The sequence below is a fragment of the Campylobacter sp. CFSAN093241 genome (assembly GCF_012889595.1).
Taxonomy (GTDB): Bacteria; Campylobacterota; Campylobacteria; order Campylobacterales; family Campylobacteraceae; genus Campylobacter_D; species Campylobacter_D jejuni.
In genome coordinates this window covers 1-230,686 of the sequence record NZ_CP040612.1, presented here as the reverse complement: position 1 = coordinate 230,686, position 230,686 = coordinate 1, and the positions used below count along the sequence as shown (strand labels likewise).

General features: G+C 30.7%; 216 protein-coding genes, 3 tRNA genes, 3 rRNA genes, 1 other RNA gene and 9 pseudogenes. 112 read left to right on the top strand and 120 right to left on the bottom strand.

Annotation, left to right across the window (positions count from 1 at the left end):
* The first annotated feature begins 116 nt into the window (after window positions 1-116).
* Both FBE96_RS08740 and FBE96_RS01180 read left to right on the top strand, forming a co-directional pair.
* Window positions 117-682, top strand: a pseudogene (locus FBE96_RS08740) (FIST N-terminal domain-containing protein).
* A 29-nt stretch (window positions 683-711) separates the two neighbouring features.
* The gene (locus FBE96_RS01180) at window positions 712-1,194 is read left to right on the top strand and encodes an FIST C-terminal domain-containing protein (protein WP_002871838.1); all 483 of its coding nucleotides are present in this window, start codon (window positions 712-714) and stop codon (window positions 1,192-1,194) included.
* Between the two features lie 59 nt (window positions 1,195-1,253).
* Here the strand turns inward: FBE96_RS01180 and rplT are convergent, their stop codons facing one another.
* Together rplT and rpmI are read right to left on the bottom strand one after the other, a co-directional pair.
* A complete protein-coding gene (rplT, locus tag FBE96_RS01175; RefSeq protein ID WP_002851731.1) occupies window positions 1,254-1,607 on the bottom strand; it encodes a 50S ribosomal protein L20 in 354 nt (117 codons plus the stop codon).
* A gap of 93 nt (window positions 1,608-1,700) precedes the next feature.
* Complete coding sequence (rpmI, locus tag FBE96_RS01170) at window positions 1,701-1,892, bottom strand: 50S ribosomal protein L35 (RefSeq protein WP_002777995.1); 192 nt, start codon at window positions 1,890-1,892, stop codon at window positions 1,701-1,703.
* A 155-nt stretch (window positions 1,893-2,047) separates the two neighbouring features.
* Here rpmI and FBE96_RS01165 point away from each other — a divergent pair, with 155 nt between their 5' ends.
* The 4 genes from FBE96_RS01165 (at window position 2,048) to FBE96_RS01150 (ending at window position 6,092) form a co-directional block, all read left to right on the top strand.
* Entirely contained in the window at window positions 2,048-3,214 is a 1,167-nt protein-coding gene (locus FBE96_RS01165) for a hypothetical protein (RefSeq protein ID WP_002871839.1), read from the top strand.
* 136 nt (window positions 3,215-3,350) lie between these two features.
* A complete protein-coding gene (locus tag FBE96_RS01160) occupies window positions 3,351-3,752 on the top strand; it encodes a bacteriohemerythrin (RefSeq protein WP_002871840.1) in 402 nt (133 codons plus the stop codon).
* Between the two features lie 177 nt (window positions 3,753-3,929).
* Complete coding sequence (locus tag FBE96_RS01155) at window positions 3,930-5,111, top strand: NifS family cysteine desulfurase (RefSeq protein WP_002871841.1); 1,182 nt, start codon at window positions 3,930-3,932, stop codon at window positions 5,109-5,111.
* A 9-nt stretch (window positions 5,112-5,120) separates the two neighbouring features.
* Window positions 5,121-6,092: an iron-sulfur cluster assembly scaffold protein NifU gene (locus FBE96_RS01150; RefSeq protein WP_002840050.1), complete on the top strand. Its 972-nt coding sequence runs from the start codon at window positions 5,121-5,123 to the stop codon at window positions 6,090-6,092.
* 22 nt (window positions 6,093-6,114) lie between these two features.
* Here FBE96_RS01150 and FBE96_RS01145 read toward each other — a convergent pair whose 3' ends face one another.
* A complete protein-coding gene (locus FBE96_RS01145) occupies window positions 6,115-7,998 on the bottom strand; it encodes a mechanosensitive ion channel family protein (RefSeq protein WP_002871842.1) in 1,884 nt (627 codons plus the stop codon).
* Window positions 7,995-8,630 carry a carbonic anhydrase gene (locus FBE96_RS01140; RefSeq protein WP_002859401.1) on the bottom strand — a complete coding sequence of 212 codons (636 nt, stop codon included), beginning with the start codon at window positions 8,628-8,630 and terminating at the stop codon, window positions 7,995-7,997. The genes FBE96_RS01145 and FBE96_RS01140 overlap by 4 nt, the downstream gene beginning before the upstream one ends.
* Window positions 8,631-8,790: 160 nt before the next feature.
* Here FBE96_RS01140 and FBE96_RS01135 point away from each other — a divergent pair, with 160 nt between their 5' ends.
* From FBE96_RS01135 to FBE96_RS01105, 7 genes are all read left to right on the top strand, one after another.
* Window positions 8,791-9,486 (top strand): Bax inhibitor-1/YccA family protein, encoded by a 696-nt coding sequence (locus tag FBE96_RS01135; RefSeq protein WP_002851668.1) that lies wholly within the window; start codon window positions 8,791-8,793, stop codon window positions 9,484-9,486.
* 103 nt (window positions 9,487-9,589) lie between these two features.
* The gene (gene secG / locus FBE96_RS01130) at window positions 9,590-9,961 is read left to right on the top strand and encodes a preprotein translocase subunit SecG (RefSeq protein WP_002871843.1); all 372 of its coding nucleotides are present in this window, start codon (window positions 9,590-9,592) and stop codon (window positions 9,959-9,961) included.
* 9 nt (window positions 9,962-9,970) lie between these two features.
* Window positions 9,971-10,534, top strand: coding sequence for a ribosome recycling factor (gene frr / locus FBE96_RS01125; RefSeq protein WP_021137781.1), 564 nt, complete (start codon window positions 9,971-9,973; stop codon window positions 10,532-10,534).
* A 2-nt stretch (window positions 10,535-10,536) separates the two neighbouring features.
* A complete protein-coding gene (gene pyrE / locus FBE96_RS01120) occupies window positions 10,537-11,145 on the top strand; it encodes an orotate phosphoribosyltransferase (protein WP_002867137.1) in 609 nt (202 codons plus the stop codon).
* Window positions 11,146-11,568 (top strand): RDD family protein, encoded by a 423-nt coding sequence (locus FBE96_RS01115; protein WP_002867136.1) that lies wholly within the window; start codon window positions 11,146-11,148, stop codon window positions 11,566-11,568.
* 2 nt (window positions 11,569-11,570) lie between these two features.
* Window positions 11,571-12,593, top strand: a complete 1,023-nt coding sequence (locus FBE96_RS01110; RefSeq protein ID WP_002859397.1) for a ribonucleotide-diphosphate reductase subunit beta — start codon at window positions 11,571-11,573, stop codon at window positions 12,591-12,593.
* Window positions 12,580-13,953, top strand: coding sequence for a nicotinate phosphoribosyltransferase (locus FBE96_RS01105; RefSeq protein WP_072223289.1), 1,374 nt, complete (start codon window positions 12,580-12,582; stop codon window positions 13,951-13,953). The genes FBE96_RS01110 and FBE96_RS01105 overlap by 14 nt, the downstream gene beginning before the upstream one ends.
* Here the strand turns inward: FBE96_RS01105 and FBE96_RS01100 are convergent.
* On the bottom strand, window positions 13,922-14,470 hold the full coding sequence (locus FBE96_RS01100; protein WP_002851622.1) for a gamma carbonic anhydrase family protein: 549 nt from the start codon (window positions 14,468-14,470) through the stop codon (window positions 13,922-13,924). The two genes, FBE96_RS01105 and FBE96_RS01100, sit on opposite strands and share 32 nt — an antisense overlap.
* A gap of 88 nt (window positions 14,471-14,558) precedes the next feature.
* On the opposite strand from FBE96_RS01100, the gene FBE96_RS01095 reads away from it, so the two are divergent.
* Entirely contained in the window at window positions 14,559-15,188 is a 630-nt protein-coding gene (locus FBE96_RS01095; RefSeq protein WP_002851780.1) for a protein-L-isoaspartate(D-aspartate) O-methyltransferase, read from the top strand.
* A gap of 19 nt (window positions 15,189-15,207) precedes the next feature.
* On the opposite strand, the gene FBE96_RS01090 is transcribed toward FBE96_RS01095, so the two are convergent.
* The 11 genes and pseudogenes from FBE96_RS01090 to FBE96_RS01010 form a co-directional block, all read right to left on the bottom strand.
* Window positions 15,208-16,395 carry an aspartate aminotransferase family protein gene (locus tag FBE96_RS01090; RefSeq protein WP_002864195.1) on the bottom strand — a complete coding sequence of 396 codons (1,188 nt, stop codon included), beginning with the start codon at window positions 16,393-16,395 and terminating at the stop codon, window positions 15,208-15,210.
* Window positions 16,396-16,398: 3 nt separating this feature from the next.
* Window positions 16,399-17,244 (bottom strand): acetylglutamate kinase, encoded by an 846-nt coding sequence (gene argB / locus FBE96_RS01085; protein WP_002864194.1) that lies wholly within the window; start codon window positions 17,242-17,244, stop codon window positions 16,399-16,401.
* Between the two features lie 3 nt (window positions 17,245-17,247).
* Complete coding sequence (locus tag FBE96_RS01080) at window positions 17,248-17,694, bottom strand: N-acetyltransferase (protein WP_002851934.1); 447 nt, start codon at window positions 17,692-17,694, stop codon at window positions 17,248-17,250.
* A 9-nt stretch (window positions 17,695-17,703) separates the two neighbouring features.
* Window positions 17,704-18,732: an N-acetyl-gamma-glutamyl-phosphate reductase gene (argC, locus tag FBE96_RS01075; protein ID WP_002851634.1), complete on the bottom strand. Its 1,029-nt coding sequence runs from the start codon at window positions 18,730-18,732 to the stop codon at window positions 17,704-17,706.
* Window positions 18,733-18,812: 80 nt separating this feature from the next.
* Window positions 18,813-22,276, bottom strand: a pseudogene (locus FBE96_RS08515) (S6 family peptidase).
* 41 nt (window positions 22,277-22,317) lie between these two features.
* Window positions 22,318-23,409, bottom strand: coding sequence for a DNA adenine methylase (locus FBE96_RS01035; protein WP_002857221.1), 1,092 nt, complete (start codon window positions 23,407-23,409; stop codon window positions 22,318-22,320).
* A gap of 38 nt (window positions 23,410-23,447) precedes the next feature.
* Entirely contained in the window at window positions 23,448-23,966 is a 519-nt protein-coding gene (gene infC / locus FBE96_RS01030) for a translation initiation factor IF-3 (protein ID WP_002851726.1), read from the bottom strand.
* A complete protein-coding gene (gene thrS, locus FBE96_RS01025) occupies window positions 23,963-25,771 on the bottom strand; it encodes a threonine--tRNA ligase (protein WP_002858701.1) in 1,809 nt (602 codons plus the stop codon). The genes infC and thrS overlap by 4 nt, the downstream gene beginning before the upstream one ends.
* Window positions 25,772-25,901: 130 nt before the next feature.
* Window positions 25,902-26,705: an undecaprenyl-diphosphate phosphatase gene (locus tag FBE96_RS01020; protein WP_002836742.1), complete on the bottom strand. Its 804-nt coding sequence runs from the start codon at window positions 26,703-26,705 to the stop codon at window positions 25,902-25,904.
* Window positions 26,706-26,778: 73 nt separating this feature from the next.
* Window positions 26,779-28,776 (bottom strand): oligopeptide transporter, OPT family, encoded by a 1,998-nt coding sequence (locus tag FBE96_RS01015; protein ID WP_010891845.1) that lies wholly within the window; start codon window positions 28,774-28,776, stop codon window positions 26,779-26,781.
* Window positions 28,777-28,958: 182 nt separating this feature from the next.
* Complete coding sequence (locus tag FBE96_RS01010; RefSeq protein WP_002871847.1) at window positions 28,959-30,305, bottom strand: SLC13 family permease; 1,347 nt, start codon at window positions 30,303-30,305, stop codon at window positions 28,959-28,961.
* 242 nt (window positions 30,306-30,547) lie between these two features.
* On the opposite strand from FBE96_RS01010, the pseudogene FBE96_RS01005 reads away from it, so the two are divergent.
* The 7 genes and pseudogenes from FBE96_RS01005 (at window position 30,548) to purF (ending at window position 36,455) form a co-directional block, all read left to right on the top strand.
* Window positions 30,548-30,888 (top strand): annotated as a pseudogene (locus tag FBE96_RS01005) (DUF4878 domain-containing protein).
* Window positions 30,872-31,477, top strand: a complete 606-nt coding sequence (locus tag FBE96_RS01000) for a YiiX/YebB-like N1pC/P60 family cysteine hydrolase (RefSeq protein WP_002868212.1) — start codon at window positions 30,872-30,874, stop codon at window positions 31,475-31,477. Before FBE96_RS01005 ends, FBE96_RS01000 begins: the two are co-directional and overlap by 17 nt.
* A 63-nt stretch (window positions 31,478-31,540) precedes the next feature.
* A complete protein-coding gene (locus tag FBE96_RS00995; RefSeq protein WP_002905799.1) occupies window positions 31,541-31,888 on the top strand; it encodes a hypothetical protein in 348 nt (115 codons plus the stop codon).
* Window positions 31,889-32,022: 134 nt separating this feature from the next.
* Entirely contained in the window at window positions 32,023-33,144 is a 1,122-nt protein-coding gene (locus FBE96_RS00990; protein ID WP_002851609.1) for a hypothetical protein, read from the top strand.
* Window positions 33,144-34,325 carry an AAA family ATPase gene (locus tag FBE96_RS00985; protein WP_002868214.1) on the top strand — a complete coding sequence of 394 codons (1,182 nt, stop codon included), beginning with the start codon at window positions 33,144-33,146 and terminating at the stop codon, window positions 34,323-34,325. The genes FBE96_RS00990 and FBE96_RS00985 overlap by 1 nt, the downstream gene beginning before the upstream one ends.
* Window positions 34,326-34,387: 62 nt before the next feature.
* On the top strand, window positions 34,388-35,116 hold the full coding sequence (gene dapB, locus FBE96_RS00980; RefSeq protein WP_002851754.1) for a 4-hydroxy-tetrahydrodipicolinate reductase: 729 nt from the start codon (window positions 34,388-34,390) through the stop codon (window positions 35,114-35,116).
* Window position 35,117: 1 nt separating this feature from the next.
* A complete protein-coding gene (gene purF / locus FBE96_RS00975) occupies window positions 35,118-36,455 on the top strand; it encodes an amidophosphoribosyltransferase (protein ID WP_002851896.1) in 1,338 nt (445 codons plus the stop codon).
* Between the two features lie 2 nt (window positions 36,456-36,457).
* Here the strand turns inward: purF and fliI are convergent, their stop codons facing one another.
* Entirely contained in the window at window positions 36,458-37,843 is a 1,386-nt protein-coding gene (gene fliI / locus FBE96_RS00970) for a flagellar protein export ATPase FliI (protein WP_002851735.1), read from the bottom strand.
* On the bottom strand, window positions 37,843-38,415 hold the full coding sequence (folE, locus tag FBE96_RS00965; RefSeq protein WP_002851990.1) for a GTP cyclohydrolase I FolE: 573 nt from the start codon (window positions 38,413-38,415) through the stop codon (window positions 37,843-37,845). The genes fliI and folE overlap by 1 nt, the downstream gene beginning before the upstream one ends.
* Before the next feature lie 143 nt (window positions 38,416-38,558).
* On the opposite strand from folE, the gene tig reads away from it, so the two are divergent.
* From tig to FBE96_RS00915, 10 genes are all read left to right on the top strand, one after another.
* Window positions 38,559-39,893 carry a trigger factor gene (tig, locus tag FBE96_RS00960; RefSeq protein ID WP_002851938.1) on the top strand — a complete coding sequence of 445 codons (1,335 nt, stop codon included), beginning with the start codon at window positions 38,559-38,561 and terminating at the stop codon, window positions 39,891-39,893.
* On the top strand, window positions 39,893-40,477 hold the full coding sequence (clpP, locus tag FBE96_RS00955) for an ATP-dependent Clp endopeptidase proteolytic subunit ClpP (protein ID WP_002806309.1): 585 nt from the start codon (window positions 39,893-39,895) through the stop codon (window positions 40,475-40,477). Before tig ends, clpP begins: the two co-directional genes overlap by 1 nt.
* A gap of 35 nt (window positions 40,478-40,512) precedes the next feature.
* Entirely contained in the window at window positions 40,513-41,040 is a 528-nt protein-coding gene (gene def, locus FBE96_RS00950; protein ID WP_002851936.1) for a peptide deformylase, read from the top strand.
* Window positions 41,037-42,542, top strand: coding sequence for a YifB family Mg chelatase-like AAA ATPase (locus FBE96_RS00945; RefSeq protein ID WP_002851902.1), 1,506 nt, complete (start codon window positions 41,037-41,039; stop codon window positions 42,540-42,542). The genes def and FBE96_RS00945 overlap by 4 nt, the downstream gene beginning before the upstream one ends.
* Window position 42,543: 1 nt before the next feature.
* Window positions 42,544-43,242, top strand: coding sequence for an NYN domain-containing protein (locus FBE96_RS00940; RefSeq protein WP_002826913.1), 699 nt, complete (start codon window positions 42,544-42,546; stop codon window positions 43,240-43,242).
* A complete protein-coding gene (locus tag FBE96_RS00935) occupies window positions 43,226-44,596 on the top strand; it encodes a bifunctional ADP-dependent NAD(P)H-hydrate dehydratase/NAD(P)H-hydrate epimerase (RefSeq protein ID WP_002851837.1) in 1,371 nt (456 codons plus the stop codon). The genes FBE96_RS00940 and FBE96_RS00935 overlap by 17 nt, the downstream gene beginning before the upstream one ends.
* Window positions 44,587-45,153 (top strand): phosphoribosylglycinamide formyltransferase, encoded by a 567-nt coding sequence (gene purN, locus FBE96_RS00930; RefSeq protein ID WP_002851620.1) that lies wholly within the window; start codon window positions 44,587-44,589, stop codon window positions 45,151-45,153. The genes FBE96_RS00935 and purN overlap by 10 nt, the downstream gene beginning before the upstream one ends.
* Before the next feature lie 71 nt (window positions 45,154-45,224).
* Entirely contained in the window at window positions 45,225-45,944 is a 720-nt protein-coding gene (locus tag FBE96_RS00925) for a TerC family protein (RefSeq protein ID WP_002871848.1), read from the top strand.
* A complete protein-coding gene (locus tag FBE96_RS00920) occupies window positions 45,937-46,146 on the top strand; it encodes an alkylphosphonate utilization protein (RefSeq protein WP_002851709.1) in 210 nt (69 codons plus the stop codon). Before FBE96_RS00925 ends, FBE96_RS00920 begins: the two co-directional genes overlap by 8 nt.
* Before the next feature lie 9 nt (window positions 46,147-46,155).
* A complete protein-coding gene (locus FBE96_RS00915) occupies window positions 46,156-47,340 on the top strand; it encodes a metallophosphoesterase (protein ID WP_002871849.1) in 1,185 nt (394 codons plus the stop codon).
* A gap of 12 nt (window positions 47,341-47,352) precedes the next feature.
* Here FBE96_RS00915 and FBE96_RS00910 read toward each other — a convergent pair whose 3' ends face one another.
* The 7 genes from FBE96_RS00910 to FBE96_RS00880 form a co-directional block, all read right to left on the bottom strand.
* A complete protein-coding gene (locus FBE96_RS00910; RefSeq protein ID WP_002851723.1) occupies window positions 47,353-48,711 on the bottom strand; it encodes a hemolysin family protein in 1,359 nt (452 codons plus the stop codon).
* Window positions 48,712-48,809: 98 nt separating this feature from the next.
* Complete coding sequence (locus FBE96_RS00905) at window positions 48,810-50,015, bottom strand: putative transporter (protein ID WP_010891843.1); 1,206 nt, start codon at window positions 50,013-50,015, stop codon at window positions 48,810-48,812.
* Between the two features lie 45 nt (window positions 50,016-50,060).
* Window positions 50,061-50,807 carry an energy transducer TonB gene (locus FBE96_RS00900; RefSeq protein WP_002857414.1) on the bottom strand — a complete coding sequence of 249 codons (747 nt, stop codon included), beginning with the start codon at window positions 50,805-50,807 and terminating at the stop codon, window positions 50,061-50,063.
* A gap of 1 nt (window position 50,808) precedes the next feature.
* Window positions 50,809-51,219 (bottom strand): biopolymer transporter ExbD, encoded by a 411-nt coding sequence (locus tag FBE96_RS00895; RefSeq protein ID WP_002851714.1) that lies wholly within the window; start codon window positions 51,217-51,219, stop codon window positions 50,809-50,811.
* A complete protein-coding gene (locus FBE96_RS00890; RefSeq protein WP_002857636.1) occupies window positions 51,206-51,967 on the bottom strand; it encodes a MotA/TolQ/ExbB proton channel family protein in 762 nt (253 codons plus the stop codon). Before FBE96_RS00890 ends, FBE96_RS00895 begins: the two co-directional genes overlap by 14 nt.
* A gap of 11 nt (window positions 51,968-51,978) precedes the next feature.
* Window positions 51,979-54,246, bottom strand: coding sequence for a TonB-dependent receptor (locus FBE96_RS00885; protein ID WP_002857295.1), 2,268 nt, complete (start codon window positions 54,244-54,246; stop codon window positions 51,979-51,981).
* Entirely contained in the window at window positions 54,243-55,094 is an 852-nt protein-coding gene (locus FBE96_RS00880) for a ChaN family lipoprotein (RefSeq protein WP_002851704.1), read from the bottom strand. Before FBE96_RS00880 ends, FBE96_RS00885 begins: the two co-directional genes overlap by 4 nt.
* Before the next feature lie 221 nt (window positions 55,095-55,315).
* Here FBE96_RS00880 and FBE96_RS00875 point away from each other — a divergent pair, with 221 nt between their 5' ends.
* The 5 genes from FBE96_RS00875 to FBE96_RS00855 are packed head-to-tail and all read left to right on the top strand — an operon-like array spanning window position 55,316 to window position 60,203.
* Complete coding sequence (locus FBE96_RS00875) at window positions 55,316-55,447, top strand: lipoprotein (protein WP_002859376.1); 132 nt, start codon at window positions 55,316-55,318, stop codon at window positions 55,445-55,447.
* Window positions 55,444-56,448, top strand: a complete 1,005-nt coding sequence (locus tag FBE96_RS00870) for a Fe(3+) ABC transporter substrate-binding protein (RefSeq protein ID WP_002857563.1) — start codon at window positions 55,444-55,446, stop codon at window positions 56,446-56,448. Before FBE96_RS00875 ends, FBE96_RS00870 begins: the two co-directional genes overlap by 4 nt.
* Window positions 56,448-58,064, top strand: a complete 1,617-nt coding sequence (locus FBE96_RS00865; protein ID WP_002852018.1) for an iron ABC transporter permease — start codon at window positions 56,448-56,450, stop codon at window positions 58,062-58,064. Before FBE96_RS00870 ends, FBE96_RS00865 begins: the two co-directional genes overlap by 1 nt.
* The gene (locus tag FBE96_RS00860; RefSeq protein ID WP_010891842.1) at window positions 58,048-58,956 is read left to right on the top strand and encodes an ABC transporter ATP-binding protein; all 909 of its coding nucleotides are present in this window, start codon (window positions 58,048-58,050) and stop codon (window positions 58,954-58,956) included. Before FBE96_RS00865 ends, FBE96_RS00860 begins: the two co-directional genes overlap by 17 nt.
* A gap of 41 nt (window positions 58,957-58,997) precedes the next feature.
* Window positions 58,998-60,203 carry a saccharopine dehydrogenase family protein gene (locus FBE96_RS00855; protein WP_002852026.1) on the top strand — a complete coding sequence of 402 codons (1,206 nt, stop codon included), beginning with the start codon at window positions 58,998-59,000 and terminating at the stop codon, window positions 60,201-60,203.
* Between the two features lie 12 nt (window positions 60,204-60,215).
* Here FBE96_RS00855 and FBE96_RS08540 read toward each other — a convergent pair whose 3' ends face one another.
* From FBE96_RS08540 to sodB, 3 genes are all read right to left on the bottom strand, one after another.
* Window positions 60,216-60,578, bottom strand: coding sequence for a hypothetical protein (locus FBE96_RS08540; protein WP_002851711.1), 363 nt, complete (start codon window positions 60,576-60,578; stop codon window positions 60,216-60,218).
* A gap of 125 nt (window positions 60,579-60,703) precedes the next feature.
* Complete coding sequence (locus FBE96_RS08535) at window positions 60,704-60,907, bottom strand: hypothetical protein (protein ID WP_002851823.1); 204 nt, start codon at window positions 60,905-60,907, stop codon at window positions 60,704-60,706.
* A 68-nt stretch (window positions 60,908-60,975) separates the two neighbouring features.
* Window positions 60,976-61,638, bottom strand: a complete 663-nt coding sequence (gene sodB / locus FBE96_RS00845; protein ID WP_002851662.1) for a superoxide dismutase [Fe] — start codon at window positions 61,636-61,638, stop codon at window positions 60,976-60,978.
* A gap of 267 nt (window positions 61,639-61,905) precedes the next feature.
* Here sodB and FBE96_RS00840 point away from each other — a divergent pair, with 267 nt between their 5' ends.
* Complete coding sequence (locus tag FBE96_RS00840; protein ID WP_002851904.1) at window positions 61,906-62,088, top strand: hypothetical protein; 183 nt, start codon at window positions 61,906-61,908, stop codon at window positions 62,086-62,088.
* Window positions 62,089-62,223: 135 nt separating this feature from the next.
* Here FBE96_RS00840 and FBE96_RS00835 read toward each other — a convergent pair.
* Window positions 62,224-62,298, bottom strand: a tRNA-Glu gene (locus FBE96_RS00835).
* Window positions 62,299-62,445: 147 nt separating this feature from the next.
* Between FBE96_RS00835 and FBE96_RS00830 the strand changes: the two genes are divergently transcribed.
* A complete protein-coding gene (locus FBE96_RS00830) occupies window positions 62,446-63,009 on the top strand; it encodes a manganese efflux pump MntP family protein (protein WP_002851996.1) in 564 nt (187 codons plus the stop codon).
* Here the strand turns inward: FBE96_RS00830 and miaA are convergent.
* On the bottom strand, window positions 62,995-63,864 hold the full coding sequence (miaA, locus tag FBE96_RS00825) for a tRNA (adenosine(37)-N6)-dimethylallyltransferase MiaA (RefSeq protein WP_002851982.1): 870 nt from the start codon (window positions 63,862-63,864) through the stop codon (window positions 62,995-62,997). The two genes, FBE96_RS00830 and miaA, sit on opposite strands and share 15 nt — an antisense overlap.
* Before the next feature lie 70 nt (window positions 63,865-63,934).
* Here miaA and mqnP point away from each other — a divergent pair, with 70 nt between their 5' ends.
* From mqnP to trxB, 19 genes are all read left to right on the top strand, one after another.
* Entirely contained in the window at window positions 63,935-64,819 is an 885-nt protein-coding gene (mqnP, locus tag FBE96_RS00820) for a menaquinone biosynthesis prenyltransferase MqnP (protein ID WP_002851905.1), read from the top strand.
* The gene (locus FBE96_RS00815) at window positions 64,810-65,307 is read left to right on the top strand and encodes a hypothetical protein (RefSeq protein ID WP_002851641.1); all 498 of its coding nucleotides are present in this window, start codon (window positions 64,810-64,812) and stop codon (window positions 65,305-65,307) included. The genes mqnP and FBE96_RS00815 overlap by 10 nt, the downstream gene beginning before the upstream one ends.
* Complete coding sequence (locus FBE96_RS00810) at window positions 65,304-65,819, top strand: hypothetical protein (protein ID WP_002851715.1); 516 nt, start codon at window positions 65,304-65,306, stop codon at window positions 65,817-65,819. Before FBE96_RS00815 ends, FBE96_RS00810 begins: the two co-directional genes overlap by 4 nt.
* A 12-nt stretch (window positions 65,820-65,831) precedes the next feature.
* Entirely contained in the window at window positions 65,832-66,794 is a 963-nt protein-coding gene (gene moaA / locus FBE96_RS00805; RefSeq protein WP_002868437.1) for a GTP 3',8-cyclase MoaA, read from the top strand.
* Window positions 66,795-66,796: 2 nt separating this feature from the next.
* Complete coding sequence (locus FBE96_RS00800) at window positions 66,797-67,540, top strand: 7-carboxy-7-deazaguanine synthase QueE (RefSeq protein ID WP_002851883.1); 744 nt, start codon at window positions 66,797-66,799, stop codon at window positions 67,538-67,540.
* A complete protein-coding gene (locus tag FBE96_RS00795; protein WP_002858675.1) occupies window positions 67,537-68,118 on the top strand; it encodes a 6-carboxytetrahydropterin synthase in 582 nt (193 codons plus the stop codon). Before FBE96_RS00800 ends, FBE96_RS00795 begins: the two co-directional genes overlap by 4 nt.
* Window positions 68,118-68,543, top strand: coding sequence for a cytochrome c (locus tag FBE96_RS00790; RefSeq protein ID WP_002851842.1), 426 nt, complete (start codon window positions 68,118-68,120; stop codon window positions 68,541-68,543). Before FBE96_RS00795 ends, FBE96_RS00790 begins: the two co-directional genes overlap by 1 nt.
* A complete protein-coding gene (locus tag FBE96_RS00785; protein WP_002851635.1) occupies window positions 68,543-68,950 on the top strand; it encodes a membrane protein in 408 nt (135 codons plus the stop codon). The genes FBE96_RS00790 and FBE96_RS00785 overlap by 1 nt, the downstream gene beginning before the upstream one ends.
* 1 nt (window position 68,951) lies before the next feature.
* The gene (locus FBE96_RS00780) at window positions 68,952-69,608 is read left to right on the top strand and encodes a 16S rRNA (uracil(1498)-N(3))-methyltransferase (RefSeq protein ID WP_002851903.1); all 657 of its coding nucleotides are present in this window, start codon (window positions 68,952-68,954) and stop codon (window positions 69,606-69,608) included.
* A 78-nt stretch (window positions 69,609-69,686) separates the two neighbouring features.
* Window positions 69,687-69,887, top strand: coding sequence for a 50S ribosomal protein L31 (rpmE, locus tag FBE96_RS00775; protein ID WP_002851603.1), 201 nt, complete (start codon window positions 69,687-69,689; stop codon window positions 69,885-69,887).
* A 2-nt stretch (window positions 69,888-69,889) separates the two neighbouring features.
* Window positions 69,890-70,714, top strand: a complete 825-nt coding sequence (rsmI, locus tag FBE96_RS00770) for a 16S rRNA (cytidine(1402)-2'-O)-methyltransferase (RefSeq protein WP_002869759.1) — start codon at window positions 69,890-69,892, stop codon at window positions 70,712-70,714.
* 13 nt (window positions 70,715-70,727) lie between these two features.
* Complete coding sequence (rlmB, locus tag FBE96_RS00765) at window positions 70,728-71,411, top strand: 23S rRNA (guanosine(2251)-2'-O)-methyltransferase RlmB (protein WP_002851944.1); 684 nt, start codon at window positions 70,728-70,730, stop codon at window positions 71,409-71,411.
* Window positions 71,404-72,342, top strand: coding sequence for a membrane protein (locus tag FBE96_RS00760; protein WP_002868439.1), 939 nt, complete (start codon window positions 71,404-71,406; stop codon window positions 72,340-72,342). Before rlmB ends, FBE96_RS00760 begins: the two co-directional genes overlap by 8 nt.
* Entirely contained in the window at window positions 72,336-73,142 is an 807-nt protein-coding gene (locus tag FBE96_RS00755) for a hypothetical protein (protein ID WP_002851994.1), read from the top strand. Before FBE96_RS00760 ends, FBE96_RS00755 begins: the two co-directional genes overlap by 7 nt.
* A gap of 11 nt (window positions 73,143-73,153) precedes the next feature.
* Window positions 73,154-74,356, top strand: coding sequence for an LL-diaminopimelate aminotransferase (locus FBE96_RS00750; RefSeq protein ID WP_002917407.1), 1,203 nt, complete (start codon window positions 73,154-73,156; stop codon window positions 74,354-74,356).
* Window positions 74,357-74,359: 3 nt separating this feature from the next.
* Window positions 74,360-75,607, top strand: coding sequence for a homoserine dehydrogenase (locus FBE96_RS00745; protein ID WP_002878951.1), 1,248 nt, complete (start codon window positions 74,360-74,362; stop codon window positions 75,605-75,607).
* Entirely contained in the window at window positions 75,607-75,945 is a 339-nt protein-coding gene (locus tag FBE96_RS00740) for a YraN family protein (RefSeq protein WP_002851874.1), read from the top strand. Before FBE96_RS00745 ends, FBE96_RS00740 begins: the two co-directional genes overlap by 1 nt.
* A gap of 56 nt (window positions 75,946-76,001) precedes the next feature.
* Window positions 76,002-76,316, top strand: a complete 315-nt coding sequence (gene trxA / locus FBE96_RS00735; RefSeq protein WP_002778629.1) for a thioredoxin — start codon at window positions 76,002-76,004, stop codon at window positions 76,314-76,316.
* A 133-nt stretch (window positions 76,317-76,449) separates the two neighbouring features.
* Window positions 76,450-77,388 (top strand): thioredoxin-disulfide reductase, encoded by a 939-nt coding sequence (gene trxB / locus FBE96_RS00730; protein ID WP_002917406.1) that lies wholly within the window; start codon window positions 76,450-76,452, stop codon window positions 77,386-77,388.
* A 37-nt stretch (window positions 77,389-77,425) separates the two neighbouring features.
* Here the strand turns inward: trxB and FBE96_RS00725 are convergent, their stop codons facing one another.
* Together FBE96_RS00725 and FBE96_RS00720 are read right to left on the bottom strand one after the other, a co-directional pair.
* Complete coding sequence (locus FBE96_RS00725) at window positions 77,426-79,207, bottom strand: PhoX family phosphatase (RefSeq protein ID WP_002917405.1); 1,782 nt, start codon at window positions 79,205-79,207, stop codon at window positions 77,426-77,428.
* A gap of 134 nt (window positions 79,208-79,341) precedes the next feature.
* Window positions 79,342-81,321 (bottom strand): methyl-accepting chemotaxis protein, encoded by a 1,980-nt coding sequence (locus FBE96_RS00720; RefSeq protein WP_009881803.1) that lies wholly within the window; start codon window positions 81,319-81,321, stop codon window positions 79,342-79,344.
* A gap of 198 nt (window positions 81,322-81,519) precedes the next feature.
* Between FBE96_RS00720 and FBE96_RS00715 the strand changes: the two genes are divergently transcribed.
* Genes FBE96_RS00715 through FBE96_RS00705 form a run of 3 tightly spaced genes read left to right on the top strand, consistent with a single transcriptional unit; the run spans window position 81,520 to window position 84,073 of the window.
* Complete coding sequence (locus tag FBE96_RS00715) at window positions 81,520-82,410, top strand: zinc ABC transporter substrate-binding protein (protein WP_002917341.1); 891 nt, start codon at window positions 81,520-81,522, stop codon at window positions 82,408-82,410.
* 12 nt (window positions 82,411-82,422) lie between these two features.
* Entirely contained in the window at window positions 82,423-83,277 is an 855-nt protein-coding gene (locus FBE96_RS00710; RefSeq protein ID WP_002872247.1) for a metal ABC transporter ATP-binding protein, read from the top strand.
* The gene (locus FBE96_RS00705) at window positions 83,270-84,073 is read left to right on the top strand and encodes a metal ABC transporter permease (RefSeq protein ID WP_002857348.1); all 804 of its coding nucleotides are present in this window, start codon (window positions 83,270-83,272) and stop codon (window positions 84,071-84,073) included. Before FBE96_RS00710 ends, FBE96_RS00705 begins: the two co-directional genes overlap by 8 nt.
* Here FBE96_RS00705 and FBE96_RS00700 read toward each other — a convergent pair.
* The 11 genes from FBE96_RS00700 to FBE96_RS00650 all read right to left on the bottom strand — a co-directional run bounded on the left by FBE96_RS00700 (window position 84,062) and on the right by FBE96_RS00650 (window position 96,191).
* On the bottom strand, window positions 84,062-85,393 hold the full coding sequence (locus FBE96_RS00700; protein WP_002858668.1) for an McrC family protein: 1,332 nt from the start codon (window positions 85,391-85,393) through the stop codon (window positions 84,062-84,064). The genes FBE96_RS00705 and FBE96_RS00700 overlap by 12 nt on opposite strands.
* Window positions 85,386-87,998 carry an McrB family protein gene (locus tag FBE96_RS00695; RefSeq protein WP_002917339.1) on the bottom strand — a complete coding sequence of 871 codons (2,613 nt, stop codon included), beginning with the start codon at window positions 87,996-87,998 and terminating at the stop codon, window positions 85,386-85,388. Before FBE96_RS00695 ends, FBE96_RS00700 begins: the two co-directional genes overlap by 8 nt.
* 46 nt (window positions 87,999-88,044) lie before the next feature.
* Entirely contained in the window at window positions 88,045-88,467 is a 423-nt protein-coding gene (rimP, locus tag FBE96_RS00690) for a ribosome maturation factor RimP (RefSeq protein ID WP_002857456.1), read from the bottom strand.
* Window positions 88,457-88,819: a 30S ribosome-binding factor RbfA gene (gene rbfA, locus FBE96_RS00685; RefSeq protein WP_002778650.1), complete on the bottom strand. Its 363-nt coding sequence runs from the start codon at window positions 88,817-88,819 to the stop codon at window positions 88,457-88,459. Before rbfA ends, rimP begins: the two co-directional genes overlap by 11 nt.
* Window positions 88,816-91,431 carry a translation initiation factor IF-2 gene (infB, locus tag FBE96_RS00680; RefSeq protein WP_002851655.1) on the bottom strand — a complete coding sequence of 872 codons (2,616 nt, stop codon included), beginning with the start codon at window positions 91,429-91,431 and terminating at the stop codon, window positions 88,816-88,818. The genes rbfA and infB overlap by 4 nt, the downstream gene beginning before the upstream one ends.
* Complete coding sequence (locus FBE96_RS00675; RefSeq protein ID WP_002859353.1) at window positions 91,418-91,675, bottom strand: YlxR family protein; 258 nt, start codon at window positions 91,673-91,675, stop codon at window positions 91,418-91,420. The genes infB and FBE96_RS00675 overlap by 14 nt, the downstream gene beginning before the upstream one ends.
* 24 nt (window positions 91,676-91,699) lie before the next feature.
* Window positions 91,700-92,578, bottom strand: a complete 879-nt coding sequence (gene thrB / locus FBE96_RS00670) for a homoserine kinase (protein ID WP_002851909.1) — start codon at window positions 92,576-92,578, stop codon at window positions 91,700-91,702.
* An 8-nt stretch (window positions 92,579-92,586) separates the two neighbouring features.
* Window positions 92,587-92,988 carry a tRNA (adenosine(37)-N6)-threonylcarbamoyltransferase complex dimerization subunit type 1 TsaB gene (locus FBE96_RS00665; protein ID WP_002873672.1) on the bottom strand — a complete coding sequence of 134 codons (402 nt, stop codon included), beginning with the start codon at window positions 92,986-92,988 and terminating at the stop codon, window positions 92,587-92,589.
* A 38-nt stretch (window positions 92,989-93,026) separates the two neighbouring features.
* The gene (lpxC, locus tag FBE96_RS00660) at window positions 93,027-93,911 is read right to left on the bottom strand and encodes a UDP-3-O-acyl-N-acetylglucosamine deacetylase (RefSeq protein WP_002851689.1); all 885 of its coding nucleotides are present in this window, start codon (window positions 93,909-93,911) and stop codon (window positions 93,027-93,029) included.
* On the bottom strand, window positions 93,911-95,284 hold the full coding sequence (locus FBE96_RS00655; RefSeq protein WP_002858680.1) for a M23 family metallopeptidase: 1,374 nt from the start codon (window positions 95,282-95,284) through the stop codon (window positions 93,911-93,913). The genes lpxC and FBE96_RS00655 overlap by 1 nt, the downstream gene beginning before the upstream one ends.
* 79 nt (window positions 95,285-95,363) lie before the next feature.
* Complete coding sequence (locus tag FBE96_RS00650; RefSeq protein ID WP_002851653.1) at window positions 95,364-96,191, bottom strand: prephenate dehydrogenase; 828 nt, start codon at window positions 96,189-96,191, stop codon at window positions 95,364-95,366.
* A 76-nt stretch (window positions 96,192-96,267) separates the two neighbouring features.
* Here FBE96_RS00650 and bamA point away from each other — a divergent pair, with 76 nt between their 5' ends.
* Genes bamA through FBE96_RS00615 form a run of 7 tightly spaced genes read left to right on the top strand, consistent with a single transcriptional unit; the run spans window position 96,268 to window position 102,784 of the window.
* Window positions 96,268-98,487 (top strand): outer membrane protein assembly factor BamA, encoded by a 2,220-nt coding sequence (gene bamA, locus FBE96_RS00645; RefSeq protein WP_002851708.1) that lies wholly within the window; start codon window positions 96,268-96,270, stop codon window positions 98,485-98,487.
* On the top strand, window positions 98,487-99,209 hold the full coding sequence (locus FBE96_RS00640) for an inositol monophosphatase family protein (RefSeq protein ID WP_002851687.1): 723 nt from the start codon (window positions 98,487-98,489) through the stop codon (window positions 99,207-99,209). Before bamA ends, FBE96_RS00640 begins: the two co-directional genes overlap by 1 nt.
* 8 nt (window positions 99,210-99,217) lie before the next feature.
* On the top strand, window positions 99,218-100,060 hold the full coding sequence (accD, locus tag FBE96_RS00635; protein ID WP_002851791.1) for an acetyl-CoA carboxylase, carboxyltransferase subunit beta: 843 nt from the start codon (window positions 99,218-99,220) through the stop codon (window positions 100,058-100,060).
* A 1-nt stretch (window position 100,061) separates the two neighbouring features.
* Window positions 100,062-100,511, top strand: a complete 450-nt coding sequence (locus FBE96_RS00630) for a 23S rRNA (pseudouridine(1915)-N(3))-methyltransferase RlmH (RefSeq protein ID WP_002851666.1) — start codon at window positions 100,062-100,064, stop codon at window positions 100,509-100,511.
* A gap of 11 nt (window positions 100,512-100,522) precedes the next feature.
* On the top strand, window positions 100,523-100,885 hold the full coding sequence (dksA, locus tag FBE96_RS00625; RefSeq protein ID WP_002851949.1) for a molecular chaperone DnaK suppressor DksA: 363 nt from the start codon (window positions 100,523-100,525) through the stop codon (window positions 100,883-100,885).
* A complete protein-coding gene (locus FBE96_RS00620) occupies window positions 100,875-101,861 on the top strand; it encodes a hypothetical protein (RefSeq protein WP_002851806.1) in 987 nt (328 codons plus the stop codon). The genes dksA and FBE96_RS00620 overlap by 11 nt, the downstream gene beginning before the upstream one ends.
* Window positions 101,858-102,784, top strand: a complete 927-nt coding sequence (locus tag FBE96_RS00615) for a tRNA-dihydrouridine synthase (protein WP_002851926.1) — start codon at window positions 101,858-101,860, stop codon at window positions 102,782-102,784. The genes FBE96_RS00620 and FBE96_RS00615 overlap by 4 nt, the downstream gene beginning before the upstream one ends.
* A gap of 24 nt (window positions 102,785-102,808) precedes the next feature.
* On the opposite strand, the pseudogene FBE96_RS00610 reads toward FBE96_RS00615, so the two are convergent.
* The 36 genes and pseudogenes from FBE96_RS00610 to aspA all read right to left on the bottom strand — a co-directional run bounded on the left by FBE96_RS00610 (window position 102,809) and on the right by aspA (window position 132,211).
* Window positions 102,809-103,497, bottom strand: a pseudogene (locus FBE96_RS00610) (hypothetical protein).
* A gap of 123 nt (window positions 103,498-103,620) precedes the next feature.
* Window positions 103,621-104,028, bottom strand: a complete 408-nt coding sequence (ybeY, locus tag FBE96_RS00605; protein WP_002851664.1) for an rRNA maturation RNase YbeY — start codon at window positions 104,026-104,028, stop codon at window positions 103,621-103,623.
* Window positions 104,025-104,639 carry a recombination protein RecO gene (gene recO / locus FBE96_RS00600; RefSeq protein WP_002851895.1) on the bottom strand — a complete coding sequence of 205 codons (615 nt, stop codon included), beginning with the start codon at window positions 104,637-104,639 and terminating at the stop codon, window positions 104,025-104,027. The genes ybeY and recO overlap by 4 nt, the downstream gene beginning before the upstream one ends.
* Window positions 104,639-105,160 (bottom strand): cysteine hydrolase family protein, encoded by a 522-nt coding sequence (locus FBE96_RS00595; protein ID WP_002785057.1) that lies wholly within the window; start codon window positions 105,158-105,160, stop codon window positions 104,639-104,641. The genes recO and FBE96_RS00595 overlap by 1 nt, the downstream gene beginning before the upstream one ends.
* A 4-nt stretch (window positions 105,161-105,164) precedes the next feature.
* Complete coding sequence (locus FBE96_RS00590) at window positions 105,165-105,920, bottom strand: tRNA 2-thiocytidine(32) synthetase TtcA (protein ID WP_002851719.1); 756 nt, start codon at window positions 105,918-105,920, stop codon at window positions 105,165-105,167.
* Window positions 105,917-106,606, bottom strand: a complete 690-nt coding sequence (gene pfs, locus FBE96_RS00585; protein WP_002859787.1) for an aminodeoxyfutalosine nucleosidase — start codon at window positions 106,604-106,606, stop codon at window positions 105,917-105,919. The genes FBE96_RS00590 and pfs overlap by 4 nt, the downstream gene beginning before the upstream one ends.
* Window positions 106,603-107,475 carry an ACP S-malonyltransferase gene (locus tag FBE96_RS00580; protein ID WP_229151379.1) on the bottom strand — a complete coding sequence of 291 codons (873 nt, stop codon included), beginning with the start codon at window positions 107,473-107,475 and terminating at the stop codon, window positions 106,603-106,605. Before FBE96_RS00580 ends, pfs begins: the two co-directional genes overlap by 4 nt.
* Before the next feature lie 47 nt (window positions 107,476-107,522).
* Window positions 107,523-108,092, bottom strand: coding sequence for a peptidylprolyl isomerase (locus FBE96_RS00575; protein ID WP_002851661.1), 570 nt, complete (start codon window positions 108,090-108,092; stop codon window positions 107,523-107,525).
* Window positions 108,093-108,106: 14 nt separating this feature from the next.
* A complete protein-coding gene (locus tag FBE96_RS00570) occupies window positions 108,107-109,054 on the bottom strand; it encodes a tetratricopeptide repeat protein (protein WP_002851738.1) in 948 nt (315 codons plus the stop codon).
* Between the two features lie 3 nt (window positions 109,055-109,057).
* Window positions 109,058-109,555: a peptidoglycan-associated lipoprotein Pal gene (gene pal, locus FBE96_RS00565; RefSeq protein WP_002871918.1), complete on the bottom strand. Its 498-nt coding sequence runs from the start codon at window positions 109,553-109,555 to the stop codon at window positions 109,058-109,060.
* 76 nt (window positions 109,556-109,631) lie between these two features.
* Window positions 109,632-110,840: a Tol-Pal system protein TolB gene (gene tolB, locus FBE96_RS00560; RefSeq protein ID WP_002858647.1), complete on the bottom strand. Its 1,209-nt coding sequence runs from the start codon at window positions 110,838-110,840 to the stop codon at window positions 109,632-109,634.
* Between the two features lie 9 nt (window positions 110,841-110,849).
* A complete protein-coding gene (locus tag FBE96_RS00555) occupies window positions 110,850-111,629 on the bottom strand; it encodes a TonB C-terminal domain-containing protein (protein WP_002859784.1) in 780 nt (259 codons plus the stop codon).
* 2 nt (window positions 111,630-111,631) lie between these two features.
* Window positions 111,632-112,021, bottom strand: a complete 390-nt coding sequence (locus tag FBE96_RS00550; protein WP_002858790.1) for an ExbD/TolR family protein — start codon at window positions 112,019-112,021, stop codon at window positions 111,632-111,634.
* 8 nt (window positions 112,022-112,029) lie between these two features.
* A complete protein-coding gene (locus FBE96_RS00545; RefSeq protein ID WP_002854361.1) occupies window positions 112,030-112,584 on the bottom strand; it encodes a MotA/TolQ/ExbB proton channel family protein in 555 nt (184 codons plus the stop codon).
* Complete coding sequence (atpC, locus tag FBE96_RS00540; RefSeq protein WP_002851752.1) at window positions 112,584-112,973, bottom strand: ATP synthase F1 subunit epsilon; 390 nt, start codon at window positions 112,971-112,973, stop codon at window positions 112,584-112,586. Before atpC ends, FBE96_RS00545 begins: the two co-directional genes overlap by 1 nt.
* Before the next feature lie 3 nt (window positions 112,974-112,976).
* A complete protein-coding gene (gene atpD / locus FBE96_RS00535) occupies window positions 112,977-114,374 on the bottom strand; it encodes a F0F1 ATP synthase subunit beta (RefSeq protein WP_002852005.1) in 1,398 nt (465 codons plus the stop codon).
* Between the two features lie 25 nt (window positions 114,375-114,399).
* Entirely contained in the window at window positions 114,400-115,284 is an 885-nt protein-coding gene (gene atpG / locus FBE96_RS00530) for an ATP synthase F1 subunit gamma (RefSeq protein WP_002851834.1), read from the bottom strand.
* 8 nt (window positions 115,285-115,292) lie between these two features.
* The gene (gene atpA / locus FBE96_RS00525) at window positions 115,293-116,798 is read right to left on the bottom strand and encodes a F0F1 ATP synthase subunit alpha (protein WP_002851836.1); all 1,506 of its coding nucleotides are present in this window, start codon (window positions 116,796-116,798) and stop codon (window positions 115,293-115,295) included.
* A 13-nt stretch (window positions 116,799-116,811) separates the two neighbouring features.
* Window positions 116,812-117,333 carry a F0F1 ATP synthase subunit delta gene (locus FBE96_RS00520; protein WP_002851861.1) on the bottom strand — a complete coding sequence of 174 codons (522 nt, stop codon included), beginning with the start codon at window positions 117,331-117,333 and terminating at the stop codon, window positions 116,812-116,814.
* A 2-nt stretch (window positions 117,334-117,335) separates the two neighbouring features.
* Window positions 117,336-117,848, bottom strand: a complete 513-nt coding sequence (locus tag FBE96_RS00515; protein WP_002851681.1) for a F0F1 ATP synthase subunit B — start codon at window positions 117,846-117,848, stop codon at window positions 117,336-117,338.
* Window positions 117,849-117,858: 10 nt separating this feature from the next.
* On the bottom strand, window positions 117,859-118,284 hold the full coding sequence (locus tag FBE96_RS00510; RefSeq protein WP_002851812.1) for a FoF1 ATP synthase subunit B': 426 nt from the start codon (window positions 118,282-118,284) through the stop codon (window positions 117,859-117,861).
* A 60-nt stretch (window positions 118,285-118,344) separates the two neighbouring features.
* Window positions 118,345-119,181, bottom strand: coding sequence for a ParB/RepB/Spo0J family partition protein (locus tag FBE96_RS00505; protein WP_002851919.1), 837 nt, complete (start codon window positions 119,179-119,181; stop codon window positions 118,345-118,347).
* A gap of 5 nt (window positions 119,182-119,186) precedes the next feature.
* Window positions 119,187-119,972, bottom strand: a complete 786-nt coding sequence (locus FBE96_RS00500; protein ID WP_002851697.1) for an AAA family ATPase — start codon at window positions 119,970-119,972, stop codon at window positions 119,187-119,189.
* On the bottom strand, window positions 119,969-120,622 hold the full coding sequence (locus tag FBE96_RS00495; protein ID WP_145599604.1) for a biotin--[acetyl-CoA-carboxylase] ligase: 654 nt from the start codon (window positions 120,620-120,622) through the stop codon (window positions 119,969-119,971). The genes FBE96_RS00500 and FBE96_RS00495 overlap by 4 nt, the downstream gene beginning before the upstream one ends.
* Window positions 120,585-121,502, bottom strand: a complete 918-nt coding sequence (fmt, locus tag FBE96_RS00490) for a methionyl-tRNA formyltransferase (protein WP_002851657.1) — start codon at window positions 121,500-121,502, stop codon at window positions 120,585-120,587. Before fmt ends, FBE96_RS00495 begins: the two co-directional genes overlap by 38 nt.
* Window positions 121,503-121,575: 73 nt before the next feature.
* Entirely contained in the window at window positions 121,576-122,331 is a 756-nt protein-coding gene (proB, locus tag FBE96_RS00485; protein ID WP_002851769.1) for a glutamate 5-kinase, read from the bottom strand.
* 104 nt (window positions 122,332-122,435) lie between these two features.
* Window positions 122,436-123,488, bottom strand: a complete 1,053-nt coding sequence (obgE, locus tag FBE96_RS00480; protein ID WP_002871915.1) for a GTPase ObgE — start codon at window positions 123,486-123,488, stop codon at window positions 122,436-122,438.
* Between the two features lie 106 nt (window positions 123,489-123,594).
* Window positions 123,595-123,849 carry a 50S ribosomal protein L27 gene (gene rpmA, locus FBE96_RS00475; RefSeq protein WP_002800974.1) on the bottom strand — a complete coding sequence of 85 codons (255 nt, stop codon included), beginning with the start codon at window positions 123,847-123,849 and terminating at the stop codon, window positions 123,595-123,597.
* A 10-nt stretch (window positions 123,850-123,859) separates the two neighbouring features.
* On the bottom strand, window positions 123,860-124,168 hold the full coding sequence (rplU, locus tag FBE96_RS00470) for a 50S ribosomal protein L21 (protein ID WP_002778820.1): 309 nt from the start codon (window positions 124,166-124,168) through the stop codon (window positions 123,860-123,862).
* Window positions 124,169-124,326: 158 nt separating this feature from the next.
* Window positions 124,327-125,529 (bottom strand): CsgG/HfaB family protein, encoded by a 1,203-nt coding sequence (locus FBE96_RS00465; RefSeq protein ID WP_002871914.1) that lies wholly within the window; start codon window positions 125,527-125,529, stop codon window positions 124,327-124,329.
* Window positions 125,530-125,538: 9 nt separating this feature from the next.
* Window positions 125,539-126,876 (bottom strand): annotated as a pseudogene (locus tag FBE96_RS00460) (DUF6844 domain-containing protein).
* Window positions 126,877-126,957: 81 nt separating this feature from the next.
* Window positions 126,958-127,581, bottom strand: coding sequence for a penicillin-binding protein activator LpoB (gene lpoB / locus FBE96_RS00455; RefSeq protein WP_002851945.1), 624 nt, complete (start codon window positions 127,579-127,581; stop codon window positions 126,958-126,960).
* Between the two features lie 23 nt (window positions 127,582-127,604).
* The gene (locus FBE96_RS00450; RefSeq protein WP_002851817.1) at window positions 127,605-127,973 is read right to left on the bottom strand and encodes a YcfL family protein; all 369 of its coding nucleotides are present in this window, start codon (window positions 127,971-127,973) and stop codon (window positions 127,605-127,607) included.
* 9 nt (window positions 127,974-127,982) lie between these two features.
* Window positions 127,983-129,344 (bottom strand): COG3014 family protein, encoded by a 1,362-nt coding sequence (locus FBE96_RS00445; protein WP_002851858.1) that lies wholly within the window; start codon window positions 129,342-129,344, stop codon window positions 127,983-127,985.
* A gap of 107 nt (window positions 129,345-129,451) precedes the next feature.
* Window positions 129,452-130,789, bottom strand: coding sequence for an anaerobic C4-dicarboxylate transporter (locus FBE96_RS00440; protein WP_002852014.1), 1,338 nt, complete (start codon window positions 130,787-130,789; stop codon window positions 129,452-129,454).
* 15 nt (window positions 130,790-130,804) lie between these two features.
* Window positions 130,805-132,211, bottom strand: a complete 1,407-nt coding sequence (gene aspA, locus FBE96_RS00435) for an aspartate ammonia-lyase (protein ID WP_002851742.1) — start codon at window positions 132,209-132,211, stop codon at window positions 130,805-130,807.
* A gap of 270 nt (window positions 132,212-132,481) precedes the next feature.
* Here aspA and ung point away from each other — a divergent pair, with 270 nt between their 5' ends.
* Together ung and FBE96_RS00425 are read left to right on the top strand one after the other, a co-directional pair.
* Window positions 132,482-133,177, top strand: a complete 696-nt coding sequence (ung, locus tag FBE96_RS00430; RefSeq protein WP_002854281.1) for a uracil-DNA glycosylase — start codon at window positions 132,482-132,484, stop codon at window positions 133,175-133,177.
* Between the two features lie 119 nt (window positions 133,178-133,296).
* Window positions 133,297-133,992, top strand: coding sequence for an aspartate/glutamate racemase family protein (locus FBE96_RS00425; protein WP_002851706.1), 696 nt, complete (start codon window positions 133,297-133,299; stop codon window positions 133,990-133,992).
* A 193-nt stretch (window positions 133,993-134,185) separates the two neighbouring features.
* Here the strand turns inward: FBE96_RS00425 and cydB are convergent, their stop codons facing one another.
* The 3 genes from cydB to FBE96_RS00410 are packed head-to-tail and all read right to left on the bottom strand — an operon-like array spanning window position 134,186 to window position 137,106.
* Window positions 134,186-135,310, bottom strand: coding sequence for a cytochrome d ubiquinol oxidase subunit II (gene cydB, locus FBE96_RS00420; protein WP_002871942.1), 1,125 nt, complete (start codon window positions 135,308-135,310; stop codon window positions 134,186-134,188).
* The gene (locus FBE96_RS00415; RefSeq protein ID WP_002859765.1) at window positions 135,310-136,872 is read right to left on the bottom strand and encodes a cytochrome ubiquinol oxidase subunit I; all 1,563 of its coding nucleotides are present in this window, start codon (window positions 136,870-136,872) and stop codon (window positions 135,310-135,312) included. Before FBE96_RS00415 ends, cydB begins: the two co-directional genes overlap by 1 nt.
* On the bottom strand, window positions 136,873-137,106 hold the full coding sequence (locus tag FBE96_RS00410; protein ID WP_002851632.1) for a DUF4492 domain-containing protein: 234 nt from the start codon (window positions 137,104-137,106) through the stop codon (window positions 136,873-136,875).
* A gap of 112 nt (window positions 137,107-137,218) precedes the next feature.
* Between FBE96_RS00410 and cdtA the strand changes: the two genes are divergently transcribed.
* The 9 genes from cdtA (at window position 137,219) to FBE96_RS08505 (ending at window position 144,997) form a co-directional block, all read left to right on the top strand.
* Window positions 137,219-138,025 (top strand): cytolethal distending toxin subunit Cj-CdtA, encoded by an 807-nt coding sequence (gene cdtA / locus FBE96_RS00405; protein ID WP_002852021.1) that lies wholly within the window; start codon window positions 137,219-137,221, stop codon window positions 138,023-138,025.
* Window positions 138,022-138,819: a cytolethal distending toxin nuclease subunit Cj-CdtB gene (gene cdtB, locus FBE96_RS00400; RefSeq protein ID WP_002851847.1), complete on the top strand. Its 798-nt coding sequence runs from the start codon at window positions 138,022-138,024 to the stop codon at window positions 138,817-138,819. Before cdtA ends, cdtB begins: the two co-directional genes overlap by 4 nt.
* A gap of 10 nt (window positions 138,820-138,829) precedes the next feature.
* A complete protein-coding gene (gene cdtC, locus FBE96_RS00395; protein ID WP_002851967.1) occupies window positions 138,830-139,399 on the top strand; it encodes a cytolethal distending toxin subunit Cj-CdtC in 570 nt (189 codons plus the stop codon).
* A gap of 171 nt (window positions 139,400-139,570) precedes the next feature.
* Window positions 139,571-141,253, top strand: coding sequence for an L-lactate permease (locus FBE96_RS00390; protein WP_002851907.1), 1,683 nt, complete (start codon window positions 139,571-139,573; stop codon window positions 141,251-141,253).
* A 123-nt stretch (window positions 141,254-141,376) separates the two neighbouring features.
* Complete coding sequence (locus tag FBE96_RS00385) at window positions 141,377-142,117, top strand: (Fe-S)-binding protein (RefSeq protein WP_002851599.1); 741 nt, start codon at window positions 141,377-141,379, stop codon at window positions 142,115-142,117.
* A complete protein-coding gene (locus FBE96_RS00380; RefSeq protein ID WP_002851925.1) occupies window positions 142,114-143,553 on the top strand; it encodes a LutB/LldF family L-lactate oxidation iron-sulfur protein in 1,440 nt (479 codons plus the stop codon). Before FBE96_RS00385 ends, FBE96_RS00380 begins: the two co-directional genes overlap by 4 nt.
* Entirely contained in the window at window positions 143,546-144,202 is a 657-nt protein-coding gene (locus FBE96_RS00375; protein WP_002851721.1) for a lactate utilization protein C, read from the top strand. Before FBE96_RS00380 ends, FBE96_RS00375 begins: the two co-directional genes overlap by 8 nt.
* Before the next feature lie 172 nt (window positions 144,203-144,374).
* Window positions 144,375-144,671 carry a hemerythrin domain-containing protein gene (locus tag FBE96_RS08510; RefSeq protein WP_002871941.1) on the top strand — a complete coding sequence of 99 codons (297 nt, stop codon included), beginning with the start codon at window positions 144,375-144,377 and terminating at the stop codon, window positions 144,669-144,671.
* Entirely contained in the window at window positions 144,647-144,997 is a 351-nt protein-coding gene (locus FBE96_RS08505) for a cation-binding protein (RefSeq protein ID WP_002906909.1), read from the top strand. The genes FBE96_RS08510 and FBE96_RS08505 overlap by 25 nt, the downstream gene beginning before the upstream one ends.
* A gap of 241 nt (window positions 144,998-145,238) precedes the next feature.
* On the opposite strand, the gene FBE96_RS00365 is transcribed toward FBE96_RS08505, so the two are convergent.
* The 3 genes from FBE96_RS00365 to FBE96_RS00355 form a co-directional block, all read right to left on the bottom strand.
* Window positions 145,239-146,270 carry a Cj0069 family protein gene (locus tag FBE96_RS00365; protein WP_002899731.1) on the bottom strand — a complete coding sequence of 344 codons (1,032 nt, stop codon included), beginning with the start codon at window positions 146,268-146,270 and terminating at the stop codon, window positions 145,239-145,241.
* Window positions 146,271-146,348: 78 nt separating this feature from the next.
* Window positions 146,349-147,245, bottom strand: coding sequence for a signal peptide peptidase SppA (gene sppA, locus FBE96_RS00360; protein ID WP_002906907.1), 897 nt, complete (start codon window positions 147,243-147,245; stop codon window positions 146,349-146,351).
* Entirely contained in the window at window positions 147,233-148,462 is a 1,230-nt protein-coding gene (locus FBE96_RS00355; RefSeq protein ID WP_002851913.1) for a metal-dependent hydrolase, read from the bottom strand. The genes sppA and FBE96_RS00355 overlap by 13 nt, the downstream gene beginning before the upstream one ends.
* A gap of 90 nt (window positions 148,463-148,552) precedes the next feature.
* On the opposite strand from FBE96_RS00355, the gene aroQ reads away from it, so the two are divergent.
* Genes aroQ through fliY form a run of 8 tightly spaced genes read left to right on the top strand, consistent with a single transcriptional unit; the run spans window position 148,553 to window position 154,797 of the window.
* Complete coding sequence (gene aroQ / locus FBE96_RS00350) at window positions 148,553-149,032, top strand: type II 3-dehydroquinate dehydratase (protein WP_002852001.1); 480 nt, start codon at window positions 148,553-148,555, stop codon at window positions 149,030-149,032.
* A 2-nt stretch (window positions 149,033-149,034) separates the two neighbouring features.
* Window positions 149,035-149,508, top strand: a complete 474-nt coding sequence (folK, locus tag FBE96_RS00345; protein WP_002851803.1) for a 2-amino-4-hydroxy-6-hydroxymethyldihydropteridine diphosphokinase — start codon at window positions 149,035-149,037, stop codon at window positions 149,506-149,508.
* 9 nt (window positions 149,509-149,517) lie between these two features.
* Window positions 149,518-150,972: a flagellar biosynthesis protein FlhF gene (gene flhF / locus FBE96_RS00340; RefSeq protein WP_002868362.1), complete on the top strand. Its 1,455-nt coding sequence runs from the start codon at window positions 149,518-149,520 to the stop codon at window positions 150,970-150,972.
* Window positions 150,965-151,831, top strand: a complete 867-nt coding sequence (gene flhG / locus FBE96_RS00335; protein WP_002851985.1) for a flagella biosynthesis ATPase FlhG — start codon at window positions 150,965-150,967, stop codon at window positions 151,829-151,831. The genes flhF and flhG overlap by 8 nt, the downstream gene beginning before the upstream one ends.
* A gap of 18 nt (window positions 151,832-151,849) precedes the next feature.
* Window positions 151,850-152,206, top strand: coding sequence for a membrane protein (locus FBE96_RS00330; protein WP_002851727.1), 357 nt, complete (start codon window positions 151,850-151,852; stop codon window positions 152,204-152,206).
* Window positions 152,187-152,879: an RNA polymerase sigma factor FliA gene (locus FBE96_RS00325; protein WP_002851943.1), complete on the top strand. Its 693-nt coding sequence runs from the start codon at window positions 152,187-152,189 to the stop codon at window positions 152,877-152,879. The genes FBE96_RS00330 and FBE96_RS00325 overlap by 20 nt, the downstream gene beginning before the upstream one ends.
* A complete protein-coding gene (gene fliM / locus FBE96_RS00320; protein WP_002851710.1) occupies window positions 152,879-153,958 on the top strand; it encodes a flagellar motor switch protein FliM in 1,080 nt (359 codons plus the stop codon). Before FBE96_RS00325 ends, fliM begins: the two co-directional genes overlap by 1 nt.
* Complete coding sequence (gene fliY, locus FBE96_RS00315; protein WP_002851810.1) at window positions 153,955-154,797, top strand: flagellar motor switch protein FliY; 843 nt, start codon at window positions 153,955-153,957, stop codon at window positions 154,795-154,797. Before fliM ends, fliY begins: the two co-directional genes overlap by 4 nt.
* 48 nt (window positions 154,798-154,845) lie before the next feature.
* Here the strand turns inward: fliY and FBE96_RS00310 are convergent.
* Window positions 154,846-155,446, bottom strand: a pseudogene (locus FBE96_RS00310) (C39 family peptidase).
* Window positions 155,431-156,285, bottom strand: a complete 855-nt coding sequence (locus FBE96_RS00305; protein ID WP_002864362.1) for a hypothetical protein — start codon at window positions 156,283-156,285, stop codon at window positions 155,431-155,433. The pseudogene FBE96_RS00310 and the gene FBE96_RS00305 overlap by 16 nt, the downstream one beginning before the upstream one ends.
* A 280-nt stretch (window positions 156,286-156,565) precedes the next feature.
* Here FBE96_RS00305 and FBE96_RS00300 point away from each other — a divergent pair.
* The 4 genes and pseudogenes from FBE96_RS00300 (at window position 156,566) to mnmA (ending at window position 159,757) form a co-directional block, all read left to right on the top strand.
* Window positions 156,566-157,213: pseudogene (locus tag FBE96_RS00300) on the top strand (hypothetical protein).
* A gap of 13 nt (window positions 157,214-157,226) precedes the next feature.
* Window positions 157,227-158,015: a hypothetical protein gene (locus FBE96_RS00295; protein WP_002864361.1), complete on the top strand. Its 789-nt coding sequence runs from the start codon at window positions 157,227-157,229 to the stop codon at window positions 158,013-158,015.
* Between the two features lie 120 nt (window positions 158,016-158,135).
* Window positions 158,136-158,741 (top strand): TIGR00730 family Rossman fold protein, encoded by a 606-nt coding sequence (locus FBE96_RS00290; protein WP_002858801.1) that lies wholly within the window; start codon window positions 158,136-158,138, stop codon window positions 158,739-158,741.
* Window positions 158,741-159,757: a tRNA 2-thiouridine(34) synthase MnmA gene (gene mnmA / locus FBE96_RS00285; protein WP_002907102.1), complete on the top strand. Its 1,017-nt coding sequence runs from the start codon at window positions 158,741-158,743 to the stop codon at window positions 159,755-159,757. The genes FBE96_RS00290 and mnmA overlap by 1 nt, the downstream gene beginning before the upstream one ends.
* Before the next feature lie 27 nt (window positions 159,758-159,784).
* Here the strand turns inward: mnmA and FBE96_RS08680 are convergent.
* The 5 genes and pseudogenes from FBE96_RS08680 to ffs form a co-directional block, all read right to left on the bottom strand.
* Window positions 159,785-160,318 (bottom strand): annotated as a pseudogene (locus FBE96_RS08680) (anion permease).
* A 20-nt stretch (window positions 160,319-160,338) separates the two neighbouring features.
* On the bottom strand, window positions 160,339-160,542 hold the full coding sequence (locus FBE96_RS08675) for an anion permease (protein ID WP_002885679.1): 204 nt from the start codon (window positions 160,540-160,542) through the stop codon (window positions 160,339-160,341).
* 53 nt (window positions 160,543-160,595) lie between these two features.
* Window positions 160,596-160,931 (bottom strand): anion permease, encoded by a 336-nt coding sequence (locus FBE96_RS08670; protein WP_002874626.1) that lies wholly within the window; start codon window positions 160,929-160,931, stop codon window positions 160,596-160,598.
* Window positions 160,932-161,153: 222 nt separating this feature from the next.
* Complete coding sequence (locus tag FBE96_RS00260) at window positions 161,154-161,303, bottom strand: hypothetical protein (protein WP_002857729.1); 150 nt, start codon at window positions 161,301-161,303, stop codon at window positions 161,154-161,156.
* A 227-nt stretch (window positions 161,304-161,530) separates the two neighbouring features.
* An RNA gene (gene ffs / locus FBE96_RS00255) (signal recognition particle sRNA small type) lies at window positions 161,531-161,628 on the bottom strand.
* A 182-nt stretch (window positions 161,629-161,810) separates the two neighbouring features.
* Here ffs and FBE96_RS00250 point away from each other — a divergent pair.
* Together FBE96_RS00250 and FBE96_RS00245 are read left to right on the top strand one after the other, a co-directional pair.
* Entirely contained in the window at window positions 161,811-162,530 is a 720-nt protein-coding gene (locus tag FBE96_RS00250; RefSeq protein ID WP_002885487.1) for a bacteriohemerythrin, read from the top strand.
* Window positions 162,531-164,402 carry a flagellar assembly protein A gene (locus FBE96_RS00245; RefSeq protein WP_002788188.1) on the top strand — a complete coding sequence of 624 codons (1,872 nt, stop codon included), beginning with the start codon at window positions 162,531-162,533 and terminating at the stop codon, window positions 164,400-164,402.
* A 3-nt stretch (window positions 164,403-164,405) separates the two neighbouring features.
* Here the strand turns inward: FBE96_RS00245 and FBE96_RS00240 are convergent, their stop codons facing one another.
* From FBE96_RS00240 to FBE96_RS00225, 4 genes are read right to left on the bottom strand one after another with little or no spacing between them, the layout of a single operon-like run.
* A complete protein-coding gene (locus FBE96_RS00240; protein WP_002866624.1) occupies window positions 164,406-166,043 on the bottom strand; it encodes a flagellar hook protein FlgE in 1,638 nt (545 codons plus the stop codon).
* Between the two features lie 3 nt (window positions 166,044-166,046).
* Entirely contained in the window at window positions 166,047-166,931 is an 885-nt protein-coding gene (locus tag FBE96_RS00235; protein ID WP_002805290.1) for a flagellar basal body rod modification protein, read from the bottom strand.
* Between the two features lie 53 nt (window positions 166,932-166,984).
* Complete coding sequence (locus FBE96_RS00230) at window positions 166,985-168,778, bottom strand: flagellar hook-length control protein FliK (protein ID WP_075912916.1); 1,794 nt, start codon at window positions 168,776-168,778, stop codon at window positions 166,985-166,987.
* A 15-nt stretch (window positions 168,779-168,793) separates the two neighbouring features.
* Window positions 168,794-169,117, bottom strand: a complete 324-nt coding sequence (locus FBE96_RS00225) for a hypothetical protein (protein ID WP_002782892.1) — start codon at window positions 169,115-169,117, stop codon at window positions 168,794-168,796.
* 134 nt (window positions 169,118-169,251) lie between these two features.
* Between FBE96_RS00225 and typA the strand changes: the two genes are divergently transcribed.
* The 3 genes from typA (at window position 169,252) to FBE96_RS00210 (ending at window position 172,928) form a co-directional block, all read left to right on the top strand.
* Entirely contained in the window at window positions 169,252-171,060 is a 1,809-nt protein-coding gene (gene typA / locus FBE96_RS00220) for a translational GTPase TypA (protein WP_002859745.1), read from the top strand.
* The gene (locus FBE96_RS00215; RefSeq protein ID WP_002866317.1) at window positions 171,060-171,707 is read left to right on the top strand and encodes a hypothetical protein; all 648 of its coding nucleotides are present in this window, start codon (window positions 171,060-171,062) and stop codon (window positions 171,705-171,707) included. Before typA ends, FBE96_RS00215 begins: the two co-directional genes overlap by 1 nt.
* 177 nt (window positions 171,708-171,884) lie before the next feature.
* A complete protein-coding gene (locus FBE96_RS00210) occupies window positions 171,885-172,928 on the top strand; it encodes a c-type cytochrome (protein WP_002860564.1) in 1,044 nt (347 codons plus the stop codon).
* Window positions 172,929-172,951: 23 nt separating this feature from the next.
* Here the strand turns inward: FBE96_RS00210 and FBE96_RS00205 are convergent, their stop codons facing one another.
* Window positions 172,952-174,301: a DUF2130 domain-containing protein gene (locus tag FBE96_RS00205; protein ID WP_002867883.1), complete on the bottom strand. Its 1,350-nt coding sequence runs from the start codon at window positions 174,299-174,301 to the stop codon at window positions 172,952-172,954.
* Between the two features lie 102 nt (window positions 174,302-174,403).
* Between FBE96_RS00205 and FBE96_RS00200 the strand changes: the two genes are divergently transcribed.
* Both FBE96_RS00200 and FBE96_RS00195 read left to right on the top strand, forming a co-directional pair.
* Complete coding sequence (locus FBE96_RS00200; protein WP_002857707.1) at window positions 174,404-175,606, top strand: multidrug effflux MFS transporter; 1,203 nt, start codon at window positions 174,404-174,406, stop codon at window positions 175,604-175,606.
* Entirely contained in the window at window positions 175,603-176,304 is a 702-nt protein-coding gene (locus tag FBE96_RS00195; RefSeq protein ID WP_002857680.1) for an SIMPL domain-containing protein, read from the top strand. The genes FBE96_RS00200 and FBE96_RS00195 overlap by 4 nt, the downstream gene beginning before the upstream one ends.
* Window positions 176,305-176,333: 29 nt before the next feature.
* Here FBE96_RS00195 and FBE96_RS00190 read toward each other — a convergent pair whose 3' ends face one another.
* The 12 genes and pseudogenes from FBE96_RS00190 to FBE96_RS00135 all read right to left on the bottom strand — a co-directional run bounded on the left by FBE96_RS00190 (window position 176,334) and on the right by FBE96_RS00135 (window position 196,295).
* A complete protein-coding gene (locus FBE96_RS00190; protein ID WP_168952582.1) occupies window positions 176,334-178,031 on the bottom strand; it encodes a hypothetical protein in 1,698 nt (565 codons plus the stop codon).
* Window positions 178,032-178,052: 21 nt separating this feature from the next.
* On the bottom strand, window positions 178,053-180,527 hold the full coding sequence (locus tag FBE96_RS00185) for a pentapeptide repeat-containing protein (protein WP_002857711.1): 2,475 nt from the start codon (window positions 180,525-180,527) through the stop codon (window positions 178,053-178,055).
* A 1-nt stretch (window position 180,528) separates the two neighbouring features.
* A pseudogene (locus tag FBE96_RS00180) lies at window positions 180,529-184,276 on the bottom strand (Eco57I restriction-modification methylase domain-containing protein).
* A gap of 60 nt (window positions 184,277-184,336) precedes the next feature.
* Window positions 184,337-185,734: a PD-(D/E)XK nuclease family protein gene (locus FBE96_RS00175; RefSeq protein ID WP_002907147.1), complete on the bottom strand. Its 1,398-nt coding sequence runs from the start codon at window positions 185,732-185,734 to the stop codon at window positions 184,337-184,339.
* A 105-nt stretch (window positions 185,735-185,839) separates the two neighbouring features.
* A 5S ribosomal RNA gene (gene rrf, locus FBE96_RS00170) occupies window positions 185,840-185,956 on the bottom strand.
* A 254-nt stretch (window positions 185,957-186,210) separates the two neighbouring features.
* A 23S ribosomal RNA gene (locus FBE96_RS00165) occupies window positions 186,211-189,117 on the bottom strand.
* Between the two features lie 535 nt (window positions 189,118-189,652).
* Window positions 189,653-189,729: transfer RNA gene (locus tag FBE96_RS00160), tRNA-Ile, on the bottom strand.
* 8 nt (window positions 189,730-189,737) lie between these two features.
* A tRNA-Ala gene (locus FBE96_RS00155) sits at window positions 189,738-189,813 on the bottom strand.
* 102 nt (window positions 189,814-189,915) lie between these two features.
* Window positions 189,916-191,428 (bottom strand): 16S ribosomal RNA (locus tag FBE96_RS00150).
* Together the 16S, 23S and 5S rRNA genes with 2 tRNA genes alongside form the textbook arrangement of a ribosomal RNA operon.
* Before the next feature lie 586 nt (window positions 191,429-192,014).
* Window positions 192,015-193,022 carry a type II asparaginase gene (locus FBE96_RS00145; protein WP_255005614.1) on the bottom strand — a complete coding sequence of 336 codons (1,008 nt, stop codon included), beginning with the start codon at window positions 193,020-193,022 and terminating at the stop codon, window positions 192,015-192,017.
* Between the two features lie 83 nt (window positions 193,023-193,105).
* Window positions 193,106-194,677, bottom strand: a complete 1,572-nt coding sequence (gene recJ, locus FBE96_RS00140; RefSeq protein ID WP_002855578.1) for a single-stranded-DNA-specific exonuclease RecJ — start codon at window positions 194,675-194,677, stop codon at window positions 193,106-193,108.
* The gene (locus tag FBE96_RS00135; protein WP_002855601.1) at window positions 194,664-196,295 is read right to left on the bottom strand and encodes a CTP synthase; all 1,632 of its coding nucleotides are present in this window, start codon (window positions 196,293-196,295) and stop codon (window positions 194,664-194,666) included. Before FBE96_RS00135 ends, recJ begins: the two co-directional genes overlap by 14 nt.
* Before the next feature lie 119 nt (window positions 196,296-196,414).
* On the opposite strand from FBE96_RS00135, the gene thyX reads away from it, so the two are divergent.
* Both thyX and FBE96_RS00125 read left to right on the top strand, forming a co-directional pair.
* Window positions 196,415-197,038 carry an FAD-dependent thymidylate synthase gene (gene thyX, locus FBE96_RS00130; RefSeq protein ID WP_002872062.1) on the top strand — a complete coding sequence of 208 codons (624 nt, stop codon included), beginning with the start codon at window positions 196,415-196,417 and terminating at the stop codon, window positions 197,036-197,038.
* 119 nt (window positions 197,039-197,157) lie between these two features.
* Window positions 197,158-198,543 (top strand): cation:dicarboxylase symporter family transporter, encoded by a 1,386-nt coding sequence (locus FBE96_RS00125; RefSeq protein WP_002868980.1) that lies wholly within the window; start codon window positions 197,158-197,160, stop codon window positions 198,541-198,543.
* A 38-nt stretch (window positions 198,544-198,581) separates the two neighbouring features.
* Here FBE96_RS00125 and FBE96_RS00120 read toward each other — a convergent pair whose 3' ends face one another.
* Window positions 198,582-200,951 (bottom strand): ribonucleoside-diphosphate reductase subunit alpha, encoded by a 2,370-nt coding sequence (locus FBE96_RS00120; protein ID WP_002867496.1) that lies wholly within the window; start codon window positions 200,949-200,951, stop codon window positions 198,582-198,584.
* 15 nt (window positions 200,952-200,966) lie between these two features.
* On the bottom strand, window positions 200,967-202,295 hold the full coding sequence (purB, locus tag FBE96_RS00115; RefSeq protein WP_002858787.1) for an adenylosuccinate lyase: 1,329 nt from the start codon (window positions 202,293-202,295) through the stop codon (window positions 200,967-200,969).
* A gap of 77 nt (window positions 202,296-202,372) precedes the next feature.
* On the opposite strand from purB, the gene FBE96_RS00110 reads away from it, so the two are divergent.
* From FBE96_RS00110 to dsbI, 6 genes are all read left to right on the top strand, one after another.
* Window positions 202,373-203,275 carry an RluA family pseudouridine synthase gene (locus FBE96_RS00110; RefSeq protein ID WP_002867497.1) on the top strand — a complete coding sequence of 301 codons (903 nt, stop codon included), beginning with the start codon at window positions 202,373-202,375 and terminating at the stop codon, window positions 203,273-203,275.
* Window positions 203,276-203,387: 112 nt separating this feature from the next.
* Window positions 203,388-204,311 (top strand): fumarylacetoacetate hydrolase family protein, encoded by a 924-nt coding sequence (locus tag FBE96_RS00105; RefSeq protein ID WP_002905867.1) that lies wholly within the window; start codon window positions 203,388-203,390, stop codon window positions 204,309-204,311.
* Window positions 204,312-204,330: 19 nt separating this feature from the next.
* Window positions 204,331-205,245 (top strand): cytochrome-c peroxidase, encoded by a 915-nt coding sequence (locus FBE96_RS00100; RefSeq protein ID WP_002868317.1) that lies wholly within the window; start codon window positions 204,331-204,333, stop codon window positions 205,243-205,245.
* The gene (locus FBE96_RS00095; RefSeq protein WP_002868316.1) at window positions 205,235-207,013 is read left to right on the top strand and encodes a methyl-accepting chemotaxis protein; all 1,779 of its coding nucleotides are present in this window, start codon (window positions 205,235-205,237) and stop codon (window positions 207,011-207,013) included. Before FBE96_RS00100 ends, FBE96_RS00095 begins: the two co-directional genes overlap by 11 nt.
* Before the next feature lie 105 nt (window positions 207,014-207,118).
* The gene (gene dba / locus FBE96_RS00090) at window positions 207,119-207,286 is read left to right on the top strand and encodes a disulfide bond formation protein Dba (RefSeq protein WP_002779270.1); all 168 of its coding nucleotides are present in this window, start codon (window positions 207,119-207,121) and stop codon (window positions 207,284-207,286) included.
* Window positions 207,287-207,297: 11 nt separating this feature from the next.
* On the top strand, window positions 207,298-208,824 hold the full coding sequence (gene dsbI, locus FBE96_RS00085; RefSeq protein WP_002787430.1) for a disulfide bond formation protein DsbI: 1,527 nt from the start codon (window positions 207,298-207,300) through the stop codon (window positions 208,822-208,824).
* 20 nt (window positions 208,825-208,844) lie between these two features.
* Here dsbI and queC read toward each other — a convergent pair whose 3' ends face one another.
* A complete protein-coding gene (gene queC, locus FBE96_RS00080; protein ID WP_002779268.1) occupies window positions 208,845-209,519 on the bottom strand; it encodes a 7-cyano-7-deazaguanine synthase QueC in 675 nt (224 codons plus the stop codon).
* A 76-nt stretch (window positions 209,520-209,595) separates the two neighbouring features.
* Between queC and FBE96_RS00075 the strand changes: the two genes are divergently transcribed.
* Together FBE96_RS00075 and FBE96_RS00070 are read left to right on the top strand one after the other, a co-directional pair.
* A complete protein-coding gene (locus FBE96_RS00075; RefSeq protein ID WP_002853125.1) occupies window positions 209,596-210,822 on the top strand; it encodes an HD domain-containing protein in 1,227 nt (408 codons plus the stop codon).
* Between the two features lie 91 nt (window positions 210,823-210,913).
* The gene (locus tag FBE96_RS00070; protein WP_002853079.1) at window positions 210,914-211,438 is read left to right on the top strand and encodes a YagU family protein; all 525 of its coding nucleotides are present in this window, start codon (window positions 210,914-210,916) and stop codon (window positions 211,436-211,438) included.
* Between the two features lie 11 nt (window positions 211,439-211,449).
* Here FBE96_RS00070 and ilvD read toward each other — a convergent pair whose 3' ends face one another.
* Window positions 211,450-213,126, bottom strand: coding sequence for a dihydroxy-acid dehydratase (gene ilvD, locus FBE96_RS00065; RefSeq protein ID WP_002853088.1), 1,677 nt, complete (start codon window positions 213,124-213,126; stop codon window positions 211,450-211,452).
* Between the two features lie 159 nt (window positions 213,127-213,285).
* Between ilvD and FBE96_RS00060 the strand changes: the two genes are divergently transcribed.
* The 3 genes from FBE96_RS00060 to FBE96_RS00050 all read left to right on the top strand — a co-directional run bounded on the left by FBE96_RS00060 (window position 213,286) and on the right by FBE96_RS00050 (window position 214,845).
* Window positions 213,286-213,933: a ferritin family protein gene (locus FBE96_RS00060; RefSeq protein ID WP_002868315.1), complete on the top strand. Its 648-nt coding sequence runs from the start codon at window positions 213,286-213,288 to the stop codon at window positions 213,931-213,933.
* A 64-nt stretch (window positions 213,934-213,997) separates the two neighbouring features.
* A complete protein-coding gene (locus FBE96_RS00055) occupies window positions 213,998-214,237 on the top strand; it encodes a ComEA family DNA-binding protein (RefSeq protein WP_002853093.1) in 240 nt (79 codons plus the stop codon).
* A gap of 32 nt (window positions 214,238-214,269) precedes the next feature.
* A complete protein-coding gene (locus FBE96_RS00050; RefSeq protein WP_002853153.1) occupies window positions 214,270-214,845 on the top strand; it encodes a ribonuclease HII in 576 nt (191 codons plus the stop codon).
* Here FBE96_RS00050 and FBE96_RS00045 read toward each other — a convergent pair whose 3' ends face one another.
* The 4 genes from FBE96_RS00045 to FBE96_RS00030 all read right to left on the bottom strand — a co-directional run bounded on the left by FBE96_RS00045 (window position 214,846) and on the right by FBE96_RS00030 (window position 223,986).
* On the bottom strand, window positions 214,846-216,291 hold the full coding sequence (locus FBE96_RS00045; protein ID WP_002868314.1) for a glutamate synthase subunit beta: 1,446 nt from the start codon (window positions 216,289-216,291) through the stop codon (window positions 214,846-214,848).
* A gap of 2 nt (window positions 216,292-216,293) precedes the next feature.
* Window positions 216,294-218,045: a DUF262 domain-containing protein gene (locus FBE96_RS00040; RefSeq protein ID WP_002853121.1), complete on the bottom strand. Its 1,752-nt coding sequence runs from the start codon at window positions 218,043-218,045 to the stop codon at window positions 216,294-216,296.
* 9 nt (window positions 218,046-218,054) lie between these two features.
* Window positions 218,055-222,545: a glutamate synthase large subunit gene (gene gltB, locus FBE96_RS00035; protein ID WP_002872068.1), complete on the bottom strand. Its 4,491-nt coding sequence runs from the start codon at window positions 222,543-222,545 to the stop codon at window positions 218,055-218,057.
* Between the two features lie 133 nt (window positions 222,546-222,678).
* Complete coding sequence (locus FBE96_RS00030; protein WP_079254422.1) at window positions 222,679-223,986, bottom strand: Na+/H+ antiporter family protein; 1,308 nt, start codon at window positions 223,984-223,986, stop codon at window positions 222,679-222,681.
* A 204-nt stretch (window positions 223,987-224,190) separates the two neighbouring features.
* Between FBE96_RS00030 and FBE96_RS00025 the strand changes: the two genes are divergently transcribed.
* Entirely contained in the window at window positions 224,191-225,429 is a 1,239-nt protein-coding gene (locus tag FBE96_RS00025) for a sulfite oxidase (RefSeq protein WP_002868255.1), read from the top strand.
* Window positions 225,430-225,431: 2 nt separating this feature from the next.
* Complete coding sequence (locus FBE96_RS00020) at window positions 225,432-225,773, top strand: monoheme cytochrome C (RefSeq protein ID WP_002868256.1); 342 nt, start codon at window positions 225,432-225,434, stop codon at window positions 225,771-225,773.
* Window positions 225,774-225,798: 25 nt separating this feature from the next.
* Here the strand turns inward: FBE96_RS00020 and gyrB are convergent, their stop codons facing one another.
* The 3 genes from gyrB to dnaA all read right to left on the bottom strand — a co-directional run bounded on the left by gyrB (window position 225,799) and on the right by dnaA (window position 230,686).
* Window positions 225,799-228,108: a DNA topoisomerase (ATP-hydrolyzing) subunit B gene (gyrB, locus tag FBE96_RS00015; RefSeq protein WP_002868257.1), complete on the bottom strand. Its 2,310-nt coding sequence runs from the start codon at window positions 228,106-228,108 to the stop codon at window positions 225,799-225,801.
* Window positions 228,109-228,136: 28 nt separating this feature from the next.
* Complete coding sequence (dnaN, locus tag FBE96_RS00010) at window positions 228,137-229,204, bottom strand: DNA polymerase III subunit beta (RefSeq protein WP_002855594.1); 1,068 nt, start codon at window positions 229,202-229,204, stop codon at window positions 228,137-228,139.
* Between the two features lie 159 nt (window positions 229,205-229,363).
* Entirely contained in the window at window positions 229,364-230,686 is a 1,323-nt protein-coding gene (gene dnaA, locus FBE96_RS00005) for a chromosomal replication initiator protein DnaA (RefSeq protein WP_002858822.1), read from the bottom strand.

Genomic DNA, 230,686 nt, shown 5'->3' with positions numbered 1-230,686 from the left:
CTATAAATGAGCAATGTGATATCATCTTAAGCAGTGCTACTGATTTATTATGCAACCTTGATTCTAACTCAAACATTGAAAACAGTCCTTATAAACAAAATATCCAAGGAATAAGCTTGATACTTTTTAGTGAAGATATGATAGAAAATCTTTACACAAATAAAATCAAGCTTTTTAGTGATATAAAAGATTATACAGAAAGAAAAAAACTGATAGAAAAAGAAGTTTTATCTATAAATGTACCTTTTGAAGCACACTGCATAAATACTTTGCATTATTTAATTTATGATGGTTTAAGTCAAAGCGAAAGTTCTCTTTTAGAACTTTTATACAAACACAATCCCTATCCTTGTGCTTTAGTAGGGGGTGGATCTAGCGGAAACATGGACTTTAGCGGAGTATTTATATTTTATAACGGAGAAATATTAAAAATCAAGCTTTAAGCATACATGTTCAATTTAAACCTAAATACCGTTTTGATTTAATGAAATCTCAAAATTTTAATCCTCAAAGCAATATCACCTTTACTATACTTGATGCAAGTTTATATGATAAAACTATACGCGAATTTATTGATAAAAAACCTTTCAATCCATCAACGCGGTTGAAGCTTTATGTAATTATTTTAACTGCACTTTTGAAGAACTTAAAAATAAAATGTAAGAATATACTTTTGCTTTAAAAATTGGAGAAGACTATCTTATTTCCCCTATGGAAATCAACCCAAATAAAACATTATTTAGTTATTGTGATATAGAAAGCACTCAAGAATTATGCTTGCTTAAAAAAACAAATTTTATTGAAGCTATAAAAAAAGATTATGAAAAATTTTCTCTTAATAAACCAAAACCACTAGGAGTAATTTTTAACGATTGTATCTTAAGGAGGCTTCACAACAAAGAACATTTAAATCAAATCCATTTTAATGACTTTCCTATAGTTGGTTTTTCTAGTTTTGGAGAAATTTATGGAGTGGGAATTGCAAAAAGTTTAGTGGCAATATTTTTTTATGAAGTTGAAAATTTTAATGATTTCAAATCTAGATATTTAAAAACTTTCATACAAAAATACAGCGATTTTAAATACTATTATCTTAATATAAGAGCTCAAAAACTAGAAATGACAAATGAGATTAATAAAATAATCTTAAATCAACTCAAATGTTATGAAGATGTTCTAGCTAAACTAAATTAATACTAAAAAAATTAAGAATTTCAAGAAATCAAAAATCTTGAAATTCTTACACTAAAAAATCAAAGTGCTTTTTTTGCGGCCTCTGCAATTTTTGCAAAAGCAGCAGCATCATTCATAGCTAAATCTGCTAGAATTTTTCTATCAAGTTCAATGCCTGCTTTTTTAAGACCATTGATAAATCTTGAATAACTTAAATCATTAAGTCTGCAAGCAGCATTGATACGCACAATCCAAAGACGACGGAAGTCTCTTTTTTTACGGCGTCTATCACGATAAGCATAGACTAGACTTCTTTCTAATTGTTCTTTTGCCTTTCTAAAATGTTTGCGGCGTCCACTATAAAAACCACGCGCTAATTTTAAAACTTTTTTATGTCTGCGGCGTCTAACAACACCTGTTTTTACTCTTGCCATTTTTATTTCCTTTCATAAAGTGGCGTCCAAATTTGGAGCTTGCCCTTGAAATTTTATCTCAGAGGGGAGTTTGAATGACTTTTAGTCAAAAACTTAAATTCCTAGCATTTTTTCAACAGCTTTTACATTTGTGCTATGCACATATTTAGCTGTGCGAAGATCACGCATTCTTTTTGCAGGTTTTTTAGTCAAAATATGACTTCTAAAAGCTGAGCCTCTTTTGATTTTATTTTTACCTACTTTGAAGCGTTTAACTGCGCTTTTAACGCTTTTCATCTTTGGCATACGCTTTCCTTATTTAGATAAATTTTTATTTTTCAAATTAAAAGAAAAGCTAAATACTATCAAATTTTTTCTAATTTTTGACTGAATTTAATTTTTAAAAAACTTGGCACACCTTTTGCTTATAAAAAATCAGCAATATTTTGGAAAGATTTAAAATGACTATAAATTCGGCAAATCCATATCAAAATTTAACCTTATCTAATCCTTTGCAGAATAGCTCTGCTCTAAATTTGATTAAAGATAGCAAAGCCTTAGATCAAGAAGGAAATGAAAATAGCTTAGAACAATTAAGTTATATTTTTAACAATACCACTTATGCTAGTGAATTTGGATTTAGAATCAATGAAGAAGGTTTTTTTGATAAAGATTTAAATAAAATTGCAAATATACCAGAATCTTATAATATCAACATTAAAAGCGTTAGAAGCATAGCAAAAGAACTCGCAAAACAAGACGAAAATTTAAACTACAATAAAATTGATCTACCTTATCTTTTAAATAGCTATCATAGTTCATTAAAATCTATAAATTCAGAATTTTTACAAGATGATAATGCTTATTTAAGTCGCGATCTTATTTCAAAACTATCATCAGGTTTTTCAACAGATAATGGAGAATTTTTAGGCCAAATTTCAAGAATTTACAACAATCAAGAAGAAATTGATTTGGCATTAAGTAATATCACAAATTTAAATACTTTAATGTTAGATAATAAAATAACTAATTTTCATTTTGATAAAGCCATAGAAAATACTTCTTCTAATGAAATTTTAAAACCTTATTTAACTAAAAATGCAGAAGTATCAAAATCTGGTCTTTTAATGAATTTTATCTACCATGATATAAAAACTCAAAACGAAAAAGAATTTAACTTTTTTATGAAACCTGCCACTTTAGAACTAAGCTCTCATCAAAATTTACAAAAAATTCTCAAGGGCGAAACAGATATAGAAGATTACATCAAAAAAGAAAATGAAAAAAAGATGAGTTTTGATCTTTATCTTTATGTTAATGGCGTAGATAAAAAAACAAGTACTCAAGACAAACTATCTGTATTTTTTCAACAATATATTAACTACCAAAAAGATATGGATTTAAGAGAATTTGCAAATTCAAGTTCAATATTTCAAATTTATATCGATCAAAATCGCAATGATTTTGATGCTCTTAAAAAACAATATCAAAATCAAAGTCAAGATACGCAAAGATTAGAAGAAGCAAATCAACTACGTTCTAGCTCTATAGAAAATTTTTTAGATCGTCGTCAAAAACAAGCAAATATAAATAAAATTTTAAACTCTTATATGTCTGTGATGGTTTAAAATAATTTTTTAAAAAATATATAAATTATAAATACTTTAATAATAATAATTTTTATATAATTAATTAATAAAATTTTAAGTATTATAGCATTATAATCCGCTCTCGAAAAATATAAATATAAAAATACTCAAAACCATGACTTATAATGAAAAAATTATTTCAATGAATAATGATCTTTTAGATCATCAACATAAAGAACTTTTTGAAATTTCTAAAAAACTCTCTTTAATGAACCAATGTCATGTTGGAACAAAAGAATTAAAAATTGTCTTAAGAGAGTTGTTGATAATGATCAATAGACATTTTTCAGATGAAGAAGCCTTTATGAGAGAAATAGGATATCCTTATATCAACCATCATACAAGAATTCATAGAAAAATTATCTTAGAAATTGAAGAAATTATCATCAGTGAAGCTAAATTTGTAAATATAATGACCGAAAAATTAAATCTCGTTGTTCAAGATTTTATCTTTAAACATACAGCCAAAGAAGATTCAAAAATAGTAAAGTATTACGAAGAAAAATTTAAGAAATAGTATTTCTCATTTTTGCTATATAAAATTCACAAAATATTTCACTTTAAAATTTTACTTTAGCATTTTATTTTTGTTATAATTTTTAACCTAATTTTTATAAATTTTTGTTATTATCCGTTTTCAAATAAAGATAAAAAATATCCTAATTAAAATTAAGGATAAATTAAGGATTTTAAAGTGAAAGTATATTTAGATAACAACGCAACGACAATGCTTGATCCTAATGCTTATGAGTTGATGCTACCTTTTTTAAAGGATATATATGGAAATCCAAATAGCCTTCATCAATATGGAAGCGCAACACATCCTGCTTTAAGAGAAGCTTTAGATAAACTTTATGCAGGGCTTGGAGCAAATGACTTAGATGACATAGTTATAACCTCCTGTGCGACAGAAAGCATTAACTGGGTGCTTAAGGGTGTGTATTTTGATTATATTTTAGATAGAGAGCGCAATGAAGTGATTATTTCTAGTGTAGAACACCCTGCTGTTGCTGCTGCTGCTTATTTTTTAAAAAGTCTTGGAGTAAAAGTCATAGAACTTCCTGTAAACGAAGAAGGAGTTTCTACTGTAGAAGATTTGCGCAAAGTGATTAGCGATAAAACAGCACTTGTAAGTGTTATGTGGGCAAATAATGAAACAGGTATGATTTTTGATATTAAAGCGATGGCAGAACTTGCGCATGAATTTGGTGCTCTTTTTCATACAGATGCTACTCAAGCAGTAGGTAAAATAAAGGTTAATTTAACTCAAGTAGGAGTTGATTTTGCTTCATTTTCGGCACATAAATTTCATGGACCAAAGGGTGTGGGTGGACTTTTTATAAAAAAAGGACTTAAACTTACCCCACTTTTACACGGTGGAGAACACATGGGTGGTCGTAGAAGCGGAACTTTAAATGTACCTTACATAGTGGCTATGGGCGAGGCTTTGCGTATTGCAAATACTATGCTTGATTTTGAAGATTCTCATATACGCCGTTTAAGAGATAAACTAGAAGATCAAATTTTAGCCTTGCCTGATACAACAGTGGTTGGAAAAAGAGAACACCGTGTGCCTAATACAATCTTAGCAAGTATTAAAGGAGTTGAAGGCGAAGCAATGCTTTGGGATTTAAATAAAAATGGTATAGCTGCAAGTACGGGCTCAGCCTGTGCAAGTGAAGCTTTAGAAAGCAATCCTATTATGGAAGCTATCGGTGCGGAGCATGATTTAGCGCATACAGCTTTAAGGCTTTCTTTGTCACGTTTTAACACTGAAGAAGAAATTGATTATGCAGCAAAACAAATTAAAAATGCAACACAGAGATTAAGAGCAATTTCTTGTACTTATGCTTATAATCCAAATAATTACAAATAAGGATGAAAAATGGGAAAAAATAGTTTAATTGGTGGATCCATTTGGGATGAGTATTCACAAAAAGTTCAAGATAGAATGAATAATCCTCAACATATGGGAGAATTTAGTGAAGAAGATGCTAAAGCACGCAATGCAAAATTGATCGTAGCTGATTTTGGTGCAGAAAGTTGCGGCGATGCGGTAAGACTTTTTTGGCTTGTAGATGAAAAAACTGATAAAATTATCGATGCAAAATTTAAAAGTTTTGGTTGTGGTACAGCTATAGCAAGTAGTGATACTATGGTGGATCTTTGTATAGGAAAAACTGTAGATGAAGCAGTAAAAATCACAAATTTAGATGTGGAATTTGCTATGCGTGATAATCCAGAAACTCCAGCTGTTCCACCTCAAAAAATGCACTGTTCGGTTATGGCTTATGATGTAATCAAACAAGCAGCAGCGCATTATAAAGGTATAAGTCCTGAAGATTTTGAAGATCAAATTATAGTTTGCGAGTGCGCTAGGGTAAGTCTTGGAACTATTAAAGAAGTGATTAAACTTAATGATTTGCATAGCGTAGAAGAAATCACACAATATACTAAAGCGGGTGCTTTTTGTAAATCCTGTATCAAACCAGGCGGACATGAAAAAAGAGATTATTACCTTGTAGATATTTTAGCTGAAACTAGAGCTGAAATAGATAGAGAAAAACTCAAAAATACAATGAAAAGTGATGTAGCTTTTGATGAAATGACCGTAGTGGGACAATTAAAAGCAGTTGAAAGTGTTTTAGATGCTGAAATTCGCCCTATGCTTCATAATGATGGTGGAGATTTGGAAGTGATTGATATACAAAAGGCTGAAGGTGCAGCAATTGATGTTTATATTCGTTATCTTGGTGCTTGTAGTGGTTGTTCTAGTGGAAGTGGTGCAACACTTTATGCTATTGAAACAATTTTACAAGAAGAATTAAGTCCAAATATACGCGTTATGCCGGTTTAAAAAATAGCAAGATAAAATCTTGCTATTTTATAGCTTTTGCTTGCAAATCAAGGGGTGGTAAATTTTCTATATAAATACTACGACTTGGGAAAGCAAAGGTTAAACCATTTTTTTCAATTATACGCATAAACTCAAGCATTAAACTTTGTCTAGCTTCTCTAAAATCTTTTCCACCTATTTCTTTGATATAAAAATAAAGCTCTATATTAATACTACTATCTGCAAATTCACTTAAAGCCACATAACAAGCATTTTTATAGCCTTCTAAATCATTAATAGATACAAGATTTTGACGATATTTTGTTGTATGATCGCCATATTTTAATGCGCTATCCTCATCGTGAGCTACTAAATCACTTGTATGCAAAAATTCTCTTAGATCTTTTACACATTGTTCTAGTTTTTCAGGAGTAGCATCATAACCAACACCCAAATACATTCTAACATGGCGACCCATGCGTCTTTTGCTCCAATTTTTGATATTAGCTCCCATAATAGTTGAATTTGGTAAAAATACAAGACAATTATCAAAAGTTCTAATAGTAGTTTTTCTAAGTCCTGTTTCAACCACGGTTCCTTCTATGCCTGAAACCTCTACCCAATCTCCTTGATTAAAGCTATTATCAAAAAGTAAGAGTATAGAAGCAAAGAAATTTGCAATGATATCTTTCGCCGCTAAAGCAACAGCTAAACCACCAATTCCCAAAGATGCAATAATAGCCGAAATATTAAAACCAAGTTGAGCAAGAATATATAATAAAGCTATAATAATAATGACAAAATATAAAATTTTAATAATTAAATTTACAACTTCTTTTTTTCCACTTTTTTGAGCAAGTTTAGAAACCAATACCACGCCATAACCATCAAGCATTCTTAAAATAAGCCATGCAATTAAAACTGCATAAACTATATGAAAAAAATTACTTAAATTTACACTCAAAGGTGCAGGATAAGTTGCTATAGTAAGACAAAGAGAAATAGCATAGACAATCAACAAGAAGCCTACGGGTTTTTTAATATTCTCAATAAAAATGACTTTAATATCATCTACATCATTTTTATTTCTATAAAAAAACTGAACAAGGAAAAAATATACTATATTTGCAAAAAAACGTCTTAAAGATATAAAAAATACTAAAACCAAAGCAGAAATTACTATTTTTCCGATATTAACAAAACTTACCCCAATTGCCTCATTTATACGATCTATCCAAACTTGAAGCTCGAGTAATGAAAAAATATAATTACTTTCAAGCAAATCTGCATTTGAGCGTAAATACTTAAGAATTTCAGAATAAGAATCTACAGCATTACTGATATATCTTTCTTTTAGGGTAATTTTTTCTAATTCTTCTGAATTTGTAATTTTGCTTTTAAAACTATCTAAATTAACATTAGAAGAATTTTGTAAATTTTCCATTGCCTTATCAACAGTAGCAATCAAATCTTCACTGCTTGCTGTATTTTTAAAAAGTTTTTCCACTTCAAACAAAGAAGAATAAAAACTTTCCACAATATTAAAATAAACTAGATTAAGAGTGGCATCTGTATAAATATAAGGCTTATTAATATTCTTTTTTTGAACATCTAGTAATTTTTCTTTTGCTTTTAAAAATCTAGCCACTGCCTCTTCATTAATCTTTTGTCCTACTATCATATCGGGTATTTTTGCTAAAATAGTCTTTTTGTCTTTTTCAAATTCACTTAAAATACCATTAAAAGTGCTTGAATTTTCATCATTGTTTTTCTTAAATTCTTTAATTTGATTGTTAAGATCAACATATTTTTCAACTAAAGCATAAATTCCTTCATCCTCTTTACTCATATTTGCATCAATAAATTTAAATTCTTGTGCTCCAAGGTATAAAATAAAAAAACATAAACTAAAAATAATTTTTTTCATTGAACTTTCCTATCCTGTATTAAAGTAAAAATTTTTGCTTTAAAATCATACTCATAAATTTCACCTGTCTCTATAATATAATACCAAGCATGTACTTCTATTTTTCCTTCATCTAAAGCTTCTTGCACGCCTGGATAAGTAAGTATATTTTGCAAAGAATTTACTAAATTTAATTTTTCTGTAAGCCATGAACGCATAGCCAAATCGTCTCTTGCAAAAATCATTACATCTTTTTTTATCGGATCTAACATAGTAAGCCATTTTTTCACATTAGGAATTTTATTTAACTCTTCATCAGAATAATAAAGAGCATTACAACCTCCACAATTACTATGGCCACAAACGACGATATTTTTAATATGCAATGAATTTAAAGCATACTCTATTGCTGAAGTTGTCGCTAAGTAATCTTCCCCAATGCGATAAGGTGGAACTATATTTGCAATATTTCGTATTACAAAAAGCTCACCTGGACCCGTATTGGTGATCAAATTTGGAATTACTCTAGAATCAGAACAACCTATAAAAAGAGTATGGGGATTTTGCTTATTTTTTAGACTTTCAAAAAGTTCTTCATGCTCCTTAAAGTCTTCTTGCATAAACTTAATCGCACCACTAATAAGATTTTCCATAAAACCAACCTGAAACTAAAATCTTGAAATTATAACAAAATTTCAGCAAAGATTTCATTTAATCATAAAGATATTATATAAATTAACTTTTTATTTAGTCTAATATGTTAGATTTCGCTCAAGATTTTAAAAAATCTAACAATTTTGCAAGGAGAATTTTATGAGTCTTTATGATAGAGACTACTCAAGATCAAAAGAATTTGAAAATACACGCTCAAGCGAATTAAGTATTTTTATTAAACAAACTTATCAACTTTTTGCTGCTTCATTATTAGCTGCAACAGTAGGTGCGTATGTAGGAATTTTTGCTTTAGCATCATTTTTTATACAATCACAAGTAACTTTTTGGATCCTTTTTGCTGTTGAAATCGGACTTTTATTTGCTTTGCAATGGAAAAAAAGAGAGGCTCCATTAAATCTTGTTTTGCTTTTTGGTTTTACTTTCTGCTCAGGTTTAACGCTTACACCTTTGCTTATTTCAGTGTTAGCTCTACCAGCTGGAGGAATTATCATCGCTCAAGCTTTTGCTTTAACAACAGTTGCTTTTGCAGGACTTAGTGTATTTGCTATGAATACAAAAAAAGATTTTACCGTTATGGGTAAAGCTTTATTTATAGTATTAATCGTTATTGTAGCAGCATCTTTACTAAACCTTTTCTTCCAAAGCAGTATAGTTAATCTAGCTATTTCAGCAGTAGCTGCAATATTATTTTCATTTTACATTCTTTATGATACGCAAAATATTATCCGCGGAAATTATGAAACTCCAATCGAAGGTGCAGTAGCACTTTATCTTGATTTTGTTAATCTTTTCGTATCTTTACTTAATATCTTAAGAAGCTTCAATAGCAGATAAATTTTTGTGGGATTTTTCTCACAAAAACTTTTCAAGTTTCAAAACTTTTCAAGTTTTATTTAGCTAAAATAATCATTTAAAAATTAACTTTTAGGAATTTTCAATGATCACTCTTTTAATCATTTTACAATTTATCATCGTTGTAGTTATTTGTATAGCAGTTTTACTTCAAAAAAGTTCAAGTATAGGACTTGGAACTTATAGTGGAAGCAATGAAAGTTTATTTGGCGCCAAAGGACCAGCTGGATTTTTGGCAAAATTTACCTTTGTTATGGGAATTTTACTTATTGCAAATACTATTGGTCTTGGTTATTTATACAATAAAGCTAGCAAAGACTCTCTAGCAGAGAAAATTAAAGTAGAAAACAACAATACTACTATTCCAAGTGCTCCTATTGTGCCTGCTACCCCCAACACAAATTCTATCGCTCCAAGTGCACCACAACTTCCAAGCGATGTTAATTCAAGTAAATAATTAAAGGAAATGATAATGCTAAATGAAATTTTTAACAAACAAAAAACCCAAAGTGAAAAATCTTTAGAAGCCTTAAAAAAAGACTTCACCACTTTAAGAACTGGAAAAGTTAATACCCATATTTTAGATCATATTACAGTGGATTATTATGGAACTCAAACTCCTTTAAATCAAGTAGCAACTGTTTTAGCAAGTGATGCTTCAACTATTAGCATCACTCCTTGGGAAAAACCTTTACTAAAAACCATAGAAAGCGCTATTGCAGCTGCAAATATCGGTGTAAATCCAAACAATGACGGCGAAAGTGTAAAATTATTTTTCCCTCCGATGACTAGAGAGCAAAGAGAAGAAAATGTAAAACAAGCTAAAGCTATGGGTGAAAAGGCAAAAGTTTCTATAAGAAATATACGCAAAGATGCCAACGATGCAGTTAAAAAACTAGAAAAAGATAAGGCAATAAGCGAAGATGAAGCAAAAAAAGCTTATGATGAAGTGCAAAAACTTACCGACACCTATACAACAAAAATTGATGAGAGTGTAAAAAACAAAGAAAGTGAACTTTTAAAGGTTTAACGATGAATTTAGAGCAAATTTATAAAGATTGTGGTGCTTATTTAGAAGGGCATTTTTTACTAAGTTCAGGTAAACATTCGCAATTTTATCTTCAAAGTGCAAAAGTTTTAGAGGATCCAAAATTAGCAGCAAAACTTTGTGATGAACTTGCAAAGATTATTACAAGCTATAAGATAGAATTTGATAGCATTTGTTCTCCTGCTTTAGGTGGAATTTTAGCAGGTTATGAGCTTGCAAGAGCTTGTAGTAAACGTTTTATCTTTACCGAAAGAGTAAATAAAGAAATGACTTTAAGACGTGGTTTTGAGGTAAAAAAGAGTGAAAAATTTATAATTTGTGAAGATATCATTACTACAGGTGGTAGTGCTTTAGAGAGTGCAAAAATCATTGAAAGTTTAGGTGGCATTGTTGTAGGTTTTGCAGCATTGGCAAATCGTGGTTTTTGTGCAGTAGAAAATTTAAAATCTCCAAGAAAAGATAATGCGAAATTACCTGAAAATTTACCACTCTTTACTCTAGGAAATTTTGAATTTGAAATTTACGATGAAACAAATTGTCCACTTTGTAAAAAAGGGAGTAAAGCTATAAAACCAGGAAGTCGTGGAAATTAAATGAAAACTAAAGCAAAAATTAGCTCTAGATGGCTAAGATTTAGAGCTTTGCTTATAGATATTTTTCTTATTTATATTCCTATTTTGTATTTATTTTATTTTCTATTAGGCTCTAAAGAAGCTTTTTTAAACAACCATTTTATCACAACTTTATGTACTTTTTTATTTGGCTTGATTCAAGCTATTTTTTTAACAAAAAAGGCACAAAGCCCAGGTCTTAAAGCATATGATTTATATCTTATTGATATAAAAACGGGAAAGAAACTAAGTTTTCTTAGAATTTTACTAAGATATGTGATATTTATTATAAGTTTTGGCTTACTCTTTGGTTTATTTGTCAGTTTTGTAAGAAAAGATCGTTTAAATTTACACGATATTTTAACTCAAAGTTGTATAGCTACTAAAAGCATAAAGAAAGGTTAAAAATGCAAAGAAAAAGAATTTACAATCCAAACTCAAACGAAACCCTAGGAGATCGTAAAATTTTTGATGGTAACCCACATGGAATTTTAAATTTCACTAAGGCAAAATATACCTGGGCTTTAAAACTTTGGGATTTAATGGAGGCAAATACTTGGTTTCCAAAAGAAGTGGATACAACTAAAGATGCACTTGATTATCGCTGTAATTTAACTGTAGGTGAAAAAAGAATGTATGATTTGGTTTGGAGTCAGCTTATTTCTATGGATAGTTTTCAAACCAATAATTTAGCAGATAATATCAACCCTTACATCACAGCTCCTGAAATCAATGCGGTTTTGGCACGCCAAGCTTATGAAGAGGCAAACCATTCAAAATCTTACGCTGTTATGGTAGAAGCGATTTGCGATAATACAGATTTGATTTATGAAATGGAAAAGCATGATGAAACTTTGCGTGAAAAAAATGACTTTATTTCAAGCATTTATGAAGAATTAGCAGGCGATGTAGATGATAATAAACTTCTTTTGGCTATGGTAGCAAATCAAATTTTAGAAGGAGTATATTTTTATAGTGGTTTTACTGCTATTTACGCACTTGCACGTGCAGGAAAAATGCTAGGTTCAGCACAAATGATCCGCTTTATCCAAAGAGATGAAATCACACATCTTTTATTATTTCAAAATATGATCAATTCAGTACGCAAAGAAAGACCTGATTTATTCCATGATGAAAATATCAATAAAATTTATGATATGTTTAAAAAAGCTGGAGATCTTGAGATCAAATGGGGTAAATACATCACTCAAAATCAAATCATGGGCTTTACTGATGATATCATAGAAGAATATATCCATTATCTTGTAGATCAAAGATTAAGTGCGATCAATTTAGATAAGTTATATAATGCAAAACATCCTATTAAATGGGTAGATGATTTTTCAAAATTTAACGATCAAAAGAGCAATTTCTTTGAAAGTAAAGTAACGAATTATTCTAAGGGTAGTATAAGCTTTGATGACTTCTAAAACTTCTTTAGCCTTACTTTGTGATTTTTATGAATTTACAATGTCTCAAGGCTATTTCAAAAACAATAAAAAAGATCAAATTTGTTATTTTGATATATTTTTTAGAAAAATTCCAGATTCAGGTTCTTTTGCTATTTTTGCAGGTCTTGAAGATATTTTAGACTTTGTTGAAAATTTGAGTTTTGATACAGAAGATATAGAATTTTTAAGAAAACAAGGTATTTTTGATACAAAATTTTTAGATTTTTTAGCTAACTTTAAATTTAAGGGTGAAATTTATGCTATGCGTGAAGGAGAAGTGATTTTTCCAAACGAACCTTTACTTTGCGTTAAAGCTACAACCATAGAAGCACAGCTTTTAGAAACTTTTTTACTTTTAAGTTTAAACCACCAAAGCCTTATTGCTACCAAAACCAATCGTATCGTGCGTGCAGCTAAAGACAGTAAAATTTTAGAATTTGGTTCACGCAGAGCACAAGGAAGTGAAGCAGCCTTAAAAGGAGCAAGAGCAGCTTTTATAGGAGGTTGCATAGGAAGTGCTTGTACTTTAGCAGGAAAAATTTATAATATCCCTATCAATGGAACTATGGCACATTCTTGGGTGCAAATGTTTGAAAATGAACTTGAAGCTTTTAAAGCTTATGTGAAAATTTATCCAAAAAATCCTGTTTTTTTGATTGATACTTATGATTGTCTAAATAGCGGACTTAAAAATGCGATTAAAGTTTTTAAAGAATTTGGTATTCAAGAAGGCGGCGTGAGAATAGATTCTGGAAATTTACTTGAGTTGAGTTTGAAAATCAGACAAGAGCTTGATCAAGCAGGACTTCAAAAATGTAAAATCATAGTTTCTAACGCACTTGATGAATGGAGCATTAAAAAACTCAAAGAACAAAATGCACCTATTGATATCTTTGGTGTAGGTGAAAGATTGATCACTGCTTCAAGTGACCCTATTTTTAGTTGCGTTTATAAACTCGCAGCCTTAGAAGATCAAGGCATAAAACCTAAAATCAAAATCAGCGAAAATAACGAAAAATCAACCCTACCTCATTTTAAAAAGCTTTTTAGAGTTTATGATAAAAACACGCAAAAAATCCTTTTTGATGAACTTTATGTTTTTGACGAAAACCCAAATCAAGATGAAAATTTAGAACGCAAAGAACTTTTAGAATTAGTCTACAAAGAAAAAAGACTTCTTAAAAAGTCATCTTTAAATACTATTCAAGATTATACAAAAGAGCAAATTTCAAAACTCGATGAGAGTTTTTTAGATCTTGATCGTTTTGTGAAATTTGAAGTAAAACTCTCGCCTAAACTTCAAAATATCACTGAAGATCTTTTAAAAACTCGTTTTTAAAATCCACATAATTTAAAGCGGATTGTTTTAGAAAGCTGACTTCTTCATCGTTTAATTCACGCACAAATTTTGCAGGATTTCCAAGTATCAAAGAGCGTGGCGGAAATTTTTTACCCTTTGTTACAACGCTTCCAGCACCCACTATGCTATCTTCTTCTATCAAAGCATTATCCATGATAACAGCATTCATTCCGATTAAAACACGATTTTTTATCACACAAGCATGGATAACGCAATTATGTCCTATAGTTACATCATCTCCTATTATTGTAGGAAAACCAGCATCTTTTAACTTTCCTTTTTCATCAAATTCCCTATGCCAAACATGAACTGTGCTAAGATCTTGAATATTGGTTCTTTTGCCAATTTTTATAAAATTAACATCGGCTCTTAAAACACAATTAAACCAAATACTACTTTCATCTCCTATTTCTATTTCTCCTATGATTTTAGCGCCCTCTGCAACAAAAACATTTTGACCTAGTTTGGGACTATGATTTTTAAATTTTATAAGCATTTTTTTCCTTTTTATTTAAGTATAGCTAAGTTTAACTCTATTTCAACTTTTTTAGTTACAATTTTTATTTAAATTTATAGGAGAAGTAATGAACGCATTTGAACAAAAAAGATGTCAAAATATGGCTGAAGAAATTGCACAAAAAGTTTTTATCAATGAAGAACTTTTTAATGCTTTTTGTCAAATTCCACGTGAAATTTTTTCTCCTTTAAAAGCCCATGCTTATCGCCTTGATGCTTTGCCTTTAGCAAATTCTCAATGGATTAGTTCACCTTTAACTGTAGCTAAAATGACTATGGCTTTAGATTTTAAAAATGCTGATAGTATTTTAGAGATAGGTTGTGGAAGTGGCTATCAAGCTGCGATTTTAAGCAAAGTCATAAGGCGTGTTTTTACCATAGAACGCATAGAAAATTTAGCCAAAAAAGCCGCTCAAACTTTCAGAGAATTAGAACTTTTTAATATCAATGTAAAATTTGATGATGGACAAAATGGCTGGAAAAATTATGCTCCTTATGATAGGATTTTATTTTCTGCTTATGCGACACAAATTCCTGAAATTTTACTTGATCAATTAAGCGATGACGGTATTTTAGTCGCTCCTATTTTACACAATGGCAAACAATTCATCACACGCCTTAGAAAAAATGGCACAAATTTACAAAAAGAAATTTTAGAAGAATGTTTATTTGTGCCTATAGTAGATGGGAAAGAATAAACTTTTTTTACAAAATTTATTAAAAACTCTTTAGAGCCTTTCTTAACTTTTCACTCATTTCATCAATATGTTCTTTTTGTAAAATCAAAGGAGGTAAAAATCTCAAATCATTCTCCCCGCAACTTATTAATAAAAGTGCATTTTCTTGACATTTTTGAATGACCTTAGCTACTTTTACACTTTTATCAAGACTCAGCCCTTGCATAAACCCTAAGCCTTTGCGTTTTTTACAAAAATCAAATTCATTTATCAACTCATCTAAACTTTGCTCTAAATAAGGCGTGAGTTTATTGACATTTTCTAAAATTTTTTCTTCTTTAAAAATTTCAAAAACCGCATTCACTCCTGCACAAACTAAAGGATTTCCACCATAAGTACTACCATGATCACCTGCTTCTAAAGAATTGCTTGCTACCTTTTGATTTATTACAAAAGCACCCACACTAAGCCCACAACCTAAGGCCTTAGCTGAAGTCATGATATCAGGCAAAATTTGTGCGTGCTCATAGGCAAAAAATTTTCCACTTCTACCCATGCCACATTGAATTTCATCAGCGATTAATAATATATCTTTTTCATCGCAAAGCTTTCTTAAGGCTTTGTAAAAATCTTTATTTGCAGGATTTATTCCACCTTCTCCTTGCACGCTTTCTAAGATAATGGCACAAGTTTTTTCATTCACCAGTTTTTCAACGCTTGAAATATCATTATATTTTGCAAATTTAACCCCTGAAATTAAAGGTTTAAAAGGCTTTTGATATTTTTCATTAGCAGTAAGCGATAAAGCCCCTAAAGTACGCCCATGAAAAGAATGCTTAAAAGCGATAAATTGTCCACCCTTAACACCTTTGTTAAAGGCGTATTTTCTAGCTGTTTTCATCGCTCCTTCTATACTTTCTGTACCAGAATTTGTAAAAAAAACACGCTCTAAAGCACTAGCTTTGGCTAAATTTTTAGCTGCAGCAGCTATATTTTCATTATAATATAAATTGCTAGTATGCAAAAGCTTATCCACTTGCGCTTTGATTTTAGCATTAAATTTAGCATGATTATATCCTAAAGCACAAACACCTATGCCACTTGAAAAATCAAGATATTTTTTAGCCTTATCGTCAAAAAGATAAACCCCCTGCCCTTTTTCTAAAACTATATCAAAACGCTTATAGGTAGGGATAATATGACTTTGTTCTTTATAATCCATTTTCATCCTTTAACCCACCAAAGTGCCTATACCTTCATCGGTAAAAAACTCAAGCAACAAAGAATGTTTCACACGCCCATCTAAAATATGTACCTTTTTGACTCCATTTTCACAAGCATCAATGCAAGATTTTAATTTTACATGCATACCACCTTCTATTTTAGGAGCTAAAATTTTAGCCTGTTCAAGGCTGATTTTAGAAATTAAAGAATTTTTATCATTAAAATCCTCATAAAGCCCTGCAGTATCAGTTAAAAAAGCAAGTTTTTCAGCCCTTAAAGCCTTAGCGATCGCACAAGCTGCGTCATCAGCGTTGATATTATAAGTATTAAAATTCTCATCCATGCCAATAGGAGCAATGATAGGTAAAAAATCTTTTTCCAAAAGCTCTTCTAAAATTTTCGAATTTACCTTTTGTATCGTGCCAACAAAAGCTAAATTTTCATCTTTTTTCACACATTCTAAAAGCGCGCCATCTTTACCACAAAGCCCTATGGCTTTAACTCCTAAATTTTGCAAACTATGGACTAAATTTTTATTGATATGATTTAAAACCATGCTGGCTACTTCAATAGTGGCTTTATCACTAACCCTAAGACCGTTTTTAAACTCACTCTTTACGCCTAATTTTTCACACATAGCAGAAATATCTTTTCCCCCACCATGTACAATAATAGGCTTTAAACCCACGAGTTTTAAAAGAGCTATATCTTGCATCACACAATGCTTTAGCTCTTCATTTTCCATAGCTGATCCGCCGTATTTTATAAGTATAATCTTAGAATTAAATTTGCGTATATAAGGCAAAGCTTCGATTAAGACATTAGCTTTTTCTAAATATTTTTGCATGATCATTCCTTAAGCATTAAAGCTAGTTTGATTATACTCATTTAAAGAAAGATCGTAATAATTCGCATCCTCTCTTAAAGTAAAACCATAATGTTTCCAAAACTCATTGCCTAAATCATTGTTTTTAAAAGCGATTAAGGCGATTTTATTAATCTTTTGAGCTTTTAAAGCCTCAAGACAAAATTTTGCCATCTCGTGCGCTATGCCCTTTTTTCTATGATCTTTATGTACACATACATGATAAAATCCTCCTGTGCGTCCATCATGCCCGCAAAGTATACTTCCTACAATTTCTTCATCAATCACTGCTACAACGCTAAGATTTGGGTTTCTATCTAAAAAATTTTCTATATTTTCTTTGCTATCATCAATGCTTCTTATCCCAAAGCCTTTTATCTCACACCAAAGCTTATAAACGGCTTCATAATCGCTTTTTTGCATAGCTCGTATTAACATTTTTATCCTTTACAAATTTGCAAAGAATTTAAGTCCTTCATCTTCATCAAAATCAAACATTAAATTCATATTTTGAACAGCTTGTCCTGCTGCACCTTTGATTAAATTATCAATAGCACCAAGCACAATAACACGCTTTGTGCGTTGATCTACACTAAAATTTATATCCGCAAAATTGCTTGATTTAACCCACCGAGTCTGCGGAAGCGACTGCGGCGGTAAAAGCCTTATGAATTTATTGTTTTGATAGTATTTTGTATAAATATCGCGTATATCTTGTTCTTGCAAGTCCTCTTTTAAATTTGCATAAGCACTGATTAAAATTCCTCTTTGCATAGGCACAAGATGAGGGGTAAATTGTAGAGTGATTTTCTCTTTGGCCGCATAGCTTAAATGCTCTTCAATTTCAGGAGTATGGCGATGCAAAGCTAAATTATAAGCTTTGATATTTTCATTAACTTCACAAAAAAGATTTTCCACCTTTGCACTTCTTCCTGCTCCACTTACTCCACTTTTTGCATCAATAATAACTGAGCTAAAATCAATGATCTTTTCTTTAAAAAGCGGATAAAGACTTAAGATAGAACAAGTGGTATAACAACCTGGATTTGCCACTAAACTTGCTTTTTTTATCTCTTCTTTATAAAGCTCACAAAGTCCATAAACCGCATTTTGCAAAAGCTCTTGATTAGGATGAGTGAATTTATACCAAAGCTCATAATCTTTAGGATTTTTAAGACGAAAATCCGCACTTAAATCAATGATTTTCATCTTTTTTAATAAATTCTCATTTAAAAGTTTAGCACTAAATTTATGCGGAGTAGCCAAAAACAAAAGATCAAGTTCAAGTTCATCTAAATTTTTATTTTCAAAACATAAATTTAAAGGGGTGTTAGGATAAAGATCTTGATAATTTTGCCCCACGCTAGAACTCGAACCCAAATAAGAAATTTCAACCTTGGGATGATTAAGCAAAATGCGAACAAGTTCATTTCCCGCATAACCACTCGCTCCTAAAATCCCAACTTTTATTTTCATCTTTATCCTTTAAATGTAAAAGCAAGTATTATAAACAAAAAAGCTTAAAATAAAAATACAATTTTTAAATTATTTTTTATTTAAAAACTATATCTTAAATTAGCATTTGCACTCCAATCTACATTTAAATCGCCAAAAAATGTCTTTTCAAATTCAAAATTAAAGCGTGTTTTATCGTTAAGCTTATAATCATTTCCTAAATTTATAAACATTCTTTGATCTTTTTTCCTTCATATCTTCTCTGACTTGCTTGATCCTCTAAAATTTGATCTCCTGCTTTAATCGGATCCGCATACAAACCAAGTCCTGTTCTAAAATTTAAATTTTAATTTTGACTTCCTATGAAAAATGCTGTTTTTACGACTAAAGGAATATAAGAAAATCGTTTTAAACTAGCAATATCTCCTTTTAGATCCATAGCTCCTACATAACCACTGATAAATTCCAAATCGGCTCAAGATAAAATTTATCATAAGCTTTTCTATAACCTAACTCAGCACTTAAGATAATATTATGCGAACCATCATTATCATCTAATCTACCTTGATTTCCTGGAATAAAATTTGCATTTATTTCATTTTGATAATAAATATATCTAAAACAAAATCACTATAAAAACCTTACTCCACTGTAAAGCTCGAAATTCGAATACTCGTTTAATTTATCATGTCCGCTTTGAATTTCAAAGTATTTTCCACTATTATACTCATCACTCGTACCCCATCCAAAAGTTCTTAACCATACACCACTTTCATAAGGATTATTGCGTAATTCCCCCATTCTTTTATGCATATTATTCCACTCCTATCATGGAGCCTAAAATAGCTTGAGCAAGTATAGATTTAGTTTTTACAATAGCTTGAGTATTATCATTAGTAAAAAAATATTCATCTTTAATCTTAGAATCAATTTTTTCTAAATTCCACTCTGGGCAAAATTTTCCTCATTATGAGAAAAAACAACATTTGGGGTATACGTACTAAAACCTTGCTCACATTTGGCATAGTAAAAAATTCCTTTGTTAAATGTTTATTTTCATCTTTTAAATGAGCTAGTAAGATATTTAAACCCGCTTTTTACTAGGATTATTAAGAAAAATTAATACTAAAGTATTATTTACTCCTTGTGTGCTTTCCTTAGAATTAATATAATCTGATTTAGAATTTTCAAAATCCGCATTGATTTTAAATATTGTATTATTTGCACTTAATTTTTTTGCATCAACTTTCCTATAAATAGCACTTTTTTTCTACTTGAAGATTGCTCATTTATATATGAGACTCAAGCAAAGAATCTTTAATCGCAAGATTTTTTTTGCGTATCATTGATACCTTTGATATTACCACTAAAAAATGTGTTTTGCAAAGTAACATCAGAATGATCAAGATTTAAATTTACACTAAAATAAACCTTTTCTATCTTAGCATTTTGGGTATTTTAAAGCTTTTGCTCAAAAGCCATTTCTTTGCCAACTCCTGTTTATACAACATCTCCATAAGAATAATCATCAGTCTTATCAATAATATTTTCCCCATCTTTTTCATCGATCCACAAATTTTTACTTCCAAGCTCTATTTTGGAATTTTTAGCATTAAGGTTTTCTACTTTTAAGCTTACATTACGCCCTAAATAAAACTCGCTTTTTTTCTAAATTAAGCTCTTTTAAAACAAAAACCCTATCTTCCCAATCTTCTTGTGTAAAACTTACAGGCTTAGTTAAAGCACTTAAACCATGTTCTTGAAGTTTTTTAGCTTGTTCTTTGCTTACATAAGCGTGTATTCTAGCATGTCCTTGAAAATTTAACTTGGCATTTTCTGTCCTAAAAACACCTTCTTTATTGTAAATATTACCATCAAAAATCAAAGCTTTGTCTGTATTGGCACTCATTGTTACAGCTTCATCTGAAAAGATATTGCCATGATAAAGATAATCTTGCTTGTTTTCTAAATTTAAATGTATTCCTGATTAAGAACTTGTGATAAAAACATTATTAGAGTCAGTTTTAATTTGATCAAAATTTAATGTTAAGCCTGATAAATCCAAAGTTCTGCCATTCATATAAATTTCGCTAAAACTTAAACCTTCACCCTCAAGACTTACCTTGGTCCTCACCCATTCTAAGTCCTGTATCCACACTTTGACTTTTGACAACAAGCTCTCCTTCACCCATTTTATTAAAGAAAATCATCTTTTTTGATTTTAACATTATATTCTACCTTGAACCCTTATCAGCATAAATTCCGCCATGTATAAGCCATTTATCGCCTGTTATTTGCCAATTTGAATTTTTATCAAATTTAAAACACTAGCGCCTAAATCCACATCGCTATTTAAATTTATACTTCCATTTTGAGAAAAATACAAATCCTTGCTATTTTGCATTTCTTCAATTCTCTTATCACAATTATTTTATCATCAAAAGAATTTTTATAGCTTACATAACCCACATTAGTCTTAGAAATCAAACTTACATTTTCTATTTTTTTACCATCTTTCATCAAACCATCGCTACTAAGTGTATAAGTTCCAGATCCTATGACTACTTTATGAGCATTTTAAAATTCATTGATCTTTGCTTGATTGATCAAAGCATAATCAACCTGCAAACAAGTATATCCATAGTAAAATGGACATTACAATTACTCGTACTTACTACACCTACTAAATACCATTTTTTATCCATCTTATCATAAACATAAACTCTACTTCCAGAATCCCCGGATATTGAAGAACTTGTAAAAGGATTTCTTTTATCATTGGTATAATTAAGAAATTGCAACTTAAAACGCTTATCTTCAGTATTTTTAGGAGTTAAACCGACAAAACCTCCTAAATTGATTTCATTAGAATCAAAAATCTTAATGGGTACTTTATTTGTATCTTCAAAACCTAAAGCTACAATACCACTTCCCTCTCTTGCAAAGTACTCATAACCCGAACTATCAAAAAGCTTGCCTTTACCTTTTGAATAATCACATTTTCCACTTTGACAACTATCCCAAAATGGATCCTTGTATTCATAAATATCTCCACCATCGCCAGAATTTTTTCAATAAGATTTAAATCTTTACTCAAATTTGCACTTTTATTGAGACTAATCTTACTCATTTTTAAAACAGCAAAATCCACATTTTCTTTTTTATAAGTAAAATTATCACTTGAGCTTACGATTCTATTTGCTACCCCTCCAAAGTGTAAAACACTACCTTGTTTCACATAGTCTTTATTTACTTCCCAGTATTTAAACTTGTACTCATATGAGAAGCGCTGACTATATAAGATTGTCCTATATTGGTAAATTCTCCTTGGAATTTTCCTCCACGATTTGAAGTAGAAAAATCAATCATAGGCACATTAAAAGAGATATTTTGACTAGGATTTTTTGCTAAAATTTAAAAGCCAATTTGACCTACTTGAAATTTGCCTTTATTACTGGCAAAATCAAGATATTCTTGAAAATAACTTTGGATCAATAGCTGAAGCAAAAAGATAGTTAGAAAAACCAAATGCCATTAATGTACAAAAAGATAATTTTAGTTTCATAAATCCCTCCTCATTTTTAAGTGCAATTTTAGCACGAAAAACTAATTTTTAACTAAAATATAAAGTTGCTCATGAAGATGGATATTGCGATTTTTAAGATTGCGAGAAGCTCTAAAAGTATTATATTTTTGCTCTAAAATCCGGCATTTTCCAAGAGTGCTTAAGCGCTTTAAAAAAATTTCTTTTTTTACAAAACCTTCACAATTATAAGAAAGTAAAATCACTCTTGCTTTTAAATCATTAATAAGTTCAAATAAAGCATCTTGGGCAAATTTTGACTTATTAAAAGTACTGCGGTTCCAATCCTTTGGAATGCCACTGATTTTAGAAATTTCTTCAGGTTTTTTATAATTTGCAATTAAATTTAGCATAAAATAATTAGAACTATAAGGGTGCTGATTATAAGGGGGGTCAAGATACACTACATCAAAAAAATCAAGTTCTTTTGCAAGCATGTTTGCATCCTTTTGCATCACTTCAAATTCACAAGAAAAATTTGAAAAAATAGGCATTTTAAGCTCTATTTCTCCTTTAATGCGTTTAAGTGCATTTTGTCCTTCGCCACCAAATTTTCCGATGCCATCCTTACCCTTATAAAAACCTTTAAAAACTCCGCTAGTATTTGAATGAACACTGGCTTCATAAATCAAAGGAGCTATAAAGAAATGCCTCAATTCTTTTGGAATTTCATTTTCGATTTTTTGCCTTATAGTATCAAGATATAAAGCATTTTTAAAAGTATAAAAAACCCTTTCATTTTTTTTAATATCATCATCATCTTTTGGAGCATAAAGCTCACTGATAAAACCTTTTTGAAAATCTAAATTTTGGATTAAATTTTTATAATACTTTTTTATATTTTGAAGTAAATCTTTGTCTTTATTAGCAAGATAACACTCATTGATGAGTTTTGAATAATCTTCTAAATCATTGGCTAAAATATAATTTGAGTGTGCTTTTGCAAAACGACTTACAACACCTGAGCCACTAAATATATCACAAAAACTAAATTTATCTTTACCAAGTTCTTTTTTAGCTACCTTAAAGCCATTATTTAAAAAACTTAAAAGTGCTCTTTTATTTCCAAGATAAGTTATAATTTGCTCTTTTAAAAAAGAAGGATTTTCTTTCAAAATTTAAAACCTTTAAAAGCTTTATCCACAAAAGTGGATTAAGCTTTTTTTGGAGTTACAAGCATATTTACATAACGACCTTCAAAATTTGGCTCTTTGTCACGATTAGCTTCATTTTCTATCATAGTCCAAATTTTTTCAAGCAAAGCTACACCTGCTTCAGGAGTTGCCATTTCACGTCCTTTTAAGAACACACGAAATCTCACATGCTTACCTTGTTCTAAAAATTCTAAAGCATGTTTTACCTTGTAATTAATATCATTTTGAGCAATTTTTACAGAAAGTTTGATTTCTTTTATATCAATCACTTTTTGTTTTTTCTTTGCTTCTTTTTGTTTTTTCTCTTGTTGATAACGGAATTTACCATAGTCCATGATCTTGCAAACAGGTGGCTTAGCATCTGCAGCTATCATTACAAGATCAAGTCCTAAACGATTTGCAATTTCTAAAGCTTCATCACTACTGATAATACCATAAACTTTGCCATCATCGCCAACACATCTGATTTCATCCGCTCTTATTTCTTCATTGAGCAATACTTCTTTTTCTTTACTCAAAAGTGTACCTCACTCATTTTCTCCTTAACTAATTTAATAAATTCGTCCAAGCTAAGATTTTTTTGTTCTTTAGCTCTTCTATCTCTTAAAGCAACGCTACGCTTTGCCACCTCATCATCGCCTAAAACTAAAATCATAGGTAATTTTTGCTTTTCAGCGATACGAATTTTTTTACTTAAGCTCTCATTTTTTTCATACACCTCGCTATCGATATTAAGCTCTAATAATTCTTTTTGAATTTCTTTTGCGTAAGCAATATGTGCTTCGCCTATTGGCACTATACCCACCGCAGTTGGTGCGATAAAAAATGGAAACTCACCCGCACAATGCTCGGTTAAAATTCCTATAAATCTTTCAAAAGAACCTAAAATCGCACGATGCAACATTACAGGTTGTTTTTTTTCATTATCACTATCAGTGTATTCAAGTTTAAAACGACTTGGCAGGTTAAAATCTACTTGTATGGTTCCGCATTGCCACTTTCTTTTTAAAGCATCGGTGATTTTAATATCAATCTTTGGCCCATAAAAAGCCCCGCCACCTTCATCAATACCGTATTTTAAACCTTGTTCATCTAAAGCTTCTTTTAAAGCCTTAGTCGCTATTTCCCAAATTTCATCATCACCTATGGCTTTTTCAGGTTTAGTTGAAATTTCCATTTCATAGCTAAAATCAAATAATTTCATCAAATTATCCACAAAAGCTAAAATTTCTAAAACCTGCTCTTTAATCTGACTTGGCATACAAAAAATATGTGCATCATCTTGAGTGAATTCTCTCACTCTAAAAAGTCCATGCAAAACGCCACTTTTTTCATGACGATGTACCACGCCGTATTCAAAAAATTTCAAAGGCAAATCACGATAACTTCTTACATCACTTTGATAAATTTTAATATGTCCCACACAGTTCATAGGCTTAATGCCATATTCTTGTTCATCAATTTGTGTAAAATACATATTTTCTTTATAGTTTGCATAATGCCCACTGATTTTCCATGCATCTGCTTTTAAAAGTTCAGGCCCACGCACAGGCTCATAACCACGTAAACGATGGATCTTATAAAGCATATGTTCAAGTTTAGATCTAAGTCTTGCACCATTACTCAACCAAATAGGAAGACCTCCTCCGATCTCATCATCAAAAGTAAAAAGCTTAAGCTCTGTTCCAAGCTTTCTATGATCGCGTTTTTTAGCTTCTTCAATAATGGTTAAATACTCTTTTAAACTTTCCTTATCTGCAAAAGCAGTTCCATAAATTCGAGTAAGCATTTCTCTTTTTTCATCGCCACCCAAATACGCTCCTGCAACACGAGTGAGTTTAAAAAAGCGTAAAAATTTCGTATTTGGCACATGAGGACCACGACACAAATCTTCAAATTCACCTTGTTTATAAATACTTACAGCTCTATCAGGAATACGCAATAAAACTTCTTGTTTTAAATCATCATTTTGAAATTTAGCCAAAGCTTCGCTTTTTGTGATTTCATATTTTGAAATTTCAATCTTTGCTTCAGCAAGTTCTTTCATCTTTTTTTCAATTTTTACCAAATCTTCTTCGCCAATCTTACTTTCCACACGAAAATCATAATAAAATCCATCTTCTATAACAGGACCAACGAAAAATTTAGCTTCAGGATACAAACTCTTAATCGCCTGTGCCATTAAATGCGCACAAGAATGACGGATTACTTCTAAACTTTCTTTAGAATTATCAAAATAAATTTCTTTTAAATTTGTATTTTTCACACTTTGAGAGTCAATTATTGTCTCATTGTCCAAATACGCAATAACTTCTTTTTCCATATTTTTAACCCTTTGTCGCTCACTTACCCTGTGAGTGTTTATAAAGTTCTAATTTTAACTTTCTAAGACTTAATTATTTTTGAAATTCAGCTTATTTTTAAAAAAATCTTAGAATAAATTTAATATTTATTTATAGCTTAAATTCACTTCCAGCATTTAAAATCCCACTATAATACAAATAAAAGAAAACAAATCCTAAAATAATACGATAAATTCCAAAAGGGATAAAGTCGAATTTAGAAATAAATTTTAAGAAAAATTTTATAACTAAAACTGCAACAATAAAAGCAGTGATAAAACCTATGCCTAAAGGAATTAAAGAATTTGCATTGCCAAGAAGCTCAGGCTCTTTATAAATGCTATAAGCTGTAGCGATAATCATCGTTGGAATGGCAAGCAAAAAACTAAACTCAGCCGCAACTTTTCTATTAAATTCTAGCAAAAGTCCACCAATAATACTTGCTCCACTTCTTGAAGTACCAGGAATCATGGCTAAAGATTGAAAAATACCTATGCAAAAAGCTTGTTTAAAACTTATTTCTTCTAAAGAATTGATACGATATTGTTTATTTTTATGTGCAAGTTCTATAAGAATAAACACAACACCGCCAAAAATGAGCATTCCAACCACAACCCAACCATTAAATAAAGCATTTAAGTATTTTGCCACAAAAAGCCCTATAACTCCGGTAGGAAAAAATCCAACTGCAAGTTTTAACCAAATATCAAGCCCTTGAAACAATTTACGCCAAAATACAAAAATGACCGCCAAAATAGAACCAAGCTGGATGATAATCAAAAAGCTTTTCCAAAACTCATCTATATCGATACCTAAAATAGTCGTACCTAAAATCATATGTCCTGTTGAAGAAATAGGTAAAAACTCAGTCAGACCTTCTATAATTCCAAGTATTAAAGCATATAAATTTTCCATTTTAATCCTTGAATGATAATTGCAAAAGAAAAATTATATCAGAATGGATTAAATGGGGTTTTAACCCCAAAAATTAAGCATCTTTTTTAACAATACGCTTAATGAAATATAATACAACTCCCACAAAAAAGATAAGTGCGAAAAGCTCGCTATCATGAAAATTTGCTAAATTTAAAGCTAAAGGATTTTCACTACCACCCATACTTACTGAAAATACAGTAATTCCTGCGATAATTACCCCAAAAATACTTTCACCCACTATAAGCCCTGAAGCAAAAAGCGTGCCTCTTTGCTCACAACTTGCAAGTTTTTCTTCTTTATGAGAATTTTTTGCATATTTTTTAGTCAAGTGTTGCATTACAATATATTTTAAAATTCCGCCTATAACTAAAGGTATATTTACAGCAGGGGGAAGGTAAATACCTATTCCAACGGCTAAAGGCGGCAAAGACATTTTCTGTGTTCCTTTTAAAATTTTATCTATAATAATCATTAAAATTCCTACAAATACACCAAAAGCCATATAACCCCACTCTATATTGTGATGAAAAATTCCTTGGGCGATAGTGCTCATTAAATTTGCTTGCGGTGCTGCTAAAGCTGATGAAGCATCCATACCTTCTCTTGGCATTGCTCCGACAAAACCATAGGCTTGATAAAGCAAATTTAAAACAGGAACTATAGCCAAAGCACCAAAAACACAGCCTACAAGTAAAGCAACTTGTTGTTTCCAAGGAGTAGCTCCGACTAAATGTCCTGTCTTTAAATCTTGTAAATTATCATTCGAAATAGCAGCTGTAGCTAAAATAACACTAGTAGTAAAAATAGCTAATGCTACTGCAAATTTAGAAAGCATAGGATCTTGAAAAAGTTCCACACCTAAAACCAAAAAAACAATAGAAGAAATAATAACACCAATAAGTCCGATTCCAGAAATAGGACTAGAAGAAGATCCTACAAGTCCTGCCATATATCCGCAAGCTGCTGCAACAAAAAAACCTATTAAAACAGAAACTAAAGTTCCAACAAATGAAAATAGCATTTGATAATAAATACTTAAGTTAGCATCTTCAACAAAACTATAAAAAGTAATAAATAAACCCACAACCATTAAAACAAAAAGTATAAAAATACTTTTTAAAGAAAGGTCTATATTTGTTCTTTCATTTTTTTCTTGATTAGTAATTTTAACATTTTTAACAATTTCTTTAATACCCTCAATAACGGGTTTTAAAAGTTCTATTAAAGTCCAAAGCGCTGCTATAGCAATAGCTCCTGTTCCTATAAGCCTTACTTTAGAACTCCATACACTAGAAGCTAAATCTACGGCATTTTTTGTACTATCGAATTCAAAATTTGAAAGATAGGGAGTAAAAATACCCCAAGCTAAAAACATACCTACAAAAAGAGCTATAGCACCTGCTAAACCAACTAAATAACCTGCCCCTAAAAGTGCCAAAGAATATCCCATAGAAAAACCAAAAGCCATTTTATTCCAAATAAAAGCAAAATTACTCTCACTTGCAGCGAGTTTAAAACCATTGCTTAACAAACTAAAAATAGCAGCTATAAAAGAGCCTAATGCTATTTCTTTAATGCCTTGTTTTCCTTTTTTACTACTCTGATCTTTATTGGCTACTTTTAAAATTTCAGCTGCGGCTCTACCTTCAGGATAAGCAAGCTTGCTTTCAACCACCATAGTCCTTCTTAATGGTATAGTAAAAAGCACTCCAAGTCCGCCACCACAAAGACATATCATAAAAGTTTGCCAAAGTGGAAATTCACTCCAATACCCACACATAAAAAGCCCTGGGATAACAAAAATAACTGATGATAAAGTTCCTGCTGCTGAAGCTTGAGTTTGAACCATATTATTTTCTAAAATATTTGAAGTCTTAAAAAGACTCAAAACCGCCATGGAGATGACCACAGCTGGAATTGATGATGAAAAAGTAAGTCCCACTTTTAACCCCAAATATACATTTGAAGCTGTAAAAATAATAGTTAAAATACTTCCCAAAATCAAACCCCTTAAGGTAAGTTCTGGTAAATTTTGTTTTTTGTACATCATTTCTCCGTTTTAAAATTTACTTTCAACTTAAAAAATATTCTTATAAGTTTAAATTTATAATTTTTCTCTAAAGCAAAATAAAATAATACAAAAAAACGCTTATATTTTTATAAATTTTTGACTCAAAAATATCATAAAACAATGAACCAATCATTGAAAAATCAAAAGTTCTTTTATTTTAATTATATTATCCCAACTACCTCAGCAAAAATCAAGCAAATAATACTTATACCCCATATATAAAAAAAGCTTCTTTTGATATGATCTTTAATATTAACCTCTGCTAAACCACAACCTAGCAAAGTTGCAGGCACAACAGGAGAAATAAATGTCGCACAATTTCTTGCTATCACCATGATAATAGCTATAGTCAAAGGTTCAGCGCCAAAAGCCTTAGTTACACTCAAAACTATAGGCATCACTCCATAAAAATAAGAATCTGTACAAAAAATAATTGCCATTGGAACAGCCAATATCCCTACCATCAAAGGAATATAAGCGCCTAAATAATCTGGAACAAAATTTAAAATCAAAACACCCATTTTCTCCATAATACCACTTTTATCAAATACGCCTATTAATATCCCAGCACCAATTAAAGTAATATACATAAGCATTGCACCAGCACTTGCACGATCTAAAACTTTTTTAGCTGTTTTTAAATTAGGATAATTAAGCGGTAAAATTATTGCAAGTCCTATCATAAAGCAAATATAACTAGGAATAATACCGCTAATTAAAAGCCCAATAACTCCAATAGCTACAAGTAAATTTAACCAAAACCATTTTTCATTATGGTGTTCGCTTTTTTCTATATTTAAATTTATTCCAGACAAGTTACCTGCGCCTGCACCTCTTTTTATTTCTATCTTAGCAATCCAAATTGCCAAAAGAAGGGATAATACCAAACCTACAATCTGAATAGGTATAATATGGTGCCAAAGCAAATTTGCATCCATTCCTATATTAGTAGCCGCTCTTAAAGTAGGACCACCCCAAGGAATAACATTCATAACCCCCATAGCCGAAGTAATAATCAATAACATTGAAGTCTTTCTTATACCTAAACGCTCATAAATAGGTAATAATGCAGGTATTACAATAAGAAAAGTAGAAGCACCTGAACCATCTAAATGCACAGCAGCAGCAATAAAAACAGTAAGAATGCAAACTTGATATACATTAGCTTTCATTTTTGATAAAAATGCATTTAAAATTTTAGTAAAAAAACCACTTGCATTTAAAACACTAAAAAAGAGTATAGAAAAAACAAACAAAGCTGCCGTATCCGTTACGCTTTTGACTCCATCTTTAATAAAAACAACCAATGTTTTAATATCAAAAACACCTCCTTTAACCCCTAAAGCTACACCCACGCCAAAACCAAGCCGTTCAAGAATAAGTAAAATACAAGCTACACTAATACTTACACTTATAAAAGCTAATGCTGGAGTAGTATAATCTTTTAGCAAAAGCCAAACTATCAATCCTAACGAGAAAAAACCCAATAAAGCTAAAAAAATTTCCATATCCTATCCTTTTGTATCATTTTTATTCGATAATAAAATAGGATATTTTAACTCCAACTTATATGTGTTTAAATTTATAGCTTTTTAAAAAAATATATTTTCTAATGTAACCATTATAAACAAGAATAAAAAAATAATTTTGAATTATTTTGCTATAATTATGAATATTTTAATTTATACTATCAAAAGAAAAAAATGAAATTTTTTAAACTTTCTTTCTTGGCTTTAGTTGCCTTTTTTTAGTGGCTTGAGGTTCTTCAAATCCTGAAGATTTAGCTAAAAATTTTACAAAAGATCTTTACAGTGGTGATACTAAATCTGTTATGAGTTACATTGATCTTAGCGAAGCTAAAAGCGATGAAGAAAAAACATTTGTTAGTGATAAAATCACTCAAGTTGTTGCTGAAAATGCAGCCAAAGCAAAAAGAATGGGTGGTGTTAAAGATATTCAAATTGAAGAAAAAACAATCAATAAAGATTCTGCTAAAATCAGAGTTTTAGTGTTATTTAACAATGATAATAATCAAAGCAGCAATGTTTTTCTTGCTAAAAAGATAGAAAATGGCTTGTTTTACTTAAATAAAATTTTATATTTTTTCTTAATTTTATTTTTATTGATTGGAATTTTGGGTTTCTTTATAAATTCCAATCCTTCAAATCAAATCATCAAAAAACCCTATCTACCTTTTCTTGAAATAGGTGATCTTGTCTTTCGTGCAGGAATAGGAAGTGAAAGTTTTTTAATAGAAAATTTAAGTCAAAGCCCTTATTCTCATATCGCTATGGTAGTTAAAACTTCTCCAACTATACTCATACATGCTACAACAGATGATGACAAAAATGCTAAAAACCAAGTTATCTTAAGCTCTATGGATGATTTTTTAAAACTGAGTCATAAAATTGCTATTAAAAGATTAAAATTTGATGAAAAAACCAAACAAAAAATAGTTGCTAAAGCTTTGGAACATTTAGGCAGAAAATTTATCATAAGTACAGATAAAGATGCTTTTTACTGCACTACTTTTTTAGAACAATCTATTAACTCCATTACCCCATTTCATCTTCAATATACTCTAATCAAAGCTCCTTTTAATGAAGGTTTATATCTTTTTCCACAAACTTTTTTTGAAAATAATCAAAGCGTATTAATTTATGAAAGTCAAAATTTTTAATTTCACATTCACTTCACTTAAAAATTTTATAATGTCATCACTTTACATTAAGGAGAAATAATTATGAAAAAAAGTATTTTATTCGCATCAGCACTTTTAGCTAGCTCAATGCTTTTTGCAGATAGTCTAAAACTTGAAGGTACTATTGCACAAATTTATGATAACAACAAAACCTTGCTTATTGACTCTATTTATGGCAGACAAATGGCTATAAAAGTTCTACCAAATACCGAAATAGAAATGGATGATTGTGGTATTTTTGGAACAGATAAAGATGGAACTTTTAAAGATTTACAGGTTGGAAATTTTTTAGAAAGTAAAATTTCTTATGGAACACCTGCTACACCAAATACTCAGGCTATTCCAGTAGCTAGAAAAATTGAAATTCAATGTTATAAAAAAGCTTATTAATATAAATCCCTTAACAAGGGATTTATAAAAATCATTCTTCGGCAAACTACTTCATTACTCTTAAATAAAAATTTAAACTCTTTTTTAACAAGCAATTTATAAAATAACACTTATATTTTCATCTAAGGCAAATAATGAAAAAATGGATTTTTATTGTTTTTTGTTTTATATTAGGTTTTATTATTCATATATTTTATATAGGATACACTAACGAACTTTTATTTAATAAATTTATTAAAAATAGCAATCCTGATTATACAATTACAGATATTTACTTCAAAAAAGGTTTTTTAACCTCTAAAGGAAGTTTTACTTTAAATCACTCTCATACACAGCTTTCAACCAAAATCAACCTTAAATTTAATAATTATTTTTTCTTAAATAAAATTATAAAAGGAAATTTTACAAATCCTTTTGATTTTTTAGATGAAGTGTTAAAAAACAATAAATTAGGAACTTTTACTCTCAAATTACACGATAATAACTCTAAAATATTTCTAAATATTAAAGATATAAATTTAAGCAATGAAGGCGGAGATACCATCATAAACGGCGGATATATTGAAGTTTTAATGAATAAAAATTTAGAAATTAAAAACATGAAAATACATTTTGATATGATTAATTTTTCTCAATTTTATACTAAATTTGTATTACAAAATTTAAATTACGAACAATTTTTTAACAATCCTGTACAATTTTATGAGTTAAATTTATTTAGCGATAGCCAACAAGAGATCAACTTTGATTATCTTGTGCTAGATAACAATAAAATCAATTCTTTTTACAGCAAAAACCAAGTAAATTTTAATGAAGAAAATTCAGCAGTAAACTTAAACATACAAGGAAAATCCAATGAAATTGATCTTAAATCTTTATTGGGTCAGAATTTGAATTTTGACAAAACAAAATTTAATATAACCATAAACAAATTTTTTAATTCAAATTTCAATATCTCTCATTTTATTCAAAAAAATCTTGATCTAAAAATACAAAATTTAATCCTTGAAAAAAATAAACAAAATATCAGTTTACAAGGCAATTTAAATATTAACAACTCTTATCAAGCAAAATTACAAGTTATCAGTTCAGACGAGCCTGATGAAATTTTTCCTTGGACAAAGGATTATGGAGGTTTAAATCAATATTTTTTAAAAGAAAATAATAACTTTTTTCTAAATTTATCTTATGATAGCTTGGCCAATCCTCAACTAAAAATTAATGGTAGTGAATTTTCAAATATGGATTTAAATTAATGAGCCTAGCTTTGACCTTTCGCCCTGAAAATTTTGATGATATTTTAGGACAATATGAGCTTATAGAAATTTTCAAAAAATTTACTGCTTTACAAAAACTTCCTCATAGTATTTTTTTTGGAACAGCAGGTTCTGGAAAAACAACTTTTGCTAGAGTTGTAGCAAAAGAATTTGGCTTAGATTTTTATGAATTTGATGGAGGAAATTTTAAACTCGAAGAACTAAGAAAAATTTTAGATAATTATAAAAATAGTCTTTATAAGCCTTTAATTTTTATTGATGAAATTCACCGCCTTAGCAAAACCCAACAAGAAATGCTTTTAATTCCTATGGAAAATTACCGTTTAATTTTAATTGGTGCAAGCACTGAAAATCCCTATTTTGTTTTAAGTTCTGGTATAAGAAGTCGTTCCATGCTTTTTGAATTTAAATCTTTAGGGGCAAAGGAACTTGAAACTTTACTCTTACGCGTACAGGAAAAAATGAAATTTAGTATTGATAAAGAAGCTAAAGATTTTCTACTTAAAAGTGCTGATGCAAGAGCTATGCTAAATTTGCTTGAATTTGTCTTGGTTTTAGATGAAAAACATATCAGTCTTGAAAATCTTAAAAAACTTCGCAACACCATAAATAGTGAAGGTGTTAGCTCAAAAGATACACATTATATTTTAGCAAGTGCAATGATAAAAAGTTTACGCGGAAGTGACGTTGATGCAGCTATTTATTATCTTGCAAGACTTATTGATGCAGGAGAAAGTGCGGATTTTATCGCTAGGCGTTTGGTGATTTTTTCAAGTGAAGATGTCGGAAATGCCGATCCAAATGCTTTAAATTTAGCAGTTTCGACTCTAGATGCTGTTAAAAATATAGGTTATCCTGAAGCAAGAATTATCCTAGCCCAATGCGTAGTTTATTTAGCAAGCACAATCAAATCCAATGCAAGCTACAAAGCTATCAATGAAGCTTTAAACTATGTAAAAAATAATGAAGCTTTAGAAATACCTAATTATCTTAACAACAATCATCAAGAAAAACAAAACTATCTTTATCCACATGATTTTGGTGGCTGGGTAGAGCAAAAATATCTTAGTAAAAATTTAAAATTTTATCATAGCAAGGGCTTAGGAGAAGAAGCAAAATTGTTAGATAATTTATATAAATTAAAAAACCATAAAGCTTAATTTTATTATTTAAAATTTACAAAATAAATGCTAAAATCAATATTTTATTTTCAAGGAAAAAGATGATTAAAATAGGAATTTATGGCGCTAAAGGACGAATGGGAAAACAGATTGAAGAATGTTTAAAAAGCGAAACACAAGCACGAATTTCGATACTTTATGATAAGGGTGGAAATTTAGGAGAGCTTTTTGAAAAAAGCGATGTGATTATTGATTTTTCTTCCCCAAGTGGAACTCATGAGCTTTTAAATTATGCAAGAACTATGCCTAAACCTTTGGTAATAGGTACAACAGGGCTTGATGAGAAAATTTTACATTTGATGCAAAGTGCTAGTGAAGTGATGCCGATTTTTTATGCGACCAATATGTCTTTAGGTGTTGCGGTTTTAAACTATCTTGCTAGTAAAGCCAGTCAAATGCTAAGAAATTTTGATATAGAAATTTTAGAAATGCATCATCGCCATAAAAAAGATGCCCCAAGTGGTACAGCTATGACTTTAGCTCAAAGTGTAGCAAAAGCTAGAAATTTAGAACTTGAAAAAGTAAGAGTAAGTGGAAGAGATGGCATTATAGGTGAAAGAAGTAAAGATGAGATTGCCGTGATGAGTTTAAGGGGTGGCGATATAGTAGGACGCCATACGGTAGGTTTTTACGAAGATGGTGAGTTTTTAGAACTTAATCATACCGCTACTTCAAGGGCGACTTTTGCTAAAGGTGCGATTAAAATCGCTATTTGGCTTAGCAAGCAAGAAGCAAAAATGTATTCAATCAATGATTTTTTAGGAATTTAAAATGTGTGCAGTTGTAGGAGTTATCAATTCAAAAAATGCTAGCACTTATGCGTATTATGCGCTTTTTGCTATGCAACACCGTGGGCAAGAAGCAAGTGGCATTAGTGTGAGTAATGGTAAAAATATTAAGACTATTAAAGCTAAAGGTGAAGTGAGTCAAATTTTTAATCCTGATAATCTAAAAACTTTAGAAGGTGAAATCGCTATAGGGCATAATCGCTATTCTACAGCAGGAAATTCAAGTTTAAATGACGCTCAGCCCATAGCAGCTACTTCGGTTTTAGGTGATATTGCTTTAGCGCATAATGGAAATTTAGTCAATAAAGAAGAGGTAAGATCAAGACTTATTCAAGATGGGGCTATTTTTCAAACCAATATGGATACAGAAAATGTTGTCCATCTTATCGCAAGAAGTAAGCAAGAAAGTCTAAAAGATAGATTTATTGAGAGTTTAAAAGAATGTATAGGAGCTTATTGTTTTGTTTTAGCAAGCAAAGATAAACTTTATGTTGTAAGAGATCCTCATGGGGTGCGTCCTTTGTCTTTAGGGCGTTTAAAAGATGGAGGCTATATAGTTGCTAGTGAAACTTGTGCTTTTGATCTTATAGAGGCTGAATTTATTCGTGATGTTAAACCAGGGGAAATGCTTATTTTTACTCAGGGAAATGATAAATTTGAAAGCATAGAACTTTTTTCTCAAACTCCTAGAATTTGCGCTTTTGAATACATTTATTTTGCTAGACCTGATAGTATAGTAGAAGGCAAAAGCGTGTATGAAGTGCGTAAAAAAATGGGCGAAGCTTTAGCTAAAAAATTTGCTTATAAAGCAGACTTTGTCGTGCCTGTGCCAGATAGTGGAGTAAGTGCAGCTATAGGTTTTGCGCAATATTTACAAATCCCTCTTGAAATGGCAATAGTAAGAAATCATTATGTAGGAAGAACTTTTATAGAACCAACTCAAGAGCTTAGAAATTTAAAAGTAAAATTAAAACTTAATCCTATGCGTAAAGTTTTAGAAGGCAAAGAAATCGTAGTCATTGATGATAGCTTGGTGCGTGGCACTACTTCTAAAAAAATAATTTCTTTGCTTCGTGCTGCAGGAGCGAGCAAAATCCATCTTGCCATAGCTTGTCCTGAGATCAAATTTCCTGATACTTATGGCATAGATACTCCAACTTTTGAAGAACTTATCAGTGCAAATAAAAATGCTGAAGAAGTGCGTGAATATGTAGAAGCTGATACGCTAAGTTTTTTAAGCATAGAAGAGCTAACTCAAAGCATAGGCGATGAAAGGAAATATTCTTTAATCAGTTTTGATGGAGATTATTTTATTAAATAATTTTATTTTAAATTAGGATTAGGCAAAGTTGCACTTGCACTTCCTACATTTATATTTTGAGTTGGTGGCAAAGGAGTATTTGGTGTATCAATTTGACTTAAAAGCTCTAAAGTTTGATTAAATTCGAAGCTTTCTTCAGGATTTTGTCCTAAGAATTTTTGCATAAATTCTTTTTTAGAAATAGCTTCATCAAGTTCTTTATCACTTCCTTTCTGATAAGCACCGATGCGAAGCAATACTTCATTTTCTTTTAAAAGCGAGTTTAAACGCTTAAATTTTCTTGCCCAAAGTTTATGTTCAGGACTTATAATGTCACTCATCACCCTTGAAGCAGAGTTTTGTATATTAATAGGAGGATAAATTCCAAAGTCTGTTAATTCACGGCTTAAAACAATGTGTCCATCTAAGATAGAACGACTTTGATCGGCGATTGGATCGCTCATATCATCACCATCCACTAAAACGGTAAAAAAGGCTGTTATAGTGCCTTTACCTTCTTCTTTACCGGTTCTTTCCATGAGTTGAGGCAAAAGACTTAAAACACTTGGTGGATAACCTTTGGTTGTAGGAGGCTCTCCAAGAGCTAGTCCAATTTCTCTTTGTGCCATAGCAAAACGCGTTACACTATCCATGATAAAAAGTACATCTTTGCCCTGTTCTTTAAAGTATTCTGCCACACTCATTGCGCAAAAAGCACCGTATTTACGCATCAAAGCACTATCATCACTTGTAGCAACAATAATCACTGTATCATCGAGCTTTCCGCCTAAATTTTTTTGTATAAATTCAGGAATTTCACGCCCCCTTTCTCCTATGAGTGCCACTACTTTTATAGGAGCTTTGGAATTTTTAACTATCATTCCCATAAGAGTGGATTTTCCTACCCCACTTCCTGCAAAAATACCAAGTTTTTGTCCTACACCACAAGTTAAAAGCGCGTCTATGGTTTTAACACCCACGGGAAAAACTTCTTCTATAAGCCCTCTTTTCATTGCATCAATAGGTGCACGCATTATAGGCATATATTTGGTTGCTTCTATAGCTCCTTTACCATCTTTTGGACGCATAAAAGGATCTACTACCCTGCCTAAAAGTTCATCGCTAACGCCTATTTGCATACCTGCATCACTTATAAAAGCACGATCGCCTATTTTAAAACCTTCTATAAAAGAAAATGGGCTTAAATAGCTAAATTGTTCTTTGATTTCTACAACCATAGCTAGAGTGTTTAAATTTTCATTTTCATTAGAAACTAACTTCACTATATCTCCAACCCCTGTTTTAAGCCCACGAATTTCTATACTTGTAGCAGAAATTTTTGTAATCTCTCCAAAAATAGCACTTAAATTTTCTTTGCCAAGTTTGGAGCGTAGTTTTTCAAGATTCATTAAAATCTTACCTGTTTAGCAGAGTTTATGAGAGAAAAAAATTCCTCTCTGGTTTTTTCATTTTTTAAGAAAATTCCACGTAAAGCTGAAGTTGTAGTGGTGGAATTAGCTTTTTGCACTCCACGCATTTCAACACACATATGTCTTGCTTCTATGACTACACCCACACCTTTTGCATCGACATTTTCCATTAAAGCTTGTGCGATTTGTTCAGTAAGTTGTTCTTGAATTTGAAGTCTTCTTGCAAACACTTCTACAAGGCGTGGAATTTTGCTTAAACCTACTACTTTTTTATTAGGGATATAGGCTACATGAGCACGCCCAAAAAAAGGCAAAAGATGATGTTCGCAAAGACTGTAAAATTCTATATCACGCACTAAAACCATTTCATTATTAGAACTTTCAAATAAAGCGTCATTTAAAATTTCTTTGACATTTTGCGTATAACCACTAGTAAGAAATTCATAAGCTTTAAAAACACGATTTGGCGTTTTAATAAGCCCTTCACGATTTGGATTTTCTCCTATAATTTCAAGCATGGTTTTAACACAATCTTCAAATTTTTTTTGCACATTTTTCTCCAAAAATATTTTTTATATTTTAATAATAATGTAATATTGCAATTTTATCATAAATTACTTTAAAATTTTATGCAAGTAATAAGGAAAAATTTGCTATTATTGAAGGCAAATTTTATTTTATAAGGAAAAAAACTATGGAAGTAAAGGCAAAGCAACTAGATTCTGTTAATGCGACTGCTAGTGTAAAAATTCCTTCAGGAATGATCAAAAGTGAAGTAGAAAATTTAGCAAAAAAAGCTTCTAAAAGTGTAAAAATGGATGGGTTTAGACCAGGAAAAGTTCCTGTAAGTGCCGTACTTAAAAGATATGAAAGAGAGCTCACTCAAGATGCAGAACAAAATCTTTTTAAATCCGCTGTAAATAGCGCTTTACAAGAACTTAAAAAAGAAAATAAAGAGCTTGTAGGTGAGCCATATTTTGAAAAATTTGATCGTAAAGATGGAGAAATTATTGCTGAATTAATACTTTCTTTTAAACCTGAAATCAAACTTGAGGGTTATGAAAAACTCATCCCTGAATATCAAACTCCAAAAGTAAGTAAAAAAGAAATTGATGAGAAAAAAGATGAGCTTTTAAAGCGTTTTGCTACTCCTGAAGCTATAAAAACAAAAAGAGCTTTAAAAGAAGGTGATTTTGCAAAATTTGATTTTGAAGGTTTTGTAGATGATAAAGCTTTTGAAGGTGGTAAAGCTGAAAATTATGTTTTAGAAATTGGTTCTAAGCAATTTATTCCAGGTTTTGAAGATGGTATGGTGGGAATGAAAATAGGTGAAGAAAAAGATATCAAAGTAACTTTCCCTAAAGAATACGGCGCAGCGCATTTAGCGGGTAAAGATGCAGTATTTAAAGTAAAACTACATGAAATTCAAGAGCTTAAAATTCCAGAACTTGATGATGAAATGCTTAAAAAACTTTTACCAGGAGAAGAAAAAGCTAGTGTTGAAGTTTTAGATGAAAAATTAAAAGAGCAAATCAAAAATGAAAAACTTTTCAAACTTGTAAATGATGAATTAAAAGGCAAATTTGCAGATGCTTTGATTGAAAAATATAATTTTGATTTACCTAAAGGCATAGTAGAACAAGAAACTGATATGCAGATGCGTGCGGCTTTTAATACTTTTAGCGAAAAAGAAATTGAAGAGCTTAAAGCAAGTAAAGAAAAATATCAAGAAAAACGTGATTCTTTTAAAGAAGAAGCACAAAAAAGTGTAAAACTTACTTTTATCATTGATGAACTTGCAAAATTGCGTAAGATTGAAGTAAATGATCAAGAATTGATTCAAGCGATTTATTTTGAAGCATATCGCTATGGTATGAATCCAAAAGAGCATTTAGAAAACTATAAAAAACAAGGAGCTTTGCCTGCTGTGAAAATGGCTTTAATTGAAGAAAAACTTTTTAATGATATTTTTATACCAAAAACAGAAAAATCAGAAAAAGTGAGCAAAAAAGAGAAAGAAGATAAATAATGTTTATTCCTTATGTTATTGAAAAATCTAGTCGTGGTGAAAGAAGTTATGACATTTATTCACGCCTTTTAAAAGATAGAATTATTATGCTAAGTGGTGAAATTCATGATGAACTTGCCGCTTCTATCGTAGCACAACTTCTTTTTTTAGAAGCTGAAGATCCTACAAAAGATATTTATCTTTATATCAATTCTCCAGGTGGTGTAATTACAAGTGGTTTTAGTATTTATGATACTATGAACTATATCAAACCTGATGTTTGTACGATTTGTATAGGACAAGCTGCTTCTATGGGAGCATTTTTGCTTAGTTGTGGCGCAGAAGGAAAACGTTTTGCTTTGCCTAATTCACGTATTATGATTCATCAACCTTTAGGTGGAGCTAGAGGTCAAGCCACAGATATTGAAATTCAAGCCAAAGAAATTTTAAGACTCAAAACTATACTTAATGATATTTTGGCAAAAAATACTAAGCAAAAAGTTGCAAAAATAGCAAAAGATACAGAAAGAGATTTTTTCATGTCAGCACAAGAAGCTAAAGAATATGGGCTGATTGATAAGGTTTTGGAAAAAAGTTTTAAATGATTTCTTTGGAGATCATTTAAAACAAAGGTTTTTTAATGGTTAGAAAAATTATCACCTATCCCAATCCTAGACTTTTTTTAAACTCTGAAATTGTAAATAAATTTGATACAGAACTTCACACCTTGCTTGATGATATGTATGAAACTATGATAGCAAGTAATGGAGTAGGTTTAGCAGCTATTCAAGTGGATATTCCTTTGCGTGTTTTACTTGTAAATATTTTTGATGAAAACGATGAACAAAAAAAAGAAGATTTGCTAGAGATTATCAATCCTGAAATTATTCCTTTAGATGAAGAAATGATTACTTGCACAGAAGGGTGTTTGAGTGTGCCAGATTTTTTTGAAGAAGTGAAACGCTATAATCATATCTTGCTTAAATATCAAGATCGCTTTGGAGAATTTAAAGAACTTGAAGCAAAAGGTTTTTTAGCTGTGGCTATTCAACACGAAAATGATCATTTAAATGGACATTTATTTATAGAAAAAATTTCCTTTGCTAAGCGTCAAAAATTCGATAAAGAATTTAAGAAAAAGAAGAAAAATCATAAAAAAGAGAAATGAAAAAACTAAAGTGCATAAGCTTTCATGAAGGCTTAGACATTATAGAGGTAGAATCCACTTTTACAAGAGGTTTGCCAAATTTAAGCATAGTAGGGCTTGCAAGTACAGCGATTAAGGAAAGTGTCGAACGCATCAAAGCCACACTTTTAAGTTGTGATTTTGCTTTTCCTGCTAAAAAAATCACTATCAATCTTAGTCCTTCAGGCATCCCAAAAAAGGGATCGCATTTTGATTTGGCTATCGCTTTATTAATCCTTTTGCAAAATGAAGAATTAGATGACTTTTTTGTAGTAGGAGAATTAGGACTTGATGGAAGTATTAAAAGCACAAATGAGCTTTTTTCTTTGCTTTTGTTTCTCTCTGCTAAAATTAAAAAAGCTAAGATCGTTGTTCCAAAAAGTATAGCACAAAAAGCTTCCATGATACCAAATTTAGAGGTTTATGGACTTGAAAATTTAAATGAAGCAATAGAGTTTTTTAAAGAAAAAAATTATGAAAATTTTCGCTTTTCTCACAATCATCCTTTATTTGCAAACCCTTTACAAATAGAAAATGAAATTTTTTTACAAAATATGGATTTTAAACTTGATTTTAAAGATATCAAAGGGCAGGAAAAAGCCAAAAGAGCTTGTATGATAGCTGCTTTAGGTATGCATAATATCTTATTTGAAGGAAGTCCAGGAAGTGGTAAAAGCATGTGTGCTAAACGCCTTGTTTATATCATGCCCCCTCAAAGTTTAAGTGAAATTTTAATGCAAAATGCTTATATGTCTTTAGATTCAAAAGATTGTGAATTTACTAAAATTCGTGCTTTTCGTCATCCTCATCATACTTCTACAAGAGCAAGTATTTTTGGCGGAGGAACAAAAAATGCCAGAATTGGAGAAGTAGCACTTGCAAATGGTGGAGTATTGTTTTTTGATGAATTTCCACATTTTAACAAGCAAATCATAGAGAGTTTAAGAGAACCTTTAGAGGATCATAAAATTCATATTTCAAGAGTAAATTCTAAAATCACTTATGAAACAAAATTTAGCTTTATAGCTGCCCAAAATCCTTGTCCTTGTGGAAATTTATTCTCCAAAAATCTTTCTTGTGTTTGTAGTGAAAATGAGATTAAAAAATACAAAAATCACATTTCAGCTCCTATTATGGATAGGATTGATCTTTATGTAGCTATGGATGAGATCAGCAAGGATGATAAAACGAGTATAAGTTCTAAAGAAATGAGTGAAAAAATTTTACAAGCTTTTATTTTTAGTAAAAAACGGGGGCAAAAAGAATTTAATGGGAAATTAAAAGATGAAGATTTAAGTCGTTTTTGTGTATTGGAAAAAGATGCCAAAGATACGCTAGATTTAGCAATTTCACGTTATAATCTTTCTTTGCGATCGCTTAATAAAATTTTAAAAGTTTCAAGAAGTATAGCGGATTTAGAACAAAGTCTTAATATTAGCAAAACCCATATTTTAGAAGCTTTAAGCTTTAGAGCAAGGAATTAAAATGGAAAATAAAAGTATAGCTATCTTTATAGATGCAGAAAATATCCCTGCAAAATACGCTAAAAGTATTTTTGATATCGCTTCAGATTACGGAGAGGTTATCATTAAACGCATTTATGGGGATTGGACTCAAAAAAATATACAAGGTTGGAGAGAGCAAATTGCTGAATATTCTTTAATCGCTATGCAACAATTTAATTTTGCAGCCAACAAAAACTCAAGCGATATGTATTTAATCACTGAAATTATGTCCATATTTTATGAAAAAAATATAGATATTTTTGTTATTGTTTCAAGCGATAGTGATTATACTTCACTCATTCAAAAATTAAGAGAAAATAAAAAACAAGTTATAGGAATGGGGCTTGAAAAGTCTATAAAATCTTATGTAAATGCCTTTAGTGAATTTTTTTATTTAGATAAAGATGAGAGTAAAAAAGAAGATATTTTAAGTAAGGATTATTTAAGAGCTTTAATCAATATCACCGAACAACTTATCGATGAAAAAGGGCGTGCCGAATACGCACAAATCCGTACTAATATGAACCGCAAATACTCGGATTTTCATCCGCAAAATTATGGTTTTAAGAATTTTCGTGCTTTGATCCAGAAATTTTTACCCAAAATGAAAAAATTTGAAGAAGAAAGAGAAAAAAATATATATTTTTTGGTGAAAAAAGATTATGAAAGCTATTATTGATAATATAAAAATTTTAGAACAAAATGCTATAAATAAAGGCTTAGATGAGCTTATTTTAATGGAAAATGCGGGATTAAATTTAGCCAAGCTAATTAAAAAAGAAGCTAAAAAAATTCGCATTCAACGCAAGATTAGAAAAGTAAAAATACTTTTTTTATTAGGCGGGGGTAACAACGCTTCAGATGGCTTGGTGGCTTTAAGAAATTTAAAACACGCTAAAGCTTATAAAATAGGCTTTAAAGAAAATACGCTTTTTAAAAAACAAGAGCAAATTTTACAAAATTATGCTTTTAAATTTTGTAAAAAAGAACCCAATTTTAAAAAATTTCATATTATCATTGATTGTATTTTAGGTACAGGTTCAAATCGTTGTTTAGATGAAAAAACAAGTTTAATTATTCAAAAAGTTAATCAAAGTAAGGCTTTAAAAATAGCTTGTGATATACCTACAAATTTGGGATTTTATCCTTGTTTTAAAGCTGATATTACATTTTGTATGGGAGCTTTAAAGGAAATTTTACTTGAAGATTTTGCTAAGGAATTTGTAGGAAGGATTAAAATAGCCAATTTAGGCATTAGATCTAAGAAATTTTACCCTAATTCTCAAGCTTTTTTGCTTGAAAAAAAAGATTTAAAAACTATAGATAGAAAAATCAACGCCAATAAAGGAAATTTTGGCCATATTTATATAGTTGCCAATGCAAGTGCTGGAACTTTAGCAGGACTTGGAGCCTTAAATTTTGGAGCAGGTCTTGTTTCTTTAGTAGCACAAAAAAGTTTCTCGCCTCTTTTGATGTTAAAAGAAAAAATTGAAAATAATGCAAGTGCTATTGCTTTAGGTATGGGGCTTGAAAATTTGGATTTTCTAAAAGATGAAATTTTGCAAAACACTCCTTTGATCTTGGATGCAAACTGCTTTTTAAGTGAAGCTTTGCTTTGGTATTTAAACAGAAAAGATGTTGTTATAACCCCTCATCCAAAAGAATTTATAAAACTTTATAAAATGTGCTTTGATGAGAATTTAGATATAGAAACATTGCAAAAAAATCGCTTTTTCTATGCTAGAAAATTTTCACAAAATTATGATTGTGTTCTTGTTTTAAAAGGAGCAAATCCTATTATTGTGCAAAAAGAAAAATTATTTGTTGTAAATTTAGGAAATCAAGCCTTAGCTAAAGGTGGGAGTGGAGATGTTTTAAGTGGAATGATTGCTGCACATTTAGGTTTTGGTTTTAGCGCTTTAGAAGCAGCAAAAAATGCTACTTTAGCTCATGGACTTGTTGCAAAAAAATATAAATTTAATAAAAATAGCTTTGACGCTTTAAAACTTATCAAAGGATTAAAATGCTTGTAAAATTAGCTGTACTTTTTAGTGGAAATGGAAGTAATTTAGAAAATATTTTAGAAAAACTTCATAAAAAAACCATAGGGGAAAATACCTATGAAGTAGTACTTTGCATTTGTAATAAAAAAGATGCTTTTGGTGTACAAAGAGCAAAAAAATTTGGTCTTGATACTGTCATTGTTGATCATAAGGCTTATAATACTCGTGAAGAATTTGATACGATTTTGGTACAAAAAATCAAAGAAAGTGGAGCAAATCTTACTGTATTAGCAGGTTTTATGAGAATTTTAAGTCCTGTTTTTACAAAAAATATTAAGGCAATTAACCTTCATCCTTCTTTATTACCCCTTTTTAAAGGAGCACATGCGATTAAAGAAAGTTATGAAAGTGATATGAAAGTAGCTGGTGTGAGTGTGCATTGGGTCAGTGAAGAACTTGATGGTGGAATGATTATAGCTCAAAAAGCTTTTGAAAAAAGAAATTTGAGTTTTGAAGAATTTGAAGAAAAAATTCATAGTCTAGAACATGAAATTTTACCCTTAAGTGTGATTGAAATTTTTTCTTAAAGAATTAAAGGTATTTGCTTTAAAACTATAAAATATCGCTTTAAAAAATTTTAAAATTTTCAAGGAAATTTATGTTTGAATGGATATTTAGTATTGATGCTTGGATTACTTTAGCTACTTTAAGTGCTCTTGAAATTGTACTAGGGATAGATAATATCATTTTTTTAGCTATTTTAGTAAGCAAACTACCCCCTGAACATCGTGATAAAGGACGTATCTTAGGTTTAGCTTTTGCAATGATTACAAGAATTTTACTTCTTTTATCTCTTTTTTGGGTAATGAAACTTGTAACACCTTTGTTTAGTGTATTGGGCAATGAAATTTCAGGAAGAGATCTAGTTCTTTTACTAGGTGGGCTTTTCTTGATTGTAAAGTCTATTAAAGAAATTAAAGAGCAAATTTCTCATCAAGAAGAAAGTCAAAGTCATTTTAAAGCAAGCAATAAACTTTGGATAGTTGTAGCTGAAATTGCTGTGATTGACATAGTGTTTTCGCTTGATAGTGTTATTACCGCAGTAGGAATTGCTCAAGATGTAGCCATCATGATTATCGCTGTTATTATCGCAGTAGCTGTGATGCTTTTTGCTTCTAAACCTATAGCAGATTTTGTTGAAAAATATCCAAGCATTAAAATTTTAGCCTTAGCTTTTTTGGTGCTAATAGGCGTAGTTTTAGTTGCTGAAAGTTTTGATATTCATATTGATAAGGCATATATTTATACCGCTATGGCTTTTGCTTTAGTGGTGCAAATTTTAAATATTTTAGATCAAAGAAAGGAAAAAAATGGCTAAAGACGCTAATGGAATAGAACTTAACACAGGTGATAGCGTGAGTGTAATAAAAGATCTTAAGGTTAAAGGTGCAAGTACAACTTTAAAACGTGGAACTACTATAAAAAATATTAAGCTCACTTCTAAAGAAGGTGAAATTGAGGCTAGAGTAGATAAATTTGGCGTTATTGTTTTAAAAACTGAATTTTTAAAGAAAATCTAGGCAAAGAATGTGCGAATCTTACTTGTTTTAAGAGGGAATTATTACGCAGGACAAGAAGAATTTATCAAAAATAATAAACTTCAAAATTATACACTTGATTTAAATGCTTTGCGTCTTTTATCAGGAGGCGTTAAAAATATAGTCAGTGAATATAAAATTTTAAATGTTAAAAATGATGAAGATTTGAGTAAAATTTTACTCAAACTTCTAGAAATGCGTATGCAAAAAGGTGAGTTTAGCATCATAAACGCTTACAACGAAACATTAAAAATTTATAAAGACTTAGCTAAACAATATCGCTATAAAATATATGTTATTGTTTTTGATAGCTCTTTAAAACAATGTCAAGAAAAAAATCTTTTAGAAGCTAAAAAAAATGGATATATCATTCCTTATGCTCTTTTGGAAAAAACTCAAGATTTGCTCAAAAAAAATCCAAAAAAATACCCAATTTTAGACTCAAGAGACTGGAAAAAATGTCTTTACCAAATGCCAAATTTAAGCAAATACAAAAAAATTCATCATATAGGAGATTTACAAGGTTGCTATAGTGTTTTAAAAGAATACATTAAAACAATCAAAGAAGATGAATTTTATATATTTTTGGGAGATTATATCAACAGAGGTATAGAAAATGGCAAAGTAATAAAATTTCTTTTAAAAATTTGCGAAAAAGAAAACGTATGCTTATTAGAAGGAAATCACGAAAGACATCTTATAAAATGGGCTAATGGAGAATTGTCAAATTCCAAAGAATTTAATGAAAATACTTTAAAGGATTTTAGAAAAGAAAAACTTACTCCAAGAGATGCTAGAAAACTCTATCCTCATCTAAAAGAATGTTTATACTACAAATTCCAAAATAAATTCATATTTTGTTCACATGGAGGAGTAAATTTTATACCCTCCAAACCTGAAAAAATAAGTTTTATACCAAGCCATGACTTTATTTATGGTGTAGGTGGATATGAAGACAGTCAAAAAGTAGCAAATCAATTTTGTAATTTCACCTCGGACAATCTTTATCAAATCTTTGGACACAGAAATAAAGAAAAACTTCCTATGAAAATAGCCAAAAGAGTATTTTTATGCGAGGGTAAAATAGATGATGGTGGATATTTACGCGTAGTTACACTAGATGAAAAAGGTTTTGAGTGTATAGAAATTAAAAACCAAATTTACAAAAAGAAATAAGCCTAAAGAGGCTTATTCTTCATCTTTATTTGTTTTTTTAACCACCTTAACACGCTCTATAGAATTCCCATCCATTTTTTTAACTTCATAGTAACAAAGTTCATCTTCAATGCGATCTCCTACCATAGGCAAGCGTCCTAAAAGATTAAATACATAACCACCTATAGTAACTTGTTCTAAATCCTCATCATAGTTTATTACAAGCATTTCTTCAACAGTTTCTATATCGCATCGTCCTTGAAATTCATAGATATTTTCAGCAAGTTTTTTATAGCTGTCTTCTTCATGCTCGCTTTTAATTTCGCCAATAATTTCTTCCATGATATCTTCCATGGTTAAAATTCCAGCAGTTCCACCATACTCATCAACTACTAATGCAGTATGAGAGCGTTCTTTATTCATCATTACAAGTACTTTTGAAATGCTGATATTTTCAGGAACCAAAATCAAAGGTTTAACAAAAGTATCTAAATTTTGACTTTTATGGTTTAATTCATTTTGTATTATATCTCGTATGTGTATCATACCTAAAATAGTATCTTTAGAGCCATCAATATAAGGAAAGCGAGTATGTTTATGCTCACAAATGATTTGCATATTTTCTTCGTAACTTTTTTGTTTATTTAGACAAATCATATCTTTTCTAGGAGTCATAATCTCTTTAGCAACAGTATCTGAAAAATCAACAGCATTGCGTATGATCTCTGTTTCAAATTCATCTAAAACTCCACCTTTTTGACTCTCACTTGCTATGATTTTAATTTCTTCTTCGCTATGAGTTAGCTCGCTTTCTTTAGCAGGTTTTATTCCAAAAAGTTTCAAACTTATAGCTGCTAAAAAATCGAAAATTTTAATACAAGGCAAAAAGAGCATCCAAAACCAATGAAGAGGTCTAGCTATAAATAAAACCGCTTTATCTGCAACTGCAATAGCTATACTTTTTGGCACAAGTTCTCCTAAAACCACATGTAAAAGAGTAATAATGCTAAAAGCAATAATGAAAGCCATAGTATGGATAATAACAGTGCTAAAACCAAGATTAATAAGCGGAATTTCTAGCATTTTTGCAATAGCAGGCTCACCTATCCAACCAAGAGCTAGAGAACTTAAAGTGATTCCTAATTGACAAGCACTAAGATAAGTATCAAGTCTTGAAGTAACCTCCAAAGCTTTCTTGGCACCCGCTTTTTTTTCTTTTACCATCTCTTCAAGCTTGGAACGACGTACTTTAACAATACTAAATTCAGACAAAACAAAAAAACCATTTAAAAACACTAGAGCAAGTGCAACAACAACCATAAGTATAGAATATCCTGCATCAAAAGATGCTGTAGAAGTTTGGTTTAAATCCAAAACCTGACTGGGGTCCAATGAAGCTCCTTAAGAAATAAAATATTATTAAACCTTATTATACACAATTAAAAGTAAATTTAATATTTGAATTTTTTCTTGTATTTTATAAGAAAAAACTAAGACTTATAAGAAATATTTTTCTCAAATTCTTTTAAACGCTTATATATACTTCTAAGTTGAGTGATAGTTGTCCAGTTTGTGATAAAAATACTAAAAGAGCTTCGCACTTGATCAAATGCATTATTAATCTGCATTACAATACCAAGTCCTATAGCTCCAGCAAAAAGCCCTGGTGCCATGATTAAAAATGGCACTATAACTATCATTTGCTCAAATAAAATGAGCCAAATATTAAAATATCCATAATGTAAAAAAAGTCTTTTATAGTTAAATTTAAGCCCTGTAAAAAGCTCTATCATAGTCTCATTTTTAGCGTATTCTTTGCGATTATCCTCAGCATAAACAAGCTCTTTTCTAAAAGCTGCTTCAGCTTTTTGATTGTTATATTCAAGTCCAGGAAGCTTAATACCTACAAACCATGACACAACCAAGCCTCCTAAAGAAATCAAAAGTGCAATATAAACAAGCAAACCATCAATGTTTTTTAAAAAATAAAAAAAAGAATTTTCGCTTAAATTTGCAAATAAAGCTTTACTCACAACATCACTTAAACTCCATAAAATCGGAATAAATGCTACAAGGGTCATCAAAGCTTTTATAAAACTAAGTCCTAAACTCTCTACGATTTTAGAAAAATTATAAGTATCTTCTTGAATTCTTTGCGAACTTCCTTCTATATTATCATCTTTATTTTTCCAAAATTTTAAATAAGAAAAAGTCATAGCCTCACGCCACTTAAAAGCATAGACGCTAGCAAAATAGATATTAATTGTAGCGATTAAAACATAAGGAATAGCAATAGCCAAAAAAACTAAAATCAAAGCATAAAAATCACTTGCTGAATAATTTGGCTTTTCAATCATAGCCCTAGAGTTGAAAAAATATTCTAATAAATTTTGATAATAATACAATGCGCCTTTATTGATAAAATTAGCTTTTTGGAAATTTTGCTCAGCTCTTTGATTAGCCTCTTGGATTAAAGTGGCATTATTTTCAAGATTTTCTTCTATTTTTTGCGTAGAATTAGAATCCAAAAGTTCTATTTTTGGCTTTTGTAAAACATTGTAAAAATCACTATACCATGAATTGATCGCAACATTTAAGCTTGTTTGTATATATAAGAAAAATAACAGTAAAAAAAGTCCCAAATAAGCCCATAAAGCCCATTTTTTACTTTTAAAAAACGAAGAGAACATAATCATCACCTTTAAAATAAAAATTCTAATAAACTTTTTTTAATGAAAAGTTTATTTTTTACCTAAATAGTCTTTAATATTGTAATCAATAGGCATAACAAAACTGATTTTATCACCATTTTTTAACATTTCTTTAGGCGGTTTTGGCAATGGAGAAGCTCTTTTAAATAAACTTAAAGCTTCATCATTGAGCGCTGCATAAGGGCAAGATTTTTTAAGCTCTTTGCTTAAGACATTTCCGCTTTCATCAATGCTTACGCGAATTCTTACAACGCCTTCTTGTTTTTGCATTATCGCTTCTTGAGGATATTTTTTAAATTTAGTCAAATGAGCCATAAGCAAAGCTTGATAGCTTTTAACTTGTTCTTTGGCATTGCCACTTACTATAGTTTGTGTTTTATCTTCATTACTTTGTAGCGGAGCACTGAGCGATTCATTTTTAAATTTTGAATTTTCACTTGCATTAGCTATTTCTTTTTGAGCTTGGTTTTCATCTTGCTTTTCAATCTTTTTTTGAACTTTTAATACAGCATTTTTATCTTGAGAATTAAAACTTATTCTTTCGTCTTGTTTTTTGTTTTTATCTTGAGAATTACTCTTTTTTTGATCAATCGAAACTTCTTTTAATTCCCCGATAGGAAACTCTGATACCATCATAATGGAAGTAAATTCCGCTCCTTGTTTAAAATCAACACCACTTGATTTTTCTTGAGTATAAAAAGAAAAAAGGAAAAACATTAATACTAAAGTATGCAATATCAAACTTAACACAAACCCAAAAATCACACTAGACTTCATACTAATCCATCTTTTTACTTGAAAGAGCTATTTTTCCATAGCCATTCTCTTTTAATTTTTGCATTACTTGCATAATATCTTCATACTTTACACTTTTATCGATATGAAAATAAATAATTTCTTCTTTATTGCCTTTGGTTTTTATATCTAAAGCACTTGAAAGATTTTCTAGGCTTAATTTATCATCATTAATAGCCAAAGTATTATCAGTATTTAAATAAAGTATGATGGGATTTTTAAGCTTATCCTCTGCTTGCTGCGAACTCTTGGGTAATTCTATTTTGATAGAACTTGTGATAAGAGGAGTAACAGCCATAAAAACAATCAATAATACAAGCATAATATCTATAAAAGGAGTTATATTGATCTCACTTAACTCCTCTTCTTTGTGAGCCATTTCAGTTTTTATCATTAAAATAACTCCTATGAAAAAGTATATAGACAAAATTTGCAAGCTCATCTAAATGGTGCATAAGTTTTAAATTTTTTCTTGTAAGATAATTATAAAAAAGCACCGCAGGGATAGCAGCTATCAAGCCAAAAGCTGTAGCAAACAAGGCTTCAGCTATACCAGGCGCAACGACTGCCAAAGAAGCATTGCCAAGATTTGCTATACCTATAAATGCATTCATAATTCCCCAAACTGTTCCAAAAAGCCCTATAAAAGGTGCGCTAGCACCTATGCTCGCAAGCAAACTCAAGCCATTTTTGCTTGCTGTGATTTGCTTTGAGATGGTATTTTGCAAACGCAATTCTATACGCTCTTTTATGTGATCATTTTTATATTCACTTTTTTCAAGCTCATCTTGAATTTCTAAAGATAAAACACCTGCAAAATCTTTTGTCTGATCTAATTCATTGAGATTTTTTAATTCTTTTATCTTTTGTATAGACAAGTCTAGATTTTTTTTCATAAAATAAAATTGCATAAGCTTAGAAATAAAAACTGCCCATGCTAAAATGGAAAATAAAACCAATATATAAATAACACCTTTTACCACCTCATCAGCATTTTGATAAAGACTAGAAAGAGAAAGCTCTATTTTAGGTGCTTCGGTTTCTATCTTAGAAGAATCAAAAGATAAATTTGTATCTGTTGCATTTGCTTCTGCATTTAAATTTAATAATAAAAAAACAAAATAAAAACATTTTTTTAACATTTGTATATTCCTTAATATTTATATTCAAAACTTACTATAAAAGTACGACCGCGAGCAGAATTGCTAAAAAGATAGATAGGATCACCTGCTCCATTATATTGAAGCTGATTATCTAAGGAATTATAAGCATTTAAGGCATCCATGTAGTTTTTATCAAATAAATTTTGCACCTCTGCTCTCATTGTGAGGTTTTTAAACCATTCTATATTCCAATATAAATCTACTATAATAGGAATTTTTGGTAAGTCTTGTGTGGTTGGTTTAGGATAATAAGGATTGTTTGGATCCTTATTCCAATCATCTGTATTTGGATTTACCCTTTTTGCTTTGCCTGTGTATTTTGCTATACCACCAAAGCTTATTTTATCATTTAACCTAAAGCCAAGCTCTACATTTGCATAATCTTTTGGAAGCTCCATGATTTTACTTGCCGAAAAAGAGCCAAGAAGAGGTCCTGAAGTTTGAGAAATAGTCGAACTTGTATCTTGTCTTGAATACATAGCTTTAGCATAAGCAAAACCCAAGTCATAGCTTAATTCTAACTCCACACCCTTAAATATGGTATCATCAGCTGAATTTAAGTGCATATAAAATTGCGAGCTTGGAGGATCTTTACTTGGATCTTCAAGATAAAATTGTTCATTATAAATATAATCTTTTATTTTTGTATGATAATACACGGCTTTAAAACCAAAGCGATCATCATCTTTTAAAAGTCCATGTTTAAAAGAATTAAAACCTATTTGCCAAGTATTGGCTTGTTCTGGTTTTAAGAAAGAATTGATACCATTGCCTTCGTTATTTGAGAAAAACATTTCTTGCACATTAGGGGCTCTATTTGTTCTCGCAAAACTTACAAAGGGTGTAAAAAGCTCGTGTATGGCAGCTGAAAGCATGACAGAAGCATTCAGGCGAAGTCCATTTTTATCTATATCTGTCGCCGCTTTTGGAAAACACATAAAATTTACTTCATCGCAAGCAGGTCTGTGTCCTTTGATATTCCAATCTAAAAGATTCACATTGGTATCAAGTGTAAAGATACCATAATTTAGACTATTATCAAGATAATAAGTAAAAAGATTTTGTTTTCCACGAGGCTGAAAAGGTATAGAATTTACTCCTTGAATTGATGTATTTAAGGTATTTTTATAATCATTAAGCAAAATATTTGCTCCAAAGCGTGTGTTTAGATTAAATCTATGCCATTCACCCTCTAAAGTATCACTTATATCAAAAGTAGTGGCAGTATTTTTTGCCTTTGTGTTAGCTATGGCATCGTTTGCCGCAAAAGTAGATTTTGATCCATAGGTTTGTATGCCTTGATTGTAGGCAATAAGCGTATTTACATTAAGCCACTCATTAGGGTTGTGCCAAAAATCAAGTTGATAATTGTCATTGTGTATTTTTCTACCGGCAAGTTCGTTTTGATATCTACGATAAGAAAATATAGTGTTTGTAAAAGAATTTGGGACATATTCGAGTTTAAAAAGTTGAGAGTTTGGTTTTTGGGTTAAAAAATCTGGATCAAAAGGAGCGATATTGGTATCAGCTATACCATCTCCATCAGTATCAACCATACTACTACCTATCTTGCCACCCCCGCCTACAGTGTAATTTTGAGTAATTCTCTTTGCGCTATAACCAAAAAGCGCGCCCACATATCCATTATTTTCAAGTTCAGTCTTTCCAGCCACTGCACTCATATAACTTGGTCCGATTCCATTGCTTCCATAAGAAAATCGTCCTAAAAATCCAAAGATATTGCCATCATGTACAATATCATTTATACCTATGGTCTTAAAATTTGCTGATCCCATCAAGGCATTTGCTCCACCTACTCCTTCAAAAGTTCCCCTTGTAACATCAACTCCGATTAAGAAATTTGTATCAATAACAGCTCCAAAAGCTGAAGTTCCCGTTTGTGAATGAAATCTAGCTGGATCATCTGATGCACTACCATAAAAAGTTTGAGTAACACCGTCAATCATGGTATTAACACGCCCAAAACCACTCATACCACGAATATTTACTTGAACTGTGCCTTGAGCTTGATCTGTGTTTGTGTAGGTTCCAGGTATACTACGCACTATAGAATCTATACTTTGTGTATCTGAACCTATACCCTCTCTTGTGCTTGTTGCCCCAGGAGTTACAAAAGGTTTTTCATCGTTTTTGATTTTTGAACCTGAAATTTCAAGACTATCAAATTCTAATTCTTCAGAAAAAGCAAAACTAGCAAAACATAAACCTACAGCACAAAATAAACTTAATTTTTTCATTCCTCCCCCTTATAAATCAAAACATAATCACTGTCTTTTAAATCTATTTCTCCATAGCTTAAATTCACTACAACTATTTTTTTACTGCTTTTAAAATCTTGTATATGTAAAGGAATTCCTATTTTTTTACTTGTATGATAGCTTCCAGCTAGCAATAAAACTTTATTTACATGATGAACCAATACATCAGCCATACGCCTGTCTTTGAATTGTTGAATTTCCACCAATTTATCTAGTAATTCTTTATTTTCTTCAGGATTTAGCTTATGGCTTAAGGATATAATGTCAAAAAGTTGTTTTTTTACTTCATTTGTGGTTGAAACATAACCCTTTAAGGGCTGAGCCCCATTATAAATGCTTGTAATTTCTGAGCGTGAAAGATTTGCACCTAATATTTTTGACTTTGAATAAAAAACCACATTGACAAATTGCTCATAATCTTTCCATTTCCAGACCTTATCCCAATTTAATGCATTAGTAAGTTCATTGGCTTTAATGGTTTTTTTATTTTTAAAAGCTTTATCTAAGTGATTTTGCTCTGTGCTTGCTAACATTTCTAAAGCTACATCAAAGTTTATATTTTGAGAACTTAAATTTCCTTCTAAGGCATTAAAAATCATAACTTGACTTATCTTATGTTTAACCTCATCGTGTTTTTCGCCAAGCAGTATCACATCTGCTTTTAGCAATTCTAAAATCATATCTTCAAAAGAAATCTTTTTTTGAGTATGCGTATCAAGTATATAAAAATCTTTATTTTCTTGAAGTGGAGATGATTTTTGCAAAACAGCACAAGCGCTCAACATAAAGCTTATAAATAGAATGCTTAAAATAGTATAAAATTTCATTATTATTGTTACTTTCTTAGTGGTTTATTTTTGATATTGAATATTAATATTTTATATATAAAAATACTATTAAATATTTATATTAAAATTTAATTATTTATAATTATTATCAAAATTTATTATAATAAAATGAAAATATTTATCAGTTATAAAATTATTAAGTTACTTTATATTTACTTTTTAATATTAATATTTCTTATCAAAATATCTAAAAGGAATTGATGTCTATGAAAAAAATAATTTTATTTTTACTATGCGTTGGCTTTGCTTTTGCTTGCTCTGAACATTCTCATACCGATTTTAAAGATCTTAATAAAACCGAGTATAATTCTCAATTAAAGGATAAAATATGAAAAAAATCTTCTTTATGTTTTTAACAGCTGTTTCATTTTTAGGTGCTAGTGAGCTTAATATTTACTCAGCAAGACATTATAATGCTGATTTTGAAATCATAAAAAAATTCGAAGAAAAAACAGGTATTAAGGTCAATCATACTCAAGCTAAAGCTTCAGAACTTATTAAAAGACTTTCTCTTGAAGGAAGTAATTCTCCTGCTGATATTTTCATCACAGCTGATATTTCAAATCTTACAGAAGCTAAGAATTTAGGACTTTTATCCCCTGTTTCATCAAAATATTTAGAAGAATTTATACCCGCTCATTTAAGAGATAAGGATAAAGAATGGTTTGCGATTACAAAAAGAGCAAGAATTATTGCTTACAACAAAAACACAAATATCGATATTAGCAAAATGAAAAATTATGAAGATTTAGCAAAAGCTGAATTTAAAGGAGAAATTGTTATGAGAAGTGCTACAGCTCCTTATAGCAAAACTCTTTTAGCATCTATTATAGCTAATGACGGAAATAAAGAGGCTAAAGCATGGGCTAAAGGTGTGCTTGAAAATCTTGCGACAAATCCAAAGGGTGGGGATAGAGATCAAGCCAGACAAGTATTTGCAGGCGAAGCTAAATTTGCAGTTATGAATACTTATTATATAGGGCTTTTAAAGAATTCTAAAAATCCAAAAGATGTAGAAGTGGGGAATTCTTTGGGTATTATTTTTCCTAATCAAGACAATAGAGGAACGCATATTAACATTAGCGGTATTGCTATGACAAAATCAAGTAAAAATCAAGATGCGGCTAAAAAATTTATGGAATTTATGTTAAGTCCTGAAATTCAAAAAATTCTTACTGATAGTAATTATGAATTTCCTATAAGAAATGATGTAGAATTAAGCCAAACGGTAAAAGATTTTGGAACTTTCAAAGAAGATCAAATCCCTGTGAGTAAGATAGCAGAAAATATTAAAGAAGCGGTTAAAATTTACGATGAAGTCGGTTTTAGATAATGTATAAAACCTTAAAATACTATAAACTCGGGGCAATTTTACTTGCCCTTTTTCTTGCTTTACCTATTTTTGGTATTTTTGCTGAACTTTTTTATATTTTATTTCAAAATTTTAATACAAGTGATTTAACCCAATTTTCATCTATTAAAGAAAATTTGAGTCATTTTTTTGATTATTTATTTTTAAAATTCATCAAAGATACTTTTATAATTAGCATGGGAGTATTGTGTTTAAGCTTGATTTTGGGTGTGAGTTCTGCTTATTTGATTGCAAATTATGATTTTTATTTCTGTAAAATTTTAGAAAAATTACTCATTTTACCCTTAGCCATACCTGCTTATATTTTAGCCTTTGTTTATGTGGGAATTATGGATTTTCAAGGATTTTTTCACGAAAATTTTGGCTTTAGGATAGATTTTTTCAATCATTATGGTGTTATTTTTGTTTTGGCTATTTCTTTATATCCTTATATTTATTTATTTGCTAAAACAGCTTTTAAAAGTGAAGCTAAAGAGGCTTATGAAGTAGCTAAAATCATGAAATATTCTGAATTTAGAATTTTTACACGCGTGGCACTTTTGAGTGCAAGACCTGCCATTTTTTCTGGAGCTTTATTGGTTTTAATGGAAACTTTGAGTGATTATGGTGCAAGTGCTTATTTGGGAGTGGATACTTTTTCGGCTGGAATTTTTAAACTCTGGTATGATTTGAATGATTCTTATTCTTCTAGTGTTTTATCGGGTATTTTAATGCTTTTTGTATTTTTGATTATGTATGTGGATTATTATTATAAAAATAAACATCATTATAGTTTTAATCAAAATTTAGCTCTTTTTATCAAAAAAAGAAAATTAAATCCTATTAAACAAATTCTATCCTGTATTTATTGTTTTATGATTGCTTTTGTAGGTTTTATTTTACCTTTTATTTGGCTAGTTTATTGGGGGCTAAAAGATCATAAGCTTTTTGAATCGCAATTTTATATTATCAGTTTTCAAACTATAATCTTAGCTTTAATCACTGCTTTAATTACCACTTTTTTAGCTTATTTTTTGATGTTTAGCTCTAGGATAGTTAAAAATCATTTTTTTAATTTATTTATTTTAAAAATAAGTTCTTTGGGTTATTCTATACCTGCTGCTGCTTTAGGGATTAGCATTATAGTGCTTTTTGTATTTTTGGATAAATTTTTTCACATGAGTTTATTGGGAAATTCTTTACTTGTTCTTGTTTTTGCTTATATAATTCGTTTTTTAGCGAGTGCAATTTATTCTTTAGAGGGAGGATATAATAAAATTCATCTAAATATTGATGAAGCAAGTTTAAATTTAAGAACGAGTTATTTTATTTTATTTTTTAAAATTCACACACCTTTAATGAAACATTTTTTATTTTTGGCTTTTATTATTGTTTTTATTGATACGATTAAAGAACTTCCTTTAAGTAGAATTTTAGCGCCTTTTGGCTTTGAAACTTTAAGTGTTAAAGCTTTCTGGTTTGCAAGTGATGAAAGAATTTATGATGCAGCTTTGCCTTCCTTGTTTATCGTTTTTCTTTCTTTAATGGTTGTTGTTTGGATGGATAAAATCACAAGGAAAGATGATGTTAGAAATTAAAAATTTATCTAAAAATTTTGGAAAAATACAAGCTTTAGAAAATATCAATCTTCATGTCAAAGAAGGAGAATTTTTAAGCATTTTAGGAGGTAGTGGAAGCGGAAAAAGCACGCTTTTAAGGATTATTGCTAAGCTTGAACAAGCTAGTTCTTATGATTTGTTTTCTTGCAAAGGTGAAGTGGCTTTGATGTTTCAAAATTATGCTTTATTTCCTCATTTAAATGTTGAGAAAAACATACTTTTTGCACTTTATGATAAAAAAGATAAAAATCAAATTTTAAATCATTTGCTTAAAACTTTTGAAATTGAAGATTTAAGATATAAAAAAATCGATGAAATTTCAGGAGGACAAGCGCAAAGAGTGGCTTTTGCTAGAGCTATGGCAAGAGGATGTAAGCTTTTGCTTTTAGATGAACCTTTTTCTAATTTGGATCAAAATTTAAAACAGGATTTAAGAAGAGAATTGAAAAAAATGATAGAAAATCAAGGCATTACGGCTATTATGGTAACTCATGATATTGAAGATGCTTATTGTATGTCTGATCAAATCGCTTTTTTAGAAAAAGGAAAAATTTTAGCTCATGCAAATCCTAAAGAGCTTTATTTTAAACCTGATTTTAAAAGTGCACAAATTTTACCTGATTTAAATATCATAGAAGAAAAACTTGATTTAGAAGATGAATTTTTTGCTTGGATAGCTTCAAAAAATTATATTTTTGGTTATGCAGAGCTTAAAATAGGAAATCGCTTTGAGGCTAAAATTTTACAAAAAGAATTTTTAGGGGCTTTTTGTAGGCTAAAATTACTTTATAAAAATATAATTTTTTTTATTTTGGTGAGCTCAAGTTATGATTTAGAAGAGAAAATAAGTTTTGATATTATCAATTTTTAGTTTAAATTTGATAAAATCAAAAAAATTTTTGAAGGATAGGAATGAAAAATCTTTTAATCATAGGCGCAGGTGGGGTAAGTCGTGTGGCTACTGTAAAATGCGCAATGAATTCTGATACTTTTAGTAAAATCACTTTAGCTAGTAGAACAAAAAGCAAATGTGATGAAATCGCTGCTTTTATCAAAGAGCGTTTAGGGGTTCAAATTGAAACGGCGCAAATTGATGCTGATGATAGCAATGCAGTTGTAGAACTTATCAAGAAAACAGAAGCACAAATTTTACTCAATGTGGCTTTGCCTTATCAAGATTTGAGTTTAATGGATGCTTGTATAAAAGCAGGGATTGATTATATAGATACGGCAAATTATGAACATCCTGATTTAGCTAAATTTGAATACAAAGAGCAATGGGCGAGAAATGATGAGTTTAAACAAGCAGGAATTTTAGGACTTTTAGGAAGTGGATTTGATCCTGGTGTAACTAATGTTTTTTGTGCTTATGCACAGCAAAATTTATTTGATGAAATTTCTTATATAGATATTTTAGATTGCAATGCAGGTGATCATGGCTATGCTTTTGCGACGAATTTTAACCCTGAAATCAATCTGCGTGAGGTTTCTGCTAAAGGGCGTTATTGGGAAAATGGCAAGTGGATAGAAACGCAGCCTATGGAAATAAAAATGGAGTGGGATTATCCAGAAGTAGGAGTGAAAGATAGCTATTTGCTTTATCATGAAGAACTTGAAAGCTTGGTAAAAAATATCAAAGGTTTAAAAAGAATACGCTTTTTTATGACTTTTGGACAAAGTTATTTAACTCACATGAAATGTCTTGAAAATGTTGGAATGCTAGGGATTAAACCTGTGATACACCAAGGTAAAGAAATCATTCCTATAGAATTTTTAAAAACCTTGCTTCCTGATCCTGCAAGTTTAGGACCACGCACTAAAGGTTATACCAATATAGGTTGCGTGATTCGTGGTAAAAAAGATGGAAAAGACAAACAAGTTTATATTTATAATGTTTGCAATCATGAAGAATGTTACAAAGAAACTGGCGCGCAAGCTGTGAGCTATACTACAGGTGTTCCTGCTATGATAGGTACGAAATTAATCGCTAAAGGAATTTGGCAAGGAAAAGGCGTGTTTAATATGGAAGAATTTGACGCTAAGCCTTTTATGGAAGAGCTGAATTCTCAAGGACTTCCTTGGAAGATTATCGAAATGACTCCAAGCTTAGGAGAGTAAGTGCTAGAGCACTTACTTTTGTCCTATATAAATAAAGTGCTCCACACTGCCTTCAAAATTATACAGATTAATTAATTCATAATCTCCCCAAAATAAAGGTTTAAAAGGTTTAAAATCTTCTTTTAATTCTTCTATGTCTTTAGTAAAGCGTATATATGAAGAACCACTCAATCTACCACTTGGACATCCTTTTACTTCACGCAAGCTATTATCCATAAGTTCTCCTCTTTCATACATACTATAGCCTTTATCGCTCATCATGGTTGCAAATATAATAGCTCCTTCATTGCATAGTTCATAAAATTCTTGCACAGCTTCTTTAAAAGCTTGTTTTGTAAGATAATATAAGCTTTGATTTGCAAATATAAAATCCATTTTTGTATTGAAGAGTTTTTTAAAGCTAGAATTAGGAGATATGATGTGAAAATTTTTAGAATCTAAGCAAGGATCTTTTTCCCAAACTTTTTTTAAACTAGGAACTATATCAATGCCATAAGGCTCTATACCCCCCCCCCGGTTATATTTTTAAAATACTTAGAATGCACTCCATTTCCACAACCAAAATCAAGTAATTTTCCACTTGTTTTGCTTAGTTTGTATTTTAAGATTCTCTCGTAAAATCTTATAACATGACCATCAGGATATTGAAGTCCATAACCTTCTTTGTCATATTTTTGAGTATATGCAGATAAAGAATTATCCATTTTTGCCCCTTTTTGTGTAGAATGTTGACTTAATGTCAAAATCCATTCTAGCACAAAAAGGATTAAAGTTATTTTACAGGGTGAAGTTCATTTGCATAAAAGCTAACTGATCCCATGCCTTCTTTTAAAGCCCATTCGTAAGCTTTTGCAACAAATTCCCAGTTAATATGAGCATAGAATTTTTCTAAATAAGCAGGGCGTGCATTGCGATGATCTACATAATAAGCATGTTCCCAAACATCTACAACAAGTAAAGGAACTTTATCTTCAGTAATTGGTGTAGCTGCGTTTGAAGTACCTACAAATTCTAGTTTTTGATTTTTAGTATTATAAACTAACCAAAACCATCCTGAACCAAAAACTCCTGTAGCGCCTTTGATAAATTCAGCTTTGAAATTTTCTAAAGATCCAAATTCTTTTTCTAGTGCCGCTTGTAAATTAGCATCTATACTTTGACATGAACCGCCACAGCCACAGCCTGTACTTGGCTTAATGCAATCAAAATAAAAATCATGATTATAAACTTGAGCTGCGTTATTAAATACGCCCCCATTTGAAGTTTTGATAATACTTACAAGATCTTTACCTGCAAATTCAGTATCTTTAATAAGATTATTTAGATTTGTAACATAAGTATTGTGATGTTTTCCATGATGATAGCTAAAAGTTTCAGCACTCAAAAAATCACCAAAAGCATTGGTATCATAAGGTAATTTTCTTAATTCAAACATAATTTCTCCTTTATTTTTAGTTTGATATTGAAAATATTACCATAATAATATTAAAAAGAGTAAAAATATCTTAAAAGCTTAGTGGGTAAAATTTCTATTTATTTAATCTAAATAAAATAAGATACATTTATAATATATTTTAATAATAATTTAAATATATATAAAAAATTATATTTTTTTGAAATATTTTTACAAAAAATATCTATTTGTTGATTTTTAATAATTACAATTAATTTGCAACTAAAAATTATTCATAAGGAGGAAAATATGAAAAAAGTTGTACTAATCTCAGCATTACTAGGTGCTTTCGCAGCTAATGTTTTTGCAGCTAATACTCCAAGCGATGTAAATCAAACACATACAAAAGCTCATCATTCAAAAGCTAAAGCTGATAAAAAACATGAAGCTAAAACTCACAAAAAAACAAAAGAGCAAACACCAGCTCAATAATGCCCAGCCTTGATATAAGTCTATAATAGACTTATATCAAAAGCTATTCGTATTCTACAAAATAAATTATTAATATTTATTAAATTTCAATAGAAAAAATGAAAAAATTGTTATTTTAAAAGAAAAATTAAAAAGTGGTGACCCATACGAGACTCGAACTCGTGTTACCGCCGTGAAAGGGCGATGTCCTAACCGCTAGACGAATGGGCCACTTTTAAGGAGTAAAAAATAAAAATGAAATTGAATTATATATATTTATTTCTTAAAATTTAATTAAATATATCAAAATTATGTGATTTTTATCTTTGTTTGATTATAATTTCATCTTCAATTTTTTATAAAATTTTAGGATTTGTTATGGATTTTTATAGTCTTATTTTTTTATCCTGTGCTTTAGGAATGGATGCTTTTGCTGTATCACTATGCAAAGGTTTTAGTGTTAAAAAACTACATTTAAAACATTATCTTATTGTTGGAATTTATTTTGGTGGATTTCAAGCTTTGATGCCAACTATTGGTTATTTTATAGGCATAACTTTTGCATCTTTTATTGCGAGTATTGATCATTGGATAGCTTTTATTTTACTTTCTTTAATAGGATTAAAAATGATCAAAGAGTCATTGGAAAATGAAAATTGCGATAGTAATGCCAATCAATTTGGCTTTAAAACCATGCTAGCTTTAGCAATTGCTACGAGTATCGATGCACTAGCAGTTGGTGTGAGTTTTGCATTTTTAAATGTAAATTTATTATTAGCTATATTTTTAATAGGTATTATCACCTTCATTTTATGTATCATTGCTCTAAAAATAGGGAATAAATTTGGAATTTATCTTAAAAATAAAGCTGAACTTTTAGGCGGATTGGTTTTAATTATACTAGGAGTAAAAATTCTAATAGAACATTTATTTTTCGATTGAAAATTTCATTCTTAAAGTAGCTAAAGCTTTATCAAATTCCAAGGCTTTACTTTGAAATTTTTTATTAAAAGTTCTTTGTCTTTTGGCAAGTTGTGTAGTATGTATCGTGATTAAATTTTCAAGCTCTTTAAAGGAAATTTCTCCATCTAAATATTCTTTACACTCTTTCAAACCTATAGAATTTAATGCTTTAAGTTTATGATCAAATTTAGAAAAAAGAATTTTTGCTTCATCTAAAAGTCCATTATCAAGCATTTCTTTTGTTCTAGTTTTAATACGTTTTTTTAAAATTTCTTTATCCCACGCAAGCTCATAAATTTCTATATCTTTAAGCACCCCAGTTTTTTGTGTTCTTTTTAAAAATTCACTAGGAATTTCTCTTGTTTGTTCATAAATACCCAGCCATTTTTTTAATCTATAAGTATCATTTTTTTCTATTTTATAGTTTGGATCAATATTTAATAAAAGAGCATAAATTTCATCGTTATTTAAAGAACTCTTTGACTCTAAGGTTTTTTCACTTAAACCATCTATCATAGTTTTTAAATAAAATCCAGTTCCACCTACTATAATTAGAGGTAAATTTCTAGCTAAAGCAAATTCTTTTGCTTTTTGATATTCTCTTATGAATAACTCAACATTAAAATGTTCATTCACGCTCAATAAATTTACCCCAAAGTATTTTATACTCGCAAGATCATCTTGTGAAGGCTTGGCACTTGCTATATTAATCTCTTTATAAACACAAAGACTATCAAGACTTAAAACAACAGCATTAAATTCTCTTGCTAAAGTATTGGCTATGTATGTTTTTCCACTCGCGGTTGTTCCTATTAATGCTATTTCAAAAAACATTTTAATATTTATCCTAAAATTTATAAAAATTTTAGTAAAATCATAGCAAAAAATATTTTAAAGTAGAAAAATGAACACATTCTGGATAAAATTTAAAGATATTTTAGAACTTGTAGTATTTAAGCATTCTATTTTTGCTTTGCCTTTTTTATTTTCCTCTATGATTGTAGCATCAAAACTTGCAAATGACACTGCTTGGTTTGGTTTTAAGGCGTTGATTTTAGGCATTATTTGTGCAGTAAGTGCAAGAAATTTTGCCATGGCTACAAATCGTTTAATGGATGAAGATATAGATAAGGATAATCCTCGTTGTGCAAATCGCCCTAATGTCAGTGGAAAAATAGGTAGAAAAAGCGTATGGATTTTTATCATTATTAATGCACTTATTTTTATATCATGTTCTTATTTTATTAATACCTTGGCCTTTTATTTGTCTTTTCCTGTGCTTTTGGTATTGGCTATTTATTCAGCTTTTAAGCGCTTTAGTTCTTTAGCACATTTAGTTTTAGGATTTTGTTTAGGACTTGCGCCTATTGCAGGAAGTGTTATAATTATGGGTGAAATTCACATTTATAGCGTTATTTTATGTTTAGGTGTAACTTTTTGGACAGCTGGGTTTGATCTGCTTTATTCTTTACAAGATATGGAGTATGATAAAAAAATAGGACTTCACTCTATTCCTGCTAAATTTGGTTCAAAGGCTACTTTATTTATATCATCTTTTTGCCATATTTTAGCGGTATTATTTTGGCTTCTTTTTGTGTGGGAAGTTTGGGGTGTAGCACTTGGAAAAATAGCACTTATTGGGGTAATTATAAGCGGTATTATTTTAGCCTTGGAACATAAAATTGTTCATAAGAATTTTGCTCATATTGATAGAGCATTTTTTACTCTAAATGGTTATTTAAGTATTATCTTTTTTATTTTTATTTGGATTGATTTATTATGGAATTAGCACTTTTTAAAGCAGGATTTGAAGCTCATTTAGAATGTTGTGAAATAGAAAATAACCGTTTTCTTGGAGAATACCTAAAACTTGGAGCAATTTCTCAAATTTTAAAATGGAAAAAACTTGCTTTACGCATTGATTTTGACGAGGGTGAAAAAATTATTTTTGATCTTCTTTTAAGTCTAAAAGAAGATATTTTAAGACTTGAAAATTCTTTAGATAAAAATAAAGAACTTATACCACTTAAGCAAAAAGGGGTAATAGAATCTTTAAATTTTGAGTATCTAAATTTTTTGGATACTATTTTAGAAGAAGATAAAGAATATTATTTAAGATTTGATTTAAATAATCAAAAAATAGCTATTTTTATCAAAGCTCAAAGTCAAACATTGGCAAAAATTATCAAAATTAAGCCTGAAGACAAAATGGCTTTTGATGCTTTTGTTGTTGAAATCCAAAGAAATATGATAAGAAATAAGAAAGGCCAAGAATGAGTGATGATGTACTTTATTTAGTTTTTATAATTGTGCTTTTAATTGCAATGCTAGCCTACATGAATATCAAAGAAAGAGAAAATAATGCAAAAATAGCAAAACTTCAAAATGTGATAGAAGATATTACCAAAGAACTTCATTATTTTCGTAAAGAATTAGGAGTTAAAGATGATAGCGAAGAGGATGAAGACTATAAAACCTCTCTTTTAAAAGAAGAAATTATGATTGAACTTGATAAACAAATCAGTTCAAAAATCACTCCTGTTTTAAGAACACTAAAAACTATGGAACATATCATAGAAGATTTTCAAAATGAACAACAAAATCGTCTTTTAAATTTGGAACAAAAAGCACAAAGCATGGCTAAACTTACACCAAATTACGATACAGAAGAACAAAAAATAGAAAATCTTTTCAAAGAAGGAAAAAGCATAGAACAAATCGCTAAAGATTTACGCATTGGCACTGGAAATGTAGAACTTGTCTTAAAATTTAAGAAATTAATAAAATAGAATGGAAAATAAATGCTTATAGATCAATTCGGTAGAAAGATAAATTATCTTAGAATTTCAGTTACACAAAGATGTAACTTTCGCTGCCTTTATTGTATGCCAAAAATTCCTTTCGATTATCAGCCAAAAGAAAATTTATTAAGCTTTGAAGAACTTTTTTTATTTGTTAAAGCAGCTATAGACGAAGGAATTGAAAAAATCCGTATAACAGGTGGGGAACCTTTATTAAGAAAAGATTTAAGTATTTTTATAAAAATGATTAGCGATTATAAAAGCGATATTGACCTTGCTATAACTACAAATGGATTTTTACTAAAAGACTTTGCTAAAGACCTAAAAAATGCTGGACTTAAACGACTTAATATTTCACTTGATACCCTAGATCACAAAAAAGCAAAAACTCTTGCGCAAAAAGATGTATTAGATAGTGTTTTATCTGGAATTGATGAAGCTTTAAATCTAGATTTGAAAGTAAAACTTAATACTGTAGCTCTTAAAAATTTAAACGATGATGAACTGATATCTCTTTTGGAATTTGCAAAATCAAAAAAAGCTCAAATTCGCTTTATAGAATTTATGGAAAATACTCATGCTTATGGTAAATTACAAGGATTAAAAAGAGATGAAATTATACAAATTTTGAGTCAAAAATATCAAATTCAACTTATAAAAAAAGATGAAAAAGCACCTGTGAGTATTTACAAGGCAGATGATTATGAATTTGGAATTATAGATCCTCATAGCCATGAATTTTGCGATTCTTGCAATCGCATACGCTTAAGTGCTGAAGGCTTGTTAATACCTTGCCTTTATTTTGATGAAGCATTAAGCATAAAAGAAGCGGTTCGAAAAGGTGATATTAAAGCCGCTGTAGAAATATTACAAGAAGTATTAAGAAATAAACCAGAAAAAAATAAATGGAGTGTTGTTGATAATGAAACCTCATCTCGTGCTTTTTATCAAACTGGAGGTTAATTTTGCAACTTGTTGAAAGTTTCTTAAGCATTCAAGGAGAAGGCAAATATAATGGAAAATTAGCTATTTTTATGCGTTTTGCTGGTTGCAATTTCAACTGTTTAGGTTTTAATGTAAAAATATCAAAAAACGATAAAACTCTCATTGGATGTGACACGATAAGAGCTGTTTTCACAAAAGATTTTAAAGAAAGTTATGAAACTTTAAATGCTAATGAACTTTTAAAAAGAGTGATAAAATTAAAAAAAGACTTTGATCCTATAGTTGTTATCACAGGTGGAGAGCCATTAATCCATTATGAAAATCCTGAATTTATAGAATTTATCCAAATGTTATTAAAAAATAAATTCGAAATACACTTTGAAAGCAATGGAAGCATAGAAATTGATTTTGATAGATATCCTTTTTACAAAGAATGTATTTTTGCTTTAAGCGTTAAACTCCAAAATAGTGGGATAAAAAAAGATAAACGATTAAATTTTAAAGCTTTAAAAGCATTTAAAAATTACGCAAAAGATAGTTTTTATAAATTTGTTTTAGATGCCAATACTCTTGATAATTCATTTTTAGAAATCAATGAAATTCTAAAAGAAGCTCCAAATCAAATTTTTTGTATGCCTATGGGTGAAAATGAGCAAAACCTTAAAAAAAATGCTCAAAAAATTGCTGAATTTTGTATTAAGAATGGTTATAATTATTCTGATAGAATTCATATTCGTCTTTGGAACGATAAAGAGGGTGTATGATTATAAGAAAATTATTTGAATTTGAAAACGCACACATTGTTAGATTTTGTTCTTCTAAGCGTTGCAAAAGTAGCATTCATGGACATTCTTACAAAGTTGAAGTTTTACTTGAAAGCAAATATTTAGATAATGCTGGAATGGTCTATGATTTTGGACTTTTAAAAACCTATATACGCCAAATTATTGATAGTTTTGATCATGCTATCACTCTTTTTAAATATGATGACGCAAAATATTTAGAAGAAATGAAAAAATATTCAAGTCGTTGGATTTGCCTGCCTGTTAATGTAAGTGCTGAAAATTTTTGTCGTGTATTTTTCATACTTATAGATGCTTTATTAAAACAAACAAAAATGGTAAATGGAGAACAAGGAGTGACTTTACAAAGCATCATTGTTCATGAAACAAGAACAGGCTATGCACAAGGTTTTAGAGAAGATGCCTATAGTGAGCTAATGCCAAAAATTTCACTTCAAGACATAGAATTTTCCAATGGCATTAAAGCAGAATGGAATGATATAGATTTTTATAACAAATTAAAAAATGAAGAAATTTTTATAAATCCAAAGGAGATTTAATGCAAAAAGCTAAAATTTTAATTGCCTTAAGTTTTTTTTTATTAGTTTTATCTGCCTGTTCTAATGATGAAAAAAATATTTCCAAGACTCAAAATACAGATCAAGAAGTAGTCCAAATAGAACAAAACGATGAAAAAACAGAATTAAGTGACTCCAACCTGCCTTTACCTGTAGATGATGAAGCACAAAGTTCAAATGATGAACATGAAGTCAATCCTAGTATTATCAACTCTTTATATAAACAAAAATGCGCCACTTGTCATGGAGAAAAAGGGGAATTAAAACCTAAAAACAGCACGGCCATTAAAACCTTGAGCAATAAAATTTTTATACAAAAAATAAAAACGATAAAAGATAAAAACCATAGTTTTTTAAGTGATGAACAAATTCAAAATTTAGCTGATTTTATAAACAAAGGAAAATAATGGATCAAAGTTACGAATTCTTTTTAGCTTTACATCTTTATAGTCTTTATGCGAGCGGTTTTTTAATGCTTTTTTATCTTATACTAACACAAGGAAATTTTAAAACCGAATTCATTTTTATTCGCAGAATACGATTATTTTTACCAATTTATTATTTATTTTTAGCTTTGATTATTTTTACAGGTTGTTTGTTATCAGCAATGAAACAATTTCAAATGAATGTCAATATCTGGGTAATGATTTTTTCTTGGATCTTAATTTTTGCCTTAGCAATTTTTCACTTTGTTTGTTTTAAAAAAGCAAGAAGATTTAGAAAATATGCCACTTTTAGATGGATTAGTTGTTTGATTTTACCTTTTGAAATTTTTTTATTGTTTTTGCCTTTTTTAATAGAAAGATATCTATAAAATGCAATTTTTGTATAACAAGCAAGCTGGAGAAGAGTTTATACAACTTCAAGGTGAAAACTTTAACCATTTAAAAGTAAGAAGAGTAAAGGAAAATTCGGAGCTAAATCTTAGAAATTTACAAGATAATTTTCTTTACAACTATACAATCACAAATTTAACAAGAAATTCTTGCACTTTAAAATTTTTAAACAAAAAATCACAAAATATAAAACAAAGTGAATTAAACTTAGCCTTAGCCATTATAGATATTAAAATTTTAGAAAAAACTCTACCTTTCTTAAATGAACTTGGAGTAAAAAAGTTACATTTGGTTTTTACAAATTTTTCACAAAGAAATTTTAAAATCGATTTAGAAAGATTTGAAAAAATCATTATTTCTTCTTGTGAACAATGCGGTAGAAATACTAAAATGGATTTAATTATCCACCAAAGCACTCAAGAATTTGTTCAAAAATTTCCAAATGCAATTATGGTTGATTTTCAAGGAGAACAACAAAGTCATTTCGATGAAAAAGAATTATATTTTATAGGTCCTGAAGGTGGATTTAACAATGATGAGAGATTATTGTTTAACCGGAAAATCTCTCTTAAAAGCTCTAATATTCTAAAAAGTCAAACAGCTATTATAGCTATAGCTTCAAAAATTTTGCTTTAACTTTTCTTAAATTAATCTCTTTTTTATGTTAAATAATTTATAATCACGGCTTATTGTTTTAATTTTTAAGGAAAACTAATGAAAAAAGAAATTCACCCAGAATATGTAGAATGCAAAGTAAGTTGTGCTTGTGGAAATACTTTTACAACAAAGTCAAACAAAGCAGAATTAAGAGTAGATATTTGTTCAAATTGCCATCCTTTTTTTACAGGCAGTGAAAAAATTGTAGATGCTGCAGGTCGTGTAGAGAAATTTAAGAAAAAATACGCAATGCAATAATTATGCTTTATTTTATTCCTACTCCCATAGGAAATTTAAGCGATATTTCTTTTAGAGCCTTAGAACTTTTAAAGACTTGCGATCTTGTGTTTTGCGAAGATACAAGAGTAAGTAAGTCTTTGATTTCGTTATTAAATACCAAATTTCACACTGATATACATATTTCTAAATTTATAGCCTTACACTCCCATAATGAAAAAGAAGTTTTAGCAAGTATTGATTTAAAGATATTTGAAAAAAATGTAGCTTATTTAAGCGATGCAGGAATGCCAGGGATTAGTGATCCTGGCAAGGCTTTGGTAGAATTTGCACAAGAAAATAATATCACCTATGAAATTTTACCAGGTGCAAATGCAGCCTTAGTTGCTCTTGTAAGCTCAGCATTTTGTCAAAAAGAATTTATCTTTATTGGTTTTTTAGCAAATAAAGGCAAAGAAAGACAAAAAGATATAGAAAAAATTTTAAACTTTCCTTATCCAAGTATTATTTACGAATCCCCCAAGCGTATTTTATCTTTAGTAGAACAGATTATGATTCTAGACAGCCAAAGAGAAATTTTTTTGATTAAAGAAATCAGTAAAAAATTTGAAAAAAAATTTAAAGGCAATGCTAAAGAGCTTTCTGAAATTTTAAAAAAGTCTAATTTAAACGGTGAATGGGTTGTAGTACTGCAATCAAAAGAGCAAAATTTTTTGCAAAATACTCTTTGTGAAAAAGATATTATGGATTTAGAGCTGTCTTTAAAAGCAAAAGCAAAATTATTATCAAAGATCAATGGAAAAAATGCAAAAGAAATTTATCAAAAACTGCTTTTAAGTCAAGATTAGGTAAAATTTTAATATGATAGTTTATGGGAAGCAAATATTTTTTTATATTTTAGAATATCATAAAGACTGTATCAATGAGCTTTATTTAGCAAAAGAATGTGATAAAATTACTTTTTCCAAAATCGCAAAATCAGGTTTTAAAATCAAAAAACTTGATTTTAAAACTGCTCAAGCTTATGCGAAAGGTGGAAATCATCAAGGTTTTTTGCTAGATATTAAAGAAAGTTCTTTTGCAAATTTAAATGAGATCAAAAAAAATGATTTTATTGTTATGCTTTATGGAATTAGTGATGTAGGAAATATAGGGGCTATCACGCGTACAGCTTATGCTTTAGGGGTTGGGGCTTTAATTTTTATTGGTGAAAAATTAGCCATGGAAGGAGTAATTCGCACAAGCAGCGGAGCGGCTCTTGATTTACCTATTGTGATAAGCAACGATGCTTTAAGTGTAATAAATGAACTAAAACAAGTAGGTTTTTATTTTTATGCGAGTGATGGCTCGGGAAAAGAAATTCACAGTGTAAAAATAAGCAATGGTAAAAAAGTTTTAGTTTTGGGTAGTGAGGGTTTTGGTTTAAGCTCTAAAATTGTAAAAAAATGCGATGAATGTGTGGGCATTGCGATGAAAAATAATTTTGATAGTCTTAATGTCAGCGCTGCTTTTGCAATACTTTGTGATAGGATGTTAAATGCTTAATTGGAAAAAAATACAAGAATTAAATTTAAAAGAAGTTGCAGCAAAAACGCAAATTGAACTTGATTTTCTTGAAGCTTTAGTAGAAAAGAATTTTGCTGTTTTAAGTCGTTTTAATGTTAAAGGTTTTGTTAAAATTTTGAGCAGAGAATACGAACTCGACTTTAGTGATTTTAACGAAGAGTATGAAGCTTATCTTAACGAAAACAATCCTACTCCACAAACAAAATCAAAAATGATAACCCCAAAACTAGATGCTTATAGTCAAAAATCCTTTAACACTTGGCCTTTTTTGATTGTTCTTATTGTTTTAGTGATTATAGGAAGTGGAATTTATTATTTTGATACACTTAAAACTTTTTTCAAAGATGAACAAAATAATACTAGTGCAACAGTTATAGATATCATAGGACAAGCACAAGAAAATTTAAAATCTTTAGGTGGAAACAATGTTGTTGTTATAGACAACAATAAAGCACAAGAAACAAATCAAACAGAGAGCGTTTTACCAAGCCAAAACATCTCATTACAAGAAAATGATAAAAACATAAGCATAGAAAATAATATCAGTGAAAATAACACAACCCTACTCGATGAAGAAAAAAATACCCAAATCCAAGAAGACACAAATACACCAAAAACTGATTCTTTAAAAGAAGCACATTTTAAAACCTCTACCAAGATTTGGATAGGTTTGATAGATTTAAAAAGCCTTAAAAAAACAAGCTTTGTTAAAGAAAAAGATTTTAATATTTCTTTAGATAAAGATCAGTTAATTTTAACAGGGGCTGCAGCTTTAACAATGTTTGATCAAGAAAATAAAGAACAAAAATTTCCTGCAGGAATTTCAAAACGTTTCTTGATTAAAGATGGAAAAATTACAAGTATTTCAGCTGCTGAATTTGTAAAATTAAATAAAGGTAAAGAATGGTAAAAAAAATTATTATTCTTACTTTTTGGGTTAATATATCTTTTGCAATCTCAAGTCTTGAATTAGCAAAAAATTTAGTAAACAATCCTAGTAAAAATTCTCAACTAGAATTATTATTTTCAAATAATTCTTACATAGATAATAATGGAAATTGTGATATTGCAAAAATATCTCAAATATTAAAAACCAATTCTTTAATTGCCTTAACACTATCAAATCCTCAAAGTCTAAGACTAAATTTTAAAGCAAAAGCTGATGAAGTTATGTTTTTTAAAATTTTATCCGATGTTTTAACAGATGCTGGATATATATATTTTATCCCTACAGATTTGATTTTAAGAGAAGGAAATATTGACTATACCATACAAGTAGAATCTCAATATGTTTTAGATCCTGGAACGCTTTACAATCTCTTAAAAGAAAATTCTGTCTATATAAATAATATTAAGCGTATTGGGGTATATGACTATGAATATGATTTAAATTTTTCCAATGCTGTATTAAAAACCAATACAAATGTTAATTTAAATACTCCAAAATCATTAGAAAAGCCCCTTAAAGACTATGTGCTTGATTTAAAAAATGCTACAAATTTGATTATTGATGCAAATGATTTAGACAATTGGTTTCCTAAAATCTTCTTTTTAGATAAAAATCTGAATCTAATTAAAGCAGTAAAAAGCGAAAATAAAAATAATCATTTTTCAGAACTTATTCCAAATGGTGCTATATATGCTATTGTAAGCGATATGTATAGTTTAGATAATATACGCAGGGGTTTAAAAATCACACTTAAAAAATAAAGGATTAAGAAATGTTTGATGAAATCCGTTTTAATACCATAGAAAGACTTCCAAATTATGTTTTCGCAGAAGTAAATGCGATAAAAATGGCAGCAAGACGTGCTGGAGAGGATATCATCGACTTTTCAATGGGAAATCCCGATGGTAAAACTCCACAACACATTATAGATAAACTTTGTGAAAGTGCTAACAAAGATAAAACCTCGAGATATTCTACATCCATGGGGATTTATAAACTTCGCTTAGCAATTTGTAATTGGTATAAAAGAAAATATAATGTCAATTTAGATCCTGAAAATGAAGTTGTAGCTACTATGGGTTCAAAAGAGGGTTTTGTAAATCTTGCAAGAGCGATTATAAATCCTGGAGATGTTGCTATCGTGCCAACTCCTGCTTATCCTATACATACTCAAGCTTTTATTATAGCAGGAGGTAATGTAGCAAAAATGCCTTTAGCTTATAATGAAAAATTTGAGCTTGATGAAAATCAATTTTTTGAAAATTTACATAAAACTTTAAATGAAAGCATCCCACGCCCAAAATATGTCGTTGTTAATTTCCCGCATAATCCAACAACAGTAACTTGTGAGAAAAGTTTTTATGAAAGATTGATAGCAACGGCAAAAAAAGAAAGATTTTATATTATTTCAGATATTGCTTATGCAGATTTAACTTATGATGACTATAAAACTCCTTCTATTTTGGAAATTGAAGGCGCAAAAGATGTAGCGGTAGAAACTTACACTCTTTCAAAATCTTACAATATGGCAGGCTGGCGCGTGGGTTTTGTAGTAGGAAATAAACGCTTAGTCAGTGCGCTTAAAAAAATAAAATCTTGGTTTGATTATGGTATGTACACACCTATTCAAGTAGCAGCTACCATAGCTTTAGATGGAGATCAAACTTGTGTAGATGAAATCCGTGCAACTTATGATAAAAGAATGCACATTTTACTTGAAGCTTTTGAAAATGCAGGCTGGAAACTTCAAAAACCAAGAGCAAGTATGTTTGTTTGGGCAAAACTCCCTGAAAGCAAAAGACATTTAAAAAGTTTAGAATTTTCAAAGCAACTTTTACAACGCGCTAGTGTTGCAGTAAGTCCTGGGGTAGGTTTTGGCGAAGCAGGTGATGAGTATGTAAGAATTGCTTTAATTGAAAATGAAAATCGCATACGCCAAGCTGCACGCAATATCAAAAAATATTTAAAAGAGTAAGTTATGAAAGTAGCGATTCTTGGTTATGGCACTGTTGGAAGTGCGGTGGTTAAATTTCTTTTAGAAAATGATAAACTTATTCGTGCAAGATGTGGGCAAAGCATAACTCCTGTGATCGCTCTTGCTAGAAGTCCTAAAAAAAATGCTTTAATTCCAATTACTCATAGCGTTGCAGAAATTTTAAATGCTGATGTAGATGTTTTTGTAGAATTAATGGGTGGGGTGGATGAAGCTTTTAAAATAGTGAGTGAAATTTTAAAAAAGAAAAAAGCTGTTGTTACTGCAAATAAAGCTATGCTTGCTTATCATCGTTATGAACTTGAAAATTTAGCTAAAAATTTAGCTTTTGGTTATGAAGCAAGTGTGGCTGGAGGAATTCCTATTATCAAGGTTTTAAAAGAAGGTTTAAGTGCAAATAATATTTTGGCTATAAAAGGGATTTTAAATGGTACGAGTAATTATATTTTAAGTTCTATGAGTCAAAAAAATATGAGTTTTAAACAAGCCTTACAAATAGCTCAAAATTTAGGTTATGCAGAAGCTGATCCAACTTTTGACATAGAAGGACAAGATGCAGCTCACAAACTGCTTGTTTTATCAAGTATCGCTTATAATCTTAAAGCTAAACCTGAAGATATTTTGATCGAGGGTATTAGCGAAATTGCGCCTGAAGATATGTATTTTGCTAATGAGTTTGAATTTACCATAAAACTTTTAGGTATAGCTAAGGTGCGTGAAAATAAAGTAGAATTAAGAGTGCATCCCACTATGATAGATAAAGAAAAAATGCTTGCAAAAGTTGATGGAGTGATGAATGCTATAAGCATTAATGGAGATTTGCTGGGTGAAAGTTTGTATTATGGAGCAGGAGCAGGAGGAGAGGCTACTGCAAGTGCTGTGATTTCAGATCTTATGGATATAGCAAGAGATCAGGTAAAAGCACCAATGCTTGGTTTTGTGAATACTTTAGAATACAAGCTTTTAAGCAAAGATGAAATTTATACAAAATATTATTTAAGGGTGAAAGTTGAAGATAAAATAGGAGTTTTATCTAAAATCACACAATTGATGAGTGAAAATAATATTTCTATCGATAGTTTTTTACAAAAACCTAAAAAAAATGATGAAAATTACAGTACTTTGTTTTTTACTACACATTTAACTTATGAAAAAAGCATACAAAATTTGCTTGAAATTTTACGCAAACAAGATTTTATAAAAACCAAGCCTTTTATGATGCGTATAGAATAATGGGTGTAAAAGCTTATTTAGATGGAATTTTAGGGGAAGATAAAGCTTGTAAATTTTTAAAAAAACAGGGCTTTGAAATTTTAAAAAGAAATTTCCATTCTAAATTTGGAGAAATCGATATAATAGCCAAAAAAGATGAAATTTTACATTTTATAGAAGTTAAATTTACTCAAAATGATTATGAAGTTTCCGAGCGTTTGGATAGAAAAAAACTTGAAAAAATTTTAAAAACTATAGAATTTTATCATCTTAAAAATGGGATTTCATCGGATTTTCAGATTGATCTGATTTGCATTAAAAATGATGTGATACAATTTTGCGAAAATATAAGTTTTTAAGCTGATATTTAAAAAAATAAAATACAATTAGACAAAAATTAAAGAAAGGAAAAATTATGGGAAAATATATTGAATTAACAAGTGATAATTTTGCTCAAGCAAAAGAAGGTGTAGCTTTAGTTGATTTTTGGGCTCCATGGTGCGGACCTTGTAGAATGCTTGCTCCAGTTATTGATGAACTTGCAAATGACTTCGATGGTAAAGCTAAAATTTGCAAAGTAAATACAGATGAACAAGGTGATTTAGCAGCTGAATTTGGTGTTCGCTCTATTCCTACGCTTATTTTCTTTAAAAATGGTGAAGTTGTAGATCAACTCGTTGGTGCACAATCTAAACAAGCAATTAGCGATAAACTAAACTCTTTACTATAAACTAAAGGCTAGTATGACTAGCCTTCTTCTTAAAAATTTCAAATTTATACTAAATAATAATTTTTATTAACTACTATTAAGAATAATTTTTATATCATTATTAATAATAAAATTCAATATAAAGGAAATATAAATGTTAGATGTAGCAATCATAGGTGGAGGTCCTGCTGGACTTAGTGCTGGACTTTATGCAACTAGAGGTGGTCTTAAGAATGTAGTAATGCTTGAAAAAGGTATGCCTGGCGGACAAATTACCTCAAGTTCTGAAATAGAAAATTATCCAGGTGTAGCCCAAGTTATGGATGGAATTTCTTTTATGGCTCCTTGGAATGAACAATGTATGCGTTTTGGTTTAAAACATGAAATGGTTGGAGTAGAGCAAATTTTAAAAAATAGCGATGGAAGTTTTACCATCAAATTAGAAGGTGGCAAAACAGAACTTGCTAAAGCTGTGATAGTTTGTACAGGCTCGGCTCCAAAAAGAGCAGGTTTTAAAGGCGAAGATGAATTTTTTGGAAAAGGTGTAAGTACTTGTGCAACTTGTGATGGATTTTTTTATAAAAATAAAGAAGTTGCAGTTTTAGGTGGTGGAGATACGGCTTTAGAAGAAGCTTTATATCTAGCAAATATTTGTTCTAAGGTTTATCTTATCCACCGCAGAGATGAGTTTAGAGCGGCTCCATCTACAGTAGAAAAAGTTAAGAAAAATGAAAAAATAGAACTTATTACTAGTGCAAGTGTAGATGAAGTATATGGTGATAAAATGGGTGTTACTGGGGTAAAAGTAAAATTAAAAGATGGTAGTATTAGAGATTTAAATGTTCCAGGAATTTTTACTTTTGTTGGTCTTAATGTAAGAAATGAAATTTTAAAACAAGACGATGGTAAGTTTTTATGCAATATGGAAGAAGGTGGGCAAGTAAGTGTTGATCTTAAAATGCAAACTAGCGTTGCTGGACTTTTTGCCGCAGGGGACCTTAGAAAAGATGCGCCTAAGCAAGTTATTTGTGCTGCAGGTGATGGAGCTGTAGCTGCATTAAGTGCTATGGCTTATATAGAAAGCTTGCATTAAGATTTTATAAAGTTGCTAAAAGCAACTTTATTTTTATTTAGCTTCCTATCACTCCACCATCAAGTTTTCTTATCATCATTACACTTGATCTTGGTGTTTTTCCATAAGGAAAAGTACTACCTTTCAAACCTTCTCCTGGATGTTGTATGCCTACAAACATTGTAGTATAATCCTCACTAAAAGCAATCCCTGTTAATTCACAAGCAATAGGTCCTGTTAAAAAGCGTCTGATTTCCCCTGTTTTTGGATTTGCTGCTAGCATGCAGTTATTTCCCATACCTTCGTATTCATCTTTATTAGAATAAGATCCATCTGTTTGTATCCAAAGTCTTCCATCTCTATCAAATTTAAGTCCATCAGGAGAATTGAATTTATTTTCACTTGTAATATTATTTGAGCCTTTATATAAGCCTTGTTGGTTATCAGGATTTCCAGCAAGAGCAAAAATTTCCCAAGTAAAATCATCGTCTTTATGAGAATTTTTTGGCATCCATTTTAAAATTTGTCCATAAACATTTTTAGTCCTTGGATTTGCTGCATTAGGTTCTTGGCGATTTTTGTTGTTCGTTAGTGTTGCAAATACCTCTTTAGAACCACTTTGTTTATGGCTTGCTATCCATTCACATCTATCCATAGGAGTTGCACCTACAATGCTTGCGGCAAGACGCGTATTGATGAGTACTTGAGCTTGAGACTTAAAACCATTTTTTTCATCTAGGCCGTTTTTGCCATATTCTAAGGCTATCCATTTTCCCTGTCCTTTAAAATCTCCCACATTGCCGTTAAACTGTCCTACATACAAAGTGCCTTCATCTAAAATTTTACTTGTATCAGTACCTTTTTTGTATTTGTGTTTGCTAACAAATTTATAAATAAATTCATTCATCTCATCATCACCCATATAAACTATAACAGAACCATCTTTTTCTACGATAATTTCTGCATTTTCATGTTTAAAACGCCCTAAAGAAGTTCTTTTAACAGGTGTACTTTTTGCATCAAAAGGATTGATTTCCACTATCCAACCAAAACGATTGGCTTCATCCATATTTTTAGCTAAATCAAATCTTTCATCAAATTTTTCCCATCCATAAAGACTAGTTTTGTTAAATCCATAGCGCTTAAAGGCATCATTAAATTCTAGATTTTCATCTGAACTTCCAAAAAAATTTTCAAAATTTTCTTCACAGGTGATATAAGTTCCCCAAGGTGTTTGTCCATTTGCACAATTTGCAAAAGTTCCATGAACAAATTTTTCATTTTTTAAAACTTCTTTTTTAGCTGCTCCACTTACTTGCATTTTAGTGTTTGCATCGATTCTGCGGTTATACTTAGAGTCTAAAACCACAGTCCAATCATCACCCTTTTTTTCGATTTCTAAGATACTCACACCCACACTGGCTTGTTCATATAAAACATCTTCTTTGCTTAAATTTTTACCATGATGATTAAACATGATTTCAGGATTTATATATTCATTATTAACGGCTAAAATTCCTCTGTTTTTTGAAAGTGGAAAAAAACTCATACCATCATCGTTATCTCCAAAAACCAAATGAGCATTTTTAACCGCATTCATATCGATGATTTTACTTTCATCATAAGGTTTTGCTTTACTAAAAAGTGGATCACCCCAAGAAATTAAAACCTTTGCTTCATAACCTTGTGGTACTATAACTTTATCTTGCGTGCTTGCACTAACAGCTTTAAAACCTAGCAAATCCTTATCCTTAAGCATAGCAGCACTTAAATTTGAACTTGCAAAAAAAGCCACCATAGAACCTAAAGCTGAACCTTTTAAAAACAATCTTCTTTCCATTTGTTTTTACTCCATATTAAAATTTAAAACAATGGAAGTATAAAAATATTTGGAAACTTTTTAGAAACTTTGATGAAAAATTTAAATTGAAGGAAAAATTTATACCTAGTTTTTCACTAGGTATAAATGACTAATTAAAACCTCTTCTTCTTAACATCTTCTAAGATATTATTAGCTATATCACTTACTGTACTAGAAATAATAGCTGATTCATTAGCAATTTCAACATTATCTTTAGTAGTTTGATCAATTTGAGCTACGCTATCATTGATTTGAGTGATACCTGCAGTTTGTTCTTTAATACTTTCTGCCATATCATTGATAGATTGAACAAGTAAATTAGTATTAGCTTCAATTTCAGATAAAGACTTTTGAGTTCTTTCAGCTAGTTTTCTAACTTCATCAGCTACCACTGCAAAGCCTCTACCATGTTCTCCAGCACGAGCTGCTTCAATAGCTGCATTTAAAGCTAAAAGATTGATTTGATCTGCAATATCACCTATAATACCTGTAACATTTTTAATCTCTTCAGATTGAGTGATAACATCACTAGTTTTAACTGAAACATTTTGCATAGAAGAAGTGATCTCTTCTAAAGCTGCTGCAGTTTCTTCTAAAGATTGAGCTTGAGAATTTGAAGAAGTGGTTAAGCTTTGAACAGCAGTTTGTAATTTTCCACTTTCATTAGCTAAAGCATTAGCAAAGTCTGAACTTTGTTTTAGCATTTTAACTATTTCATCACCTAAAGCATTAGTAGTTAATTCTACACTACCGCTAGCATTTTCTAATTTATTTCTAAAGTCTAAGCTTTTGTATTCTTCAAAAATTTTATGAATAGCATTCATATCAGAACCTACTCTAGCTTGTAAAACATCAAGAAGTTTATTTAGAACATTTTTAAGTTCAATAAGCTGTGGGTTTCTTGGATTAGCAGTAATTCTTGCTGTTAAATTACCACCTTCTACAACTGATACGGTTTGAACTGATTCTTTAACGGCTTGATTGTCTTGTTCTAAGCCTCTTTTAGTAGCAAGAATGTTTTCATTGATAGCATTTGAGATTTGTCCAAATTCATCATTGCTTTTTACTTCTATAGTAGAAACATTTTTTGTTTTATAGTTGATAAAATCAAAGAATGAAGTTAAACCTGTTTGGATAGCTGCAAGTGGGGAGAGGTATTTTGATACGATGAAATAAAGGAGGATGACGCTAATAATACTTGTAAAAATAACAATCGCAGTTTGTATAAATGCAATTTTATAAACTGGAGCTTCTATTTGTTCTATTGGCTCTCCAACGCAAGCAGTATAAATTCCAGAAACCTTTGTGCATACAGCAAATCTTTCATTACCATCTTTTGGTCTAGTATACTCAAAAGGTTCAAGATCCTCTTTAGTTTTAGCAAGATTTGCAATTGCACTAATATCATAACCTTTTTGTAAAAGAGCTTTGTCTGTAGAAACAAATACTTTATTTTCTTCATCAAATACAAAAGTTCTACCTGGTAAATTTTCAAATTCAGCTTGCAAATCTGCCGCAAGAATATCTACAGCCAAAACCCCTATAAATTTACCATCTTTATAAAGCGGAATAGAATATGTAAAGCAAGGTAAATTTGTAGTTACATCAATATAAGATGGGGTAATATAAAGTTTATTTGTTTTAACTGCTTCTATATAATACTCTCTTGTTCTAGCATCATAATTATCAGCTTTTCCATAAGTTCCAAAATCTAAATTTTTAGCATCAGAGTCTGGATCGCTTACAACAAGTTCGCCATTTGGTTGAGCAATATAAACTGCTAAGAATCTTCCAGCATCTCTAAAATTCTTTAAATCTTTTCCAACATAATGCATTAAAGCATCTTGACTATCTAACTGTTCTATAGGATGCTTTAAAATACTTTTAGCTAAACTTTCAAGAGCTAAAGAATTTCTTGCCTTAAAAGACTCTATAGAATTTTTAGCCGTTTTAACATAATTTATTTCAGCATTCACAACTTCATGAAAAATTGCTTGCTTTACAAATATAAATGTTACAACACCTAAAATTATCAAACACACTACTGCGATTAAATTTGCAATCAGTGAAACCTTCAATTTTACGCTTTTCATAATTTAAGCGCTCCTTTCTAATATTATTTTATAGAGATATCTACATAAAGTTTTAGAATTATAAATTAAAAAATCTAGATTTTTACTTAAATATAAAAGTAATAAAAAATTTTATTTAAATAAATATCGCTTCGAAAATTCTATGTATTAAGCTTAATATCGTTATAATTTAAAAAATTTATATCGAAAGGAAATATTTTGAAAAAAATTATATTATTTATCTTATCTTTAGGGATATTTTATACTTTCACACAAGCTAAAAATTTAGAGCAAGAACAAAATACTAGTAGCAATTTAGTTAGTGTCAGTATAGCACCTCAAGCATTTTTTGTTAAAAAAATAGCTGCAAATACTCTAGATATCAATGTTATTTTGCCCCCAAATAGCAATGAGCATAATTTTGAATTTAAACCAAGTACTATGAAAAAACTTGAAAAAAGTGATATTTATTTCACTATAGGCTTAGAATTTGAAAAAGTTTTTACGGATAAATTTAAACAAAATTTTCCAAAACTTCAAGTTGTAAATATGCAAAAAAACATAGCTTTGATTCAAACTCATGATACACACGAACACTCTCATGAGCATGAACACCACGAACATGAGCATTTTGATCCTCATACTTGGCTAGATCCTATTTTAGTCCAAACTATGGCTTTAAATATTTATGACACCTTAATTCAAAAATATCCACAAAATGAAAATTTATATAAAGAAAATTTAGATAAATTTTTAGCAGAATTAGATAGTTTAAATTTACAAATTGCCTCAAAATTAGAAAAATTAAAAAATAGAGAATTTGTAGTTTATCATCCTTCTTGGACATATTTTGCAAAACGCTATAATCTTACGCAAATTCCTGTAGAAATTTTAGGCAAGGAACCAAAAAGCAAAGATTTGCAAAAACTTATCACTCTAATGAAAGATAAAAATTTAAAAGTCATTTTTGTTCAAAATGGTTTCCCTGAAAATGCAGCAAAAACACTTGCTAAAGAATGTGATGCAAAAATTTACAAAATAGATCATTTATCTTATGATTGGGAAAATGAGCTTTTAAAAACTGCTGATGCCTTTTCTCATAATTTATAATCAGGTTTTTTGATGCTTTTTTTTGAAATTTCTAATCTAAACTACGCTTATGATAATGAAATCATCTTAAAAAACATCAATCTTAGCTATGACAATAAAGACTTTCTCTCTATCATAGGTCCAAATGGTGCAGGAAAATCAACACTCGTAAAACTTATCTTAGGACTTTTAAAATCCAAAAATGAAATCCATTTCAAAGCTCTTCAAAGAAAAGAAATAGGCTATGTTCCTCAACACACTCTAGCCAATCCTAATTTTTGCCCAAGAGTACTTGAAATCGTTCTTATGGGACTTGTAAGTAAAAAAATTTTTGGTTTTTATGGGAAAAAAGATAAAGAAAAAGCTATGCAAGCTTTAAAAAGTGTAGGAATGGAAAAATTTTGGAACAAAACCATTGATTCTTTAAGCGGAGGACAAAGGCAACGTGTTTTTATCGCAAGAGCCTTAGCTAGTGAATGCAAAATGCTTATTTTAGATGAACCTACCGCAAGCGTTGATAACAAGTCTGCTATACAAATTTTTGAACTTCTAAGCTCTTTGCACCAAAAAGGCATGGGAATTTTACTCATTTGTCACGATATCAACCTTGTATTAGCTTATAGCGATAAAATTGCACATTTAAACAAAGAACTTTTCTTGCATACCAACACTAAAGAAAAAGAAAAAAGTTCATTTTTAAAACACTTATACGAAAACCACTCTCATTTTTGTGATGTAGAAATGAGTTTAAATACTTGTTTTTGCGATGAAGAAAATTGCGATAGTAAAAAACTATGCGAACAAGAATTTACAAGAAGAAATTTGAAAAAAACAGAATTTAAAAAAGAAAATTTTTGTTTAAAATTTTCAAAGGAAAATAATGCTTGAAATTTTAAATTTCACCTTTTTTCAAAACGCTTTACTAGGAGCGATTTTAGTCAGTATAGCTTGTGGGATCATAGGTACTTTGGTGATGATAAATCGCCTTTTTTCTATGGCTGGAGGTATAACACATGGGGCTTTTGGTGGTATAGGTATAGCTTTTTATTTCTCTTTGCCTATTTTATTAAGCACGGGAATATTTACTTTATTTTTGGCTTTTTTAGTAGCTTTTTTAGCTAAACGCTATGAACACAGAAGTGATAGTATTATCGCTGTAATCTGGGCTTTTGGAATGGCTGTTGGGATTATTTTAATCGATTTAAGCCCTAGTTATAACACAGATTTAATGGCTTATCTTTTTGGGAGCATTTTGGCTGTAGGAACACAAGATTTATGGCTTATGGCTTTGGTTGATAGCGTGGTGGTGCTTTTGATCTTTTTATTTTATAGACAATTTGAAGCATTAAGCTTTGATGCGGAATTTGCAAAAGTTCGTGGTATCAATACAAGTTTTTTTCATTATCTTTTAATCGCCCTTATGGCTTTTTGTATAGTTATTTCTATACGCCTTGTAGGGCTTATTTTGGTTATGGCTTTACTTAGTATCCCAAGCTTTATTGCTGAAAATTTCACCAAAAAACTTGGCTTTATCATGGTTTTAGCAAGTTTTTTAAGTATGATTTTTTGTGTTTTAGGACTTATACTTAGCTATTATCTTAACCTCTCAAGCGGTGCTTGTATCATAGCTGTAGCTTGTTTTGGTTTTTTAATGCATTTGATAGGCAAATTTTTAAAAAGGTAAAGGTGCAAAACACACTTGCACTTTTATATCTTTTTGCCCTTGTTCTTTAAAATACAAATGTTCGCTTGCCTTAAAAACAAAAAATTTTTCTGCGATTTTTCTTTGTAAATCTTGAGTTTTTTCACATAAAGGATACACAAGTTTAATATCATAAATTTTAAATTTGCAAGCATAAGCAAACATTTGATACAAATCGCTTTGTTCTATACCCTGTTTTTTCTCATCTTCACTATCATTTGGAATTTTCCATTTGGTATCTAGGATCATTTTATTTTCTATATATAAATCAGGCTTTAACATGAAACAATTTTCATCATTTTTTGAGATTAAATACTTTCCATTGTTTTGAACTTTAATATCTTGAGCTGGATTTACTTTTTTTAGCATATAAGCTACATAATCTTCAAAAATTTTCTCCATAGGAAAAAGCAAAGCAAAAGCTTCATTTTTACCATGATAAGGCATAAAACTTTCATTTTTTAAGAAAATTTTACACCACAAAAGCAAGTTTTCATAATAATCAAAATGTCTTGAAATTTTATAACTAAAATCTTTTTCATAATTTTTAGAAAATTCTACCTCATCGAGAATTTGCATAGATTTTATAAGTCTAAATTTATTCAAACTTGTTTTTGATTTTAAAAAATTTAGCGTTGATTTTATCAAACGATTGGGTGCTATATCTAAAACAAACTCATCATTGCTTGTAAAAAATCTTTCTTTGTGTATCAAATTTCGCTTGATATGCTCGTTAAATAGTAATTTTCCCTTTAAAAAAGCCCTATTTTCTTCGCAACTTAGATAAGATCTCATCAAGCCTTTTTTATATACGCTATCAAATTCATCTAAAAACATAGTGATAAACACTTCAAATAAAGGAATTTTAGAACTTTGCAAAGATGAAATTTGCGATTTTTTAAACGGGGAGTTTTTTAAGGTTTTTAGCATATTTATCAAAAGATTTTTAGGATTAAATTTAAAATCTTTTTCATAAAAATCATTATTTTTAGAAATATTGTCTAATTCATAACATCTTCTTAGTTTTTCTTTGTCATGATTTGAAGAACTATCTTCTTTTTTATAACTATCTAAATTCGTGCATTTTGGCAAAATCTCCAAAACCCCGCTTTTAGTCTGTATAATGCCGACATAATTTTTAGCTTTTAAGGAATTTTTGTTTTTAAAGCCTAGAAGATTTTCATTATTTTTTGCAAAGTCTTCTAGCTCTTTATAAAACCCTTCGGCCTTTTCTTTGAAAATTTCTTTTAAATCTTCTTTAGAAAAAGCTTGGTATTCGATGATGGAAAAAATACTATTCATTTTCGTTTTTTAATTTATTTGCTATTTCATCATTATAAATTGCTTGATATATTTCTATTTTATCCCAAATTTTATCATCAAATGAAGCAATATTATAAATACTTCTCTCGCTATTAACACTATCTAGATTTTTTATTTTTTGAAGATATTTATCGTCTTTTTTATCTTCAAAAATCATACCATTATCATTTAAAACCGCATTAATCAAAGCATAATCATTATAAAAATACTCTTGCAAAAGCGGGATAATTTTGTTTTGAAAAACTTTTTTTAACTTTGAGATACTTAAAACATACCAATCTTCTTCATATTCATCTGGCTTAATCCAATTATTTTTATTAAATTTAACAGCTTCACTCATAAAAAATGCATGCCCTATAGTTTTTTCTCTATCTAATAAAAATTCAATTCTTTTATTTATACTTATTAAAATATTTTGAAGTATCTCTGCATAACCCTCTGTTTTAGCATCATCTCCTAAATAATCTTCGTCTTCATTTGGATTTTCTACATCTTTACAAATAAAAACATTATTAAGTAAATCAGAATTAGGCATCATCTCAACAAATTCAAATCTTCTTCTTAAAGCTGTATCAAGAGAAGTTATGCTTCTATCGGCTGTATTCATAGTGCCTATGATATAAACATTTTTAGGCACCCCAAATTCTTCACCGCTATAAGGCAAAGTCACTTTTAACTCTTCTTTTTCACCTATCCTTTTACTAGGCTCTATCAAGGTTATAAGCTCACCAAAAATCTTACTTACATTACCACGATTGATCTCATCGATGATGATTATAAAATTCTTTGTTGTATTATCTTCTGCAATTTCTAAATTGTTAGTGTTATCTTTAGGATTATTTAGATTTATCTTTGCTAATAAATCATTAGAACTAATTCTATATAACTCATAAACGGTTTTTTGCACTAAAATTTTATCATTATTTAAGTCAAGAATATTTATTTCATTATCTTTGGAAATCCATTTAACTTCTCTATAAGTTTGATATTCTCCATCACTATATTTAACATCACTTACAATAACCCCTACACCTTTTATAGTTTTTGAAGTATTAAAAACACATACCAAATCTCCTATTTGCATGTATTCTACAAAACTTATTATACTATTTTTATCATTTGAACCTAAATTTAAAAAACGCTCATCTTTATTTTTTGGAATATCATTCCAACCTATACAAATTTTATTTTTTTCAAAACACTCATCTCTTAATGAAGCATTAACTCCTAAAGAAATTTTCCAAACTTTTGAATTTTTATCAATAGATATATCTTCATTATTTATAATTTTTCTTTTTTTATCCAAAGCTTTTTTACAAAGCTTTTTAAAAATCCCATCTTTTATATCATATTTTACTTCTTGAGAATTTTCATCATTGTCTATTATAGGTTTTATGCCTTCTACAAATTCTTCGTATCCATAGCTTTGATGAAAAGTAGTAAATACTATTTGTCCATTTTTTACATATTCATCAAATAATTTTTTTCTATTTATCCTATCATCTTCGCTTGGAATTTGTATTTTTTCTTCTTTTGATATAATCTCTAAAGCCTTATCTATAGTACGATAAGTTTTTCCTGTCCCTGGAGGCCCATAAAGAATTTGATTTAAGGGTATAATTTTCATATTTGATTCCTCAGATTGCACTCTTTCAGTTATAAAAATATCTTGTTCATAATAATCAATCAAAAAAGCTCTATAATAATTCAATGCACTAGAATACATATTGTTTCCATTGCTGTTTTTTAACTCAAATTCTTCATTTTTATTTAATTTATTTATATTTTGATCAAAACTAAATAAATCACAACTATATAGATTTTCTTTTAAAAATTCTTTTGATATATTTTCTATAACTTGAATATATTTATTTATAGTATTTCTATCTAATTTCTTTTTATTTAAATATTCACTAAATAAATTTTTCATTTTATCTATATAATTTTGGCTATTCATGCCATATTTATTCCATAAAGGAATAGCTATATTTTCTATCATTTTAACTAATGATAAATTTTTATTCTCTAATGATTTTTTATGTATTTGATATATTTTTAATTTTTCTTTAAATTCATTTAAAGATATTAAATCTAAAACATTTTTAGAAAAAATATTAACTATTTTTATATTCTTTACATCTTGATAATGAAAAGCTATTTTCCATTTAATTGCATCCCCAAAATCTATTTTTTCTATAGCTTTTAAATTATTATCTTGACTTGCTTGTATTATTTGTATGATTTTTTCTTTGATATTATTAAATGCTTCATTTTCATTATTGCCATATTTAGCAATCCAAGCATAATTTTGACTATATAATCTACCGTTAGAAGATTCTTTCTGACTTTCATCATTTCTTCTATATATACCAAATTTAAAAGCTGAGCCACCCCAAATACTTCCTAGATTATCCAATTTGCTTTCTATCCAAAAAGTAAAATCATCTCTATTTGGATTATCTTTTTTAATGTTAGTATATTCTTCAAGAGTCATATTTTTAACTTTTTCTAAAGTCCATACTTCTTGAAAATTTAAAAAGCCATCATGCATTTCTTGTAATTTTTTTTCATCTAAATTCCACATTACCAAATCCTTAAATTATGCTATTTTTAAATCATATTTAGATTTCTTACCACTCCACAAAGGTTCTAGCTTTTTTTATATCATTAAAATTTATAGTAGTTTTTTCTTTATTTTCTAAATTTTCTAAAGTGATATTTTCATCATCTACAGCAATGATTTTTGCTTCGAATTTTTCTTTTTCATTGGTTGTGATCTTCACAAGTTCACCTATACTTTTAGCAAAGTGTTCTATCTTGCTAAGTTTTCTTTCAAGTCCTGGTGAAGATACTTCTAAAAAATACTCCCCATTTACAGGTGGCTCTACATCAAAAATAGGCGATAAAATTTCACTAAGCCTTGCACAATCATCAAGATTTACCCCACCTTCTTTTTGCACATAAATTCTATAAATTTTTCTGCCATTTTCACTTACTAGCTCATCATCATAAAAGCTAAGCTCTGCTTCTTTGCAAAGGGCTTCAAGATTCATTTTTATCCTTTTTTATTTTTTCAAAAAGTGCATCCATATGGTTTTGATACTCAAGCCTATCATCAAATTTAAAATGAAAATTCGGACACCTATACCAACCCTGCTCACTCATGCAGTAATTTTGCAAAGCTCTACTTGCCTTTTTTAAAGAAGATAAAATTTTTTCTTGCTCATGAACATTAAAAAACATCTTATCAAGATACACAAAAGCATCATATCTGCCTTTTTTACACTCTACATCCACTACACACAAATTTTTCAAATTTTCATCATCTAAATTTGCTAAAGCTTCAGGGATTAGCTCTTTTAAGATACTTTCAGTGCGTAGTTTTTTAATCTCACTTGGGTTCATAGGCTTGCTTGTTCCTCTACTTCTTTATAGCTTTCTATATAATCACCCACTCTCATATCATCGCACCCTTCTATACCTACGCCACATTCATAGCCTTTTGCCACTTCTTTAGCATCATCTTTAAAGCGTTTAAGTGAGCTTACATTTCCCTCATAAACCACAACTCCATCACGGATAAGGCGAATTTTAGCCCCACGGTTAATCACCCCTTCGGTTACCATACAACCTGCAATTTGTCCGATTTTTGGCACATTGATCACTTGTCTAATCTCTGCTTGTCCTAATTGCTCTTCAGAAATAATCGGACTCATCATACCACCAAGCAAGGCTTTTACATCATCTAAAAGATTATAAATCACATTATAAGTTTTAATTTCTACGCCTTTATCTTTAGAACGCTCTTTAACTTCCCCTGTTGGGCGTATGTTAAAACCTAGTACTATAGAGTTTTCACTCGCACTTGCAAGCTCTATATCACTTTGCGTGATTCCTCCTACTCCACTATGAATGATATTCACTTTAATCTCATCATTTCTAAGTTTTTCTAAACTTGCCTTTAAGGCTTCTAAAGAGCCTTGCACATCAGCTTTTAAAATAACAGGCAAGGCTTTTAGATTACCTTCTTTGATCTTAGCTCCAAGCTCATCAATGCTAACTTTAGTGGATTTGCTAAGTTCTTTTTGGCGATTGTATTCGTGGCGTTTATTAGCATATTCTCTTGCTTCTTTATCGGTTTTTACTGCGATTAAAATTTCACCTGCATCTGCTACTTCACTAAGCCCTACGATAACCCCACATTCGCCTGGTTTAATTTCTTTTAAGGCTTTACCTTGATCATCGCTCATCGCACGCACTTTTCCATAAGCCTCGCCTGCAACCACGGTACTTCCTACAGTAAGTGTTCCATTTTGCACGATGATAGTAGCCACCGCACCACGCCCTTTTTGCACAGAACTTTCTATAATGCTTGCTTTAGCAAAACTTTTTGGATTGGCTTTAAGTTCTAAAATATCAGCTTGTAAAAGCACGATTTCAAGCAAATCTTCAATCCCCATTCCTGTTTTAGCCGAAACTCCTACAAATTCATAAGATCCGCCCCATTCTACTGGCATGATTTCCATTTCTGCGAGTTGAGTTTTTACCATATCGGGATTTGCTGCTTCTTTATCCATTTTATTAATAGCAATAATAATAGGCACACCTGCTGCTTTAGCATGATTTATCGCTTCTTTAGTTTGTGGTTTTACCCCATCATCTGCGGCTACAACGATGATTACAATATCAGTGATACTTGCACCCCTTGCACGCATAGCAGTAAAAGCTTCGTGACCTGGAGTATCAATAAAAGTAATTTTACGCCCGTTTTTTTCTACCATATAAGCACCCACGTGCTGAGTAATACCCCCTGCTTCACCACTTGCAACGCGTGATTTTCTAATATAATCTAACAAAGAAGTTTTACCATGATCAACATGCCCCATGATGGTAATCACAGGTGCTCTAGTCACTAAATCTTTTTCATCAGTCTCTTCTTCATAGTCTTTTACATAATCAAACTCATCAGCCTCGTTAATGATATTGATCTCTATACCAAATTCAGCAGCCAAAATTTCAATCGCATCTTCATCTAAGAAATCATTTTTTGTTGTCATCATTCCAAGCATGAAAAGTTTTGAAATCACTTCACTAGTGCTTTTTCCTATCTTATCAGCGAATTCATATACACGAATTTCTTTAGAAATAGCAACGCTACCTACTTCTTCTACTTCCTTTTTTTCAATCTTTTTAGATGGTTTTTTACGACTTCTTCTTTGAATTCCACCTTCAAGCCCAAAACCCGCAGAATTTCCAACAGCTTGTCTTATAAAATTAGGTTGTTTTTTATTGATATTTTGTGGTTTTTCTTGTTCTTTTACACTAAAATCAGGTAATACTACCTCATCTTCATCATCTAAAGAAATATCACCAAAATCATGTTCATCTAAAAAATTCATTTTTTCGGTACTTTCTTTTTTACTCGCAACAAAAGATTTTTTTTCTTTTTTCTTTTTCTTTAAACTCTCATCAGCATTTGAAAACATAGTTTTTAAACTTAAGCGCTCTTCATTATTGATAGATATATCATTTGAATTTTTTACTTCTTCTTTTTTAACTTGAATTTCTTCTTCGTCTTTTTTCTTTTTAACAATAACAAGTCCGCGTCTTTTGGCTAAAGTTGCACTAGCAAGGCTTTGTGGCTTATGAGCATCAATAATTTCTTGTTTTTCTTCCTCTTTTGCATTTTCTTTTTCAATTTTTAATTCTTCTTTTTTAACTTCTTGTTTAAGCTTTTCTTCTTTTTTAGGTTCTTTTTTTTCAGATTCATTTAGCTTTTCTTGTTCTTTTATATTTTCTTTTTTAGGCTTTTTTGCCGTAGGAGTTTTGATATTTTTCTTAAAAGCTTCTGGAATTTCTCTTGTTTGTATATACTCATAAATAGCTGCCGCAATCTCAGGTTCTACAGCATTTGATGCTGTTTTAATTCCAAGTCCTAATTCATTTGCCTTTTCAATAATTTCCTTACTATCATAACCTAATTCTTTTGCGATTTCATGAATTCTAATCTTTGCCATTTAAAAATATCTCCTTAAGTCCTTGCTGAGTAATTTTAGTATTTAAATTTTTACATATTTTAGAAAATGCTTTTTGTAAGACTTTATCTTCTCTCTCAATACAATTTTGACATAAATATCCGCTTCTTCCATGTTCTGCTTTAGGCACAATATCTCCTAAAACAACTTTAAATCTAAATAACATATTTTGCTCAAAGCGGTTTTTACACACTATGCACATTCTAATTGGTATATGTTTTTTCAAAATTATATCTTTTTTTTATATTTTTTAGCAAATTTCAAAGCCATTATCATCAAATTCTAAATATTGCACACGAAAATCTTTAAATTTTGTTTGTATTTTCTTTGCCAAAGCTAAAGCGTCATCTTTAAAAGCTAAAGAAAAAAAGCTCGATCCCGAACCTGAAAGTGTGCTCATTAAAGCTTTATTTTCTAAGGCAAATTTTTGCACTTCAAAAAGCTCGGGTAAGTTTTTCATACGATTGATTTCATGGAGCTTATCTTGACTTGCAAATTTTAAAAATTCATATTTTTTCTCCAAAAAACAAGCGGTTAAAAATGAAGCATGAGAAAGGTTGAAAACCGCATCATTAAAACTTAAATTTTTGGCCAAAGCTTGGCGTGATTGTTCCGTGCTCATTGCCAAATTTGGGATCACAACCACAGCAGCTAAATCTTTATCAATCTCTTTTTTGATACTATAAACTTTATTTTTTTCAACCAAAGAACACACAAAACCACCAAGAGTAGCTGGAGCGATATTATCTGGATGGTTTTCATAAATTAAAGCTTCATCTAAAATACGTTCTTTTTCTACCTTAAATCCACTCATATAATAAGCACTGGCAATAGCTCCAACAATCACAGCTGAAGAGCTTCCTAATCCTCTTGAAAGAGGAATGTTATTTTGAAAAATAAAACGAAAATTATCTTTTTTTCCGCTTAGTTTTTCATAAATTTCATAAAAAATATTTACAAATATATTGTTTTTTTTAAGAAAAATATTATCACTTCCCTCGCCTCCAATACTAATGCTAAAAACACCTGATTTTTGGATTTGAGTTTCATTAAAAAGCTTTAAACTAAGTCCTAAACAATCAAAACCTGGCCCTAAATTCGCACTCGTAGCTGGAACTAAAATTTTCAAATTTCATCCTAAATTGCATCTAAAAAATAAAAGGGAAGATTATCATTATTTAGTTTAAGCTCTTGTAAATTTTTTGGTAAAAAAAACTCTGCTGGGATATTTTGCTCTAAATAAATTTCACCTTCCTTATATACAAAACAAAAATTTTTATTTGCACTTATGGGTTTATAGCCATTTAATTCAAAAGCACTCACCGCAAATAAAGGAATATTTTTTACTATACTTAAAGTACTCAAACTTACATAAGAAATTTTAATCCCCATATAAGAACCTGGACCATTAGCATAGATTAAACTTGTAAAATCATACTCTTTAAGCAATTCATCTAAAATTTTTGGTAAAAATTCGCTTGCTTTTTCTTCACTTTTATAAGTTTTTATAAGTTTATCATCTTGATAAATTCCGATCATTAAAGGCTTAGATAAAGTATTAAGTAAAAGAGAAGTTTTTATGCAAATACCTTTTCATAAGCTTTTTGGGTTGTTTTTTCAAGGCTTACAATTTCATAAGCATCTTTATCTTTTAAAACTTCTTTAGTAAGTAAATGATTTAAATGATGGCTCCCAGCATATGAAGTATAATCCCCAAAAACACGATATCCAAGTAAGGTTAAATCTCCAATTGCATCTAAAATTTTATGTCTTACAAACTCATCTTTGAAACGCAAACCTTCAGGATTTAAAATACGATTTTCATCTACCACTATAGTATTTTCTAAACTTCCACCTAGTGCTAAATTCATACTCCTAAGAGCTTGAACATCTTTTAAAAAACCAAAAGTTCTAGCTCTTGCTATGTTTTCTATATAATTTTTTTTGCTGAATTCAAAATTGTAACTTTGTTCACCTATAACAGCATTGTCAAATTTAATTGTGTAATTAATACGGGGTTCTTTAGTAGGAGTTAAACGCACAAATTTATTACCATCTCTTACTTCTATAGGCTTTTTAATTACCATAATTTTTTTAGGCGCATCAAGTTCTTTTACCCCTGCTTCATCAAGCATCATACAAAAACTAATACTTGATCCATCCATAACAGGAGCTTCATTTGCATTTAAAACTATGCGTACATTATCGATTCCATAAGCATTAATCGCACTCATTAAATGCTCTATTGTAGAAATAAACCCTCTTTCATCTCCTAAAACAGTTGCCATTTGAGTATTGATCACATTTTCAGGACTTGCCTTATAGCTTGCATTAAGATCACTTCTAAAAAATACTATACCACTATTTGCTTCTAAAGGCTCTAAAGTAATTTCTATGGGTTCACCCTTATGAAGTCCTATACCTACGCCTTTGACAGTTTTTGCTAAAGTTAATTGTTTCATTAATTTTTTCCTAAAATTATCTTTTTACCATCATTTAAAACATTGTAAATATTATTTTCTATCCATTTTTTATCTTGCCATTGTTCAGGACGCGTTTCAACCCCTTGAACCAAAACTCCAAAATGCAAATGATCGCCTAAGGCTAAACCACTTGTTCCTGTTTTGCCTATAATGCTTTGTTTATTAATCATTTCATCTAAATCAACATTTTTAGAAGAACAGTGCCCATAAAGACTATATACTCCAAAACCATGATAAACAATTAAATTTAAACCATAAATTCCATTTTCAGCAGCAAAAACAACCTTGCCTGCGTTATTACTTATGATAGGAGCTTGTGCTACGCTTGCTAGATCAAGCCCCATATGATAAGAATCACTCACAAATTGCCCATTATAAGAATAATACCTATGATCAGCAAAATCCGCTACTTTCATACCATTTTTAAGAGGTAAAAATAAATTCAAATCAAAATTATCAATTTTTTCCTCAGGTACTTTTGAAGTGATTTCATGGATAAGTTTTTCATTGCTATTTCTTAAAGTTTCATTGACAAACTTAAATTTTTCATAACGATTGAGATTATTATCTTTTGGAGCGTACTGATTTGCTAAATTCTCAATCTTTCCATCTAAAAATTTATCCGTTAGATTGATATTTGAAACACGATATTTACGATTAACAAAATAATACCTTATACGTTCTTTTGAAATATTGCCCGCTTTATCCGTAGCGATAACAAATGCACGAAATTCCTCATCTCTTGCATCCCAAGCAATCAAAGCCGCATAATATCCTTCTTTTACATAAGGTGTGGCTTTAAAGATTTTACCTTTATTTGTTTCTATATACACCTTATCTAAATTAGCATCATCAGCCTTAAAAACAACTGCCCCAGCACCACCTTGCTCGATTTGGTAAGAATTGCTTATGATATTGATTTTTGGAGCCGTATTATCTACTAATACCGCAATTTGTTTTCTTGCTTCATTGCCACTAAAAAAATTCCAAAAACTAGAATCTTTAGCTATCACCTCCAAAACAAAAGATTTTACATTTTCTTTGTAACCAAATTTTGGCAAAGCAACTTGTAAGGTAATATCTTTTAAATTAGAAATCTTTTCATCTGCTATAACCATTGCACTAGTATTGTCGTCTTTATGCAATATAATTTGTACGTTTTTGATAGAACTTTCATCATCTTTAATATGCACTAAAATAGGTTTTTTAAGATCAGTATATACAACATCTGGCATTAAAATTTGAGGAGGATTTTTTTCAAAAATACTTAATCTTGAAATAAAAAAAATCAAAATTGCTATTAAAACTAAAATTAAAACAGATAAATAAGTTTTGCCTTTTCTTTTTGCCATAACCTTCCTTAAAAATTTTCAATGTTTTTGTTGCTTTTAATATAAATTCTATTATATTTTCAGTAAATATCTAGCAAATTTATAAAATTTCTCTTAGGGTATTAGCCTGTTTCATCCATTCTCTTAATTCATCGTTTTTGTCTAATTGTATCATTTGTTTACATCTCTCTAATTCTTGTTGAAAAAAATCAATAGAACTTAATAAGTTATCTTTATTTTGTAAAAAAATACTTTCCCACATTTGTGGCGATGATTTGGCAATTCTGCTCATACCTTTAAAAGATCCTCCGGCTAAATGAACAATATTTCTTTTATCTTCTTCCTTCATTACAAAATTTGCCAAAGAAAAACTTATAACATGAGGCAAATGAGAAATAATAGCAGCATGATGATCATGGGCTTTACTATCCATAAAAACAATTTTCATCCCTAAATGAGAAAAAATTTCTACCGCTCTTTTTTGATGTAAATCATCAGCTATTTCACTATCACAAAGAACACAAACTGCATCTTTATAAAGCTCTTTAAAAGCTGCTTTTGGACCTGAATTTTCAGTTCCTGTCATAGGATGAGCAAAAAGAGTTTGTTTGATTAAATTCTTAGGCAAACTTTCTATAATTTTTCTTTTTGTACTTCCAAGCTCTATAATTGTTACATTAGAAGGCAAATCAACTAACTTTTGCAAAATTTCTATAATAGCATCAACAGGAGTTGCGACAAAAATCATATCACATAAAGCTAAATCTTTAAATTCTATAAGCTCATGAATAAGACCTAATTGCAGGGCATCTTTTTCATTTTCTTTGCTTAAATCCATACCATAAACACAAGAAATAAGCTTATTTTCTTTCAAACAAAGCCCTAAAGATCCACCCATAAGCCCAAGCCCTATAATTGCTATTTTCATACTTTCTACCTTAGTTTTTTTGTTAAATTTTTTTTGCTATTATACAGCTTTTAATAAAGCTTTAGGTAAAAAATCAATGAAAAAACATCTTATTAGTATTTGTGCTTTAGTTGCTATGGCCAATGCAGCAACCATTAAAGATATTAAATTTATCGGATTAAATCATTTATCGAACACAAGCGCTATAAATATCGCGGGGCTTAAAATAGGCGAGGAAATAAATCCTGCAAAAATCAACACTGCTATTCTTAATCTTTATAAACAAAATTATTTCGAAAATATTGCAGTAGAAAACAACAATGGAATTTTGGAAATTATAGTTACTGAAAAACCAACTATAGCAAAGGTTACTATCACAGGTATAGCTTCAAATGATAGAAAACAAGTTGAAAGTATTTTAGGGATTAAAAGAGGTACACTACTTGATGAAGGAAATATAAAAGAAGCTATTGAACGCATTAAAGCTTATTATGAAGCAAAAAGTTATTTTGATACTATTGTAGAATACAAAAAAAAGACTTTAGAAAATACTGATGGACTAGAGCTTGAATTTATAGTAAATCGTGGTGAAAATATCATTATTGATAATGTTCATTTAAGTGGAGCAAAGAAATTTTCATATTCTGATATAGAACCTGCTGTTGTTAACAAAGAAAAAGAATTTATGGGATGGATGTGGGGACGCAATGATGGAAAATTAAAAGTTTTTGAACTTAGTAACGATAGTTCAAGAATTGCTGATGAATATATGAAAAAAGGATATTTAGATGTTCAAGTATCCTCCCCTTATCTTAAAACCTACACAGATACTTATCAAGCAAATTTGACTTATTTTATCAAAGAAGGAAAGCCTTATAAAATTAAAAGTATAAGCATAGAAAATCCTTTATTTGATGATAAGCAAAATGCACAAACCGTAAAAGATTTAAGATCAAGCGCTGGCAAAACTATCAATATCGAAGACATTAGAAAAGATGTTAAAACCATAGAAACACAAAGTGCTGATTTGGGTTATGCGTTTGTAGAAGTCTATCCTGATATTCAAAAAAATGATCAAACTCAAGAAGCCACCGTTGTATTTAAAGTAATCCCTCACGATAAAGTTTATATAAGAAATGTTATTATTTCAGGAAATTCACGCACCGTAGATCGCGTCATACGCCGAGAATTATATATAACAGAAGGTAATTTATACAATAGAACAGACTTAAGCGAGTCAAAAAATGCTTTAAAAAGAACTTCTTATTTTGACGATGTAAATATCAAAGAAGAAAAAGTTGATGATACACATATTGATTTGATTGTTGATGTTAAAGAAGCTTCTACAGGAGCTATTTCTGGAGGCATTGGCTATGGATCAAGCGATGGTATTTTGCTTAACGCTTCTTTATCGGATACAAATATCTTTGGTTCAGGAATAAAAAGCTCTGTAAGCGTAGATAAAAGCGATGATACTTTATCGGGAAGGATTAGTCTCGTAAATCCACGCGTTCTTGATAGTCAATATAGTCTGGGTGGAACACTTTATTCAAATGACTATGAATGGGATAATTATTCAGAAAAAAATTACGGCTTTGATATAACAATTGGACGCCAATTTGCAAGATACTATAATGTAAGCTTAACTTATAATCTTGAACAAAGCGATATATATCACTTAAGTCCAACTCTTTTAAGAACAGGATATGAACTTGGCAAAAGTATTAAAAGCTCTATAACTCCAGCAATCACCTTTAACGATACAGATGATTATTATCTGCCACGATCAGGTATTATTGCTTCAACTAGTTTAGAATACGCTGGACTTGGCGGAGATCAAGAATTTATTTCATCAAGCTCTAAATTTAACTTTTATCAAGGTTTGCAAGACTATATAGGATATGATCTTATTTATCGCTATAAAGCGAGTTTTTATAAAGTATGGGATGAAGGTTATTTACCAATTAACCAAAGAATTTATTTAGGTGGTATTAGATCGATACGCGGTTTTGAAAGCAGAACAGTAAGTCCTAAAAATCAATGGGGAGATGAAATAGGCGGAACCATAGCTTTTGCCAATTCCGTAGAACTTAGTTTTCCTTTGATTGATAGAATCAAACTTCGTGGTAGCGTGTTTTTTGATTATGGTATGATAGGGCGTAAAAATTTAGATGAAATAAAAAGAATGAGTACAGGTATAGGCATTGAATGGATTACACCTATTGGACCTTTACAACTTGTATTTGCCAAACCTCTTAATGATAAAAAAGGTGATGATACTAATAGTTTTGAATTTAATCTTGGAACACGCTTTTAATGAAAGAATTTTTAGATGCTTGCTTGAATGCAAATTTGCAAATACGCAAGTATCTAAACAATATCCCACAAAATGATCTTAAACTTTGCTCTAAATTAGGCTATGATAAAAATCAAGGCTATGAGCTTGACTTAAAATGTGAACAAATTTTCATAAAATATCTTAGTTGTTTTGGACAAATTTTTTCTGAAGAAAGCGGATTGATCGGAAAAGCTAGCCCAAAACAAATGATTCTTGATCCTTTGGATGGAAGTTCAAATTTTGTTTCTAAAATACCATTTTATGGAACTTCTATAGCTCTTATGGAAAAAGATCAGGCAAAAAGCGCTTTTGTTTGCAATCTTGTCAGTCAAGAAATTTTTGCTTTTAATAACAAACAAGCTTTTAAATCCAATCTTTCCGATCCAAAATACTCACCCTTAACACCTAATCTATTTTCTAAAATAGGTATAGTTGAAAAAATTTCACTTTATCCAGAACTTCTCGATTTTTTAACAAAAAATCAATTAAAATTTCGCTCTTTGGGTGCAACAGCCTTAAGTCTTGCTTATGCTTCGTATTTTAGTTTTGTATTAATTCTTGGAAAAACACGAATTTTTGATACAGCAGCTGCTTTAGCAATTCATCAAAATTTATATATAGAAAAAAATGAAAATTTCCTTCTCCTAAGCCAAGACAAAAAAATTTTTGATATAATCTTAGAATTTTTAAAAAATAATTAGGTGAATATATGAATTTTGCAGATATTTTTTCAAAAATAAGAAGACAACAACCTAGCGTTAAAGAAGCGCCAAATCACTGGGTAAAGTGCCAAAGTTGTCATGCTTTGATGTATTATAAAGAAATAGAATCTTGTTTTAATGTTTGTCCTAAATGCAATTATCACATGAGAATTTCAGCTGATGAACGCATTAAACTTTTAAGCGATGAAGGCAGTTTTATTGAGTATGATGCAAATTTAGAAGCTATAGATCCTTTAAAATTTGTTGATAGCAAATCCTATAAAAAACGCCTTAGCGAAGGTGAAAGTAAAACAGGTAGAAAAAGTTCTGTCATCAGTGGAGAATGTGAAATCAATGGTTTAAAAACCCAACTTGTTGTATTTGATTTTTCTTTTATGGGCGGATCTTTAGGTTCTGTTGAAGGAGAAAAAATTGTTAGAGCTATACAAAGAGCTATCACAAGCAAAACTTCTCTTGTCATCGTAAGTGCAAGCGGTGGAGCTAGAATGCAAGAAAGTACTTATTCTTTGATGCAAATGAGCAAAACTAGTGCTGCACTTAAACTTCTTAGCAAAGAAAAACTTCCTTATATTAGCATTTTAACCGATCCTACTATGGGTGGAGTAAGTGCTTCTTTTGCTTGGCTTGGAGATTTAATCATCGCTGAACCTGAAGCTTTAGTAGGTTTTGCTGGCGCAAGAGTTATTAAACAAACTATAGGAGCAGATTTACCTGAAGGTTTTCAAAAAGCAGAGTTCTTGTTAGAACATGGACTTATAGATGCCATAGTTGAAAGAGGAGAACAAAAACAATATCTTAGCGATGTACTAAAATTTTTTAGTGGAAAATAATTTGCAAGTTAATATCTTTTGTATTCAAAAAAGTGATGAATTTAAAACTTGTAGTGAGAAATACTCTAAACTCATCTCCAAATACGCCACTTTAAAAGAAATAAATGTTTTTAATAAAAAAATAGCCTTAGCTCAAAATTTAAATGCCATAGAAGCAAAAAAAAGCTATGAAGAAGCTTTTATGCCTTATAAAAAAGGCTATTGTATCGCTCTTGATGAAAAAGGGAAAGATCTTACAAGTATAGAATTTGCAAAACTCATCCAAGATAAAAATGAATTAAGTTTTTTTATAGGAGGTGCTTATGGTTTAAGAGAAGAATTTAATCAAAGTTTGGATTTTAGACTATCATTAAGCAAACTTACTTTAGCACATCAATTTGTTAAAACCTTACTTTTAGAACAAATTTATCGTGCATTTTGCATCAACAACAATCACCCTTATCACAAATAGAAAGTTTTAAAATGAAAAAAAATGAAATACAAAATTTCAAAAATATTTTAGAAGAAAGAAAAAAAGCCATCTTAGAAAATTTGCAAAGCAATTCAAATGAAATCGAAGCTCTTCACAATAGCGTCCCAAGCGATAGTGTAGATTTTTCTGTCATAGAAACAGGCTCTCAAATTGACTTTGCTATCAGCACCAATCTCAAAGAAGAACTTATAGAAATCGAAGATTCTTTAGATAAAATCAAAAACGGCACTTATGGAATTTGCGAATCTTGCGATGATGAAATCGACTCTCAAAGACTAAAAGTCAAACCTCACGCAAGATATTGTATCACTTGCCGTCAAATTGCAGAACAAGGAAAAAAACATGAAAATTAAACTCTTCTTACTTGCAAGTTTTATTTATATAGCACTTATTTTTGCCTTTGCTTGGCATCTAGAACTAGGAAGCTATACTCTAAATATCAGCACTTATACCTTTGAACTACCTATTATGATATGGCTTGTTATTCCTTTATTTATTTATATGATTTTAGCCGTTTTACACATAGCATTTTATGGATTTTTGCGTTATTTAAAATTTAAGCATTTTTTTAAAGATGCAGCTAAATTTGAAGCTTATACTCAAGATTTACTCCTTGAAAAAGATCTTAAAACCACTTTTCAAACAAAAGAATTTAGATCTGTAGCACAACTTTTTAAAACCATAAAAACACATGAAAAAATTCCACACTCAAATAAAATCAATGAAATTTTAGATCTTATTGATGGTTTAAATAAAAACGAATTTTTTAACCTTAGCAAATTTAAACTCGAAAATAACAATGTTTTATATTTGCAAAATGAAAAAAATCATCTCAAAAATGATGCAAATTATGCCTATAACAAACTTAAAAACCTTAATGAAATCAAAGATGAATTTGAAGAAATTGCTTTTAACACTCTTATAGAAAAAGCTAGTTATGAGCAAATTAAAAATGTAAAAATCCCTAAAAAGCCTTCTGAAGTTCTCACACTTATCAAGCGTTTTAAAGAAGGAAATTTAGAACTTAGTGTAGCAGAATATGAAGTTTTACTTTCACACAACATATTAAGCGAAAAAGACTATCTTAACGCAGCAAAACTAAGTACTAAACTTTTAAATCCTGATGCTATTTTAGGAATTTTTAACAAAATTAAAAATGAAAAAAGCGAAGCTTTAAGAGCATATTTATATCTTTTGGCTGAATTTGGACTTTTGGATGAGTTAAGAGAACAAATTCACAATGATGATAAAAAATTTAATGATTTTAAAGCCTTTTTAGCCTTGCGTGAAAAAAATATCAAAATCGATCTAAATCAACTCATACAATGATAGATTTTAGCAAAAAACCCCTGTTTTTAGCCCCTATGGCAGGTTTTTCAGATCTGCCTTTTCGTAATGTAGTAAAAAAATTTGGTGCTGATATTACCATAAGTGAAATGATAAGTTCTAATGCCTTAGTTTATGAAAGTTCTAAAACTTTACATATGCTAGAAAGAGCTGAATTAGAAAATCCTTATATAGTCCAAATTGCAGGTGGAGATAAAGAAGTGCTAAAAAAAGCAGTGCAAATGCTAAATGAAATGGATTTTGTAGATGGGATCGATTTTAATTGCGGTTGCCCTGTAAATAAAGTTGTTAAACAATGTGCTGGCAGTGCTTTGCTAGAAAATTTAGAGCTTTTTAAAAATCTTGTAGGAGTGATTAAAGAAAACAATAAAAAAAGCCTTACAAGTGTGAAATTTCGACTAGGATTTAATGAAAAATATCCTGAAAAAATGGCTAAAATTTGTGAAAGCTTGGGGGTGGATTTTATAAGTATCCACGGACGCACAAGAAAACAGCTTTATAGCGGAAAAGCCGATTATGGATCCATTGCTAGTGCTAAAGCGAGCGTGAAAATTCCTGTGATTGCAAATGGCGATATTAACGCACAAAACGCTAAAGAAGTTTATAAAATCACAAAATGTGATGGACTCATGATAGGGCGTGCAAGCGTAGGAAATCCTTGGATATTTTATGAAATCAAAAGCGGTAAAAGTGTAGATGAAAAACTCAAAAAAGAAATCATACTCACTCATTTTGATGAAATGATAAAACACTACAAAGATCAAGGCGTAAGTATATTTCGCAAGCATTTACACGAGTATTCTAAAGGGCATAAAGACGCTTCAACCTTTAGAGATACCGTTAATCGTATCGACAATGTCGAAGAAATGCGAAAAAAAATAGAAGAATTTTTTAGTTTAACTTGATTGATTTTTATAATTTAAAAAATCTTAAGCCTTAATATCTATAATTTTTGCTGAAGTGTTTTGAGAAAGAATTTTATTAAATTCCCCTGCATTATCATTGCTAAAATTCATACCAAAAAGAATTTCTAGCTCATCGCTTGTGCCAAATTTAGTTTCTAGTAGTTTTCTTAAAAGCTCATTCATTTTATTATCATCTTTGTAGGTTTCGCTTTTACTTTCTACTTGTATAGGTTTGAAAGCTTTTTTGTCTTCTTCTGAAGTTTCTTGCAGTTTTTTCTGCGATGAATCAATATTGTTAAAATCAACAAAATATTTTTTTGAAGCTCAAGATATTTTTCTTTAAATTCATCTATACTTTTGCTTGTGTGAAAAATTTTAACATAAGCTTCATCATAACTCACGCCATCAATATGCATCCAACTAGGGTGTTTAGCATTTTCATCCATCCATTGAAATAAATTTTTAACTTCTGATTCTGGTAATTCATTGTTTCTAAGCTTATCTTCTATTGAACCCTCGACTAATTCTATTTTATCGCTGAATTTTTTAGAAATCTTATACAAATCTATCAAATCATTACCTAATTCTTCTCTTTGTTTTTTTGTAAGCTCGGGATTTCCATTTTCAATACTTTCATCTCTTATTTTGGTAAGTGTTTGCAAAGGATTGTTTCCAAAATATCTATTAAAAGAGCTTAGAGGAAATACTATCATCTTTATCACCTTGGAATAAATTTTATTCTAAAGTAAATCGGCAAAAATGATTTTTTTTAATATTTTTACTCATATATTTAAAATATAAAGCGCAAGTCTTCTAGCCCTTGAAAAAAATCTTACTTAATCTTCCAAAGTCCTTACAATCAAACTTTTAGGTAAATTAAAATGCTCTATAAGTTCTTTCTCTTTTTCTCTCATTTCTCCATTATCATTTTCATGATCAAAACCTAACAAATGAAGCATAGCGTGGATAAAAAGCAAGCTTATTTCTTCTTCATAGCTATGCCCTAACTCTTTAGCCTTTTCTTTTGCCAAATCCACATTGATCACAACAGAACCCAAAGGCAAACTCTCATCGATATTTTCAAGTGGAAAAGAAAGTACATCAGTGGTTTTATCTTGTTTTCTTTGCTCTAAGTTAATTTCTTGCATTTCTTTACTATCCACAAAGACAAGCTCCACATCTTTAGGACTTAAAAAACTTGCTATAGATTCTAAAAAATCACATTTTTCATCACTTAATATCATAAACCTTCCTTAATCAAATGATATAAATTTTCTATTTCTTCATCATCAAAAATCGCACAATTTTTACTACTATAAAATTGTTTTAGTTTTTTCTCTTCAAACTCAAATCCTAAAGCACATTGAGAATGCGAAGGTAAAAAAGCCCTTAGCAATGTAATGGAATTTTGAATTTTCTCATCACAGGCAAAACAAAAAAAATCTTTATGCAATCTTCCTTCAAATTCCAAAATTTTTAAATAAGCATCAACAATAACACGCTTTGGATTTTGTTTTTCAAACCTTTTCACACACTCATCAAGTAAATCAAAATAAAAACTATCAAGCTCTTCCACATCTTTTAAATGCCTATATAAAAGACGGATAAATTCTTGCCAAATAAGCATTTTATCCCTTTGCATAATCCATAAAAATCCCAAATGCAATACATCTTTAAGTCTTGGTAAAAAACTAGGATTTTCTTCTAAAGCAAAGTCGATTTTATAGCCGCTTAAAATACTAGAATGTCTAAGTCCATAAAAACGATAAGCCTTAATAAGCATTTTAGGACTTAAAATATAAACGATCAAATCCTCATCTTTAACTTTTTGAGTATGAAGTATAAAGCCTTGCATTAAACAATTTCAATACCATAAGCCCTAAGTATATCAAAAGCGGATTTTTCTAAATTTTCATCAAAACTTGCACTTAAATTTTGGTGTAAAATTATCCTTGCATTAGGCTTAGCACCAAAAGCTAAAATGATATTACAAAACACACAAATATGAGAAACAAGCCCTGCAAAATGAAGTTCTTCATAATCACTTTTTTGTATGAAATTAGCTAATTCTAAGCTACCAAAAGTATTTTTATAAAAAATTTTATGAGCTTTTTGTAAAAAAGGTTCAAATTCCTTTGGCATTTGCCAACCCAAACTCTCTTTAATGCAATGTTTTACAGGTAAATTTAAACCTTCTTTACTTTGTAGATAATGCTCATCATGCGTATCATAGGTTAAAAGCAAATGCGTGTTATTAAAATCGATTTGATTTAAGGCTTTAAGAATATTTTCTTTGATTTTTAAAGCCTTATCAAAACCTAAACTTCCATCAATAAAATCATTTTGATAATCCACTAAAACAAAAGCTTTTTTCATGCTTTTATGCCTTTTGAAGCCAAAAACTCTCCGTGTGTAAATTGGCAAAAGCGGTTTTTAAACTTGTAAAAAGCTTAGGATGATCTTTTTCTAAATTTGCTAAAAGCTGTTTAGCTTCTTCTCTAGCGTGTGGAAATTTTACATTTTTTTCACTGAGTTTCATACCAGGACAAAATTCATTTCCTATCACGCTAAGTTCATTTTGCGTAGCATTATCTCTAAGCTGTCTTTCACGCACAAAAATCAAAGGGCGTATCACAGTTATACCGCGTTTGCTTTGATAAATAGGTGCTAAGGTTCTTAAAGCTCCATTATGAATAAAATTCATAAAAAAGCTTTCTGCTGCATCATCTAAATGATGAGCTATAGCAAGCTTGTTAAAACCTTTTTCAAGAGCGTAAGTATATAAAGCTCCACGACGCATTCTCGAAAAATAACTACAAAAACTTGAATTTTCTCTTATGGTATCGCCTGAAACTTCATAAATATTTGAATCAAGCACGCTATGTTTAATGCCGTGTTCTTCACAATGTGCATGAAGATGAGAATAATCCTCGCCCATACCATAACTCAAAGTTACCGCTTCAAGTTCAAATTTAAAAGGAGCGTGAGCTTGCATACGATTTAAAAGATGGGCTAAAGCCAAAGAATCTTTCCCGCCACTAAGCCCTAAAAGAACCCTATCTCCATCTTTAATAAGTCCAAATTTAGCATTAGCTTGTGCAACTTGGCGTATGAGTTTTTTGCTAAGATTTATCATAATTTCTCGCACATTTTAAGCACAAAATTGGCTGAAATTTTAGCTGAATTGATCACAAACTCATCAAAATCAAATTCAGCCTTTTCCCCTGCTTTATCACTCATAGCTCTTAAGATAAAACAAGGCACCTTTAAAGCATCACAAACCAAAGCCACACTTGCGCCTTCCATTTCACAAGCATCCGCATTGAAAATTTCTCTAATTTTTGCTTTTTTTGCTTCATCGCAAATAAACTCATCACCCGTTGCAATAATGCCTGCACGAAGTTTGATATTTAATTCCTTAGCAACTTCTAAAGCAAGATTGTTTAATTTCTCATCGGTTTTGATAAAAATTTCATTACCTGGAACAAAACCCAAAGGATGTCCAAAAGCAGTAATATCAAGATCGTATTGAGCTAATTTTGTTGCATAAAGCAAATCGCCAATTTCAAGTTCAGGATTAAAAGCACCTGCAACTCCTGTAAAAAGCAAAGCTTGTGCGCCAAATTTTTCTATCATCACACTAGCACTAAGAGTAGAATTTACCTTGCCAATTTTAGAATACGCTAAAACAAGTTCATGGTTTTTATACTTTGCAAAATAATAAGTATTGTTAGCGTGTTCTATTTTCGTATAATCTTTAAGTGTTTCAAGCAAAGGAGTGATTTCTTCACTCATGGCTCCTAAAATTGCTATTTTCATCATACAACCTTTAAAAATTCATCAATATCATTCATATTTGTTAAAGCATAAGTTTCTTTTGAAGTGATTTTTTTATTCAAACCCTTAAGCACACTTGCGCCAAATTCTATGAAATAATCTACTTCATTTTCACATGCCTTAATGCTTTGTTTATAAAGCACAGGAGAGATAAGTTGTGCTTTTAAAAGCTCAAGGGCTTCTTCTTTGCTTGTATAAATTTTGGCATTTGCATTAGAAATTACGGCTTTAAAATTTGGTTTTAACACCTTTTCAAGCTCCACACAAAGCTTAGCTGAAGCATTTTCCAAAAGAGGACAATGACTTGCCACGCTCATATTTAAAAGCATAGCTCTTTTAGCTCCTGCTTCTTTAAATACACTTTCATAACTTGCTAAATCAGGTTTTAAACCTGCTACAACGATTTGTCCATCGCAGTTATAATTTGCAGCGAAAATTTGCTTGTTTTCTTTTTGTGCTTTTTGACAAAGCTCTTCAACCTTTTCATCATCAAGCCCCAAAACCACCATCATACCTGCTTCAACTTTTGCACAATCTTCTTGCATGAAAAGCCCTCTTTTATTGACCAAAGAAAGAGCCTCTAAAAAATCAAAAGCACCATTGACAGCTAAGGCTGAAAATTCTCCCAAAGAATGCCCTAAAGCAAATTTCGAACTTAAATCAGGTTTTTTTTCAAGTAAAACACTATAAGCCATTAAGGAATTTAAAACGATGGCGGGTTGAGTAAATTCACTTTGATTGAGTTTTTCGTTTTCTTCAAAAAGCAAATGTTTAAAATCAATCTTACAAAAATCACTTGCGTTTTGAAGGAGTTCTTTGGCTTTTATAGAGTTTTCATAAAAATCTTTTCCCATGCCAAGACTTTGAGAGCCTTGACCTGGAAATATAAACGCAGCATTCATTAATGACAACCGCAACCGCCGCCACCACAGCAACCGCCGCCACCATGTCCATGTCCGTGATGATGATCGTGTCCATGTCCGCTTCCACAACCACAACTATGACTTCCTGCGATAATACCTGTAAGAATTTCATCTTCACTCGCAGCTCTAGCATCTACGATATTTAAAGAAAAAAGCAAATCACGACCTGCATAAGGATGATTATAATCAATTGTCACATCATTTTCACCAATTTCTTTTACAGTTACACGAACGGTTTCGCCATTTTCACCTTCGCCAAAAAGCTCCATACCTACTTTTAAATCAATACCTGCAAATTGCTCTTTTGGTAAAGTTTGAACGGCATTTTCATCGTATTCGCCTAAACCTTTTTCTTTTTTAATTACCACATCAGCATTGCTAGGGCAATCAAGCTTCATCACTTCTTCTTCTAAGCTTTCTAAAATCTGACCTTTGCCTAAAATAAAAGAAATAGGTTGAGAATATAAATTTGATTCTAAAACTTCATTTGTATTTGCATCTTTTAACTCATAAAACATTGAAACTACACTATTTTTTTCTATAGCCATTTTATCTCCTTAATTTATTTTCTATTAGGTGAAGCTTTTGCTTCGGGTGAATTTGGATAATTAGTTTTTAAAGCTTTATAAAAACCATTTGCTGTTTTTGTATCACCTGTTTTATCCAATGAAATGGCAGTATGATATAAAAGTTTTGGGAAATAATCTCCTTTTGTACTCAAAGAAGAACTTTTTTTATAATAAACAATAGCATTGTTATAATTTTTTTGTTTATACTCGATCTCCCCTAACCAAAAATTTGCTCTTGCAGGTTTATACTGCTTTGTTATGAGAAAATTTAATTTTGCTTTGGAATCTTCAAAAGCATTTTTATCAACATCTTTTATCGCTAATTCTAAAATTTCATTATTTTTTTTCTTTTTCCAAGATTCATCAATTTGTTTTGCTTTATCATCTTGGGTATTTTGAGTATTATTGTTTTCAATGGTACTATTTGAATCTGTAGTTGAAACAACAACACTAGGTGTAATAGTTTTAACGCTTAAATTTGCATCATTTAATTCGTTTTTAGAAACATAATTTGCATTAATAGCATCTACTAAAGAACTAAGTTCGGCTAAAACTTTTTTTACTTGCTTATTATTAGCTTCTTGAATTTTTCTACTTTCTTCAACATAAGCCTTTAATTTTTGAATTTCACTAGTAAAATTATTTTCAATATTTTGATTATTCTCTTCAACTTGACTTAATCTAGAATTTGATTTGGCATATTGAGAATTTATACCTTCTAAAGTGCTTTGTAAACCCTCGATTCTTTCGTTAATTTCATTAATTCTAGCATTTGTTTGTATATTTTCATTATTTAAATTATCTAACTTTTCTTTAAATAATTTTTCATTTGAAGTTAAACCATAAGAAGAATTGCTTGTTATATCTCCTGCACCAAAAGCTGAGCTTTCTGCATAAAGTAAAGTAGCTCCAAGAAGAGCTACTGTGAATATTTTTTTCATTAATTATCTTGATAATTTAAATTCAGCACGTCTATTTTGCGCATCGCAAGCTTTAGTTTTTTCAGTGCACACAGGATTTGTTTCTCCATAGCTTTTAACAGCAATTCTATCAGCATTTACACCTTTAGCGATTAAAGCTTCTTTTACAGCTTTTGCTCTTTTTAAACCTAGAGCTTGGTTATATTCATCGGTTCCCCACTCATCGCAGTTTCCTTCAACAATAATACTTACACCGCTTACTTCAGTGTTAAAAATATTAGCATTTGTGCTTACAACATTTTGCATATCAGGACGAATGTTGAATTTATCAAAATCAAAATATACTTTATTTAAAGTATCATTAAGTTGAGAAATTTTTGAATCAATATCCCAACCATCACTTCCACCTGAACCACGATTTGAATCAACACTACTATCACCGCTTACGCTAGTGCTTTTTGTGCTACAACCACTAATAACAACTGCAAGAGCTGCGATTGAAGTAAAAAGAATTTTTTTCATTTATGACCTTTCAAAGTTAATAAATTCTTATTATTATATCTAATTTTTAATTAATTTTAACCTAAAATTGAAATTTTTACCAATCAATTGATTGAATTTTTCCAACCCTAAGAGGAAAATAAAAAGTCTTATTTGCATTTACACGAATAACACCCAAAGCACTTTGCGCACCTAAATATTTGATAAATACTATACTTCCACCATCACTAGAAAATCTTGGAAATAAATTTTTTCCATTTGCTGTAAGTTGACGAATATAATCACTATTAATTGACATCAAATAAATATTAAAAACACCTGCTTGATTTGGTTCACGACTTGAATAAACCAAAAAATCTTTATAAGTCGAAACAGCCGAATTGTTTCTACCATGAAAAACAACTTGTTCAGCACTATTGCTATTTAAATCTTGCATAAAAATATTAGGATATCCTAAACGATCGCTTACAAATACCACTTTACTATCATCTGAGCCAATAAAATTTCCATTAACATCAATACCAGAATAATTAGTTAATTGTGTTAGATTTTTGGTATTTAAGTCATATAAATAAACATCAGGCTGATCTTTTGGAGCCATGGTAACAAGTAGTTTACTTCCATCTACATTCACATCACTTGCTACAACCATACCGCCACTTGATAAAATTTTACTAGCTTTATTGGTATTTAAATCATAACGGTATAAAGTTGGCTTATCATGATCATAAGCTGTATAATAAAATAGAGTTTGTTCTTTATTTCCCCATTTTGGAAATAAATTAAGTCCACCATCAACAATAACTTTTTGATAAGTTAAAGTATAATCAGCCATAATAATTTGACTTTTTTTAGAGCTAGAATTTCTCGCGATCAAAATTTTATGATCCATCCAATCAACAGGTGCAAGTCCTAACGCATTTACAGAAGCTTTGACACTTTTATGTGCCAAAAATGGATATTGCTCTAAACCATTTAAAGTATAAGTTTGCTCTGACTTATCAGAACCGCCAGCTTTTATTTTTACATTTAAACTCAAAGTGTTACCATTTTTATTTAAAGTGTATTCAAAAATATAATTACTTGTCTCAGTTGCATTAGCAACAACTTCAAAGTTTGAACTTACTTTCAAATCGTTCACAATGATATTATAAAAGCTTTTCTTTAAATTCTCATCACTTAAATTTGAATTGTCTTTAACAATAATCTTTGGTAAAACTACACCAGAATTAACAACATCAATCACTGGATCTTCTGCCCAAAGACTTCCTAAAAAGACTAAAAAAATTGCTACAATTTTTTTCATTTTTTTCTCCTAATCATTTTTAACTTTTACTTCATCTCTTAAATTCATGGTAATGCTTATATTTTTATTTTGCGGAGGATAAGTAATAAATTTACCTTTTTGACTTTCTAAAAATTCAGCCACTTTAGCATCATATAAAGGATTCCCACTTTTTTCAACTGAAGTATAGCCAAATTTTCCATTTTCATCAATAAAAATTTTTACCTTAACAGAAATTTTTTCACTATTTGGATAATACTGAGTCCATCTTTGAGTGATAATACGCACAACTTTCCCTAAAAATTCATCATAAATTCCAATCTTTTGCGCCTTTGTGCTTTCGCCTTGCGTTGAACTTTCTTCTTGAAGTAAACTATCATTAAGTTGTTTTACAAGTTCAGAAGCTTGAGGTTTTGGGGCACTAGAAATTCCTGATTTAGCACTTGATTGAATTTTTGTAGTCTTTTCTTCTTGTATTTCTTTAATATTTCCAAAAAGCTCATTAAAATTACTTGCCTTTTGGTCAATATCTTCAGTTTTAACTGTTTTATTTGTAGTCTGAGCAAAAAGCTTTTCTATATCAATTTGCTCTGTTGGTTTTTGTATTTCTTTAGGAGTGTTGCTTTGAGTAATAACTTGTTTTGATGGTTCAGCAAGTTCAATATCTACAAAACTATCTTTTATATCAGTATATTGTATAGCAGGTTCAACCTCGCTTACAAGTCTAAAAAAAACAAGAATTACTATACTAATATATATTGCTAAAGCAAGTAAAAACGAATTTAAATTACTCAAACCATAATTTTTCATGATTATTCAGTCTGTAAAGCAACTTTATTAAATCCTAAATTTTTTACACTTCTTAAGACTGAAATAACATCGTCATATTTTAAGCTTTTATCAGCGCGTATAAAAACCGGATCTTCGGTATTAAATTGTGCTTTTCTTTGAGCAAGATTGTCAGCAAAACTTATAAAATCGTATTTTTCTTGATTTAAAAAAATTTCTTTTTTTGCATTAATACTAATAATTAAACTCTTAACAGTTGGAGTGCTGGTATTTTTTTGACTACCTTGTGGAAGATTAATTTTTTCTTCATAAGTAATGCTTGGAGCTGTTACCATTAAAATCGCAAGCAATACAAGCATAATATCTACTAAAGGTGTGATATTAAGTTCAGGTTTTTCATCATCAAATGGCATTTTTAACCTTATTTACTCGAACTTATAACTTTAATCTCGCTATCAATAATGCTTAAAAGTTCAAAAGCTTTTCTTTTAATGATGAGATGAAATGTATAAGCAGGAATTGCTACTAAAATACCACAACCTGTAGCAACTAAAGCCTCGCTGATTTTAGGAGCTATGATACTTAAAGAATTTTGAGTTCCAAGCCCACCAAAAGTTTCAAGTATAGAAATAACTGTCCCAAAAAGACCTATAAAAGGTGAAGTTGAAGCAATAATACTAAGCCAAGTAAGTCCAGCAGAAGCGCGGCGACTTGCTAAATTTTTATAGATTTCTAAATGATTTGAAGTTGTATCATTACATTTTCTTAAAATCGAATCAGTACGACTTAAATCCTTCTCACCCAAGAGCAAAGTTTCTAAACTTTCTTTTTCTTTATTTCTCCATGTAGCCAAATAAGTCAATCTAGCAAACAAAATACTAAATGCTAAAATAAAATATAAAGAAAGCCATAATAAAACTATATAAGTAATAATACTTGAACTATTGAAAAAATGAAATATAGCTTCAAAATTCATTAATGCATCCTTGCATTATCAAGTTTTGAAAAAGTTGCTGCTAAAGCTGCATTATCAGAACTCATAGATTTAATCAAATCTTTTGCTTGAGCAAGATTTTTTTCAATCTCACTTTCATCACTTCCACAAACCCAAACCGCACCCTTTGCTAACACGCAAATCTTATCTTCATCTACCTTTGCATGTCCAGCATCAATAGCAATTAATTCATGGTTTAAATCAGCTTTTTCAATATCAATTACTCCAGATTTTAAAGAAGAAACCAAAGCAGCATGTCCTTTAAGCACGCCAAATTCTCCTTCACTACCCGGTAAAGTAACAGATTTTACTTCTCCTTGATAGATTACACCCAAAGGCGTAACTATCTCGAAATTAATCAAATCGTTCATAAATTAACCTTTTAATTTATCCGCTTTTGCAATAGCTTCATCTATATTTCCAACCATATAGAAAGCATTTTCTGGTAAATGATCATATTTACCTTCTAAAATTCCCTTAAATCCTGCTATTGTATCTTCAAGGCTTATATATTTTCCTGGGCTACCTGTGAAAACTTCTGCAACGAAAAATGGTTGTGATAAGAATTTTTCAATCTTTCTTGCTCTTTCAACTACAAGTTTATCCTCTTCGCTAAGCTCATCCATACCTAAAATGGCGATGATATCTTGTAAATCTTTGTATTTTTGAAGCACTGATTGAACACCACGAGCAACTTTATAATGTTCTTCTCCAATGATATTTGGGTCAAGCATTCTTGAAGTTGAGTCAAGTGGGTCAACTGCAGGATAAATACCCTTTTCAGCAATAGCTCTATTTAAAACCGTTGTAGCATCTAAGTGAGCAAAAACAGTTGCTGGAGCTGGGTCTGTTAAGTCATCAGCTGGAACGTAAACAGCTTGAACTGAAGTGATTGAGCCTTTTTTAGTTGAAGTAATTCTTTCTTGGAATTTACCCATTTCACTTGCTAAGGTTGGTTGATAACCCACAGCTGATGGAATTCTTCCTAAAAGTGCTGACATTTCAGAACCTGATTGTGAAAATCTAAAGATATTATCAATAAACATAAGCACATCAAGACCCATTTCATCTCTAAAATACTCAGCCATTGTTAAACCTGTTAAAGCAATACGATTTCTTGCCCCTGGTGGTTCATTCATTTGTCCATAACATAGAGCAACTTTGTCTAAAACATTACTTTCTTTCATTTCATTATAAAGGTCATTTCCTTCACGAGTTCTCTCACCCACACCTGCAAATACAGAATAGCCGCTATGCTTAAATGCAACATTGTGAATAAGCTCCATAATAATAACAGTTTTACCAACACCTGCACCACCAAAAAGACCTACTTTACCACCTTTTGCATAAGGAGCAAGTAAATCTACAACTTTAATCCCTGTTTCAAAAATCTCACTTTTTGTGCTTTGATCTTCAAAAGCTGGTGGATCTCTATGAATTGCCCATTTTTTATCAAAAGAAATTTCTTCACCTTCATCGATCAAATCTCCAGTAACATTGAAAATTCTTCCTAAAACTTTCTCACCAACAGGAACACTAATGGGAGCACCTAAAGCCTCAGCTTTTAAGCCCCTTACCAAACCATCTGTCATATCCATAGCAATAGTTCTAACTCTATTATCTCCTAAATGAGCTGCTACTTCTAAAACAAGTTTATGTTTTTTTCCTTCGCTTTCAAAATTTACAACAATTGCTTCATTAATTTGAGGCAAATAGTCGTTAAAATCTACATCAACAACCGGACCTAATACCTGTGAAATAAATCCTTGCATTATTTATCTTCTCCTTAAAATTTTACTATTTCATTGATTCAACACCACTGATAATCTCTATAAGCTCAGTAGTAATGGATTCTTGTCTTGCTTTGTTATAAGCTAAATTTAGTTGTTTCACTCTTGCCTTTGCGTTATTAGTTGCATTATCCATAGCTTGCATTCTTGCGCTATGCTCTGCCGCCAAAGAATCGATTAACGCATAATACATATTATACTCAAAATACGTTTTCATTAAATCTTTTAAAAGCTCAGTTCCTTCCGGTTCAAGCTCTAAAAGAGAATTATGAGTCTGTTCAATACTCTTTGGCTCAACTGGAATAAGATGATTAATTTTAAGTTCTTGGGTAATCATATTTTTATAACCATTATGAACTAAAATCACTTCATCTGTATTTCCATTTAAAAAATCATCTACAGCAGCATGAATTACTTCACATGCTTTCTCATAATCAGGACTAGAACTAAGATGGAAATATTTCTCTAACAATTCTATTTTTTGAAAATTAAAATATTCAATCCCAGTTTTACCTATAGCTCTAAGACGAATATTAATATTTTTTGCTTCATATTCTTTTAGCATTTCACTTACTGTTTTTAAAGTCTTAATATTAAAACCACCGCATAAGCCTTTATCTGCAGTGATAAATATTAAATCTACGGTTTTAATTTGTTCTTTTTTATGAAACAAAGATAAACGCACATCATCTTCATTGTGAACAATTTTATTGATCTGAAATGAAATTTCACTCAAAATTTCATCGATTTTTTGTGCATAAATTTTTGATCTTTTAGCTGCTTCTTCTGCTTTTTTTAACTTAGCAGTAGAAACTAGCTTCATAGCATTTGTAGTCTTTTGAGTGTTATGAACACTTTTAATTTTTCTTTTAATTTCTTTTAAATTAGACATAAAAGACCTTATAAATGATTTGCTTTAAACTCATTAATGGCTTTAGCTAGTTTTTCTTCCAAATCAGAATCTAAAGCTTTTTTAGAGCGAATTTGCTCAAAAATATCTGGATGTTTTGCCTCAATAAAAGGATAAATTCCATCTTCAAATTCCTTAATTCTAGAAACAGCAATATCATCTAAGAAACCTTTGGTTCCTGCAAAAATTAAAACTACTTGTTTTTCAACGCTAAGCGGAGAATAAGGTGGTTGTTTTAAAAGTTCAACCATTCTTTGTCCACGTTCAAGTTGTTTTCTACTTGCCTCATCTAAATCACTAGCAAATTGTGCAAAAGCTTGAAGCTCTCTATATTGAGCAAGGTCAAGTCTTAATGTGCCTGAAACTTGTTTTGTAGCTTTAATTTGAGCAGCCCCACCTACACGAGATACTGATAAACCAACATTAATTGCAGGACGAATTCCTGAGTTAAATAAATCAGTTTCTAAGAAAATTTGTCCATCTGTAATTGAAATAACATTAGTTGGAATATAAGCAGAAACATCTCCTGCTTGTGTTTCAATTATCGGCAATGCCGTCAAAGAACCAGCACCTAATTCATCATTTAGCTTGCTTGCTCTTTCAAGCAATCTTGAATGAAGGTAAAAAACATCACCTGGATAAGCTTCACGACCTGGAGGACGACGTAAAATCAAAGACATTTCGCGATAAGCTACAGCATGCTTGCTCAAATCATCATAAACAATTAAAGCATGTTTTGCGTTGTCTCTAAAAAATTCACCCATGGTTACACCAGTATATGGAGCTAAGTACTGTAAAGCCGCAGGATCTGAAGCACCGGCATTTACAACAATAGTATATTCCATAGCACCATGTTCTTCTAGTCTTTTAACCACTTGTGCCACTGTACTTTGCTTTTGACCAATTGCAACATATATACAGATAACTCCTTGACCTCTTTGAGATATAATAGTATCAACAGCAACAGTAGTTTTACCTGTTTGTCTATCACCTATGATAAGCTCTCTTTGACCACGACCAATTGGCACAAGCGCATCAATAGCTTTAATTCCTGTATGTAAAGGCTCATGAACACTTTTTCTCGCCATAATACCTTTTGCTTTTTCTTCAACAAAACGATATTCATTAGCATTGATCACACCTTTAGCATCAATTGGCTCACCTAAAGCATTTACAACACGGCCAATCAAAGCCTCACCTACTGGAACTTTAAGTAATTTCTTAAGTCTTTTTACAGAAGCACCTTCTTTTAAACCTTCTCCTTTTCCAAGTATAACAATACCTACACTCGACTCTTCAAGGTTTAAGGCCATTCCTTTATCACCATTTTCAAATTCTACCATTTCTCCAGCCATAATATTCTTAAGTCCATATACCTTAGCAACACCATCAGCTACAGAAATAATCTTTCCTGTTTCTTCAATTTCAAGATTTAAATCAAAATTTTCAATTCTTTCTTTGATTATTGAACTGATCTCATCAGCTTTAAATTTCATTTACTTTTTCTCCTTAGATAATTTTCAATATATATTCGTTTAGCTTATTTTGAAGAGCTTTCATAGAAAAAGAAAGTTCATAACCTAATTCTTCTAATTCTATTTTAACACTATCATCTTGACTGATTTTATTATTTAGTTTAATATTTGCATCAAATTTTTTGTTAAGTTTGACTTCAAGATCTTTAAGATTTTCTTGACTTAATTTTTCTTTAGAATATACAATACCAACAAAAATATTTTCTTTAAAAGCTTTTTGTCTTTCAAGTTCTTTAACTATTTGAGGAATGCATTCTAATCTTGAATTTTCAATCAAAAGTCTTAAAAAATTTTGAAAACTAGAATTTTTAATATCAAAAAAAGAATCAAGAAATTCCATTTTTCTTTCTTTTTTAATCTCATTAGATTCTATAATATTTTTAAATTTTGGCAAAACAAAAGCAGAATTTAAAATACACAAATTCTGATAAAAATCATTTATATCAGCTCTTGAAGCTATCGCTTTTGCATATCTTCTTGCAATTATATTTTCCATATTTAAGATACCTTCTTCATCATAAGTTCTATTATTTCACTCTGTTTTAATGTCATATTTGGATCAGAAAAAATTTCATTTAAAGTATTTGATACTAATTCTTTTTCCATTTTTCTAAATTCATAATCTTTTTGTTCCTCAAAATGTTTTTGAAGTAAATCTAACTCATCTTGAGTCTCTTTCTTAATATTTTGAACTAAAATTTCAGCTTCTTTTTTTGCTGTAATTAAAGCGGCAGCAGCACTTGCCTTAGCTTCTTCAAGTTTTTTCATCGTGTCTAATTTCTTAGCTTTACTTTCTAAAAGTTTTTTTTGAATTTCATCAAGTTTAGAAGAAATTTTTACAATACGGTTTTTGTAAAAATTTTTAAATGGAGTTGCAACAAAATAATACAATATAGCTACAAAAATTAGAAAATTAATAGTCCTTGGAATAATATCATATTCTCCACTACCGTTTGATGCACCAAAAGCATACAAAGGTAGCAAAAATATAATAAAGAATAACTTACTCATTTCTCTCCTCTTAAATTTTCTTTATGTTATTTTGCAAAGCTTGCTTAAGCTCAGATAAATGTATGTTTAAATGTTCTTGCAACTCTTTTTTTTGAACGGCTAAATCTGCATAAAAACTGGCCATTTTTCTTTCTAATTCTTCTTTCTTGCTTCTAAGAATTTGCTCTGCCTCTTCTTTAGCAGCAGCTATAGCACTTTGTTTAATTTTTTGAATTTCTTCTCTAGTGTTAATATGAATAGCTTCTAATTCATCATTCACACCTAAAACTTCTTGAGAATTTTCTTTTACTTTATTCTCATCATTTTTTATAGAATCATTTCTTTCATCCATAAATTTTAAAAGCGGCTTATACAGCATACTATTTAAAATAACTATCATAGCTAAAAAAATAGCCATAGTAGCAAGCATTATGGAAGGATGCATATCTTCAAACATAATTCTCCTTGGTTAGAATTTTTGAAGGACTATTTTACCATAAAAAAGCTAAGATTTTGGTTAAAGCTTTTCAAGCATTTTGATTAATTTTTTAATTTTATCAATATTTTCTAAATGAATTACAAAATCATTATTTTTATTTTTGCAGTCAAATCCAAAGCGATTTAGTATTTGTTTTAATTTTTTTATTTCATCTTCAAATTCTTGATTAGGTAAGCTTTCATTATTTTTTATTTTTTTAACTATTTTTTCAGTATCTCTAACATTAAGTTTTTGACCTATTATGCTATCAACCAACATTTTTTCATCTTTTTGATCTAAACCAACCAAAACTTTAGCATGACCCTGAGAAATTTTTCCAGAAGCAATCAACTCTTGAGTTCTAATATCTAAATTCAGAAGTCTTAAAGTATTTGTTATTTGAGTACGAGACTTATGAATAAGTTCTGCTAAATTCTCTTGAGTAATTTTATGAACTTGCATTAAATCCTTATAAGAATTAGCAAGCTCAATAGGGTTTAAATTCTCTCTTTGTATATTTTCAATAAGAGCCAATTCTCTAAGCTTATTCTCATCAATATCAGCAATAAAAGCTAGAATTTCTTTTTTTCCTAATGCTTTCACTGCTCTTAAGCGACGTTCCCCAGCAATTAAAATAAATTTATTATTTTTTTTAAATACAATAATAGGCTGAATAAGTCCAAATTCTTTGATAGAATTAGCAAGTTCATCTAAAGCTTCTTGATCAAAATTCTTTCTTGGCTGAAATGGATTGGGTGAAATTTGATCAATTTCTATCATAGTGCTTTGATTTTTATCAAAACCCAATTCTTTACTATAAACAGTATCCATATCACTGATTAAACTACTTAAACCCCTATCTTTATTTAACCCCATTATAATTATCCTAATATAGAATACGCCAAATTTTGATAAGCAACAGAACCTGGTGATTTAATATCATAAAGAATTATAGGCTTTCCAAAACTTGGACTTTCTGCAAGTTTTACATTGCGAGGGATCACAATAAAGTCATCTTCGTTTCCATTAATAGTAAAAAGTTGTTTTTTAAAATTTTGTTTCAAATCATCTACAACATCTTTAGAAAGATTATTTTGAGAGCTATACATTGTCGGTAAAAATCCACGAACCCTGAGTTTAGAATTAATAGTTTTTTTGATAATTTTAATTGTATTTAAAACCATAGCTACACCCTCGAGCGCATAAAATTCACACTGTATAGGGATAATTACACTATCACTTGCTGCAAAAGCATTTATAGTAATACTTCCAAGAGCAGGCGGAGAATCAATAATAATAAAATCATACTCATCAATCACTTCTTGAATTTGATTTTTAAGCAGCATTTTTTTCTCATTATTTTCACCTTTAGCAAGCTCTTGTTCTATACCTACAAGACCTATATTTGAAGGAGCTAAATGAAGTTGTGGCAATTCTGTTTTTAAAATAATATCTGAAAGCTTTTTTCTTCCTATAAAAACATGGTAAATATTATACTCATAATTATTACGATTAAAACCAAGTCCTGTAGTCGCATTAGCTTGCGGATCAACATCAATCAAAAGTACTTTTTTTTCAGCCACAGCCAAAGAAGCGGCTAAATTTACTGCTGTTGTAGTCTTTCCTACTCCACCTTTTTGATTTGCTATTGTAATAATTTCGCTCATCTTAAACTATACACCCTTTTATCGCCTAGTAAAATTGAACCATCTTCATACAAAAAAGAATTTTCAAGTGAAAAAACTTTACCTTCATGATGGACGCTAAATTTTCTTGATTTTTCGAATTCTAACATATACTTGCTAAAAATATTCTTCCATAAAATTTTTTTTTCTACTTTTTGCAAAAACTCACTCACTAAATCTTTAAGCGAAATTTCTATATCGCATAAAGCTGTATTTTGGGGTGCAAATTTCAGATTTAAACCCATACCGCCTATGATAAAATTTGAAATTTTAGCACTTATAACCCCTCCAGCTTTTTTATCATCTAAATATAGATCGTTAGGCCATTTAAGCCAAATTTTAGAACCTTTTTCTTGTAAAACTTCTTTAAGTAAATAAGCAAAATAAATACTCGCAGAAGCTAAAGGTAAATCTTTTGGCAAGTCTTCTTCTTTAATACAGAAAGAAAGATGTAAATTTCCTTTAGAGCTCTGCCAAGAATTTTCCCTACTTCCAACTCCATTTATTTGTTCTAAAGCATAAATAGCAAAATTTTCATCAATCTTTCCATTGCGTATTTGCTTGCATAAAAAAAGATGAGTTGAGTCTATACTTTCAACACAAACTATCTTCACTTTTAAGCCTTTTTCCATTTAAATAAGTCCTACCATCAAGAGCTTTTTTTCCACTTTCTTGAAGTTTTTTAATACGCAAAACTCCTTGTTTGCAAGCAAGCAAAAAACTTTCTTTTTCTAATTCTAAAATTTCACCCATCTTAGCATTTTGTTTTAATTCATCCACAAGTTCAAGTTCTAAGAATTTAAGTCCATTTTCCAAGAAAACTCCAGGCCAAGGGGTGAAAGCTAGATATTTTTGATAAAGTTCTCTTGCATTTTGCAAATTTATAAGCCCATCTTCTTTTTTGATTTTTCTACAAAGTGTTGCTAGACTTTCCTCTTGTTTTTTAGGGGTGATTTTATCGAAATTTAAAAGAGTAGAGAGGATGATCTTAGCGGCCAAATTTGCTAAAAGTTCAAAAACTTCACTTGAATTTTTATCTTTTATATCACATTCTAAGCTTTCAAGTATAGCACCTGTGTCAAGCCCTTCTTCCATGAGCATGGTGCAAACTCCACTTTTTTCATCTTTGTTTAAAATCGCACTTTGGATCGGACTGGCACCACGGTATTTTGGAAGTAAAGAAGCGTGCAAATTCACACAAGGCGCTAAATCCAAAATGGCTTTAGGTAAAATTTTTCCATAGGCAGCAACCACGATAAAATCAGGATTTAAATCCTTAATCTCTCTTATAATATTTTTATCTTTTAAAGAACTTGGAGTAAAAATAGGAATACTAGGATAATTTTGACTTAAAAAAGCCTTAGTATCACTTGGAGTTAAAATTTGCTTTCTACCTACGGCTTTATCAGGCTGAGTAAAAAGTGCTACGAGTTTAAAATTTTCATTTTCTACTAGTGCTTTTAAAATACAAGTTGCGTAAGATGGAGTGCCCATAAAAATAATTTTTTTCATTTTTTCGCTTTGTGTGAAATTAAAAGTTTTAATTATAGCTTATTTGATTTTAAAAGAGAATTTAATAAATTAATCACTCAAACAAAGTTCCACCTATTTGTTTATCTTCTAATAAAAATGTCTTTGCCACACTTAAATCAAAGCCACTTGCTAAAAACATTTTTTTATTGTGTTCAAGTAAAAATTTAGCTGCCTTAAGTTTGGTTACTATACCACCTGTTCCGTGCTCACTACCTGTTTTTATGGTTGCTTGTAGCCATTCTTCTTTAATATGAGTGATTTTTTCTAAACGCTTTGCATCACTAAATTCACTAGGATTTTTATCGTAAAATCCATCAATATCGCTTAAAATCACAAGCAAATCCGCATCAAAAAAATGCGTAGCATAAGCACTTAAACTATCATTATCACCAAAGACAATTTCTTCTATAGCTGTAGCGTCATTTTCATTGATAATAGGCAAAATTCCTAAATTTATCATCATATCGATAGCATTTTTTGCGTGTTTAGTAGCTTTTCTAGAGTCAAAATCCTTGCCTGTAAGTAAAATTTGTCCGCCTAGTTTGTTAAATTTGGCTAAAAGCTCGTTATAAACACTGATTAAAAAAGGTTGTCCAATAGCAGCTAAAACTTGTTTATTAATAAGGTTTTTTCTATCGATATCTAGTTTGGTGTGTCCTGCCGAAATAGCCGCCGAGGTTACTAAAATTACTTCATATTTTTCCATGAGTTTAGCTAAAAATGCGACTAAATTTTTAAGACGCTCAAAACTTAAAGTGTTTTCTTCGCTAATCACATGAGAACCCACTTTAACAACTATTCTTTTCATGCTTATTCCTTGAAAAATTTTTATAATTTTAGCCAAAATTTCATATAAACTAGTTATTTTTGAAAAAATAGGGAGTGTTTGAAATTTTTAATATAAAACACTTCCTAGATTGTTAAAATTTTTTTGTTATTTCTTAAAGTTTTAATTTCTTCTAAAAGCATGAATTTAAGTTCTTTAAGTCCTGTTTTTTCAAGGCTTGAGACTTTGATTAAAAAGCTTTGTGGATTATTTATTTCTTTGAGATAATTGTCTAACTCATTAATGTTTAAAGCAATTTGCTCAGCAAATTCCTCTCCTAAACGAACACTATCACTTTTTGAAATCATGATGCCAAATTTACGCCCAAAAAGTTCATTGGAAAATTTTTCAAGTTCTTTTCTTAGTACTATAAATTGTTCTTTTAAAGGCATTTGCCTCATAGGATCTAGCACGAAAAGTAAAAAGCTCGTTCTTTCTATGTGCTTTAAAAAGGCAAGTCCTAAGCCTTTACCCCCACTTGCTCCTTCGATAATCCCTGGAATATCAGCCATAACAAAGGAATTATACTCATTTACATCTACAAGTCCAAGTTTTGGAGTAAGGGTGGTAAATTCATAATTTGCAATTTCAGGTTTTGCATTTGAAACAACGCTTATAAGAGTAGATTTTCCCACATTTGGAAAGCCCACAAGCCCTACATCGGCAATAAGTTTAAGTTCAAGTCTGACTAAGCGACTTTCTCCTTTTATACCAGGTTGTGCGTAATCGGGGCGTTGATTGGTGGCGTGTTTAAAATGGGTGTTGCCAAGTCCACCTTTTCCACCTTTTAAAAAAAGCTCTCTTTGTCCTTCTTTGGTAAGATCAAGTAAAATTTCATTGGTTTGTGCATCGATAACTTGCGTTCCTTCGGGCACTATAAGTTCTAAATTTTCACCCTTTTTGCCATTTTTATTGCGTCCCATTCCACCAGCACCATTTTGCGCGCGTAATTCTCTTTTGCCTTTGAAATTTACAAGAGTGTGGGTATTATTATCACATACGAAAATAATATCACCACCATTTCCACCATCTCCTCCATCAGGGCCACCAAGTGGAACATGTTTTTCACGGCGAAAACTTACAGCACCTTTGCCACCATCGCCTGAAGCTAAAGTAATTTTAACACTATCAATAAACATTTAAATTGCCTTTGACTTTAAATTTATAAAGCTAAATTTGAGTAAATAAAAGAAGTTAAATTTATAAATTTAAAGTTTTCAAGACGCTAAAAAGCGTCCTAAAAACTTATGCAGGATATACAGAAACTTTTTTTCTATCTTTGTCTTTTCTTTCGAATTTTACAAAACCATCAATTAGAGCAAAGATAGTATGATCTTTTCCCATGCCTACATTGTTACCTGCATGAGTTGCAGTTCCTCTTTGGCGGATGATGATATTTCCAGCTCTAACAAACTCGCCACCAAATTTTTTAACACCTAAACGACGACCTATGGAATCGCGGTTATTTTGAGTTGAACCTTGACCTTTCTTGTGTGCCATTCTTTACTCCTTAAGCTTTGATATCTTTTACTACAACGCGAGTAAATTGTCTTCTAAAACCGCGTTTGAGTTTAGAATCTTTTCTGCGTCTTTTTTTGTAAATCACAACTTTTTTATCTTTTCCGTGATTGATCACTTCCAAAACAACTTTTGCACCTGCTACGAAAGGCGCACCTACCTTTAATTCTTTATCATTGATAGCAAGAACTTCGCTTACTTCAATACTTGCTTTGCTTTCAGCTTCAAAGTGATCTAGTTTTAGCTCATCGCCAACACTTACTTTGTATTGCTTTCCGCTGTGTTTGATAATAGCATACATTGCTTTTCCTTATAAATTGGTAGTACCATAAAGCACCGTAATAACGGATTTAAAAGCTTTAGTGGTTTAATAAAATTTCGATTTTACAAAATTTTTCTTTAATTTTTGATGAATTTAAGAAAGAGTTTAGAGTTTGAGAAAAATCAAACTCTAAAAATTTAAAAGCCTAGATTTACTCCGCCGCCTTCTTGGGTTTGATAATTTGCATCACGACCTATAGTGTAGCCATTTCCACTACCAGTATTACTTAAAGGTCTGCAAATATCGCCCACTTTTACACTACCTTCTGTGATTTTTGCATAAGAAAATTTAGGGCTTGTGCGAGTGATTTCAATACTTCCTGTTTTGCTTTCTACTCTTCCTGTATTTTCTTTTGTATAAGTATCTTTTATAACCTTCCCAAGAGCAAAACATTCATAAACATCACCTTGATTTAAGCTTTGAGAAAATATTACTTCATTGTTTTCAACACTTGCAACTTTCAAAGGATAAATTGCGTTTAAAATATCTCCTGCTATACGATTTGCAATTTGTTTGAGTGCGGTTTCATTGGCACTAAGACTATTGTCTTTAAGATTGACTTTCATGCTTAAAGTATTAGAAAATTTAATTTGTCTTGTAGCAAATAAAAGCACACGATAATCTACGATAACTTCAATTTCAGTTTTGCTTTTTCCTGTTAAATTGCTTGTTTTTTGTTTACCTTCAAGTCCTGAAATAGAAAACAATAAAATATAATCTGTTGCTAACATATTTTTAAGTTTATAAACTTCATCGCTAGCTGCGTCGCCACTTTTGATTAAAGCTTTTTCCATTTCATAATAGCCACTAGAATCACGGTCTAAAACATTAAATTTACGACTTTGCAATAAATCAGAAATGATTTTTTGTTGCAAAGCTGAGCCTATACCTCTTTTTGCAGCATCTGGAGTAGAATCAAAAACAGTAATACTTCTTCTATTATCTGCACTTAAACCTGGAGCTTGATACTTTTTTGTTGTTGTGGTTTTAAAAATCGTTACATTGGCTGTATATTTACCATTTGCATCTTGTTCAACACTATTGATTTCATAAGTATCAGCTCTACCTTTGGTGGCTTTTGAAATTTGCTCGCTGTAATTATCTTGTATATTTGAACCTGAATTATCAGTTGAAACGCTAGTATTAGATTTCTTAAGAGAATTGATGCTTACTCTGCTCATTTTTCCTATAGCCTCTATAATGGCATTGTTTATCGCATCTTCCCTGGTCAAGCCTGTGCCTTCACCTGTGCTTGATTTTGTTGAAGTTGTGGTTATAACTTTAGCATTAAGACTTAGGCTTAAAAATAAGCCTAAAAAAAGAATTTTAATTATTTTCATCTTTTACCTTTAAAAATCATCCACGCTATTTACAACATTAGAACTTCTTTGTATGCTAGAAGATTTTTTAGCTTCATTTTTTGTTGCATTTGACTTTGAATTTAAAGCCTCATTTGTGTTAGCTAAATTTTCATAAGAATAAAATCTCACAGCTCCTACATGTTCAATACCATTTTCACTTGTATAGCTCCATTTTTTAAGAGTACGAATACCACGAATTTTACCGCTTGCGCTTGCTTTTATTTTACTATTTACTTTATCAATAATATTTGTTACGTTTTGAGTTTGTTCTTGAGTGGAACTATCATTAACATTAATACTTTGTTTGATGATTTCCTCGTAAGTATCACCAGTTGTTCTTTCATCTTTAAGACTTAAATTTGTATTAATAAACTCTATAATAGCAGCATCAGCCATAGTAAGTGCTGTTTCTTTGGCTCTATCTTCTAAAATATTTGTTTTTTTAGCATTACTAGGATCTGCTACATAACCCCAGTTTCCATAACTTAAAATAATAGGCGCACCATTTTCATCATAAACTAAGCGAATTCCATATTCATTTAAAAAGCCTTTTGTATCTTTTGGCAGATACTCACTTATTGCCTTGCCTTTACCCTTAATAGCACTCTGTCTTGCTAGTGCCATATCTTTTGCTAATTGGCGAGTTTTATTGGAAATAACAGCAATAACACCTACATCATACTCACCTCTTCTTTGTGTAACTATAGTTTACACAGGAACAAGTCCACTCATAGAACCTATGGCATTTGTCATAGTTTTATTAAGAAATTCTTGCTTTAATAAAGTCTTTTTTCTGTCTTCGCTTAAAGAATTTGTATCTATACCTAAATCTTTTAATGCCTTATCAAGCTGAGCACCAGCTAATTGTGTAAGTTTATTTAAAATTTGATCAACCTTATCACCTTTTGGCAATTCATCAAATTCCTTAGCATTAGTAGAATTATCTGCTTCATAATTTTGAATCTTGCTTGTAGCAATTCTTCCAAAAGCATCTCTTATAAATTCGCTTTGTAAATTTAACATTGCTTTTTGATAAGCATTTTGTAAAGCTTGTGCAAATTGTGGATCAGTATCATTTACAGCAACAGTACTTTTTCCTGTATAAAAAGTTTTTCCATCTTTGGTTATACCATATTCTATACCGAAATTATCGGCAAATTCTTCAAAAAAATCTTCAATTGATTTTGGGGTAATATCCTTAGTACTTGCGTCAGACATTTCATTTTGAGTATTTATATCTTGTTGTGTAATTTCTACAGGCTGGGAACCTTATGCATAAAGTAAACTTGCCATAACTAAAGAGCCGATAAATAATATTTTTTTCATTTCGTATCCTTTTAAAAATATAAAAAAAGCCCAAGCTAAACACTTGAGCTAAAAAATTTTATTCATAAATTAATTTTTATTTTACCAAGTAACTGATTTACTAGAACCGGTTTTATCAATAGTTTGCTCATCTTCCCAATAAACTAAACCTGATGTTAGATCAGTAAGTCTTAGCAAGAAAAAGTATTCTACTTGAGTTTTACCATTGCTAAGTTTTACATTATCTTGTCTAATTTTACCCGCAAGAGAAAAATCAGGCGATACCAATGTCCCTTTTTTTGCTATGGTTTTTTGATTAAACTCATCATTATCTCTTAATTCTCTTACATCTTCACTCATGCTATCAAGTGCTCCGCCTGCAGCAACTGCTGAAGTTAGAACAAATTTACCTGATTTTCTTAATGCAGAAGTGATTTTTGCGGTGAGTTTTTCAGTATCGATTCTTTGCGGGGTATCATTCACAACCCTACCAATAGCAATAACCTTTCTTGTACCTGGTTTAATATTTGCAAAAGCAGGATCGCTTAACATACTATTTATCATAGTTTCAGCTGCACTTTCAAAATCTTGTCTATCAAGACCCAAGGTTAAAGCATCGCCTTTTTTTACCTGACTTGCCTTTCCATCTGTATAAGCTGTTTGCGCACAACCACTAAAAAGCAAAGCTCCAATAAGAGCTGTTCCTAAAATTTTTGTTTTTTTCATGATTTATCCTTCCTAAAATGAGATTAATTTTTTGCTTTAATTTCTAATCTAAAATCATTCGCTCTTGTATCAGATGCAAGTTTACGAAGAATTACCTCTTGTCCTGCTGGAATTCTAAGGGCTTGATAGTCCTCATTTAAAACATCTCTTAGCACAAAACCATCTTTATCTAACCAATCTACTTTATAAATTACATCTTTAGCAAAAGTACTGCGCAAAATCACTTCAAATTCTAAATAACCATTGCTATTTATACGCTTTTGAAATTGTTTTACTAAACTTTTTGGTAAATTTGAACCTAAAATTACAGTATTTTGATTTGAATTTATTTGATAACTTGGTGCACAAGCACTAAGTAAAAACATTAAAATAAATAAAATATTTTTTTTCATCTTTTAGCCTTATTTTTCCATGATAGCAACACTTGCGGGTAAATACGGAGCAAAAGAACGCACTATCACAAGAGCATTTTTATTTTTATCCAATGATTTTTGAAACAAAATATTGCCTTGTGGATCTTTGATTTCTAAATTTCCGTCGTTTTCTATTGTTGCTATGGCAATACTTTTTGGTAAACCTCTCCAAGAACGCACATCAGCTTTATTGGTTGCAGCAGTTGCTACTGCTGTTGCAAGACTTAGCCATCCACCTGTAGAGTCATTATTTGCAACAGCTACATTTAAAGTGGTTTTAATTATAGTTTGAGCTAAGGCTTTAGCAATCATTGCAGGCATATTTATTTTAAATTCAGTAGCGACAATATTGTCTAAATCTACAAAATCATTTGTATTTTGACCATTTATATTTAAATTTGCAAAAGAAGCTTCCCTTTTTTTCAAGGTTTGCAAAGCAATATTTGTGCTAATAATTTTTTTATCCACTATAAAAGGTAAGGTTAAAGCAAATTCATCCTTAACTACACCAAATCCATTTTCATAAACTACAAAAACATATTTTTTAGCTTTTTTGACTTTTATTTTTGTGGCATATTCTTTAAAAATTTTAGCCTCTTTTTTGATAGTTTTGTTTTTTGGATAAATAATAGCTACTTCTCTAAATAAATCTGCAGCTTTTCTATAATCTTTATCCATAAAGAAAAATATTGAAGCAAGATAAGTCGCATAAGGATTTATGAAATTTTTTGTTGTATCAAATTCTTTAAATAAATTGTCATATTGCGCTTCTATAACTTTTGAATTTTCATTCATATTTTTATCATAATTTTTATCTTCTTTTGCCTTATCTAAATCAGCACGATTTTTTTCAATTTCTTTAGCAAAATATTCTTTTGCCTTATCTTGACGCATTAAAACACGATTAAACTCAACTCTTGCATTTTCATAATCATCTTCTTCCATATAGTTTAGAGCTTTATATATATTAACCATAATTCTTTCATATAAAGAACCATCATAATCTACTATATTATCATTAAGCAAGGTTGTACCAATAAATTTAGCTGCTTTAGGGCTTACATTTTCTAAATCCACATCATATTTATAAGATTCTTCTACAGCATCAAAAAATACATTACTTTTATTAAAATCACCACAATTTCTAGCAATCAAACCTGCATTTAATCCTGTATAAATGACATCATCATTTTTTTTAATTTTTTCTAAATTTTGATTGAAAAAATCATCACCACAATATTTTTGTGTTAAAGTATTTTCAAATGTTGTATTTTGTTTAACCTGATTAACACAAGCTGTTAAAAAAAGGCAAGCAATACCTGAAAAAATCAACCCAACTTTTATCTTCATTAAATTCCTTTCTTAAAGAAAATTAAAAATGAATATTATAGCGTAGTATATACTTAAAAACTAATGAAAAAATTTTAACCCTAGGAGAGAAAAACCTAGGGTTTGATTTAAATAAGCATAGGAGCTAATACAAAGCCTAATGCTACAGCAATTGCAATAGCTAAAACCCCTGGTATAAAGAATGAGTGATTAAATATAAATTTACCAATTCTAGTCGTTCCTGTATCATCCATTTGCACTGCACCTAACAAAGTTGGATAAGTTGGAAGTACAAAAAGTGCTGAAACTGCTGCAAAACAAGCTACAAGCATATAAGAATCATGCGGATTTGCTGCTGAAATTCCTAAAGCAGTGATAATTACAGGTACAATGGCCTTTGCGGTTGCTGCTTGAGAATATAAAAGCATACTTGCAAAGAAAAATGCAACTGCTAACATAGCAGGGGTTTGTTTAACCCAGTCGCCTGCTACTTCTTTGATAGAAGCTTCGTGTCCTGCAACAAAAGTATTTCCAAGCCATGCTACACCAAAAACACAAACACAAGCAGTCATACCGCTTTTAAATACACTAGTGTCAAGAATTTTACCTGGTTCAACTTTACAAAGCCAAGTGATCAAAGTTGCTGCAGTAAGTAAAAAGCTCATAATAGCTGCATCTCTTGAAACCACAACAGGATCAATCCATTTAATATTACTTGAAATTGCGGTTGCATAAAGTACAACTGCCAAAACAGTGATCAAGAAAATTACCACTGAAAGTTTAGCACCTGGTTTATCTTCGCCATGCAAAACAGCTCCTGCATCCTTTACAAGTCCTGCTTTTAATCGTTCTTGATAAACACTATCCTTACTCAAATCCATAGGAGTGATTAAACTCACTATAAAAGCTGCAAGCATACAAGCTACAAAAGTTGTGCTAATCCAAATTCCAATTAAAGTTGGATAATTCCATCCAAGTGGCTCTAAAACTCCGCTCATATAAACCACAGCTGCACTTACAGGAGAAGCAGTGATTCCAATTTGCGAAGAAACAACCATTAATGAAAGTGGAACACTAGGTTTTATGTTTTGAGATTTTGCAACATCAACTACAACAGGCATTAAAGAAAATACCGCATTTCCTGTTCCTGCTAAAATTGTAAGCAACCACCCACAAGCTGGAGCTAAATAATTTATAAATTTAGGACTTGATCTTAAAATTTTTTCTGTCACCCTTACCATGTAATCAAGTCCACCTGCTTGTTGCATAGCAGAAATTGCTGCAATAGCTGCGGCAATAATTAAAATAACATCCCAAGGAATATTACCAGGTTTCATACCTAAAACAAGCCCTAATATAACTACACCTAATCCTCCAGCATAACCTATAGCAATACCACCTAGGCGAATACCGATAAAAATCGCCCCAAGAAGGACGATTACTTGCAAAATTATCATTATATCCATATTAAATCCTAAGTGCTATTTTTTAGCTTCCATGTGAGGATTTAGCATATTTGATGGAGTTAAAATTTCATCAATTTGTTCTTTGCTTAAAAGCCCTCTTTCAAGCGCAATATCAGCCACTCTTTTTCCAGTGTTCATTGCCTCTTTGGCTATAGAAGCTGAATTTTCATAACCAATATAAGGATTTAAAGCTGTTACTATACCTACTGAATTATAGACAAAGTCTGAACAAATTTTTTCATTTGCGGTAATACCATCTATACATTTATCAGCTAAAGTATACATTGCTTTTTCTAGCATTACAACAGAATTAAATAAGCTATATGCTACAACTGGTTCAAAAACATTAAGTTGTAATTGTCCACCCTCACAAGCAAAAGTTACAGTTACGTCTGCTCCAATAACAAAATAACAAACTTGATTAACTACTTCAGGAATAACAGGATTTACCTTACCTGGCATGATAGAACTACCTGGTTGCATTTTTGGAAGATTAATCTCATTAAGACCACATTTTGGACCACTACTTAAAAGTCTTAAGTCATTACATACTTTAGAAAGTTTTGTTGCAACACGTTTTAAAACACCTGAAATTTGTACATAAGCTCCCGTATCTTGAGTCGCCTCGATTAAATCCTCAGCCACAGTATATTCAAAACCTGTCACTTCTCTTATTTTTCTTTCTACAACCTTCGGATAATCAGGATGAGAATTAATTCCTGTTCCAATAGCAGTTCCACCCAAATTGATCTCTAAAATCAATTTTCTAGCTTCTAATACTCTTTGTATATCTTCACCTATCATTACGGCAAAAGTTTTAAATTCACGACCTAAAGTCATAGGTACAGCATCTTGCAGTTGGGTTCTACCCATTTTAAGAACATCTTTAAATTCTTCAGCTTTTCTCTCATAAGCTTTTTTTAGATGTTCCATAGCTTTTGCCAAATCACTTAAATAATCATGCAAGGCAAGGTGTAAAGCTGTAGGATAAGCATCATTAGTACTTTGGCTTAAATTAACATGATCATTTGGATGAAGATATTGGTATTCACCTTTTTTATGACCCATAAGTTCAAGTCCTATGTTTGCTATAACTTCATTAGCATTCATATTTGTACTTGTTCCAGCACCTCCTTGGATCATATCTACTACAAATTGATCATAATACCCACCTTCTAAAATTTTATCACACGCTTTAATAATCGCATCTTGGATATTTTTATCCAAAAGACCTAATTCATGATTTGCCATAGCTGCAGCTTTTTTTACTCTAGCCAAAGCCCTAACAAAGCGAGGAAAATCTTTTAATCTATCATGAGAAATATCAAAATTTTCAACAGCTCTAAAAGTTTGCACTCCATAATAAACCTCATCAGAGATTTCCAATTCCCCAATAAAATCATGTTCTTTTCTTGTTCCCATTTTGAACCTTTCATAAAAGTATTTTAATTTTAAATCAAAAATTTTTGATTTAAATCATAAAATAATGATATCGCATTTTTAGTTAATAATTGATTAATAAGTAAACTGCTTTCAAATACGATAAATTAAGTATTTTTATATCCTATTATGTCTTTATATTTAATTTTTATTAATATAAAAAATTTTATTTACTTTAAAAAAAATTAATATATTTTTGTAAGCTTTTTTGTTAGAATAAAATTTTTAATAATTTAAATAATTAGGGATAATATGGAAGAAATTACAATAAACATAGATAAGATTAAAATAAATGATGACTGGAAAGAATTTCTAAGAGACGAATTTCAAAAAAAATATTTTCTAGAAATCAAAAAACAATACCTAAATGCAATTAATCAAAATATAATTATTTATCCACCTGCAAATTTAATCTTTAATGCTTTTAATTTATGTCCTTTAAAAGAAATTAAAATTATTATCCTAGGACAAGATCCTTATCATCAACCAAATCAAGCAATGGGGCTTAGTTTTTCGGTTCCAAAAAATGTAAAAATCCCACCAAGTCTTAATAATATTTTTAAAGAATTGCAAAATGATTTAAACATCACTCCAGCAAAAAGCGGAGATTTAAGCTCTTGGGCAAAACAAGGAGTTTTGCTCTTAAATTCTATTCTTAGCGTTGAAGCAAATAAAGCAGCTAGTCATAGTTCGTGGGGTTGGCAAGAATTTAGTGATGCTATAATACATAAATTAAGCAATGAAAAATCAGGACTTGTTTTTATGCTTTGGGGAAATTACGCAAAAAGCAAGGAGATTTTGATTGATAATACTAAGCATTTGATTTTAAAAGCAGCCCACCCAAGCCCTTTAGCTAGAACAGGATTTTTAGGTTGTAAGCATTTTTCAAAGGCTAATGAATTTTTAAAAAAAGTTGGTAAAATTCCTATAGATTGGAAAATAGTTTAAAAAATTATTTTAAATTTTAATAAAAATATTAAAATATATTTATTTATTTAAAAATAAATCATATTTCTATGAAATATATTGTAATAAAACGACTCAAAAATTAATTCTTAAGGAGAAAAATGAAAACCATTGGTATTATAGGCGGAATGAGTTTTGAAAGCACTATTACTTATTATAAAACAATAAATCAAGCTATAAATGATAAATTAAAATCTTTAAATTCTGCAAAAATTTTACTTTACAGTGTTAATTTTGAAGAAATAGAAAATTTACAAAGCCAAGATAAATGGCAAGAAGCTGCACAAATTTTGACTCAATGTGCTAAAAAATTAGAACTTGCAGGGGCTAATTTTATAATAATTGCAACTAATACTATGCATAAGGTTTTTGATGAAATTCAACAAAATATAAATATCCCTATTTTACATATTGCAAAAAGTTCTGCTAAGGCTTTAAAACAAGAAAACATACAAAAAATTGGTTTATTGGGTACTAAATACACAATGACGCAGGATTTTTATAAAAAAATGCTGATTGAAGAAAATATTAGCGTTATTACTCCTAGTGATGAAGATATAAAAATCGTTAATGATATCATTTTTAATGAGCTTTGCAAAGGTGAAATCAAGCAAGATTCTAAAGAAAAATATTTAAATATTATAAAAAAACTACAAGAAAAAGGGGCAAAAGGAGTGCTTTTAGCTTGCACTGAAATTGGTTTATTAATATCCAAAAATGATACAAATATCAAAATTTTTGACACAAGCCTTATTCACGCCCTTGATGCTGCTAATGAAGCTTTAAAAGATTTATGATTAAAAGATGCCCAAAAATGGGCAAATTGCAATATTTTGAAAAGATTTATACTTATATCGGTTTAAATCTTATCTTGCTTTATAGTTTGCTATCTTTTTCTAATTGATTGATATTTAGCATTATAAATTTATAGCTCAGATAAATTACTAAAGGCCAAGCCAATAAAAACAAAGTATGTAACATTTTTTCTCCTTAATATGCGTGATCATCGTTTGCGATTTCTTCGCGTGTGATTTTTACTTTATCCATTGCATTCCAAACATAGATAATATAAGCTAAAACAAAAGGTACAAGTAAAGATACATAAGCCATGACGTTTAGAGTATAATAGCTTGAACTTGCATTTTTTAAAGTTAAAGAACTTTGTAAATCACTTAAAGATGGGTAAAAAGCACTTTGACCTAAACCAATGCTTGATAATAAAGCAAAAACTGTTAAAACCGTTCCAAGTCCTAGGGTAAAAATAGCTTTAGAGCAACCTTTTGTTCCTTGAACCATACCTAAAAGCACTAAAATCACACCAATAACAAGCAAAACAGCAAAAATCATTTGATTTAAGAAATTATATAAATATAAATTCGCACTCATGCTTACAACTCCATTTGTATCTACACTAAAACCATCTTTTAAGAAAATCCACGCTAAAAAACCTAAGAAAAAAGGTAAAAATAAAATACTATTGATCATGAGTTTTTTCATAGCTCTTATTTTGATATTCTCATCATTGATATTGTTCATAAAATACGCTGCGCCTAAAAGCCTTGCTAAAAATACTAAAGCTAAACCTAAGAGATAATTAAAAGGATTAAGTAAAAGTTCTAAGCCGTGCAAAGGATTTTGCCAAGAAACAAAATTATGCTCATTTAAGATAAATTCAGAACCGCTAAAAAAACTACTTACTGCAACTCCGATTAAAAACACACCTAAATAACCATTAATTTTAAGAAAAATTTCATAGGTTTTAGAGCCATAAACATTATTTTCTTTTTTGCGATATTCATAAGCCACAGCCTGTAAAATAAAACAAAATAAAATACAAAGCCAAGCCCAATAAGCTCCGCCAAAACTTGTACTATAAAAAAGTGGAAAAGCTGCAAAAGCTGCTCCGCCAAAAAGTACGAGAGTTGTAAAACCAAGCTCCCATTTACGCCCTAAAGAATTAACTAGCATAGTTTTTTCAAGCTCATCCTTGCTAAGCTCATCGATTAAAGTCTGTCCACCTTGAACAAAAAACATAAAAACTAAAAGTCCACCAAGTAAACTTAAAATCAACCACCAATAAATTTGCAAACCTTCAAGTTCTAAACCAAAAAACATTATTTTTCTCCTTTGCCCATAAGTGGAGTATGTCCTGCATGTGCGTCAAAACCTTTTTTAATCTGAGTAAGCATGATTTTAACTTCTGCAATCAATAATGCTGTAAAAAGTACTGCAAAAATCCAAAATGAAATTTGAACATTGACTTTTCCAAGTTGTGTTGCTGCGATATGTACAGGAAGCAAGTCTTGAATTGCCCAAGGTTGTCTGCCTACTTCAGCAACAATCCAACCTGCTTCAGCGGCAATATAACCCAATGGAATGGATAACAAACACACCCAAAGTACTTTTCTAAATTTCTCAATATCATTTGCCATGGTAAGATAAAGCGTAACGATGAAAAGTAAAAAGAAAAAACTTCCTAAAGCAACCATGATATGAAAGCTATAAAAAGTTAAAGCCACAGGTGGAATAGTATCGCTTGGTTTTTCTAAATATCCATAACCAAAATCTTTAAAATGAGTTTCTAAAATGGATTTGTGATTTGCCATAGCTATTGTATCATTGTTTTCTTTAGCAAGTTTATAGTCTTTTAGAGCTTGTATAGCGATTTTTCCTCTATCGATACGATTTTGCATAGGTTCTATACCTTTGCTTTCATTTCCATAGATCAAATCTTCAATTCCTGGAACAAAAGAATTTGGATCACGGTTTCCTAATATAGAAAGAGCGTAAGGTATAGTAATGTCAAATAAAAACACACTTTCGTTATTATCTATGGTTTTTTTAGGATTTAAAATTCCAAAAGGTACAAGTCCTGCACGATGTTCACCTTGATAAACCCCTTCCATAGCTGCAAGTTTCATAGGTTGAGTTTGAGTTACACGGTAAGCGCTTTCATCTCCGCTGAAAAACAAAAAGATTGAACAAACCAAACCAAAACTAGCTCCTACAACTAAGCTTTTTTTAGCCTCGATAATATGGCGTCCTTTTAACATAAACCAAGCTGAAATTCCCATTACAAATAAAGCTGAAATTACATAACCACTGCCTATGGTATGTAAAAATTTTGAAATAGCTACAGGAGAAAGTGCTACTTCAAAAAAGCTTTGCATTTCATTTCTTGCTGTGTCAGGGTTAAAGCTCATTCCTACAGGATATTGCATCCAACCATTTGCCACTAAAATCCAAAAAGCAGAAAGATTACTTCCTATAGCCACACACCAAGTTGAAAGTAAGTGAAAACCCTTGCTTACTTTATCCCAGCCAAAAAACATAACTGCAAAAAAAGTAGCCTCTAAAAAAAATGCCATAATACCTTCAACCGCCAAAGGTGCACCAAAAATATCACCCACAAACCAGCTATAATTTGCCCAGTTTGTTCCAAATTCAAATTCCATTATAATGCCTGTAGCTACACCGATAGCAAAATTTATAGCAAATAATGAAAGCCAAAATTTGGTGATTTTTTTCCATCTTTCATTTTTAGTTTTTACATAGATGGTTTCCATGATAGCGATCATAAAAGACAAGCCTAAGGTTAAAGGCACAAACAAAAAATGATAAAGTGCAGTTAAAGCAAACTGCGCTCTTGACCAATCAACGCTACTAAGTTCGTTCATTTATTTTCCTTCGAGTGTAAGATTTTTGAGTACAAAAGTGCTTTTTTCTTTGTCGCTTTTAAAAATAGAATTAAAATTTACATCAAAAACAAAAAGTTTTAAAATCACAAACATAACAAAAAGTTTGATAAAAATAATTTTCCAAAGGGTCTTTCCAAGAGTTAAATTTTTAAAACCTTCTTTGTAAAAATTAAAAATTTGAGAGATGCTAAAATATAAGTGTTTAAGATACATATAAATTCTACCTTTAAAAACAACAAAATAAAACATTTTTAAAAAGCGGAAAATTATAATGAAATTTATGTTATTATTTTCTTAAAAATTTAAATACATATCAAGGTTTTTAATGCAAAAAATTATAGTTTTTATTTTATGTTGTTTTATGACTTTTTTTCTTTATGCATGTTCTTCTAAATTTGAAAATGTAAATCCTTTGGGGCGTTCATTTGGAGAATTTGAAGATACTGATCCTTTAAAACTAGGACTTGAACCTACTTTTCCTACCAATCAAGAAATTCCAAGTTTAATTAGCGGTGCTGATTTAGTACCTATTACTCCTATTACCCCACCTTTAACTAGAACAAGCAATAGTGCCAACAATAATGCAGCAAATGGGATCAATCCTCGCTTTAAAGACGAAGCTTTTAATGATGTTTTAATTTTTGAAAATCGCCCTGCGGTTTCTGATTTTTTAACCATTTTAGGCCCTAGCGGAGCAGCTTTAACGGTTTGGGCTTTAGCACAAGGAAATTGGATTTGGGGCTATACTTTAATCGATAGCAAAGGATTTGGCGATGCTAGAGTTTGGCAACTTTTGCTTTATCCTAATGATTTTGCAATGATTAAAAATGCCAAAACCAATACTTGTCTTAATGCTTATGGTAATGGAATTGTCCATTATCCTTGTGATGCAAGCAATCACGCACAAATGTGGAAACTTATCCCTATGAGCAATACAGCGGTTCAAATTAAAAATTTAGGAAATGGAAAATGCATACAAGCACCTATTACAAATCTTTATGGTGATTTTCACAAGGTTTTTAAAATTTTTACCGTAGAGTGTGCAAAAAAAGATAATTTTGATCAACAATGGTTTTTAACTACTCCGCCTTTTACCGCAAAACCTTTATATCGCCAAGGAGAGGTACGATGAAAAAAATTATATGTTTATTTTTATCTTTTAACCTTGCTTTTGCAAATTTAGAAAATTTTAATGTTGGCACTTGGAATTTGCAAGGCTCATCCGCAGCCACAGAAAGCAAATGGAGTGTTAGTGTAAGACAACTTGTAAGTGGAGCAAACCCCTTAGATATCTTAATGATACAAGAAGCAGGAACTTTACCAAGAACAGCCACTCCAACAGGACGCCATGTGCAACAAGGTGGAACACCTATTGATGAATATGAGTGGAATTTAGGAACTCTTTCAAGGCCTGATAGGGTTTTTATTTATTATTCTCGCGTTGATGTAGGAGCTAATCGTGTAAATTTAGCTATAGTTTCAAGAATGCAAGCTGAAGAAGTGATTGTTTTACCTCCACCTACTACAGTTTCAAGACCCATTATAGGAATTCGCAATGGAAATGATGCTTTTTTCAATATCCATGCTTTAGCTAATGGAGGAACAGATGTAGGAGCAATTATCACAGCTGTAGATGCACATTTTGCAAATATGCCTCAAGTTAACTGGATGATAGCAGGGGATTTTAACCGTGATCCTTCTACTATAACAAGTACAGTGGATAGAGAATTAGCAAATAGAATTAGAGTGGTTTTTCCAACTAGCGCAACTCAAGCAAGCGGAGGGACTCTTGATTATGCAATTACAGGAAATTCAAATAGACAACAAACCTATACTCCACCGCTTTTAGCTGCGATTTTAATGCTTGCAAGTTTAAGATCTCATATAGTTTCAGATCATTTTCCAGTAAATTTTAGAAAATTTTAGGACATTTAATATGAAAAAAATTATTACTTTGTTTTTTATGTTTATAACTTTAGCCTTTGCAACTCCTACTGGAGATTTGAAAGATTTTACCGAAATGGTTTCTATAAGAAGCTTAGAAACGGGAATTTTTTTAAGCGCCTTTAGGGATACCTCAAAAGATCCTATTGATCAAAATTGGAATATTAAAGAAATTGTTTTAAGCGATGAGTTAAAACAAAAAGATAAATTAGCTGATGAACTTCCTTTTGGTTATGTGCAATTTACAAATCCAAAAGAAAGCGATCTTTGTTTAGCCATCTTAGAAGATGGAACCTTTGGAGCAAAATCTTGTCAAGATGATCTAAAAGATGGTAAATTAGAAACTGTATTTTCTATAATGCCAACAACAACTTCAGCTGTGCAAATTCGTTCTTTAGTTTTGGAATCTGATGAATGTATAGTAACTTTTTTTAATCCAAATATTCCTATACAAAAACGCTTTGGAATAGCCCCTTGCACCCTAGATCCTATTTTTTTTGCTGAAGTAAATGAACTAATGATTATAACCCCACCTTTAACAGCTGCTACCCCTTTAGAATAAGATTTTTATCTTGTTCTATTTTTATATTTATTTAATATTTATGATATTACTAAAATACACAAAATAATTAATAATAATACAATGTAATTTACCTTACTCTATAATTTTTTTATTTTAATGTAATTTTTTGTTACAATAAATTTATACATAATAATTATCAAGGAGGAAAAATTGGAACAAATTTTAACATGGCAACAAATTTATGACCCTTTTTCAAACATTTGGCTAAGTGCTTTAGTGGCATTTTTACCTATACTATGTTTTTTAGTTTGTTTGGTTGTTTTAAAACTTAAAGGCTATCAAGCAGGTTTTTTAACTGTTATACTTGCTACTTTAGTAGCTTTATTTGCCTATAAAATGCCTTGGAATTTAGTGGGTGCAAGTTTTATTCAAGGCTTTACAAATGGTATGTGGCCTATAGCTTGGATTATCATCGCGGCAATCTTTCTTTACAAACTTTCTATCAAGTCAGGTTCTTTTGAAATCATTAAAAAAAGCGTGATGAGCATTACTCCAGATCATAGAATTCAAGTGATTTTAATAGGTTTTTGTTTTGGTTCATTTTTAGAGGGTGCTATAGGTTTTGGTGGCCCTGTGGCTATAACCGCTGCACTTTTAGTAGGACTTGGCTTGCGTCCTTTACAAGCTGCAGGGCTTTGTCTTATCGCAAATACCGCTCCTGTTGCTTTTGGTGCGGTGGGAATTCCTATTATTGCTATGGCAAATCTTGTCGGCATAGAACAGCATTCAGTTTCTGCCATGGTAGGTAGAATGCTAGTTCCTTTAAGCCTTACTATACCTTTTTTCATAGTTTTTTTAATGGATGGATTTAAAGGTATTAAAGAAACTTTTCCAGCTATTTTAGTTGCGGCGCTAAGTTTTACAACTACTCAATTTTTAAGCTCAAATCACCTAGGAGCGGAATTACCTGATATTATTTCAGCTGTGGTTTCTTTAGCAGTTACGACTGTATTTTTGAAATTTTGGAAACCAAAAAATATTTTTAGATTTGACAATGAAAGCAATTTCACTCAAGATAACACCTTAAGTTTTAATCAAATTTTAAAAGCTTGGTCACCTTTTATTTTACTCATTGTTTGTATTATCATTTGGACACAACCTTGGTTTAAAGCTCTCTTTGATAAGGACGGAATTTTAAGCTATACAAGTATTACTTTACAATTTAGCAATATCACAACTGGAATTTTAAGCCCTTCTATCACAGGCATAGGAGAAGCTAAGCCTTTATCTTTGGCCTTGGGTGTAGATTTAATCAATGGAAAAACCGTAGCTCAAGCAGGAACAGCGATTTTACTTGCCGCTTTTTTAACTATAGCTATTTTAAAAATCAAAGCCGAAGATGCTGCAGAATGCTTTTGGGTTACCTTAAAAGAAATGGCTATACCTTGTATCACCATAGGTTTGGTTGTGGCCTTTGCTTTTATCTCTAAAAATAGTGGTATGAGCACTACTTTAGGACTTGCTTTTGCACACACAGGTGATGCTTTTTCTTTCTTTTCACCAATCATTGGCTGGATAGGGGTATTTTTAACAGGCTCTGATACAAGTGCTAATTTACTTTTTGGAACCTTGCAACAAGTAAGCGCTCAAAAACTAGGTATTAGCGAAGCTTTATTTTTAGCAGCTAATTCAGTAGGTGGGGTTGTTGGGAAGATGATCAGTCCACAAAGCATTGCTATAGCTTGTGCAGCGGTTGGACTTGTGGGAAAAGAATCTGATCTTTTCAAATTCACATTAAAATATTCTGTAGCTTTTATTATTTTAATAGGAATTTGGACTTGCATTATAGCTTTTTTCTTACAAGGAATCATCCCTGAAGTTATAGTGAAATAATTAAAAAAATTTAAGTTTTATTTCAACAAATATTCGTTTTTAGAATATTTGTTAGAAATTTTACTTTGCTTTTATTTTTACAGGATTAGAATATTTATCCTAAATTATCCTAAAAGGAGAAAAATGATGAAAAAAGTGTATTTTTACGCCACATGCTTAGGAAGTACTGCTATGCAACAAAGCGTTTTAAATGCGATAAAACTTTTAAGGCGTGAGGGTATTGAAGTGATTTTCAAAAAAAATCAAACCTGTTGCGCCCAACCTTCTTTTAACTCAGGTTATTTCGATGAAAGTCGTGAGATCGCTTTATATAATGTAGATTTATTTGATAAAGATTATCCCATCGTTGTACCCAGTGGTTCTTGTGCGGGTATGATGAGTCATGACTATAAAGAGCTTTTTAAAAACAGACCTGAATTTTCCAAAATAAAAACTTTTAGCTCTAGAGTGATAGAACTTTCACAATACCTTGATGAAGTTTTAAAAGTAGATTATGAAGATAAAGGTGTACCTATAAAAGTAACTTGGCATTCTAATTGCCATGCTTTAAGAGTGCAAAAAAGCATACAAGCGAGTAAAAATCTTATCAAAAAACTAAAAAACGTAGAATTAGTAGAACTTCAATACGAAGAAGAATGCTGTGGTTTTGGAGGAACCTTTTCAGTAAAAGAGCCTGAAATTTCAAATGCTATGGTAAGAAGCAAAATCAAAGATATACAAAATAGCGGTGCAAAATATCTCATCAGTGGTGATGGAGGTTGTCTTTTAAATATAGATGGCACAATGAAAAGAATGGGTTTGGATATAAAAGGCATACATTTATATGACTTTTTACTTAAACGCTTAGAAGGAGGGAGACTATGAGTCAAAAAATTCCTCACGAACAAATCGTTCAAATTAAACTCAATGACAAACAAATGCAAGAAAATTTAATGACTGCCATGCATACTTTGCAAAAAAATAGACTCAATGTTATTGATGCTAGATTTAAAGACTGGCAGGGCTTAAGAGCTAAAGCTAAGCAAGCTAAAAATAATGCCTTAATGAGCTTAGAAGAAAGACTTTTAGAATTTGAAAAAAATGCTACAAAAAATGGCATTAAGGTGCATTGGGCAAGTAGTGATGAAGATGCCTGTGAAATCGTCTATGAAATCATGAAAGAAAAAAATATCACCAAGCTTTTAAAAGGCAAGTCTATGGCAAGTGAAGAAATAGGCCTAAATCACTACCTAGAAAAAAAAGGTTTAAAAGCTATAGAAACCGATCTTGGAGAGCTTATTTTACAGCTTAATGAAGAACCCCCTTTACACATAGTTGTACCTGCCATACATAGAAACCGCCATGAAATCGGAGAAATTTTCAAAGAAAAATTAGGAGCAAATTTAGAAAACGATGAACCCGAAAGTTTAAATGCGGTGGCTAGAGAACATTTAAGAAAAGATTTTGAAGGCTTAAAACTTGGACTTAGTGGGGTCAATTTTGCCATGTCAAGAGAAGGAGCTTTTTGGCTTATAGAAAATGAAGGAAATGGTAGAATGTGCACTACAGCACCTGATATTCATATCGCACTTTGTGGTATAGAAAAAATCATGGAAAGCTTTGAAGATGCGGCTACTATGGTTTCTTTACTTACTCCTTCAGCCACAGGACAATTTATACCAACTTATAACAATATCATTACAGGTCCTAGAAAAAATGGAGATTTAGATGGTCCTAAAGAAGTACATGTGATTTTATTTGATCACAATCGCTCTAAAATGTTAGCTCATGAGGATTATTATGAGGCTTTGCGTTGTATTCGATGCGGGGCTTGTATGAATTTTTGCCCTGTTTATGATCAAATCGGCGGACATGCTTATCAAACCACTTATCCAGGACCTATAGGAGAAGTAATCAGTCCTAATATTTTTGGTATAGATCATACAGGAGATATTTTGAATTTCTGTTCACTTTGTGGGCGTTGTTCTGAAGTTTGTCCAGTCCAAATTCCTTTGGCTGATCTTATTCGCAAATTAAGATGTGATAAAATAGGACAAGGTAAAAATCCACCTTTAGGAGCAAATAATGTTCATCACAATGCCCTAGAAGCCTTTGCTTTTAAACAATTTAAAAATATCGCAACCAATGGCGATAAATGGCGTTTTTCACTTTCAAAAGCACATTATTTCAACTGGACGGTACAAAATTTCGCAAGCATTTTGCCTGTGATTAAAAAATGGTACGCTTTTAAAGAATTACCTCAAATTAAAATGGATCTTTATAAAGAAGTGCAAAAACTAGAAGGAGTAAGCTATGAGTAAAATCGATGAAATTTCAAGCAAAAGCAAAGCAAATATTTTAGAACATCTTAAAAAAGCTTACAAAGAAACAACTTTCACACGCATTGAAAGTATAGATCCTGTAGAACATATCCAGACAACCCAAGATATGCTTACAGAAATGAAGCAAAAAATGAGCGATAACAAATACATCGTTGAAAATGCTACAAAAGATACCTTAGAAGAAAAAATCAATGAAATTGTCGCAAAATATAGCTTTAAAAGTATGATTTATGGAGCGGATTTAAATTTAAATTTAGAACAAATCAAAGCAGAAAAAAAGATTTGCTTTGATAAAGAAATCGAAAATTTAAGATCTGAAGTTTTTCATAGTGATTTTTCCATCATTCACGCAAGAGCAGGGGTAAGCTCTCACGGAGTTGCACTTATACCTTCAAGTAAAACCCAACCTAGAATGCTAAGCCTTGCACCTAAACTTTGCATAGTATTGCTTAAAAAAGAAAATGTTGTTAAAAGTCTTAGCGAAGCTTTAAATTTAGTAAAAAAAGAAAATGAAATTTTACCTACTAATATCTTATTTATAGCAGGGCCTTCAAGAACAGCAGATATAGAACTTATCACTGTTTTTGGTGTTCATGGGCCACAAATTGCACATATTATTATTTACTGATTCTATACTAGAATCAGTAAGTCTTAATTTTTAATATTAATTATATATATTTTTTATATTATACAAATATAAATAAAATAAATAATTTCTAATTAATAATATTTTAATAAAATATTATGTAATATTTCACTCAAATATATTAAATTAATTTTAAATATAAAAATTAAAGAAGGTGCTTTTAAATAAACTAATTCCAACTTGGAATGAAAAATACAGTATTCATGACACAATGATTGACATTCAACACCAAAAACTTTGTGAACTTGCAAGCAAGGTTGAAAGTGCTGTTTATAAATTTGTAAAACGAGAAGAACTCAAAGAAATTTTAACAGAACTTTTTAACTATATGAAAGAACATTTTAGTAATGAAGAAGATTATATGCAAGAAATTCATTATCCTTATTTAAATGAACACAAAATCATGCATAAAATATCATTCGTGATATGTCTTATCTTATACAAAACATAAAAACCACTAATGATTTAAAAGAGAAGCTTTACACAGTTTCTAAAAAATGGCTTTTAGAACATATACTCTATAAAGATGTGAAAGTTGAACAATACAGAAGATCTTCTTTAACTTCTGAAGATGATGGGGAAGTAAGCTTTGAAGAAGTCAAAGAAGAAAAAGATGATGAAAATACAGTTTATCTTTATACATGTGAATGCGTAGGACAAATGCATGATGTACCTTTTGAAATTCATCAAAAAATTCAACTTAAGGGTGTAAAATTTAAATGTAAAAAATGTAAAGAAGCCATACAGTTTTATAAAAAATATTCAGAAAATTTCTAATTAACTATTTATGCGTTAAAATAATAAATAAAGTATAAGTTAGACAAAGAAGGAAATTTAAGGATAAAAAAATAAAATATTTTATTTTGGATAAATTTGACTATTCCTATCCTATACTAACCAAAGATACAAAATGCTCATTTTGTGAAAATTTTTTCCCGATAGAATATAGCTCAAACTTAAAAACAATAGAAAAAGAATGTCCATTTTGCAATAATAAAATGGACATTAAGCTTAAAGACTAAGCCTTAGTTTTACTTACAATATTAATAATATTTGAAGCTACTTCATCAGCAAGTTCTAAATGAGAAGTAAAACCTACACAAGAACAATTAATCTCGCCTAAAACATATTTATCATTGCCCTTTTCATCAGTATCTAAAATAAAATCAGCCGTCCAAATCAATGGTAAGTCGTAATTGCCTAATTTTTCCCTTACCTTAGGAAGCTCGCCTAAAAACATATCCACCAAAGTTTTCCAATCTTCTGGCTTATCATAGCGATATTTTGCCCCACTAAAAAGCGTAGCAGAAAAAGCATCAGCATCTTCGGCTGGTTTTTTATGCACTACATTTACAGGGGTGTTATAAAGCATTAAAAGTCTGATTTCACCTTCTTTAATGCGCGGTAAAAAAGTCATATCCACAAGCATACCATTATCACCTATGATATATTGCTCACAAAATTCCATAAATTCCCCAAGCTCTCTATGTTCTACATGATTATCCTTAGCTTCTGTACATTTGATTTTTGTGTTTAAAGGCAAACTATCTCCACTAACATTACCCTCTACACTCACACGCCAAATTCCCTCTCCTGTAGAGCCACGATTTTGTTTTAAAACCCTTTCACCTTTAGCCAAACTTTTTGGAAAATTTTCTTTAAAAGTCTTAATATCATAGTAAGCATAAGTATCGCTTGGAACAAGATCAGTATCTGCTAATTTTGTAAGTGCATCTTTAGCACCATAACCTATCATAGCATCAGGATGAGGCATACCTACAAGCTTATCGGCACAAAGTTTTCTTAACATATCAAAATACTCATTTTCTTCTTTAAGATTGCCAGGATTGATGCGAGAAACATAACCATCAAAATTTTCTTTTACATATTTGTAAATTTCATCTTTTTTACCCACTTCAAAAAAAATCACCTCAGCATTCCAACCCTTAGCTTTTAAGGCATTTACCATAGGCATAGTATCTTTTCTATAACCATCTTCACCTTTATCACTCCCACCTTTAACTTCGAAAAAAACAATATTTTTTTTCATTATTTTACTCCTTATCTAAGATATAAATAATTATTGCATAAAAATATTACAAAAATTAAATAAAAATATTTATATATTTCATCTAGCGTTTATAAAACTGCTATTAGTCTTATAAGCGATTTCGATTAAGCTTTTACTTATCAAGCTTGATGCTTGTCCTTCTAGGCGGTTAAGAAATTTATCAATCTTATCTTCTTCTTTCCAAACAGGATTTGAAACATTAGCAAGTTTTTCAAGCTCCTTTTTAGCATTTTCATAATTACTAAGCCCATCTATAAGACCAAGCTCCTTAGCCTTGGCAGCTAAAAACACTCTTGCATTTGCCCATTGATCTTTTTTGTTAAGATCTAATGCTCTTTCCTTGGCAACAAAACCTGTAAAAAGATCATAACTTTGATCAATTAAACCCTGTAAAAAATTTCTTTCATTCTCATTCCAAGCTCTTGCAAAAGTTCCAGCACTTTTAAATTCACCCGCTTGAATAGTTTGTTCTTTAATACCGAGTTTATTAGCCAATCCGCTTAAATCAGCTCCTTGCATAATCACACCGATAGAGCCTATAAAACTTGCCGGATTGGCTAAAATTTTATTTGCTCCAACTCCTGCTAAATAACTTCCACTTGCCATAGTTCCGCTTGCATAAACAAGCACAGGCTTTTTAATTTTTAAATCCTTTATAGCTAGAGCTAGTTCCATGCTAGGAGCAAAAGCTCCACCAGGAGAGTCTATAACAAAAAGCACTCCTTTGATATTGCTATCATTTTTAGCATTGATAATTTTTTCCAAAACCGCAGAGCTGTCAAAAATTTCACCCTTTAAATCAATGCGTTCTAAATTTGCAAGATTAGAGCTTGAATTTGCACTAGGTATTAAAATCCATATAACAATCAACAATAAAACAAAGGTTTTAAAATAAGTATTGATAAATTTTATACCGCATCCTAAAGCCTTAAAAAATGATTTTAAAATTTGCATTCTTTTCCTTTTATAAATAATTTATCCACTTCCTTAGCATTTAAAATAAACTGCAAAGGAGCTTGCTTTTTATCACATTCTCCTAGCTCAAATACGTTAAAATCAGCAATTTTACCTTTTTTAAGCTCTCCTAAATTTAAATTTAAAGCCCTTGCAGGATAAAGTGTTACCATTTGCAAAAGCTTAGAGGCTAACTCTAATAAATCAAAATTCTTATGTATAAGCAAATTCGCGCGCATTTCATCAAGTAAAGACAATGAAATATTTGAGCTAAGTCCATCGGTTCCTAAATGGATATTTAATCCACTTTTTAAAGCCGTTTTTAAATCTAAGCTTTTTTGACTTAAAAGGCGATTTGAAAATGCACAATGTGTAATAGAATGTAAATTTTTATCTAACCATTCATATTCTTTTAGATAAACACAATGCGTAAAAAGAGTCCTTACTCCTTTAAAAAGTTTAACAAAATCCTTTGGTGTATAAAGAGGCTTAGGATGAAGTGTGAAATTTTCAAGCCATTTTTTAAAACCCCCTTTAGACTCTCTAAGCCAGATATTTTCAGCCTTACTTTCTAAAAAATGCGTACTAGCTAGTAAATTTTGCTTTTTAGCTAAATCAAGAGCAAAATGAGCCAAACTAGGATGAGTTGAATAAGGAGAATGAATCGAAATTGCCGGGATAAAAAAATCATTTTTAAATTTCAAAGAATTTTCAAATCTTTTTAAAAATTCTTGTTTTTTATCTTCAACTTGATTTTCATTTGTACCCAAAATTTCATTAAAAAATACTATACGCATACCCTTGTGACTAGCCTTTAAGCAAGGATCTAAATCACTCCCAAAACTTGAAATTTCACCTATAGTGCCTATACCACTTTTTTGCATTTTTTTAATGCTTTGAAGTATTAATTCTTCTTTGGCCTGTGCATTTAATATGGAACGAGAATTTATAACACTTTTAAGCCAAATTAAAAATTCTCCAAAATGTAAAGTTGTTGAATTTGCACTAAATTCTAAATGTGTGTGAGGATTTATAAAAGCAGGTAAAATAACCGAATTTTTAGGTGTTTTGATGATTTTAGCCTTAGGATATTTTTTTTTTAAATTATCCAATTCACCCAATTCTAAAATTTTATCTTCAAAAACAAAGGCTTGATTTTCTAGTATTGTAAAATCTTCATCGCATAAAAAAAGATATCTTGCAGCAACTATAAACACGATTTTCCTTTCAAAAATTACATTGTAGCAAAAATTTATTTTTAAAATGTTATAATAAAAGGTTAAAAATAAATTTTTAAGGTTAAATCCATGAAAATAATGATTATCCAAGGCCCAAATGTTAATATGCTTGGCGTAAGAGAAGTGGGAATTTATGGTGCTATGAAAATGGAAGAAATTCATGAGCAAATGAAACTTGCAGCATCGCAAAACAATGTAGAACTTGACTTTTTCCAAAGTAATTTTGAAGGTGAAATCGTAGATAAAATTCAAGAATGCCTTGGAACAGTTGATGGAATTATTATCAATGCAGCAGGCTATACTCATACTTCAGTAGCTATTCGCGATGCTATTGCAGCAGTAGCTTTGCCTACAATTGAAGTACATATTAGCAATGTTTATCGCAGAGAAGAATTTCGTCAAAAAAGTCTTATAGCGCCTGTATGTTCTGGAACTATTGTTGGTTTTGGTCCTTTTGGCTATCACTTGGCTTTAATGGGTATAATTCAAATTTGCGAACAAATAAAAAATTTGCGCGCAATGCAACAAGCACAACAAACGAATAAATAATAATGCTAAAAATTCAAGGAGTAAAACACTTTGAAAAAAGTCGTTTTTTTCCTTTTTTTAGTCAAAATATACGATCTTTTAAATATTTAGCTCTTATAGGCTTAGGAAGCAATATAGAACCCGAAAAAAAAAGATTTGATATGCTTTTTCGAGTAATGATGGATGATAAAAGATTTAAAATTTTATCCACATCTCCTATGTTGATAAATGAAGCCTTTGGTTTTAAAGAGCAAAAAGATTTTACCAATGCTGTTATGTTGATACAAACTAATTTGCATGCACGAGCACTTTTGAAAGTTTTACTTTACTATGAAGTAAAATTTAAACGCAAGAGAACTTTCAAAAACGCTCCTAGAACGCTTGATTTAGATCTTTTATACTTTTCACAAAAAGTCAAGCGTGATAAGTGGTGTGAGGTGCCTCATAAAGGGGCTAAAGAAAGAGTGAGTGTAATTTTGCCTTTAGGCATGATATAAGGAATATAAATGGGACAACTTATACATACTTTTACTGTTGAAGATACAGAACAAATTATACCCAAAGTAAAAGAAGATTACGGAGATAAAGCTTTAATTATAACAAATAAACAAATTCGTCCTAAAACCTTAAATCGCAGTGCGCTTTATGAGGTTATGGTAGCCATAGAAGAAAGCGACTATGAAGAACACTTAAAAAAACAAGGAAAATCTTTACCTGCAAAAAAAAGCTCGCCAAAACCATCTTCTACCTCTCTTGCAGAAGAAAAAATTAGATCTCAAATCCCTCAAGAAGATGAAGATGTAGTCTTGGATTTCTCAAACACTCGCTTAAATACAAATTTAAACACTGTAAAAAACAATGACTTAACTAAAAAAACCTATCAAGATTTTCCACAAAACAAAATCAACCCTCATCAAAATAAGACTCTAGGCTTTGATGATTTCAAAGAAAAACTAAGTGAAGTTAGCAATGAAATTTCTAAAGTCACAAACACACCTTTAGAAAATTACACCCCTAATCCAAATTATAATAAAAAAATAGAAAATTTTGAAAAGCAATTTGAAAAACAAATCAACAAGCTTAATGATAAAATAGATCTTCTTGCAGATATGATGTGGGACGATAAAGCTGAAGCTAGAAAAAATCTTATGATACCTCCTGAATTTGCAAGTATTTATAAACAAGCCAAAGAAAGTGGAATGCTTGAAAATCATCTAGAAGCGATTATGAAAGCAACTATAGAAAATATGCCAGCTGCTATGAAAACCAACAAAGATGCGGTTCAAAGATATTTTCACTCACTTTTAAGAAATATCTTGCCTTGTCGTGTTGAAAGCGATATAAAAAAACAAAAAATCATGATGCTAGTAGGCCCAACAGGAGTCGGAAAAACAACAACCTTAGCTAAGTTAGCTTTTCGCTATGCTTATGGAGATAAGCGTTATAAAACAGGTATTATTACGCTTGATACTTATAGAATCGGTGCAGTTGAGCAACTTTTTCAGTATGCAAAAATGATGAAACTTCCTATTATTGATAGCATAGAACCAAAGGATTTAGATGAAGCGATAAAAAGCTTAAATAATTGCGAAGTAATTTTAGTTGATACTATAGGAAATTCACAATACGATCAAAGCAAACTTGCTAAAACTAAAGAATTTTTAATGCACTCAAATGCAGAAATTGATGTAAATTTAGTGGTTTCTGCAAACACCAAACATGAAGATTTAATGGAAATTTATAAAAATTTTTCATTCTTAAATATTGATACTTTGATTATTACTAAATTTGATGAAACAAAGGTTTTTGGAAATATCTTCTCTCTTGTTTATGAAACAAATATTCCTCTAAGCTTTTTCTCTATAGGACAAGAAGTGCCAGATGATTTAGAAGTAGCCAATAGTGATTTTCTAGTTCATTGTATTTTAGAAGGGTTTAACAAAGGAAAAAATAATGAATAACCAAGCAAATAAACTTCGCAATCTCATGAGTCAAAATGGAACCAAAAAATCCCAAAACACTCATTTTATAGCTATTACAAGTGGAAAAGGTGGCGTTGGAAAAAGTACGATTAGCGCGAATCTAGCCAATGTTTTAGCAAATAATGGCTATAAAGTTGGGCTTTTTGATGCTGATATTGGCTTGGCAAATTTGGATGTCATTTTAAATGTACGCATACAAAAAAATCTCTTGCATGTTTTACGCGGAGAATGCTCCTTGGAAGACATTTTAATAGAAGTTAAGCCAAATTTATGGCTCATCCCAGGCGAAAGTGGAGATGAGATTTTAAAATATAATGATAAAAATATTTACGAGAGATTTTTAAATCAAGCAAGTATTTTAGATGAACTTGATTTTCTTATTATCGACACAGGCGCGGGTATTGGTGGAAATATTTTAAATTTTTTAGAAATGGCTGATGAAGTTATAGTAGTAACTGTTCCTGATCCTGCAGCAATCACTGATGCGTATGCAACCATAAAAACAACTTCTAAGACAAAAGAAAATTTACTAATGCTCTTTAATGTTGTAAAAAATGAAAATGAAGCTTTAAAAGTTTTTGAAAATATTAAAAAAGTTGCAGATGCAAACATTAAAAATCCTTTAAATTTAGAATTCTTAGGTCATTTAAGCGCTTCTAAAGATGTAAGTGGTAGTATTAAAAAAAGAACTTTATTTAGCGATGAAAACACAGCCTCAAGTGATGAGATTAAAGCCCTAGCTTCCAAGCTTTTATATAGATTGGAACGGAAAGTGCTTGATAATGTTTCAAATCGTAGTTTTTCAAGTTTTTTTAGAAAAATTATTGAAAGATTTTAGCAATAAAGAGAAGAGATTATGAGGCCAGAAAATTACGTAGCATTTTTCACTGTTTGTGGATTTTTTATAGGACTTGCATTTAGCATTATTAGTATAGATGAAGCCTTTGATATACTGATTTTTACTTGTTTTATTACTTTTATGTTTTATGTTTTTGTTCATATTGCTATTATGAATTTTATAGATGTAAAGAAAATTAGTGGCAGAATCTTTAATAAACACGATTATGAAAAAACTAGCAATAATATTATCAACGATTTAGTTATTCGTGAAAAGAAAATGGATATAATTTTAGAAAAGCTCAATGAAGAAAGAGAAGAGCTAAAGAAAAATGAATTCAAAGAAAGACGAAGAAATGCTAAAAGAGCCGCCTAAAGCTTATGCACAAATGCTAAAGAAAGAGCAAGATGAGCTTGTGCTTTCTTACATGCCAGCTCTGCGTGCTATGGCTTTTAGACTAAAAGAACGCTTGCCTTCAAGTATAGATGTTAATGATCTTATTAGCATAGGCGTTGAAGAAATGATAAAGCTTTCACGCCGTTACGATAAAGAACAAAATGATAACTTCTGGGGTTTTGCAAGAAAAAGAGTTAACGGCTCTATGCTTGATTATCTTAGAAGTCTTGATGTAATGAGTCGAAATAATCGTAAAATTATTAAAGATATTGATGCAATCATGGATGAATATTTTTTAGAACATGAATGCGAACCTGATGATGAGTATCTAGCCAAAAAACTTGATTTAGATGTAGAAAAAATCAAAGAAGTAAGAACAGCTCATGCTATTAGCTATACCCTGCCCATTGATGAGCAAATCGAACTTTATAATGAAGACAATACTTTAGAAAAAATTGAAAAAGAAGAACTTTTAGAAAAAATTCACGAAGTGCTAGATGATCTTAAAGAGCGCGATCAGTTAATTATTCAGCTTTATTATTATGAAGAATTAAGCCTAAAAGAAATCAGTGAAATTTTACAAATCAGTGAAAGCAGAATTTCACAAATTCACAAAAAACTTCTTAAAAAACTTAGAGAAAGGCTAGTGTAATGGCTGAGATACTCTCCCAAGAAGAAATTGATGCTCTACTTGAAGTTGTCGATGATAACACCGACACACCCATAGCCTCAAATTCAAAAGATGAAAAAGATGAAAGAAATATCGTTGTATATGATTTTAAGCGTCCAAACAGAGTTTCAAAAGAACAACTTAGGACGATTAAAGGCATACATGATAAATTAGCAAGAAATTTAGCCTCTCAAATTTCATCGATGATGAGAAGTATTGTTGAAACTAAACTTCATTCAGTCGATCAGATGACTTATGGAGAGTTTTTAATGTCTTTGCCAAGCCCAACAAGTTTTAACGTTTTTTCTATCAAACCTTTAGATGGAAACTGTGTTTTAGAAATCAATCCAAGCATAGCTTTTCCTATGATAGATAGACTTTTGGGCGGACAAGGTGATAGCTATGAAGCTTCGCGTGAGCTTACGGATATTGAGCTTAATTTGCTTGATTCTATTTTGCGTATCATTATGCAAAGACTTAAAGAAAGCTGGGCTACCGTAACTGAAATTTATCCTAGTATAGAAGCTAAAGAATCAAGTCCAAATGTTGTACAAATCGTATCTCAAAATGAGATTGTTATCATGGTAGTAATGGAAATCATCATAGGAAATTCAAGCGGAATGGTAAATATCTGCTATCCTGTAGTACATTTAGAAAGTATATTAAGCCGTTTAGCAAACCGTGATATTATGATGGGTGAAACCTCAGCCAAAAAATCACGCAACAAAGAACTTAAAACTTTAATCGGTCGTGCTGAAGTGGTATATGAGGCAATTTTAGGAAAAACCTTAATTAATGTTCATGAATTTTTAGAACTTAAACAAGGCGATATCTTAAGACTTGATAGAGAAGCAGATGATAAAGCTATAGTAAGCATCGATAAAAAAGATGTTTTCTTAGCACAAATTGGATTGCATCGTTTTAGAAAATCTATTAAAATTTTAGAACTTATACGCACAGATAAAGATGAAATCAAAGAAATTTTGGAAAAATACGAAGAAGAGCGTAAAGCTAAAGCTAGTGTTTATGATGAGCCTGAAGAGGAGGATGAAGAAATATGATCAATGATTTTTTAAAAATGTTTACAAATGAATGCATCAGCACCATTGAAGGTTTAACAGGAAAAAGTGCTGAATTTAGCGAATATAAAGAATTTGATGTCAATACAAGCGATACTTTAAAAGCACCTTTAGTGTATGCTATATTTAATATAGCAAATGGTGGAAAAATAGGAATTTTAGCTGGTGCTATTTTAATGAGTGCTATTGGTGAATGGATGATGGGTGAAGAAGAGATCACCAAAAACGATAAACTAGGTCCTGATGAAATGGATGCAGCTAAAGAAGCCATCCAAAATATCATTTCAGCATTTTCTACAACCTTAGGAGCCCAAAAAGACATTCCAAAAATGGATTTTAGCATAGAATCTTGTGAATTTGTGCCTGAAAGCGTAGATTTTAAAGATTTTAAAAAATTATTTTTATATGATGTAAAAATAGGCGATTTAGAAGAACAAGTTTCTTTAGCCATGGATCAAACACTCCATAACATCCTAAGCGGGAAACCTGCTGAAACAGGAAATACAAGCACTGATTCTAATCACAATACTGAAGAAAAAGCGATAATGCTTAGCGAAGAGCTTAAAAATATCAATCTTATCATGGATGTGCGTTTGCCTGTTCGTGTGCGTATAGGCAATAAAAAAATGCTTTTAAAAGATGTTTTAACTATGGATATAGGTTCAGTTGTGGAGCTTAATCAACTTGCAAACGATCCGCTTGAAATTTTAATTGGGGATAAAAGAATTGCTTATGGCGAGGTAGTAATTGTCGATGGTAACTTCGGCGTTCAAATTACAGAAATTGGTTCTAAAAAAGAAAGATTAGAACAACTAAGATAAAAAGTTTTAGCCTACAAATTAAGAATAATAAATATAAACGAATTAAAACTAAAACAAACTAAAAGGGCTGAAATCAAAATGTAAAGATTTTGGAGTGTTTAACTTAAAAGGTTTTAGCTCTTTTTTAGGAGCAACAATTAAAGCATAACCACCTTTATTATATCTATCCCAAATACTAAAAAATTGACTTTTAGAACTTATATATTCTCCATGGCTTGGATCAAGCACTTGTAAATAATTACCTTTATGATTGATAATTATAACAAAATGTGGAAAGCGTGGATCATCTTCAATTTTTACAAGCATTGGAATATTTACAAGTTTATCCAAGTTTTCTCTATTGATTTGATATGAATTGCTTTGAAAGCCCAGTTTTTTAACTGCATCGTTTAAATCTGCAAAGCTTACCATATCCGTATAAAGTTCTTGTCCGCTCATAATCTTTAAAAGTTCAAGTTCATCAAACTTTTTTTGATCATCAAGTATATTAAGTAAAGTTGCTAAAGATGAAGCACCACAAGATTGCTCATAAGTTTGTCTTATTACTCTTTCGTTTTTAATTTCTTGATAAGACTTAACTACCCATTCGGCTTTTGTACTCAAAGCAAGAATGGGTAAAAAATAATAAAATTTTTAGAATTTTTTCCATAAGCTTATCCCAAATATGCTATCAGGAGAAGCAGAGCTTCCTCCAAAACTAGCATTAACAGAAACTGCGGTATCTGAATTAATGCTATAAGTAGAACCTAAACTTAAAGTTGGAATAGAACGCACTTCAGAATTTTGATAGCCATTGATTTTTTGTTTCATTTGAAATCTTTGCTCTGCTCCTAAATCTAAAGTAATTTTAGGACTTAGAATAATAGATAAATCCCCACCCACATAAATACTATTTCCATACTCTATTTTAAGGGTTTTAAATTTTCTTGATTGATTATAACCAAACCCTGTATAAATACTATAAACTACAGGATCGCTATATCCCCTTAAACTAGCTTGTAAGCTTTGTGATTTTAGATAAAAGTTTTTGGTTTGATTGATTGCTTTTTCTCTTTGAACAACTGCAGTTTGAAAGGTAATTTGTGGAATTAAATCTGCAATACTATCGCCTGTATAAATAAAACCTAGCCATAGATTATCAAATCCTATGCGATCTTTATGGGAATATGCATTTGTGAAAAAATTTGTATATTCTTGTCTTGCATAACTTCCGCCCCCTGAAATAAGTATGTCAAACTTAGGTGTTAGGGTATAAATGAAAGTTTGAGTTAAAAACACCTGCTTTGTATCATTCCAAATTGTAGGATCTCCGCCTATTGTTATATTAGGATAAAGAGAATACGAGTTTGCATTTCCTGTGCTAAGTAAAGAAAAGCTTGTAATGCTTCTTAAGCCTATTTGCTTTTTAAATAAACTGTCTATATTTAGCTCATCACTAGCAAAAACACAATTAACTAAAACCATAAATGTTAAGAAAATTTTTTTCATTGTCAATCCTTACATTTTAAATAATCAGCTCAAGTTAATTTTAAAATTTAATCCTTGATATTGAAAAGTTTATTATTCTAAGATAAAATATTTTAAAATCTTTAAATATTTTTACTTGCTTAATATAATTTAAGATAAAAATGAAAATTTGTTACAAAAGCAAACAAACCGAGAATAAAATTTTAAGTATTTAAAGAAAATTCACTTAACTTTCAAAGCAAGATTAAACTTTTGCTAGAATAAGTCGATAGTAGTTTTAAAGAACTTACAAAAAGAATTTATGAAAGGATTTTCAATGAAAAAGATTTTTGCTTTATTAGCTTTAACTTCTTTACTGACTAGTTCTGTTTTGCTGAGGATTTTTTAGCTAAACTCACAAAAGGTGCCTTAAGCGATACAAGCCCGGGTGTCAAAGAACTCAGCCTTGAAGAGATGAAAGAAGTGAAGGGTGGGTATATAACCTATTTAAAACGACTTAGTGATAATGAAGTTATAGCCTTTGCCAAACCTGATTGGAATTTGGAATTAACTTTATTTCAAGATAGTAACGGAGATCAATATTATTGGAATAGAGAAGGACTTGTTCGATTTGGTGGAATGTGCGGTATAGAAACTACAAATTGTTTGGTTAATGGTAAGCATTCCTATATCAATCAAAAAAGACTTTGGGAAACTATGAGTATAGTGGGCGATGACCCTTATCGTAACTTTCTTGGATATACTGTGAAAAGAAATATTGGTATTTCTAATTTAGGGAAAAGATTTGTGTATTTTTCTTATGGAGTGGCTGTAATCAACGAACAATCAGGTTCTTGGTATAGAGTAAAATCAAGTCCTGTCTTTGAATAATTACAGAGTAGTTAAGGAAATCAGTTCAAACTATAAAGACTTTTTAGAAAGATATCTTGGTGGGTATTCTATCAAGTAAAGAGGAAAAACTAATGATAAATAGTCTAAACTCAAATTTAAACTATGATTATAACACTTCAAATTTTAAACAAGATAAAAATATTGATTTTAAAATCAACAAACACGGAGTAGCCGTTATAACAGGAGAAGGTGCTTTGCCTTATCGTGGAAAAAAATTTGAGTATAATCCTAAAATATTCGGACTTGATGAAAGTATTAGCAAAAAAGATATGCAAGAATTTAACAACTTTATGAAGTCAAATGCTTTAAAAGACCCCAATAAAATAGAAAAATCCCCTTTAAAAGATTTTAATCCTGCTTATACAAAATGGGACCCAACTACGGAGAAAATGATGTTAGGTTTTTTTGTTTCTTATTCTAAGATGTTTCATTTGGGCTACGACATCATCAAAAAAGCCGATGAATTTTATAAAGAATTTGACGCACTTATAAGTAAAGATTTAAGCTTAAATGAGTTTAAAACTAAATACATAGATTTTAAGCAAAGATACGATGAATTTGTGAAAGAATACGAAATGGCTATGGGTGATAAAATGTTGCTTTCTAGTGATGATGAAATTATCACTCAACAAAGTGAAAAACCCTTCAAAGCCATTCAAGGCGAAAGTAAAAACAAAGAAACTTACAAAGATGATAGCACAAGAAACGAACTTGTAAAAAAACTATTAGAAGGTAAATTTAGCACTAGTAAAGAATTAGAACTTCTTTTTGGTATGAAATTTAGTGATGATGATGCAGGAGAATTTAATAAAATCCTTTCTTTAAATTCTACACCAAAAAGTATAGATATTAAAGCTTAAGGATTTAAAAGTCTTTAAATTCCTAATCTTAATAAAATAAACCTATTAAAACTTATATAATAAAGAACTTATTATAAATTTTTAGCTAGAATGGAATTTATTTTAACTAAAGGTTGAAAAATGAATGAAAAAATAAGCCAAGATTTAGAAAAATTTGCTAACATACCAAACCTAAAAAATGCCGTAACTTTTTTTGGTTCAGCAAGACTTAAAGAAGATAATTTTTATTATCAGCAGGCTAAAATTTTGGCACAAAAATGTGCTCAAAATGGTTTTTGTGTGATAAGTGGTGGAGGTGGTGGTATTATGCGTGCAGCCAACGAAGGTGCTTTTTCACAAAAAAATAATACAAATTCAATGAGTTCTGTAGGGTTTAATATATTTTTACCTCACGAGCAAAAACTTAATGATTTTGTAGAATATAATATTACTTTTGAGAGCTTAGCCATACGCAAAATGGCTCTTATTGAAAAGAGTCTAGCTTTTGTGATCTTCCCAGGCGGCTTTGGAACACTTGATGAATTGTGTGAAATTCTTACATTAAAACAATTAGAATTTAAAAAAGATGTTCCTATTATTTTGTTTGGGAGTGAATTTTGGCGAGGTTTTGATGAGTTCGTCAGAAATTCTTTACTCAAACTTGAAGTGATTTCTAAAGGAGATGAGTTAAAGTATAAAATCACTGACGACTTGGATTTTATAATTAATACTTTAAAGGAAATTTAATGAAAATTCTAGTCGCTATGAGCGGTGGAGTTGATAGTACAGTCACTGCTTATAAACTTAAAAATTTAGGTCATGAAGTTATAGGTTGTTATATGAAACTTCATGGCAAACCAAATTATCACGAAGAAAATATCAAAAAAGTAGAAAAAGTTGCAAACTTTTTGCAAATTCCTTATCATATTTTAGACTTACAAGAAGATTTTAAAAACAAAGTTTACATGCCTTTTGTGGATACTTATAAAGAGGGTAAAACACCAAATCCTTGCGCTTTATGTAACCGTTTTATCAAACTTGGAAAACTTTTAGAATTTGCTAAAAGTTTAGGTTGTGAAAAACTTGCCACAGGGCATTATGCAAGACTTGAAAACAACTTAATAAAAACCGCAGTAGATGAAAGCAAGGATCAAAGCTATTTTTTGGCCAGTGCAGATAAAGAAGCTTTAAAATATCTTATTTTTCCGCTAGGCGAAATGAAAAAAGAAGATGTGAAAAAATTTGCTTCCACTATCGAGGTTTTAAAATCTTTTGCCACCCAAAAGGAAAGTTCTGAAATTTGCTTTGTTGAAGATACTTATGTGCAAGTTTTAGATCAGTTTATGGATACAAAAATTCCTGGAGAAGTATTAGATAGTAGCGGAAAAGTAGTAGGCAAACATGAGGGCTATATGCACTATACCATAGGCAAAAGAAGAGGCTTTGAAGTGCGTGGGGCACATGAACCACATTTTGTTTTAAAAATCAATCCTAAGCAAAACCAAATCATCGTAGGAACCAAAGAAGAACTTAAAATCAGTGAATTTAACCTAAAAAATATCAATCTTTTTATAGACGCTAAAGAGCTTGTTTGCGAAGTAAAAATCCGCTATCGTTCAAAATCCACACCTTGCAAGGTAGAAATTTATGAAGATAAAAGTGCAAAAATCATCCTAAAAGATCCTGTTTATGGACTTGCTAGCGGACAAATGGCAGTCTTTTATGATCATGATAAAGTCATAGCAAGCGGTTTTATAGAATAATTTCTAGGAATTAATTCCTAGAAATTATTAATAAAATCCTAAAATTTTCCACCAAATAAGCCCAACAGCTATCATCACTACTATATCAACTATGGAAATCACAAAACCTATACTCCACCATTTTTTAAGAGTTACACAGCCTGTTCCAAAAATAACAGGAGCTGTTCCTATTGCATAGTGAGTTAATGCCATCATAACATTACCTGAAGCTATCATAATAAAAGCATAAAAAAGTGGTGGTGCTCCTGGCAAGCTGCACTATAAAAAACAAAAAACATTGCTGATATATGAGCTGTAGTAGAAGCAAAGAAATAGTGTGTATATAAAAAAAGCAAGGCTTAAAAATATCATAATAGAAATTTCCCCAAGTCCCATAGCAGAAGCAAATTCACCTTAAGCTTCAGCTAAAAACTGTGTAACACCAAGTTTGCCAAGTAAAGTTGCCATCATTACAAGAGCTGAAAACCATACTAAAGTATTCCAAGCAGCTTTTTCAGCCAAAACTTCCCCAAAAGTTAAAACTCCACTAATCAACACCAAAGACAACCCAAGCAAAGCCACACTAGTCGCATCAAGAGAAATTAGCCCAAAGCTCCAGCCCATAAAAGTAAAAGCGAGATAAAAACACTGAGCATGATTTTTTCACTATTTTTCATTTTTACAAGTTCTTTTAATTTATCTTTAGCAAAAGTAGAAGCATTAGGCGTGGATTTAATTTCTAGCGGAGAGAGAAAATAAAGCATCAAAGGCATCAAAAGCATAGCAGCTATACCAGGTAAAAACATCCCTAAAGCCTATTACCCCTAAGTTAAATGCACTTCTAAATTTGTAGCTTGTGCTATAAGATCAACCACCAAAGGATTTGGAGCTGTAGCTGTAATAAACATAGCTGATGAAATAGGATTGGCTCTTGATAATTTACCAAAGAAAGATAAGTGCCTATTTTATTTTGTGTTCCATCTTCAGGAGTGGATTTAAAACTTCTTGCAATAACTTGAACTATAGGATTTATGATAGCCCCTGCTCTTGCAGTATTTGAAGGAGTAACTGGAGCTAAAATAGTTTCACAAAAAGCTATAGAATAAGCAATACCTAAGGTTTTTTTACCAAGAATACTGATAAAATGATAAGCCAAATGCTCTCCAAGTCCTGTTTTAATAACTCCACGAGCCACAATAATAGAATAACTATAAGCTAAATAAGAGAATTTGAAAAACCACTTAAAGCGTCTTTTATACCCGTTTTAGATTTTAAATTTGATATAGCAGTATTTACCTTTTCATCTTATGCTCTTTTGATATAAAAAATCAAGTGCTGAAGTATTTAAAGGAAATTTTAGTCTCATCAATAAGTTGTTGCGTAGAAGTTTTCGAAGTAGCTTTGGTGTAAATTTTACTTAGATTTTCAATTGGGTAGTGGTAATGCCACTAAGAGCTACTATGGCAATAGCTATCATACAAACAGGCCCCAAAGGCATTACTTGTAAAATCACTGCCATAATCACAGCAATAAAAAGCCCAAGAAAATGCCAAGAATTATCTTCCAAACCTACAAGGAGTAGGTATAGGCCAAAACACAGCTGCAATTAAAATACGCAGCACCAACAAGGGAATTTTCTTTCTATCCATTGTTTATCTTTTGATATTGGTAATGAAATTCTAGTTAACTAATATTTTAATAAATCTTAAAATTATAATTTTTAAATAAATTTTTAATTTATAAAAAAGCTAGCCTGATTGAAAAATAAATAGGGAATTTTAAAATGAATAAAACCCTTCCCCAGATAACTGCGGCACACACTAAAATCAAGTGCTCTGCTGTGTTCCCACCCTGAAGCGGTGCTTAAAAATAGCATTGCACAGGTCTAAGAAAAGGCTCTAAAATTATATCACAATATACTTAAAAAGCCTTGAGAATTATAAAACTAAAAAAATAATATATAAATAATAAATTGGTTAAAATTTTATACATTTTTTAAAATTTATTTATAAAAACTATTATTTTATTCTCTAAAAATACGATATAAAAATAATTTATATCGCAAGGAAAAAATATGAAAGTTAAATGGAGTAGAGATTTTAGCATTAAAAATATGCAATTAGACAAACAACACGAACTAATTTTTGAAATTACCAATCTTGCAAATGATTTAGCTCTAAACATTCAAGATAATAATACACAACACAAAAATGATTTAAAACAAATTCTTGTAAAGCTATTTCAATACATCAAAATTCATTTTAAAGATGAAGAAAAATTTATGGAAAGCATTGATTTTCCTTTGATTGAAGAACATAAAAAATCTCATCAAATATTAGTAGAAAAAACTAAAGAGCTTTTAGAACACTCAAATGATATTGTAAAAATGTCTCAAGAACTTTCCATATTAACCAAAGATTGGATTTTAGATCATTTTGCTAATGAAGATTTATGGATAGCTAATTTTACAAAAAAAACCCTACACCTTCAAGAAATCCATTATACCTTAGAACAATACATAAAACTAAAATCAATCAAACAAGACCTAAGAGCTGAAAAAACTCATGATTATATTTGCAATTGTTCTTTGCGTATCCATGCAGTTCCACAGACTATACATCAAGAGCTTGTTAGCAAAGAAAATACCTTAAAGTGCGAAAAATGTGGGCAAATTTTAGTTCATTTGGATTATTTTGATTTGAATCAAAATTTCGAAAAATTCAATGCTATTTTTGAAGATGCACTACAAAATCACCATTTCACGACTCAAAAAAATGATATGGGGGGGGGATAGATGAATTTTCAAGTAAAAACCTTAGAAACTTTCAATCCTTTTGAAAGTTTAAATCATGAACAAGCAAACACAGAACAAATTCTTGATTTTAGAGTTATAGATTTTAAACTTCTGTGTTCTAGTGTAAAACCAGCAAAAACAAAAACTTATGAAAGAAAGGATTTTGACTTATTTTATGCAGATGATTTTTTTGTAAAAAACTACAATACCATAGTGCAAAAATTTCTTATAGAAATTTACCCAAAAACCCAAAGTTTTCCTTTTACAGTCAAACTTAGATCCAACTCCAACCTAACCCATCTAAAAGCCAGTATCAACCTTACAGAAAATTTTAAATATTACCCTAATTTAAAATTTGATATTTTGCAAAATATCTACAAAATAATGATCAAACAAAAATTTTTAATCTTAAGACTTGATAAAAATTTATTTGATAAGATTGATGATTTTATCTTATCAATACAAAAAAGTCCATCTATTAAAGAAATAGAGCTTGAAATTGCCAAAGGTGTAGATAAGATTGAACATAAAAGTGATGAAATTATTTATCATAGAGATGTTAACGAAGAATGTTTTGACGAAAATATTAACTATGATGAAGGAAACTACTGTAAACCTATTGAAAAAAATGAGCTACTTTTTGAATACATTTATAGAATTCTTGGAAAAGAAGGACGAAATTTAAGAGGAGAGATACTTCATTTAAATCCAATAGCCTTTCTTGATAATCCTTTTATCATAAAAGATGAAAGCATTTACACAGAAGAATTAGAAGATAGAATTAAATATTTTAGCGCCAATTATGGATTTTTAAACAAAGATCATACAGGATATTGCATCGCAAATAATTTAAAATTATCACAAATAGGGCTTAAAACAACCGGTTCAATCAAAACAAATACCGATGAAAATATAAACTTAGAAATCACTAATTTTGATATAAGTGATGATGCTATTAAATCAGGTATTGTAAATGTTCAAGCTTCAAATATAAAAGTAAATGGGAATGTTGGAGCAACAAAACTTTATGGAAAAAATATCAGTATCAAAGGCTTAACTCATGCAAAAAGCGAAATTTTTGCACAAGATATTTTTATTACAACACACAAAGGAACTTTGCAAGCTGACACTGTATATATAAAAAATTTAGAAAATGGGACAATTATAGCTAAAAATGTATTTGTTGAAAACTGCATGGGTGGAAAAATAGAAGCAGAAAATATTTATATTTGCAATTTACTAACGGATAATACTTTATATCCAAGAAAAAATCTAATCATAACAAACAATATAAAATTTAAAAACAATATCGTAGTTTCACCACTAGTTTCTATTGAAAACAACTCAGATACAGAATGCGAAAATCTTAAAAATCTAAGCCTTAAAATAAAAAGTAAGCTTGATGACACCATAAGCAAAATGCAAAATTACTATGATTATCTAATCAAAAATCAAATCAAAATCATCAAACTTCAAAAGACTAAAAATCCTAGCGCCATAGAAATGAAATTTTCAAATCTTTATCACGATATCATAAAAAAATACAATCATCTTAGCATTTCGTATAAAAAATTTATAAAATTAAAATATCAAATTGATGCGAAATTAAATTTCTTAAATGAAATGGTTTACAATGTAAAAATATACATAAAAGCCGAAAATATCGGAGAGGATAATTTTTTAAAATTTTATCCTAACACAAACACCAACCTTGAACTAAAACATCATATAAATTTAAAAGACTATGAAAAGGTTTTATATCTTGAAAAAGGACAGCAAGTAAGTTATATTAAATCAAGTCATAATTATAGCGAAAGCGACATAGAAGAAATTAAAATTATTTTTGAAAAATTAGAAAAAGATAATTCCTAAGAATTATCTTTTCATATTAATGGCTTTTTGTATCATCTGATCACTTGTAGTGATACTTTTTGAGCTTGCATCAAAGGCTTTTTGAGTTACGATAAGGTTTGAAAGCTCTGCGCTTAAATCAACATTTGATTGTTCTAAGAATCCGCCTTTAAATTTAGCTGTATTAACAACTTGACCATCTTTCATAATAAAACTTGCATCACCGCTATTTGCCGTTGCTGCAAAAATATTATCTCCCATAGCAACTAATCCTTGCTCATTGATAAAATTATATAAAGCAAGCTTTCCAACTATGGCATTTTTACCATTGCTAAATTGCGCAACAATACTTCCATCATCGGATATATTATATTGTTCAAAAAACCCTTCAGCTACACCATCTTGTTGTGTAACTACATTTTTTTCGACGCCTTCTTTAATATAAATCCCACTATAACCCGAACCAGGCTTGTTAGCATCATAAGGAGAACCTAAATCAATATTAATTGTTCCACCATTTGGATTTGCAATGCTTGTAATATTGTTTTGAAGCAAAGCACCATTTTTATCAAAAACCATATTTCCTTCAGTCGGATTGCCTACGGCATTGCCATTAGAATCATAAATTTGTGCAATAGCTTTATATTGTATATTATCGCCTTCTTGCGGTAAAACTCTTTCAAGTGTAACCCTTAAAGTGCTTTTACTTCCATCTGCATTATAAATAGGGGATTCTAAAATATCTTTATTGGCTTTTTGTTGCTCTGTTGAAATTTGAGCTGTATCAAGCTTGATGCTATTTTCATCCAATCCTTTTAAATCAAGCTCGTTACTTTTAAAATTTAGATTTTCATCTAAAGTCGCTTCAAAGCTTGTTTTTACGCCATTATCATCAGTGAAATTTAAAATAATCCTATCACCCGCTTTAGCACTAAACACATCTTCTTTGCTAACACTACCACTAACTACATATTTTCCATCTTCAGTTTTTGTAATGTTAAATTTACTAGGATCAAGATCTACTTTAACTACTTCTGTTGTTGTGTTAGTATTTAAACTTCCACTCCATTTTACATTTTGAGTTACTTGAGGAGGTAAATACATATTCACAGGTACTTTAATAGCCCCTTGAGAAGCGGTTGTGCCTATACTGAAAGAATTATTTGAATTTACAGTAAAACCATTATTTACCGGAGTTCCTGTGTTAAGATAATCCCCCATAAGCCCAGCAACTCTATCGCTATAGTTAATACCAGTAAAAGCAGGATTCATTGTTCCTAAAACAAAATTTCCATAAGAATCTACCAAATATCCATTGGCATCTCTTCTAAATGATCCATTTCTAGTATAGTAAGCATTGCCATCAGCCCCTAAAACCCCAAAAAATCCTTTTCCTTGCAAAGCCACATCAAATTCGCCATCACTTGCAACAGGAGAACCCTGTTCGAAAACAACTTGAGAAGATGCTGCACCGCTACCATAACCACCTTGAGCAGGGTTGGTTGATTGGGTTGTTATGGTAGTATAAAAAATATCTTTAAATTGAGCATCAGAGTATTTAAAGCCCGTGGTATTGACATTTGCTATGTTATTAGCAGTGATATCAATACCAAAGCTATTGCTTTTTACTCCAGAAATCCCATTATAAAATGAATTCATCATGGCTTATGCCTTTTCCTCTTTGTCGCCATCTTCTGTAGATCCAGACCCAGAAGAATCTCCATCGCTTGAACCACCACTTGAGTCTCCACTTGAACCGCTTCCTCCAGTAGATGAAGATGAACCAAGCTTATAATCTGTTATTTCTTGTATTGCATCAAAAGGAACTTCTTGTCCAGCCATTTTTGCATAGGCAACACCATCTTTAAAAACAACACCTTCGATAGGATAAGTTCCGTAATTTGCAGTGATTTTTTCACCATTTTTATTATTATAAACCATTTTAACAGTGTACTCACCATCACCTGCATAAACCCCATCGTTATTTCTTCCTGGCCACTCCATAGTAAATAAACCTTGAGAAATAGATTTAGCATCGCTTTTTTCACTGAAAACAAGTTTATTATTGCTATCATAAATTTCTAGCGTAACACCGTTTTCATCAGAATCTTCAGGCAAATACATTTTAAGAGCGATAAGCTCATCTGCACCTGTAAGTTTGATTTTATTATCTGAAACAGTTGCCATTTTACCAATAGCCCCTAAAGCTGAAGTACTCATACTTGTACTAAAAGAATCAGAAAGCTTTTGCATAGTTTCAACCATTTTTTGCATAGTTGTATTGGTATTTTGCTGCATTTCAAGTGCACTAAGCTGTGAAGTTTGAGTAAGCATTTTATCGCTATCCATAGGATCTGTTGGATCTTGATGTTGAAGCTCTATCAAAAGAAGTTTTAAAAACGCATCCTTATCTAAGGTAGCATTTGGATTGCTCACTATTCCTGAGCTACTGCTTGAATCTGTTCTAGTTGTTCCACTAGTACTTCCTGAAGAAGTAGTACCTGAAGTTGTAGCAGTGGTATTTAAATTCCAATCCGATGATGATATCATTATAAACTCCTTTTTATTTAGTTTTTTATTATTTAAGCAATAAGTGTTCCAATTTAAAAATACTTCGCTAAAACAAGCTCTAGATTGACTTTTTCACTTTCATTTTTTCCATCTAAAGCATCTTTAAAACCATATCCACTACGATTTTTTCCTTGATTTTGATTTTGCTCTCTTTTACCTTGATCACTAAAATTCATTTCAAGTCCAGTAAATCCCATATTTACAAGAGAATTTTTAAACTCGGCTTGATTTTGGATAAACAAATTCATTGCATTGGCATTGGAGTTGAAATTGATATGAAGGTTATTACCTCTTTGTATCAAAGTTACCTCCACTTCTCCAAGATTATTAGGATTTAGAGTGATACTAAGTTTAGTAATAGGCGCTTTGTATTGATCCACAGCCTCTTTTAAATCTTGTGAAAAATACTGCAAAGTTTCTTTAGGAGTGATATTGCGAGCATTGTTTTGTGTTACTTTATTTAAATCTTTGACTAAAGAATTTAACTCATCTAAGCTATTTTTATCTACATTTTCACTGTGCGTTTTTGTTTGCTCTTGAGTAAAAGTTTCTTTATTAGTAGTATTATTATTAAAATTTGCATTATTCTCTTTGTTTTGAACTACTTGAGTTTTATTTAAATTTTCAAAATTTAATTTTTGATCAAAGAAATTTTGTTTTATATCTTTATTTTCTTTGTTGTTGTTTTTAGGCTCTTTATTTAGATTAAAATCTTTTTGTGTTAAATTTGAAACTAATTTCTGAGTATCTTTAACAATTTCTTTATTTAAATTTTTATCAAGATTTAAATTTTGATCATTGTTCTTTAAATTTTTATTTTGATCTTGTATATTTTCTTGATTTAAATTGTTTTTTTCTTGATTTTTATTTAACTCTTTATTAAAATCTTTGTTTAAGTCTTTGCTTTCTTTATTTAAATTATCTTGGTTTTTTTTATCTTTTATATTTAACTCTTCTGTTAAATTTTTTGCAAACTCATCATTTTTGATATTTTTTAAAGTATTTTTAGCATCTGTGGTATCTTCTTCTATTTTTGATTTAACTTTATCGTTTTTTTCGTGTTTGCTTTCTTTGGATGAAAGTATGGAATCTAAATTTTTTAAAGTTTGAGAAAGCAAAGAACCGCTATCTTTAGAATTTGTTTTTTGCATAGAATGAGTGCTTGTAGTATGAGTTGTATTTTCTAAATTGTGATTTAAATTTTTACTCACATTGGAAATTTTATTATTGATGATTTCTTTAAAAACATTATCCACAGCACCCTTAAAAAAATCAGCCTTATCTAAATTTGGAAAAGTTGCTTTAAGATCAAGAAGACGATCTACTTTAATATTTTTTACATTTAAGCCCAGATCTTTAGCTATGTCCAAAAGCTCACTAAGATTTGATGCACCTTTTAAAGCATTAAAATTAGCCTCTGTTTTAATAAGACTTGAAAGTTGAGTAGAAAGATTTGCTAGTTTAACATCTGCTGTATCTGTTTTTAGCTTATCTAACAAAGAAAGAATTTGCATAAAAGAAGCAGATTCGAAAATGCTTATCTTATCGCTCTCATCAAAAGCTCCTTTTTGAAGTCTGCTCATCGCTTCATTAACAACTTCTTTTTGACTGATCTTCATATGATCAGGTAAAAATTCATTGGTTTCATTGATAGAATTAAGCAAAGAATTTAAAAAACTTTCCGTATCATCTTGAGTTGAATTTTTACTATCACTACTTTCATGTTCTTTATTTTTACTAGTTTTACTAAAAGAACTGCTAGTAGTAGAAGTTTTACTCGGCGTAAGATTTAAAACATCATTTTGCGGAGCTAAATTTGACATCACTTTTCCTTCAAAAAATTATTTTAAAAATTTATCTACCATTACATTAGGAAATTTTTCTTTCAAATAAGAATCTTCATATACTTTAATCATCTTATCTTCATTTAAAGCAGTTAAGATATTTAAAAGCTCTTCTAAATTTTTAGCATTTAAAATTTTCTCTAAATTTTCTTCATTTTCTAAAATTTCTGTAAGCTCACTTGAAATTCTTGCCATTTTTTCGTTTTCATCTGATCTAAAAGTTTCTAAAAGCTCTAAAACTTGAAGCAAAACTTCATTTTTTCTTTCAGCTAAATCACTTTTAAATTCAACAAAAATCTCTTCATTTAATGGTTTTGACATTTTAACTTCCTTTTTAAAATTTTAATTTCATAAGTTTTTAAAGCAAGAAGTGTTCCAAGTTTTGATACTTTGTAGTTTAAGTTAAATTTTTGTATAATTTAAGCTTTTAAAAATTTAGCTTTGGAGAAGAAAATTTGGAAAACATTAGAAATATAGCAGTTATAGCTCACGTTGACCATGGTAAAACCACTATGGTAGATGAATTGTTAAAACAATCAGGCACCTTTAGCGAAAGAGAACAAATTTCAGAACGCGTTATGGATAGCAACGATATAGAAAAAGAACGCGGTATTACCATACTTTCAAAAAACACAGCGATCAATTACAAAGGTACAAAAATCAACATCATAGATACTCCAGGGCATGCTGATTTTGGCGGAGAAGTAGAACGTGTTTTAAAAATGATTGATGGAGTTTTGCTTTTAGTAGATGCTCAAGAAGGCGTTATGCCACAAACTAAATTCGTGGTTAAAAAAGCTTTATCTTTAGGGCTTAAACCTATAGTTGTAATCAACAAAATAGACAAACCAGCTGCTGATCCTGAAAGAGTGATCAATGAAATTTTTGATCTTTTTGTAGCCCTAGATGCAAACGATGAGCAACTTGACTTTGCTATAGTTTATGCTGCAGCAAAAAATGGTTATGCTAAGCTTGATCTAAACGATGAAAGTGATAATATGGAGCCACTTTTTAAAACCATACTTGAACGCGTTCCAGCTCCAAGTGGTAGTGATGAAAATCCTTTGCAGCTTCAAGTTTTCACTTTGGGGTATGATAATTTCGTAGGTAAAATAGGCATTGCTAGAATTTTCAATGGGGTTGTGAAGAAAAACCAAAGCGTAATGCTTGCAAAAGCTGATGGTACCAAGGTAAATGGTAGAATTTCAAAACTCATTGGCTTTATGGGCTTAGAAAAAATGGACATCGAAGAAGCAGGAAGTGGAGATATCGTAGCTATAGCAGGTTTTGAAGCTTTAGATGTGGGTGATAGCGTTGTAGATCCAAACAATCCTATGCCACTTGATCCTTTACACATTGAAGAGCCGACTTTAAGCATAGTATTTTCTGTAAATGATGGACCATTAGCAGGAACTGAAGGAAAACATGTAACTTCAAATAAAATCGCTGAACGTTTAGAAGCTGAAATGAAAACTAATATTGCTATGAAATACGAAAGCACAGGCGAAGGTAAATTTAAAGTAAGCGGTAGGGGCGAACTTCAAATCACTATTTTAGCTGAAAATATGCGTCGTGAAGGTTTTGAGTTTTGCATGGGAAGACCTGAAGTTATCGTAAAAGTTGAAGATGGAGTTAAAACAGAACCTTTTGAACATTTAGTTATCGATGTGCCTGAAGAATTTAGCGGTGCGGTAATAGAAAAACTTGGCAAAAGAAAAGCTGAAATGAAAACCATGGCGCCAACAGGCGATGGACAAACAAGACTTGAGTTTGAAATTCCAGCACGCGGACTTATAGGTTTTAGAAGTCAGTTTTTAACTGATACCAAAGGCGAAGGCGTGATGAATCATAGCTTTTTAGAATTCCGTCCTTTTAGCGGTGCGGTTGAAAAGCGTAATAATGGAGCGTTAATTTCTATGGAAAATGGCGTGGCTTTAGGGTATTCTTTGTTTAACCTTCAAGAGCGTGGAGTACTTTTCATAGAGCCTCAAACTAAAGTTTATACCGGTATGATTATAGGTGAGCACTCTCGTCCAAATGATTTAGATGTTAATCCTATCAAAGGAAAGAATCTTACCAATGTAAGAGCAAGTGGAAGCGATGATGCAATCAAACTTGTGCCACCTAGAAAATTAAGTCTTGAAAGAGCTTTAGAGTGGATAGAAGAAGATGAACTTGTAGAAGTTACACCTGTAAATGTGCGTGTTCGCAAACGCTATCTTGACCCAACTCAAAGAAAAAGAATGGAAAAAGCAAAATCTTAATGGATTTAAAAAGCTTAGAAAATAATAGACTTTATATACTTAAACGCTTAGGAATCTTAAAATTCCTAAGCATTATCGAAGCCTTACTTGTAGGTTTTTTAGCCTTTGTTTTTATAAGAGATGCCTTAATCGCAGTAATTTTAGCTGTTTTTGTAGGTGTTTTTTTCTTTCGTTTTACAGCCAAAAAACTAAAACTCGCACAAAAAGAATTACAAATTAATGCTTTAAATTTATTTTTACGTCGTTTTGGGGCAAAATTTAAAAAGCAAAGTTTAAGCCAAAAAGACTTTTTAAAATTAGGACTTACAAAGGATTTGAAAGAATTTAAAAGTCAAAACTGCTTTGAATTTAAGGATTTTAAAATTTATGATATTCAGTTTTTGGACGAAAATAAACGCTTTTTTTGCGGAATTTTGCTCGAAATTTTAAGTGCAAACAAAAATCCTAGCTTTGAAAATGAAGAGCAAATTTATATCAAACTTCAAGATAAAAATTTCACTTTAAATCATGTTTTTTCTAAAGAAAATCATTATCTTATTGCTACTTTAAGCAATCCTTTCTTTATAGATATAAAAAAAGATTTAGAAAGCAATTTCAAAGATTTAGAAGAAAATCTAAATTCTATAAAAAATAAATTATTTAAATAATTAATATAAAGTTAATATCATAAAATTTTAATAAATATTAATTATATACTTTAAATATATATTACTTTTAGTAACACTTTAAAATTTAATTTTATTTAAATTATTCTTATTATGCTTAATATTTAAGAAAAAATACATTAAAATCAATTTGAACTGCAAATAAAAAGGAGGAAAATCATGAAAAAACACATTTTATTGCTTGGCTTATGTCTTAGTTTGAGTCTTAGTGCTAAAAGCGTGAGTGATTACAAAGTAGGAGAAGAATTAAGCGACAAGGAAGGAGTAGAGTATTTTAAGGAGCTTTCCAAAAGACCTGTGCAAGAATGGCCAAATAAAAATTTAAGCATCAATGATGTTCCAAAAGGCAAGCAAGGGGATTTAATTCGTTATGGCATAGAGCTTTTAAGCAAGACAGAAAGTACTCTAGGACCCTATAGCAAGCTAAAAAAGACAAGCAACGAAGTAAATTGTATTTCCTGTCACATGGACAATGACGGCAATGGTTTGCCAGGGACAAAAAAATATGTTATTCCATTTTTAAATATCCTAAACAATTATCCAAGACTTGACATAGAAACGATGAAAATCATCTCTGTTGAAGATAGAATTCGCGGAATGGGCGGAACTGACTCTCATAGATTTCCTAATGATTCTAAAGAAATGAAAGCAATTTTAGCTTATTTTAAATGGCTAAAAGAAGCTTATGGCATCAAAGACGGCGTAAAGCTTGAAGGAGATTTTTTCGCTAAGATGAATTTTCCAAATCGCCCAGCTGACCCTGTGCGTGGAAAAAAACTCTTTGAAGAAAATTGCGTTGCTTGCCATGGCGAAAGAGGACTTGGGGTAAAAAATGATAATTACGAACAAGGTAGCGGACATTTATATCCATCTTTACTTATCTATCCTGATGGTGGACACATGGCTATGATACCATTTTTAGCAAGATTTTTAAAATCAGCCATGCCTTTTGGTGCGAGTGCAGATAATCCTATATTAAGCGATGAAGATGCACTGGATATAGCAGCTTATGTCAATACAGGTTTTGTAAGAATGCCTATAACCACTACAGAAAATCGTGCAGGACTTGATACAGCTTATAGCAAATCCCCATCATTAAAACCTGAGTATTTTGCTTCACCACAACAAAATTTAGACCCTAAAGAATACATAAAAGTAAAATACGGACCTTGGAAAAATCCAAATCACTTCCCAGGAGAATGATTAATTTTGGGCTTAGCCCAAAATTAATCCTCATCTTTGGCTAAATTTTCAAGACTTTTAATCCCTTCTTCGCCTATCAAATTTCCACCTTGTAAGTCGCTAAATATCGCATTTAAAGAACTCACTATGGCAGTGGAATTAAAACTTAGATTTTCTATAGCTCTTTCTCTTTTTTTCCATATATTTTGCAAAGCTCTTTTTTCAGCTTCTAATTCTTCTTTCATATTTTGATAAGTTTTAAGTATAAAAGTGATTTGCGTATTAAATTCCTTGGAATTTAAGTATTCGTATAAAATGTAATTTTTTTCATCTTTGTTTTGTAAAGCATTTTTGAGTTTATAAGCGTTTATAATGCTTTCTCTAAGCACTGCTAAAACACCTTTGAATTCATTAAAAGTACAAATCAAAATTCCTTCTTTAAAATGCGTTTTTTCTTTATCTTTTGGCATAGTTTTTGTGATCAAAACCGCTATATCACTTTTTGCGGCTATGCTGTCTAGCTTAAGCTTATCAAGCCATTCTTTATTAAATTCTTTAGTGCGTTTGCTCTCATACAAAATACTTCCACAAATATTTCCAAAATTATCCTTTACTATATGCAGACAATCAGCTCCATTTACGCCTTTTGGCACTTCTTTTACTTCATCGCTTAAATACTCACTTTGTATGTATTCTTCTATGAGTAGTTCGGCTGCTTCGCCTTGGAGTTGCTGTGAGCCTTGTTCTATCCTGCGTTGTGCGTCTTCTAGCTTTTGAGCTACACTTTTAAAATTCGTTTCTAGTTCTTTGTATTTAAGATCTTGCTCTTGAGTACTTTTTTGAAATTCAAGACGCATTTTTTCTCTTTCAAATTCCAAATTTTTGCTTTCTTGTTCTTTAAATTCTTTAAAAGCCTCTTCTTTGGCTTGAAATTTCAATCTTTCTTCATTTTCTTTTTGCTCTCTTTTTAGCCTTTCATTTTCAGCCTTTATGCTTAAAAACTCGCTAAGTTCTTTGCTTTTTTTCTCGAGTTCTTCTTGCATGATTTTCATTTCATTTTCATGCTCTTTGTTAAATTTCTCGCTGAATTCTTTTTGGAAATTTTGCTTTTGTATAAGAAGTTCTTGTTCAAATTTTTGCTTTTCTAAAAGAAGCTTTTGGCTTACTTGCTCGCTTATGAGTTTTTCTTGTTCTATCTTTTGAGTTTTTAAATCATTTAAAGCTTTGGTATATTCAGCTCTTTTAGCATTTACCTCATCATCAAATTCTTTTTTTTGTTTTAGCATTTCTTGCTTAGCTTTATCTAAAATTTGAGCATATAAAGCAGTGCTGATATCGATAAAACTTCCACAACTTGGGCATTTGATTTGTTCATTTTGGTTTAAATTTTGCATAAAATTTCCTTAGAATTTTTCCCTAAATTTAACATAGAAAAACAAAGATTATTCTAAGATTGACTTGTTAAAATCATTCTTTTAGAATAATTAGGATTACAAATGCAAAAACACACCAAAATTCACGGCTTTGCTAAATTTAAACTCATCGTTATCCTTGCTTTGATGTCAAGCATAGCACCACTTTCTACAGATATGTATTTGCCTGCACTTTCTCATGTGGAGCAAAGTTTTCAAACTAATTCTTTTTTAACCCAACTTAGTATCGCAAGTTTTTTTATCGCTTTTGCTTTAGGACAGCTTATATATGGGCCTTTAAGTGATATTTTTGGGCGTAAAATTCCAGCTTTGGTGGGGATATTTTTCTTCATCGTTTCGAGTTTGTTTTGTGTGATTATCGATGATATTTATGCTTTTATCGCTTTGAGATTTTTTGAAGCACTTGGGGGTTGTGCAGGTGTGGTTATCGCAAGGGCTATTGTCAATGACTTGTTTGAGATCAAAGAAGCTGCAGGGATTTTTGCTTTGATGATGGTTTTTAGTTCTCTTGCTCCTATGCTTTCGCCAACTTTTGGGGGAATTTTGCTAGAGTATTTTTCATGGCATAGTATTTTTGCGACTTTGTTTGCTTTAGGAATTTTACTTTTTTTGATGATACTTTTTGGTTTAAAAGAGTCCGCACCTCATCTTAAAAACAAAAAATTTTCCCATCATGAAGCGATGAAAAGCTACAAATTTGTTTTAAGCGATAAACGCTTTTTGGTTTATATACTATGTGCTTCTTTTGCTTTGGCGGCAATGTTTGCTTATATCACAGGATCAAGCTTTGTTTTTACGCAGTTTTTTAGCTTAAGTGAGCAAAAATTTGCCTTGCTTTTTGGGGCAAATGCTTTAGGTTTTGTCATCTGTGCAAATATCAATGCAAGATTGGTTTTAAAATACGAAAGCGAAAAAATCTTAGCAAAAGCTTTGATGATAATGTTTATATCGACCGTGATTTTACTTGTAAATGCTTTTTTTCACCCAAATTTCTTGCTTTTTGAGCTTAGTATTTTTACAAGTATCGCTATGCTTGGTTTCATCGCACCCAATACCACGACTTTGGCTATGGCAAGGTTTAAAGAACATAGCGGAACTGCTTCTGCGGTGCTTGGAACGGTGCAATTTGGTTTTGCAGGGCTTATTTCTTTTGTGGTTGGAGCTATTAACGCAAATACACCGATAATCCTTGCTTTTGTAATGTGTGCTTGCGTATTGGTTGCAAATATGATATATTTTCTAATCAAAATAAAGGAGAAAAAATGAAAACAAATAATATCTTTATGGCTTTAGCCATAGTTTTGGCAAGTTTGATTCTAGCTTTTGGATTTAACAAGGCTTTAAGTGATTTTAAAACACTTGAAAGAAGTGTAAGCGTAAAGGGTTTAAGTCAAAAAGAAGTCGAAGCGGATACTTTGATACTTCCTATAAAATTCACAAGATCAAATAACAATCTTACAAATTTATACGAAGAACTAGAGCAAGATAAAGAAAATATCATCAAATTTTTAAAAGAACAAGGCGTAAAAGAGGATGAGATCAACTACAACTCGCCAAATATCATAGATCGTTTAAGCGATCCTTATAGTAACGACACTCAAGCTGCATACCGATACATAGGCACTGCGAATTTACTCATCTATACTCAAAATGTAAAGCTTGGAAAAAGCATACTAGAAAAAATTTCAAGTCTTGCAAAATTTGGTATAGTAACAAAAATCGATGATTATGATATAGAATACCTTTACACGAAGCTAAATGAGATAAAACCACAAATGATAGAAGAAGCAACGCTCAATGCTAGAAATGCAGCGATAAAATTCGCACAAGATTCAAACAGCCATCTAGGCAAGATAAAAAAGGCTTCTCAAGGACAATTTAGCATCAGCAACAGGGACAAAAACACCCCTTACATCAAAACCATAAGAGTGGTTTCTACTATAGAATACTACTTAAAAGACTGATGATGAAATTTCAAGCTAAGCTTTAAGGCCTAGCTTGGGACTATGGAATTTTTTCGTGCGGTTTTTTGGAGCGAGAAAAGGACTAAAGCTAAAAGTATGGTATAAATCGTAATCAAAGCATTTTCAAAGCCATTATAACTCTTATCACCTATAATATTTACTATTCCAAAAATTATTTTCGGCATATAACATATCACCCATAAAACTACAATCAAATTAAGATACACAAAAAAATCAAATTTTTTTATACATCCAAACCAATACAAACAAAGCAAATTAAAAACACCAACTATACTTAAACATACTCCGTATTGATTTAAAGCTTTTAACAAGCTAATATCCTGAATCATTCGTGAAGCAAAATACAGTAAAGCGAACAAGCCTATCACTACAACCAACCATTTTAAATTTAAAAGCAAATCTGTATGATGATCACAAAGCTTGCGATAAAAGACAAGTTGCCATCGTTCTATTTTTTCTTTTAAACTTTTGTTTTCTTTATGTTTTAATTCTAATTCTCTGGCATAAAGCTCTTGAGCTCTTAATTCTGAAGCGTCAATTAGATTATGATGAGCTATACGATTGCTTTTTAATTTTCTAAATAAATCTCTATAATTTAATAATTTATCATATTCTTGTGTTTTTTCAATCTCATCAAATTTATATTCTATATATTTATGTTCTATATTAAATTGATCAGAAAAAGTACAGTTTTCAAAATTTGGCTTACAATTATTATCAAAACTAATATTATCAAAACTAACTATATTGTTAAATATAACATTTTTAAAATTTAAAGTATTAATATTTAAATTTTCAAAATTTACAATGCCTTTAAAATTAACATTATTAAAACTAACATTGTTGTGTAAATTTACGAATTCAACATTATTTTTAAATTTTGCCATTTTAAAATTTATTTGAGTATTAATTTTTGTTTTATTAAAATAAACCTTATCTTCAAATACAACTTCTCTAAAATTATTTGCAATTTCATTATCTAATTTTGATAAAAACTTAGTTTCAGCAAATCTAATCTCACCTTTAAAACGAGAAATCTTAAAATCTATTTTTGAAACAATTTTTGCTTTATAAAAATTAGTTTTATTATAAAAAATAGTTTCACTAAAATTATTTTCAATAATTTTATGATTATTACATTTTGCTAAAAATTCAGTTTTTATAAATCTAGCATTTTCTTTAAAAATTGAAATTGTAAAGCTAACTTTTGATTCAAATTTTGCTCTTCTAAAAGTAACATTATTACAAAATTTTACTTCTTTAAAATTATTTTCAATAATTTTATGATTATTACATTTTGCTAAAAATTCAGTTTTTATAAATCTAGCATTTTCTTTAAAAATTGAAATTGTAAAACTGACTTTTGATTTAAATTTTGAAGCATTAAAATCGACACATTTTTCAAAAATACATTTTATAAATTTGACTTGATCTTGAAAAATACATTTTTTAGCAATTAATTTACATTTGAAATCGCAATTTAAAAAATATATAAAAAAATTATTTGTCTTAGAAAAATAAATTTCTAAAATTTCACTATTTTTTATAATTAATCTTTTAATGCCTTTTTCTTGTAAAATATTAAAATCTATTCTTTCTATACTGATATTTTCTAAAACAATTTCTTTTTTAATTAAATCTATATTTTCCACACCATTTATAGTAAAAATTCCATATTGTGCTAATTTTTCATCAAATTCTTTCATTTTAACCCTTTACTTAACCTTTCAACTTGGTACTATGGAATTTTTTCGTGCAGTTTTTTGGAGTGAGAATATACAAAGCAAAAGTATAATGCTATATAAAACACTAGTGGATTTTATGATGTTTTGGATAATTTCATCTTGATTTATCACTTCCAAAATCCCTTCAAAACTTGATTTAAATTTCAAAAGAGCCAAGACACTTTTTAATTTATCTTGACTGTCTTTTTGATCAAAAAGAGCCATTTGCTCAGGTGATAGTTTTTCAGATATAGAAAAATTACTTTTTATCGCATATAAAATATCTATTTCTTGACTAAAATTTAATTTTAAAAATTTATTAAGTTGAGCAGATACAACGCTATTGTTGTTTTTATTGTCTATCTCTTCTATGATATTTTTTACATTTGATGTGTTATTTTCTAGTTCATTTAAAACCTTTTTATAATCACTTTCATATTTATCATTATACACTTTAGATAAAATTTCTTTTAATTTTTCTTTATTTGCCATTATCAAAGCTTTAGCTGAATTTAACTCTGTAAAAGAAATATTTTGATCTTTTAAATGGAGATTAAAATCATTTTGCAATATGCTTGCTAGATTTACAATAGCACTCGCATTTAAATCATTTAAACTTTTTTCAAATTGACTTTCATAAAGCTTATCTGATGAAAAAATTCCTACAAAAGGATTGATAAGTTGTGGTTTTAAAATAATAACTACAATCAAACAACCATAAGCTACCAATCTTAAAATAAAAACAAAAAGTTTAATCTCGCAGAGAAATAAAAGATAGAAAAATAATATACTTGCAAAATAAACTAAGAAACAAAAGGTTGGAATATATACAGGCAATAAAAACGACATCATCAATATTATAAAGATGCCAAAAATACCGAAAAACAAAATACTGCCTTGCTGATACAATTGTCTTTTGACATTAAAAAACACCATAATCAACGCAAACAAAATAAAATAATTTGCTATAATTATCGATACTGAATTAAAGGATGATATAAAATTTATGGTTTTTGAAAATACAAAACCCATAAAAGCATACAATGAAATCATTAAAATCGTAAAATTTAAAATTTTTAAGAAATTTGTATGGTGATTGCTAGTATTCCTATAAACTTGCAACAAAACACAATCAAACCACAAAGTAAAATCTAGCATCTTTCTTCCGGAAACTATCAATTTTCTTTTAATTTTATTAAATTTTATCCTCCAAAAGATTATAAATTTATTTATATCTAAAGGATAAAATGATTTTAGAATAAATGTCAAAATTTTATATATAAAAAATACAACATAAACACAATAAAACATTATTGTAAAAAATGGAGCGACCAAAACTAACTCAATAATTATTAATATATTTACAGATAAATATCCAATTGTTTTTAATAAAAATATTATAAGAGATATAATTTTTGAATAATTAAATTTTTCATAATCCTTAGGATTATATACTTGATTTTTAGATTCTTTTTTTAAATTGTCATTTTTATTTTTACTTAATTGAATTTCCAATTCTTTCTCTTTCGCATAAAGTTCTAATTTATGCCATTCTTGAGCTTCTAAAGTATTATTTTGATTTATCAAAACATCTTTTATAACCCTAAAAGAATCTTTTAAATTTTTAGCACATCTTAATTTATGCTCATTTTCAATCCTATAAAGCTCTTTTTCATCTTTTTGTATTTTTTCATTATTTTTAATTGCGTTTTTATAATTTCCATCTTGATAATTATCTTTTATATATTGTTCTAATGATTTAAAATCTAATTTGTCTATATTTACATTTGTTAAATTTACAGCTTTTGGTTCTTTAAAATAACAAGCACTGAAATTTGGAGCTTTTTCAAATCTCACTCCATAAAAACTAGCAGTTTTTTCAAATTCACACTCATGAAAATCAGCGTAATCTTTAAATATAGAATTATCAAAACGAGCTTCATTTTTAAAAGAACCTAACATAAAAAATGATTTATAAAAAGTACAATTTTTTATTTTAATACTTGCCAAATATTCTTTAACATTAAAATAAAAAACATCTTTAAAAATGCAACCATTAAATTTTATTTCAGCATTAATATTAACTTTTCCAATGTCAATATTCTCATTAAATTTACAATCAAAAAAATATAATTTATTATTTAATTCAAATGTATTATTGGTAACCAAATCATTATTTAAGCATATATAATCAAATTCACAATTTTCAAAAATTAAAAAGCTATTGCTTGTTTTATATAAGCAAAAATATTCAAGACAGCCAAATTTGCAGTTAGTGAATTTAATTTCATATTTAAAATCTGTATCTAACAAGCCCGTAGAAAAAAAATCAAATTCTTGATTACTTATGTTTACACCATTGCATTCCACGGTCGGATAATGTATTTTTTCTTTATCAACTCCGCATATTTTAGAAACTATTTCAACGCCTTTTTCTGCTTCTTCTGGTGAAATTAAATCATCTCTTCCTTTATACATATTATTTCCCTTCTATGATTTTTATTTCTTCTTCAGTTAAGTTATAGAGTTTATAAACGATGGAATTGATTTTATTTTCTAGTTCTTGGGTGTTTGCGTTTTTGTCTTGTTCTTTGGCTTTTAAAATCTCATCGACTAAATTTATAAGCTCATTGGCTAATTTTTCATTTTTTGAATTTATTTTTGGTATAGGAAGTCTTTCTATTTTATCTTTAGCTCCATAAGCATAAGAACCTGTTTGTATTAAATTTGTTTTTAAAGTAATTAGCCATTTATAACAATTAGAATTCATAAAAGCTAATATATACTTCAAACTAAAAACATCTAAAGTCATCATAAACAAAGAATTATTAAAAAATATATGTTCTTTAATATAAGAAAATAAATATTCTCCGCTTACTGGGTTCCAAACTATCTTTTCCTTTTCAAATTCATCTAAATAAGCACAATTTCTAAGATTATAAGGAGTCAAGCCTTTATCAGCTCTTTTTTCTAATTGTGGATAAAATTCATCAAAATGCTTTTTTAAACTAGGATAATGCTTTATATTTATCGCTTCTACTTTTTCTCCATTTTGATTTTTGTAACCATTGTGAGTATTTATCACCCAAAGTCCCGCCCACTCGTAACTATATCTTTTTATATCGCGTCCGCGTAGCATTTTGCGTATGAGTTTGGCGGTGCGTTCTTTTTCGGCTTCATCTTTGCAATTTGCTAAAATTTCATTTCTTTTTTCAGTAGTGATGATAAAGGCTTCGTTATAGCCTGTTTTTATCCCATAGTTGATATTAAGCCCATACCATTCTTTAAGCGGAGTTCCTATGCGTTCTATCTTGGCCTTTAAAGCACTAGTATTCTCATCACTAAAAGTGAAGCTTTCTTTGCTTAAAGAATTTTGCGAAAATTCTGCAAAGTCCTTATATAAGCCAATGTCATAAGCACAAGTTTTTAAAATTTCATTGCTTAGGGCAAGGTATTTGAATTTATTATCTTTGCTTTTTGATTTTTCAAAACAAAGTATGGAAGTATCCACTGTAGCACTATCAAAAACTTTTATACCATTTAAATCAGTGTATTCTAAAAACTTAACATTTTTAAGCAAAAATTCACGCAAAGCTTCCCCATATCCTGCACGCGTGTATTTGTTAGAAGTGATATAGCTCAATACCCCCCCCCCTATCTTTTAAAACATTAAATCCTAGTTCATAAAAATAAGTATAAATATCGCTCGTGCCTTTATAAACCTTATAATTTTTAGCTAAATGGGGCTTGAGTTCTTTAAGCTCCTCTTGTCTTATATAAGGTGGATTGCCGATGATGAGATCAAAGCCTTTGAAATTTCCATCATCGTCCAAAATTTCAGGGAATTCAAAACGCCATTCAAAAGGGTGATTGCTTTCTAGGTTGAAGATATTGTCGTATTCTTTTTTAAGATTTGCAAATTCTTTTGTGGCTTCTTTTTCATCAAAGTCAAAAAGAGTCAAATTCGCACTAACAAAGAATTTCAAATTTTCATCATCTACGGCTAAGAAATTTCCGTATTTTTTAGAGTATTTTTCACATTTATCATTAAAGCTTTTCATTTCTTTTTTAAATTTATCTACAAAGCAGAAATTTTTAAAAGAAATTTTGAGATTTTTTATCTCTTGGTTGATGTGGCTTTTATCTGTGTAAAACCCTTCTTTATAGTCTTTTACTATGCGTTTGTATTTGTTAATGCGTTCTTTGATGTTAGGATAGTGGTTTAGGCTTTTGCCTGTTTCAAAGTAAGATACCAAAGAATTTCCGCATTTTATGTTTATATCGATGTTTGGCAATGTTTTAAGATCGTGATAATTTTCATCATCAAAGCTTTGATAAAAACTATGTTTTAAAAGCTCTATCCAAAGCCTTAGCTTGGTGATCTCGCATGAGTTAGGATTGATATCGACTCCAAAAAGGTTGTTTTCTATGATGTCTTTTTTAGTGTGAAAAAGTTCTTGCTGGATAAGATGGGCTTTATCTTTAGGTGTTTTTGGGCGTTTATACTCTATAAACTCGCCTTTTCTACCCGTGATGAGAATTTCATCGTTTTGCACTTCTAGATAAAATTCTTCATCAAAAAGATTTAGCTCATCATAAATGCTTAACATAACATTTAAAGCAGAAACCAAAAAATGCCCGCTTCCCACCGCAGGATCGCAAATTTTTATAGAGTTTAAAAGCTCTTTTTGTGCTTTTTTGTCTTCTTTTCTTAAAGACTTTCTTAGTTCGCTTATATCTTTAGCATCAAGATCAAATTGAGCGTTGAATTTATCAAGTACAACTTTCGTGATGCTTTCTTTGCACATATAAGAAGTGATAAAGCTTGGCGTGTAAAAGCTTCCTTCTTTGTAGCCATTGAGTTTTTCAAACACATTTCCTAAAACACTTGAACTTATGAGTTCTTTTTGGCTTAAAATTTCGCTTTGCTCATCATCGCTACCAAAATCAAAACTATCCAAAAATTCAAATAAGTATTCTAAAAGTCCCACTTGTCCTTTTTTAGCTTTACATTTATCATCTTTTAGCACAGTGTTTTTATAGTAAAAAAGCTTTAAGTCATTGCTTAAGCTTGAAATTTCAAGTGTGTTTTCTATGCTTTGTTTTTCAAACAAAGAAGAATTTAGATAAGGCAGATAGGCAAATTCGCTTTTCTTTCTCGTGCTTTTTTCTTTGGCTAAAACTTCAAAGAAAAGTTCGCTAAGCTTGTCAAAATCAGGGATTTTTTTGAAATTTAAAAATTTCAAATTTTTATCATCATTAAAACGCACCAAATTTGACTCTATAAGCTTTAAAAACAAAATGCGATTAAGCCATAAGATCAAAAGTTTTAAGATGGTTTCAAAATTTTCTTCTTTAAGCTTAGAATTTATAGCGGTGTAGAAAGTGCCTTGCTCTTCTTTGCTTTCTTCACTTTTTGCGATGATGAGTTTTGAGTTTTGTTTGCTCTCACAAAGCCCTAAGATATATAAAAGCTCTTTGTAAAAAGCGTTGTTGAGTGAATTTGCATCGTTGGGGTTAAACTCACTTAGCAAAAAGTCTCTATGAAAAGTTTTATAAATACTTGCTAGGTTTTTAAAATTTGATTTTTGTTTGTCTTTTAAAAACGTCAAGTCAATCAAAAAGCCTTTTAAGTTTTCTTTGGAATTTTCTATGAGTTTGGCTACTTCTTTATAGAATTCTTCAGTATTACCTTTGAAAAGTGAATTTGGATTATAAAATTCTTCAAAAAGTTTTTTAAAACTTGGATTTTTATAAAAAAGCTCTTCAAACTCACTAATTTTAAAAATGTAAAATTTATAAAAATCTGTGATGATAATAAATTTTAAGCTAAAACTATACTCTCTATTTCTAAAATAATATAAAATAGTCTCGTGTAAGGCTTTAGAATTTACTTTTGTATGAGTGATAAATTCTTTTGAATTTGGCTTTTTAGCCTCAATAAGAACTTCTAAGTCTTTACTAAACTCATCTTTAGAGATGGATAAGTCAATCTCACTTTTGCCTTTTTGCTTGGTTTTGATGTGGGTTTTGAAATTTAACATGGTTAAAAATGGACTAAGTGCATTAGCTACAAGATAATCTTCATTTTCACTTTGCGAACTTTCAAGTCTTTCTAGATATTGCATTAAAGCCTTGTTAAATATATCAAATTCATTTTGCATGATTTGCTTTTTGCGGTAGTATGGGTTGAAAAAATCTTTTTCATTTAGCAAAGTGAAATGCATTTTTAACCTTTATAAAAAATATTTTGTATTTTATCAAATTTTACTTTTATATAAAATTTTTTAAGAATTTAATATATCATTAATACCTTTATATGCTTCCTGTATAGGTTTTTTAATAAAAAAATCATTTAAAATTTGAATAAAATCTTTTTTAGAATTTTGATTTTCAATCAACCAATAAATAAAAGCGTATTCTCCTTCTAATTTTTCATTGTTTATTAATTTATCACAATAATAGTGATTTTGATATTTTCTAACATTTTCTTCTTTTACATCTTTAAATAATTTTAAACATTCTTTATATTTTTCATTTTCTATATCTTCTTCATCATCATTTGAAATTTCAAATGTCAAACCAATAATATCATAGTATTTTTTTTTAAAATAAATATATATACATGGATATATGCTTTCATTCTTATAATCAATAGGATAAAATATAAACACACCATGATTAACACGATTTTCTTCTATTTTATTGCCGATAAAAGTTATATCACCTATTTTAATTTCCTTGTGTTCAAAACTATCAAACAATTCTTCTATTATATATTCGCAGATGTTGCTCCATTTATGCTGGATAATATCTTTAGCTTTCTTATAGTTTTCTTCATTTAAATTTTTAAGCTCTGATTTGTTTTTGTTATATCTATATAAAATCATCGCATTTTTTAAATTTTGCATTTTTATATTGTTTTGAAAAATAAATTCTAGTACATCATCTCTTTGAGTATACTCATCTGTCATATACCATTGTAAAATACTTTTGTATTGATTTAGAGTAAAAATAATGTTTTGTATATCAAGAATAAATTTTTGATCTTTGGTTGATTTTTCTTCATATATTTTTATACACTCATCAATCCATTCCTTAATCCATATATAATCCATCTTCAAATAATAGCTAACATTATTTTCATTTTTATCTTTAATCAAATTTGTCTTTATTGTAAAATTTCCCAAACTATAATCACTAGGACTAGCACACTCATCTTGATGCAAATATATAGTCAATATGTTTTTATAACAATCTTTTATATTTTTGATATTTTTTCTTACAAAATTAATATAATCTTTCAATTGATTTTTTTGATCTTTTGCATAAATTTTATTTTCTATTATAATATATCTTTTATCACTTAATGTTATTAAAATATCTATCCTTCTATTATCTTTTATGCAGGCTTCTGTTTCTACGCTTTTTATATCTTCTATGTTTAAATTTTCAAATTTCGTATTTACTAAACTCTTACCAAGTTTTTCTAAAAATACCTTTGCAAAATTTTTTTGATAATGATCCTTATTTATATCAATTAAATAAGCTATAAATTTAGAATGATAATTTTCTTTTGTTTCAATATTCAAAGCATCAAATATATTTATATCACTCAAACCATTATTCACATCTTTTTCAAATTTAATATCTTCTTCAAGCAACCTTTCAATAAATTTTTCCATGTATCACTTTCCAAATTTTATACAATTTTACATGTAAATAAATTTTTAATTACAAACTAAAAAAACTGATTATTAATTTTATAGGCAAGTTAAGTAGAATTAACAAGTCCGCAATGAGCTACTTTCCCCCTGCCAGTAAGGCGTAGTATCATCACCCACGATGTGCTTAGCTTCTTGGTTCGGGATGGAGCAAGGCGTTTCCACATCTGTATAATCACGGACATTGTTATTTAAATATTCTTTGAAAGATTGAATTTAAGAATAAAACTTAATCTTTTATTCCTTTACTTTTTTCTTTATTCTCTTTCTTCTTTTCTTATCTTTTATCTTTGATAAGTTTTTATATAGAATACTTAAAAAACAATGTTAAGAGCAAGTTCTAATACAAACTCTACTTGAAAGATTTCTATTAAACTCTAAATATTATCTATATTCAAAGTCTTCTAAAAACCTTAACAAGGAAGTGATGCTTTATTAAAGATAAGCCAAACGCTCTATTAGTACTGGTCAGCTAAAGGACTTTCATCCATTACACACCCAGCCTATCAAACTAGTAGTCTTCTAGAGAGCTTAGAGAAGATTCATCTTAGAGTTGGCTTCACGCTTAGATGCTTTCAGCGTTTATCCTTTCCAAACTTAGCTACGCTGCGATGCTCTTGGCAGAACAACAGCTACACCAGTGGTTTGTTCAACCCGGTCCTCTCGTACTAGGGTCAAATCTCTTCAATCTTCTTACGCCCACGGCAGATAGGGACCGAACTGTCTCACGACGTTCTGAACCCAGCTCGCGTACCGCTTTAAATGGCGAACAGCCATACCCTTGGGACCTGCTCCAGCCCCAGGATGCGATGAGCCGACATCGAGGTGCCAAACCTCCCCGTCGATGTGAGCTCTTGGGGGAGATCAGCCTGTTATCCCCGGGGTACCTTTTATCCTTTGAGCGATGGCCCTTCCACACAGAACCACCGGATCACTAAGACCGACTTTCGTCTCTGCTTGACTTGTATGTCTTGCAGTTAAGCTGGCTTATACCTTTATACTCTACGAACGATTTCCAACCGTTCTGAGCCAACCTTTGTAAGCCTCCGTTATTATTTGGGAGGCGACCGCCCCAGTCAAACTACCCACCAGACATTGTCCCACTTGAGGATAACTCAAGCTGGTTAGCTACCCAAATAAGAAAGAGTGGTATCTCAACAATGGCTCATATACAACTGGCGTCATATACTCAAAGCCTCCCACCTATCCTGCACATTCTTATCCAAGTAGCAGTGTCAAGCTGTAGTAAAGGTCCACGGGGTCTTTCCGTCTTGCCGCGGGTAGGAGGAATTTTCACCTCCACTACAATTTCACTGGATCCCTCTTTGAGACAGCTCCCATCTCGTTACGCCATTCATGCAGGTCGGTATTTAACCGACAAGGAATTTCGCTACCTTAGGACCGTTATAGTTACGGCCGCCGTTTACTCGGGCTTCGATCAAGAGCTTCGCTAATGCTAACCCCATCAATTAACCTTCGAGCACCGGGCAGGCGTCACACCCTATACATCCTCTTACGAGTTAGCAGAGTGCTGTGTTTTTGGTAAACAGTCGGGAGGGACTCTTTGTTGTAAGTTTCCTTGCTTTCGGAGTAAATCCTAATACAAAGCTAACCACACCTTATACCGAAGATACGGTGCTATTTTGCAGAGTTCCTTAAAGAGAGTTCTTCCACGCGCCTTAGAATACTCATCCCACCCACCTGTGTCGGTTTACGGTACGGGCAACATTAGCTAAACTTAGAAACTTTTCTTGGCTCGACGGCATCAGGGGTTCTTCTATCCATCCGAAGACTTCAAAAAGCCTTTCAGTTCTCGGAGTATTGTTATACGGATTTGCCTGTATAACCTCCTACGACCTTAGACTAGCACTTCCATCCGCTAGCCCCCTTAGCCCTAAGCGTCCTTCCATCGCACACTAATGTTGGTATTGGAATATTAACCAATTTGCCATCGTCTACCCCTTTCGGACTCGACTTAGGACCCGACTAACCCTACGATGACGAGCATCGCGTAGGAAACCTTGGGTTTACGGCGTTAATGATTCTCACATTAATTATCGCTACTCATGCCTGCATGCTCACTTCTATTCGCTCCAGCACTCCTTACCGGTATACCTTCGACGCAAATAGAACGCTCTCCTACCACTTAGTAAACTAAGTCTACAGCTTCGGTACTTACTTTAGCCCCGTTATATTTTCCGCGCAAAATCACTAGACCAGTGAGCTATTACGCTTTCTTTAAAGGATGGCTGCTTCTAAGCCAACCTCCTGGTTGTTTAAGTAACTTCACATCGTTTTCCACTTAAGTAAGATTTAGGGACCTTAGCTGGTAGTCTGGGTTGTTTCCCTCTTGACGACGGATTTTATCACTCGCCGCCTGACTGCTGTGATTACATATAAGGTATTCGGAGTTTGATAGGGTTTGGTACATTGGTGTATGCCCTAGCCCATTCAGTGCTCTACCCCCTTATATTACGACACAACGCTATACCTAAATATATTTCGGAGAGAACCAGCTATCACGAAGTTTGATTGGCCTTTCACCCCTATCCACAAGTCATCCCGGGGCTTTTCAACGCCTATGGGTTCAGTCCTCCACTAGTTCTTACACTAGCTTCAACTTGCTCATGGATAGATCACTTCGTTTCGGGTCTGCAGCATCTGACTAAGCGCCCTATTCAGACTCGCTTTCGCTACGGCTTCGCGTTTGCTTAACCTTGCCAGACACCACAACTCGCAGGCTCATTATGCAAAAGGCAGTCCATCACCCTGTATTGCTACATAGGGCTCTGAATGATTGTAAGCAAATGGTTTCAGGTTCTATTTCACTCTGATCACCTCAGTTCTTTTCACCTTTCCCTCACGGTACTTGTGCACTATCGATCTGGTATTAGTATTTAGGGTTGGATCGTGGTCGACCCGGATTCAGACAGGATTCCTCGTGTCCCGCCCTACTCAGGATACTGCTAGCTAAGGTTTGTTTTTCGCATACGGGACTATCACCCTCTATGGTTATACTTTCCAGAATGTTCTGCTAAACTTACCTCTTGCACATTGCAGTCCTACAACCCCCAGTGCAAGCACTGGGTTTGCCCTCTTGCGCTTTCGCTCGCCGCTACTGACGCAATCTCTATTGATTTCTTTTCCTGAGGGTACTAAGATGTTTCAATTCCCCTCGTTCGCTCCTATATAGGTAATGCATATCTCTATACATTGGGTTGCCCCATTCGGAAATCTACGGATCAAAGCTTCTTGACAGCTCCCCGTAGCTTATCGCAGTCTAGTACGTCCTTCATCGCCTTTACCAGTCAAGGCATCCACCATTCGCTCTTAGTAGCTTACCTTTTTTACCTTTTATTATTGATTCTAAAACGCATCACTTCCTTGTTAAAGTTTTTATGATAAGACTTCTTTATCTTAAGACGGAAAGCATTCAAACACTTAATATAAAACTAAATGATTTAGTCTCAACTAAGCTGTGAGTTTGAAACTTGTCTTTAATTTATAATCCTTAAATCCAATATTCTCTTTATTCATAGAAATAAAGACAGCTAAAAGTTAAGTTAAACTAAAGAAAAGATAAATAGGTTTTATCCTTTAACAAGTCCTGTAAAATTGTTTTTATTAAAACTTGCTTGTGACTCTTAACAATGATAATTAAAAAGAACATTTAGGTTTAAAACCTAAAGGAAGTATATATATTAACATAATCATTATAAATATAAATGCATAATGTATATGCTACTTATATCTATTAAAGTATATTCTTTTATAGTTAAAGATAAAAAATAAATCTAAGTATAGAGTTTATATTTTATATTTAATCTATTTTATATACTTGCTTTAGATTTTAAAGCTTCTTTATTCAAATCTTTTTTATGGTGGGCCTAACAAGACTTGAACTTGTGACCTCACCCTTATCAGGGGTGCACTCTAACCAGCTGAGCTATAGGCCCTTAATAAATGGTGGAGAATAGCGGGATCGAACCGCTGACCTCCTGCGTGCAAAGCAGGCGCTCTCCCAGCTGAGCTAATTCCCCATAAACAATTAGCTTTATCATCAATCTTTGAAATCTAAACAAGAATCAATTGAGTTTATATATTGAAGTAATAGTTGTGAGACTTATTACTTTGTACTCTAGAAAGGAGGTGATCCAACCGCAGGTTCTCCTACGGTTACCTTGTTACGACTTCACCCCAGTCGCTGATTCCACTGTGGACGGTAACTAGTTTAGTATTCCGGCTTCGAGTGAAATCAACTCCCATGGTGTGACGGGCGGTGAGTACAAGACCCGGGAACGTATTCACCGTAGCATGGCTGATCTACGATTACTAGCGATTCCGGCTTCATGCTCTCGAGTTGCAGAGAACAATCCGAACTGGGACATATTTTATAGATTTGCTCCACCTCGCGGTATTGCGTCTCATTGTATATGCCATTGTAGCACGTGTGTCGCCCTGGGCATAAGGGCCATGATGACTTGACGTCGTCCACACCTTCCTCCTCCTTACGAAGGCAGTCTATTTAGAGTGCTCGGCCGAACCGTTAGCAACTAAATACGTGGGTTGCGCTCGTTGCGGGACTTAACCCAACATCTCACGACACGAGCTGACGACAGCCGTGCAGCACCTGTCTCTAAGTTCTAGCAAGCTAGCACCCTCTTATCTCTAAAAGGTTCTTAGGATATCAAGCCCAGGTAAGGTTCTTCGCGTATCTTCGAATTAAACCACATGCTCCACCGCTTGTGCGGGTCCCCGTCTATTCCTTTGAGTTTTAATCTTGCGACCGTACTCCCCAGGCGGTACACTTAATGCGTTAGCTGCATTACTGAGATGACTAGCACCCCAACAACTAGTGTACATCGTTTAGGGCGTGGACTACCAGGGTATCTAATCCTGTTTGCTCCCCACGCTTTCGCGCCTTAGCGTCAGTTGAGTTCCAGCAGATCGCCTTCGCAATGGGTATTCTTGGTGATATCTACGGATTTTACCCCTACACCACCAATTCCATCTGCCTCTCCCTCACTCTAGACTATCAGTTTCCCAAGCAGTTTAATGGTTAAGCCATTAGATTTCACAAGAGACTTGATAATCCGCCTACGCGCCCTTTACGCCCAGTGATTCCGAGTAACGCTTGCACCCTCCGTATTACCGCGGCTGCTGGCACGGAGTTAGCCGGTGCTTATTCCTTAGGTACCGTCAGAATTCTTCCCTAAGAAAAGGAGTTTACGCTCCGAAAAGTGTCATCCTCCACGCGGCGTTGCTGCGTCAGGGTTTCCCCCATTGCGCAATATTCCCTACTGCTGCCTCCCGTAGGAGTCTGGACCGTGTCTCAGTTCCAGTGTGACTGATCATCCTCTCAGACCAGTTAAGCGTCATAGCCTTGGTAAGCCATTACCTTACCAACTAGCTGATACTATATAGTCTCATCCTACACCGAAAAACTTTCCCTACTCAACTTGTGTTAAGCAGGAGTATAGAGTATTAGCAGTCGTTTCCAACTGTTGTCCTCTTGTGTAGGGCAGATTAACTATACCTTACTCACCCGTGCGCCACTAATCCACTTCTAGCAAGCTAGAAGCTTCATCGTTCGACTTGCATGTATTAGGCACGCCGCCAGCGTTCACTCTGAGCCAGGATCAAACTCTCCATAAAAAATTATAGATAGTTTAATCTTTTTCTTCAAAGAAAAAGTTATGAAAGATTAAAAGAAAAGTTTTTAATCTTTTTAATTATTAGATTGAATAGATTTTACATAATTGCTTATACCTAAATCTGTTCTGGCTCAATCGATCACTTATTTAGATTTCAAAGATTGACTAATAAGATTTGAATAACAATACTAATTTAAAAGAACAAAACAAAAAATCATTTTTAAAAGAAAAGTTTTTAAATTAAAAAACAAGATTTATAAAAAAGCTTTTAGTTTATAAGACAAAAACCAAAAGAGTTAATTTATAAAATCTACTAAGCTAGTGAAACTTTATAATTTAAAAGATTTTAAGTCCTTTTTTCAAAAAAGGAAATGAAAGTATAACCAATTAAACTTAAAAGTGTATTAAACAAAGGATTAAATAGTATAAATATTTGTGTAAGTATTTATATAAGTATTTGGTGGGTTGAAAAATGGGGGGGGGTTAAATGATAATAAAAAATACAAGATATAATATACTATTAATAGGATTGAAAGGCTTGACTTAGGGAAGATAAGTTCCCTAAGTTTAGAAATATTTAAAAAATTTTAATATTTTAAAAAATACTCTTGAATTTTTTTAGGATCACTTGTTTTTGTAAGTGCTAATATAAGCAAAACTCTTGCTTTTTGAGGATTTAAATCTTCAGCACTAATAAAACCTAATTTTTCATCTGAATCACTCACAGCAACACAACCTGCTACAACCCTTGAACTTACAACAACCTTAAGCCCTTTTTTTAAAAGCTCTTTTAAAACATCTTTTTGATTTTTGTGTATACTTCCTGCTCCACTTCCTGCAACAACTATGCCCTTAGTTCCATGTTCAAATAAAGCTTTTGCAGCGACACCACTACCATCATTTGAATAGCTATAAAGAATATCTACTTTTGGCAAACTTGTGAGTTTGCTTACATCAAAAGGAGCGTTTTTTGTGTGAGCTTTAGTAACATTATTATAGAAAAAGACTTTACCATCTACTATATAACCCAAATCCCCAAAATCAGGAGAAGAGAAAGCATCAACATTTAAACTATGAGTTTTTACTACGCCTCTAGCGCTTAAAATTTTATCATTTATAGCTACCATAACACCCTTATTCTTAGCTTCTTTATTGGCAACTAATGCCACTGCATTATAAAGATTTTTCGGACCATCCGCACTTATAGCAGTTGATGGACGCATAGCGCCAACTAGAACTACGGGCTTATCACTTTTAATGGTTAAATTTAAAAAATAAGCAGTTTCTTCCATAGTATCAGTACCATGAGTTATCACCACACCGTCTATCCCCTCAGCAAAAAGCTTAGCAATTTTTTTAGCAAGCCTTAACCAAATTTCATCACACATATTTGAACTATCAATATTTGCTATTTGCTCCCAACTAATATCTGCTAAATCTCTAATTTGCGGAACTGCTTTAATTAATACATCTATATCAATGGCTCCGGCCGTATATCCTGTTGTAGCAATAGTGCTATCAATGAAGCCTGCTATCGTTCCGCCTGTTCCTAAAATAGCAATCCTTGATTTAGCTTTTTTCATACATACTCCTATAAAAAGACAACATATAAATAATTTTTTAATCTCTTGTATATTAATTTTTTAATGTTATTAATGCAAATTATAAGTAAAAATTTTTATAAAATCTCTTTAACAACAAACTGTGGAGTTACCATTCCCCTAAATTCATTCTTAGAAATACTTCCAAGCAAAGAAATATTTTGATTCAATTCTGGCTCTTTATCAAAATTAAAAAATAAAGCTTCTATGGTTTTATTTTCCTTAGTTAAAACAAGCTTTAAGTGTTTTTCATCTTTACCTAGAAGTTTTTTATTTTTTACACAAAGATTTTCTAAAACAAAAAAAGGTCGTGGATTTTTATGTCCAAAAGGTTCAAAAGATTCTAAAATTTCAAGCATTTCAAAATCAATTTCGCTAGGTTCTAAGATTCCTAAAATTTCATCTGTATCCAAAAATTCACTTTCAGAAATTTGCGAACATTCTTTTTTGATTTTATTTTTAAATTGTTCAAAATTTTCAGAGTTTAAACTGATTCCAGCAGCACCTTTATGACCACCATAATTGCTTAATATAGAATTTGTCTTAGAAATTAAAGCTAAAATATCAATCTTGCCAACACTTCTTGCACTGCCTTTTAAGTGTTCTTCATTTTGAGAAAATACAAAAGCAGGTTTATTAAAATGTTTAGCTAAACGACTTGCCACAATCCCTAAAACACCTTCATGCCAATTTAAACCCGATACCACAATACAAGAATCGTTTTCATCGATTTGATTTAAACTATCTTCAAAAAGCTGTTTTTCTTCATCTTTACGACTTTCATTAAAACTAACAATTTGCTCTAGATATTCTAAAGCTTTATTAAAATCTTTAGTGTGTAAAAATTCATAAGAAATACTTGCATCATCCATTCTTCCAGCACTATTTATAAGCGGAGCAATTAAAAATCCTATATTATCAAGAGCAAATTTATCCTTTTGATAATAATGCTTAATAGCCCTAAAAGCAGCCCTTTTAGATTTGTTAATATGATCTATGCCACGCCTTACTAAAGCACGATTTAAATCTCTAAGTTCCATCATATCTGCAACAATTGCAATCGCCAAAAGTTCTAAAAATTTACACATGTCATATTTAAGCTTGCACACCTCTTTTAAAGCCGCTATCAAATACCATGCGACTTGAGCTCCACAAATTTCAATTTCTGGAAAATCACAATCTTTTTGCTTTGGATTGATAATGGCAAAAGCATCAGGTAAAACATCTTGAGGCATATGATGATCAGTGATAATCAAATCTATATTTTTTTCTTTACAGAGTTTGGCTGCTTCAAGAGCAGCTATTCCATTATCTACTGTTATTATTAAATTTACATCAAGTTCGTTGATGATCTCAGCATTTAATCCATATCCATCTTTAAAACGATTTGGAATTCTTATAATATAATCAAAACCTATATCATCGAAAAATTCTGCCATAATAACACAAGAAATGATTCCATCAACATCATAATCTCCTACTATGGCGACTTTCTCATTTTTTTCTACAGCTTCTTTGATGCGATTAGCTGCTTTATATGCATCCTTTAAACAGCATGGCAAAGGCAGATCACAAAGTTTGGTATGCAAATCTTTTTCAAAGCGTGAAGCCAAAATTTTTTTAATTTCATTTTTATTAATTATCTTCATAGTTTATAGCTGCCTTGATAAAACTGCAAATCACAGGATTAACATGCTCAAGTCTTGATGTAAATTCTGGATGAAACTGCACAGCCAAGAAAAAAGGATGACAGTTAAGCTCAACTGCTTCAATCAATCCTTTGCTTTCACCACTTACAATCAAACCGTGTTTTTCAAAATCTGCTCTATATTTTGGATTTGCTTCATAGCGATGACGATGGCGTTCTTTTACACTCTTTACTTCATTATAAACCTTAGCCAAAAGGGATTTTTCCTTGATATCACATTTATAAGCCCCTAAACGCATAGTTCCACCTAAAGGAGTTTTTGCAGTACGAATTTGTTTTTCTCCATTTGTATCCATAAATTCATCAATCAAATAAACCACAGGATTTTGGCATTTTTCATTAAATTCACTTGAATTTGCATCTTTAAGTTTTAATACATTTCTAGCAAATTCCACTAAAGCAAGCTGCATACCTAAACAAATTCCTAAAAAAGGAATTTTATTTTCTCTTGCGTATTGAATGGCTTTTATCTTACCTTCTACACCACGATATCCAAATCCCCCAGCAACCAAAATTCCACTCACATCTTTAAATACTTCAGAACTTTCCATATTTTCAAGTTTTTCACTATCTACCCATTTTAACTCCACTTTAGTATCTAGGGCTGCACCTGCGTGTATAATAGCTTCAGTAAGGCTTTTATAACTTTCTTTTAAATCCACATATTTGCCTACAAAAGCGATTTTAACTTCATTGCTTGGAGCTATAACTCTTTTTACCAAAGAGTCCCAATTTTCCATATTAGGTTTTAAATTTTTCAAATCCAAAATTTCAGCAATAGGGCTTAAAATATCTTGCTTTAAAAAATTAAGTGGAATTTGATAAATACTAGCCGCATCAACACTTTCTATCACGCAATTTTTTTCCACCCCGCAAGAAATAGCAATTTTATCTTTTAAATCTCTATCAAGAGCTTTTTCACTACGACAAATAATCATATCAGGACTAATGCCTATGCGCCTTAACTCGCCTACACTATGTTGAGTTGGCTTTGTTTTTAATTCCCCTGCAGCCTTAATAAAAGGTACTAGAGTAAGATGAATATTCATAGCATTATTTTTACCCACTTCCAAACGCAAAGCACGAATAGCTTCTAAAAAAGGCAAGCCTTCTATATCCCCAACAGTTCCGCCTATTTCAACGATAAGTATATCTTTGCCTTCTCCTGCTTTTTTAATGCGATCTTTGATTTCTCCTACTATATGAGGGATAACTTGAATGGTTTTGCCAAGATATTCTCCACGCCTTTCTTTTTCAATCACACTTTGATAAACCCGTCCTGTAGTGAAGTTATTATCTTGAGATAAACTCTCATCCAAAAAACGCTCATAATGCCCCAAATCAAGATCCGTTTCTGCTCCATCATCAGTTACAAAAACCTCTCCATGCTCAAAAGGACTCATAGTGCCTGGATCAACATTGATATAAGGATCAGCTTTTAAAATACTCACTTTAAGCCCTGAATTTTTTAAAAGTGTTGCGATAGAAGCAGCGGCTATCCCTTTACCCAAAGAACTTAAAACTCCACCTGTTACAAAAATATATTTTGTTTGTTTCATTGATAATAAGCCTTATTTTTTTATCTAATTATAGCTTGATAAAACTTTTTATTTCATTAGAATTTTAAGTAAAAAATGCAAGAATTACAAAAAATATTTTTATCAAAAAAGGAATAAGCATGCAAATCACTTTACTTTTTCACATTCCATTATCTGTTTGTTCTCATGCAACAAGAACTTGTTGGCAAAGCTTTGAAAAAGGCGATTGCGGTGGCGAAAAAGATAAAGAACTTATCGATCGCGTGGGCAACAAATTCAAACACGCTTCAACCTTAGAACATCTAAACTATACTTTTTATATACAAGGAATTTCAAGAGCTTGCTTACAAGAAGTTGCAAGACACCGTCACACTAGTCCTAGTGTAAAAAGCACGCGTTATACCTTAAAAGAACTTCGCAATGAAGCTGAATTTAAAATAGGAGATTTTGAAAATGCAAGCCGTTATCTTGTGCTTTGTGGTAATGAAGAGGTTGATAACGCAAGCATTAAAGCCTTAGAAAATTTACGCACTATTTTACAAAAAAGCATTAGTCTAGATATAGCCAAATACTGCTTACCAGAAAGCTATAAAACTGAACTTACACTAACGATTAATGCAAGAAGTTTGCAGAATTTCATTTCTTTGCGTAGTTCAAAATCAGCTCTTTGGGAGATTAGAAATTTAGCAAATGCTTTATTTGAAGCCTTGCCACAAGAACACAAATTTATATTTGAACATTGCTTACATAAAGATATAGAATAAATCATACTAATTTTATCTTATTTAAAATATTGTTATGCTACCATTTATAAAATCAAGCTTTACGCAAGTATATTTTCATATACCTTGTGCTTGATTATAGTTTCTTATAAGGACTTTTTATGGATAAACAATTTTTTCAAGATTTTCTAATGCTTTCACAAGCTCATACTATAACTACTCTTGCTATGCTTTGTGTTGTTTTTTACGCATTAAAAAAAATGCGGGATATAAAAATCAATTTTTCTCTTCGCATGCTATTTGCGCTTTTAATGGGTTTGGGGTTTGGTTTTGCTTTGCAATATTTGGCAAATTTTCCAGATGCTAAAGAAGCAAGTAATATTCTTTGGTATAGCGAAACAAAACATTGGTTTGCATTTGTAAGTTCTGTTTTTGTAGCTTTTATAAAAATGCTGGTTGTTCCTCTTGTAAGCATTTGCATTATAAAAGTAATTATAGAAATTGATAAAAATATCAAAATATCCTCCTTGCTTGGAATAAGTCTTTTTTGGATACTCTTTAGCACAGCCATAGCTGCAACCTTGGGTATATTTTTAGGTTATAGTTTTGATTTAGGAAGTAATTTTGCTATATATGAAGGAAATAAACAAATTCGCGAAATTCAAACTTTTTCAAATATTATACTAGGGCTAATACCTAGCAACATCATTGCAGCTATTAATAAAGAAAATATTATAGCTATTGTCATTTTTTCTTTTTTTATAGGAATTAGTGCTAAAAAAATTTCTAAAAAAGAAGAGTATGAACAAGCCTTTAAAAGTTTTCATAATTTTATCCTAACCTTTTATAATATTATGATGAACATGACTGCTACAGTTATTAGATTTATGCCTTATGCTGTAGTTTGTATGATGGCTAATGTGCTTTTAAGCAATGGTTTTGAAGCTATCAAAACAGCTGGACTTTTTATAATGCTTATTTATATAGCTATGTTAATAATGTTCGGGGTGCATTTTTTACTTCTTGCTTCACAAGGGCTAAACCCTATAAAATATGCAAAAAAAGCATTTCCTGTATGGTTATTTGCATTTAGCTCAAGATCTTCTTTGGGCACTTTGCCTATGACTACTTCAACTTTGCAAAATAAATTTGGAGTTAATTCAGCTATAGCTAATTTTGTAGCATCTATAGGTACAACAACAGGACTTAATGGTTGTGCGGGATATTTTCCAGCTTTAGCGGCAGTTTTTGTAGCTTTTGCTACACATACACATATTGATTTTACATTTGCTTTAATGATAGTTTTGGTAGCTGTTATTGGATCCTTGGGTATAGCTGGAGTACCTGGAAGTGCAACTATGGCAGCTTCTATTATGCTAGCAGGGATTGGATTTGGTAATAATTTTGTCATGCTAAGTTTGATTTTAGCTATAGATCCTATTATAGATATGGCAAGAACAGCAAGTAATGTCTCAGGAGCTATGACTTCGGCACTTTGTACTGCAAAAAATCTAAAAGCCCTAGATAAAGAAATTTACAATTCTTAATCTCTTAAAACCCAATATTTTTCATTGGGTTTTAGTATTTATTGGCAACCTTCACATTCTATGCTACGATCTGCAACATTGACTTTTTCACTATCAGGGCTTTCGCTTCTTAGATAATAAGTAGATTTTACTCCGAGCTCCCAAGCGAGTTGATAAATTTCATTTAAATATCCCCCACTTGCTTTATCAAGCGATAAAAAGATATTTAAACTCTGCCCTTGATCGATCCATTTACCACGCACAGCAGCAGCCTTTACAAGAATTTTTTGATCAAGTTCGTAGGCTGGAGTATAGTATTGCCAAGTATCAAGGCTTAAATTTGGCACAACAACAGGTATCATACCACTTAAATTTTGTTCAAACCACTTTCTTTTGTAAACAGGTTCTATAGTCTGCGTAGTACCCACTAAAATAGAAATAGAAGAAGTAGGTGCAATGGCCATCAAATAACCATTTCTCATACCATCTTTTTTAACTTTTTCTCTAAGTTTAACCCAGTCGCATTCACTTTGATCAAATAAGCCCTCTCTTAAAGTTAAAGCTTTAGCCTTAGGACTTGCTACATCAATAGGAAAAATCCCCTTGCTCCAATTTGATCCTTCAAAATCTTCATAAGAACCTTTTTCAAGAGCTAAATTTGAACTCGCATTAATAGCCTCAAAGCTAATTTGTTCCATAATCTCATCGATTTTATTTAAATGCTCATCGCTTCCCCAATAAATCTTAGCCTCAGCAAGCATTTGTGCCTCACCCATGACTCCAAGACCTATGGCGCGAGATTTTAAATTTGTATCTTTTACTTTTCTATGAGGATAAAAATTTAAATCTATCACATTATCAAGCATACGAATAGCCGTTGGCACAACACGCTCTATATCTTCTTTAGTATACACTTTGCTAAGATTTATACTTGCTAAATTACAAACGGCTGTTTTTCCATCATTTTTATATTTTTCCACTATATAAACTTTATTACCATCAATACTATCTAAAGTTGAGATTTTTTTGGCTGGTTTTTCATATCCCCCATCGATCACAACTTTTTGTTCTTCATCAAAATGAAGCTCATCTCCATTTTCAAAAACTACTTTGATTTGATAATAATTTGGCTCGGTATTTTGAAAAATTTCAGTACATAAATTTGAACTTCTAATAATTCCTACATGAGCATTTGGATTTGCTCTGTTGGCACTATCTTTAAAGCATAAAAATGGCAAGCCTGTTTCAAAATAATTTAGCAAAATTTTCTTCCAAAGCTCTTTAGCTTCTACGATTTCTTTGGTAATGCTTTCATCTTTTTCATATTCTTCATAGCGTTTTTCAAAAGCCTCGCCATATAAATCACACAAATCCGCTGTATCTGCAGGATCAAAAAGAGTCCATTTATCATTAGCTCTTACTCTTTTCATAAAAAGATCATTGATCCATAAAGCAGGGAAAAGTTCATGAGCACGGCGTCTTTCTTCGCCTGAATTTTTACGCAAATCGATAAAATCACTTATATCCATGTGCCAAGGTTCTATATAAACGGCTATAGCCCCTTTTCTGGTTCCTAGTTGATCTACTGCCACGGCAATATCATTAGTAATTTTCAAGAAAGGTATAATCCCTCCTGCGGCATTTTTATGCCCATCTATGCTTCCACCCATAGCACGCACTTTAGACCAATCCCAACCTATACCACCACCAAATTTAGAAAGTAAAGCCATTTCTTGATAAGAATCAAAAATACCTTCAATATTATCAGGGGTTGATCCTATATAACAAGAGCTAAGCTGATGGCGTGTTGTTCTTGCATTAGATAAAGTCGGAGTTGCAAGCATGAGTTCAAATTTAGAAATAAGATCGTAAAATTTCTTCGCCCATTCTTGAGGATTAAATTCATTCTGCGCTAAAAACATCGCAATGGCCATAAACATTTGCTGAGGAAGTTCTATAGGCATACCTTTACTATCTTTAATCAAGTATCTATCATATAAAGTTTTAATACCAAGATAAGTAAATTGCATATCGCGTTCAGGTTTAATATAAGCATTTAAATCATCTAAATCATATTTTTCTTTAAGACCAAGTAAAATTCTTCCTTCTTTTTCACCTTTTTCAAAATACTCACACAAATGATTATAGCGATTCATACCATTAACTTTTTTATATAAATCAAATAAAAAAAGTCTAGCTGCAACAAAGGTCCAATTTGGACAATCAATATCTATCTTATCTACTGCAGTTTTAATTAAAGTTTTTTGAATTTCTTCAGTTGAAATTCCATCGCGAAATTGAATCTTTGCATCGAGTTCAAGTTCGCTTAAATTCACACCCTCTAAATCTTTTACAGCATCAGAGGTGCATTTTTTGATCTTGGAAACATCCAATTCTTCTGTACGACCATTTCTTTTAATAACTTTCATTGCCTTCCTTGCTTTTTATTTAAATGTTCTTTTAAAAATTGCATCAACATTTTTTGTATAGTAGTTATAATCGAAACATTTTCTTACATCCTCTTCGCTCAAACTTTTTCTTAAATCTTCATCGCTTAAAAGCGCTAACAAAAACAAACTTTCATTTTTTTCATTGATAGCAGCCTTGCCATTTTGCAAATCTGCCCAAACTTTCATAGCGTTTCTTTGAACTATTTTATAAGCTTCTTCACGACTAATGCCTTTAAATGGAAGCTCTAAAAGCACCCTCCCTGAAAATACAAGCCCGCCTGTAAGATTTAAATTTTTCATCATATTTTCAGGATAAACTAAAAGCTTATCAATCAAATTTGTAAGACGCATAAGCATAAAATCAGCCGTGATAAAAGCATCAGGCAAAATAAATCTTTCAACACTAGAATGAGATATATCTCTTTCATGCCAAAGTGCAACATTTTCTAAAGCTGGAGTTACAAAAGATCTAAGCACACGACAAAGCCCTGTGATATTTTCACTTAAAACAGGATTTCTTTTATGTGGCATAGCTGAACTTCCTTTTTGTCCTACACTAAAATACTCTTCAGCCTCATAAACTTCAGTTCTTTGAAAATGTCTTATCGCTACAGCGATTTGCTCACAACTTGAAGCTAAAATTGCAATAGCAGAAATAACTTGAGCATAACGATCTCTTTGGATCACTTGATTTGAAACAGGGGCAGCTTTAAGACCTAAATTTTTACAAACCTCTTCTTCAAATTCTAAAGGAGCATGAGCAAAATTTCCCATTGCACCACTGATTTTTCCATAGCTTATCACTTCTTTTGCATGTTCTAAAAGCTCTTTTGCATGCAAAATTTCATCATACCAAATAGCTAACACTAAACCAAAAGTGATAGGCTCTCCATGAATTCCATGACTTCTTCCTACCATTAAGGTATTTTTATGCTCCAAAGCACGCTTTTTGATCACTTCTAAAAGCAAAGAAACATCTTCTAAAATAAGCTCCAAACTCTCTTTTATCTGTAAAGCAACAGCCGTATCTATACAATCAGAACTTGTCATTGCATAATGCACAAAACGACTCTCTTCTCCCAAACTTTCACTTACACTTGTAAGAAAAGCGATAACATCGTGTTTTGTGGTTTTTTCTATTTCGTCTATTCTTGCAATATCAAATTTTGCATTTTTAAGAATTTTTTCGCAGTCTGTGTCATTAATGAGACCGAGTTTATTCCAAGCTTTTACAGCGGCTAATTCTACTTTTAACCACGCATCGTATTTTGCTTGCATGTCCCATTTTTTAGCCATGATTTCTCTGCTATATCTTTCAACCATCTTTGAAACCTTTTTAGCTATAATTTTATATTTTAAAAAACAGAAATTATATCAAATTATCCTAAGAAAGTTATTAAATGGCTTACATAAAAATAAAACTCTCAAATAATGGAAAAAAGGCATTTCAAGTCCTTATGGAAAATTTAAAAATTAGCATAAATGAAGCACAAAAACTCATAGACAAAAAAAGACTTTTTTGTGATGGAATTTTAGTAGAAGAAAAGAATGAAATTTTAAATGGTTTAGTAGAGCTTATAGTCTATGAAAACAATCCCAAAGGAGTAGAAATTGTCTTTGAAAATGAAGACTTTGCCATACTTGAAAAAGAAAGTGGGATCTTAAGTCATCCAAATGGTAGACATTGTAAATACAGTCTTAGTGATGAAATTTGGCATCTTTGGGGAAAAGAAGCTTGCGTAGCACACAGACTTGATAAAGAAACGAGCGGACTTATACTTGTAGCCAAAAATAAAAAAGCTCAAATTGATCTTAAAACTTTGTTTGAAAAAAAACTGGTTCAAAAAGAATACCTTGCTCTAGCTAACGGAAAAATAGAAGAAAATTTTATAATTGATAAAGCCATAAATTTAGCCAAAAACTACGATGATGTAAAAACAAGGATGCAAATTTGTAAGGAAGGAAAACAAGCTATCACTGAGTTTGAAATTTTAGAATACTTTCCTAAAATCAACGCTACTCTTTTACTCTGCAAACCCTTAACAGGCAGACAACACCAAATAAGAGTGCATTTACACTATAAAAACCATACCATTTTAGGCGATCCACTTTATGGGCTTAGCAAAGAACAAATCGAAAGTATTTTAGATGAAAAATTAACCCCCAAAGAACGCTTAAAACTTACAGGTGCCTTGCGTTTGTGTTTGCATTCTTATCGTTTGAAATTTCAATATAAAAATCAAAATTTTAATATCAACTCAAAAATAAACATAAAAGAAATTTTCAACAATTCTATAAAATAAAATGATGTTTCACTACGCTACAATCAATCACTTTTTTACCAAATTTTAAAACAAAAAAATAATTCTTGCTAAAACTTTAAGTATAATTAAATAAAAAAGCGAGATTTTCCAAATGAAATTTGTTAATTTTATACAGGGTCAAAAACCCAATCTAGGAGTACTAAATTCTAGTGGAAAAATTGTAAGTTTTGATGATCTTGGCATTGAAACTAACGATATGAATGAATTTATTATCCATTTTGATAAATTTAAACACAAACTTACAGACTTGGATTCTAAAATAGCCTATGAAATTCCACAAGAAAATTATCTAGCCCCTATTATAGAACCTCGTCAAGATATTATATGTCTTGGGATTAATTTTTTAGATCATGCCAAAGAATCTGCCAAATTTAAGGGTGAAAAATTTGAAGAAAGAGAATATCCTGTATATTTTGGAAAACGTTGCAATCAAGCTACGCCACCTTTTGGCGATATACCTTTACATGCAGATGTAACTTCTCAGCTTGATTATGAATGTGAGCTTGCATTTATTTTAAGTAAAGATGCTTATAAAATCAAAGCTAAAGATGCAAAAGATTATATCTTTGGCTATACTATTATCAATGAAATTTCAGCTCGCGAACTTCAAAAACGCCACAAACAATTCTACCGAGCAAAAAGTCTTGAAGGTAGCACTATAATGGGACCTTATATCACAAGCGTAGATGAAATTTCTTATCCTCCTAAACTCCAACTTCAAAGCTATGTCAATGATGAACTACGCCAAAACTCTAACACTCAATTGTTTATTTTTGATATTGCTTATGTCTTAGAAGAACTTAGTGCAGGCATGCTTTTAAAAGCTGGAAGTATTATATCTATGGGAACTCCTAGTGGAGTAGGTATGGGGTTAAATCCACCTACTTTTTTAAAATCAGGAGATAAAGTACGTTGCGTTATAGAAAATTTAGGAGAACTTTGTAATAAAATAAAAAATATCAATATATTAAATAATTTACTAAAATTATACTATAATGGCATTTTAAAAACTTAAATTAAGGCAAAAATTTATCATGAAAAAAATAATAATGATTTTATGTTTATCTTATGCAAATATAGTCTTTGCAGTAGATATGATAACCCCTATTCCAAATTCCATCTCTTATGATAAAGAAAAAGCTGAACTTGGAAAAAGTCTTTATATGGATAAAAGTTTATCTAAAGATGGAAAAGTTTCGTGCAATACTTGCCATAGGCTTGATCAACACGGTGTTGATGGGCTTGAATTTTCAATAGGAGTTGATAATCAACTCGATAAACCCTTTAACACTCCTACAACCTTTAATTCTGTGTTTAATTTTGTGCAATTTTGGAATGGCAGAGCTAAAGATTTAACAGAACAAGCTATGGGACCTTTTTTCAATCCAAAAGAAATGGGGCTAAGTCCTGAACTTCTTTTACAAAAAGTTAATTCAAATGAAAATTATGTAAAAACTTTTAAAAAACTTTATGGAGAAGTTACAGTAGAAAACATAGCTCTTGCAGTTGCTGAATTTGAAAAAACCTTAATCACCCCAAATTCTCCTTTTGATCGCTATCTTAGCGGGGATCAAAATGCTATTTCAACTCAAGCTAAAAAAGGTTACGAAGATTTTAAAGCTAATGGCTGCATCTCTTGTCATCAAGGTCAAAATATAGGTGGGAATATGTTTCAAAAAATCGGTATTTTTGAAGAATACCCAAACCAAGAAGATTTAGGGCGCTATGAAATCACAAAAAGAGAAGCTGATAAAATGATATTTAAAGTTCCTAGTCTTAGAAATATAGCCAAAACCGCACCTTATTTTCATGATGGATCTATACCTACTTTAGATGCTTGTGTTCAGTTTATGGCTTACTATCAACTAGGAAAATTTTTAGATCAAGAAACAGTTGACAATATAGTTGCATTCTTAGAAAGCTTAACAGGAGAATATCATGACAAATAAAAAAAGTTCATTTTTGATAAAATTTATTATTTTATCTACACTAGTTTTAGCTTTCATTCTTGTTTTATTAGGTATTATTTTTAATAACTATTCTTCATCTAAAGATAATAAAGAATTGATAAACATAGTTCAACAACTAGAAATTTCAGATGAAAAAATCAATTCTGTTTTTCAAAATAGTTTTAATTTTATCAACTACGATCCAAGTGTTCAAGCGATAAAAAAAATGCAAGAAAACTTTACAAAACTTAAAACTTTTGGGATTGACATAATCAAAGCAGAAGAAATTTTTAATGCCAAACTAATCCAGCTTAATTATTTTAAATCCGCAAATTCCATAGCAGTAAATTCAAAACTTTATTTATTTGAACTAGCTAAAAATTATTTTGAAGAATTGGAACAAAACCATGAAACAAATAAAAACAACTATAAAACAATGAGTTCTATGTTAAGCGTTCTTTCAACTGAAAATATTTTACAAAAAACAACACTAAATCAACTCAACAATCTTATGAAAGAAATCAAAAATGATACAAAAAGTGAAAATTTACAACTTTTTTTAAAACACTATAACATGATTGTAAAGCAAATTTCTATTATGCAAGATAATTCTTCTATTTATGAGAATAATTCTCTCATGAAAGAGTTAAAACAACTTAACACTTTTACCCAAAATACTATAGAACAATCTAATTTATTTAAATTTTATATCGCTTTAGCAGTATTTGGAATTACTCTTGTATTATTTGTATTTTTTATTTTATTAACACTAAAAAAAGTCATCATGCCAATTCATACTTTAGAAAAACTAAGCGCTAATTTAGCTAGCAAAGAAGCCAATCTACACTCTCGTTTAAATATAGATCCAAAAAGTGAGCTTGGACAAAGTGCTCAATATATTAATTCATTTATTTCCACCGTTCAAAACTCAATCATAGAAGCCATAGAAAATGCTAAATCAAGTCATCAAAATTCACAAAAACTCAAAAACAACTCTATGATGCTTGAAAACAGCTCTAATTCGCAACATGAACAAATTCAAGGAGTTAAAGAAATCACTCATGTTTTAGATGATCATATCAATCTTGCGGGAAATTTAGCACAAGAAAGTATAGAAAATATGCAAGATATGCACATACTAATGGATAAAGTAGAACTTACTCTATCTGAACTTGTAAATTTAATAAATGAAAACAATGAAAAAGAACAAAATATAGTAGCCAATATGGACAATCTAACCCAAAGTGCGGATAATATTATAGAAATCACAAACTCCATTAAAGACATAGCTGATCAAACTAATTTACTTGCCCTAAATGCAGCTATCGAAGCTGCAAGAGCAGGCGAACATGGGCGTGGATTTGCTGTTGTAGCCGATGAAGTTGGACAGCTTGCTGATAAAACAAGTAAATCTCTTTTAAACATCAATGCTACTGTTAATACTATAGTCCAACAAATCAATGACAACAAAGCCTTAATGGATCTTATCCATGATTCTATGAAAGAAACCTCTTCAAAAACCAATGATTTACAACAAGAACTTGTAAATTCTATGCATAAATTGGAAAGCTCTATAGAATCAACCCAAACCATGAAAGATAAAAGCATGGAAGTAAAAGATAAAATGCTTATCTTAGGAACAAATATAGATAAAGTTAACGAACTTGCAAATTCTGTTAAAGATTTATCATGTGAAATCAATAATATCTCTCAAAATGTTCTAAATGGTGCCTCTAAACTCTCCGAAAAATTAAGTAGCTTTCAGTAACTTTTTTCACGTTAATTTAACTTAACGTGAAATTTCAATAAAAATTTTATTTTTAATTTATGTTTTTCAAGTAAAATTAGCAGTTTTTATTTCAAAGGAGATACTATGGAGTTTCTTGAACTTTTATTAGTTTTAATCGCCTTGATACTGATTATCAAAAAACCAGAAAAAGAAAATTTGGCTTTTGGTTTGGTAATGGTAGCTTGGCTTTTAATGGTTTTTTTCTATGTTGGCCACAAAACAGGCGCACTATTAACAATAATGAATCTGTAAGGAAGGGCTAAATGAACGAAATCAATAAAACAAAAAATTTCTACACACTAATGTGTTTAGCAGGCTTTTTGATTATACTCTTGCCTGTAGGTATTGCAAATTTGATATTTGGTTATATGTTGGGCGATAGTCCTTGCACGCTTTGCTGGGGACAAAGAGAAGCAATGATCTTTATCGGTGTAATGGCGCTTTTCATTGTTCGTTATGGTATGAAAGGTAAATACCTTGCTGCTCTTTTAATCATGACAGCAGTAGGGCTTTATCAATCTTTTGCTCACTATGGTAATCACGCTCATAGAGATTTAGATCAAGGTTTTGGTTTAGCAGTTTTTGGTATCCATACTTATTTTTGGGCTGAAGTAGTATTTTGGGCTGTTGTATTGCTCTTAGGTGTGATTTTTGCTTTTGCTCCTAAATTTAATGCTTTTGAAGCTGAACTAAATGGAGAAAAGTTTAGAAAATATACTAAATTTAGCTTTGCAGCAGTTTTAATCAGTGCTATCATCGTAGCATCAAATGTTTTCCAAGCCTTTGTTAGCACAGGTATTCCTCCTTATGTAGGACAAGGCGATCCTGTAAGATTTAGTTTAAATCCAAAATACATCATTTGGAGTAAAGAAGGTTGGAATGGTTTATGGCAAAATATTTCTTTCTTAGGAAAACGCGATGTTAAAGCTCCTGATTATGCTTTTGCACCTGCAAGTGAAAAACTTGGCATAAAATTTGATAATGATATCAACAATGCTCCATTTGCAAAAATCAATGATGAGCTTAAAATCACAAATGAACAAACCATAAATTTTGACAAAGCCATCAATACTCTTGATTATATCAATAACGAATTTGTAGCAAGTTCTAAATGGGATGTAGCTTTCTTAGATAATAATTTTAGCGTTAAAGAAGGTTTTGAACTTGATCCTTATTTTTCAGCTTCTATCGATCCAATCATCGGTATCATACCTTATATGAACGATAAATTCATTCTTATGGGCTCAAACAAATCTTTCTTAAGATTTGCAAAAAATCCTAATGCAAGTGAAGAAGATATCGCCAAACAATACGCTGACTTTGTAAAAGGTAATGATAAATTTAAAGGTCAAGGCGAAAGTTTAGGTCGCGGAAGACTTGATACCGTAAGAGCAAAATTTAACCATGTAGCAAGTATGACTACAGATGGAAATTATCTTTATCTTGCAACTGTTCCAAACAACAAAGACGCTAAAACTTTTGTAATCTCTAAAGTTTCTTTAAAAGATCGTGTTCTTTCAGGAGAATTTACTCCAAAAGCAAATCTTAAAGAAGGTAAAACTTTAGGCGATCTTTATGTAACTTCTATGACTTTTAAAGATGGGGAAATTTATGCACTTAGCAAAAATCACAATGTGATTGCCGTAATTGATCCAGTCAAAGAAGAAGTAGTAAAAACCATCGCTTTCCCAAGCTCTATCACTAATGCTAGAAGCATTTTCTTTAAAGATGGAAAAATCAATATTCTTTCTTATCAAGATGGAGCAAACAAGCTTTATACTTTAAACTAAGCTTTAAGTCCTAGTGAAAACTAGGACTTATATTTAATCTTATCTTTAAATCCTGCTTTTTCAAAACCTCTTAAACGAAGCAAACAACTATCGCACTCCCCACAAGCTTCATCTTCACTCTCATAACAAGACCAAGTAAGTTCTAAAGGTACATTTTCTTTTAAGGCTAGTTCTACAATTTTAGCTTTGTTTAGTCTAACAAGCGGAGTTTTTATACAAACTTTGAAATTCTTACTCGTACCTTCATTGATAAATTCTTGTGCCTTTTGTATAAACTCATCAGTACAGTCAGGATAACCACTGCCATCTTCTTCTACCACCCCTATAAAAATACTCTCACAATTTTCCTTTTCAGCCAAAGATCCTGCTATACTTAAGAAAATTCCATTGCGAAAAGGCACATAAGTGATAGGTGGAGTATCGCTTGTACAAAGCTCATTTTTAGGGATGTCTATACTTTTATCGGTTAAGGCATTGCCCCCTATATCCTTGATAAAACTCACATCTAAAATATAAGATTTTTCTACTTTTAAAGCCTTGCAAATTTGCTTAAAACATTCTTTTTCTTTTTCTTGAGTGCGTTGTTCATAGTCAAAATGCAAAGCGATGATTTCATAACCTTCTTTTTTGGCCAGATAAGCACACAAAGTACTATCCATACCGCCACTTATGATACAAAGTGCTTTTTTACTCATTTTTATCCTTAAATTTGCTATAATTTCACAATTTTAACGAAAATTTTTAAATTTAAATTGCAAAAAAGGCAAAAGCATGATAAACATAAAACTCATAGAACACATTTTTAAAGCCGCTTCTATCAGTCGTTGGAATGATTATCCAAGAATGGCAAATTTGGTTGAACTTGACAAACAAGCTCATAAATTCATCATCGCATATTTTATCGCTAAAATGGAAAAAGATGTGGATATGAGAGTGATTATAGAAGGGGGAATTTTTGAGTTTTTAAGTCGTGTTGTGGTAACTGATATACGCCCTGATGTGTATCATGAAATCGTGCGTCAAAAAAAAGCTGAAGTTAATGCTTGGGTTTTAAGCAAAATCGAACCTATGATAGAAGATATAGAAGATGGGGAATTTCTAAAGCGTTTTGAAGCGTATTTAAATGGTAATGCTTATGCTAAAGAAAGACTTATCTTAAAAGCAGCTTCATATTTTGCTACAAGATGGGAATTTAACATAGTTTATCAAACCTCAGCTTTTTTAAATGATATTGATGAGATTAAAAACAAAGTTGAAGAAGAATTAGAAGATTACTATGAGCTTATAGGAGCTAGAAAAATCGCTTTAAATCAAAAAATAGCCAAAATTATTGATCTTAGCGGAAGACTTCGCTTTCAAAAACGTTGGGCTCAAACTCCACGCATACCAGAAACCGCGGTTTTAGGACATATGCTTGTGGTGGCGATTTTAGGATATTTTTACTCACTAAAAATCAAGGCTTGCGATAAAAGACTTGAGAATAATTTTTATTGTGCTTTGTTTCATGATTTGCCAGAGTCTTTAACACGTGATATTATCAGCCCTGTAAAATACGGCATTGATGGACTTCATGATATCATAAATGATTATGAAATGAAACTTATTAATGAAAGAATTTTACCCTTTGTACCTGAGGGTTTAAGGGCTGAGTTTTCTTATATTTTAGGCATTAGAGAAGGTAGAAACGGTGAGTCAAATTTTGTAAAAAATGAGTTTGAAAATCGCACTTATAAAAATGCTAAAATCGAGCTTTGCAGCGGAAGTTTAAGCTCTTTTAATGAAAATGAATTTGGTGCTATAGATGGTAAGGCGCTTAAATACTGCGATAAAATTGCTGCTTATATAGAAGCAGGACTTAGTATAAGTTATGGTGTAAAGTCTAAAGAACTTGAAAGTGGTTTTTTAGGAATGCATGAGTTTTTTAAAGAAAATCCTACCATAGATGGGGTGAATTTTTTTGAAATTTGCGAAAGTTTAAGAGAATATTTTAAAATTTAAATAAGATTTTTATACTCCTATTTTCAATATGTTTTAAATAAAAATATTATAAATTCAAATTTTATTTTGTATAAAACATAAAGGAGTTATTATGAAAAAATACTTTCAAAAGCGCTATACTTTAGCCTTTTTTATAGGTATATTAGCGGGTATTTTCGGAGCTATTGTTAAATGGGGTTGGGAAGTACCTTTTCCTCCAAGAAATCCCAATGTTTTTTGGCCAGCAGATGCTTTAGAACGTGTTACTCCACCTAAAATTTTTCTAGAACAACTAGGCTTACCTACTGATTGGACTTATATGTTTTCAGGTATGCAAATGCCTTTGTCAATTTTTATAGTACATGTCGGTTTTTCTATTATTTTTGGAGTGGCTTATTGTATGATAGCGGAAAAATGGCACCGTATTACTATGTGGCAAGGTGCAGTTTTTGGATTTTTTGTTTATCTTTTTGCCCATGTTATTATAATGCCTTTAATTGCAGAAGTTCCACCACTTTCTGAAATTCCTTTTGATGAACACCTGTCTGAAATTTTTGGCCATATTGTTTGGCTGTGGGGCATGGAAATAGTTCGTAGAGATATAAGAAATCGTATAACCAAAGAAATAGAAGAATGAAAGGAAGCCTTTCATTCCATATCTAAAACCGCACCTTTACTAGCATTGCTAACAAGTTTTTGATACATTCTAAGCCATCTTGAAGACACCTCTTTTTGAGGCAATGCAAATTCTTTTTTACGTTTAGCAATTTCTTCTTCACTTACATTTGCATGGATAGTATAAGCATCTACATCAATTTCTATTTCATCTCCATCTTTTAAAAGTCCTATAAGACCACCTTCAGCTGCTTCAGGGGAAATATGACCGACGCTTAAACCCCTTGTAGCCCCACTAAAACGACCATCGGTGATTAAAGCTACATCAGCACCTAAACCCATACCCATTAAAAGTGAAGTAGGACTTAACATTTCTTGCATACCAGGACCCCCTTTTGGACCTTCATAGCGTATTACACAAACATTTCCTTTTTGCACCTTGCCTTTAATAATGCCTTTTATAGCTTCATCTTGAGAGTTAAAACAAACAGCTTTGCCTTTAAATTTTCTTTCTCCGATTATTCCTGCGGTTTTTATAACGCAACCTTGCTTGGCTAAATTTCCAAACAAAATGGCAAGCCCACCTACTTTTGAGTAAGCATTATCTACTTTACGAATGATATTTTCATCTTTGATTTTGGCATTTTTTAAGCGTTCTTTGAGACTTTCTCCTGTAATGGTCAGTGCATCAAGTTCTAAAATATGTCCTTGTCTGCTTGAAATTTCAGCCATAACTGCACTCACACCGCCTGCTTTGTGGATATCATCCATATAAACACTATTTAGCGATGGGGCTATTTTTGCTATGTGTGCAACTTTGCTTGAGATGAAATTTAAATCTTTAATATCTAGTGCTACCCCTGCTTCACGCGAAATGGCAAGCATGTGTAAAACTGTATTGCTACTTCCACCCATTGCCATATCTACTACCATAGCATTACGCACAGCTTTTTGAGTGATGATATTACGAATTTTAAAACGTTCATCTAGGGCGATTTCACAAATACGACGCGCTGCTTTTCTTAAAAGCTCTTCTCTTTCTTTACTTAAAGCTAAAATGGTTCCATTGCCTTCTAGTGCTATACCCATAGCTTCGCATAAGGTATTCATAGAATTTGCTGTAAACATTCCCGAACAAGATCCACCACTTGGACAGGCTGAACATTCTATATCTTTAAATTCTTCTTCACTAATTTTTTTGGATTCATAAGCCCCTACAGCTTCAAAAACAGAGCTAAGGCTGATCTTTTCTCCTTTTTTGGTTACTCCTGAAGCCATAGGCCCACCACTTACAAAAATGGTTGGAACATTGACCCTTAAAGCTCCCATTAACATACCAGGAGTAATTTTATCGCAGTTTGGAATACAGATTAAAGCATCAAGTTGATGAGCATTCATCACCGTTTCAATAGAATTTGCGATAAGTTCACGACTTGGTAAAGAATAAAGCATACCTTCATGTCCCATAGCTATACCATCATCTACGCCTATGGTATTAAACTCAAAAGGTACGCAACCATTTTTGCGTATCTCATCTTTAATGATTTTAGCATAATCATTTAAAAAATAATGCCCTGGGATTATATCTATATAGCTATTTGCTACACCTATAAAAGGTTTGTCAAAATCTTCATCTTTCAAACCACAAGCACGAAGTAAAGAACGATTAGGTGCTCTTAAATGTCCTTTTTTTATCGCATCGCTTCTCATTGTAACTCCTGATAATAATTTTTTAAAATTATATTTAGCAAAGCTTAATTTTTGTGAAATTTATTTTGATATACATTTTCATAAATGATAAAAATTATTAATTGACAAAAATATTTTTTTATAATACAATACTTTTTGATAATCAAAAAAGGAGTCAAAATGAGACAATATGAAACCTATAAATGCCAAAAATGTGGCAATGAAGTAGAAGTTCAAAATGTAGGTGGCGGTAAGCTTAGTTGTTGTGGTGAAGAAATGAAATGTATCACTACAGATTTAACTGTAGTAAATTTAATGAAAGCTTTTGCAGGCGAATCTATGGCAAGAAACAAATACGATTTATTTGCTGATGTAGCTGAAGAAGAAGGTTGGCATGCGGTTGCTAGACATTTTAGAGAAGCGGCTGAAAATGAAAAATGGCATGCAAGAGCAGAATTTAAAGCTTATCATGAAATCGTTGATGGCAAACCTTTAGAAGTAACTACAAAAAACCTAGTAACTGCTGCAGAAGGTGAAAACTATGAGCACACAACTATGTATCCAAATTTTGCAAAAATCGCTGAAGATGAAGGCAAAAAGGCTATAGCGAGATTATTTACAGCTATTGGTAAAGTAGAAATCGAACACGAAAGAGAATATCTAGCGCTTAAAAAAATGCTCGAAGAAGAAGAATTTTTTAATAGTGAAGTAGAAGAATTATGGGTTTGTGAAGTATGCGGACATATACATCGTGGCAAAAAAGCTCCAGCAGCCTGTCCTTTATGTAAAGCACCAAAAGAGTATTTTAAACGCGAATTTTTGGGTTAAGTTAAGAAATTCTTATCCTTTTTAAGATAATATTATAATTATTTTTTAATAAAAGGATAAGAAAATGAAAAAATTACTATTTTTATTTTTTGCTTTAACGGCTTTTCTCTTTGGTGCTGTAAATATCAACACTGCAACACTAAAAGAATTAAAAAGTTTAAATGGTATTGGCGAAGCTAAAGCTAAAGCGATTTTAGAATACCGCAAAGAAGCAAATTTTACAAGTATTGATGATCTTAAAAAAGTTAAAGGCATAGGTGATAAGCTTTTTGAAAAAATCAAAAATGATATCACAATAGAATAAAAGGGCATTTTTGCCCTTCTTTTTAGAAAAATTTGAAAACTTTATTTGACACAAAAGAACTTTTAAACGAATTTGATATAAATTTAATCGGTATTGATGAAGCAGGACGCGGTGCTTTAGCAGGTCCTATGATGATGGCAGCTTGCAAACTGAACAAACAACTTGATGGGTTGTGTGATTCTAAAAAACTAAGCGAAAAAAAACGCGAAGAACTTTATGAAATCATCATCAAAAATTCAAACTATCTCATACTTGCTTTTTCTTCAGAACAAATCGACGCACTAGGCTTAAGCACTTGTTTAAAAAAAGGCTTAAAACTTATAAAAAAGCATTTTAAAACAGAAAATAACTTCTTATATGATGGAAACACCAACCTAGGTATAAACGGGATAAAAACACAAATCAAAGCCGACACTAGCATTTTGCAAGTAAGTGCAGCTAGCATACTCGCAAAAGTTAGTAAAGATAGAGTGATGAATTTCTTAGCTAAAGACTTTCCTTGTTATGAATTTGAAAAAAACAAAGCCTATGGCACAAAAGCTCATAAAGAATTTATAGCTAAATTTGGAATTTGCAAACTCCACCGAAAAAGTTTTAAACTTTTATGATTATTTTGCTAAATTTTGATGCAAACTCAAAGCACATTCTATACCATCTTTTATAGCCCAAACAACTAAAGATTGTCCTTTTCTAGCATCTCCACAAGCAAAGATTTTTTTATGAGTGGTTTGGAAATTTTCTGTGCTTATGTTGTTTTTCTCATCTAATTTCACTCCAAAATTTTTAGAGATAGCTTCTTCGCACCCGCTAAAACCCATAGCTAAAAGCACTAAATCCGCTTTATAAGTTTTTTTAGAATTTGAAATTTCGACATTTATAGCTTTGCCTTCTTTAAACTCGCGTTTTAAATCATTTGCTTCAACACCTTCTACATGAGTTTTTCCTAAAAATTTCTTTGTCATTTTTTGATATTCCCTAGGATCTTTGCCATATACAGCAATGGCTTCTTCTAAACCATAATCAGTAGTAAAAATGTCAGCTTTTAAAGGCCAAGGATTGTTTTGGCTTCTTTGCAAAGGTCTTTTTGGACTTCTTTCAAAACGCACTATAGATTTAGCCCCTTGTCTTGTCGCTACAGCGATACAATCCACACTTGTATCCCCGCTTCCTATAACCAAGACATTTTTACCTTTGGCCATATCTGCACCCTTGCCTGTTTTTAACAAAGTTTTGGTATTTTGCGTTAAAAAATCAAGAGCAAATTCAACCCCTTTTAGCTTTCTACCTTCTATATCAAGATCTATAGGCTTACTTGCTCCTGTACAAAGCACCAAAGCATCAAATTCTTTTAGAAGTTTTGAAACCTTATCTTTGCTGTCTATATTTTCATTCACTTTAAATTCAATCCCACTTTTTTTAAGCAAATCCACCCGTCTTTGAACTATACTTTTATCAAGCTTCATATCAGGGATGCCATACATCAAAAGTCCGCCTATTTTATCGCTTCTTTCAAAAACACTTACTTTATAACCTAGTGAATTTAAAGTATTGGCACAAGCAAGCCCAGCAGGCCCACTTCCTATGACAGCGATTTTTTTGCCATTGTATTGCTTAGGTTTATTTACTCTTACTAAATTTTCCTTAAAAGCATTTTCTATAATGGATAATTCATTATTTTTTATGCTCACACTAACACCATTTATCGCACACACACAAGAATCCTCACAAGGAGCAGGGCAAACACGACCGGTAAATTCAGGAAAAGGATTGGTAAGATCAAGTCTTTCATAAGCTTCTTTCCATAAAGAACGATAAACAAGATCGTTCCATTCAGGAATGAGATTGTTTAAAGGACAGCCCACATCTTTTCCTTCGCTCATCACACCCGTATGACAAAAAGCTACCCCACAATCCATACATCGTCCACCTTGAACTTCTTGTTCTTTTTTATCCAAAGGTATAGTAAATTCTTTGAAATTTAAAACCCTTTCCTTAGGAGCAATTTTTTTAAAATCCATTCTTTTAAAGTCTAAAAAACCTCTTGCATTTCCCATTTTTACTCCTTATTTAATATACTTTTTAGCTTGTCTATAATAATTTTTTTTCTTTCTTCTATAAAATTATTAAAATTTTCCAAAGATAAATCAACATCAGGAATTAAGTGTTTTCCTAAAAATTCCTTTCTATTTCCATTACATTTTTCATTTACCCATTGCTTTAAAGGTTTGTTATTTTTAGATTCATTTTCATTTGCATCAAGCATTTGTAAATTTGGTAAAGAATCATAAATATTAAAAGAAATACAATTATCTGTAGCTTTATAAAGTTTTTCATATTCTTTATATGCGGACTCTGGATGCAAATGATCTTTATGAAAATTATTATTTTTATAATCTAAATTTGGATAAAGTAAAGATAACACAGCAAACGCTTCAGGACTATTTTTACGGCATTCTATGACATTATTTTCTAAATATTCTTCATCTATTGTTTGTATATATTTTGCCTCTTTTTCAATTTCTTCCAATGGAAATAATTCTATTTCTCTATCAAAAAAGCCACTATTTTGCTTAAAATCTTTAATAAAAGCTTTACGCATGTTAGACAATACCGTATCACTACTTCCACCAAAAGGCTTTAAAATAATTGCCCTTAACAACCATTTTTTTATTATAGCTCTATTTTCATTACACTTGACAGAATCTACTATATTATTTGTCAAATTTTTATGATAAATAAAATATAAAATGGGTAAAATAGCATTATTTGATGAAAGTGTTTTTGCTTCAAATCCAAAACTTCTAAGCAATCTAAATGTTTCAATAAAAGCATTTTTTATGCCTTCCCATTTAGCTTCTATGGATTCTATAAAATTTTTATCAAAACTATTGATTTGAAATTTAATATTGTTATGGAATAAATATAAAAATCCTTTAAGGATTAAATCTTTAGAGATATCGAAATTTTCATTAATTTTATCTACAAGATTATTTATTTCTGTTCTTGCATCAATTTTATTCCAATTTGCAATAGCAATACTAAATAAAATATCAGAATAATCAAGAGGCTCACCATTTGAATTAATTCTAATAAAAATATTAACCGCTTTATCTGGATCTTGTTCTTCTTCTAAATAGAAATTAATTAAATTCTTATCAAATATCTTTTGATGCAATAGATCTAATCTATCTTCTTCATTTTCGTTTAAATTAAATTCTTTTGCTATTTTTCTTACTCTTCCTGAATCATATTGATATAAATACTGACACTTAAACCATTTTTGCTGATATTTATCAATATAAATATTTTGTTCTTTTGTTTCTAATTTATCAAGCCATAAAAATTCATATTCAATATTTTCATTTTCTGGTTTCTTGCTTTGAGTGAGATTAAAATAAAAATGACAAATTTTAAAATATCTATCATTGTTCTCCCATTTATTATATGATCTGTGAATATCATAATTTCCAAACAAAGCAAAATAAAGCGAAGTTAATCTTTGTTGTCCATCTAAAATCGCATAAAAATCTTTATGGTTTGAGGTGTTAAAATAATCATTATGCGTATGATACGATTCACGATAATATTCTAAAAATCTATAAAATTTCCAAGCTGTCTTGCTTTCATCTTTTACTTTCCAAAAAAGCATAGAACTTATAGGATATCCTCGTATTAGTGAATCAAATAATTCTTCTATCTGCCAAGGCTCCCAAACATACTCTCTTTGAAATGCTGGAAGTAAATATTCATTGTTTTTTATTCTTTGCATTGCTTCATTAATTGTTATTGGTGATTGAAATCCTGCCATTTTTACTCCTTATTTTTGTGTGATTTTCAAAAATGCTGCTAAATTTGGATCTTTTTCATTTTTACAAAGATCAAGCATTTTTAACATCTTTTCATAATCTCTTGGCATGACTTTAAAAAAGTCTTTTTTATCGAATTTTTCTAAAATATCTTTAGCCTTTTTAGAATCTGTATAAGTGATATGTTTTTCTATCACAGCTTTTAATTCTTTTTCATCCTTAGCATTAAGATCTTTAATATCCACAAGCTCGGTATTTACATGAGCTTCATTGTGTCTTCCAAAGATATAAACAACGCCCCCACTCATACCAGCAGCGAAATTCGCACCCACATCTCCAAGAACTACAACTTGTCCACCTGTCATATATTCACAACCATGCACGCCTGTTCCTAAAACCACAGCCAAAGCCCCTGAATTTCTTACACAAAATCTTTCCCCTGCTATACCATCTAAATACACTTCACCTTTTGTAGCTCCGTATAAACAAGCATTTCCTGCGATGATATTTTCTTCAGGTGAAAAAGTGGCTTCATTTGAAATTTTTGCTATGATTTTACCACCACTTAAACCCTTGCCTAAATAATCATTGCTATCGCCTATAATCTCAAGTTTAATACCCTTTAACAAAAACGCTCCAAAGCTATTGCCTGCATTGCCTATAGCTTTGATATGGATACTATCTTCATCTAAAGCATCTTTTCCATAAGTTTTTAAAATTTCACTTGAAAGCATAGTTGCAAAAGTACGACTTTGATTTCCTACTTCTAAAGAAAGTTTGATAGGCTCTTTTTTCTCCACAGCATTTTTACAAAGTGGTAGTAAAATTCTATAATCAATCGTTTTTTCAAGTTTATTGTCTTTATAATCTTTAAAATGCACAGCGGTTCTATTATAAGTAGGCAAGGATTTTAAAATTTTATCTAAATTTAGCTTTCCTGCTTTACCTTGCACACTTTTTTGGCGGAGTTTATCCACGCGACCTATCATATCATCTAGGCGTTCAAAACCAAGCCTTGCCATGTATTCTCTAAGCTCCTCAGCTATAAAATACATGAAATTAATCACATCATCTACTTTGCCTTTGAAACGATCTCTAAGTTCTGTATCTTGAGTGGCTATACCAAAAGGACAGGTATTTAGATGACAAACTCTCATCATTGTACAACCTAAAACAATCAAAGGAGCGGTTGCAAAACCAAATTCTTCAGCTCCTAAAAGTGCTGCTATGGCTAAATCACGCCCATTCATAAGCTTTCCATCAGTTTCTAATCTTACCCTATCTCTAAGCTTATTTAAGATCAAAGTTTGATGCGTTTCAGCTAAGCCTAACTCCCAAGGAATTCCAGCATGCGGTATAGAAGTTCTAGGACTTGCACCCGTACCTCCATCATAACCTGAAACAAGGATTAAATTCGCGCCTGCCTTAGCCACACCTGCAGCAACCGTTCCTATGCCATTTTCGCTTACAAGTTTTACTGAAATTTTAGCGTCTTTGTTCGCATGTTTTAAATCATAAATGAGTTGAGCCAAATCCTCAATAGAATAAATATCATGATGAGGAGGTGGGGAAATAAGCGTCACACCTGCAGTAGAATGTCTAGCCTTAGCTATCCAAGGATAGACTTTAAAGCCCATTAATTGTCCGCCCTCACCTGGTTTTGCACCTTGAGCGACTTTGATTTGAATTTCTTTTGCATGACTTAAGTAGTTTAAATCCACGCCAAAACGCCCACTTGCTACTTGCTTAATGGCTGAGTTTTTATCCACACCCTCTTTGATTTCATAGCGTTCTTCATCCTCGCCACCTTCACCTGAATTTGATTTAGCACCTATTTTATTCATAGCCTGTGCTAAACACTCGTGCGCTTCTTTAGAAATAGAACCATAACTCATCGCCCCTGTTCTAAAGCGTTTAACTATACTTTCTACACTTTCAACCTTATCTATACTGATAGCTTCACTAAAATCAAATTCCATCAAAGAACGCAAATTAACTTGTTTTTCATCTACTAAAGCCGAGTATTTTTTAAAGCTTTTATAGTCTTTGTTGCGACAGGCTTGCTGAAGATTAAAAATCACAAGCGGATCAATTAAATGTTCTTCTTTAGCACTTCTAAAACCATGAATTCCTTTAGAATCTAAAGCCTTATGTGTATCGTTAAAAGCATGTTTGTGTAAAGCAATGAGTTCTTTTTCAAAATCTTCTAAATCCATACCTTCAATGCGTGAAGTTGTAGAAGTGAAGTATTTATCAATCACCTTAGAGCTTAAGCCTAGACATTCAAAAAGTGCAGAGCCATTATAACTTTGCAAGGTAGAAACCCCCATTTTAGAAGCAATTTTGACTATACCACTTGAACTTGCCTTGATGAAATTTTCTACCGCCTTTTCATAACTTAAATTTAAATCTTTATTGGCAATGAGTTTTTGTATACTCTCATAAACCAAATAAGGATTAATAACAGTTGCACCATAACCTAAAAGACATGCAAAATGATGAATTTCTCTAGGTTCACCACTTTCGATGATAAGACTTGTATGTGTTCTTAAATTTTTTCTTACTAGATGATTATGCACTCCAGAAACAGCAAGCAAAGCAGGGATATAAGCGTTTTTTTCATCCACTCCTTTATCGCTTAAAATGATAATAGAAACACCTTTTTTAACCTCATCTTCTATCTTAACGCAAAGTTCATCTAAAGCCTTTTCTAAAGTTTTTTTAGAATAATCATAAAGTATAGAAAATTCTTTAACTTGAAATTTATTTAAAGCCTTAACTTCAAAAAGTTCTTCATTGCTTATCACAGGCAAGGCTATTTTTACGCGTTTTGCATTGTTTTCATCGGGTTTTAATAAATTGCCTTCGCTTCCTAGATAAATCCTTGTAGAAGTAACAATCTCTTCTCTTATGGCATCAAGAGGAGGATTAGTTACTTGTGCAAAAAGTTGTTTAAAATAATTATACAAAGGTTGATAAGTTTTAGAAAGTATAGCCAAAGGAGTATCTACACCCATAGCTGCTATAGCTTCTTTACCATTTTGAGCCATAGCAGCCACGCTCATTTTAAGCTCATCATAACTCCAACCAAAAGCTTTTTGAAGTTTTAAAACCTCATCTTCTTTTAAAAACTGATGTTTATAAACTCCGCTTTTTTGTTTTTCAAGTTCAACTAAATTTTTAAGCCATTTTTTATAAGGCTTAGCATTAGCATAATGCTCTTTGATTTCATTATCAGCTATAACCCTACCTCTTGCTGTATCAACGAGTAAAAGTTTTCCAGGTTCTAAGCGTTTTTTAGCTTTGATATTTTTTTCATCAAGTTTTAAAGCCCCTGTTTCACTTGAAAGTATGAGCATATCATCTTTTGTAAGATAATACCTTGAAGGACGAAAACCATTTCTATCCAAACTCGCCCCCATAATCACTCCATCAGTAAAAACTATAGCAGCAGGTCCATCCCAAGGCTCCATCAATAAAGAATGATATTCATAAAAAGCACGCTTTTTGCTTTCCATATTTTCATTTTTATGCCAAGGTTCTGGCACCATCATCATAAAAGCTTCTTCTAAAGTGCGACCATTTAGAGCTAAAAATTCTAAAGTATTATCAAACATTGCAGAATCACTGCTAGGCTTAGCTATGATAGGAAAAATTTCATCTAAATTTTCAAAATACTCACTTTGCATCAAGCCTTCTCTAGCTCTTATGCTATCAACATTTCCGCGTATGGTATTAATCTCTCCATTATGCACCATATAACGGTTTGGATGGGCTCTTTCCCAACTTGGGAAGGTATTAGTCGAAAAGCGAGAATGCACCAAAGCGATGGCTGATTTCATATTGACATCTTTAAAATCAAGATAAAAATCGCTCAATTGAGTTGAAAGAAGCATTCCTTTATAAACTATGGTGCGTGAAGAAAAACTTGAAAAATAAAATTTTGGCACATTAATAGCTCTTTTTTCTATAAGTCGACGCGTACTATAAAGCACTCTTTCAAACTCAAGTCCTGCACTTATTTTACTTGGTTTTTTCACAAAGGCTTGTAAAAAATAAGGCATAGCTTTTAAAGCACTTGCACCTATATCGCTAGGATTAAAAGGCACTTCTCTAAAACCTAAAAATTCAAGTTTTTTATCCTTTAAACCTTGTAAAAATATTTCTTTTGCTTCTTCTTTTGCATCAGTATTGGGTGATAAAAACATCTGTGCTACAGCATAATCACCCTTTTTAGGAAGTTCAAAACCCAATTCTTGAGTTTTAAAAAAATCATGTGGAATTTGGATTAAAATCCCCGCCCCATCACCTGAATTTTCTTCAGCTCCTGCACCACCTCGGTGTTCAAGATTCATCAAAATTTCTAAAGCATCACAAATAACCTTATAAGAAGCAATACCGCGTATATTAGCAACTGCAGCGATACCACAGGCATCGTGTTCGTTCTTTGGGTGATATAAACCTATGCTTTGATTATTTTCTAGGATATTTTCTAAATCCATTTTGCTCTCCTTATAAGACTGATTTAAATTTTGTTAGCTTTATAAGGATTATAGCATACATTTTTTTAAAATCGATATAATTTTTATCTTAAAAATAAATAAATTAAAAAATATTTTGATAGATTTGCAAAAATTATAAAAACATGGCGATAATACTACCCAAAATCAATAATGGACCATTATAAAAAATAAAAGTTGGTATGCAAGTATCTTTAATGTGATCGTGTTGTTTATCAGCATTTAATCCTACAGTAGTTCCCATGGTTGTTTCACTGGCTGGACTTCCTGCATCTCCTAAAGCTCCTGCTACTCCTAAGATAAATATAATAAGTGCTGTACTAAAACCAAGTTCCAAACAAATAGGACAAAAAAGCGTAGCTATGATAGGTATAGTTCCAAAAGAAGTACCTATACCCATAGTGATGATAAGTCCTATTAAAAGCATGAAAAATACTGCTAAAAATTTACTTTGCTCCATCCAAGGAACGACTGAATTTACAAGATCTACTACTGATCCACTTTCTTTTAAAACTTCTCCATATCCTGCAGCAACAAGGATAACAAAAGCTATAAAACCCATCATTTTAAGCCCATCATCAAAAACTTCATTGACTTTTGAAAATTCAACTCCACCCAAAATAACCATTAAAACAAAACCCAAAAGCCCTGATAAAGGTAAATTCATAGTCAAAATTTGCAAAATTAAAGTTAAAACAAGCCCAGCTAAAACACCCCATTCTTTACGCGTCATTTCAAGATTTTCTAAATCCACTTTAGCAATTTCTACTTCTTGATACTCTCTTGACTTACGATAAAACACAAAAAGCGCTAGAAAAAGTCCTGCTATCATACAAATAGCAGCGAAATACATAGTATTTGTAACATCATTTAAAGATGCACTTACATTATTTGCATTTAAATTATCTTTTAAAAGATCTTGAAAAGTAAGTCCAAAGCCTACTGGCAAAACCATATAAGGCGTAGTAAGTCCAAAAGTTAAAGCACAAGCAACCGCTCTACGATCGATTTTAAGTTTATTAAAAAGACTTAAAAGAGGTGGAATCAACAAAGGTATAAAAGCTACATGAATAGGAATTAAATTTTGAGAAAAACAAGAAATCAAAGCTATAGACAAAAGCAATAAATATTTTTTATGAGATATAAAATGACTTACTATCTTAATCAAATATGCAGTTAAATTTGTCTTTGAAATCGCTGCGGCAATGGCCCCTAAAAGTATATAGCTAAGAGCTGTTTTTAAATTTTCTTTCATTCCGCTTATAAGTATATTCATAGTATCTACGAGTTCAAGATGAGAAAATACACCTGCAATAAGAGCTGAGATCAAAAGACTCAAAAGCACATTAAAACGAAACAAACAAAGTAAAGTCATCAAAACAACACTGATAATGATAGGATTAGTAAGTAAAGTCAAAATCATTCCTTAAATAATTTTAAAAATTTAATTGTAGAAAAAACTTAGTTAAAATGTAATAAAACTCGAACATATGATGATTTTATTTTAATATGTAAAATTATAAAAATAATTAATTTTTTTAATTTAAATAATTAATTATATTAATTATTTAAATTTTTAAAATTTATAATAAAATAAAAGATTATATAAATATTTAAGGATATTTCAATGAAACAGAACGATCAAAAAGAAAATCGTAGAGACTTTCTAAAAAATATAGGATTTGGTTTATTTGGCATTAGTGTATTGTCAAATTTTTCTTTTGAGAATTTTTTAGGAAGTAAGGCTTTGGCAAAAGAATTGCCTGATTTTAAAATAGAAGGTAAAAAAGATCTTATCTATCATGGTGAAAAACCATTAACAGCAGAAACTGAAATTTATGCTCTTGATTCTGATTTTACTAAACCTGAAAATTTCTTTGTTAGAAATAATGGCTTACCACCAAGCCTAGAAACGATAAAAGAAAGACTTCATAAAGGTTGGACTTTAGAAATCGATGGAGAAAGCATTATCAATAAAAAATCTTACACCATAGAAGATTTAAAAAAGAAATTTAAAACCTATACTTATGCCTTAACAGTTGAATGCGGTGGAAATGGTAGATCCGAAGTTATACCTAGCACAAAAGGAACTCAATGGGGTTATGGTGCAGTAGCTTGCGGTAGATGGACAGGAGTGCGTTTAAAAGATATTTTAAAAGATTGTGGTATCAAAAATGATGCGGTTTATATCGGATATTATGGCATAGATACAAAATTAAATGGTGAAGAAACTTCACCTATTAGTAGAGGAGTTCCTATTTCTAAAGCTTTACAAGATGAAACTCTAATAGCTTGGGCTTATGAAGGCAAAGATATTCCTTTAGTCAATGGCTATCCACTTAGACTTGTTTGTGGTGGTTACCCTGCAAGTACAAGCGGTAAATGGCTTTATAAAATTTCAGTAAGAAATAAAATTCATGATGGTGAAAAAATGGAAGGTTCTTATAAAGTTCCTGTAAATCCGGTAAAACCAGGAGATTTTAACTATAAAGGCGAGATGAAAATCATAGAATCAATGCCTATAAGATCTGTAATTACTAATATCAAAAATGGTTCTGAAATAAAAGCAAATAAAAAATTTGAAGTTAGAGGTAAAGCTTGGGCTGGAGAACTTGAAGTTAGTGAAGTTTATGTAAGCAATGATTATGGGGTAACATGGGCTAAAGCAAAGGTAGAAAAACCATTAAATAGATTAGCATGGCAAAAATGGAGTGCTCAAATATCAATACCAACAAAAGGATATTATGAAATTTGGGCAAGAGCTATCGATAGTCAAGGTAACAGTCAACCTATGGTTTTAGCACAGTGGAATCCAGGAGGATATATCAATAATGCATGCCATAGAGTTAATGTTTATGGAGTTTAAGTATGAAAAAAACTATATTGATCTTAGCATTGTTTTTAAGTGCAAGTTGGGCTCAAAATCTTGAAATTAACCCTGATACAGGATTGATTATCGATCCTGATTCACCTTTAGTGGAAGCAAATTGTTTAGCTTGTCATGGATCCAATCTCATTACCAATATGCATGCAAGTAGAAAAGCTTGGTTAGCAGCTATAAGATGGATGCAAGATAGTGAAGGACTTTGGGAAATAGAACCTGAAGATGAAGAAAAAATTTTAAATTATCTTGAAAAATATTATGGAGAAAAATACGATACAAGAAGAAGAATTCCTCTAGCTATACTCTTACAAAACAAAACTCATTGAAGAAATCATTTCTTCAATGATAAATTTACACATCCAAATGCTTTACATCTTTAGCGTGTGCTTGGATATAATCGCGTCTTGGTTCAACCTCATCACCCATAAAGAGATTAAAGGTATCATTTGCACTTTGTGCATCTTCAATAGTGATTTTTAAAAGTCTTCTTACGCTTGGATCCATTGTGGTTTCCCAAAGTTGCTCAGGATTCATTTCCCCTAAACCTTTATAGCGTTGTATAGTAGCACCTTTTTTAGCATTGGTTTCAACATCTTCAAGAACTTCTAAAATATCTTTATCAAATTCCAAGCCTCTATCTTTAATCTTATCAAAAATATAACTTGCTTCTTCATATAGTGGATGAGTGAAAAGTTCTTCATTGATCACAAGTTCTTCTAAGCCATTTTGAGTTTGAACGAAAGCTCGAATTTCATTTTCATTGATATAATGATTTAAGATATTGTGTCCTTGTGTTTCTAAAAATTGTTTGATTACACTAAATAATTCTTCATTATTTGCTTTAACTAAATTTGAATTTTCTATCATATAGCGTATCACAGAAATCACATTAAAACGCTTTTCAAGATCTTTTAAAATCGCACGATAAGCTGCGACGATTTTTAAATAATCTTTTAAATCATTCATTCCTATACCTTCATAGTTTAAACCTTCTATTCCTGTTTCTATCAGGTATTCGCTCAAAGCTTTTTCATCTTTTAAATAAATTTGCTTTTTAGCTTTTTTATAAAGATATAAAGGTGGTTGTGCTAAATAAATATGTCCATTTGTCACAAGTTCATTCATAAAACGGAAGAAGAAAGTTAAAAGCAAGGTTTGTATATGTGATCCATCAACATCCGCATCTGTCATGATGATGATTTTATGATATCTAAGTTTTGAAAGATCAAAATCTTCACCTATACCACAGCCAAAAGCGGTAATCATATTTTGAATTTGCTCAGATTTTAAAATTTTATCTAATCTTGCTTTTTCAACATTTAAAATTTTACCACGCAAAGGCAGTATAGCTTGGAAAGATCTTTCTCTACCTTGTTTTGCAGAACCTCCTGCAGAATCCCCTTCCACAAGATAAATTTCACTTTCACTTGGATCTTTACTTTGACAATCAGCCAATTTCCCTGGTAAAGTTCCTACGCTTAAACTTTCTTTTTTGCGCGTTAATTCTCTAGCTTTTTTCGCTGCTTCTCTTCCTCTAGCTGCCATTAAAGCTTTATTCATTATAGCTTTAGCTTCGATAGGATTTTCTTCAAAATATTTAGTCAAATACTCAAAACTTGCTTTTGAAACTATAGGACGCACATAAGTTGAACCAAGTTTTCCTTTGGTTTGTCCTTCAAATTGTGGTTCAGGCACCTTTACACTCACAATAGCGATCAAACCTTCACGCACATCATCACCCGTGATTTTATTATCCTTTTCTCTAGCACTTGCATTTGCTTCTATATAGTTACTTATCACACGAGTTAAACCCATTCTAAAACCAGCTTCGTGTGTTCCACCATCTGGAGTTTTGATATTATTTACAAAAGAGAGTAAATTTTCACTATAAGTATCATTGTAAAGCAAAGCTACTTCAACATTCACATCTTCTTCATCTACGCTAAAGAAAATTGCTTTAGTTAAAGCTTCTTTTTTATTTAAGTCTGTAACAAACTGAGAAATTCCACCTTCAAAGTGAAAACTTTCATGTTTGCCTACGCGGTTATCTTTAAAATTTATAGTGATTTTTGGATTTAAGTATGCAAGTTCACGAAATCTTTTAGCCAAAATTTCATAATCAAATTCAGTCACTTCAAAAATTTGATCATCAGGCCAAAATTCTATAGTTGTTCCTGTTTTTTTACTTTTTCCTATCACACCAAATTCACTGATAACTTGACCTTCTGAAAATTCTTGACGATAAATTTCTCCATTTCTTTCAACTGTAGCTACAAGTTTTTTAGAAAGTGCATTTACAACCGAAACCCCAACACCATGCAAACCGCCTGAAACTTTATAAGTATCTTTATCGAATTTTCCCCCTGCATGTAGGACAGTTAAAACAACAGTTAAAGTTGGCATATTTTCAGTTGGGTGCATATCAACAGGAATACCACGACCATTATCACTAACTATACAGCTTCCTTCAGTAGTGATTTCTACATCTATAGTATCACAATGTCCTGCCATAGCTTCATCGATAGAATTATCCACAACTTCATAAATCATATGATGAAGTCCGCCTATGTTTGTATCTCCTATATACATACCTGGGCGTTTTCTAACAGCTTCTAGGCCTTTTAGGACTTTAATATTACTCGCACCGTAATTTTCTTGCATATTTTTCCTTTATCTTTTACTTGTTTTATTACAAAATCATAGGCATGATAATCATTGATAGTCCTTGGGATTTGACTATAAATGCTGAATTAGGTTCATTTACACTTAAAGTGAATTTTTCTTCTTCTATAGAAGTTAAAAAATCAAGTAAATATTTGATTTTTATAGTAAGATTAAATTCTTCACTTACTCCTGTTTGAATTTCAAGTTCTGTTTTTGCTTCCATATTGTCTAAACTTATACCTTCAAAGATGATTTTATCTTTGTTAAAATGAAGTTTCATTTTTTCAGTTACAACGCTGATTTTTTTAAGACTATCTATAAAATCTTCAGTTGAAAAACTGAGTTCTTGTTTGAAAGTTTTTGGTATAACTTTTTCATAATCTGGAAATTTATCATTGATAAGTTTTGTAAAGAATTCAAAATTTTCATTTTTAGCGATAAGCATATTTTGATCATAAAAAATTTCTATTTTTTCATAGAAAAGTTTTTGCATTTCCATAATAGCTTTTTTAGGGATACTAAAACTAAATTCTTGATTATTTGCTTTTTCTAAAGTATAGATTGCAAGGCGTTTTGTATCAGTTCCTACGAAGTTAATTTTATCTGTTTTTATATCTAAAAATGCACCATTTAAGGAGTATTTTGGGTTGTTTGTATCAATACTTGGTAATATCTTTTTAAGAGAACGACTTAAGTCACTTGAATCAATGTCAAATTGGTTTTTTCCTTCTGTATTTGGAAAATTTGGAAAATCTTCATGATTAAACATAGGAAGTTTGTATTTTGTGCTTTTTTGTCTTATAAATAAAAAATTATCAATGGTTTCTAAAACAACTTCTTCATTGTTTAAGCTTTTAATAACATCTGCAATACTTTTTGCATTTGCAGTAGCAAAACCACTTGATTCTACGCGGATTTTTTTTATCTTATAGTTGATACCTATTTCATAATCACTAGCTCTAATAAGAAGTTTATCTTCATCAGCATGAAAAAAAAGATGAGAAGTAATGGTGCTTGAGTCTTTTTTTTCTACATAAGCATTACATAAAATCACTGCAGATTCTAAAGTATTTTTATTGATACTTAACTTCATTTTTTCTCCTTGGTTTATTTTAATTTTAAATTCGTTGTAATAATAAGCTTGTTGAAATTGTGAAATTTTTCAAAGCAAAATAATCAAATTTGTATTTTATCATACTTTGCTTAATTTCTTTTTTTCACACTCTAGAATTTATTTTTCACATCCTTTCACTTAACTTTGACTTTTAACAAGAATTTTGTTTTTAAGTTCTTCGATTTTTGCTTTTAAAGAAGCATCATTTTCTATCATTTCTGTGATTTTTTTAACATTATGTGAAATAGCTGTATGATCTTTCATTTCAAAATAATTCGCAAGTTGTGGCATAGTCAAAGCCGTAAGTGCCCTAGCTAGGTAAATCACAATGCGTCTTGCTGTGACTATATTTTGAGTTTTTTTATTGGATTTCACATCGCTTGGTTTGATGTTAAATTCTTTACATACCAAAGATAAAATGTCATCTATAGTGATATTTTCTTTCTTTTCTTTGATATGATCTTTCATCACACTTTTGGCAAGTTCGAGTGTGATTTCTTGTCCTAGTATGGTTGCATAAGCATTTAAACTTATGATGATACCTTCGATTTCTCTTATATTATCCCCTAAAGAAGTAGCGATATAGTTTATAATATCATTAGAAAGATTGATATCGTTAAATTCACATTTTTTTCTTATGATGGCTATTTTTGTATCTAGTTGAGGTGGAGTTATATCAGCTATGATCCCATGTGCAAAACGACTTTTTAAGCGTTCGGTTATACCTTTTAGCATGTTGGGTGGATTGTCTGAAGTCATGATGATTTGTCCATCGTTATTTTTGATTTCATTAAATATAAAGAAAAATTCTTCTTGAATTTTATCGGTTTTTCCTAAAAACTGTACATCATCTATAAGTAAAACATCGCAGTTTCTATACTTTTCATGAAATTTATCTAAAGAACCATTTTTTAAATTTGAAGTAAAATCGTTGATGAAATTTTCACTGGTAGCGTAAATAACTTTTTTTCCCATTTCTAAGCTTGCATTTCCAACTGCTTGAAGTAAATGTGTTTTTCCAAGTCCTGTAGGTCCATAAACAAAGATTGGATTATAAAGTTTTCCAAGTTTGTCTTTATGTGCTATGGCTTTACATGCTCCATAAGCGTATTTGTTAGAATCCCCTACAACAAAACTTTCAAAAGTAAAAGAAGGATTTAAAATCGTGCTTTGTGCTTTTATATGAGCTATGTCGATTTTTGTGCTTTTGTTGCTTTGTTTAGCACTTTGTGCTTGTATATTTATGATGGCTTTATTTCCGCTTTGCACTTCATAAAAATGCGCGATTTTTTTGCCGTATTTTGTTTGTATGAATTTAGCCATGAGTTCATTTGGAGCATTAAAAACTAAAAGATCTGCTTTGCTTTGTTTTTCGTTGAATTTTAAATTTGATAAATAGTTTTCGTATTCGTTTTCACTTAATTCTTTTTTTAAATTTTCAAGTATTTGGCTTGGATTCAT

Bases quoted from the DNA above. Each gene is read 5' to 3' on its own strand.
- ilvD (WP_002853088.1), bottom strand. From the start codon at position 213,126: ATGAGAAGCGATGCGATAAAAAAAGGACATTTAAGAGCACCTAATCGT.
- flhG (WP_002851985.1), top strand. From the start codon at position 150,965: ATGAATAACCAAGCAAATAAACTTCGCAATCTCATGAGTCAAAATGGA.
- FBE96_RS01115 (WP_002867136.1), top strand. From the start codon at position 11,146: ATGAAAACTAAAGCAAAAATTAGCTCTAGATGGCTAAGATTTAGAGCT.
- FBE96_RS00815 (WP_002851641.1), top strand. From the start codon at position 64,810: ATGGAATTAGCACTTTTTAAAGCAGGATTTGAAGCTCATTTAGAATGT.
- rpmA (WP_002800974.1), bottom strand. From the start codon at position 123,849: ATGGCACACAAGAAAGGTCAAGGTTCAACTCAAAATAACCGCGATTCC.
- FBE96_RS00305 (WP_002864362.1), bottom strand. From the start codon at position 156,285: ATGAAAAAAATTTTCTTAACATTTATGGTTTTAGTTAATTGTGTTTTT.
- FBE96_RS01145 (WP_002871842.1), bottom strand. From the start codon at position 7,998: ATGAAAAAAATTATTTTTAGTTTATGTTTTTTTATTTTATACCTTGGA.
- FBE96_RS00705 (WP_002857348.1), top strand. From the start codon at position 83,270: ATGCTTGAAATTTTAAATTTCACCTTTTTTCAAAACGCTTTACTAGGA.
- bamA (WP_002851708.1), top strand. From the start codon at position 96,268: ATGAAAAAACATCTTATTAGTATTTGTGCTTTAGTTGCTATGGCCAAT.
- dsbI (WP_002787430.1), top strand. From the start codon at position 207,298: ATGAACGAAATCAATAAAACAAAAAATTTCTACACACTAATGTGTTTA.
- infB (WP_002851655.1), bottom strand. From the start codon at position 91,431: ATGGCAAAGATTAGAATTCATGAAATCGCAAAAGAATTAGGTTATGAT.
- cdtB (WP_002851847.1), top strand. From the start codon at position 138,022: ATGAAAAAAATTATATGTTTATTTTTATCTTTTAACCTTGCTTTTGCA.
- FBE96_RS00100 (WP_002868317.1), top strand. From the start codon at position 204,331: ATGAAAAAAATAATAATGATTTTATGTTTATCTTATGCAAATATAGTC.
- FBE96_RS01080 (WP_002851934.1), bottom strand. From the start codon at position 17,694: ATGTTAATACGAGCTATGCAAAAAAGCGATTATGAAGCCGTTTATAAG.
- sodB (WP_002851662.1), bottom strand. From the start codon at position 61,638: ATGTTTGAATTAAGAAAATTACCTTATGATACCAATGCTTTTGGTGAT.
- FBE96_RS01110 (WP_002859397.1), top strand. From the start codon at position 11,571: ATGCAAAGAAAAAGAATTTACAATCCAAACTCAAACGAAACCCTAGGA.
- FBE96_RS00890 (WP_002857636.1), bottom strand. From the start codon at position 51,967: ATGTTAAAAAAATGTTTTTATTTTGTTTTTTTATTATTAAATTTAAAT.
- FBE96_RS00780 (WP_002851903.1), top strand. From the start codon at position 68,952: ATGCAATTTTTGTATAACAAGCAAGCTGGAGAAGAGTTTATACAACTT.
- FBE96_RS00250 (WP_002885487.1), top strand. From the start codon at position 161,811: ATGAAAGTTAAATGGAGTAGAGATTTTAGCATTAAAAATATGCAATTA.
- pfs (WP_002859787.1), bottom strand. From the start codon at position 106,606: ATGATGAAAATAGCAATTTTAGGAGCCATGAGTGAAGAAATCACTCCT.
- FBE96_RS00710 (WP_002872247.1), top strand. From the start codon at position 82,423: ATGCTTTTTTTTGAAATTTCTAATCTAAACTACGCTTATGATAATGAA.
- moaA (WP_002868437.1), top strand. From the start codon at position 65,832: ATGCTTATAGATCAATTCGGTAGAAAGATAAATTATCTTAGAATTTCA.
- ung (WP_002854281.1), top strand. From the start codon at position 132,482: ATGGAAGAAATTACAATAAACATAGATAAGATTAAAATAAATGATGAC.
- FBE96_RS00375 (WP_002851721.1), top strand. From the start codon at position 143,546: ATGAGTAAAATCGATGAAATTTCAAGCAAAAGCAAAGCAAATATTTTA.
- FBE96_RS00570 (WP_002851738.1), bottom strand. From the start codon at position 109,054: ATGAAAAAAATATTCACAGTAGCTCTTCTTGGAGCTACTTTACTTTAT.
- FBE96_RS00905 (WP_010891843.1), bottom strand. From the start codon at position 50,015: ATGATTATGTTCTCTTCGTTTTTTAAAAGTAAAAAATGGGCTTTATGG.
- FBE96_RS01090 (WP_002864195.1), bottom strand. From the start codon at position 16,395: ATGAAAATGGATTATAAAGAACAAAGTCATATTATCCCTACCTATAAG.
- cydB (WP_002871942.1), bottom strand. From the start codon at position 135,310: ATGTTTTTTGGTTTAGAACTTGAAGGTTTGCAAATTTATTGGTGGTTG.
- queC (WP_002779268.1), bottom strand. From the start codon at position 209,519: ATGAGTAAAAAAGCACTTTGTATCATAAGTGGCGGTATGGATAGTACT.
- FBE96_RS00900 (WP_002857414.1), bottom strand. From the start codon at position 50,807: ATGAAGTCTAGTGTGATTTTTGGGTTTGTGTTAAGTTTGATATTGCAT.
- dba (WP_002779270.1), top strand. From the start codon at position 207,119: ATGGAGTTTCTTGAACTTTTATTAGTTTTAATCGCCTTGATACTGATT.
- fliY (WP_002851810.1), top strand. From the start codon at position 153,955: ATGATCAATGATTTTTTAAAAATGTTTACAAATGAATGCATCAGCACC.
- purF (WP_002851896.1), top strand. From the start codon at position 35,118: ATGTGTGCAGTTGTAGGAGTTATCAATTCAAAAAATGCTAGCACTTAT.
- gyrB (WP_002868257.1), bottom strand. From the start codon at position 228,108: ATGCAAGAAAATTACGGTGCGAGTAATATTAAAGTCCTAAAAGGCCTA.
- FBE96_RS00725 (WP_002917405.1), bottom strand. From the start codon at position 79,207: ATGGAAAGAAGATTGTTTTTAAAAGGTTCAGCTTTAGGTTCTATGGTG.
- fmt (WP_002851657.1), bottom strand. From the start codon at position 121,502: ATGAAAAAAATTATTTTTATGGGCACTCCATCTTACGCAACTTGTATT.
- FBE96_RS00125 (WP_002868980.1), top strand. From the start codon at position 197,158: ATGGATAAACAATTTTTTCAAGATTTTCTAATGCTTTCACAAGCTCAT.
- FBE96_RS00520 (WP_002851861.1), bottom strand. From the start codon at position 117,333: ATGGAAAATATAATTGCAAGAAGATATGCAAAAGCGATAGCTTCAAGA.
- FBE96_RS00650 (WP_002851653.1), bottom strand. From the start codon at position 96,191: ATGAAAATAGCAATTATAGGGCTTGGGCTTATGGGTGGATCTTTAGGG.
- rlmB (WP_002851944.1), top strand. From the start codon at position 70,728: ATGATAGTTTATGGGAAGCAAATATTTTTTTATATTTTAGAATATCAT.
- FBE96_RS00855 (WP_002852026.1), top strand. From the start codon at position 58,998: ATGAAAAATCTTTTAATCATAGGCGCAGGTGGGGTAAGTCGTGTGGCT.
- FBE96_RS01010 (WP_002871847.1), bottom strand. From the start codon at position 30,305: ATGGAAATTTTTTTAGCTTTATTGGGTTTTTTCTCGTTAGGATTGATA.
- rpmI (WP_002777995.1), bottom strand. From the start codon at position 1,892: ATGCCAAAGATGAAAAGCGTTAAAAGCGCAGTTAAACGCTTCAAAGTA.
- rsmI (WP_002869759.1), top strand. From the start codon at position 69,890: ATGCTTTATTTTATTCCTACTCCCATAGGAAATTTAAGCGATATTTCT.
- FBE96_RS00990 (WP_002851609.1), top strand. From the start codon at position 32,023: ATGAAAAAATGGATTTTTATTGTTTTTTGTTTTATATTAGGTTTTATT.
- FBE96_RS01100 (WP_002851622.1), bottom strand. From the start codon at position 14,470: ATGCTTATAAAATTTAAAAATCATAGTCCCAAACTAGGTCAAAATGTT.
- FBE96_RS00245 (WP_002788188.1), top strand. From the start codon at position 162,531: ATGAATTTTCAAGTAAAAACCTTAGAAACTTTCAATCCTTTTGAAAGT.
- secG (WP_002871843.1), top strand. From the start codon at position 9,590: ATGATCACTCTTTTAATCATTTTACAATTTATCATCGTTGTAGTTATT.
- rbfA (WP_002778650.1), bottom strand. From the start codon at position 88,819: ATGAACCCAAGTGAGATTAAAAAACTACGCACTGAAAGTATCTTAAAA.
- FBE96_RS00795 (WP_002858675.1), top strand. From the start codon at position 67,537: ATGATTATAAGAAAATTATTTGAATTTGAAAACGCACACATTGTTAGA.
- proB (WP_002851769.1), bottom strand. From the start codon at position 122,331: ATGAAAAGAATAGTTGTTAAAGTGGGTTCTCATGTGATTAGCGAAGAA.
- def (WP_002851936.1), top strand. From the start codon at position 40,513: ATGGTTAGAAAAATTATCACCTATCCCAATCCTAGACTTTTTTTAAAC.
- mnmA (WP_002907102.1), top strand. From the start codon at position 158,741: ATGAAAATTCTAGTCGCTATGAGCGGTGGAGTTGATAGTACAGTCACT.
- fliI (WP_002851735.1), bottom strand. From the start codon at position 37,843: ATGAATCTTGAAAAACTACGCTCCAAACTTGGCAAAGAAAATTTAAGT.
- atpC (WP_002851752.1), bottom strand. From the start codon at position 112,973: ATGAACGATTTGATTAATTTCGAGATAGTTACGCCTTTGGGTGTAATC.
- FBE96_RS00785 (WP_002851635.1), top strand. From the start codon at position 68,543: ATGGATCAAAGTTACGAATTCTTTTTAGCTTTACATCTTTATAGTCTT.
- FBE96_RS01180 (WP_002871838.1), top strand. From the start codon at position 712: ATGGAAATCAACCCAAATAAAACATTATTTAGTTATTGTGATATAGAA.
- FBE96_RS00575 (WP_002851661.1), bottom strand. From the start codon at position 108,092: ATGGCTATAGAAAAAAATAGTGTAGTTTCAATGTTTTATGAGTTAAAA.
- FBE96_RS00095 (WP_002868316.1), top strand. From the start codon at position 205,235: ATGACAAATAAAAAAAGTTCATTTTTGATAAAATTTATTATTTTATCT.
- FBE96_RS00840 (WP_002851904.1), top strand. From the start codon at position 61,906: ATGAAAAAAGTTGTACTAATCTCAGCATTACTAGGTGCTTTCGCAGCT.
- frr (WP_021137781.1), top strand. From the start codon at position 9,971: ATGATAATGCTAAATGAAATTTTTAACAAACAAAAAACCCAAAGTGAA.
- FBE96_RS00190 (WP_168952582.1), bottom strand. From the start codon at position 178,031: ATGAAAGAATTTGATGAAAAATTAGCACAATATGGAATTTTTACTATA.
- FBE96_RS00135 (WP_002855601.1), bottom strand. From the start codon at position 196,295: ATGAAACAAACAAAATATATTTTTGTAACAGGTGGAGTTTTAAGTTCT.
- FBE96_RS01140 (WP_002859401.1), bottom strand. From the start codon at position 8,630: ATGGAAAATCTTATTAGTGGTGCGATTAAGTTTATGCAAGAAGACTTT.
- FBE96_RS01160 (WP_002871840.1), top strand. From the start codon at position 3,351: ATGACTTATAATGAAAAAATTATTTCAATGAATAATGATCTTTTAGAT.
- sppA (WP_002906907.1), bottom strand. From the start codon at position 147,245: ATGCAAATTTTAAAATCATTTTTTAAGGCTTTAGGATGCGGTATAAAA.
- cdtA (WP_002852021.1), top strand. From the start codon at position 137,219: ATGCAAAAAATTATAGTTTTTATTTTATGTTGTTTTATGACTTTTTTT.
- FBE96_RS01135 (WP_002851668.1), top strand. From the start codon at position 8,791: ATGAGTCTTTATGATAGAGACTACTCAAGATCAAAAGAATTTGAAAAT.
- fliM (WP_002851710.1), top strand. From the start codon at position 152,879: ATGGCTGAGATACTCTCCCAAGAAGAAATTGATGCTCTACTTGAAGTT.
- FBE96_RS00870 (WP_002857563.1), top strand. From the start codon at position 55,444: ATGAAAAAAATCTTCTTTATGTTTTTAACAGCTGTTTCATTTTTAGGT.
- FBE96_RS00500 (WP_002851697.1), bottom strand. From the start codon at position 119,972: ATGAGCGAAATTATTACAATAGCAAATCAAAAAGGTGGAGTAGGAAAG.
- FBE96_RS00700 (WP_002858668.1), bottom strand. From the start codon at position 85,393: ATGAATAGTATTTTTTCCATCATCGAATACCAAGCTTTTTCTAAAGAA.
- FBE96_RS00060 (WP_002868315.1), top strand. From the start codon at position 213,286: ATGAGACAATATGAAACCTATAAATGCCAAAAATGTGGCAATGAAGTA.
- dnaA (WP_002858822.1), bottom strand. From the start codon at position 230,686: ATGAATCCAAGCCAAATACTTGAAAATTTAAAAAAAGAATTAAGTGAA.
- FBE96_RS00055 (WP_002853093.1), top strand. From the start codon at position 213,998: ATGAAAAAATTACTATTTTTATTTTTTGCTTTAACGGCTTTTCTCTTT.
- FBE96_RS00205 (WP_002867883.1), bottom strand. From the start codon at position 174,301: ATGCAAAATTTAAACCAAAATGAACAAATCAAATGCCCAAGTTGTGGA.
- FBE96_RS01015 (WP_010891845.1), bottom strand. From the start codon at position 28,776: ATGATGTACAAAAAACAAAATTTACCAGAACTTACCTTAAGGGGTTTG.
- thyX (WP_002872062.1), top strand. From the start codon at position 196,415: ATGCAAATCACTTTACTTTTTCACATTCCATTATCTGTTTGTTCTCAT.
- ybeY (WP_002851664.1), bottom strand. From the start codon at position 104,028: ATGATATTAAGTGATGAAAAATGTGATTTTTTAGAATCTATAGCAAGT.
- tolB (WP_002858647.1), bottom strand. From the start codon at position 110,840: ATGAAAAAAATTGTAGCAATTTTTTTAGTCTTTTTAGGAAGTCTTTGG.
- purN (WP_002851620.1), top strand. From the start codon at position 44,587: ATGCTTGTAAAATTAGCTGTACTTTTTAGTGGAAATGGAAGTAATTTA.
- FBE96_RS00865 (WP_002852018.1), top strand. From the start codon at position 56,448: ATGTATAAAACCTTAAAATACTATAAACTCGGGGCAATTTTACTTGCC.
- dnaN (WP_002855594.1), bottom strand. From the start codon at position 229,204: ATGAAGTTAAGTATCAATAAAAATACTTTAGAATCTGCAGTGATTTTA.
- FBE96_RS00040 (WP_002853121.1), bottom strand. From the start codon at position 218,045: ATGGCAGGATTTCAATCACCAATAACAATTAATGAAGCAATGCAAAGA.
- FBE96_RS00195 (WP_002857680.1), top strand. From the start codon at position 175,603: ATGAAAACAAATAATATCTTTATGGCTTTAGCCATAGTTTTGGCAAGT.
- recO (WP_002851895.1), bottom strand. From the start codon at position 104,639: ATGCAAGGCTTTATACTTCATACTCAAAAAGTTAAAGATGAGGATTTG.
- FBE96_RS00875 (WP_002859376.1), top strand. From the start codon at position 55,316: ATGTCTATGAAAAAAATAATTTTATTTTTACTATGCGTTGGCTTTGCT.
- FBE96_RS00110 (WP_002867497.1), top strand. From the start codon at position 202,373: ATGGCTTACATAAAAATAAAACTCTCAAATAATGGAAAAAAGGCATTT.
- FBE96_RS00550 (WP_002858790.1), bottom strand. From the start codon at position 112,021: ATGCCATTTGATGATGAAAAACCTGAACTTAATATCACACCTTTAGTA.
- FBE96_RS00445 (WP_002851858.1), bottom strand. From the start codon at position 129,344: ATGAAGATAAAAGTTGGGTTGATTTTTTCAGGTATTGCTTGCCTTTTT.
- FBE96_RS00185 (WP_002857711.1), bottom strand. From the start codon at position 180,527: ATGTATAAAGGAAGAGATGATTTAATTTCACCAGAAGAAGCAGAAAAA.
- FBE96_RS00465 (WP_002871914.1), bottom strand. From the start codon at position 125,529: ATGAAAATAATTAAAATTCTTTTTTTAGGCTTATTTTTAAGCCTAAGT.
- argB (WP_002864194.1), bottom strand. From the start codon at position 17,244: ATGATCATGCAAAAATATTTAGAAAAAGCTAATGTCTTAATCGAAGCT.
- FBE96_RS00175 (WP_002907147.1), bottom strand. From the start codon at position 185,734: ATGGAAAAATTTATTGAAAGGTTGCTTGAAGAAGATATTAAATTTGAA.
- FBE96_RS00920 (WP_002851709.1), top strand. From the start codon at position 45,937: ATGGCTAAAGACGCTAATGGAATAGAACTTAACACAGGTGATAGCGTG.
- FBE96_RS08535 (WP_002851823.1), bottom strand. From the start codon at position 60,907: ATGGATAATTCTTTATCTGCATATACTCAAAAATATGACAAAGAAGGT.
- FBE96_RS00720 (WP_009881803.1), bottom strand. From the start codon at position 81,321: ATGAAAAGCGTAAAATTGAAGGTTTCACTGATTGCAAATTTAATCGCA.
- atpG (WP_002851834.1), bottom strand. From the start codon at position 115,284: ATGTCTAATTTAAAAGAAATTAAAAGAAAAATTAAAAGTGTTCATAAC.
- dapB (WP_002851754.1), top strand. From the start codon at position 34,388: ATGATTAAAATAGGAATTTATGGCGCTAAAGGACGAATGGGAAAACAG.
- FBE96_RS00740 (WP_002851874.1), top strand. From the start codon at position 75,607: ATGGGTGTAAAAGCTTATTTAGATGGAATTTTAGGGGAAGATAAAGCT.
- FBE96_RS00200 (WP_002857707.1), top strand. From the start codon at position 174,404: ATGCAAAAACACACCAAAATTCACGGCTTTGCTAAATTTAAACTCATC.
- FBE96_RS00020 (WP_002868256.1), top strand. From the start codon at position 225,432: ATGAAAAAAACTATATTGATCTTAGCATTGTTTTTAAGTGCAAGTTGG.
- gltB (WP_002872068.1), bottom strand. From the start codon at position 222,545: ATGGATTTAGAAAATATCCTAGAAAATAATCAAAGCATAGGTTTATAT.
- FBE96_RS00985 (WP_002868214.1), top strand. From the start codon at position 33,144: ATGAGCCTAGCTTTGACCTTTCGCCCTGAAAATTTTGATGATATTTTA.
- FBE96_RS00640 (WP_002851687.1), top strand. From the start codon at position 98,487: ATGAAAGAATTTTTAGATGCTTGCTTGAATGCAAATTTGCAAATACGC.
- FBE96_RS00880 (WP_002851704.1), bottom strand. From the start codon at position 55,094: ATGAAATTTTATACTATTTTAAGCATTCTATTTATAAGCTTTATGTTG.
- pal (WP_002871918.1), bottom strand. From the start codon at position 109,555: ATGAAAAAAATTCTTTTTACTTCAATCGCAGCTCTTGCAGTTGTTATT.
- FBE96_RS00860 (WP_010891842.1), top strand. From the start codon at position 58,048: ATGATGTTAGAAATTAAAAATTTATCTAAAAATTTTGGAAAAATACAA.
- FBE96_RS00440 (WP_002852014.1), bottom strand. From the start codon at position 130,789: ATGGATATAATGATAATTTTGCAAGTAATCGTCCTTCTTGGGGCGATT.
- FBE96_RS00070 (WP_002853079.1), top strand. From the start codon at position 210,914: ATGAAAAAATACTTTCAAAAGCGCTATACTTTAGCCTTTTTTATAGGT.
- FBE96_RS00945 (WP_002851902.1), top strand. From the start codon at position 41,037: ATGAAAAAACTAAAGTGCATAAGCTTTCATGAAGGCTTAGACATTATA.
- rplT (WP_002851731.1), bottom strand. From the start codon at position 1,607: ATGGCAAGAGTAAAAACAGGTGTTGTTAGACGCCGCAGACATAAAAAA.
- FBE96_RS00885 (WP_002857295.1), bottom strand. From the start codon at position 54,246: ATGAAAAAATTAAGTTTATTTTGTGCTGTAGGTTTATGTTTTGCTAGT.
- FBE96_RS00385 (WP_002851599.1), top strand. From the start codon at position 141,377: ATGATGAAAAAAGTGTATTTTTACGCCACATGCTTAGGAAGTACTGCT.
- purB (WP_002858787.1), bottom strand. From the start codon at position 202,295: ATGGTTGAAAGATATAGCAGAGAAATCATGGCTAAAAAATGGGACATG.
- argC (WP_002851634.1), bottom strand. From the start codon at position 18,732: ATGAAAATAAAAGTTGGGATTTTAGGAGCGAGTGGTTATGCGGGAAAT.
- FBE96_RS01095 (WP_002851780.1), top strand. From the start codon at position 14,559: ATGAACGCATTTGAACAAAAAAGATGTCAAAATATGGCTGAAGAAATT.
- clpP (WP_002806309.1), top strand. From the start codon at position 39,893: ATGTTTATTCCTTATGTTATTGAAAAATCTAGTCGTGGTGAAAGAAGT.
- FBE96_RS00215 (WP_002866317.1), top strand. From the start codon at position 171,060: ATGGATTTAAAAAGCTTAGAAAATAATAGACTTTATATACTTAAACGC.
- FBE96_RS00330 (WP_002851727.1), top strand. From the start codon at position 151,850: ATGAGGCCAGAAAATTACGTAGCATTTTTCACTGTTTGTGGATTTTTT.
- FBE96_RS00755 (WP_002851994.1), top strand. From the start codon at position 72,336: ATGGTAAAAAAAATTATTATTCTTACTTTTTGGGTTAATATATCTTTT.
- FBE96_RS00210 (WP_002860564.1), top strand. From the start codon at position 171,885: ATGAAAAAACACATTTTATTGCTTGGCTTATGTCTTAGTTTGAGTCTT.
- FBE96_RS00665 (WP_002873672.1), bottom strand. From the start codon at position 92,988: ATGATCGGAATTTATCAAGATGATAAACTTATAAAAACTTATAAAAGT.
- miaA (WP_002851982.1), bottom strand. From the start codon at position 63,864: ATGTTTTTTGAAATAGCATTAATAGGAACAACCGCGAGTGGAAAAACA.
- FBE96_RS00555 (WP_002859784.1), bottom strand. From the start codon at position 111,629: ATGAAAAATTATGGTTTGAGTAATTTAAATTCGTTTTTACTTGCTTTA.
- FBE96_RS00365 (WP_002899731.1), bottom strand. From the start codon at position 146,270: ATGAAAAAAAATATTGTTTTTTTCGAAGTTAAAGGTGGGAGTGATAAA.
- FBE96_RS00655 (WP_002858680.1), bottom strand. From the start codon at position 95,284: ATGGCAAAAAGAAAAGGCAAAACTTATTTATCTGTTTTAATTTTAGTT.
- FBE96_RS00515 (WP_002851681.1), bottom strand. From the start codon at position 117,848: ATGAGTAAGTTATTCTTTATTATATTTTTGCTACCTTTGTATGCTTTT.
- rpmE (WP_002851603.1), top strand. From the start codon at position 69,687: ATGAAAAAAGAAATTCACCCAGAATATGTAGAATGCAAAGTAAGTTGT.
- FBE96_RS00790 (WP_002851842.1), top strand. From the start codon at position 68,118: ATGCAAAAAGCTAAAATTTTAATTGCCTTAAGTTTTTTTTTATTAGTT.
- folK (WP_002851803.1), top strand. From the start codon at position 149,035: ATGCTAAAAATTCAAGGAGTAAAACACTTTGAAAAAAGTCGTTTTTTT.
- lpxC (WP_002851689.1), bottom strand. From the start codon at position 93,911: ATGAAACAATTAACTTTAGCAAAAACTGTCAAAGGCGTAGGTATAGGA.
- FBE96_RS01150 (WP_002840050.1), top strand. From the start codon at position 5,121: ATGGGAAAAAATAGTTTAATTGGTGGATCCATTTGGGATGAGTATTCA.
- flhF (WP_002868362.1), top strand. From the start codon at position 149,518: ATGGGACAACTTATACATACTTTTACTGTTGAAGATACAGAACAAATT.
- FBE96_RS00495 (WP_145599604.1), bottom strand. From the start codon at position 120,622: ATGGAAAAAGGCTTAAAAGTGAAGATAGTTTGTGTTGAAAGTATAGAC.
- FBE96_RS00235 (WP_002805290.1), bottom strand. From the start codon at position 166,931: ATGATATCATCATCGGATTGGAATTTAAATACCACTGCTACAACTTCA.
- atpA (WP_002851836.1), bottom strand. From the start codon at position 116,798: ATGAAATTTAAAGCTGATGAGATCAGTTCAATAATCAAAGAAAGAATT.
- FBE96_RS00120 (WP_002867496.1), bottom strand. From the start codon at position 200,951: ATGAAAGTTATTAAAAGAAATGGTCGTACAGAAGAATTGGATGTTTCC.
- mqnP (WP_002851905.1), top strand. From the start codon at position 63,935: ATGAACACATTCTGGATAAAATTTAAAGATATTTTAGAACTTGTAGTA.
- FBE96_RS00425 (WP_002851706.1), top strand. From the start codon at position 133,297: ATGAAAACCATTGGTATTATAGGCGGAATGAGTTTTGAAAGCACTATT.
- tig (WP_002851938.1), top strand. From the start codon at position 38,559: ATGGAAGTAAAGGCAAAGCAACTAGATTCTGTTAATGCGACTGCTAGT.
- aroQ (WP_002852001.1), top strand. From the start codon at position 148,553: ATGAAAATAATGATTATCCAAGGCCCAAATGTTAATATGCTTGGCGTA.
- FBE96_RS00590 (WP_002851719.1), bottom strand. From the start codon at position 105,920: ATGATAAATCTTAGCAAAAAACTCATACGCCAAGTTGCACAAGCTAAT.
- FBE96_RS00240 (WP_002866624.1), bottom strand. From the start codon at position 166,043: ATGATGAATTCATTTTATAATGGGATTTCTGGAGTAAAAAGCAATAGC.
- FBE96_RS00615 (WP_002851926.1), top strand. From the start codon at position 101,858: ATGATAGATTTTAGCAAAAAACCCCTGTTTTTAGCCCCTATGGCAGGT.
- FBE96_RS08505 (WP_002906909.1), top strand. From the start codon at position 144,647: ATGTCTTATCTTATACAAAACATAAAAACCACTAATGATTTAAAAGAG.
- FBE96_RS00290 (WP_002858801.1), top strand. From the start codon at position 158,136: ATGAATGAAAAAATAAGCCAAGATTTAGAAAAATTTGCTAACATACCA.
- FBE96_RS00505 (WP_002851919.1), bottom strand. From the start codon at position 119,181: ATGGGGTTAAATAAAGATAGGGGTTTAAGTAGTTTAATCAGTGATATG.
- FBE96_RS00810 (WP_002851715.1), top strand. From the start codon at position 65,304: ATGAGTGATGATGTACTTTATTTAGTTTTTATAATTGTGCTTTTAATT.
- rplU (WP_002778820.1), bottom strand. From the start codon at position 124,168: ATGTATGCTATTATCAAACACAGCGGAAAGCAATACAAAGTAAGTGTT.
- FBE96_RS01165 (WP_002871839.1), top strand. From the start codon at position 2,048: ATGACTATAAATTCGGCAAATCCATATCAAAATTTAACCTTATCTAAT.
- FBE96_RS00935 (WP_002851837.1), top strand. From the start codon at position 43,226: ATGAAAGCTATTATTGATAATATAAAAATTTTAGAACAAAATGCTATA.
- cdtC (WP_002851967.1), top strand. From the start codon at position 138,830: ATGAAAAAAATTATTACTTTGTTTTTTATGTTTATAACTTTAGCCTTT.
- recJ (WP_002855578.1), bottom strand. From the start codon at position 194,677: ATGAAGATAATTAATAAAAATGAAATTAAAAAAATTTTGGCTTCACGC.
- aspA (WP_002851742.1), bottom strand. From the start codon at position 132,211: ATGGGAACAAGAAAAGAACATGATTTTATTGGGGAATTGGAAATCTCT.
- trxA (WP_002778629.1), top strand. From the start codon at position 76,002: ATGGGAAAATATATTGAATTAACAAGTGATAATTTTGCTCAAGCAAAA.
- FBE96_RS00105 (WP_002905867.1), top strand. From the start codon at position 203,388: ATGAAATTTGTTAATTTTATACAGGGTCAAAAACCCAATCTAGGAGTA.
- FBE96_RS00075 (WP_002853125.1), top strand. From the start codon at position 209,596: ATGATAAACATAAAACTCATAGAACACATTTTTAAAGCCGCTTCTATC.
- FBE96_RS00925 (WP_002871848.1), top strand. From the start codon at position 45,225: ATGTTTGAATGGATATTTAGTATTGATGCTTGGATTACTTTAGCTACT.
- obgE (WP_002871915.1), bottom strand. From the start codon at position 123,488: ATGTTTATTGATAGTGTTAAAATTACTTTAGCTTCAGGCGATGGTGGC.
- FBE96_RS00830 (WP_002851996.1), top strand. From the start codon at position 62,446: ATGGATTTTTATAGTCTTATTTTTTTATCCTGTGCTTTAGGAATGGAT.
- FBE96_RS00750 (WP_002917407.1), top strand. From the start codon at position 73,154: ATGTTTGATGAAATCCGTTTTAATACCATAGAAAGACTTCCAAATTAT.
- FBE96_RS00410 (WP_002851632.1), bottom strand. From the start codon at position 137,106: ATGTATCTTAAACACTTATATTTTAGCATCTCTCAAATTTTTAATTTT.
- thrS (WP_002858701.1), bottom strand. From the start codon at position 25,771: ATGGAAAAAGAAGTTATTGCGTATTTGGACAATGAGACAATAATTGAC.
- FBE96_RS00995 (WP_002905799.1), top strand. From the start codon at position 31,541: ATGAAAAAAAGTATTTTATTCGCATCAGCACTTTTAGCTAGCTCAATG.
- FBE96_RS00510 (WP_002851812.1), bottom strand. From the start codon at position 118,284: ATGTTTGAAGATATGCATCCTTCCATAATGCTTGCTACTATGGCTATT.
- FBE96_RS00760 (WP_002868439.1), top strand. From the start codon at position 71,404: ATGCTTAATTGGAAAAAAATACAAGAATTAAATTTAAAAGAAGTTGCA.
- FBE96_RS00325 (WP_002851943.1), top strand. From the start codon at position 152,187: ATGCTAAAAGAGCCGCCTAAAGCTTATGCACAAATGCTAAAGAAAGAG.
- FBE96_RS00415 (WP_002859765.1), bottom strand. From the start codon at position 136,872: ATGAACGAACTTAGTAGCGTTGATTGGTCAAGAGCGCAGTTTGCTTTA.
- FBE96_RS00380 (WP_002851925.1), top strand. From the start codon at position 142,114: ATGAGTCAAAAAATTCCTCACGAACAAATCGTTCAAATTAAACTCAAT.
- FBE96_RS00580 (WP_229151379.1), bottom strand. From the start codon at position 107,475: ATGGGAAAAGATTTTTATGAAAACTCTATAAAAGCCAAAGAACTCCTT.
- accD (WP_002851791.1), top strand. From the start codon at position 99,218: ATGAATTTTGCAGATATTTTTTCAAAAATAAGAAGACAACAACCTAGC.
- FBE96_RS00450 (WP_002851817.1), bottom strand. From the start codon at position 127,973: ATGAAAAAAAATATTTTATTTATTTTAATGTTTTTACTTAGTGCTTGT.
- FBE96_RS00695 (WP_002917339.1), bottom strand. From the start codon at position 87,998: ATGTGGAATTTAGATGAAAAAAAATTACAAGAAATGCATGATGGCTTT.
- FBE96_RS00595 (WP_002785057.1), bottom strand. From the start codon at position 105,160: ATGAAAAAAGCTTTTGTTTTAGTGGATTATCAAAATGATTTTATTGAT.
- FBE96_RS00940 (WP_002826913.1), top strand. From the start codon at position 42,544: ATGGAAAATAAAAGTATAGCTATCTTTATAGATGCAGAAAATATCCCT.
- FBE96_RS00545 (WP_002854361.1), bottom strand. From the start codon at position 112,584: ATGAATTTTGAAGCTATATTTCATTTTTTCAATAGTTCAAGTATTATT.
- FBE96_RS08675 (WP_002885679.1), bottom strand. From the start codon at position 160,542: ATGTTTTTACCTGGTATAGCTGCTATGCTTTTGATGCCTTTGATGCTT.
- pyrE (WP_002867137.1), top strand. From the start codon at position 10,537: ATGAATTTAGAGCAAATTTATAAAGATTGTGGTGCTTATTTAGAAGGG.
- FBE96_RS00745 (WP_002878951.1), top strand. From the start codon at position 74,360: ATGAAAGTAGCGATTCTTGGTTATGGCACTGTTGGAAGTGCGGTGGTT.
- atpD (WP_002852005.1), bottom strand. From the start codon at position 114,374: ATGCAAGGATTTATTTCACAGGTATTAGGTCCGGTTGTTGATGTAGAT.
- FBE96_RS00025 (WP_002868255.1), top strand. From the start codon at position 224,191: ATGAAACAGAACGATCAAAAAGAAAATCGTAGAGACTTTCTAAAAAAT.
- FBE96_RS00620 (WP_002851806.1), top strand. From the start codon at position 100,875: ATGAAAATTAAACTCTTCTTACTTGCAAGTTTTATTTATATAGCACTT.
- FBE96_RS00895 (WP_002851714.1), bottom strand. From the start codon at position 51,219: ATGATAAAAACTGAAATGGCTCACAAAGAAGAGGAGTTAAGTGAGATC.
- FBE96_RS00225 (WP_002782892.1), bottom strand. From the start codon at position 169,117: ATGTCAAAACCATTAAATGAAGAGATTTTTGTTGAATTTAAAAGTGAT.
- FBE96_RS00045 (WP_002868314.1), bottom strand. From the start codon at position 216,291: ATGGGAAATGCAAGAGGTTTTTTAGACTTTAAAAGAATGGATTTTAAA.
- FBE96_RS01020 (WP_002836742.1), bottom strand. From the start codon at position 26,705: ATGGAAAATTTATATGCTTTAATACTTGGAATTATAGAAGGTCTGACT.
- FBE96_RS08540 (WP_002851711.1), bottom strand. From the start codon at position 60,578: ATGGATTTTATATTTGCAAATCAAAGCTTATATTATCTTACAAAACAA.
- FBE96_RS00030 (WP_079254422.1), bottom strand. From the start codon at position 223,986: ATGATTTTGACTTTACTTACTAATCCTATCATTATCAGTGTTGTTTTG.
- dksA (WP_002851949.1), top strand. From the start codon at position 100,523: ATGAAAAAAAATGAAATACAAAATTTCAAAAATATTTTAGAAGAAAGA.
- lpoB (WP_002851945.1), bottom strand. From the start codon at position 127,581: ATGAAAAAAACAAAAATTTTAGGAACAGCTCTTATTGGAGCTTTGCTT.
- rimP (WP_002857456.1), bottom strand. From the start codon at position 88,467: ATGAATCTTGAAGCCCTTTGCAAAGAAGCAGAGCTTAGCTTTTATGAT.
- FBE96_RS00295 (WP_002864361.1), top strand. From the start codon at position 157,227: ATGATAAATAGTCTAAACTCAAATTTAAACTATGATTATAACACTTCA.
- trxB (WP_002917406.1), top strand. From the start codon at position 76,450: ATGTTAGATGTAGCAATCATAGGTGGAGGTCCTGCTGGACTTAGTGCT.